The sequence below is a fragment of the Rhodococcus sp. RCBS9 genome, assembly GCF_029457415.1.
GTDB classification, from domain to species: Bacteria; Actinomycetota; Actinomycetes; order Mycobacteriales; family Mycobacteriaceae; genus Rhodococcus_F; species Rhodococcus_F qingshengii.
Genome location: NZ_CP120422.1, coordinates 863,167 through 1,088,477, shown reverse-complemented (window position 1 = coordinate 1,088,477; position 225,311 = coordinate 863,167). Strand labels below are relative to the sequence as shown.

The 225,311-nt window shown below is 62.8% G+C and carries 222 protein-coding genes and 1 tRNA gene (1 of these 223 running past the window's edge); 119 read left to right on the top strand and 104 right to left on the bottom strand.

Features of this window, described 5'->3' with window-relative positions:
- Together P0M12_RS05125 and P0M12_RS05120 are read left to right on the top strand one after the other, a co-directional pair.
- On the top strand, positions 1 to 806 hold the 3' portion of the coding sequence (locus tag P0M12_RS05125) for a citrate synthase (protein WP_003940509.1). 493 nt of this gene lie to the left of the window's left edge; only the last 806 of its 1,299 coding nucleotides appear in the window; its start codon lies off the left edge, out of view; the stop codon is at positions 804 to 806.
- Between the two features lie 70 nt (positions 807 to 876).
- A complete protein-coding gene (locus P0M12_RS05120; protein WP_003940440.1) occupies positions 877 to 1,239 on the top strand; it encodes an FKBP-type peptidyl-prolyl cis-trans isomerase in 363 nt (120 codons plus the stop codon).
- 92 nt (positions 1,240 to 1,331) lie between these two features.
- On the opposite strand, the gene P0M12_RS05115 is transcribed toward P0M12_RS05120, so the two are convergent.
- Positions 1,332 to 2,093 (bottom strand): ABC transporter permease, encoded by a 762-nt coding sequence (locus P0M12_RS05115; protein ID WP_007733480.1) that lies wholly within the window; start codon positions 2,091 to 2,093, stop codon positions 1,332 to 1,334.
- Positions 2,090 to 3,043 (bottom strand): ATP-binding cassette domain-containing protein, encoded by a 954-nt coding sequence (locus P0M12_RS05110; protein WP_218695916.1) that lies wholly within the window; start codon positions 3,041 to 3,043, stop codon positions 2,090 to 2,092. Before P0M12_RS05110 ends, P0M12_RS05115 begins: the two co-directional genes overlap by 4 nt.
- A 93-nt stretch (positions 3,044 to 3,136) precedes the next feature.
- On the opposite strand from P0M12_RS05110, the gene P0M12_RS05105 reads away from it, so the two are divergent.
- Positions 3,137 to 3,940, top strand: coding sequence for a TetR/AcrR family transcriptional regulator C-terminal domain-containing protein (locus tag P0M12_RS05105; RefSeq protein WP_007733476.1), 804 nt, complete (start codon positions 3,137 to 3,139; stop codon positions 3,938 to 3,940).
- Here P0M12_RS05105 and P0M12_RS05100 read toward each other — a convergent pair.
- Positions 3,875 to 4,858 (bottom strand): sugar-binding domain-containing protein, encoded by a 984-nt coding sequence (locus tag P0M12_RS05100; protein ID WP_003940094.1) that lies wholly within the window; start codon positions 4,856 to 4,858, stop codon positions 3,875 to 3,877. The genes P0M12_RS05105 and P0M12_RS05100 overlap by 66 nt on opposite strands.
- Before the next feature lie 239 nt (positions 4,859 to 5,097).
- Here P0M12_RS05100 and P0M12_RS05095 point away from each other — a divergent pair, with 239 nt between their 5' ends.
- From P0M12_RS05095 to P0M12_RS05085, 3 genes are all read left to right on the top strand, one after another.
- Positions 5,098 to 5,925: an MIP/aquaporin family protein gene (locus P0M12_RS05095; protein WP_003940085.1), complete on the top strand. Its 828-nt coding sequence runs from the start codon at positions 5,098 to 5,100 to the stop codon at positions 5,923 to 5,925.
- 64 nt (positions 5,926 to 5,989) lie between these two features.
- Complete coding sequence (gene glpK / locus P0M12_RS05090) at positions 5,990 to 7,498, top strand: glycerol kinase GlpK (RefSeq protein WP_003939742.1); 1,509 nt, start codon at positions 5,990 to 5,992, stop codon at positions 7,496 to 7,498.
- A 48-nt stretch (positions 7,499 to 7,546) separates the two neighbouring features.
- Positions 7,547 to 9,262 carry a glycerol-3-phosphate dehydrogenase/oxidase gene (locus P0M12_RS05085; RefSeq protein ID WP_047270936.1) on the top strand — a complete coding sequence of 572 codons (1,716 nt, stop codon included), beginning with the start codon at positions 7,547 to 7,549 and terminating at the stop codon, positions 9,260 to 9,262.
- A 64-nt stretch (positions 9,263 to 9,326) separates the two neighbouring features.
- Here the strand turns inward: P0M12_RS05085 and P0M12_RS05080 are convergent, their stop codons facing one another.
- Genes P0M12_RS05080 through P0M12_RS05065 form a run of 4 tightly spaced genes read right to left on the bottom strand, consistent with a single transcriptional unit; the run spans position 9,327 to position 12,503 of the window.
- A complete protein-coding gene (locus P0M12_RS05080) occupies positions 9,327 to 10,604 on the bottom strand; it encodes a HAMP domain-containing sensor histidine kinase (RefSeq protein ID WP_058226118.1) in 1,278 nt (425 codons plus the stop codon).
- Positions 10,601 to 11,278, bottom strand: coding sequence for a response regulator transcription factor (locus P0M12_RS05075; RefSeq protein WP_003939990.1), 678 nt, complete (start codon positions 11,276 to 11,278; stop codon positions 10,601 to 10,603). Before P0M12_RS05075 ends, P0M12_RS05080 begins: the two co-directional genes overlap by 4 nt.
- Before the next feature lie 12 nt (positions 11,279 to 11,290).
- Entirely contained in the window at positions 11,291 to 11,854 is a 564-nt protein-coding gene (locus P0M12_RS05070; protein WP_054781865.1) for a hypothetical protein, read from the bottom strand.
- Entirely contained in the window at positions 11,847 to 12,503 is a 657-nt protein-coding gene (locus P0M12_RS05065) for a hypothetical protein (RefSeq protein ID WP_003939689.1), read from the bottom strand. Before P0M12_RS05065 ends, P0M12_RS05070 begins: the two co-directional genes overlap by 8 nt.
- Positions 12,504 to 12,756: 253 nt before the next feature.
- Between P0M12_RS05065 and P0M12_RS05060 the strand changes: the two genes are divergently transcribed.
- The 7 genes from P0M12_RS05060 to P0M12_RS05030 all read left to right on the top strand — a co-directional run bounded on the left by P0M12_RS05060 (position 12,757) and on the right by P0M12_RS05030 (position 20,337).
- Positions 12,757 to 13,323, top strand: coding sequence for a hypothetical protein (locus P0M12_RS05060; protein WP_007733469.1), 567 nt, complete (start codon positions 12,757 to 12,759; stop codon positions 13,321 to 13,323).
- Positions 13,324 to 13,386: 63 nt separating this feature from the next.
- The gene (locus tag P0M12_RS05055; protein ID WP_277377494.1) at positions 13,387 to 13,848 is read left to right on the top strand and encodes an RNA polymerase subunit sigma; all 462 of its coding nucleotides are present in this window, start codon (positions 13,387 to 13,389) and stop codon (positions 13,846 to 13,848) included.
- Between the two features lie 236 nt (positions 13,849 to 14,084).
- Positions 14,085 to 15,008 (top strand): thiamine pyrophosphate-dependent dehydrogenase E1 component subunit alpha, encoded by a 924-nt coding sequence (locus P0M12_RS05050; RefSeq protein WP_051649553.1) that lies wholly within the window; start codon positions 14,085 to 14,087, stop codon positions 15,006 to 15,008.
- 10 nt (positions 15,009 to 15,018) lie between these two features.
- Positions 15,019 to 16,068: an alpha-ketoacid dehydrogenase subunit beta gene (locus P0M12_RS05045; protein ID WP_277377493.1), complete on the top strand. Its 1,050-nt coding sequence runs from the start codon at positions 15,019 to 15,021 to the stop codon at positions 16,066 to 16,068.
- A 2-nt stretch (positions 16,069 to 16,070) separates the two neighbouring features.
- Positions 16,071 to 17,588: a 2-oxo acid dehydrogenase subunit E2 gene (locus tag P0M12_RS05040; RefSeq protein WP_277377492.1), complete on the top strand. Its 1,518-nt coding sequence runs from the start codon at positions 16,071 to 16,073 to the stop codon at positions 17,586 to 17,588.
- 6 nt (positions 17,589 to 17,594) lie between these two features.
- Positions 17,595 to 18,992, top strand: coding sequence for a dihydrolipoyl dehydrogenase (lpdA, locus tag P0M12_RS05035; RefSeq protein ID WP_346772264.1), 1,398 nt, complete (start codon positions 17,595 to 17,597; stop codon positions 18,990 to 18,992).
- A 106-nt stretch (positions 18,993 to 19,098) separates the two neighbouring features.
- Positions 19,099 to 20,337, top strand: coding sequence for a helix-turn-helix domain-containing protein (locus P0M12_RS05030; protein ID WP_230358974.1), 1,239 nt, complete (start codon positions 19,099 to 19,101; stop codon positions 20,335 to 20,337).
- A 9-nt stretch (positions 20,338 to 20,346) separates the two neighbouring features.
- Here P0M12_RS05030 and P0M12_RS05025 read toward each other — a convergent pair whose 3' ends face one another.
- Complete coding sequence (locus tag P0M12_RS05025) at positions 20,347 to 21,558, bottom strand: low temperature requirement protein A (protein WP_277377490.1); 1,212 nt, start codon at positions 21,556 to 21,558, stop codon at positions 20,347 to 20,349.
- Positions 21,559 to 21,750: 192 nt separating this feature from the next.
- On the opposite strand from P0M12_RS05025, the gene P0M12_RS05020 reads away from it, so the two are divergent.
- Together P0M12_RS05020 and P0M12_RS05015 are read left to right on the top strand one after the other, a co-directional pair.
- Positions 21,751 to 21,975, top strand: a complete 225-nt coding sequence (locus P0M12_RS05020; protein ID WP_232508883.1) for a flavin reductase — start codon at positions 21,751 to 21,753, stop codon at positions 21,973 to 21,975.
- An 11-nt stretch (positions 21,976 to 21,986) separates the two neighbouring features.
- Positions 21,987 to 22,277, top strand: coding sequence for a hypothetical protein (locus tag P0M12_RS05015; protein WP_277377489.1), 291 nt, complete (start codon positions 21,987 to 21,989; stop codon positions 22,275 to 22,277).
- A gap of 9 nt (positions 22,278 to 22,286) precedes the next feature.
- Here P0M12_RS05015 and P0M12_RS05010 read toward each other — a convergent pair whose 3' ends face one another.
- Positions 22,287 to 24,704, bottom strand: coding sequence for a lysylphosphatidylglycerol synthase transmembrane domain-containing protein (locus tag P0M12_RS05010; RefSeq protein ID WP_007733454.1), 2,418 nt, complete (start codon positions 24,702 to 24,704; stop codon positions 22,287 to 22,289).
- 210 nt (positions 24,705 to 24,914) lie between these two features.
- Here P0M12_RS05010 and ppk2 point away from each other — a divergent pair, with 210 nt between their 5' ends.
- Complete coding sequence (gene ppk2 / locus P0M12_RS05005; protein WP_003940295.1) at positions 24,915 to 25,880, top strand: polyphosphate kinase 2; 966 nt, start codon at positions 24,915 to 24,917, stop codon at positions 25,878 to 25,880.
- 13 nt (positions 25,881 to 25,893) lie between these two features.
- On the opposite strand, the gene mgrA is transcribed toward ppk2, so the two are convergent.
- On the bottom strand, positions 25,894 to 26,925 hold the full coding sequence (gene mgrA / locus P0M12_RS05000; protein WP_007733451.1) for an L-glyceraldehyde 3-phosphate reductase: 1,032 nt from the start codon (positions 26,923 to 26,925) through the stop codon (positions 25,894 to 25,896).
- A 324-nt stretch (positions 26,926 to 27,249) separates the two neighbouring features.
- Here mgrA and P0M12_RS04995 point away from each other — a divergent pair, with 324 nt between their 5' ends.
- A complete protein-coding gene (locus tag P0M12_RS04995; protein WP_042451182.1) occupies positions 27,250 to 29,526 on the top strand; it encodes a bifunctional SulP family inorganic anion transporter/carbonic anhydrase in 2,277 nt (758 codons plus the stop codon).
- A gap of 5 nt (positions 29,527 to 29,531) precedes the next feature.
- Here P0M12_RS04995 and P0M12_RS04990 read toward each other — a convergent pair whose 3' ends face one another.
- Genes P0M12_RS04990 through P0M12_RS04980 form a run of 3 tightly spaced genes read right to left on the bottom strand, consistent with a single transcriptional unit; the run spans position 29,532 to position 32,192 of the window.
- Complete coding sequence (locus tag P0M12_RS04990) at positions 29,532 to 30,875, bottom strand: HAMP domain-containing sensor histidine kinase (protein WP_003939972.1); 1,344 nt, start codon at positions 30,873 to 30,875, stop codon at positions 29,532 to 29,534.
- A complete protein-coding gene (locus tag P0M12_RS04985; RefSeq protein WP_003939853.1) occupies positions 30,872 to 31,576 on the bottom strand; it encodes a response regulator in 705 nt (234 codons plus the stop codon). The genes P0M12_RS04990 and P0M12_RS04985 overlap by 4 nt, the downstream gene beginning before the upstream one ends.
- A gap of 40 nt (positions 31,577 to 31,616) precedes the next feature.
- Entirely contained in the window at positions 31,617 to 32,192 is a 576-nt protein-coding gene (locus tag P0M12_RS04980; RefSeq protein WP_029256004.1) for a TetR/AcrR family transcriptional regulator, read from the bottom strand.
- Between the two features lie 89 nt (positions 32,193 to 32,281).
- On the opposite strand from P0M12_RS04980, the gene P0M12_RS04975 reads away from it, so the two are divergent.
- The gene (locus P0M12_RS04975) at positions 32,282 to 33,277 is read left to right on the top strand and encodes an ABC transporter permease (RefSeq protein WP_277377488.1); all 996 of its coding nucleotides are present in this window, start codon (positions 32,282 to 32,284) and stop codon (positions 33,275 to 33,277) included.
- On the opposite strand, the gene P0M12_RS04970 is transcribed toward P0M12_RS04975, so the two are convergent.
- On the bottom strand, positions 33,274 to 33,651 hold the full coding sequence (locus P0M12_RS04970) for a DUF952 domain-containing protein (RefSeq protein ID WP_003939721.1): 378 nt from the start codon (positions 33,649 to 33,651) through the stop codon (positions 33,274 to 33,276). The two genes, P0M12_RS04975 and P0M12_RS04970, sit on opposite strands and share 4 nt — an antisense overlap.
- Positions 33,652 to 33,727: 76 nt before the next feature.
- On the opposite strand from P0M12_RS04970, the gene P0M12_RS04965 reads away from it, so the two are divergent.
- Positions 33,728 to 34,315, top strand: a complete 588-nt coding sequence (locus tag P0M12_RS04965) for a TetR/AcrR family transcriptional regulator (RefSeq protein ID WP_047270920.1) — start codon at positions 33,728 to 33,730, stop codon at positions 34,313 to 34,315.
- 10 nt (positions 34,316 to 34,325) lie between these two features.
- The gene (locus tag P0M12_RS04960) at positions 34,326 to 35,672 is read left to right on the top strand and encodes a deoxyribodipyrimidine photo-lyase (protein WP_277377487.1); all 1,347 of its coding nucleotides are present in this window, start codon (positions 34,326 to 34,328) and stop codon (positions 35,670 to 35,672) included.
- Positions 35,673 to 35,676: 4 nt separating this feature from the next.
- On the opposite strand, the gene P0M12_RS04955 is transcribed toward P0M12_RS04960, so the two are convergent.
- From P0M12_RS04955 to P0M12_RS04945, 3 genes are all read right to left on the bottom strand, one after another.
- Positions 35,677 to 36,045, bottom strand: coding sequence for a VOC family protein (locus tag P0M12_RS04955; RefSeq protein ID WP_042921654.1), 369 nt, complete (start codon positions 36,043 to 36,045; stop codon positions 35,677 to 35,679).
- Positions 36,046 to 36,201: 156 nt separating this feature from the next.
- Positions 36,202 to 36,648, bottom strand: coding sequence for a hypothetical protein (locus P0M12_RS04950; protein WP_021332236.1), 447 nt, complete (start codon positions 36,646 to 36,648; stop codon positions 36,202 to 36,204).
- Positions 36,649 to 36,782: 134 nt separating this feature from the next.
- Entirely contained in the window at positions 36,783 to 38,021 is a 1,239-nt protein-coding gene (locus P0M12_RS04945) for an MFS transporter (protein WP_003940229.1), read from the bottom strand.
- 113 nt (positions 38,022 to 38,134) lie between these two features.
- On the opposite strand from P0M12_RS04945, the gene P0M12_RS04940 reads away from it, so the two are divergent.
- Positions 38,135 to 38,725, top strand: coding sequence for a TetR/AcrR family transcriptional regulator (locus P0M12_RS04940; RefSeq protein WP_007733425.1), 591 nt, complete (start codon positions 38,135 to 38,137; stop codon positions 38,723 to 38,725).
- Here the strand turns inward: P0M12_RS04940 and P0M12_RS04935 are convergent.
- Positions 38,683 to 39,303, bottom strand: a complete 621-nt coding sequence (locus P0M12_RS04935; protein WP_051720802.1) for a GNAT family N-acetyltransferase — start codon at positions 39,301 to 39,303, stop codon at positions 38,683 to 38,685. The two genes, P0M12_RS04940 and P0M12_RS04935, sit on opposite strands and share 43 nt — an antisense overlap.
- Before the next feature lie 57 nt (positions 39,304 to 39,360).
- Positions 39,361 to 39,945, bottom strand: coding sequence for a TetR/AcrR family transcriptional regulator (locus P0M12_RS04930; protein ID WP_073512672.1), 585 nt, complete (start codon positions 39,943 to 39,945; stop codon positions 39,361 to 39,363).
- An 87-nt stretch (positions 39,946 to 40,032) separates the two neighbouring features.
- On the opposite strand from P0M12_RS04930, the gene P0M12_RS04925 reads away from it, so the two are divergent.
- Positions 40,033 to 40,419, top strand: a complete 387-nt coding sequence (locus P0M12_RS04925; RefSeq protein ID WP_030535390.1) for a DUF1304 domain-containing protein — start codon at positions 40,033 to 40,035, stop codon at positions 40,417 to 40,419.
- 7 nt (positions 40,420 to 40,426) lie between these two features.
- Here the strand turns inward: P0M12_RS04925 and P0M12_RS04920 are convergent, their stop codons facing one another.
- The 3 genes from P0M12_RS04920 to P0M12_RS04910 form a co-directional block, all read right to left on the bottom strand.
- Complete coding sequence (locus P0M12_RS04920) at positions 40,427 to 40,936, bottom strand: hypothetical protein (RefSeq protein ID WP_277377486.1); 510 nt, start codon at positions 40,934 to 40,936, stop codon at positions 40,427 to 40,429.
- 301 nt (positions 40,937 to 41,237) lie between these two features.
- Complete coding sequence (locus P0M12_RS04915) at positions 41,238 to 42,083, bottom strand: mycofactocin-coupled SDR family oxidoreductase (protein ID WP_020970454.1); 846 nt, start codon at positions 42,081 to 42,083, stop codon at positions 41,238 to 41,240.
- Between the two features lie 92 nt (positions 42,084 to 42,175).
- Positions 42,176 to 44,092: a propionyl-CoA synthetase gene (locus P0M12_RS04910; RefSeq protein ID WP_003940009.1), complete on the bottom strand. Its 1,917-nt coding sequence runs from the start codon at positions 44,090 to 44,092 to the stop codon at positions 42,176 to 42,178.
- Between the two features lie 178 nt (positions 44,093 to 44,270).
- Between P0M12_RS04910 and P0M12_RS04905 the strand changes: the two genes are divergently transcribed.
- On the top strand, positions 44,271 to 45,542 hold the full coding sequence (locus tag P0M12_RS04905) for an MFS transporter (RefSeq protein ID WP_151098117.1): 1,272 nt from the start codon (positions 44,271 to 44,273) through the stop codon (positions 45,540 to 45,542).
- Positions 45,543 to 45,562: 20 nt separating this feature from the next.
- On the opposite strand, the gene P0M12_RS04900 is transcribed toward P0M12_RS04905, so the two are convergent.
- The 6 genes from P0M12_RS04900 to P0M12_RS04875 form a co-directional block, all read right to left on the bottom strand.
- Positions 45,563 to 46,603: a hypothetical protein gene (locus P0M12_RS04900; protein WP_020908745.1), complete on the bottom strand. Its 1,041-nt coding sequence runs from the start codon at positions 46,601 to 46,603 to the stop codon at positions 45,563 to 45,565.
- Positions 46,600 to 48,087 (bottom strand): carboxyl transferase domain-containing protein, encoded by a 1,488-nt coding sequence (locus tag P0M12_RS04895; protein ID WP_003940141.1) that lies wholly within the window; start codon positions 48,085 to 48,087, stop codon positions 46,600 to 46,602. The genes P0M12_RS04900 and P0M12_RS04895 overlap by 4 nt, the downstream gene beginning before the upstream one ends.
- A 94-nt stretch (positions 48,088 to 48,181) precedes the next feature.
- Positions 48,182 to 49,375, bottom strand: coding sequence for an ABC transporter permease (locus P0M12_RS04890; protein WP_007733417.1), 1,194 nt, complete (start codon positions 49,373 to 49,375; stop codon positions 48,182 to 48,184).
- Positions 49,372 to 50,268 (bottom strand): ATP-binding cassette domain-containing protein, encoded by an 897-nt coding sequence (locus tag P0M12_RS04885; RefSeq protein WP_003939757.1) that lies wholly within the window; start codon positions 50,266 to 50,268, stop codon positions 49,372 to 49,374. Before P0M12_RS04885 ends, P0M12_RS04890 begins: the two co-directional genes overlap by 4 nt.
- A 43-nt stretch (positions 50,269 to 50,311) precedes the next feature.
- Positions 50,312 to 50,857: a hypothetical protein gene (locus P0M12_RS04880; protein ID WP_003939943.1), complete on the bottom strand. Its 546-nt coding sequence runs from the start codon at positions 50,855 to 50,857 to the stop codon at positions 50,312 to 50,314.
- Positions 50,850 to 51,173 (bottom strand): helix-turn-helix transcriptional regulator, encoded by a 324-nt coding sequence (locus P0M12_RS04875; protein WP_003940147.1) that lies wholly within the window; start codon positions 51,171 to 51,173, stop codon positions 50,850 to 50,852. The genes P0M12_RS04880 and P0M12_RS04875 overlap by 8 nt, the downstream gene beginning before the upstream one ends.
- Before the next feature lie 109 nt (positions 51,174 to 51,282).
- On the opposite strand from P0M12_RS04875, the gene P0M12_RS04870 reads away from it, so the two are divergent.
- The 3 genes from P0M12_RS04870 (at position 51,283) to P0M12_RS04860 (ending at position 52,763) form a co-directional block, all read left to right on the top strand.
- Positions 51,283 to 51,699 carry a hypothetical protein gene (locus tag P0M12_RS04870; RefSeq protein ID WP_003940252.1) on the top strand — a complete coding sequence of 139 codons (417 nt, stop codon included), beginning with the start codon at positions 51,283 to 51,285 and terminating at the stop codon, positions 51,697 to 51,699.
- Between the two features lie 74 nt (positions 51,700 to 51,773).
- Positions 51,774 to 52,187 carry a VOC family protein gene (locus P0M12_RS04865; protein WP_021332241.1) on the top strand — a complete coding sequence of 138 codons (414 nt, stop codon included), beginning with the start codon at positions 51,774 to 51,776 and terminating at the stop codon, positions 52,185 to 52,187.
- Positions 52,188 to 52,763 carry a TetR/AcrR family transcriptional regulator gene (locus P0M12_RS04860; protein ID WP_007733408.1) on the top strand — a complete coding sequence of 192 codons (576 nt, stop codon included), beginning with the start codon at positions 52,188 to 52,190 and terminating at the stop codon, positions 52,761 to 52,763.
- A 12-nt stretch (positions 52,764 to 52,775) separates the two neighbouring features.
- Here P0M12_RS04860 and P0M12_RS04855 read toward each other — a convergent pair whose 3' ends face one another.
- The 3 genes from P0M12_RS04855 to P0M12_RS04845 form a co-directional block, all read right to left on the bottom strand.
- Entirely contained in the window at positions 52,776 to 53,615 is an 840-nt protein-coding gene (locus P0M12_RS04855) for an aldo/keto reductase (protein ID WP_007733407.1), read from the bottom strand.
- Between the two features lie 145 nt (positions 53,616 to 53,760).
- Complete coding sequence (locus tag P0M12_RS04850) at positions 53,761 to 55,392, bottom strand: ABC-F family ATP-binding cassette domain-containing protein (protein ID WP_030535395.1); 1,632 nt, start codon at positions 55,390 to 55,392, stop codon at positions 53,761 to 53,763.
- A 66-nt stretch (positions 55,393 to 55,458) separates the two neighbouring features.
- On the bottom strand, positions 55,459 to 56,055 hold the full coding sequence (locus tag P0M12_RS04845; RefSeq protein WP_030535396.1) for a class I SAM-dependent methyltransferase: 597 nt from the start codon (positions 56,053 to 56,055) through the stop codon (positions 55,459 to 55,461).
- 130 nt (positions 56,056 to 56,185) lie between these two features.
- Here P0M12_RS04845 and P0M12_RS04840 point away from each other — a divergent pair, with 130 nt between their 5' ends.
- Positions 56,186 to 57,034: an aldo/keto reductase gene (locus P0M12_RS04840; protein WP_037128502.1), complete on the top strand. Its 849-nt coding sequence runs from the start codon at positions 56,186 to 56,188 to the stop codon at positions 57,032 to 57,034.
- A 64-nt stretch (positions 57,035 to 57,098) separates the two neighbouring features.
- Here P0M12_RS04840 and P0M12_RS04835 read toward each other — a convergent pair whose 3' ends face one another.
- Positions 57,099 to 58,250, bottom strand: coding sequence for an NADH:flavin oxidoreductase (locus tag P0M12_RS04835; protein WP_075834118.1), 1,152 nt, complete (start codon positions 58,248 to 58,250; stop codon positions 57,099 to 57,101).
- A gap of 202 nt (positions 58,251 to 58,452) precedes the next feature.
- On the opposite strand from P0M12_RS04835, the gene ctaD reads away from it, so the two are divergent.
- Genes ctaD through P0M12_RS04820 form a run of 3 tightly spaced genes read left to right on the top strand, consistent with a single transcriptional unit; the run spans position 58,453 to position 61,201 of the window.
- Positions 58,453 to 60,207 carry a cytochrome c oxidase subunit I gene (gene ctaD, locus P0M12_RS04830; RefSeq protein WP_046379038.1) on the top strand — a complete coding sequence of 585 codons (1,755 nt, stop codon included), beginning with the start codon at positions 58,453 to 58,455 and terminating at the stop codon, positions 60,205 to 60,207.
- 45 nt (positions 60,208 to 60,252) lie between these two features.
- Positions 60,253 to 60,726 carry a MarR family transcriptional regulator gene (locus tag P0M12_RS04825; RefSeq protein ID WP_003939892.1) on the top strand — a complete coding sequence of 158 codons (474 nt, stop codon included), beginning with the start codon at positions 60,253 to 60,255 and terminating at the stop codon, positions 60,724 to 60,726.
- A 34-nt stretch (positions 60,727 to 60,760) separates the two neighbouring features.
- Positions 60,761 to 61,201, top strand: coding sequence for a DUF5313 family protein (locus P0M12_RS04820; protein WP_223304421.1), 441 nt, complete (start codon positions 60,761 to 60,763; stop codon positions 61,199 to 61,201).
- 9 nt (positions 61,202 to 61,210) lie between these two features.
- Here the strand turns inward: P0M12_RS04820 and P0M12_RS04815 are convergent, their stop codons facing one another.
- Positions 61,211 to 62,233: an NAD(P)/FAD-dependent oxidoreductase gene (locus tag P0M12_RS04815; RefSeq protein ID WP_277377485.1), complete on the bottom strand. Its 1,023-nt coding sequence runs from the start codon at positions 62,231 to 62,233 to the stop codon at positions 61,211 to 61,213.
- Positions 62,234 to 62,272: 39 nt separating this feature from the next.
- On the opposite strand from P0M12_RS04815, the gene P0M12_RS04810 reads away from it, so the two are divergent.
- Together P0M12_RS04810 and P0M12_RS04805 are read left to right on the top strand one after the other, a co-directional pair.
- Positions 62,273 to 62,899, top strand: a complete 627-nt coding sequence (locus P0M12_RS04810; protein ID WP_007727793.1) for an XRE family transcriptional regulator — start codon at positions 62,273 to 62,275, stop codon at positions 62,897 to 62,899.
- Between the two features lie 56 nt (positions 62,900 to 62,955).
- Positions 62,956 to 63,414 (top strand): GNAT family N-acetyltransferase, encoded by a 459-nt coding sequence (locus P0M12_RS04805; RefSeq protein ID WP_042451126.1) that lies wholly within the window; start codon positions 62,956 to 62,958, stop codon positions 63,412 to 63,414.
- Between the two features lie 12 nt (positions 63,415 to 63,426).
- Here the strand turns inward: P0M12_RS04805 and P0M12_RS04800 are convergent, their stop codons facing one another.
- Genes P0M12_RS04800 through P0M12_RS04775 form a run of 6 tightly spaced genes read right to left on the bottom strand, consistent with a single transcriptional unit; the run spans position 63,427 to position 69,059 of the window.
- Positions 63,427 to 63,963 carry an AAA family ATPase gene (locus tag P0M12_RS04800; RefSeq protein WP_042451125.1) on the bottom strand — a complete coding sequence of 179 codons (537 nt, stop codon included), beginning with the start codon at positions 63,961 to 63,963 and terminating at the stop codon, positions 63,427 to 63,429.
- Positions 63,964 to 64,016: 53 nt separating this feature from the next.
- Positions 64,017 to 64,811, bottom strand: a complete 795-nt coding sequence (locus P0M12_RS04795; protein WP_136470760.1) for an MHYT domain-containing protein — start codon at positions 64,809 to 64,811, stop codon at positions 64,017 to 64,019.
- Between the two features lie 40 nt (positions 64,812 to 64,851).
- Positions 64,852 to 65,439 (bottom strand): ATP/GTP-binding protein, encoded by a 588-nt coding sequence (locus tag P0M12_RS04790; RefSeq protein ID WP_003940118.1) that lies wholly within the window; start codon positions 65,437 to 65,439, stop codon positions 64,852 to 64,854.
- Entirely contained in the window at positions 65,420 to 65,794 is a 375-nt protein-coding gene (locus P0M12_RS04785; RefSeq protein WP_007727785.1) for a DUF742 domain-containing protein, read from the bottom strand. Before P0M12_RS04785 ends, P0M12_RS04790 begins: the two co-directional genes overlap by 20 nt.
- 5 nt (positions 65,795 to 65,799) lie before the next feature.
- A complete protein-coding gene (locus tag P0M12_RS04780; RefSeq protein WP_003940329.1) occupies positions 65,800 to 66,216 on the bottom strand; it encodes a roadblock/LC7 domain-containing protein in 417 nt (138 codons plus the stop codon).
- Positions 66,213 to 69,059 (bottom strand): ATP-binding protein, encoded by a 2,847-nt coding sequence (locus tag P0M12_RS04775; RefSeq protein ID WP_257237603.1) that lies wholly within the window; start codon positions 69,057 to 69,059, stop codon positions 66,213 to 66,215. Before P0M12_RS04775 ends, P0M12_RS04780 begins: the two co-directional genes overlap by 4 nt.
- Positions 69,060 to 69,436: 377 nt before the next feature.
- Here P0M12_RS04775 and P0M12_RS04770 point away from each other — a divergent pair, with 377 nt between their 5' ends.
- Positions 69,437 to 69,946: a hypothetical protein gene (locus P0M12_RS04770; protein ID WP_058037916.1), complete on the top strand. Its 510-nt coding sequence runs from the start codon at positions 69,437 to 69,439 to the stop codon at positions 69,944 to 69,946.
- A gap of 4 nt (positions 69,947 to 69,950) precedes the next feature.
- On the opposite strand, the gene P0M12_RS04765 is transcribed toward P0M12_RS04770, so the two are convergent.
- Complete coding sequence (locus P0M12_RS04765) at positions 69,951 to 71,393, bottom strand: phospholipase D-like domain-containing protein (protein WP_218679779.1); 1,443 nt, start codon at positions 71,391 to 71,393, stop codon at positions 69,951 to 69,953.
- Entirely contained in the window at positions 71,390 to 72,493 is a 1,104-nt protein-coding gene (locus P0M12_RS04760) for an NAD(P)-binding domain-containing protein (RefSeq protein WP_234551854.1), read from the bottom strand. Before P0M12_RS04760 ends, P0M12_RS04765 begins: the two co-directional genes overlap by 4 nt.
- Before the next feature lie 112 nt (positions 72,494 to 72,605).
- Between P0M12_RS04760 and P0M12_RS04755 the strand changes: the two genes are divergently transcribed.
- Positions 72,606 to 73,337, top strand: coding sequence for an enoyl-CoA hydratase (locus tag P0M12_RS04755; protein ID WP_003940192.1), 732 nt, complete (start codon positions 72,606 to 72,608; stop codon positions 73,335 to 73,337).
- Between the two features lie 62 nt (positions 73,338 to 73,399).
- Positions 73,400 to 74,515 carry an MBL fold metallo-hydrolase gene (locus P0M12_RS04750; RefSeq protein ID WP_007727770.1) on the top strand — a complete coding sequence of 372 codons (1,116 nt, stop codon included), beginning with the start codon at positions 73,400 to 73,402 and terminating at the stop codon, positions 74,513 to 74,515.
- Positions 74,516 to 74,551: 36 nt separating this feature from the next.
- On the opposite strand, the gene P0M12_RS04745 is transcribed toward P0M12_RS04750, so the two are convergent.
- On the bottom strand, positions 74,552 to 75,139 hold the full coding sequence (locus P0M12_RS04745) for a hypothetical protein (RefSeq protein WP_054188848.1): 588 nt from the start codon (positions 75,137 to 75,139) through the stop codon (positions 74,552 to 74,554).
- Positions 75,140 to 75,276: 137 nt separating this feature from the next.
- Between P0M12_RS04745 and P0M12_RS04740 the strand changes: the two genes are divergently transcribed.
- Positions 75,277 to 77,781: a cation-translocating P-type ATPase gene (locus tag P0M12_RS04740; RefSeq protein WP_003940410.1), complete on the top strand. Its 2,505-nt coding sequence runs from the start codon at positions 75,277 to 75,279 to the stop codon at positions 77,779 to 77,781.
- A gap of 6 nt (positions 77,782 to 77,787) precedes the next feature.
- On the opposite strand, the gene P0M12_RS04735 is transcribed toward P0M12_RS04740, so the two are convergent.
- Positions 77,788 to 78,930, bottom strand: coding sequence for a GGDEF domain-containing protein (locus tag P0M12_RS04735; protein WP_064074000.1), 1,143 nt, complete (start codon positions 78,928 to 78,930; stop codon positions 77,788 to 77,790).
- Between the two features lie 180 nt (positions 78,931 to 79,110).
- Between P0M12_RS04735 and P0M12_RS04730 the strand changes: the two genes are divergently transcribed.
- From P0M12_RS04730 to P0M12_RS04675, 12 genes are all read left to right on the top strand, one after another.
- A complete protein-coding gene (locus P0M12_RS04730) occupies positions 79,111 to 79,302 on the top strand; it encodes an antitoxin (RefSeq protein WP_003940164.1) in 192 nt (63 codons plus the stop codon).
- A gap of 121 nt (positions 79,303 to 79,423) precedes the next feature.
- The gene (locus P0M12_RS04725) at positions 79,424 to 81,070 is read left to right on the top strand and encodes a Na+/H+ antiporter (protein ID WP_042451113.1); all 1,647 of its coding nucleotides are present in this window, start codon (positions 79,424 to 79,426) and stop codon (positions 81,068 to 81,070) included.
- A gap of 15 nt (positions 81,071 to 81,085) precedes the next feature.
- On the top strand, positions 81,086 to 82,303 hold the full coding sequence (locus P0M12_RS04720; protein ID WP_050654687.1) for a lipase family protein: 1,218 nt from the start codon (positions 81,086 to 81,088) through the stop codon (positions 82,301 to 82,303).
- A gap of 4 nt (positions 82,304 to 82,307) precedes the next feature.
- Positions 82,308 to 82,694 carry an MmcQ/YjbR family DNA-binding protein gene (locus P0M12_RS04715; protein WP_047272600.1) on the top strand — a complete coding sequence of 129 codons (387 nt, stop codon included), beginning with the start codon at positions 82,308 to 82,310 and terminating at the stop codon, positions 82,692 to 82,694.
- Positions 82,691 to 83,908 carry a histidine kinase gene (locus P0M12_RS04710; RefSeq protein ID WP_030534943.1) on the top strand — a complete coding sequence of 406 codons (1,218 nt, stop codon included), beginning with the start codon at positions 82,691 to 82,693 and terminating at the stop codon, positions 83,906 to 83,908. Before P0M12_RS04715 ends, P0M12_RS04710 begins: the two co-directional genes overlap by 4 nt.
- Before the next feature lie 12 nt (positions 83,909 to 83,920).
- On the top strand, positions 83,921 to 84,751 hold the full coding sequence (locus tag P0M12_RS04705; protein WP_202425847.1) for a LytTR family DNA-binding domain-containing protein: 831 nt from the start codon (positions 83,921 to 83,923) through the stop codon (positions 84,749 to 84,751).
- On the top strand, positions 84,748 to 85,119 hold the full coding sequence (locus P0M12_RS04700; RefSeq protein ID WP_003939880.1) for a membrane protein: 372 nt from the start codon (positions 84,748 to 84,750) through the stop codon (positions 85,117 to 85,119). Before P0M12_RS04705 ends, P0M12_RS04700 begins: the two co-directional genes overlap by 4 nt.
- Before the next feature lie 10 nt (positions 85,120 to 85,129).
- Positions 85,130 to 86,881: a cation acetate symporter gene (locus tag P0M12_RS04695; RefSeq protein WP_037128497.1), complete on the top strand. Its 1,752-nt coding sequence runs from the start codon at positions 85,130 to 85,132 to the stop codon at positions 86,879 to 86,881.
- 162 nt (positions 86,882 to 87,043) lie between these two features.
- The gene (locus P0M12_RS04690) at positions 87,044 to 87,406 is read left to right on the top strand and encodes a DUF485 domain-containing protein (protein ID WP_003939976.1); all 363 of its coding nucleotides are present in this window, start codon (positions 87,044 to 87,046) and stop codon (positions 87,404 to 87,406) included.
- Positions 87,403 to 89,040: a cation acetate symporter gene (locus P0M12_RS04685; protein WP_007727752.1), complete on the top strand. Its 1,638-nt coding sequence runs from the start codon at positions 87,403 to 87,405 to the stop codon at positions 89,038 to 89,040. Before P0M12_RS04690 ends, P0M12_RS04685 begins: the two co-directional genes overlap by 4 nt.
- A gap of 74 nt (positions 89,041 to 89,114) precedes the next feature.
- Positions 89,115 to 89,546, top strand: a complete 432-nt coding sequence (locus P0M12_RS04680) for an SRPBCC family protein (protein WP_003939735.1) — start codon at positions 89,115 to 89,117, stop codon at positions 89,544 to 89,546.
- 119 nt (positions 89,547 to 89,665) lie between these two features.
- Positions 89,666 to 91,321: a substrate-binding domain-containing protein gene (locus P0M12_RS04675; RefSeq protein WP_065351268.1), complete on the top strand. Its 1,656-nt coding sequence runs from the start codon at positions 89,666 to 89,668 to the stop codon at positions 91,319 to 91,321.
- A gap of 1 nt (position 91,322) precedes the next feature.
- Here the strand turns inward: P0M12_RS04675 and P0M12_RS04670 are convergent, their stop codons facing one another.
- Together P0M12_RS04670 and P0M12_RS04665 are read right to left on the bottom strand one after the other, a co-directional pair.
- Positions 91,323 to 92,228, bottom strand: a complete 906-nt coding sequence (locus P0M12_RS04670) for a transporter substrate-binding domain-containing protein (RefSeq protein WP_065455328.1) — start codon at positions 92,226 to 92,228, stop codon at positions 91,323 to 91,325.
- Between the two features lie 65 nt (positions 92,229 to 92,293).
- Positions 92,294 to 92,566, bottom strand: a complete 273-nt coding sequence (locus P0M12_RS04665) for a WhiB family transcriptional regulator (RefSeq protein ID WP_037128762.1) — start codon at positions 92,564 to 92,566, stop codon at positions 92,294 to 92,296.
- A gap of 115 nt (positions 92,567 to 92,681) precedes the next feature.
- Here P0M12_RS04665 and P0M12_RS04660 point away from each other — a divergent pair, with 115 nt between their 5' ends.
- A complete protein-coding gene (locus tag P0M12_RS04660) occupies positions 92,682 to 94,964 on the top strand; it encodes an ATP-dependent DNA ligase (RefSeq protein ID WP_065455329.1) in 2,283 nt (760 codons plus the stop codon).
- On the opposite strand, the gene P0M12_RS04655 is transcribed toward P0M12_RS04660, so the two are convergent.
- Positions 94,864 to 96,405, bottom strand: a complete 1,542-nt coding sequence (locus tag P0M12_RS04655) for an MFS transporter (protein WP_081305347.1) — start codon at positions 96,403 to 96,405, stop codon at positions 94,864 to 94,866. The two genes, P0M12_RS04660 and P0M12_RS04655, sit on opposite strands and share 101 nt — an antisense overlap.
- 77 nt (positions 96,406 to 96,482) lie before the next feature.
- On the opposite strand from P0M12_RS04655, the gene P0M12_RS04650 reads away from it, so the two are divergent.
- Positions 96,483 to 97,130, top strand: a complete 648-nt coding sequence (locus P0M12_RS04650; protein ID WP_003940096.1) for a TetR/AcrR family transcriptional regulator — start codon at positions 96,483 to 96,485, stop codon at positions 97,128 to 97,130.
- A gap of 4 nt (positions 97,131 to 97,134) precedes the next feature.
- On the opposite strand, the gene P0M12_RS04645 is transcribed toward P0M12_RS04650, so the two are convergent.
- Positions 97,135 to 97,857, bottom strand: a complete 723-nt coding sequence (locus P0M12_RS04645; protein ID WP_007727731.1) for a TioE family transcriptional regulator — start codon at positions 97,855 to 97,857, stop codon at positions 97,135 to 97,137.
- Between the two features lie 108 nt (positions 97,858 to 97,965).
- Between P0M12_RS04645 and P0M12_RS04640 the strand changes: the two genes are divergently transcribed.
- Positions 97,966 to 99,189 (top strand): erythromycin esterase family protein, encoded by a 1,224-nt coding sequence (locus P0M12_RS04640; RefSeq protein ID WP_007727728.1) that lies wholly within the window; start codon positions 97,966 to 97,968, stop codon positions 99,187 to 99,189.
- Between the two features lie 5 nt (positions 99,190 to 99,194).
- On the opposite strand, the gene P0M12_RS04635 is transcribed toward P0M12_RS04640, so the two are convergent.
- On the bottom strand, positions 99,195 to 100,304 hold the full coding sequence (locus tag P0M12_RS04635) for a serine hydrolase domain-containing protein (protein ID WP_007727723.1): 1,110 nt from the start codon (positions 100,302 to 100,304) through the stop codon (positions 99,195 to 99,197).
- A gap of 250 nt (positions 100,305 to 100,554) precedes the next feature.
- Here P0M12_RS04635 and P0M12_RS04630 point away from each other — a divergent pair, with 250 nt between their 5' ends.
- The 4 genes from P0M12_RS04630 to P0M12_RS04615 all read left to right on the top strand — a co-directional run bounded on the left by P0M12_RS04630 (position 100,555) and on the right by P0M12_RS04615 (position 104,443).
- Complete coding sequence (locus P0M12_RS04630) at positions 100,555 to 101,088, top strand: NlpC/P60 family protein (protein ID WP_020970417.1); 534 nt, start codon at positions 100,555 to 100,557, stop codon at positions 101,086 to 101,088.
- Between the two features lie 65 nt (positions 101,089 to 101,153).
- On the top strand, positions 101,154 to 101,840 hold the full coding sequence (locus P0M12_RS04625; protein WP_054827298.1) for a response regulator transcription factor: 687 nt from the start codon (positions 101,154 to 101,156) through the stop codon (positions 101,838 to 101,840).
- Positions 101,837 to 102,832: a HAMP domain-containing sensor histidine kinase gene (locus P0M12_RS04620; protein ID WP_277377484.1), complete on the top strand. Its 996-nt coding sequence runs from the start codon at positions 101,837 to 101,839 to the stop codon at positions 102,830 to 102,832. The genes P0M12_RS04625 and P0M12_RS04620 overlap by 4 nt, the downstream gene beginning before the upstream one ends.
- A gap of 108 nt (positions 102,833 to 102,940) precedes the next feature.
- Entirely contained in the window at positions 102,941 to 104,443 is a 1,503-nt protein-coding gene (locus tag P0M12_RS04615; RefSeq protein ID WP_325066343.1) for a DUF4173 domain-containing protein, read from the top strand.
- A gap of 73 nt (positions 104,444 to 104,516) precedes the next feature.
- On the opposite strand, the gene P0M12_RS04610 is transcribed toward P0M12_RS04615, so the two are convergent.
- Entirely contained in the window at positions 104,517 to 106,853 is a 2,337-nt protein-coding gene (locus tag P0M12_RS04610; protein ID WP_277377483.1) for an arylsulfatase, read from the bottom strand.
- A gap of 205 nt (positions 106,854 to 107,058) precedes the next feature.
- On the opposite strand from P0M12_RS04610, the gene P0M12_RS04605 reads away from it, so the two are divergent.
- Together P0M12_RS04605 and P0M12_RS04600 are read left to right on the top strand one after the other, a co-directional pair.
- Positions 107,059 to 107,727, top strand: a complete 669-nt coding sequence (locus P0M12_RS04605; RefSeq protein ID WP_193595050.1) for a TetR family transcriptional regulator — start codon at positions 107,059 to 107,061, stop codon at positions 107,725 to 107,727.
- Positions 107,728 to 107,762: 35 nt separating this feature from the next.
- Entirely contained in the window at positions 107,763 to 108,680 is a 918-nt protein-coding gene (locus P0M12_RS04600) for a TauD/TfdA family dioxygenase (protein ID WP_030534931.1), read from the top strand.
- Between the two features lies 1 nt (position 108,681).
- Here P0M12_RS04600 and P0M12_RS04595 read toward each other — a convergent pair whose 3' ends face one another.
- Positions 108,682 to 109,644: a formylglycine-generating enzyme family protein gene (locus P0M12_RS04595; RefSeq protein ID WP_042451091.1), complete on the bottom strand. Its 963-nt coding sequence runs from the start codon at positions 109,642 to 109,644 to the stop codon at positions 108,682 to 108,684.
- A gap of 49 nt (positions 109,645 to 109,693) precedes the next feature.
- Positions 109,694 to 109,769 (bottom strand) — tRNA-Arg (locus P0M12_RS04590).
- Positions 109,770 to 110,011: 242 nt separating this feature from the next.
- Between P0M12_RS04590 and P0M12_RS04585 the strand changes: the two genes are divergently transcribed.
- Positions 110,012 to 111,391 carry an LLM class flavin-dependent oxidoreductase gene (locus P0M12_RS04585; RefSeq protein WP_065455489.1) on the top strand — a complete coding sequence of 460 codons (1,380 nt, stop codon included), beginning with the start codon at positions 110,012 to 110,014 and terminating at the stop codon, positions 111,389 to 111,391.
- A gap of 9 nt (positions 111,392 to 111,400) precedes the next feature.
- Here the strand turns inward: P0M12_RS04585 and P0M12_RS04580 are convergent, their stop codons facing one another.
- The 5 genes from P0M12_RS04580 to P0M12_RS04560 form a co-directional block, all read right to left on the bottom strand.
- A complete protein-coding gene (locus tag P0M12_RS04580; protein WP_030534921.1) occupies positions 111,401 to 112,399 on the bottom strand; it encodes a helix-turn-helix domain-containing protein in 999 nt (332 codons plus the stop codon).
- 81 nt (positions 112,400 to 112,480) lie between these two features.
- A complete protein-coding gene (locus P0M12_RS04575; RefSeq protein ID WP_277377482.1) occupies positions 112,481 to 113,347 on the bottom strand; it encodes an acyl-CoA thioesterase domain-containing protein in 867 nt (288 codons plus the stop codon).
- A complete protein-coding gene (locus P0M12_RS04570) occupies positions 113,344 to 114,168 on the bottom strand; it encodes a DUF1295 domain-containing protein (protein ID WP_064443880.1) in 825 nt (274 codons plus the stop codon). The genes P0M12_RS04575 and P0M12_RS04570 overlap by 4 nt, the downstream gene beginning before the upstream one ends.
- Positions 114,165 to 115,088, bottom strand: a complete 924-nt coding sequence (locus tag P0M12_RS04565; protein ID WP_064443881.1) for an SDR family NAD(P)-dependent oxidoreductase — start codon at positions 115,086 to 115,088, stop codon at positions 114,165 to 114,167. The genes P0M12_RS04570 and P0M12_RS04565 overlap by 4 nt, the downstream gene beginning before the upstream one ends.
- Entirely contained in the window at positions 115,085 to 116,296 is a 1,212-nt protein-coding gene (locus P0M12_RS04560) for an acetyl-CoA C-acyltransferase (RefSeq protein ID WP_042921373.1), read from the bottom strand. The genes P0M12_RS04565 and P0M12_RS04560 overlap by 4 nt, the downstream gene beginning before the upstream one ends.
- A gap of 123 nt (positions 116,297 to 116,419) precedes the next feature.
- Between P0M12_RS04560 and P0M12_RS04555 the strand changes: the two genes are divergently transcribed.
- From P0M12_RS04555 to P0M12_RS04545, 3 genes are read left to right on the top strand one after another with little or no spacing between them, the layout of a single operon-like run.
- A complete protein-coding gene (locus P0M12_RS04555; RefSeq protein ID WP_064443882.1) occupies positions 116,420 to 117,652 on the top strand; it encodes an acetyl-CoA acetyltransferase in 1,233 nt (410 codons plus the stop codon).
- Between the two features lie 48 nt (positions 117,653 to 117,700).
- Positions 117,701 to 119,218 (top strand): carotenoid oxygenase family protein, encoded by a 1,518-nt coding sequence (locus P0M12_RS04550; RefSeq protein WP_030534915.1) that lies wholly within the window; start codon positions 117,701 to 117,703, stop codon positions 119,216 to 119,218.
- Positions 119,215 to 119,946, top strand: a complete 732-nt coding sequence (locus P0M12_RS04545; RefSeq protein ID WP_021345221.1) for a hypothetical protein — start codon at positions 119,215 to 119,217, stop codon at positions 119,944 to 119,946. The genes P0M12_RS04550 and P0M12_RS04545 overlap by 4 nt, the downstream gene beginning before the upstream one ends.
- Positions 119,947 to 120,020: 74 nt before the next feature.
- Here P0M12_RS04545 and P0M12_RS04540 read toward each other — a convergent pair whose 3' ends face one another.
- Genes P0M12_RS04540 through P0M12_RS04525 form a run of 4 tightly spaced genes read right to left on the bottom strand, consistent with a single transcriptional unit; the run spans position 120,021 to position 124,067 of the window.
- Complete coding sequence (locus tag P0M12_RS04540; protein WP_277377481.1) at positions 120,021 to 121,664, bottom strand: long-chain-fatty-acid--CoA ligase; 1,644 nt, start codon at positions 121,662 to 121,664, stop codon at positions 120,021 to 120,023.
- Positions 121,661 to 122,716: a hypothetical protein gene (locus P0M12_RS04535; protein WP_064074012.1), complete on the bottom strand. Its 1,056-nt coding sequence runs from the start codon at positions 122,714 to 122,716 to the stop codon at positions 121,661 to 121,663. Before P0M12_RS04535 ends, P0M12_RS04540 begins: the two co-directional genes overlap by 4 nt.
- The gene (locus tag P0M12_RS04530; RefSeq protein WP_021345218.1) at positions 122,713 to 123,483 is read right to left on the bottom strand and encodes an SDR family oxidoreductase; all 771 of its coding nucleotides are present in this window, start codon (positions 123,481 to 123,483) and stop codon (positions 122,713 to 122,715) included. The genes P0M12_RS04535 and P0M12_RS04530 overlap by 4 nt, the downstream gene beginning before the upstream one ends.
- Positions 123,480 to 124,067, bottom strand: a complete 588-nt coding sequence (locus tag P0M12_RS04525) for a nuclear transport factor 2 family protein (protein ID WP_042921371.1) — start codon at positions 124,065 to 124,067, stop codon at positions 123,480 to 123,482. The genes P0M12_RS04530 and P0M12_RS04525 overlap by 4 nt, the downstream gene beginning before the upstream one ends.
- A 114-nt stretch (positions 124,068 to 124,181) precedes the next feature.
- Here P0M12_RS04525 and P0M12_RS04520 point away from each other — a divergent pair, with 114 nt between their 5' ends.
- The 9 genes from P0M12_RS04520 to P0M12_RS04480 all read left to right on the top strand — a co-directional run bounded on the left by P0M12_RS04520 (position 124,182) and on the right by P0M12_RS04480 (position 133,006).
- Positions 124,182 to 124,985 carry an ABC transporter ATP-binding protein gene (locus P0M12_RS04520; RefSeq protein WP_277377480.1) on the top strand — a complete coding sequence of 268 codons (804 nt, stop codon included), beginning with the start codon at positions 124,182 to 124,184 and terminating at the stop codon, positions 124,983 to 124,985.
- Complete coding sequence (locus tag P0M12_RS04515; RefSeq protein WP_003939931.1) at positions 124,982 to 125,695, top strand: ABC transporter ATP-binding protein; 714 nt, start codon at positions 124,982 to 124,984, stop codon at positions 125,693 to 125,695. The genes P0M12_RS04520 and P0M12_RS04515 overlap by 4 nt, the downstream gene beginning before the upstream one ends.
- 3 nt (positions 125,696 to 125,698) lie before the next feature.
- Positions 125,699 to 126,595 (top strand): branched-chain amino acid ABC transporter permease, encoded by an 897-nt coding sequence (locus P0M12_RS04510; protein ID WP_003940241.1) that lies wholly within the window; start codon positions 125,699 to 125,701, stop codon positions 126,593 to 126,595.
- Complete coding sequence (locus tag P0M12_RS04505; protein ID WP_277377479.1) at positions 126,592 to 127,680, top strand: branched-chain amino acid ABC transporter permease; 1,089 nt, start codon at positions 126,592 to 126,594, stop codon at positions 127,678 to 127,680. Before P0M12_RS04510 ends, P0M12_RS04505 begins: the two co-directional genes overlap by 4 nt.
- 58 nt (positions 127,681 to 127,738) lie before the next feature.
- Complete coding sequence (locus tag P0M12_RS04500) at positions 127,739 to 129,022, top strand: ABC transporter substrate-binding protein (RefSeq protein WP_003939841.1); 1,284 nt, start codon at positions 127,739 to 127,741, stop codon at positions 129,020 to 129,022.
- Between the two features lie 13 nt (positions 129,023 to 129,035).
- Positions 129,036 to 130,757: a class I adenylate-forming enzyme family protein gene (locus tag P0M12_RS04495; RefSeq protein WP_277377478.1), complete on the top strand. Its 1,722-nt coding sequence runs from the start codon at positions 129,036 to 129,038 to the stop codon at positions 130,755 to 130,757.
- The gene (locus P0M12_RS04490; protein ID WP_277377477.1) at positions 130,754 to 131,155 is read left to right on the top strand and encodes a nuclear transport factor 2 family protein; all 402 of its coding nucleotides are present in this window, start codon (positions 130,754 to 130,756) and stop codon (positions 131,153 to 131,155) included. The genes P0M12_RS04495 and P0M12_RS04490 overlap by 4 nt, the downstream gene beginning before the upstream one ends.
- Positions 131,136 to 132,140 carry an LLM class F420-dependent oxidoreductase gene (locus P0M12_RS04485; protein ID WP_228232790.1) on the top strand — a complete coding sequence of 335 codons (1,005 nt, stop codon included), beginning with the start codon at positions 131,136 to 131,138 and terminating at the stop codon, positions 132,138 to 132,140. Before P0M12_RS04490 ends, P0M12_RS04485 begins: the two co-directional genes overlap by 20 nt.
- 65 nt (positions 132,141 to 132,205) lie before the next feature.
- Positions 132,206 to 133,006 (top strand): crotonase/enoyl-CoA hydratase family protein, encoded by an 801-nt coding sequence (locus P0M12_RS04480; RefSeq protein WP_042451070.1) that lies wholly within the window; start codon positions 132,206 to 132,208, stop codon positions 133,004 to 133,006.
- Between the two features lie 46 nt (positions 133,007 to 133,052).
- Here the strand turns inward: P0M12_RS04480 and P0M12_RS04475 are convergent, their stop codons facing one another.
- Together P0M12_RS04475 and P0M12_RS04470 are read right to left on the bottom strand one after the other, a co-directional pair.
- Positions 133,053 to 134,354, bottom strand: coding sequence for an MFS transporter (locus P0M12_RS04475; protein WP_007727683.1), 1,302 nt, complete (start codon positions 134,352 to 134,354; stop codon positions 133,053 to 133,055).
- Between the two features lie 267 nt (positions 134,355 to 134,621).
- Positions 134,622 to 135,809 (bottom strand): ROK family transcriptional regulator, encoded by a 1,188-nt coding sequence (locus P0M12_RS04470; protein WP_003946405.1) that lies wholly within the window; start codon positions 135,807 to 135,809, stop codon positions 134,622 to 134,624.
- A gap of 194 nt (positions 135,810 to 136,003) precedes the next feature.
- Between P0M12_RS04470 and P0M12_RS04465 the strand changes: the two genes are divergently transcribed.
- From P0M12_RS04465 to xylB, 3 genes are all read left to right on the top strand, one after another.
- Positions 136,004 to 136,234 (top strand): DUF3263 domain-containing protein, encoded by a 231-nt coding sequence (locus P0M12_RS04465; protein ID WP_030534904.1) that lies wholly within the window; start codon positions 136,004 to 136,006, stop codon positions 136,232 to 136,234.
- Between the two features lie 69 nt (positions 136,235 to 136,303).
- On the top strand, positions 136,304 to 136,621 hold the full coding sequence (locus P0M12_RS04460) for a WhiB family transcriptional regulator (RefSeq protein WP_003946343.1): 318 nt from the start codon (positions 136,304 to 136,306) through the stop codon (positions 136,619 to 136,621).
- A 24-nt stretch (positions 136,622 to 136,645) separates the two neighbouring features.
- A complete protein-coding gene (gene xylB / locus P0M12_RS04455) occupies positions 136,646 to 138,043 on the top strand; it encodes a xylulokinase (RefSeq protein WP_047272588.1) in 1,398 nt (465 codons plus the stop codon).
- A 7-nt stretch (positions 138,044 to 138,050) separates the two neighbouring features.
- On the opposite strand, the gene P0M12_RS04450 is transcribed toward xylB, so the two are convergent.
- Complete coding sequence (locus P0M12_RS04450; protein WP_047272587.1) at positions 138,051 to 138,767, bottom strand: HAD-IA family hydrolase; 717 nt, start codon at positions 138,765 to 138,767, stop codon at positions 138,051 to 138,053.
- A gap of 142 nt (positions 138,768 to 138,909) precedes the next feature.
- On the opposite strand from P0M12_RS04450, the gene cycA reads away from it, so the two are divergent.
- The 7 genes from cycA to P0M12_RS04415 all read left to right on the top strand — a co-directional run bounded on the left by cycA (position 138,910) and on the right by P0M12_RS04415 (position 147,116).
- Positions 138,910 to 140,373, top strand: coding sequence for a D-serine/D-alanine/glycine transporter (gene cycA, locus P0M12_RS04445; RefSeq protein ID WP_003946351.1), 1,464 nt, complete (start codon positions 138,910 to 138,912; stop codon positions 140,371 to 140,373).
- Positions 140,374 to 140,495: 122 nt separating this feature from the next.
- The gene (locus tag P0M12_RS04440; protein WP_003946431.1) at positions 140,496 to 141,266 is read left to right on the top strand and encodes a M23 family metallopeptidase; all 771 of its coding nucleotides are present in this window, start codon (positions 140,496 to 140,498) and stop codon (positions 141,264 to 141,266) included.
- A 125-nt stretch (positions 141,267 to 141,391) separates the two neighbouring features.
- A complete protein-coding gene (locus P0M12_RS04435) occupies positions 141,392 to 142,897 on the top strand; it encodes a glutamate-cysteine ligase family protein (RefSeq protein ID WP_065351259.1) in 1,506 nt (501 codons plus the stop codon).
- A gap of 141 nt (positions 142,898 to 143,038) precedes the next feature.
- Positions 143,039 to 143,932: a universal stress protein gene (locus P0M12_RS04430; RefSeq protein ID WP_007727672.1), complete on the top strand. Its 894-nt coding sequence runs from the start codon at positions 143,039 to 143,041 to the stop codon at positions 143,930 to 143,932.
- 176 nt (positions 143,933 to 144,108) lie between these two features.
- Positions 144,109 to 145,149 carry an LLM class F420-dependent oxidoreductase gene (locus P0M12_RS04425; protein WP_007727670.1) on the top strand — a complete coding sequence of 347 codons (1,041 nt, stop codon included), beginning with the start codon at positions 144,109 to 144,111 and terminating at the stop codon, positions 145,147 to 145,149.
- A 358-nt stretch (positions 145,150 to 145,507) separates the two neighbouring features.
- A complete protein-coding gene (locus P0M12_RS04420) occupies positions 145,508 to 146,401 on the top strand; it encodes a universal stress protein (RefSeq protein WP_003946389.1) in 894 nt (297 codons plus the stop codon).
- A 76-nt stretch (positions 146,402 to 146,477) separates the two neighbouring features.
- Positions 146,478 to 147,116 (top strand): response regulator transcription factor, encoded by a 639-nt coding sequence (locus P0M12_RS04415; RefSeq protein ID WP_003946380.1) that lies wholly within the window; start codon positions 146,478 to 146,480, stop codon positions 147,114 to 147,116.
- Between the two features lie 3 nt (positions 147,117 to 147,119).
- Here the strand turns inward: P0M12_RS04415 and P0M12_RS04410 are convergent, their stop codons facing one another.
- The 5 genes from P0M12_RS04410 to P0M12_RS04390 form a co-directional block, all read right to left on the bottom strand.
- Positions 147,120 to 148,811, bottom strand: coding sequence for a GAF domain-containing protein (locus P0M12_RS04410; protein ID WP_042921348.1), 1,692 nt, complete (start codon positions 148,809 to 148,811; stop codon positions 147,120 to 147,122).
- A 27-nt stretch (positions 148,812 to 148,838) separates the two neighbouring features.
- Positions 148,839 to 149,534: a hypothetical protein gene (locus tag P0M12_RS04405; RefSeq protein ID WP_277377476.1), complete on the bottom strand. Its 696-nt coding sequence runs from the start codon at positions 149,532 to 149,534 to the stop codon at positions 148,839 to 148,841.
- Between the two features lie 19 nt (positions 149,535 to 149,553).
- Entirely contained in the window at positions 149,554 to 149,886 is a 333-nt protein-coding gene (locus P0M12_RS04400) for a cupin domain-containing protein (protein ID WP_003946336.1), read from the bottom strand.
- An 84-nt stretch (positions 149,887 to 149,970) separates the two neighbouring features.
- On the bottom strand, positions 149,971 to 150,462 hold the full coding sequence (locus P0M12_RS04395) for a dihydrofolate reductase (protein WP_277377475.1): 492 nt from the start codon (positions 150,460 to 150,462) through the stop codon (positions 149,971 to 149,973).
- A 2-nt stretch (positions 150,463 to 150,464) separates the two neighbouring features.
- Positions 150,465 to 151,265, bottom strand: a complete 801-nt coding sequence (locus P0M12_RS04390) for a thymidylate synthase (protein ID WP_003946427.1) — start codon at positions 151,263 to 151,265, stop codon at positions 150,465 to 150,467.
- An 86-nt stretch (positions 151,266 to 151,351) separates the two neighbouring features.
- Here P0M12_RS04390 and cobF point away from each other — a divergent pair, with 86 nt between their 5' ends.
- From cobF to P0M12_RS04370, 4 genes are all read left to right on the top strand, one after another.
- Positions 151,352 to 152,092, top strand: a complete 741-nt coding sequence (cobF, locus tag P0M12_RS04385) for a precorrin-6A synthase (deacetylating) (protein ID WP_277377474.1) — start codon at positions 151,352 to 151,354, stop codon at positions 152,090 to 152,092.
- Between the two features lie 76 nt (positions 152,093 to 152,168).
- Complete coding sequence (locus tag P0M12_RS04380) at positions 152,169 to 153,335, top strand: GGDEF domain-containing protein (protein ID WP_260646196.1); 1,167 nt, start codon at positions 152,169 to 152,171, stop codon at positions 153,333 to 153,335.
- A gap of 43 nt (positions 153,336 to 153,378) precedes the next feature.
- Positions 153,379 to 154,554: a GGDEF domain-containing protein gene (locus tag P0M12_RS04375; protein WP_042449063.1), complete on the top strand. Its 1,176-nt coding sequence runs from the start codon at positions 153,379 to 153,381 to the stop codon at positions 154,552 to 154,554.
- Between the two features lie 40 nt (positions 154,555 to 154,594).
- Entirely contained in the window at positions 154,595 to 155,461 is an 867-nt protein-coding gene (locus P0M12_RS04370) for a DNA-formamidopyrimidine glycosylase family protein (RefSeq protein ID WP_007727653.1), read from the top strand.
- Here P0M12_RS04370 and P0M12_RS04365 read toward each other — a convergent pair.
- Complete coding sequence (locus P0M12_RS04365; RefSeq protein WP_277377473.1) at positions 155,454 to 156,329, bottom strand: LysR family transcriptional regulator; 876 nt, start codon at positions 156,327 to 156,329, stop codon at positions 155,454 to 155,456. The two genes, P0M12_RS04370 and P0M12_RS04365, sit on opposite strands and share 8 nt — an antisense overlap.
- A 72-nt stretch (positions 156,330 to 156,401) precedes the next feature.
- Here P0M12_RS04365 and P0M12_RS04360 point away from each other — a divergent pair, with 72 nt between their 5' ends.
- The gene (locus P0M12_RS04360; RefSeq protein ID WP_042921334.1) at positions 156,402 to 157,634 is read left to right on the top strand and encodes an MFS transporter; all 1,233 of its coding nucleotides are present in this window, start codon (positions 156,402 to 156,404) and stop codon (positions 157,632 to 157,634) included.
- A gap of 30 nt (positions 157,635 to 157,664) precedes the next feature.
- On the opposite strand, the gene P0M12_RS04355 is transcribed toward P0M12_RS04360, so the two are convergent.
- The 6 genes from P0M12_RS04355 to P0M12_RS04330 form a co-directional block, all read right to left on the bottom strand.
- Entirely contained in the window at positions 157,665 to 158,444 is a 780-nt protein-coding gene (locus P0M12_RS04355) for a DUF427 domain-containing protein (protein WP_050655572.1), read from the bottom strand.
- A gap of 57 nt (positions 158,445 to 158,501) precedes the next feature.
- Positions 158,502 to 158,978, bottom strand: coding sequence for a nitroreductase/quinone reductase family protein (locus P0M12_RS04350; protein ID WP_003946395.1), 477 nt, complete (start codon positions 158,976 to 158,978; stop codon positions 158,502 to 158,504).
- A gap of 199 nt (positions 158,979 to 159,177) precedes the next feature.
- On the bottom strand, positions 159,178 to 160,986 hold the full coding sequence (locus tag P0M12_RS04345) for a DEAD/DEAH box helicase family protein (protein ID WP_073512720.1): 1,809 nt from the start codon (positions 160,984 to 160,986) through the stop codon (positions 159,178 to 159,180).
- Positions 160,986 to 161,846 (bottom strand): SDR family oxidoreductase, encoded by an 861-nt coding sequence (locus tag P0M12_RS04340; protein ID WP_277377472.1) that lies wholly within the window; start codon positions 161,844 to 161,846, stop codon positions 160,986 to 160,988. Before P0M12_RS04340 ends, P0M12_RS04345 begins: the two co-directional genes overlap by 1 nt.
- A gap of 59 nt (positions 161,847 to 161,905) precedes the next feature.
- The gene (locus tag P0M12_RS04335) at positions 161,906 to 162,808 is read right to left on the bottom strand and encodes a dihydrodipicolinate synthase family protein (RefSeq protein ID WP_073512721.1); all 903 of its coding nucleotides are present in this window, start codon (positions 162,806 to 162,808) and stop codon (positions 161,906 to 161,908) included.
- Positions 162,809 to 162,841: 33 nt separating this feature from the next.
- Entirely contained in the window at positions 162,842 to 163,627 is a 786-nt protein-coding gene (locus P0M12_RS04330) for an aldolase (RefSeq protein WP_073512722.1), read from the bottom strand.
- A gap of 166 nt (positions 163,628 to 163,793) precedes the next feature.
- Between P0M12_RS04330 and P0M12_RS04325 the strand changes: the two genes are divergently transcribed.
- Positions 163,794 to 164,384, top strand: coding sequence for an XRE family transcriptional regulator (locus P0M12_RS04325; protein ID WP_003946400.1), 591 nt, complete (start codon positions 163,794 to 163,796; stop codon positions 164,382 to 164,384).
- Entirely contained in the window at positions 164,381 to 164,806 is a 426-nt protein-coding gene (locus P0M12_RS04320; RefSeq protein WP_003946354.1) for a hypothetical protein, read from the top strand. The genes P0M12_RS04325 and P0M12_RS04320 overlap by 4 nt, the downstream gene beginning before the upstream one ends.
- A 7-nt stretch (positions 164,807 to 164,813) precedes the next feature.
- On the opposite strand, the gene P0M12_RS04315 is transcribed toward P0M12_RS04320, so the two are convergent.
- Genes P0M12_RS04315 through P0M12_RS04305 form a run of 3 tightly spaced genes read right to left on the bottom strand, consistent with a single transcriptional unit; the run spans position 164,814 to position 169,251 of the window.
- Positions 164,814 to 166,286: a carboxylesterase/lipase family protein gene (locus P0M12_RS04315; RefSeq protein ID WP_275231559.1), complete on the bottom strand. Its 1,473-nt coding sequence runs from the start codon at positions 166,284 to 166,286 to the stop codon at positions 164,814 to 164,816.
- Complete coding sequence (locus P0M12_RS04310) at positions 166,283 to 167,812, bottom strand: carboxylesterase/lipase family protein (RefSeq protein ID WP_003946388.1); 1,530 nt, start codon at positions 167,810 to 167,812, stop codon at positions 166,283 to 166,285. Before P0M12_RS04310 ends, P0M12_RS04315 begins: the two co-directional genes overlap by 4 nt.
- A gap of 29 nt (positions 167,813 to 167,841) precedes the next feature.
- Entirely contained in the window at positions 167,842 to 169,251 is a 1,410-nt protein-coding gene (locus P0M12_RS04305) for an NAD(P)/FAD-dependent oxidoreductase (protein WP_073512746.1), read from the bottom strand.
- Between the two features lie 82 nt (positions 169,252 to 169,333).
- Between P0M12_RS04305 and P0M12_RS04300 the strand changes: the two genes are divergently transcribed.
- Complete coding sequence (locus P0M12_RS04300; RefSeq protein ID WP_007727631.1) at positions 169,334 to 170,086, top strand: SDR family oxidoreductase; 753 nt, start codon at positions 169,334 to 169,336, stop codon at positions 170,084 to 170,086.
- Complete coding sequence (locus tag P0M12_RS04295; RefSeq protein WP_003946361.1) at positions 170,086 to 171,408, top strand: NAD(P)/FAD-dependent oxidoreductase; 1,323 nt, start codon at positions 170,086 to 170,088, stop codon at positions 171,406 to 171,408. The genes P0M12_RS04300 and P0M12_RS04295 overlap by 1 nt, the downstream gene beginning before the upstream one ends.
- Before the next feature lie 3 nt (positions 171,409 to 171,411).
- Here the strand turns inward: P0M12_RS04295 and P0M12_RS04290 are convergent, their stop codons facing one another.
- Positions 171,412 to 171,915, bottom strand: a complete 504-nt coding sequence (locus P0M12_RS04290) for a hypothetical protein (RefSeq protein WP_003946334.1) — start codon at positions 171,913 to 171,915, stop codon at positions 171,412 to 171,414.
- Positions 171,916 to 172,040: 125 nt separating this feature from the next.
- Between P0M12_RS04290 and P0M12_RS04285 the strand changes: the two genes are divergently transcribed.
- Genes P0M12_RS04285 through P0M12_RS04275 form a run of 3 tightly spaced genes read left to right on the top strand, consistent with a single transcriptional unit; the run spans position 172,041 to position 174,142 of the window.
- Positions 172,041 to 172,511: a MarR family transcriptional regulator gene (locus P0M12_RS04285; protein WP_073512724.1), complete on the top strand. Its 471-nt coding sequence runs from the start codon at positions 172,041 to 172,043 to the stop codon at positions 172,509 to 172,511.
- 1 nt (position 172,512) lies between these two features.
- Positions 172,513 to 173,364, top strand: coding sequence for an ATP-binding cassette domain-containing protein (locus P0M12_RS04280; RefSeq protein WP_042921332.1), 852 nt, complete (start codon positions 172,513 to 172,515; stop codon positions 173,362 to 173,364).
- Positions 173,324 to 174,142, top strand: a complete 819-nt coding sequence (locus P0M12_RS04275) for an ABC transporter permease (protein WP_007727621.1) — start codon at positions 173,324 to 173,326, stop codon at positions 174,140 to 174,142. The genes P0M12_RS04280 and P0M12_RS04275 overlap by 41 nt, the downstream gene beginning before the upstream one ends.
- A 26-nt stretch (positions 174,143 to 174,168) precedes the next feature.
- Here the strand turns inward: P0M12_RS04275 and P0M12_RS04270 are convergent, their stop codons facing one another.
- On the bottom strand, positions 174,169 to 174,612 hold the full coding sequence (locus P0M12_RS04270) for a helix-turn-helix transcriptional regulator (RefSeq protein ID WP_003946341.1): 444 nt from the start codon (positions 174,610 to 174,612) through the stop codon (positions 174,169 to 174,171).
- 552 nt (positions 174,613 to 175,164) lie between these two features.
- Complete coding sequence (locus P0M12_RS04265) at positions 175,165 to 175,323, bottom strand: hypothetical protein (protein ID WP_155277906.1); 159 nt, start codon at positions 175,321 to 175,323, stop codon at positions 175,165 to 175,167.
- Positions 175,324 to 175,533: 210 nt separating this feature from the next.
- On the opposite strand from P0M12_RS04265, the gene P0M12_RS04260 reads away from it, so the two are divergent.
- Positions 175,534 to 176,346: an FAD:protein FMN transferase gene (locus tag P0M12_RS04260; RefSeq protein ID WP_007727618.1), complete on the top strand. Its 813-nt coding sequence runs from the start codon at positions 175,534 to 175,536 to the stop codon at positions 176,344 to 176,346.
- A 1-nt stretch (position 176,347) separates the two neighbouring features.
- On the opposite strand, the gene pgi is transcribed toward P0M12_RS04260, so the two are convergent.
- A complete protein-coding gene (gene pgi, locus P0M12_RS04255) occupies positions 176,348 to 178,003 on the bottom strand; it encodes a glucose-6-phosphate isomerase (RefSeq protein WP_007727615.1) in 1,656 nt (551 codons plus the stop codon).
- 92 nt (positions 178,004 to 178,095) lie between these two features.
- On the opposite strand from pgi, the gene P0M12_RS04250 reads away from it, so the two are divergent.
- Positions 178,096 to 179,550, top strand: coding sequence for an NAD-dependent succinate-semialdehyde dehydrogenase (locus P0M12_RS04250; RefSeq protein ID WP_277377471.1), 1,455 nt, complete (start codon positions 178,096 to 178,098; stop codon positions 179,548 to 179,550).
- 74 nt (positions 179,551 to 179,624) lie between these two features.
- Here P0M12_RS04250 and P0M12_RS04245 read toward each other — a convergent pair whose 3' ends face one another.
- Positions 179,625 to 179,951: a chorismate mutase gene (locus P0M12_RS04245; protein ID WP_003946362.1), complete on the bottom strand. Its 327-nt coding sequence runs from the start codon at positions 179,949 to 179,951 to the stop codon at positions 179,625 to 179,627.
- Positions 179,952 to 180,267: 316 nt separating this feature from the next.
- On the opposite strand from P0M12_RS04245, the gene pcrA reads away from it, so the two are divergent.
- Positions 180,268 to 182,760, top strand: coding sequence for a DNA helicase PcrA (pcrA, locus tag P0M12_RS04240; RefSeq protein ID WP_003946394.1), 2,493 nt, complete (start codon positions 180,268 to 180,270; stop codon positions 182,758 to 182,760).
- A 78-nt stretch (positions 182,761 to 182,838) separates the two neighbouring features.
- Here the strand turns inward: pcrA and P0M12_RS04235 are convergent, their stop codons facing one another.
- On the bottom strand, positions 182,839 to 183,861 hold the full coding sequence (locus tag P0M12_RS04235) for a M23 family metallopeptidase (protein ID WP_030534879.1): 1,023 nt from the start codon (positions 183,859 to 183,861) through the stop codon (positions 182,839 to 182,841).
- Positions 183,862 to 184,093: 232 nt separating this feature from the next.
- Between P0M12_RS04235 and P0M12_RS04230 the strand changes: the two genes are divergently transcribed.
- The 3 genes from P0M12_RS04230 (at position 184,094) to sucD (ending at position 188,202) form a co-directional block, all read left to right on the top strand.
- Positions 184,094 to 185,935: a hypothetical protein gene (locus P0M12_RS04230; protein ID WP_277377470.1), complete on the top strand. Its 1,842-nt coding sequence runs from the start codon at positions 184,094 to 184,096 to the stop codon at positions 185,933 to 185,935.
- Between the two features lie 179 nt (positions 185,936 to 186,114).
- A complete protein-coding gene (gene sucC, locus P0M12_RS04225; protein WP_277377469.1) occupies positions 186,115 to 187,284 on the top strand; it encodes an ADP-forming succinate--CoA ligase subunit beta in 1,170 nt (389 codons plus the stop codon).
- A 15-nt stretch (positions 187,285 to 187,299) separates the two neighbouring features.
- Positions 187,300 to 188,202 (top strand): succinate--CoA ligase subunit alpha, encoded by a 903-nt coding sequence (gene sucD, locus P0M12_RS04220; protein ID WP_003946432.1) that lies wholly within the window; start codon positions 187,300 to 187,302, stop codon positions 188,200 to 188,202.
- Positions 188,203 to 188,244: 42 nt separating this feature from the next.
- On the opposite strand, the gene P0M12_RS04215 is transcribed toward sucD, so the two are convergent.
- Positions 188,245 to 188,880 (bottom strand): YigZ family protein, encoded by a 636-nt coding sequence (locus tag P0M12_RS04215; RefSeq protein ID WP_003946418.1) that lies wholly within the window; start codon positions 188,878 to 188,880, stop codon positions 188,245 to 188,247.
- 86 nt (positions 188,881 to 188,966) lie between these two features.
- Here P0M12_RS04215 and P0M12_RS04210 point away from each other — a divergent pair, with 86 nt between their 5' ends.
- The 4 genes from P0M12_RS04210 to purH all read left to right on the top strand — a co-directional run bounded on the left by P0M12_RS04210 (position 188,967) and on the right by purH (position 193,939).
- Complete coding sequence (locus P0M12_RS04210) at positions 188,967 to 190,007, top strand: DUF5336 domain-containing protein (protein ID WP_030534877.1); 1,041 nt, start codon at positions 188,967 to 188,969, stop codon at positions 190,005 to 190,007.
- Positions 190,008 to 190,128: 121 nt separating this feature from the next.
- A complete protein-coding gene (locus tag P0M12_RS04205) occupies positions 190,129 to 191,661 on the top strand; it encodes a DUF6350 family protein (protein ID WP_277377468.1) in 1,533 nt (510 codons plus the stop codon).
- 90 nt (positions 191,662 to 191,751) lie between these two features.
- A complete protein-coding gene (gene purN, locus P0M12_RS04200) occupies positions 191,752 to 192,387 on the top strand; it encodes a phosphoribosylglycinamide formyltransferase (protein WP_050655578.1) in 636 nt (211 codons plus the stop codon).
- Positions 192,380 to 193,939 carry a bifunctional phosphoribosylaminoimidazolecarboxamide formyltransferase/IMP cyclohydrolase gene (purH, locus tag P0M12_RS04195; protein ID WP_003946407.1) on the top strand — a complete coding sequence of 520 codons (1,560 nt, stop codon included), beginning with the start codon at positions 192,380 to 192,382 and terminating at the stop codon, positions 193,937 to 193,939. The genes purN and purH overlap by 8 nt, the downstream gene beginning before the upstream one ends.
- A 76-nt stretch (positions 193,940 to 194,015) precedes the next feature.
- On the opposite strand, the gene P0M12_RS04190 is transcribed toward purH, so the two are convergent.
- The 3 genes from P0M12_RS04190 to P0M12_RS04180 all read right to left on the bottom strand — a co-directional run bounded on the left by P0M12_RS04190 (position 194,016) and on the right by P0M12_RS04180 (position 196,257).
- Complete coding sequence (locus tag P0M12_RS04190; protein WP_003946391.1) at positions 194,016 to 194,237, bottom strand: hypothetical protein; 222 nt, start codon at positions 194,235 to 194,237, stop codon at positions 194,016 to 194,018.
- A 451-nt stretch (positions 194,238 to 194,688) separates the two neighbouring features.
- On the bottom strand, positions 194,689 to 195,657 hold the full coding sequence (locus tag P0M12_RS04185) for an alpha/beta hydrolase (protein WP_277377467.1): 969 nt from the start codon (positions 195,655 to 195,657) through the stop codon (positions 194,689 to 194,691).
- Positions 195,658 to 195,684: 27 nt separating this feature from the next.
- A complete protein-coding gene (locus P0M12_RS04180) occupies positions 195,685 to 196,257 on the bottom strand; it encodes a DUF4126 domain-containing protein (protein ID WP_277377466.1) in 573 nt (190 codons plus the stop codon).
- Positions 196,258 to 196,342: 85 nt separating this feature from the next.
- Here P0M12_RS04180 and P0M12_RS04175 point away from each other — a divergent pair, with 85 nt between their 5' ends.
- Genes P0M12_RS04175 through P0M12_RS04165 form a run of 3 tightly spaced genes read left to right on the top strand, consistent with a single transcriptional unit; the run spans position 196,343 to position 200,137 of the window.
- Positions 196,343 to 196,759: a VOC family protein gene (locus P0M12_RS04175; RefSeq protein ID WP_007727590.1), complete on the top strand. Its 417-nt coding sequence runs from the start codon at positions 196,343 to 196,345 to the stop codon at positions 196,757 to 196,759.
- A 54-nt stretch (positions 196,760 to 196,813) separates the two neighbouring features.
- On the top strand, positions 196,814 to 198,190 hold the full coding sequence (locus P0M12_RS04170) for an ATP-binding protein (protein WP_102999408.1): 1,377 nt from the start codon (positions 196,814 to 196,816) through the stop codon (positions 198,188 to 198,190).
- A gap of 9 nt (positions 198,191 to 198,199) precedes the next feature.
- Positions 198,200 to 200,137: a VWA domain-containing protein gene (locus P0M12_RS04165; RefSeq protein ID WP_058226066.1), complete on the top strand. Its 1,938-nt coding sequence runs from the start codon at positions 198,200 to 198,202 to the stop codon at positions 200,135 to 200,137.
- Positions 200,138 to 200,148: 11 nt separating this feature from the next.
- On the opposite strand, the gene P0M12_RS04160 is transcribed toward P0M12_RS04165, so the two are convergent.
- Positions 200,149 to 201,174, bottom strand: a complete 1,026-nt coding sequence (locus tag P0M12_RS04160; protein ID WP_277377465.1) for an agmatine deiminase family protein — start codon at positions 201,172 to 201,174, stop codon at positions 200,149 to 200,151.
- Entirely contained in the window at positions 201,171 to 202,118 is a 948-nt protein-coding gene (locus P0M12_RS04155) for a nitrilase-related carbon-nitrogen hydrolase (RefSeq protein WP_073512729.1), read from the bottom strand. The genes P0M12_RS04160 and P0M12_RS04155 overlap by 4 nt, the downstream gene beginning before the upstream one ends.
- Positions 202,119 to 202,267: 149 nt before the next feature.
- On the opposite strand from P0M12_RS04155, the gene P0M12_RS04150 reads away from it, so the two are divergent.
- Positions 202,268 to 202,885, top strand: a complete 618-nt coding sequence (locus P0M12_RS04150; RefSeq protein ID WP_054781942.1) for a TetR/AcrR family transcriptional regulator C-terminal domain-containing protein — start codon at positions 202,268 to 202,270, stop codon at positions 202,883 to 202,885.
- Here P0M12_RS04150 and P0M12_RS04145 read toward each other — a convergent pair.
- The 3 genes from P0M12_RS04145 to P0M12_RS04135 form a co-directional block, all read right to left on the bottom strand.
- Positions 202,882 to 204,408 carry an APC family permease gene (locus P0M12_RS04145; RefSeq protein ID WP_003946397.1) on the bottom strand — a complete coding sequence of 509 codons (1,527 nt, stop codon included), beginning with the start codon at positions 204,406 to 204,408 and terminating at the stop codon, positions 202,882 to 202,884. The genes P0M12_RS04150 and P0M12_RS04145 overlap by 4 nt on opposite strands.
- Positions 204,405 to 205,304, bottom strand: coding sequence for a universal stress protein (locus P0M12_RS04140; protein ID WP_277377464.1), 900 nt, complete (start codon positions 205,302 to 205,304; stop codon positions 204,405 to 204,407). The genes P0M12_RS04145 and P0M12_RS04140 overlap by 4 nt, the downstream gene beginning before the upstream one ends.
- 90 nt (positions 205,305 to 205,394) lie before the next feature.
- Entirely contained in the window at positions 205,395 to 206,825 is a 1,431-nt protein-coding gene (locus P0M12_RS04135; protein WP_003946421.1) for a gamma-aminobutyraldehyde dehydrogenase, read from the bottom strand.
- A gap of 169 nt (positions 206,826 to 206,994) precedes the next feature.
- Here P0M12_RS04135 and P0M12_RS04130 point away from each other — a divergent pair, with 169 nt between their 5' ends.
- Positions 206,995 to 208,512 (top strand): PucR family transcriptional regulator, encoded by a 1,518-nt coding sequence (locus P0M12_RS04130; RefSeq protein ID WP_003946355.1) that lies wholly within the window; start codon positions 206,995 to 206,997, stop codon positions 208,510 to 208,512.
- A 36-nt stretch (positions 208,513 to 208,548) separates the two neighbouring features.
- On the opposite strand, the gene P0M12_RS04125 is transcribed toward P0M12_RS04130, so the two are convergent.
- The 7 genes from P0M12_RS04125 to rpmB all read right to left on the bottom strand — a co-directional run bounded on the left by P0M12_RS04125 (position 208,549) and on the right by rpmB (position 212,598).
- On the bottom strand, positions 208,549 to 209,910 hold the full coding sequence (locus P0M12_RS04125; protein ID WP_050656887.1) for an NAD(P)/FAD-dependent oxidoreductase: 1,362 nt from the start codon (positions 209,908 to 209,910) through the stop codon (positions 208,549 to 208,551).
- Positions 209,911 to 210,064: 154 nt separating this feature from the next.
- Complete coding sequence (locus P0M12_RS04120; protein WP_007727550.1) at positions 210,065 to 210,529, bottom strand: hypothetical protein; 465 nt, start codon at positions 210,527 to 210,529, stop codon at positions 210,065 to 210,067.
- Positions 210,530 to 210,548: 19 nt separating this feature from the next.
- On the bottom strand, positions 210,549 to 211,487 hold the full coding sequence (locus P0M12_RS04115; protein ID WP_277377463.1) for an AEC family transporter: 939 nt from the start codon (positions 211,485 to 211,487) through the stop codon (positions 210,549 to 210,551).
- 130 nt (positions 211,488 to 211,617) lie between these two features.
- On the bottom strand, positions 211,618 to 211,875 hold the full coding sequence (gene rpsR / locus P0M12_RS04110; RefSeq protein WP_003946414.1) for a 30S ribosomal protein S18: 258 nt from the start codon (positions 211,873 to 211,875) through the stop codon (positions 211,618 to 211,620).
- 9 nt (positions 211,876 to 211,884) lie between these two features.
- Positions 211,885 to 212,190: a 30S ribosomal protein S14 gene (gene rpsN, locus P0M12_RS04105; RefSeq protein WP_003946379.1), complete on the bottom strand. Its 306-nt coding sequence runs from the start codon at positions 212,188 to 212,190 to the stop codon at positions 211,885 to 211,887.
- A 2-nt stretch (positions 212,191 to 212,192) separates the two neighbouring features.
- Positions 212,193 to 212,357: a 50S ribosomal protein L33 gene (gene rpmG / locus P0M12_RS04100; protein WP_003946358.1), complete on the bottom strand. Its 165-nt coding sequence runs from the start codon at positions 212,355 to 212,357 to the stop codon at positions 212,193 to 212,195.
- Positions 212,358 to 212,361: 4 nt separating this feature from the next.
- Complete coding sequence (rpmB, locus tag P0M12_RS04095) at positions 212,362 to 212,598, bottom strand: 50S ribosomal protein L28 (RefSeq protein WP_003946346.1); 237 nt, start codon at positions 212,596 to 212,598, stop codon at positions 212,362 to 212,364.
- A gap of 104 nt (positions 212,599 to 212,702) precedes the next feature.
- Here rpmB and P0M12_RS04090 point away from each other — a divergent pair, with 104 nt between their 5' ends.
- The 9 genes from P0M12_RS04090 (at position 212,703) to P0M12_RS04050 (ending at position 219,744) form a co-directional block, all read left to right on the top strand.
- Positions 212,703 to 213,956 carry a GTP-binding protein gene (locus P0M12_RS04090; protein ID WP_003946410.1) on the top strand — a complete coding sequence of 418 codons (1,254 nt, stop codon included), beginning with the start codon at positions 212,703 to 212,705 and terminating at the stop codon, positions 213,954 to 213,956.
- On the top strand, positions 213,953 to 214,207 hold the full coding sequence (locus P0M12_RS04085; protein ID WP_003946367.1) for a type B 50S ribosomal protein L31: 255 nt from the start codon (positions 213,953 to 213,955) through the stop codon (positions 214,205 to 214,207). Before P0M12_RS04090 ends, P0M12_RS04085 begins: the two co-directional genes overlap by 4 nt.
- On the top strand, positions 214,207 to 214,380 hold the full coding sequence (gene rpmF / locus P0M12_RS04080; RefSeq protein ID WP_007727540.1) for a 50S ribosomal protein L32: 174 nt from the start codon (positions 214,207 to 214,209) through the stop codon (positions 214,378 to 214,380). The genes P0M12_RS04085 and rpmF overlap by 1 nt, the downstream gene beginning before the upstream one ends.
- Positions 214,381 to 214,398: 18 nt before the next feature.
- A complete protein-coding gene (locus P0M12_RS04075) occupies positions 214,399 to 215,010 on the top strand; it encodes a trimeric intracellular cation channel family protein (RefSeq protein ID WP_003946409.1) in 612 nt (203 codons plus the stop codon).
- Positions 215,011 to 215,080: 70 nt separating this feature from the next.
- Positions 215,081 to 215,767 (top strand): response regulator transcription factor, encoded by a 687-nt coding sequence (locus P0M12_RS04070; protein ID WP_218694717.1) that lies wholly within the window; start codon positions 215,081 to 215,083, stop codon positions 215,765 to 215,767.
- Positions 215,768 to 215,832: 65 nt separating this feature from the next.
- Complete coding sequence (locus tag P0M12_RS04065) at positions 215,833 to 217,212, top strand: HAMP domain-containing sensor histidine kinase (protein ID WP_020908630.1); 1,380 nt, start codon at positions 215,833 to 215,835, stop codon at positions 217,210 to 217,212.
- Positions 217,213 to 217,438: 226 nt separating this feature from the next.
- Positions 217,439 to 218,983, top strand: coding sequence for a trypsin-like peptidase domain-containing protein (locus tag P0M12_RS04060; protein ID WP_230691787.1), 1,545 nt, complete (start codon positions 217,439 to 217,441; stop codon positions 218,981 to 218,983).
- Between the two features lie 80 nt (positions 218,984 to 219,063).
- Entirely contained in the window at positions 219,064 to 219,561 is a 498-nt protein-coding gene (locus P0M12_RS04055; RefSeq protein ID WP_176720912.1) for a MogA/MoaB family molybdenum cofactor biosynthesis protein, read from the top strand.
- Between the two features lie 6 nt (positions 219,562 to 219,567).
- Positions 219,568 to 219,744, top strand: coding sequence for a hypothetical protein (locus tag P0M12_RS04050; RefSeq protein ID WP_003946347.1), 177 nt, complete (start codon positions 219,568 to 219,570; stop codon positions 219,742 to 219,744).
- Between the two features lie 59 nt (positions 219,745 to 219,803).
- On the opposite strand, the gene mscL is transcribed toward P0M12_RS04050, so the two are convergent.
- From mscL to P0M12_RS04030, 4 genes are all read right to left on the bottom strand, one after another.
- Positions 219,804 to 220,226: a large conductance mechanosensitive channel protein MscL gene (gene mscL, locus P0M12_RS04045; RefSeq protein WP_047272495.1), complete on the bottom strand. Its 423-nt coding sequence runs from the start codon at positions 220,224 to 220,226 to the stop codon at positions 219,804 to 219,806.
- A gap of 99 nt (positions 220,227 to 220,325) precedes the next feature.
- Complete coding sequence (locus P0M12_RS04040; protein WP_065455352.1) at positions 220,326 to 221,072, bottom strand: SAF domain-containing protein; 747 nt, start codon at positions 221,070 to 221,072, stop codon at positions 220,326 to 220,328.
- 77 nt (positions 221,073 to 221,149) lie between these two features.
- Positions 221,150 to 221,461 carry an FmdB family zinc ribbon protein gene (locus P0M12_RS04035; RefSeq protein WP_003946378.1) on the bottom strand — a complete coding sequence of 104 codons (312 nt, stop codon included), beginning with the start codon at positions 221,459 to 221,461 and terminating at the stop codon, positions 221,150 to 221,152.
- 111 nt (positions 221,462 to 221,572) lie between these two features.
- On the bottom strand, positions 221,573 to 222,151 hold the full coding sequence (locus P0M12_RS04030) for a 5-formyltetrahydrofolate cyclo-ligase (protein ID WP_030536326.1): 579 nt from the start codon (positions 222,149 to 222,151) through the stop codon (positions 221,573 to 221,575).
- Positions 222,152 to 222,210: 59 nt separating this feature from the next.
- On the opposite strand from P0M12_RS04030, the gene P0M12_RS04025 reads away from it, so the two are divergent.
- The 3 genes from P0M12_RS04025 (at position 222,211) to P0M12_RS04015 (ending at position 225,164) form a co-directional block, all read left to right on the top strand.
- Positions 222,211 to 223,122 (top strand): UTP--glucose-1-phosphate uridylyltransferase, encoded by a 912-nt coding sequence (locus P0M12_RS04025; RefSeq protein ID WP_003946415.1) that lies wholly within the window; start codon positions 222,211 to 222,213, stop codon positions 223,120 to 223,122.
- 125 nt (positions 223,123 to 223,247) lie between these two features.
- On the top strand, positions 223,248 to 224,507 hold the full coding sequence (gene glp, locus P0M12_RS04020) for a gephyrin-like molybdotransferase Glp (protein ID WP_003946353.1): 1,260 nt from the start codon (positions 223,248 to 223,250) through the stop codon (positions 224,505 to 224,507).
- 21 nt (positions 224,508 to 224,528) lie between these two features.
- On the top strand, positions 224,529 to 225,164 hold the full coding sequence (locus tag P0M12_RS04015; protein WP_007727523.1) for a GNAT family protein: 636 nt from the start codon (positions 224,529 to 224,531) through the stop codon (positions 225,162 to 225,164).
- The last annotated feature ends 147 nt before the right edge of the window (positions 225,165 to 225,311 follow it).

The following is a 225,311-nucleotide window of genomic DNA, read 5'->3' as shown; positions in this document are numbered from 1 at the left end:
CCATCCGTCTTCTCGCGAAGCTGCCGACCATCGCTGCGTACGCGTACAAGAAGTCCGTCGGACAGCCGTTCCTGTACCCGGACAACTCGTTGAACCTGGTCGAGAACTTCATGCGTATGACGTTCGGCTTCCCCGCCGAGCCGTACCAGGGTGATCCCGAGGTCGCCAAGGCACTCGACATGCTGCTGATCCTGCACGCCGACCACGAGCAGAACTGCTCCACGTCGACCGTGCGCATGGTCGGCTCGTCGGACGCCAACCTGTTCACCTCCGTCTCGGCCGGCATCAACGCACTGTGGGGTCCGCTGCACGGCGGCGCCAACCAGGCAGTGCTCGAGATGCTCGACGAGATCAAGGCCAGCGGCAGCACCGCAGCCGAGTTCGTCCGCAAGGTCAAGAACAAGGAAGACGGCGTGAAGCTCATGGGCTTCGGGCACCGCGTCTACCGCAACTACGATCCGCGCGCTGCGCTGGTCCGCGAAACCGCGCACACCATCCTCGCCAAGCTCGGCGGCGACGACGAACTGCTCAACATCGCAATGCAACTCGAAGAGGCCGCCCTCACGGACGACTACTTCATCGAGCGCAAGCTCTACCCGAACGTCGACTTCTACACCGGCCTCATCTACCGCGCGATGGGCTTCCCGCCGCGCATGTTCACGGTGCTGTTCGCCATGGGCCGTCTGCCCGGCTGGATTGCGCACTGGCGTGAAATGCACGAGGATCCGGCTACGAAGATCGGCCGCCCGCGCCAGATCTACACCGGCTACACCGAGCGTGACTACAGAGACATCACGTCCCGCTGACGCGTGACCTAGCGATATCACCACCCGCTAGTCTTCTGTACCCAACATTTCGCCTCAACGAGGAGGACCCATGAGTAGCAAGCCCGTAATCGAGTTCCAGGAAGGCCCCGCGCCGACCGATCTGGTCATCAAGGATCTGGTTGTCGGAGAAGGCGCCGAAGCCGTTCCCGGTGGCACCGTCGACGTTCACTACGTCGGTGTCGAGTTCGAGTCCGGCGAAGAGTTCGACTCTTCCTGGAGCCGTGGCGAGTCCATTCAGTTCCCGCTTCGTGGCCTGATCAAGGGCTGGCAGGACGGCATCCCGGGCATGAAGGTCGGCGGACGCCGTCAGCTCACCATTCCGCCGGAGCTGGCATACGGCCCCGCCGGTGCAGGGCACCAGCTTTCCGGCAAGACCTTGGTCTTCGTGATCGATCTGCTGGACGCCAAGTAATCCACTGTGCGCCTTTATTAACCCCCCGCGGTTAATAAAGGCGCACAGCACAAGCAGCCCCGCACCGTCAGGTGTGGGGCTTTCTTGTGTGGTCAGCTCGCGGTCTTTCGTCGGTAGAGCCAGTTGGACCACACGAATCCCACGGCGGCGATGCCCAGGCACCACGCGAGGGCGATGGCCGCGCTGTTCCCGATCGGCGTGCCCATCAGGAGTCCGCGCACAGTCTCGATGATCGGAGTCACCGGTTGGTGCCGGGCAAACCCCTGCAGCCAGGACGGCATGGTCTCAGCCGGTACGAAAGCAGTGCTGACGTAGGGCAGGAACATGATGGCGAAGGTGAATCCGCTTGCAGCCTCCGGGTTCTTGGCCAAGAGTCCCAAAGCTGTCGAGAGGTACGACATGGCAAAGACGAAGGCGACGATCACAGCGGCGACGCCGAGCCAGCGCAACGGATCGCTGGTCGGGCGAAATCCCATGATCAGCGCAACCACGACCACGATCGCCGTAGTCAGGACGTTGCGGACGACGCTGGCCAGTACATGACCGGTCAGGACCGACGGCGGAGATATCGCCAAGGTCCGGAAACGGTCGATGATCCCGTCCTTCATGTCGCTCGAGACGCTGACCGCGGTGGTCGAGGCGCCGAAACCGGCGCACAGAAGGATGATTCCGGGCACTACGTAGTCGATGTACTCGCTACCGGTGTTGATGGCGCCGCCGAAGACGTAGACGAACAGCAGCATGAGCATGACCGGAAGGGCTATCGCGGTGATCATCGAATCCGGACTGCGCAGAACGTGTTTGAGATTCCGGCGGAGCATCACCGCGGAATCGATTGCAATGGTGGAGGTCATCGAACGCTCGCAATCTCGGGTTGGCCTGATCCGGTGAGCGCGAAGAACACGTCGTCCAGATCCGGAGTGTGAACGGAGAACTTCTCGACGGTGATCGACGGATCGTCGATCGAGTCGAGGATCGCTTTGATCGACGGAACTGCCCCGTCGGAAGGGATGTGCAGGGTCAAGGTCTCGGCATTCGAATGCGCCTGCGGCAGTGACGCCGCGGCGAGTTCGAGTTGGGCCAGGTTCTCGAATTGCAGTGCGACGTGGCCGCCGGGAACAAGGCGTTTGAGTTCGTCCGGTGTTCCCTCGGCGACGATGCGGCCGCCGCTCAGCACGCCGACCGTATCGGCCAATTCGTCTGCCTCGTCGAGGTATTGGGTGGTGAGGAAGATGGTGACGCCTGACGCTGTGAGTCCTCGAACGATCGACCACATGTCGTGGCGGCTTCGCGGGTCCAGGCCGGTGGTGGGTTCGTCGAGAAAGACGACGTCCGGTCGGGCGACGAGGCTCATTGCGATGTCGAGTCGTCTGAGCATGCCGCCCGAGTAGTTGCCGGCGCGTTTGTCGCCGAAGTCCGTCAAAACGAACTGGTCGAGCAATTCCTCGGCACGGCGACGGGAGTTCTTCCGGCCCAGGTGATTCAGTTCGCCCAGTAGGGTGAGGTTCTCGAATCCGGTCAGCAAGGTGTCGACGGCTGCGTACTGCCCGGTCACGCTGATGCGCCGCCGAACGTTCTGTGGATCTCCGGGCAGTGAATGCCCCGCGACCATGACCTCGCCTCCGTCGAAGGGGATGAGGGTGGTGAGAATTCTTACGGCCGTGGTCTTTCCGGCGCCGTTTGCGCCGAGGAGGGCGTACACCGATCCGGCCGAGACCGCCAGGTCGAGTCCAGCCAGTACCTGTTGATCGCCGTAGTGCTTACGGAGTCCGCGGACCGAGATTGCGGGGATCGTTCCTGACATCGAGACCTCCAAGTAAGAACTGTGTATGTCATAAACTCGTGTTTATAGCGTACACAGTTCTAGGATGATGGCAAGAGTGAAGAGTGGGAGCTTATGGATCGCGGAGCGCTACCGAGAGCAGTTGAACTGGCCTGGGGACTGGACCAGCCGGGAACGCGGGGTCCGAAGAAGGGGCTCAGTCTCGAGCAAATTCTCGACACCGCGATCGAATTGGCCGACGCAGAAGGCGTCACCGCTCTGTCGATGGGCCGCGTGGCCAAAGCGCTCGGGTTCACGACCATGTCGCTCTACCGCTACGTGGCAAGCAAAGACGAACTGATCGAACTGATTTCGGATCGGGTGATCGGGCCGCCGCCGGTGATTCCCGACGGCGTGACCTGGCGCGTCAAGCTCGAGGCGTGGGCGAATCAGGAGTACGCCACGATGCTGAGTCGACCGTGGTGGCTCAAGCTGCCCATCACGGCTCCACCGACCGGGCCCAACAACATGGCGTGGCTCGACGCGGGTCTGAGCGCCCTCGACGGGGTCGCCCTGAGTGCCGCGTCGAAGTTCCAGGTGGTGACCAACGTGTCGTTGTTCGTCATCGGCCGCGCTCGATTCTCGGCTGACCTGGCGTCTCGTTCAGCGCAGTCGGCAGACGACGACGTCGCATACGGCGCTCTCATTGCTCGTGTCATCAATCGGGAGGGATTCCCCTACCTGAGTGCCGCAATCGAGGAAGGCGGCTTCGAGGACGGCAGCCCGGAGGGTGAGGCCGCCGGTGACGATGCCTTCGATTTCAGTTTCTCGCTTGGCTTACTTCTCGACGGAATCGAGAAGCTGGTGCAGCGGTCAGGACACCAGCGCGGTGGCGCTGACGTCGTCGATGATCAGATCGGTGATCAGCCCGCCCCGTAGTGCTCCCTCCAGGGCCGGCAGTTTTGCTGTTCCGGCGACGATGCACACGCGCCTGGCGACCTTCTCGAAAAGGTCCAGTCGCGGGCCGCTCGCGCGCTCGTTGAGTTCGATTTCGCGGTAGCTCCCGTCCGATCGGAAGAAGACGGTTGCGATGTCGCCGACCACTCCGTCGCGTCGAAGTGCTTCTGCTTCATCGGGTTCGAGGTATCCAGCGGTGTAGACGTGACTCGGTACGTTGCCGCCCGGTACGCCGATGCTGAAGACTGCCAGGTCCATTCGCTTCTGCATGTCCAAGACGCGTTTGATGCTTCGTTCGCGCCACAGTTGCTCCCGGGTTTCCGGGTAGTCGAAGAAGGCAGGCACCGGAAATCCTTGTGGCAGAGCACCGTAGGCGTCGGCGATGGTTCTGATGATGTCGCTGGCGTAAGAGATTCCGGTGGTGCGAGTATTCGCGGCGCCGTTGAGTTGCACGACGTACGAGTTGTACGTGCGTTTGGGGGCAAGGTGCTTGCTGACTTCACTGAGAGTGGTTCCCCAGGCGATCCCCATCACCATGTCGCTGTCGAAGAACGACGCCAGCAGGCGTCCGGCAAAGGTTGCGACCTTTTCGAGTCGCTCGAGATCTCCCACCAGTTCCGGCACGGTCACCACGTGGGCGCGCACTCCGTACCGTTCCGAGAACTCGCGTTCGATGCGAGGAGCCTGGCCGTGCGGGGTGCTGATCTTGATCTCGACGAGACCCGAGGTGCGCGCGTAGGTGATCAATCGGGAGACGGTGGATCGGGACACCCCCATGTCGCGGCCGATGGCAGCCATCGTCTGGTCCTGGAAGTAGTAGAGGCGTGCGGCCTGAACTGCGTCGGCGATGCGCGGGTCCGCCGGATCGGAGGTAGCGGAGTCCGAAGTGGGAGTTTCCATGGGTTCGTCCTGTCTGCACGTACGTGCAAGAGCATTGAACCGAATCTTATCCGAGTAGGCCCAGGCTGAGGCGCTCGATCACGCAAAGTCCCAGAAGTGTGTCTGTTACCCGCGTTACGGTGCGCAAATGGGGCATTTGCACATATGTGCACGAGCTATGCGTGAATGTGCAAACGGCCTTACGCTACGGGTGCAGCAATCCAAACTATGACATGCATCACAACGAAGTGAGGGTGGGGATGGAGAAAGCCAAGCGATTAGGGCTTCCAGGCGAGTTGGCAGCCGAGTTCGCCGGAACGATGATCTTGATCTTGTTCGGCGTCGGAGTTGTGGCGCAGGTTGTGTCCGGCGGGAGCGGTGGGGGTCTCGGCGGACACGACAGTATCGCGTGGGCCTGGGGACTCGGCGTCATGTTCGGCATCTATGTCGCAGGCCGGGTGACGGGTGCTCATCTGAACCCCGCAGTGACCTTCGCCTTTGCGATCTTCCGGGGATTCTCCTGGCGCAAGGTCCTGCCCTACACGCTGGCGCAGACCGCTGGAGCCTTTGTCGCGGCCCTGATCGTCCGGTGGAATTACAACGACATGCTCAATGCCATCGATCCCGGACACACAACGGCGACTCAGACGATCTTCTCGACGATGCCCGGAAACGGAACGCTCCCGGTCAGTCTGGGATCAGCGCTGATAGATCAGATCATCGGCACGGCGATCCTGTTGTTCCTCATCGTTGCGGTGACCGATACTCGGGGAACTCCGCCGCTCGCGAATCTTGCGCCCTTCGTCGTCGGTTTGATCGTGGTGGCAATCGGATTCGCATGGGCGACCAACGCGGGTTACGCCATCAATCCGGCCCGTGACTTCGGTCCGCGGCTGGCGTCGTATCTCACCGGTTACGGCAGCGCCTGGCGAGATCAGTACGGGAGCCTGTATTTCTGGGTGCCCATCGTGGGGCCGCTGATCGGCGCTCCGATCGGGGTGTTCCTCTACGACAAGCTGATTGGTCGATTCCTGCCTGACGAGTCGGTGGAGAAGGCAGCCGAGGAGCCGGCCACGATACCGGCCTGATGGCGAATCATCATCTCTGACAGTAAATCTTTCGCACTTTCTTCGACACCAAAGGGGTAGCACGATGGCGCAGTTCGTAGCCGCGATAGACCAGGGAACCACCTCCACGCGATGCATGATCTTCGATCACAGTGGGCACGTAGTCGCTGTCGAACAGCACGAGCACACACAGATCTTTCCGCAGGCAGGCTGGGTCGAACACGATCCGATCGAAATTTGGGACAACGTCCGCAACGTCACCGCGGGCGCCTTGGCCAACGCAGATCTGACCGCGGCCGACATCGCATCCGTCGGCATCACCAATCAACGTGAGACGGCAGTGGTCTGGGAACGAGCAACCGGAAAGCCCGTTTACAACGCCATCGTCTGGCAGGACACACGCACTGATCGAATCTGTACTGCACTCGCCGGCGAAGACGGCCCCAGGAAGTACACCGAAGTCACCGGATTGCCGTTGGCCACGTACTTTTCGGGCCCCAAGGTCAAGTGGATTCTCGACAACGTCGAGGGCGCGCGTGAGAAGGCCGAAGCAGGCGAGTTGTGCTTCGGCACGATGGACACCTGGGTGCTGTGGAACATGACCGGCGGCGTCGACGGCGGAGTGCACGCTACCGACCCCACCAACGCGTCGCGCACTCTGTTGATGGATCTCGACACTCTCGCTTGGGATTCGGCGATCTGCGCCGACATGGGCATCCCCGAATCGATGCTCCCCGAGATTCGCAGCTCGTCCGAAACTTTCGGATTCGTGCGCGAACGCGGAACGTTGTCCGGCGTGCCGATCGCCGGAATCCTCGGCGATCAGCAAGCAGCGACTTTCGGTCAGGCCTGCCTCTCGCCCGGAGAAGCGAAGAACACCTACGGAACCGGCAACTTCGTGCTCCTCAACACCGGCACCGAAAAGGTGATGAGCAAGAACGGCTTGTTGACGACGGTCTGTTACAAGATCGGTGAGCAGCCAACGGTTTACGCACTGGAAGGATCGATCGCCGTGACCGGTTCGCTGGTCCAGTGGCTTCGAGACAACCTCGGCATGATCGACAACGCGGCCGACATCGAGGTGAACGCGCGCTCTGTGGACGACAACGGTGGCGCGTACTTCGTGCCCGCGTTCTCGGGCCTGTTTGCACCGCATTGGCGCGCGGATGCACGCGGTGCAATCGTCGGTCTGACAAGGTTCGTGAACAAGGGGCACCTTGCCCGGGCGGTGCTCGAAGCGACTGCGTACCAGAGTCGTGAGGTGATCGAGGCGATGAACCTCGACTCGGGTGTCGACTTGAAGGTTCTCAAGGTCGACGGCGGAATGGTCGCGAACGAACTCCTCATGCAATTCCAGGCCGATCTGCTCGACGTCGAGGTGATCCGCCCTGTCGTTGCGGAGACCACGGCATTGGGCGCTGCGTACGCCGCTGGTCTCGCGGTCGGGTACTGGGAGAGCGAGGACGACATTCGCAGCAACTGGGCGAAGGACAAGAGCTGGACGCCGTCGATGGATTCGGCCGAGCGTGAGCGCCTGTATGCAGGCTGGCAGAAAGCCGTCACTCGGACACTCGACTGGGTCGACGCAGACTGATCGCGGCGCCCCCATTTCTACCTATTTTCAAGTGAAGGAACAGTTTTCATGAGCACAGCACAAGCATTGAGTCCGTCCTCGCGGGCGGAGTCGCTGAAGAAGTTGGAAGAAACCGAACTCGACGTCCTCGTTATCGGCGGTGGCGTGGTCGGAGCGGGTAGCGCGCTCGACGCCGCAACTCGCGGTCTGAAGGTGGGCTTGGTGGAGGCTCGCGACTTCGCGTCCGGAACCTCGAGCAGGTCGAGCAAGCTGTTCCACGGCGGACTGCGTTACCTCGAGCAGTTCAATTTTGCGCTCGTGTTCGAGGCACTGCGTGAGCGGTCGTTGGTTCTGAATTCGCTGTGCCCGCATCTCGCGAAGCCGGTGCCGTTCATCTACCCACTCGAGAAGTTGATCGACCGGCCGTACGTCGGTCTGGGCATCGGCGTCTACGACGTGATGGGCGCAGGCCGCGGGGTTCCCTCACACCACAAGCATGTGGGCAAGAAGAAGACTCTCGAATCGTTCCCGTCCGGAAAGCGCTCTGCTATCCGGGGTTCGGTCAAGTTCTACGAGGGTCAGGTAGATGACGCCCGCCACACGATGATGCTGGCGCGCACAGCAGCCGAATACGGCGCACTGTGCGTGAACAGCACCCGCGTAATCGGCTTTCTCCGTGAGGAGGACCGCGTAGTCGGGGTGAAGGCCGTGGATCTGGAAACGGGTCGCGCGTTCGAGATCCGTGCTCGTCAGGTCATCAACGCCGCCGGGGTCTGGACCGACGAGATCCAGGAAATGGTCGGTGGGCGAGGGCAATTCCAGGTTCGCGCTTCGAAAGGTGTGCACCTGGTCGTCCCGCGAAACCGCATCAACTCCTCTACCGGAATCATCACGCGGACCGAGAAGAGTCTGCTGTTCGTGATCCCGTGGGGAAGCCACTGGATCATCGGTACGACGGACACCGACTGGAACCTCGACCTCGCCCATCCGGCAGCGAGCCGAAGCGATATCGACTACATCCTCGGACATGTCAACAAGCTCCTTCAGGACGAGTTGACGCACGAGGACGTCGTCGGTGTGTACGCGGGGTTGCGTCCGTTGCTGTTCGGCGAATCAGATTCGACCAGCACTCTCTCGCGTGAGCATGCGGTGTCGAGTCCGGTCCGAGGTTTGACGGTGGTCGCCGGTGGCAAGTACACCACTTACCGCGTGATGGCCAAGGACGCTGTCGATTCCGCGGTGCACGGATTGGAACAGAAGGTGCCGAAGTCCTGCACTGAGCGTATCCAACTTGTGGGTGCCGACGGCTACTTTGCCGCGCACAACAATCGGCATCTCACCGCTGAGCGCACGGGACTGCACGTTTCGACTATCGAGCACCTACTGGGTCGGTACGGCACTCTGGCTGACGAGTTGTTCGAACTCGTCGAGGCGCGACCGGAACTGGGGCAGCCGTTGGACTCCGCCCCCGAGTACCTCAAGGCGGAGATTCACTACGCCGCGAGTCACGAGGGTGCACAGCATCTCGACGACATCCTCACCCGTCGTACCCGCATCTCCATCGAGGTTACCGATCGCGGCGATGCGGCAGCTGCCGAAGTGGCGGAACTGGTTGCGCCGGTGCTCGGTTGGACTCCCGAGCACATTGCCGAGGAGATCGAGCACTACCGGTTGCGCGTCGCAGCCGAGCGGGAATCTCAGGAGCAGCCCGATGACCTCACAGCTGATGCGGCGCGCCTCGGTGCACCGGACGTTCGCACCGGAGTCACTGTCGGACAGGTTTGAGTCCGGGACGCCGATGGTCGGCCGGGACGCTGTGTCCCGGCCGATCGACCGAACTGCCTCGGTGTCAATCGAACTCGTCTGCCGAACATTCAGGGAGGTCGATCGTCACCACCGCGCCCTCGTTCGGATGGTTCGCGAAGTCGATACGAGCGCCGATGACCGCCGCTTGTCCCACTACGATCGTCAAGCCGAGGCCCAGGCCTGAGTTCGGGCCGCGTTCGACGGAGTTGGTCTGAAATCTCTTCGGCCCCTGGCGAAGCCACTCTTCAGTGAACCCGACGCCCCGATCTCGGACCGTGATGCGGGAGTGGTCGACGTGGACATTGATCGGCGACTTTCCGTGATTGCGAGCATTCAAGATCAGGTTGGCGATGATCCGCTCCAGTCTGCGCGCGTCGGTGTACGACACGGGGGTGCCGTGAACACTCACTTCACACTCGACTCCTGTGGTGGAAATCGCGTGACGCACCACCGGTGCCAGTTCCACCGATTGGATGTCAGCCTGCTCGGAGGTGGTGTCGAGGCGTGCCACTTCGATGACGTCCTCGGCGAGCCTCCTGAGTTTATGGACGCCGTCGCGCACCAATTCGGTTGGCCTACCGGGTGGCAGGAGCTCTGCGGCGCCGACCAGTCCGGAGATGGGTGTCCTGAGATCGTGCGCGATGTTGGCTGTCACGCGCTTCTCGGCGTCCAATTGTCCCCGTAGAGCATCGGACATCGCGTCGACCGCATCCGCCAGCTCGGTGATCTCGTCGTCGAAAAGCGACCAGGTGACCGAGCGGACGCGGATGTCCGCTCCGGTAGACACTTTGCGAGCCGCACGGGCGGCCGAGCGCAATCGATACGACATCGCGAGTCCAAGCAGAACACCCAGGACGGCACCCGCTGCGATCACTGCGATGGTGGCGTTGCGAAGTGTCCGATCGACGCTGGCGATCGATTCCCGCTGCGCGGTGTACGGGACGCGAATCGCCACCACCTGAGTGTTGACGTCGGCAGCAGCCCAGACAAATGGCTGGTCCCCGCTGTCGACAAGGTAGGTGGCACGTTTGCCGCCCGCCACGGCCTGACGCAACTCTTCCGGAACGTCGAGACCATCTGTGGTGGCGCGGAACAGTGCACGCATGCTGCCCGTTTCGTCCTGCAGCACCAGTTGGAGATTGCGATCAGCTGCCGCCCGCGCTGCATCCTCTTGGTTGTGTGAAAAGGTTTGATGCATCACGGTACTGAGCGTGATCGAGGCGACGGCAATCACGAACGTGATGGCCGCCGCGATCTTCCACTGAAACGACAACCGCCTCCCGGTGGACGGGAGCTTGGCGGCGAGATCCCGCGATCTCACCGATGGTTGTCCATCGTGTAGCCGAACCCCCGGACGGTCCGGATCTGTTCGGAGCCGATCTTCGTGCGCAATCGCTGAACGTGAACGTCGACGATGCGCGTATCGCCGCCCCAGTCGTAATCCCAGACGTCCGAGAGCAGTTCGGAGCGAGACCAGACTTTGCGCGGCACACTCACCATGACCAGGAGCAGCTTCATTTCGGTGGGTGTGAGAGCCACTTCGGCGCCCGAACGCGTGACGGTCACCAACTCGCGATCGATCTCCAGATCGCCGAGAGTCACGATGTCTTTCTCCGTACCGGAATGGGATTCGACCCGCCGGAGCACACTTCGGATACGGGCCACCAGGACACCGCTGTCGAAGGGCTTGGTGACGTAGTCGTCGGCACCGGCTTCCAATCCGAGAACGATGTCGACCGGGTCGTCGCGCGCGGACAGCATGATGACCGGCACCGACAGTTCCTCACGAATGCGTCGGCACAGGCTGATTCCGTTCAGGTCGGGAAGCATCACGTCGAGGACGGCGATATCCGGCTTGGCGTCGACCGCCATATCCATTCCGGTCAACCCACCCGATGCGGTGATCACCCGAAACCCGTTGCGTTCGAGATTCAATTGCGTTGCTTCGCGGATGACAGCGTCGTCTTCGACCAGCAAAATCAACGGATCGGTCATCGGCCTTCGCTTTCATGGGAACGGAACACTCTCAAACCCTTCACCGGTCCACTTGTATGCAGTCGACGATTGACAGAACTCCGGAATGCCGGGGTCTTTGCACAGGTCGACCATGACCGACAATCCTCCGGTTGAGCCGACGACGTAGCGTCCTGGGTCTTGCACTCCGAAGACTTTGTGAGCGCCCGATTCGTCGATCTGGTAGACGAATCCGGCGACCATGAAGCTGACCGGTGGGGCCGGTCGTCCCCAGATGCCGACAGACTCGCAGGTGAAGACATTGACGACGGCATCTTGCCAAACGGCGCCTGTCACGGGGGAGTACCGGATTTCGTAGGGGAAGTTCGCATCACCGCACAGTCGGAGACTGTCCTTGACCGCATCGGACACTTCCGGGTCTGCTCTGAGGAGGGCAACAGGATCGATGCTCAAGCCCTGTGAGAGATCCGAGGGGTCGAGTGATGCTGCGATATTCGGAGTGGGTTCTGATTCAGGCTCGGTGGAACAGGAGGCGAGAGCAAACGCGACCGGCAGGCAAACACCGGCGAGCATTGCGCGGCGACGGCGATCAATCACGGATGAACTCCATTCCATCCCAGTGGAACTCGGTCCGAAGCGGTGGACGGGGGCAACATTCGAACTCCGGTGGCCGCGGATCCGTTTCCAGGACAGACAAACTCGCGGCGCGTTGACCGCTGACGATGAACTTTCCGCGCTCTTCGACGGAGAACAGGCGCTCACCCAGTTCGGGATCGTCTTCACTCGAACCGGCCTTGCCGCTGCGGTAGACGTAGCCGGCAAGGTTGACCGAAATCGACACTCCGGTCCCGGGTTGGTGGGCCGGTTGGCACGGATACACATTCATGACGACGAGTTCGGTCTCCGGCACGATACGCGGTGCGCCTGGATCGAGAAGGATGGACCCGACCGAGATCGGATACCAGTCAGGGCACGACCGAAGTTCTGTCTTCACTCCCTCGGACACCCCAGGATCGTCGAGGAGCGCCCGGCCCAACCTCGAGTTTTCGGCAACCCGTCTGGCCAGGTCTGCAGGTTGTGTGACGGGCAACCCGGTGGAAGCGACATCGCCTTCGATCACAACGCCCTGGGTGGACGCGCAGCCGGTGATCACGGACGCTCCGAGGGTTGCTGCCGCGAGCGCTGTACCGAACAGGCTGCGAGTACGGTCTGATCGACCGCCGCAGATGTCACTCCGATACAACACGTTCCCCTCCCCGGCCGCTGCGAACCCTCTCATCGGCATGTGCGTTTTCATACGATCACAGGTGATCTCGATATCGGAGTTTTGCCACCCACCGTTACGTAATCGTATGAATGTCAGGACCGTCGAGAGTTGGTACGCGACCGACGGAATTCTGTTACGAAACCGATGGAATCAGGCTCCTAGAGTGAGTCACGTCGGTGCTCACCGCTTGGGCGGAACGAGCTGATCCGCGTATCGAGGAGTGTGAGAGCAAATGCCTGAAGTATTGCTGACCAACAAGACTCGGCGTCTGCGAGTGTTGCTCGCCGTACTGACGATCGGGGTGGTGTGCGCGATGACAGGGTGTTCGAGTGATGACAACAGCGCTCCAGGAGACGAACCGACGACTACATCGGTGGTTGCGGCGTCTACGACCCCACCGCCGCTGACCGCAGCGACCACTTCGGAGACAGTCGAAGGCTCGAACTCGGTGGGCGGCGGTACGGACGCATCCACCCCCGGAGTCCCGGCGGGCGGAGCTGCGCCGGCCTGGACACCGGTCTCGACCAGCGCGGCTGCCCCTGCGGCCCCTGGTCCGGCTACCGAGTCGACCAAGTGCACCGATCAGATCAACTATGTGGGTGACCCTCGTTCGAATGCGGAGATCAACAGCATCGGAGAGCGGATGGGTTCGTGCCCGGCGCCCCTCCCGCCCGATGCCGTCGAGCCCCCCGAGAAGTGCACCGACCAGATCAACTACGGCGCTGACCCTCGTTCCAACGCCGAGATCAACATCATCGGGGAACAAACCGGGATCTGCCCCGAGCCGATACGCCCCTAGCGACTTCAAAACCTGAGCATTAGTCGGGAATTCGACCAAGAGCCGAACCAGGGGGAGATCGGAATGACAAGCAGGGCAGGTGGACGTTCGATCGACAGTGTTGCCGACGATGCGTCCCGAGGGGATCGGGACGCGATTGCAGAACTCCTTCAACGCATCGTGCCTCTGGTGACGCGGCGCTGCCGTGCCGAACTGCGACCGCTCGACGCTGATCGTATTGCCGTCGGTATCTGCCGATCCGTCCTGTCCGACATTCGGCGACGTAGACGTGCCGGAGAAGCGTTCCTCGCGCATCTTCACGACGCGATCAGTCGCGAAATCGATTCGCTACCCGCCTCCAGTCGACTCACTCTGCCCTTCGGTGATCTGTCGGCCGCAGAACGCAACGTCTTGGTAGCTCGCATCGTTGTCGGCTTCGACGCGCGCGAGACGGCGCTGTCACTGAGAACGACAACGAGCGCCGTCGAACTCGCCCAACACCGCGCGCTGGCCAAGATCAGACGCGACAGCCTGAGCGGCGCCTGAATCAACGCTCGAAAGTCAACAGCTGCAACCCTTCGCAACTCCCGGCAACCTCACGCAACTCTTTCCCTTCGCCCGTGACCTGCACGACACTGCATGGCGACGAGTGATCGAGAACGAGGAGTGTGACTGTGGTTCAACGGACGGCGCAGAAGCCGACAACCCCAGGATCGAAAAAGACCGGCGCCAAGCCTCATTCGGGGCTGGACCGGGATGCATTGCTGAAGGCGTACGAGAAGATGTCGCGCATCCGTGCGTTCGAGGATCGACTGCACGAAGAGAATGCAACCGGTGACATCCCCGGCTTCATTCACCTCTACTCGGGCCAGGAAGCCATCGCGGTGGGAGTGTGCGAGAACCTGAGCGACGCCGATTACATCGGATCCACTCACCGCGGTCACGGGCACTGCATCGCCAAGGGCTGCGATCTGAACGGCATGATGGCCGAGATCTTCGGCAAGGACGACGGCCTGTGTCGCGGTAAGGGCGGCTCGATGCACATCGCCGACCTGTCCGTGGGAATGCTCGGCGCCAACGCGATTGTCGGCGGAGCCCCGTCGTTGGCGATCGGCGCTGCACTGAGTGGCAAGACGCTTCGAAACGGTGTCATCGCAGCGTCGTTCACGGGAGACGGTGGATCCAACCAGGGAACCGTCTTCGAGGCGATGAACATGGCTGTGGTGCTGGATCTTCCGATCGTCTTCGTGATCGAGAACAACGGATTCGGTGAAGCAACAGGAACCGACTACGCGGTGGGCGCACCCGACATCGCCGCCCGCGCTGCATCCTTCGGAATGCCTGCCGTCAAGGTGGACGGCACCGACTTCTTCGCGGTCTACGACGCGATGGCGGAAGCATCGGAGCGCGCCAGGACCGGCGGTGGCCCCACCACGATCGAGGCGGCGGCATTCCGTTGGCACGGCCACTTCGAGGGTGACGCGCAGCTGTACCGCACGGCGGAACAGGTTGCGCAACTACGGGAAACCAAGGATCCGCTCAAGAATTTCCGTAGCAGCGTGGATGTGAAGAAGGTCAGCACCGCTGATCTGGACGCGGTGGACGAGCAGTCGCGAGTGCTGGTGGACGAGGCGGTAGCGAAGGCGCGTGCCGCGGCGTATCCACCCGTCGAGAATCTGCTGACCGATGTCTACGTGTCGTACTGAGGAGCCCGAGATGACAAGCGTGGAAGCCGAGAACGTGTCGAAGAAGACCTACCGCGAGGCCGTCAAAGAGGCCATCGCCCAAGAAATGCAACGCGACCCGAGCGTCGTTCTCATCGGTGAGGACGTACGGGGTGGGCATGCCGGTACCAATCCCGATCTGGAGACGAAGAAGATCGAGGCATTTGGCGGTGTCCTGGGTGTCACCAAGGGATTGTGGACGGAGTTCGGATCGGAGCGTGTAATCGATACCCCGATCACCGAATCCGCGATCATCGGAATGGCTGCCGGAGCCGCACTGACCGGACTGAGGCCGGTCGCCGAGCTGATGTTCATGGACTTCTTCGGAGTCTCCTACGACGCGCTCTACAACCAGGCTGCCAAGTTCCGCTACATGTTCGGTGGCAAGGCCAGAACCCCGCTGGTGGTGCGAGGCATGATCGGCGCAGGCTTCTCCGCCGCTGCGCAGCACTCTCAGTCTCCGTACAACGTATTTGCCGCGGTGCCTGGCCTGAAAGTGGTCGCGCCGTCCAACGCCTACGACGCCAAAGGCCTACTCATCCAGGCCATCCGGGACGACGATCCCGTTGTGTTCTGCGAGCACAAGGTGCTCTACGACCTCAAGGGCGAGGTGCCGGACGAGCCGTACACGATTCCGTTCGGCGTCGCCAACTACACCAGGCAGGGCGACGACGTCACGATCATCGCGTTGTCCGCAATGGTGAACCGCGCCAACGACGTAGCAGACAAGCTGGCCGCCGAGGGTATTTCGGTCGAGGTTGTCGATCCTCGTACCGTCTCACCATTGGACGAGGACGGCATCCTCGAATCCGTCGCATCGACTGGAAGGGTCGTGATCGTCGACGAATCCGCCGCCCGCTGCGGTTTCGGACACGACGTAGCCGCGCTGATCGCCACCAAGGGATTCAACTACCTGAAAGCGCCGATCGAACTGATCACGCCGCCGCACACGCCGGTTCCGTTCTCCCCGACCCTCGAAACTGCCTGGCTGCCTGACGCGGCGCGCATCGAAGAGTCGGTTCGCAAGCTGGTGAGAGCCTGATCATGGCTGACATCAAAGCTATCGACATCCCCAAATGGGGGCTCTCCATGGAGGAGGGGTTGGTCAACGCGTGGCTCATCGAGGAAGGTGACTCGTTCACCAAGGGCCAGTTGATCTGTGAGATCGAGACCAGCAAGATCACCAACGAGCTGGAGGCGCCGTTCGACGGTGTTCTCCGCAAGATCGTCGGCACACCGGGGCAGACTCTGCCCGTCGGCGCCGTGATCGGCGTGTCCGCCGATGCGTCCGCGACGGATGCGGAGATCGAGCAGTTCCTCGCCGCCCGCGGCGCAACCGCGCCGGCGGAAGAGCCGGCACCGTCACCAGCTGCTGCGCCGGCGGCTCCCGTGACACCTGCGGCTTCACCGGCTGCGAAGGTGGTTGTTGCACCGAAACCTGTACCAACCGGTTCCACCGTCGTACCGAGCGTTCTGCAAGGCACGACGCAGGACGATGTGTTTGCGAGTCCTCGCGCACTCCGACGTGCCGAATCGCTCGGAATCGATCTCGCCGCCGTAGTGGGTACCGGTCCCCTCGGGCGGATCAGTGTCCGCGACATCGACGACGCGATTCGTGACGCCGGTGGCACTGTTGCGCCGGTAGTGCCGGCCGCGAGATCCGGCCTCCCGCTGCGATCGACCGCCGACGACAGTGCCGTGCCTGCCACCCCGGTCGCACGCAGAACTGCCCGATCACTCGGCGTCAACCTGCATGACTGTCGTCCGACGGGTTCGCGGGGGCGCGTCTGCGTCGCCGACGTGCACGACGCCGCTCGTTCCGCGCAGCTCCTGCCCGAGGCGGCGGCTGAGACCGAATCTGTTGCGGCCGAACCCGAGTACGACACAATTCCTTTCACCCCCATGCGATCGGCAATCGCCGGTAGGTTGCAGGCGTCCAAGCAGCAGGCACCCCATTTCCGGCTCACCGCAGACCTCGAGCTCGATGCGCTCCTCGCTCTGCGCAAGGAGATCAATTCGACCGTCCCGGCGGTCAAGCTGTCGGTCAACGACTTCATCGTGAAGGCTTGCGCCGCTGCACTGATGAAGGTGCCGGACGTGAACGTCCAGTTCGATGCCGCGAACGAATCGGTTCTTCGATTCGCGTCGGCGGATGTCTCGGTGGCAGTTGCACTTCCGACCGGGCTGATCACGCCCATCGTGCGTAGCGCGAATACCAAGTCGTTGGCGGACATCTCGGGTGAGGTGCTCTCGTTGGCCACCAAGGCGAAGACCGGCAAACTTCGTCCCGAAGAATTCCAGGGCGGAACCTTCACGGTGTCCAACCTCGGCATGTTCGGGATCAAGGCATTCGACGCGATCATCAATCCGCCCCAGGGAGCGATCCTTGCCGTAGGTGCGGGGGAGAAGCGCGCGGTGGTGGTCGGTGACAGTGTTTCTGCCCGGACCGTGATGACCGTGACCCTCTCGTGCGATCACCGGGTTATCGACGGAGCCCTGGGTGCGACCTTCCTTCGGGAGCTCCAGCGCTTTGTCGCTTCTCCCGCGCTGATGTTGGTGTAAGGGGCTGTGGTGGAAAACAATACGTCGCATAAGTACGACGTTCTTGTCATCGGTGGCGGCCCCGGTGGTTACGTGGCGGCGATCCGGGCTGCCCAGTTGGGGTTGAACGTCGCGCTGGTAGAACGTGATCGCCTCGGAGGTATCTGCCTCAACTGGGGTTGTATCCCCACCAAGGCGATGCTGCACGGCGCGGACGTCGCGCATACCTTGAGTGAACTCGACACATACGGATTCAGTTCGGCGTCTGTCCAGTTCGACATCTCGAAGTTGGTGTCGTTCAGCCGAGGGGTTTCGGAGAGGTTGTCCGGCGGTGTTGCCTATCTGATGAAGAAGAACGGCGTCGACGTCATCTCAGGCGCCGCTAAGTTGGTGGACAAAGGCGTCGTATCCGTGGGAGGACAGACGTATCGAGCCGACCACGTGATCATTGCAACCGGTGCCCGGCCGCGTTCGATTCCCGGCGTTGCCCCCGACGGTGATCGGGTATGGACCTACTTCGACGCGCTCGTCCCGAAGGAACTGCCGAAGTCGCTGCTCGTGATCGGGTCCGGCGCGATCGGAGTCGAATTCGCCAGCCTGTACCGCGATCTCGGAACCGAGGTGACCATCGTCGAGATGGCACCACACATCATGCCGGTCGAGGACGAAGAGATCTCGGCCTTCGTTCGCAAGCAGTTCGAGAAGCGTGGCATCACGATTCACACCGGAGCCTCGGTGTCGGCGGTGACCGTCGGCGACGACGCCGTCCAGGTGAATGTGCAGACGAGCGACGGTGTCGAGTCGTTGACCGTGGACCGGGTGTTGGTGGCGGCCGGAATCACCGGCAACGTCGAGGATCTGGGGTTGGAGGCTCTGGGCGTCGAGATCGAGCGCGGTGCGATCGTCACCGACCAGTGGTGCCGTACCAGCGCTTTCGGGATCTATGCGATCGGTGACGTCGCGGGCGCTCCATGTCTGGCGCACAAGGCAAGCCACGAAGCTGTCCTGTGCGTCGAAAAGTTGGCAGGCGTGCCCGACGTTCATCCGCTCGATCGCGACTACGTTCCGGGATGCACGTATGCCCGCCCACAGGTGGCGAGCCTGGGTCTGACGGAGAAGCAGTGCGCCGGTACTGGTCGCGCGCTGGGGGTCGGACACTTCGACCTGCAGGCGAACGGCAAGGCACTGGCGATCGGCGAGGCCGAAGGCTTCGTCAAGACGATCTTCGACGCCGATACCGGGGAACTTCTCGGCGCGCACATGGTCGGTCCGGATGTGACCGAGCAGATTCAGGGTTTCGGGATCGCTCGATCCCTCGAAGCCACCGGCGAGGATCTCGCCGAGGTCGTGTTTGCTCATCCGACGCTCTCGGAGGCAATGCACGAGTCTGTGCTCTCGGCGCTGGGGAGACCCCTCAACGCGTGAGTACCGTTCGCGTGCGTGAACGCCGTCCTTTCGTTCACGCACGCGAACAACTCTGCAACCGGGTGCAACGCTCGCTTTCGAAGACCCCGTCACATAGGACTGGAGTGTGATCGGCGAAACGAATCGACTCGAACCGGCCCTGGCCAGTGGTGAAGACCCGGCGCAGTACGCACGTGTTCTCGAATCCGTGTACGAAGCAACGATGTCGGGACGCAAGCCGCCTGCGCGTCCGCGCTCCGTCATCGCGAATTCGTGGTCGCGTTTGCGTGCGCTCGGACTCGATCCGGACCGGTGCTCGATCACCGAGACGGGCCGCGAATCCGAGATCGAAGAAGGCAGACGCGCAGCCGGCATGGCGGAGATCTTCGACGAGGCGGTGCACGGTCTGGCACCACTCGTCGGCCCGGACGACGCGAATCTGATCGTGGTGGCGGACCGCTACGGACGCATCCTCTGGCGACACGGGTCCAGTCGAATGCTGGATCGGGCCGAACGGCTCGGGATGATCGAGGGTGCGTCGTGGACCGAGGAAGCTGTTGGTACCAATGGGATCGGTACTTCCTTGGCATCAGGTTCGGCAGTGCAGGTGTTCTCGGCCGAGCACTACTCGCGCTCGCAGCATCCGTGGACCTGCTCCGGGGCGACGGTTCGAGATCCGCGTAGTCGCCGGGCCATAGCCGTCGTGAACGTCGCCGGCGCAGCAGACACGGTCCACCCGTCGACTCTCGCTCTCGTGGACAGTGTGGCCAGGCTGGCGGAATCCGCACTGCGGGAGAAGCATCGAATCGGATTGGATCAGCTCCGGATGATCTCGGCATCGACGCTGGCTCGTGCGAGTCAGCCGACAGTGGTCGTGGACCGCAGTGGCTGGGTCGCGGCGGTGGACTCGATGGCGCCGATCTACAGAATCGCACTGCCGAAAGTGATGAGCAGCGGCGAGCATTGGCTCCCGTCGCTCGGACTATGTATGTGCGAGCCGCTTCCGGGTGGTTGGCTCGTCCGCCCTCAGATGGATCCGGCGTCCGGAACGGTTTGTGCAGAAGTCGAATTGGATGTGCAAGATCCGAATGCGATGGAATTGCGGTACTCCTCGGCAATGGGGAGCTGGAGTATCGACCTCAGCCCGCGCCATTCGCAGATCCTCGTGGCTCTGACACAGGCGCCCGAGGGCCTCACGGCCGCGCAGCTCGCCTCACAGTTGTTCGGCGATCCACGCAAGACGGTGACCGTCCGGGCCGAGATGTCGAGGTTGCGTAAGCGATTGGCCGGAATCCTGTTGGCTCAGCCCTATCGCTTCGACCCGGCGGTGAGGGTAAAAACCGTCCCTGCTGTGCGCCTTTATTAACCGCGGGGGTTAATAAAGGCGCACAGCAGAGCGGCGCGAACGCCGCACCTGCGCGTACTCGTAGCCGTTCTGCCAGGTCACGGTGGCCACCAGCACCCAGATGATCCACGTGGCGCTCATGTGCGTGCCGACAATGCCCATGACGATGGGGACGGCGGTGCACGGGAGCGCCCAGCCGAGCAGCCACCGTCGGTCCGATCGCGCGAACAGCCCTGCCACCAGGCTGATTCCGAAATAGACTGCGATGCTTCCGCACAACAACCACCGCAGGTTCGCGGGCGTGTGCTCCGCGCCGTGTTCGGTTGCCGCTCCGAGCCCTGCGACCAGAACCGCGATAGCGCCGGTGGTGAAACAGTGCAGCGCCATGTCGATGCGAGCGGGAAACTTCGCGGCCTGCAGGTGCGGAACACCGGCGTGGCCGTAGAGAAGCGAGAGAGCCCACATGCCCGAGAGCAGGACAAACGATCCGACTGCGAGGCTGACCACCGTCGAGTCCCAGGTGAGCTTCGAGGCCGCAGAAATCACGAGGATCACACCCTCGCCCAGCACGATGATGACGTACAGGCCCAAGCGCTCGGCAAGGTGAGCCCGATCGGAGTGCAGGGCTTCGAGTTCGGGCATCCGGTCGTCCTTGAACCCCCGAACCTTGATGATGCGGTCGAGCTTTTCCTGCGCGTCTTCCATGATCGCGCTGCCGGAGACGACGAACATGATCAGCAGGTCGATGGTCACACCGGCGGTCCAGAGCCAGAACCGAGTTTCGCCCTCGAACCAGAACGAGACGATCCACGGGATCACACCGAGAGACATCTGGGCGATCGGCCAGTCCACGACTATCTGGCCGTTGTGCCACACCCGACTCGCCAGCAGACGTACGGCCACGTAGGCGACAGCGAAGGCCAGCGCATGGTTGTCGTGGATGCCGGCCACGGCCGCCATCATGACGGCCAGTCCGAACATGGCGATCAGCATGCTCGGGATCCGGACACGGTCACCGGCAACGTTGCCGTACATCGTGAACGTCGCCCACGCGGTCCAGAACGCGAGATAGAGCAACGCGTAGAGCGCGACATCCGACCACGACGGCGAACCGTGGAGCAGGTGAGCCAACTGACCGATACCGGCAACCACGACGAGGTCGAAGAACAATTCGATCCACGACGCGTGTCGCTCGAGCACCGCCTTCTGCTTCGAGTCTGGTTCATTTCCGAGTTCCGACATACAGCTCAGTATCGGCTATCGGCATCAACAGTGCTGGTAGGCGGCGAAGTTGTCCGTTTTCTCGAAGTAGTGTTTATGCTGTCCGCGCTCACGCGCGCGCCGTCAGGGAGGGGCATGCGAAGGCGCAAGTCGACGCCGTCGACCACATGACAAAGAAGTACGCACAAGAGTTGGCAGACAAGGGCTGACATCGTGAATGTCCCACAGGGCAACCGGGCGTTGTGTTTTCGAGAAGCCATGGCGCACGTGTGCTCACCGAGACTGCCGGAAGCTCCCATCTGGATCGTGTGCACCGTGGACGGTGGTGATCACAAGATCGTGACAGGATCGGTGGACGAGGTCGAGCACCGCGAGTCGAATCCACTGACCTACCACCGGCGTGTATTCGGTACGCACGCACCGACGTCAGTGCTCTAGGAAGGAGAGCCATGTATGTACTGGTGGACGACGGCCGCGTCAGCATCCACGATGTGGACAACCTGAAGGCCTTTCACGTCGAGGTGAGTGCCGACATCTCCGAAGCCGAACTGGACGAACTCTTGCGCCTTCAGGATTACGGATACGTCAGCGGTGGTAGTGCATTCATCTCGGTAGCCCGCGTTCGCGAGAGCACCACGGACGTCGAAGGTGTTGCCGCGATGGTCGACTACGCCCAGAGCAAAGGCTGGGTGGACGAGGACGGCGAAGCACTGCAGGTTCACGTCGTTCGCCAGAAGTAGCGGAACGGCTCAGACCATGTCGTTCTTCTGCAGCCACCGCAGTGTCGGCCAACCGCAGAACACCGGGAGCCAGCAGGTCAGCACTCGGTAGAGCAGGACCGACGGGACCGCGATGCTTGCCGGCAGTCCGAATGCGGACAGACCACCGATGAGGGCGGCCTCGACGGCTCCGACGCCACCCGGTGTCGGAGCCGCCGAGGCGAGCGTCCCACCGATCATCGTCACGATGGTGACGGTGATGAACGTCGTTCCGCCGCCGAATGCTTCGACGCTCGCCCACAGAGCCAGGGCGGCACCGAGAGTTGTTGCGGCGCTGCCGCCCACGATGATGAGGAAGCGCGTGGGATTTCGCGCGAGTTGGCTCAGTTCACCCAACACCTCGGTGATCTGAGGACGCAGGTCGTCGCGCAGCCACCCACGGAGTTTCGGGATGAACATGAATGCACCGAGAACTCCGAGCGCGACGCCGCCCGCCAGGTACAGAACAGTGGATCCCGGGATGAAGTGCGAGAGGTTCGTATCACGTCCGGCGACGATCGAGAAGAAGATCAGCAAGCCGACGTGGGTGACCACCTGGACCGTCTGTTGCAGCGCGACTGCGGCCGTTGCGCGGACGGTACCGAGCCCGCCCTTCTGCAGGAACCGCACGCTCAGCGCGAGCCCGCCGACTCCGGCCGGAGTTGTCGTCGCCGCAAAGGTGTTGGCCACCTGCATGATCAAGAGGTTGCGGTAACTGACCATCGACGACGCACAGGCCCACAGGGCCGCTGCCGCGCCGACGTACGTCAGTGCGGAGACGCCGAGGCCGAGCAGTGCCCACCACCAGTTGGCCGTCTTCAGTTCGGTGATGAACGCGGGGACCTGGCTGATGAAGGGGTAGGCGACGTAGACCAGACCGATGAGCAGAACGAGCTGGATCAGCTGGTTGCGACTGAATCGGGTGACCTGTGCGGGAGCGACCTTTTCGATCCCGTTCTTGGCACCGACCTCGTCTCGGATCTCGGTCATCAGTTTCGCGGAATCCGTGACCGTCCGCCGAATTCGGTTGGGCAATGCAGCGGTGGTCAATCGGCCGGAGGCGGCGAGAATCGTGTCTGCGCCTTGCGCTCGAATCGCGGCGTCCACCGCTGCATCGACCCCGAACAATGATGCGGTGGCGAAGAGAAGTTGTGCGTTGTCGGACTGCATCTGAACTTCGGTGGCGCCGAATTCGGAGTACGCGTACCCGCCGAAGAGGATGGTTCCGCCTTCGACACGAATCTCGGAAGCGCGCAGGTCGCCGTGCGCCATCTGGTGCACGTGAGCGGTATGCAGTGTCTGCCACAGCGCGTCGATCAGTTTGGTGGATTCTTCCTCGCCCGCCTGGTTCTCGACGGCGACGGCAAGGGGGATGCCACGAGGACTCGGGCGCGCGTACATCTCCCACCCGCGATCGAGTACCGAGATTGCGACGGCCTTGGAACTGGCCAGACCGATGTCGGCGAACGCGATACCCATGAGCGCTCGGTGTTCGACGGCGCGACGAAGTGATCCGTAGGGCGGCGGAGTTTCACGGTTCCGGAACGAGATCCAACGGAACGTCTGTCGAATTGCTCCGCTGCTTCGCTGGTTCTGTCCGTACAACTCGACGACGAGTTCGTCGAAAGGTTCGTCGTCCGGTGCTTGGTCGATGGCTGCGGACATGACAAGAGGCCCGATTCCCGAGGGACTCACGACGCGGAACGCGGTGACGCGGTAACCGCGCCGCGCGAGTACGCGTACTGCCGAGTCCAACGGCACTTCGAGGGCAGGGGTGCCGACGGCGAGAACGATCACCGCGCCGATCAGGTAACCGACGGCGAGACCCAGCATCGATCGTGCGGGAACGATCGAGCTGACGATCAGATGGATGGGAGCGAAGAGCAGAAGCAGCGTCCACCAGGCTCGTCGCCACTTCTTCGGAAGCCACGGGCCCGAGACGGTGAGCACCGCCGCGAGCATCGCGATCCATCGCGGATCGTCGAGGAATTGCGACAGGAAGGTGGCGTCGAGTCGGTCCGGCACGTCGAGGTGCCATTTCGGTGCCGCCAGGCCTGTTCCGGTGAAGGACAGCGCGACACCGGCGCACAGGCCGGCGGCGGCGTATCCGGCCAGCAACTTCCACCGGCGCCCGACGATCAGGCCGATCAGGATGGCGAACGGTAGCGCCAGAATTGCGATGCCGTAGAGCAGGTACACAGTGTCTGACAGGCTCGGCGACAGAACACCGACGATGTTGGACACCGACGTTTCGAGGGCGTCCCACTGACTTCGAGTGATCAGAGATCCCGCGATCACGCCGCCGAGCAGCACAGCAGCGATCGCAACCCGCATGATGTCGCTCGTACGGCGGTGCAGTGGTGGCAGGAGGCTTCCCGTTACCGGGATCTCCCGTCCGTCTACTCGCATCTCGCCAGAACTCTCTTCTCTCGGGGTTACCGACCGTCTCAGTTACCTCGATCAAGGTACCGCGTGAGGGTTCGGCGACTGGGAAGCCGGACCTGTCGTTACCTCCTCGATGCCAAGCAACATTCTCTTCGGACCCGCGGGAGCGGGCTTCGGCGCGTAAAATTCACTTTCCGGACGTTCGTTCATTTCGACGACAGGGAGTGCGTATTCATGAGCCCCGACGCCAGCGGTGTGGACGGTCGGGTTCCTGACCTGCCGACCCCGTCGACCAGAATTTCCGTCACCGAGGATTACGCGGCCGAGATCGACGAGCTGTCGAGTCTCAAGCACAAGCTCGGCGTGCTGGAGCCTTCGGAGTTCGCGGATGCCTGGAAGCAGGGTTACCCCTACGAGAAGAAGATGTCGCGCCGCGAGTACGAGCGGAAGAAGCGGCGTCTGCAGATCGAGCTGCTCAAGCTGCAGTTGTGGGTCAAGGAAACCGGTCAGAAGGTGCTCATCATCTTCGAAGGTCGCGATGCTGCCGGTAAGGGCGGGTCGATCAAGAGATTCACCGAGCATCTCAATCCCCGTGGAGCCCGCGTGGTCGCGCTCGAGAAGCCCACCGACATCGAGCGGACGCAGTGGTATTTCCAACGCTATGTCGCACACCTACCCAGCGGCGGCGAGATTGTGATGATGGACCGGTCCTGGTACAACCGCGCCGGCGTCGAACGAGTGATGGGTTACTGCACGCCGACGCAGTATCTCGAGTTCATGAGAGAGACCCCGGACTTCGAGCGGATGCTCGTCAACTCCGGGATTCATCTGCACAAGCTGTGGTTCTCGGTCAGCCGCGAAGAGCAGTTGGCGCGGTTCGCGGCCCGCCGAACGGACCCGGTGCGTCAGTGGAAGCTCTCACCGACCGATCTGGCTTCGCTCGACAAGTGGGACGACTACACTCAGGCCAAGGAAGCCATGTTCTTCTACACCGATACCGGGGATGCGCCCTGGACGGTGATCAAGAGCAACGACAAGAAGCGCGCTCGCCTCGAGGCGATGCGTCACGTGCTCGCCAGCTTCGACTATCCCAACAAGGATCACCGGGCTGTCGGTACTCCGGATCCCTTGATCGTCGGGCCGGCGTCGGCGGTATTCGAAGAGGGCGAGCACGTGAACGTGGAGTTGCCTCAGCTCTAGCGCAGGTGATCGCTCAGATCGAACTGGCCTCTGCCCACAGATTGATGCCGCTGTCCTTGGCGTGCTGATCTATGGAGGCCAGTTCGGCTGCGCTGAATTCGAGATTGTCGAGCGCGCCGACGTTGGCTTCGAGTTGGGCGACACTGGACGCACCGATCAGTACCGAGGTGACCCGCGAATCGCGGAGTGCCCAGCTCAGTGCCAGCTGAGCCAGCGACTGGCCGCGGTCTGCCGCGATGTCGTTGAGCGCGCGGATGTGGGTGAGAGCGTCGTCGGTCAACCACGACGGATCCAGTGACTTACCTTGAGCTGCACGGGAATCCTCGGGGACGCCGTTCAGATAGCGATCGGTGAGCATGCCTTGAGCGAGTGGTGAGAACGCGATGACGCCGACGCCGAGATCGTCGACAGCCGACAGCAGGTCCTGCTCTATCCAGCGGTTCAGCATCGAATAGCTCGGCTGGTGGATCAAGAGCGGAACCCCCGCAGCGGCGAGCAATGCGGCGATTTCACGGGTGCGCTCCGGCGAGTACGAACTGATACCCGCGTACAGGGCCTTGCCCTGCTGGACAGCGCTGATCAGGGCGCCTGCGGTCTCGTCGATCGGAGTTTCGGCGTCAGGGCGATGGCTGTAGAAGATGTCGACATAGTCGACGCCGAGTCGTCCGAGCGACTGATCGAGGGACGACAGCAAATACTTGCGGGAACCACCGAATCCGTAGGGGCCGGGCCACATGTCCCAGCCGGCTTTGGACGAGATGACCAATTCCTCGCGGTACGAAGAGAAATCCTCACGCAGGATCCTGCCGAAGTTCGTCTCGGCGCTTCCGTACGGGGGTCCGTAGTTGTTCGCAAGATCGAAGTGGGTGATTCCGAGATCGAATGCCCGCCGCAGAACTGCGCGCTGGTTCTCGATCGGTACGTCGTCGCCGAAGTTGTGCCAGAGGCCCAGCGAGATGGCCGGGAGTTTGAGACCGCTCCGACCGGTTCGGCGGTACGGCATGGCTTCGTAGCGGTCCTGCGCGGCGACGTACTGATCGGACATGGTGCCTGCCTTCACATCGTTGTGTTTGCGGTTGAGCGTTCACTCCCGACCATTATCGCCGACGGCGCTCAGGTGTGCCGGCCGCTGGAGGTGTGTCAGTCAAAATGCTTGCGGTTTAAAGCAATTCGATCGATCTTTTGGACCGATGTTCAGGTTCGAGTCACAGTGCCGGGCGGCGGTGACGTCGACCACGTCTGGGCTCGCATCTAAGGGAACGGTAAGGAATCGCGGTTACCATGGTCACAGTCGATCGGCGATACCGATCGCCGATTCGCTTCGAACATGTTGCCCAGCAGCCGGATCCGGGGTCCGGCGAGGAGATCTATGTCGACGCAGTCCGTAGTGCACGCACAATCATCCGCAGACGAGAGCGTCGTGGGGGATTCGTCTCCGCCGGGTGGTGGAAGCCGGCGATATCTCGAGCAACTGATCAGATACGACGTGCCGGCGTCGCTGGTCGTATTCCTGGTGGCGCTTCCCCTGTCATTGGGAATTGCGATCGCCTCCGGGGCGCCGATCATGGCAGGCCTGATCGCCGCAATCGTCGGCGGAGTGGTGGCCGGAGCTGTGGGAGGTTCACCGCTGCAAGTCAGTGGTCCCGCAGCCGGCCTGACCGTGGTGGTCGCCGAACTGATCGGCAAGTTCGGGTGGAAAGTCACCTGCCTGATCACCGTCGGCGCCGGAATTCTGCAGATCGTGTTCGGGCTCAGCCGAATTGCCCGTGCGGCGCTGGCTATTGCTCCAGTGGTGGTGCATGCGATGCTCGCCGGTATCGGCATCACCATTGCGCTACAACAGGTTCACGTGTTGTTGGGTGGAAGCTCGGCCAGCTCGGCGCTGGACAATCTACGGCAGTTGCCCGCGCAGATCGGTGCCTTGCATGTCGAGGACCTGATGATCGGACTCGTCGTCATCGCCACCCTTCTCGGGTGGCGCTATCTCCCTGCCGGTGTCCGCAAGGTTCCGGCGGCGTTGGTGGGCATCGTATTGGCAACTCTCGCTTCGCTGGCGCTGCCGATCGACGTCGAGCGTATTGCTCTCGACGGATCTTTGCTGGACTCGATCGGACTCCCCGCTCTGCCCGACGGCCAGTGGCTCGGCGTCGCAACCGGCATCCTGACCATCGCCCTGATCGCCAGTGTGGAGAGTCTGCTCTCGGCCGTGGCCGTGGACAAGATGCACTCGGGCCCGCGGTCGAACTTCGATCGCGAGATGCTCGGCCAGGGCACCGCGAACATGGTGTCCGGGGCCATCGGCGGCCTTCCGGTCACCGGGGTGATCGTGCGCAGTGCGACCAATGTCGAGGCCGGGGCGAAGTCCCGCGCGTCGTCGATCATGCACGGCCTGTGGATTCTGCTGTTCTCGGCTGCGCTCGCCGGGTTGGTCCAGCAGATTCCGAAGTCTGCACTGGCCGGACTGTTGATTGTCATCGGTATTCAACTGGTCAAGCTGGCGCACATTCGGTTGGCGCGACGGACCGGTGATCTGTGGGTGTACGGCATCACGGTGGTCGGCGTCGTGTTCTTGAATCTGCTCGAGGGCGTCCTGATCGGGTTGGCGCTGGCCATCGCCCTCCTGGTGTGGCGTGTCATCCGCGCAACTGTCACCGCAGAAGAGTTGGGCGACAACGATTCCGGGAAGTGGCGCGTCCTGGTCGAAGGCTCGTGCACCTTCCTGGTGCTGCCCAAGCTGACGTCGGTGCTCGCCGGACTCCCACCGCGGTCGGACGTCACCGTCGAGCTGTCTGTCGACTTCCTCGACCATGCCGTCTTCGACGTCATCGAAGAGTGGGCGAGGCAGTACGAGTTGGCAGGTGGTTCGGTGGTCATCGACGAAGTCGGCTCGGTGAGTATGGAGAGCGCGACCACCGGTCCGCCGAAGCGCGGCGCCGCAGTCACCGACCTGCGCGGCTTGCTCGCGCCGTGGGGCAGTTGGCAACCACAGGCTTCGGGGAGGAATCTGAGCAGCCCGCCGGCCTTGCGGCCCATTCTCGACGGGGTGTCCAACTATCATCGCCATCGCGCCGAAGCGATACGGCCGCACATGGATCAGTTGCGCGACGGGCAGAACCCCGACTCTCTTTTCCTTACCTGCGCAGATTCGCGAGTGGTGCCGAACATCATCACGAGCAGTGGCCCCGGCGACCTGTTCACCGTGCGCAATGTCGGAAACCTGGTTCCTGCCGGCGGCCGCGATACGTCGGTGGAAGCGGCACTGGCCTTCGGGATCGACGAGTTGGGTGTCAGCTCGGTGGTCGTGTGCGGACATTCGGGCTGCGGCGCGATGCAAGCACTCCTGACGAACGGTTCGTCGGAATCGGGAGTCGTCGGGGAATGGCTGCGGCATGCGGAGACGAGCTTGCAGGCCTATACGAGTGGCCATCCGGTCGCGCGTGCTGCGGCCGAGGCAGGTTTCTCGGAGGTCGATCAGCTCGGAATGGTCAATGTCGCAGTCCAATTGCAGACTCTCGAACGCCATCCTCTCGTCGGTCAGGCCCGTGTGGATGGTCGCCTGCGTATCGCCGGACTGTTCTTCGACATCGGCTCGGCTCGGGTCATCGAAGTGACAGCGTCAGGGATCGGCCAGTTGATCGAGACCTGAAGGGGCTATTCGGGTCCGGGCTGATCCCTGAGTTCGACCAGCAGGCGAGCCCCGCCGAGTGGACTGTCGTGAAATGTCGTCCGTCCGCCGTGCAGGGCCGCCTGCTGCGCCACCAGCGCCAGGCCCAAACCGGAGCCTGTCTTGCCTGCCGTCGATCCGCGAGTGAAGCGCTCGAACACGCTCGAGCGTTCCTCGGCCGGTATTCCGCAACCGTTGTCGTCGATCGTGATCGTGACGGTGTCCGGTGAATCTGCCGGGCGAGCGAGGGTGATGCGCACCGCGCTCGCGCCGCCGTGGCGGACTGCATTGGTGATCGCGTTGTCGAGGATCAACCGGATTCCGCCGGGAAGGGCCCGGATGCAATAGGGGAGTGGGGAATCCACCGTGACGACGCCGACGTCGAGCCCAGGATGATGTCGGCGTGCGTCGTCGGCAGCGATGTCGCAGACCTCGGTCAAATCGGTGTCCTTGAAATCCTCGGCCGTCGAGAGTTCACCCTTCGCCAGGCGCTCGAGGTCTCTCAGAGTTGACTCGACGCGGCCCTGCGCGCGGGCCAGATCTGTGAGGATCTCGCGTCTTTGTTCGTGATCGAGGTCGTGAATGGACAACACTTCGATGTCGGTTCGCATTGCTGTCAACGGAGTTCGGAGTTCGTGAGCCGAGGCGGACGCAAAATCTCGGGCGGCGGCAAGGGCGGAGTTGGTTGCGGCTTGCGCTCGAGCGACGTCGCTGAGCATCGATTCTGCTGCTGCGGCAAGCTCGTCCGCTTCACGGATTCCGGAAACCTCGGTGGCGAGATCGGGATCGCGCCTGGCGATCCGGCGGGTCAACTCCACGAGGGGGCGCACCGCCGGGCCACCGAACAACCATCCCAACGCAGCTGCGGCCGCTACGGCCCCGACGCCGAAGAACGCAACCTGTCGCTGTTGGTCGACTGTGATGTCTCGCGCTTCGGCATAGGGAACCGCCAGCGAGACAAGGGCATTGATCCCGTCGGCCTCGGCGGTATATGCCCGGTACTTCGTACCGTCCACGTCGACGGTCGCCGAGCCGACCGGTAGTTCGGGCAGTCGCGTCGGGGTACTGGATTTGACGGTTCCGTCGGTGTCGGAGCGGATGGTCACGGAAAAGGCGCCGCCGTCTCCGAACGCGCCGAGAAAAGGTCCCGCTGTAGCCGCATTGGCCACGATGACCGTCGATGCCGTCTCCAATCGACGGTCCAACTGCGCCAAATTGTTTCGTGCGATAGCCAGTGCAACGACCACACCGAGTGCGATGACGATGAACGTCGCCCCCAGTGCCGCGGCCGCGGCAACGCGAGTTCGTAGTGAGAAGCGGCGACGCTTCACGGGTTCTCCCGAAGCACGAACCCGACGCCGCGAACGGTATGCAGCAGACGAGGTGAACCGCCGGATTCGAACTTTCGACGCAGATAGCCGATGAAGACGTCCACGACGTTCGTGTCGGCGACGAAGTCGTAGCCCCACACCAGTTCGAGGAGACGTTCGCGAGTGAGCACGATGCCGGAATTGTGTGCGAGCACTTCGAGTAGCTCGAATTCGCGTTTGGTGAGCGGTACTTCCTTGCCGTCGACACGAACCCGGCGACCGGAGAGATCGATGTCGAGGTTTCCGACCCGCAGGGTATTCGTACCCTCGGAGTGATCGCCGGCCGGAGTGTTGCTGCGACGGAGCATTGCGCGGATCCGGGCAACCAGTTCGGCAAGAACAAACGGTTTGACCATGTAGTCGTCTGCACCGGATTCGAGCCCGGCGATGCGATCGTCGACCGAGTTGCGCGCACTGAGCACGCAGATCGGGATTTCGTTGCCGGCGGCACGAAGCGCCGTCACCACACCGGTGCCGTCGAGCACCGGCATGTTGATGTCGAGGACTACCGCGTCCGGTCGCTTGTCGGAGATCACTCGGAGCGCGTCGGCGCCGTCCACCGCCGTCAGTACGGTGAATCCCGAGAGCCGCAATCCGCGTTCGAGTGAGGTCAGGACGTCTGCGTCGTCGTCGACTACGAGGATTTTCGGTATCTCGGTCACAGCCCCATTGTGCCTTGCCTGGTACGTCGGGTTTCGCCGATCAGACCGGCAAGTCGGTACCGTCCGGACGCAGACCGGCCATGAACACCGCGACCAACCGCGGGACCAGGTTCGGCATGGCCTCGTCGGACAACTCGATTTGCGGGCGCGTCAGTTTGGCCAGAGCCATGACGAATTCGAGCGGTTGCAGATCGGCGCGAACCAGTCCGGCGCTCTGAGCGGCGCCGATCGTCGCGGTCATCTTCGTTTTCGTCACCTCACGCACCGCCAGAACTTCGGGCGCCAGCTCGGTGAAACTGCGTTCCACCAGTGCAGGAATGAGCGCACCCAGGCGCAGTTCCACGAGGCGGTCCACCAGCGTGTGCCACGCGTTTGTGGGATCGGTGGACATTGCCGTGAGTGCGATGTCGGCAGCCTCGCGGACATCGGTCAGTGTTGCGACGGCGACGGCGGTCACGAGGTCCTCGCGCGTCGGAAAGTTCCGATACAGCGTGGCGATGCCCACTTTCGCGAGTTCTGCGACTGCGTCGAGGGGCGCGTCGTGCCCGCGCTCGGTGAACACCGCTCGTGCGGCGTCGACTATTGCGTTTCTGCGTTCACGTGCATCGGCTCGCACATCCACCTCCGGTATTGACAGTTCATCATAACCGGAGGAATATCTTCCACAAATAGTGGAGGAAAAACTTCCACTTAGGGAAGGTAGTTATGAACGCCGAAGTCGAAGCACGGGACCGCAAGAAGTTGGTGGCTGTGGTGTTGGGCTTGTCCGCCGTGATCGGGCTGATGCTGCTTGCCTTCGTGCTGCCCTCGGTCAACAGTGGCCCGCACGAACTGAAGTTGGGCATCACCGGTCCAGCTGCGGCAACCGAACAGATCAGCACCTCGCTCGAGGCGAGTAAGCAAGGCGCCTTCGATACTCGAGAATTCGCCGACGCCGACGCCCTGCGTGACGCGATTCGGAATCGCGACGTGGTCGGCGGAATCGCCGTTGATGCCAACGGTCCTCACGTGTTGATCGCGACCGCAGGCGGAACCCCGATCGCCCAAACCTTGACCGGTCTGGCCAGTGGGCTCGCGGAGAGTTCGGGGGTGAAGGTTCCCGTCGAAGACGTTGTGCCGTTGACGGCGGACGACCCGACTGGTGCTGGGCTCACGGCATTGGCCTTGCCTCTGGTGTTCGGCGGAATCATGCCCGCTGTTGTTCTCGTGCAACTGTTTCCGCGCAGCATCGTCAAGCGAATGTTGGGCGCTGCCGGCGTCGCGGTGGTCGCGGGTTTTGCACTGACTGCCATTCTGCAGTTCGGCACCAACAGTCTTGACGGAAACTACCTGCTCACCGCGCTCACACTCGCCGTTGGTATTTCGGCCATCTCGCTTCCCATTTTGGGGCTCGAATCCCTGCTCGGGATGAAGGGGTTCGCGTTGGGCGCCGTCACGATGATGTTCATCGGAAACCCACTCTCGGGGATGGCGACAACTGCCGCGTGGTTGCCCGCGGGTTGGGGCGCTTTGGGGCAGCTGCTCCCACCTGGCGCCGCAGGAGCATCCGTCCGTTCGATGGCGTTCTTCGACGGCCATGGCGCCACCACGCCACTTCTGGTGCTGGTGTGCTGGATTGCCGTCGGGATCGCGCTGTGCGTGGCTGCCGGCCGGAAGAAGGCGTCGGCGCCGGTTATCGAACCGGAGGCCGCGCTGGTCTAGCCGGCGCAGCTTGCGTACGGGGTCAGGTCGGGAATCGGCCAGACCCCGTCAACGCGTTCCACGGCCAGTTCGGCGACCACGGTGTCCTCGTCCATCGGTAGAGGTCGGAGGATTCGGGGCTTTTCCGCCTCCCATTCGACGTCGATGCCCGCGGAGGTCAGGGCGTCCTGATCGATGACGGCGACGACCAGCGGCAATGTGAGGTCGCCGAACACCAGATCGAGCACCGAAGCGAGTGCGTCCGGGGTCGTTGCGCGAATGAATCCTGCCTCGTCGTAACTGATTCCGCGCGTCGAGACCTCGTACTCACCGAAACGCTTGCATGCTTCCCAGTCGTCGGCGATAGCGACGTGGACGAGTCGTTGTCCGGTCATGCAGTGCTCCTGTAGTATTCGAATTAATGAAACGTCAACGTAGCATTAATTTACCGGCACGGTAACAGGGGACTTGATGGAGCAACCGCGCAGACGTGGGAGAACCAGTGACGCCGAGCGCGCCGAACGACGCAACGAGATTCTCGACGTCGCTGTCGACTCGTTTCGAGATGTCGGGTTCGCCCGAACTACCATCGAGGGCATTGCCACGGTGGCCGGCGTCGCCAAGCGCACCGTGTATAGCTACTTCGGCGACAAGTCTGCGGTCTTTGCAGCTGCGGTTGCGCGTCAGCACGCGTACGTCGACAATGCCGGCGAGGGCCAGTCCGACCTGCTCGCCGCTGCAGTGGACATCGTCATCGCCCTGCACAGCGACAACTCGATTGCGCTGCACCGCATGATGATCGGCGAGGCAGTGCAGTTCCCTGAATTGGCCGCAGCGTTCTACGAATCCGGCCCGGCCAAGTCGATTGCCTTTCTGGAGAAGATATTGATCGATCAGCACGGCCAGAAGGCTGCGCTGTGCGCGGATCAGTTGTACACCTTGCTGCTCGGGGAGGAGCACCGGCGGCGACTGCTCGGGCTCACCTCCGAACCGACAGCCGAAAGAGCGGCGCAACTGGCGGCCCGCGCGGTGGGATGCGTTCTGAGATCTGATCGGTAGGCTCGACTGGGTGAGTAACTCTGTGATCTGGTTTCGACGCGATCTGAGGGTCGGTGATCTTCCGACTCTGACTGCAGCGGCGGATGCCGGCGGACAGACGTTGGGTTTGTTCGTCCTCGACGAGAAGTTGCTCGGACCGGCAGGCTCACCCCGCCAGAATCAACTGTTCGCCAACTTGTCGGCACTCGACAACCAGCTCGACGGACGATTGATGGTTGTTCGAGGTGATCCGGCAGACGTGGTGCCCCGCGTGGCGGAATCCGTTGGCGCCGAAGAAGTTCACATCAGTGCCGACTACGGGCCCTACGGCCGACGGCGCGACGCGGCCGTGGCCGAGAAGGTGGAGTTGATCGCCACCGGGTCACCATATGCCGTGGCGCCCGGACGCGTCACCAAGGCGGACGGTGATCCGTACAAGGTGTTCACGCCGTACTTCCGTCAGTGGATGGAACATGGTTGGCGGGGCCCCGCGTCGACCGATGCGGGGACGGTCCGTTGGTTCGATCCGAGCGAGAAGGACGGTGGCCCGCGCCGGGTGAGTATCCCCGCGCCGTCCGGCACCGTCAGCGATGTCGTCGGTGAGGCCGGTGCGCTCGAACAGTGGAAAGAATACTGCGAGAACGATCTTGACCGGTACGACGACGAACGAAATCGACCCGACCTCGACACCACGAGTCGGATGTCGATCCCGCTCAAGTACGGCACGATTCATCCGAGAACCATGTTGGCAGATCTCTCCAAGCGACTCGGAGACGGCGCTCAGGCGTACCGTCGCCAGCTTGCTTGGCGAGACTTCTACGCAGACATCCTGTTTCAGCGCCCCGACAGCGCGCGGAAGAATTACGACGACAAGTTCGACCGTTTACGTCACGACGGGGGAGTCGACGCAGACGCCGCCTTCACGGCCTGGTGTGAAGGCAAGACCGGCTTCCCGATCGTGGATGCCGGCATGCGGCAACTCGCCGCCGAGAACTGGATGCACAATCGGGTCCGAATGATCGTCGCGTCATTCCTGGTGAAGGACCTGCACATTCCGTGGTGGCGCGGCGCACGGTACTTCATGTCGCATCTGGTGGACGGTGACTTGGCCTCCAATCAGCACGGGTGGCAGTGGACTGCCGGGTCGGGTACGGATGCTTCGCCCTTCTTCCGCGTCTTCAACCCGATCACGCAAGGGGAGAAGTTCGATCCCGACGGCACATACGTCCGTCGGTGGGTCCCCGAACTTCGCGATGTTCCCGGGAAGGCCGTCCACTCGTTGAAGGCGATGCGCCCAGTCGACTACCCGGACCCGATAGTCGATCACGCGCACGAGCGTGAGGAGGCCTTGCGCCGGTACGGCGAGATCAAAGGCTGAGTGCTCAGTGATCTGCGGGCGCTACGCGGACGCGGTTTCCGTCCAGATCTGAAATGACAAACGTCAGACCGAAGACATCTTCGTTGGGTTCTTCGACGACCGAGACTCCCTTGGCCACCCACTCGTCGTGGATCGCCCGAATTTCGTTGCTCCCGCCGTCGACCAAGATGCCGACTTCGAAATTGCGCGGTGTCGCGGGATCGAGGTCGCGGGACTTGCCGCTCCACAGTGCAAGGACCACACCGCCGCCGAGGTCGAAGGTCATGTACCGAGGGCTGAGGACCTCAGGCTTCGCGTCGAACAATTCGCCGTAGAACGCTGCTGCGGAGGCGGCATCGCTGACGTAGATCAGAAACTGGTTGGGTAGTCGCACTGTGGTTTTCCCTCTCCCGTTGATTTTCGGGCCACCGGCAGCGGGGCGTGTGCCTGGTCGTGCGGGGCTGCGTTCAACAATCCCCGCGCGCCGGACGAATGTCCAAGAACAAGTGCGTCTGAGAGGCAGATGGATTACTTATGACGACTGCCGCAGTCACACCGCACTGAGGTGGTACCCGACGCTCAGGTTCGGGTAGTAGCCGTCGATGTAGCTCGAGATGAAGTAGTGATCAGGGTCGGTGGTGCGAGTTCCGTCGGTGTCGAACTGCGGATAGTCGTTGGCCATGAAGACGGCTTGTCCGCCGCCGGGAGTGGAATAGACGACGTCGACCGTCAGGCCGCGCGGGTCCTGGTTGTACGCCGTGACGATTTCGGTCTCGTGGGGCGCGAGCGACTGGCGTGGGCTCTGCATCCACTGTCCGTAGGGGTTGTCGGCGCCTTCGAGATGAATTGTCTGTTCGGTGTCGTTGCTGATCGTCATCGTGATGCTGTTGCCGGTTGTGGGAAGGGTTCCGGCACTGGCGATTCCGCTCAATCCCAACGTGAGGGCGCCGGCGGCCAGAGCTGTGATTGCGGCAACTACGTAGCGTGGGTTCGTCATCGTCGGTGTCCTTTGTCCGGGTGAGCGTTCGGTTGGCTCTCTCGAAGACAACTATGTCGGAGCAGATCGATGTCGTATGTCCACTCCCCGGACCCTGTGCAGGCGGAACGGTGTGTCCACCGATCGGGGGACACCTACTCCGACACCGAGACGGCTTCGACCTTTCGCTCGCCGGTGACCAGCAGTCCGATCAGTGCGGCCGCCGCGAGCACCATGACGAGTGCTCCGTAACCACGCGTCGTATCCACCAATCCGACCTTGCCGACCAGGTAGCCGGCCAGCAAGGCGGGAAGACTGTTGGCCAGATATGCGATGACGTAGACGGTGGACAACAAACCCGCGCGTTCGTGGTTCTCGGCCAGCGGCATGACGGTGAGGATAGTTCCTTGGAATCCTGCTCCGAAGCCGATACCTGCAACAGCCGTACCGACCAGAATCAATACGGCAGAGGATGTTTCAGCACCGATGAGTGTGACGGCCACCCCGAGCACCAAGGCGGTGGTTCCGATCAGCATCACGGTCCGGCCGCCGAGTTTGCGGAAGGTGAGCACTGCTGCCGCTCCGAATCCTGTCAGTGTTGCGACCATGATGGCACCGATGAGGGAGCTGTGAACGTCAAGTGCGTTGCGCGCCAATGCAGGTCCGAGTGAGAGGTAGAAACCTCCCAGTGCCCAGACCGCGATCAGGCACGGTGCGGTCAGGGCAATCATCGTGCGCGCCTGACGAGGAACGGCCAGTGTGGGGCGCAGGGACTGCCAGGCTCCGGGGCGTCCGCCCGAAGTCTCGGGAGCGGCCCATACTCCGAAGATCTCGAGAATGACAAGCACGAGAAGGACCAGGTAGACAGTGCTGGTGGGACGGGGCAGGTGCTCGCTGATGAGGCTCGAACCCACTGCTCCGACTGCAAGCCCCATCGTCGGAGCGACGCTGTTGATGATCGATCCTCGGCCCGGAGTGCGTTCGAGGTCGATCAATGCCGAACCCAGAGCACTGATTGCAGCGCCGGTGGCAACACCCTGTACGACCCGGGCGATGAGCAGGATGGTCAAACCGTCGGCCGAGGCGAACAGTGCGAGCGAGACTGCCTCGAGCGCGAGTGCTCCGAGCAGGACCGGGCGCCTGCCGATGTGATCGGACAGGGATCCGGCGGTCAGGAGCGTGGCGAGCAATGCGAGAGCGTAGATGCCGAACACGAGCGTCGACGCGAGCGAGGAGAATCCCCACAACTGTTGATAGTGCTCGTACAACGGTGTCGGGGTCGCGGATGCGCCCAGGAACGTGGCGATGATGACGGCGATGAGTGTGAAAGCGACGCCTCGCCCAAGGCGTGGGCGTGAAGTGCTCTCGGTCTGTGGTGAAACGGTCGTTGTCATTGTCGTAGCGCTTCCCGTGCGGGTGGTGAAGACTTCAAACGCAAATACTTTGCGTTTGGGACGCTACGCCTGGCCGTAGCCTAATGCAACATCTTTGCGTTAGTATTGGATTTATGAGTCCGTCCGCAGGTCCGCGCCCCGGTGGCCGTAGTGCGCGCATCCAACAGGCCGTGCATGCGTCGGCGCGCAAGTTGTTGGAACAGCGTGATCGAGCCGAGATCACGGTGCCGATGATCGCGACCGATGCGGGAGTGACCCCGTCGACCATCTATCGGCGGTGGGGTGACATCAACGAAGTCTTTGCCGACGTCTCGATCGAGAGATTGCGCCCGGACGCCGACCCGCGTGAAACGGGCTCGCTCCGAGGGGATCTGACGATTTGGGCGCAGGAGTACCTCGAGGAGATGTCTGCGCCTGTCGGTCGTGCTTCGTTGCGTGACGTGTTGATGAGCGACGATCAGACGCATGCACCGGACGGTACGAAGAAGTTCAAGTGTGCCTTCTTCTGTCGGACGCAGATCGACGTGATCCTCGCGCGTTGGCCGGAAGCTGCCGGCGTGGATGGTGATTCGGTGGTCGACCATGTAGTGGCGCCGATCATCTACCGAATTCTGTTCGACCTCGAACCGGTCGTGCCGCAGCGAGTTGCGGAATTGGTGGATCAGACGCTTGCCCTCGCGGCGCGGGTCGTTGCCGAAGGCTGATCGCTACGTAGTCGGGCGTGGACGTGCATGTCGTGCCAGCCGTCGGCGTGCCTGGCGGAGCTTCGTCGAACACCTTCTTCGCTGAACCCTGCTTTGGTGGCGACTCGGCACGATCGTGGGTTGTGGATCGAGTGCTCGAGTTCCAGTCGATGAAACCCCGCTTCGCGGAATGCCCACTCGGACAGTGCGGTTACAGACTGGGTGCACAGTCCGCGGCCGCGCGCCGCTGGGGTCACCCAATACGCGAGCTCGGCAGTGCCGTCCCACAAATTCACCCCCTTTGCTGCGATTCGGCCGAGGAGTTCATTTGTCTCGGGAGCGGCGATCGCCCAATGGCATTCGGATTCGCTTGCCCACCCGTCTCTCCACTGGGTGAGCCAACCCAGTGCTTCGTCGATCGAGTCGGCGCGGCGGATGTGCCAACGCTGAATCGACGGATCGCGAAAGGCTTCCATGACGGCCGGTGCGTCGTCGCGGGTCCAGGGTCGGAGAATCGCGAAAGTCCCGACGTGGATCGAGGGTTGGTCCATTCCCCGGAGATATCCAGCGGCGATAGCGGGCGTGGTCAACTTGGGCACGTGAAGCATCATCGCCTACCCGCCTGATGGCGGGCAATGGCGTGAGCTCTCCGGTCATTATCCCTGCCACTCTGCGTTCAGTCGGCGCGCAGATTCGAGAGTTGCGATGGCCTCTTCGGTGTCAACTCGTGCGAGTACCAATGCACTTACCGTGCAGGAGAGAAGGATTCGAGTGCGATCTGAGAGCGTGGCGTCTGTCTCGGTTGGAAACGCGGCGTGTAATCCACTGTTGATCGCGTCGGCGAGTTCTCGGCGGTACGCGCGGATCACTGCGGCCGCCGCATCGTCGTGCGCGCCGAGTCCGGCAGCCGTATTGAGAAGTAGGCAACCGCGCCGAGACGAGTCGGCGGTCATGGTGCCGATCGCTTGCGCAAGCGAGGAAAGGTAGTCGTCGACTGCGTCTGCCCCGGGATTTGTCGTGAGGCTGCGCAGACGTGGCCGGATGACATGGTCGAGGTACATCTGCACGGCGGCGTCGAACAATCCGCGCTTGTTGGTGAACGAGTTGTAGAGACTTGACCGACTCAGCCCCGTCGCGGATTCGAGGTCGCCGAGTGAGGCACCTTCGTATCCGCGTGCCCAGAAAACGTCCAAAGCGGCAGCGACCACGGCTGTTGTGTCGAATTCTTGTGATCTGCCCATCAAAGCCTCGCTCTTTCTGTATCGTTCGGTCCAGTATATATTGGACCGAACGATACAGAATTCACTCGAAGCAACAGGAGCTCACCGATGAACGTCGCCGGCTACATCTTCGCGGGACTGGCCGCAGCAGTGCACGTATACATTTTTGTCCTCGAATCGATTCTCTGGACGGCCCCGAAGACCCGCGCCGCGTTCGGCGTGAAGTCCGAGGAAGAGGCGATCACCACGCAGCCGCTCGCCTTCAACCAGGGCTTTTACAACCTTTTCTTGGCGATCGTATCGGCGGTCGGCATCGTGATTGCGGCGACCGGCTCCGCGTCGGTCGGAATTGCCCTCGTCCTGGCAGGCACAGGATCGATGGTTGCCGCGGGATTGGTGCTGATTCTCTCGTCTCCCGACAAAGCCCGCGCAGCCGTCGTACAGATGCTTTTCCCAGCTATTGCCGTTGTTCTGCTGGTAATCCACCTGCTTTGAGTGGTCTCTATCCGCCGCCGAGCACCAGTGATTCGATCAACGCAAAAGCCCCGATGAGTGCTCCGCAATCGAAGGCTTCGGCCAGGGCGTAACCGATGACAAGTTCGTCGGTGCTCGGCGTGCTCGACCAGACTGCGTCGGTCTGTCTGGGATCGGATTCCTCGTTCTTGGAGAAGTGCCCGATCCGCAATCCGTCGCGGGTGAATGCACTGTTCGCGTCGTCGACTGGGGCGAAGTTCAAACTCACGCCGTCGACGAGTGCCGAGACAGAGTACGAGCGACGGGACAGAAACCCTTTGCCGACAGTGAGTTCGACTTCGTCGCCACCGACAGTGAAGAACAAGTCGGCGGTGGCGCGCGTTCCGATGGGTGTGCCTTCACGGCGCGGGGCATCGACTCGACGCGTCAACAGAGCGTGTGAGTTGCCGTTTCGGACGTCGACGACCCCCGTGTCGACATCGAACGAGATCTCGACTTTTCCGTGAATCTGGTCCATTACGGCGTATTTGACCGTCACTGTGCCTACCCCCTGTAAGTGTGAACTCGGGTCCATAATACGTGGTGGGAGCGTTGTCCAGTATGCCCGAATCCAAAAAAATAGTGCCGAATGACGCGCGTTTGCGGCCAAATGCTTCTACGCTGGGTCTTGGGTTTGTTGCGCATCCCACAACGGTTTTTCCCACACCAGACGAGGAGCGCCTATGAGGTTGTCGACTACTTGTTCTGTTGCTACGAAGGCTTGATCAAGCCGGAATTGCCTCTGCCGGATGGTGCTCGAGACCCATCCGGCAGAGGCAATTCTGCATCAGTTCGGGCCTTCAGCCGCCGGCGAATTTTTCCGAGGTGCCGAGATCGATCGGCAACGCGATGCCGGTGATCCCGCGCCCGGCCGGCCCCACCAGATAGAACACCGCATCCGCAATCACTTCGGGGTCGACCCACGGGTGGGGCAGCAGATTCAGCTTCGACATGATCGGAGCGGTATCGGCGAGGACAGGATTCTCCAAGTCTGGACGGAACGCACGAACCATCGGTTCGTTGTCGATCATCGTCGTACGCACATTGCCCGGGTGTACGGAGTTGACTCGGATGTCTGCCCAGCCGAGTTCGTTGGCCAGAGACTTCGCCAACCCCCGAACGGCGTGCTTGGACGCGGAGTAATGGGCAATCCCCGGCACGCCTCGAAGCCCGGCCATCGAGCTGATCAACACAATGGATCCACCTCGATTGCCGTTCATGATGTGCGGAATCGACACCTTGGTCGTCAACCAGACGCCGGTGACGTTGATGTCCATCAGCTCGCGGAACTCTTCGGCGCTCAGGTCCCAGGACAATTTCGCCGACGCCGCGATTCCCGCGTTGGCGATCACGATGTCCAGTCGGCCGAGTTTCTCGACTCCGGCGTCGACCGCTGATTTCAGGGCATCAAGGTCGCGAGTGTCCGCGACGGACGCGACGATGCGCCGGCCCTGAGCTTCGACCAGGGCGACGGTCTGGGCGAGGTCGGCTTCGGTGGCCATGTCGTACCCCGCCGTTGCGACCGGCGCGCAGAGATCCACCGCGATGATGTCCGCGCCCTCGGACGCGAGCTTGACGGCATGCGCGCGCCCTTGACCACGCGCCGCTCCGGTGATGAATGCGACCTGACCGTCCAAATTGCCCATCGAACTTCCCCTGCCCGTGTGAATCGCCGAAACTGGAACGTGTTCATACTGCTACGTCCGGAGGCAGACAGACAGGGGAATTCGCTGAATCCTTATCCGCGAAGGAGTTTGGACAACTCGTCCAATACGCTCGCGTCCTCGATGGTCGACGGGACCGTGTACTCCTCGTTGTCGGCGATCTGCCGCATGGTCTTGCGGAGGATCTTGCCGGAACGAGTCTTCGGTAGTGCGGCGACGACGGTGACGTCCCGGAACGTGGCGACGGCACCGATCTGGTCTCGCACCCGCGCGACCAGTTCCTGTCGGAGTGTTTCGGGATCGATGTCGACGCCGGACTTGAGCACGACATAACCGCTCGGCCGTTGCCCCTTGAGTTCGTCGTGAATGCCGATGACCGCGCATTCGGCGACAGCCGGGTGGCCGGCGACGACGGCCTCCATGCTTCCGGTCGAAAGGCGATGTCCGGCAACGTTGATCACGTCGTCACTTCGTCCGAGCACGAAGACGTAGTTGTCCTCGTCGATGTACCCGGAGTCGCCGGTGAGGTAATACCCTTCGAAAGTCGACAGGTAGGACTTCACGTACCGGTCCTCGTCACGCCACAGTCCGGCGAGTGTTCCGGGAGGAAGCGGCAGGCCGATCACGATGTTGCCCTCGGTGCCCGGACCCACGAGTTCGCCCTTGCCGTCGACGATTTCGACGCGGTATCCGGGGCAGGCGACGGTGGGTGAGCCCGCTTTGATCTCCATGGGTTCGAGGCCGCGCAGATTCGCGCAGATGGCCCAACCGGTTTCTGTCTGCCACCAGTGATCGACCACCGGGCGATCGAGAATCCGAGTAGCCCACTCGTAGGTGTCGGGATCCAAGCGCTCGCCGGCCGCGAAGAGTGTGTCGAGCGACGAGATGTCGTACTTGGCAAGCTCTTTTGCGTCCGGGTCGGCCTTGCGGACCGCGCGGATCGCTGTCGGAGCGGTGAAGAGTGCCGACACGTTGTATTCGGAAATGATGCGCCAGAACGCACCGGCGTCGGGGGTGCCGACGGGCTTGCCTTCGTACATGACCGTCGTAGCTCCGGCGAGCAACGGTCCGTAGACGATGTAGGAGTGGCCGACCACCCAGCCGACGTCGGAGGCGGTCCACCACACCTGTCCTGGGCTGATGTCGTACAGATTCTTCATGGTCCACGTCAGCGCAACGGCATGGCCACCGTTGTCCCGGACGACGCCCTTGGGCTTACCGGTCGTTCCCGAGGTGTAGAGGATGTAGAGCGGATCCGTCGCGGCGACCGACACCGGGTCGGCCGGGGTGGCGTCGGCGATCAGCTCGTCCCAGTCGAACCAGGCTGCGGCACTTGACTTGTAGTCGGAAGCTGCACCGGGAATCTGCTCGCGATTCTTCACGATCACGGTGTGCGCGGGAGTGGCGGACAGTTGCAGAGCCTTCTCGACCATCGGCAGGTACTCGATTGTTCGTCCGGGTTCGAGGCCGCCGGACGCCGTCACGAGCACCACTGGACCGGCGTCGTCGATTCGCGTTGCGAGCTCCTTGGCCGCAAAGCCGCCGAACACCACCGAATGCACCGCGCCGATTCGCGCACACGCGAGCATCGCGATCGCAGCCTCGGGGATCATCGGCATGTAGATGATCACGCGGTCGCCCGCCACCACACCCTGATCTTTCAAGACGCCGGCGAAGAGTGAGACCTGCTCGAGCAATTCGGCGTAGGTGTAAGTGGCTTTGGTGGGGACCATCGCGGAGTCGAAGATCAACGCGGTCTGATCGCCGCGGCCGTCGCGGACGTGCCGATCGAGGGCATTGAAGCTGGTGTTGAGCGAAGCATCCGGGAACCAGCGATAGATCGGCGCGGCAGAGTCGTCGAGAGCCTTGGTGGGGGCGACATCCCAGTCGACGGCCCGCGCAGCGTCGAGCCAGAACTTCTCCGGCTGATCCATGCTCTCGCGATATGCGTCGGCATACGTGGTGTGGGACGCCTGCTCGGAAGAGCTCATCGACGTGTGTCCTCTCGTGAACTTCGCTTACCGGTGACCTGAAACACCTTAGGTCACCGTCAGTGCGGTGCGCCTCAGTAGCGGTGCGGGTACCGTCCCTTTGCGCCGGGCGGGCCTGTCCCGTCGGCCAGTGGCGCGCAGGGGTGGGATAGGCCAGGGACTGAAAGGGGGGATCGATGTGACAGGTGCAGCGCAACGCGCAGGCTTCTGGGGAGTCCTCGCTCTGCGTGACTTCCGACTTCTGTGGACCGGCGACGCAGTCAGCGGTATCGGAAACGGTGTCACGACCGTCGTACTGCCGCTGATCGCGCTTCGCGAACTGGACGCGAGTAGCTTTCAGATCGGTGTGCTGGCATCAGCAGTGTGGTTGCCGTGGTTGATCGTCGGACTACCAGCCGGTGCCTGGATCGACCGGCTGCCTCGGCGCCCGATCATGATGATCGCGAACGCTGCGTGCGCGCTGTTCTTCGCGAGCCTCGCGATCGCCGGCTTCCTGGAGGCGATGACATACGGCCACCTGCTCCTGGTCGCGCTGCTCACCGGTACAGCCACCGTCTTCTTCCAGGCGGCCTATCACTCGTATCTCCCCACGGTGCTCGCCGAAGCGGATCTTGTCGAAGGGAACTCGAAGATTCAGGGCGCCGAGGCCGCAACTCGGGTGATCGGCCCAAGCGTCGGTGGGCTGGTGGTTGCAACTGTCGGGCTCGCGGCCGGTCTGGTTGTCGACGCGTTCACGTTCGCCTTCTGCTTCGTATGCATCTGGCTGATTCGTGTGCAGGAGACCGTCCATCGCGGACAGAATCAGCGAGAACCGTTGCGACGGCAGATTGCGCTCGGACTGCGATTCGTCGCCGGTGATCCGTATCTGCGGTCGATCGTCGTCTACGGCACTCTGCTCAATTTCGGTCTCACCGGGTACTCCACGATCCAGATCGTGTTCCTGGAAAAGACGGTTGGCGTGGGGGAGTTCGGACTCGGGCTTCTCCTGGCGATTGCCGGGGTGGGCGGAATTGTCGGATCGATGATCGCGCGCCCGCTCGGCCGCAGATTCGGCACTGCCCGAAGCGTCCTCATCTGTCAGTTGGTGACGGGACCGTTCATCCTGTTAGCACCTCTGACGACGTACGGTGCCGGCCTGTTCTGGTTCTGCATCGGCGGCATGGTGACGGTTGCGGGCGTCGTGTCGTGCAACGTGGTGCTCGGCAGTTTCCGTCAAAGTTACTGTCCGCCGGACCGCCTCGGACGAGTGGTGGCAACGAGTATGTTCCTGCTGCACAGCAGCATTCCGCTCGGTGCTCTGACGGCAGGCTATCTCGGCGACGCAGTGGGACCGCGCGGGACGATGTGGATCATGGCCTGCCTGATCGCGCCGTGCGGATTGGTCTTGCTCTTCAGCCCCCTCCGCGGAATCCGCGATCTACCGAGTCGGCCTGCGATCTCAGTGCGGTAGAGAATCGCTGCGGTAGGGGATTACTGCGGTAGAGCCGCGGCGGCCTCTTCGCTTCGAATCGCGATGCGAAGTGTCGCGAGCATGAACAGTGACACTGCGAAACCGAAAAGCGCGCCGAACTGGTCCTGCGTGAACAGATAGACCTGCGTCACCAGGAGACTCACGATGAGGGATGCACGCAGGAGTCTCAGGGCTCGCAGGTACGGACCGCGGAAGAGGAACCACACTCCCAGAACCACAAGAACTCCGGTTGCGACGGTGGAGATCTGGACCACCAGGTCGGAGACGTCGTCGGCCTCGACGACGTTCTCGGAAACCAACGCGTAGATCACCTGGACAATCGCCAGAAGAGCCTGCAGTACGAACAGGGTCAGTACCAGTCGGCGGACGACCCGGTGCCGGAGCAGTTCCTCGGCACGGTGGAAGAACGCGTTGCGGCCACGAGTGATCTTCGATTCGATACCGCCGGTCGGCGGAGTCTGTGAATGCAGGCCGGCTTTGATCGAATCGACGAGGTCGGTGAGGCTGCGGTCTTCGACGCCGTCGAGTACGCGGAGGGCGTGGTTGTACTGGATCTCGTCGAGCTGACCGAGAGCGAGGTCCGAGAGCGCTCGCGCCCCGATGGCGAGCCGATGACGATCATTCATTCCGCGCCGAATCACCACCTCGCGCGCGGCAAGATAGAAGAGAACGAAGACGACGTACATGATCGCGATGGCAGGCTGGTAGAAGTAATCGACGTCGGCGGTGACGAATTTTCCGACCTCGTCAATGAAGAGACCGAACCCGATTCCGCCGACGAGCGTGGCCAGGTCACGCGTGCGAGAGCCTTCGGTGATGGCGGTTGCCACGATGGCTACGGCCATCAGCAATCCGCCCCAGAGAACGTGTGCGATGTGGAGGGCGCCGCCCCCGATCTGGGGATAGCCCGTTGCCGCCAGATATGCGCGGGTGATCAGCACGGTGGCGATGCCCGCGAACAGGAACAATTCGAAACGAGCGAGTGCCGCGCGGTCGTAACTGTGCGGCAGCGTCAGCGCATTCCGGTCCTTCGTCGTCATTGCGGAACTCCCAGGTTTCGATAGCGCGCGATACGGGAGGACTGGCGATCGGTGTCCGACTCTTCGGCAAGCACGAAGAGTTCGTGCGCTATCGCAGCCCCTACCCTCTTGGAGAATTCCACGGGTTCGTCGGCCGCGTCAGGCGTTTCGGGAATGATCGCGTCGATCACGCCGTCTCGAAGCAGATCCAACGAACGAATGCCCTGCGCTGCCGCCATCTCCGGTGCGTGACTGATGTCGCGATGGACGATCGCGCTTGCGCCTTCCGGCGGCAGGGGAGCGAGCCACCCGTTCTGTGCCGCGAGTACCCGATCGGCGGGCAGCAGCGCGAGCGCCCCGCCGCCTGTTCCCTGGCCGAGCAACACCGACACTGTCGGGGTCTTCAGCGTCACGAGGTCGGCGATGCAACGGGCGATCTCAGGGGCCAGTCCACGTTCTTCAGCTTCTTTGGACAGCGACGCGCCCAAAGTGTCGATCACGAGGACAAGCGGGAGTTGTAGTTCTTCGGCAAGTTTCATGCCCCGTCGCGCTTCCCTGAGCGCGGCCGGTCCCATCGTGGTGAGCGCGGATTGGCCACTGCGGTCTTGGCCGAGCAGGATGCACGGAAAGCCTCGGAAGCGGGCGAGCGAGAGCAAGATCGTCTTGTCGGTTTCACCCTGCCCGGTGCCGCTGAGCGGTACCTGTTCAGTTGCGGCATGGCGGAGCAACTGCCGGATGCCGGGTCGATCGGCCCGGCGCGAGAGCATCACCGACTGCCAGGCGGGAACATCGGGAATCTCGGGTGAGGGAATCGGGTCCGTGGCCGCCGGGGCCGGGGGATCGGTGAGCACGCACAACGCTCGGTTGACCAGCAGACGGAGGCGGTCGACGGGGACGACGCCGTCGATCACGCCGTTGCGATACAAGTTTTCGGACGTCTGGATACCGTCGGGAAACTTTTCGCCGTACAGCGATTCGTAGACACGGGGTCCGAGGAAACCCACCAGAGCACCGGGTTCCGCGACGGTGATGTGGCCGAGGGATCCCCACGAGGCAAAGACTCCGCCGGTGGTGGGATTGCGCAGGTAAACCAGGTAGGGCAGGTGTGCCGCTTTGTGAACAGCCACTGCCGCAGCGATCTTCACCATCTGAACGAAGGCGACGGTGCCCTCCTGCATCCGCGTTCCGCCGGAGGTGGGCGAGGCGAGCAGCGGGAGTTGTTCTGCCGTAGCACGTTCGACGGCGGTCACGATCCGCTCGGCCGCGGCGACTCCGATGGAACCGGCGAGAAAGCTGAATTCACAGGCAATTACCGCGACCCGACGGCCCCGAACCGTACCCACACCGGTGACGACGGACTCGTCAACTCCGCTCTTCTCGCGGGCCTTCGCCAGGTCTTCCGCGTATTTCGCGCCAGGTCCGACGTCGACGGGCGGGGAGTCCCAAGAGACGAAGCTCTCGGGATCGAGTACCGCAGTGAGTAGTTCTTCGGCCGAGATTCGCACAACGTCCTCCAAGTAAGCAGCACCCCGTCCAGGATGAACCTACCTGGACGGGGTGCTGCCGGGATCGTGTGGCGTCAGTTGTGTGCCGGATAAATCAGCGTCCGAACGCCTCTTTCCACGAAACGACCTTGCCGATGCGAAGGATGGAGCGCTGGTAGATCTTTGCCGCGATCATCGACAGCGCAGCGGTCACCACCAGCATCAGCAGAATCGTTCCCACGATCTGGAACGGAGAAGCAACACCGGCGGAAATGCGCAGGGGCATGAGGATTGCCGAGAACGGCGGAATCCAACTCAACACGTTGCTCAGGGTTCCTTCTGGATTGCTCACCGAAACGAAAGCCACGCTGACCATTGCCATGACGAGCAGCGCGAGAGGCATCGCGGTGGCGTTGACGTCCTCCTGTCGCGAGACCATGGACCCGGCCGCGGCGTACAGCACGGCGAAGAAGAGGAAGCCGAGAATGAACCACCCGAGAGTGCCGAACAGAACGCCGATTGCGGTGCCCGTCACGGTCAGGACGCCCGTCGCCAGTCCGGTGGCGACGCCCGCGACGGCATAGGCAGCCATCTGCATCAGGCCGACAGCACCGATTCCGAGAACCTTGCCCCACAACAACTGCAGTGGACGGAGAGTGGAGAGCAGCAACTCGACGACACGGCTGGACTTCTCCTCGACGACGCCCATCGCCACGTACGTTCCGAACAACAGGATCTGCATGTACAGGAGCACCACAGCAGCGATCGACATCGCTATACGTTGGCCCTGTTCGGGATCCGGGGGATCGATGGCATCGATGGTGACCACTGCGGTGGACGTGGCTTCGGCGAGCTGAGCCGGGTCGATCCCCGCAGCGGAAAGCGCATTCGATTGTGCCTGCTGTGCAACGGAACTCTCGATGACGGCCCGCAGATTCGTGGCTACTTCCTTCTTGGTCACGACAGTGACGCCGCCGCCCGATCCAGCGATCACGGCCACGTCGAGGTCGCCGTCCTTGACTTGATCACGCGCGGTGCCGTCGTCGGAAACCTCCGTTACCGTCACCGGATTTCCGAGGGTGTCGCCGATGGACACCATCGTGGCACTGAGTGATTGGTTGCCGACCAAGCCGATCTTCGACTTGTCCTCGTCGCCGCCGGAGAAGAGCGAGAAGGCGATGATGCCGCCGATGATCGCGACCAGAATGATGACGTTGCTGATCACAAAACTCTTCTTCGAGATCTGCGTCATGAATTCGCGTCGGGCGACCAACCCGATGGCTCGACCTCCGCTCAACTGGTTGCTCATGCGGCTACTACCTCTCGGAACAGATCGGTCAGTGACGGACGTCGTAGCGTGAACTCGTGCACCGGCCCGGTTTTCAACGCTGCATGCAGGATCTGCTGATCGTCGGCGGTTCCGTCGACGCTCAGGAGCGTTCGACCGTCGAGGTGGCTCAGTGTGGTGACACCGATCAGATGGTGTGCCCAACCGACCGGCGCGTCAGGGGCGAAGACTTCGATTCGGCCGTCACCCTTGCCTCGTAGCTCGTCGACGGTTCCGATCTCTCGCATGCTGCCGCGGCTGATGATGCCCACGCGATCGCATAAGCGCTCCACCAGATCCAGCTGATGGCTGGAGAAGATTACGGGAACACCGGTGCGAGCCTTCTCGACCAACACGTCACTCATGACATCGACCGCTACGGGGTCAAGGCCCGAAAACGGTTCGTCCAGAACGAGTACCGATGGGTCGTGAACCAGCGCCGCTGCGAGCTGCACACGTTGCTGATTACCGAGGGACAGGGAATCGACGGTGTCCTTGACGCGTTCGGCGATGCCCAGACGTTCGGTCCACCGCTCAGTGGCCGCGTGCGCGTCGGCCTTCGAGAGTCCGTGTAGCTCGGCCAGATAGGAAAGTTGCGCTCCCACCTTCATCTTGGGGTAGAGGCCGCGTTCCTCCGGCATGTATCCGATAGTGCGACGCACGTCGAGGTCGACAGGTTTGCCGCCGAGGCGAACTTCTCCCGAATCTGCTCCGAGCACACCCAGCGCAATGCGCATCGTGGTCGTCTTGCCGGCGCCGTTGCTGCCGACGAATCCGAAGATCTCGCCTGGGCGCACTTCGAAACTCAGGTTGTCGAGTGCGACGACGTCGCCGTAGCGTTTCGAGATGCCGTCGATCGTGAGGGTGGCTGACATGGGTCCTTCCCATCGGTCGAGTGGTGCGCTTCGGTAATACGGGTCAGAGATCGAACTCTTCCGAATCAATCGGATCCGGGTCTGGATTGGTCCACGAGAGAATCATCGCGGGCGTGCACGCGCCGATCAGCATTGCAGTCAGTGCCAATAAACCTCCCGTGTAAGGCAGCCTCTCTACATTCCACTGCACCGACGAGGTGAAAATGAGGAAAATGGCGACAATGAAGACCAACGTTTGGGTCACGCTGAGCCCGACGGAGCGAGCGTCGTTGCGTTGCTGGATCTCCCATTCGTCCAACGCCTGCCGCGGAGCATCCCCTTGCCGGCCCGACACGATTTGAAGTGAGGACCACGTCGGCAGGAACAGCAGGGTGAGGACCGGCCATGCCACGGCGAAGAGCGGATTGAACAGGCATGCTGTGCTGACGGCAACCATCGTGGTGAACAGGACCGCCAGGGCGACGACGAGTACGCGCCGACGTCGACGGGTTCGCCAATTCGGGAGCCAATGTCGGAACGTCTCCTCGTTCTGCAGGAACCGCCGAGTGCGGTGGGCCTGGTAGCGGTCGATCAGATTTGATTCAGGCACTTGGCTTTTCACTCCCCTCGGTAGTGCGGTCAGATCGGTAGACCTCCGTCGACGGTGCATTCCGGTAGACCTCCGTCGACAGCGGCCCGAACTCTGTCCGGGAGAACACCGCCTCCACCGGGAGGTCGAACACCCAGCAGATTCGGAATGCAAGATCCAGGCTGGGGTAGTGGTCACCGCGTTCGAGTGCCCCCACCGTCTGCGGATTCACGTCGACGAGTTGCGCAAGCTGTGCCCGGCTCATCTTCCGCTCGGCGCGAAGCACTCCGATGCGATTGAAGATGGGGAGCGCGTCTCCCCGCCGGACTGGGCTCATGCATCAAAGTGTTGTGAAAACCCAACAGTTTGTCAACACGAACCGCGATTGTTCCGCTTCTGGGGCGTGCCGGCGGATAAGGTTCGGGCAACGGAAGGGGCTTGGCATAGTGGTCGAACAGTTGGTGCTCGAAGAGTCCGGCCTGGTCGTGCAGGTGCGCGAGGATGGTAGCTACTGCGTGGGACCGCAAGGGCGCGAAGCGGTCTGGCGCGATCCGATGGAGAAGGGTGCAGTCATCGGTATCGGGCAGCACACTCCGGGGGATGTGGAAGGCGAATCGTGGTGGGTCGTGTACGGCCAGTCGGACATCGGGGCGGACGTCACCGTTCGACTCGAGGACGGGTCGCACGTGCCGGTTTCGCGCCTCGGTGAGATCTTCGCCAGTGAATGGGTGAGTACCCCGCAGCAGGCGTTGCTGTACCGGTCCGATCGCCCGGTGGAGTCGCAGCCCACTAAACTGTCTGTGCTGTTCGCCAGGCCGAAGTTCATGCCCAAGGCGGCGTTTCCGGAGAATGATCGCTTGTAGTTGAAGCGAGCTGCCGTCGGGAGGCTGGCAGCCATTTTCTCGAAACATTACGGTACGTACTGTACTGTTTTGGAATGACAACTTGGCCGAACGACCTCGCAGTAGTGCAAGTGCGCGTAGCGCGACCCACCGACAGGCTCGACGACGTGATTGCGTTCTATCGCGACTGTCTGGGATTGCCAGAGCTCTACCGGTTCTCCGGTCATGCCGGGTACGACGGAATCATGCTGGGTCTGCCGGATTCGAACTATCACCTCGAATTCACGACCCACGAAGACGGAAGCCCGTGCCCGGCGCCGACGCAGGACAACCTGTTGGTGCTCTACTTCGCCGGCGAGTCGGCGATGTACGAGGTAGTTCAGAGGTTGGGGGAAGCAGGGCACGAACCCGTTGGCGCCGAGAATCCGTACTGGGAGGAGAATGCGGGGATGACTTTCGAAGATCCCGACGGCTGGCGTCTGGTGCTCATGCCGCGGCCGGTGCTGTAGATGGTGCGCGCCCGCGACGAGCGGATCGACGACGCCGTTCTGGCGGCAACCCTGGAGTTGTTGGGGGAGAACGGATATGCGGAGCTGTCGATCGGTTCGGTGGCGACGAGAGCGGGCGTGCATCGACCCGCCATCTACCGGAGATGGCCGTCGAAGCGGCATCTGGTGGTGGACGTCGTCGTGGCGCACATCGGCACTGATCCAACGCCGGACACCGGCGATCTCAGGGCAGACCTGGTCGCCGGCATCACGACATTGGTTGTGGGGCTGAGCGAAACGGTAGTCGGGCGGATCCTGCCCGCGTTGGTCGCGGATCTGGCGGCGGACCCGGAATTGGCGCGGGATTTCCAGTCGGCATTCTTTCAGCCACGACGCGATTCCACTGCGGCAGTGCTGGAATCGGCGCGCCTACGCGGCGACATACGGAGCGACTTCGACCTGGACTTCGTCCTGGACGCGCTGGCGTCGCCGATCTATTACCGAGCGTTGTTCCGTCACTTACCGCTGGACGCGCTCCTGGCCGAGCAGTCCGTCGATTCTGTGCTGCTGACGTTGACTCCCCACGAAAATTCTTGAAGCCGTTTCGATTCAGTTCAATTCGACTGGATCGGGTCCGACACGGCTGTCGGTGTTCAGCGCTGCGATGGCCGCTGACTCGTCGGTATCGAGTGCGAAGTCGAAGATTGCGGCGTTGTCGCGCATACGGGCAGGCGTGACCGACTTCGACAGAACGGTGTGGCCCTGTTCGAGATGCCAACGCAGAATGATCTGTGCAGGGCTCTTGCCGTGTGCTGCAGCAATTTTCCCGATGGCCGGGTCGTCGAGGATAGTTCCCTGTCCCAATGGGCTCCAGGCCTCGATTTCGATGCTGCGACTCTGGGCGTACTCCCGAGAAGTGTGCTGTTGCAGTCTGGGGTGCAATTCGATCTGGTTGACGGCCGGGGTGGTCGCGCTGTGCTGGGCCAGCAGTTCGAGGTGCTCGGGCAGGAAGTTGGACACGCCGATCGCACGGGTGCGGCCGGAGGCGAGAATTTGCTCGAATGCCGCCCAGGTCTCGACGAACAGGCCCTTTGCCGGCGCGGGCCAGTGAATCAGATAGAGGTCGACGTAGTCGAGTCCGAGCTTGTCGAGGCTGGTGTCGAAAGCGGCGAGTGTTCGGTCGTGGCCCTGATCGTCATTCCACAGCTTGGTGGTGACGAACAGCTCTGACCTAGGGATATCCGAACCTGCGATGGCGCGGCCGACTCCGGCTTCATTTCCGTAGATCGCGGCCGTGTCGATGTGGCGGTAGCCGATCTCGAGAGCTGCGGCAGTGACCTCTTCGGTCTGTGCGTCCGGTACCTGGAAAACGCCGTACCCGAGTTGCGGGATGGTGATCGGCTCGCCGGTGGTTCCGTGAGTCAGTGTGCGGTCGGGGATCGACAACATTGAAGAGTGCCTTTCGGGACTGGGATGTGGCAGCTCGACGGGGGATCATGTCATCCGCGGGCCACCTATGCCGCGCATGCAACTATTGCGTGCGCCTGATAAATAGTTGCACACGCGGGTTGTCTGCGCAAGCAGAGTCGATCGGCTACTCCTCGAAGAGCTGTCCGTTCTCCATTCGCCACCGGCGCGTGCTTCGGGTGGACTGCAGCATGCGTCGATCGTGAGTGACCAGAAGGAGGGTTCCCTCGAACGACTCCATTGCCTGCTCGAGCTGTTCGATCGCCGGAAGGTCGAGATGGTTCGTCGGCTCGTCCAGTACCAGTAGGTTCACGCCGCGAGCCTGGAGCAAAGCAAGTGCAGCCCTTGTTCTCTCGCCGGGGGACAGGGAAGCGGCAGATCTGAGTACGTGGTGTCCGCGCAGGCCGAACTTGGCGAGGAGAGTGCGGACATCGGCATCGGGCCAGTCCGGAACCTGCGCACCGAAGGCCTCCACGACTGGTTGATCACCTTCGAACAATCCACGCGCCTGATCGATCTCACCGATCGCGACACCGGAACCCAGCGACGCGATGCCCTCGTCCGGGACGAGTTTGCCGAGCAGGACGTTGAGGAGGGTGGTCTTGCCTGCCCCGTTCGCGCCCGTGACGAGAATTCGATCGCCCCAGTCGATCTGCGTCGTGACCGGACCGAACGTGAACTGACCGCGAGTTACCTTGGCGCCGTTCGTGGTTGCGACAACGGAACCGGACCGCGGCGCCGCCGCGATCTCCATGCGAAGTTCCCACTCCTTGCGCGGTTCCTCGACGACTTCGAGTCGCTCGATGCGGCGTTGAGTCTGGCGGGCCTTCGCGGCTTGCTTCTCCGTCGACTCGGTCCGCAATCCGCGTCCGATCTTGTCGTTGTCCTTGGCTTTACGACGCGCGTTGCGGACGCCGTGTTCCATCCAGTTGCGCTGCATCTGTGCGCGATCTTCGAGGTCGGAGCGGGTGCCTGCGTATTCCTCGAACGCCTCGCGTGCGTGCTGGCGGGCGATCTCGCGTTCGGCGAGGTACGACTCGTAGCCGCCGTCGTACACGGCGATGTCCTGTTGTGCCAGATCGAGTTCCACGATTCCGGTGACGGTGCGCGAGAGGAACTCGCGATCGTGGCTCACGACAACCAGTGCTGCGCGCGTCTCGGCGACAAATCGCTCCAACTGCTCGAGACCGCGTAGGTCGAGATCGTTGGTGGGCTCGTCCAACAAGAGAATGTCGTAGCGCGAAAGCAACAGTGACGCGAGGCCGGCGCGCGCGGCCTGACCGCCGGACAATGCCGTCATATGTGCATCGAGTGGAACTCCGAGACCGAGTTCTTCGACCACCTTCTCGGCGCGCTCGAGCAGGTCGGCGCCGCCGAGAGCGAGCCAGCGTTCCAGTGCCGGGGAGTACAGATCCTCTTCGGCTTCGGCCAGGGTTTCGGCTGCGGCGTTCATGACTTCCTCGGCGTGGGCGACGCCGGTGCGGCGGCCGAGGAACTCGAGGACGGTCTCACCCTCGATGCGATCGGGTTCCTGCGCGAGGTAACCGACCGCAGCATCCGGCGGGCTGAGGATGATCGAACCCTCGACGTCGGCGGTTCCGATTCCGGCCAGTGCGGTGAGAAGCGTCGACTTGCCGGCGCCGTTCGCGCCGACGAGGCCGATGACGTCGCCGGGGGCAACGGTGAGGTCGAGGTCGGAGAACAGGGTGCGTTCTCCCCGGGAAGCAGAGAGGCCGCTGATGCGCAGTGTTGCAGTCACCTGAGAAGTATCCCCGGTGCTGTGCGCCTTTATTAACCGCGGGCGGTTAATAAAGGCGCACAGCAGTCAGCCACGGACCAGGTGATACCAGCACGGATGTGCCGCACGGACCGGAAGTGGCGATTCACTCACGTCCGCGGCCATGCTCGAGGCCATCGACCAACCGTCGAATGCACGCATGACGTCCTCCTCCGAGACGCCGTGTGGCATCGGCCAACGGTGCCCCGGTCCGAATGCGAACATCACCATGGACGCTCCCGGTGCGGTGATCGCATTTACGGATCTCCCGTAGTCCCGCCGTTGATGATCGGTGAGCCCGTGAAAACAGCCGATGTCGAGCACCAGCATGTGCCCGCCGTCGACAGCAATGTGCAGGTCTGCCGCGTCCTCGTGGAGGAACCGGACGTCGACGTGTGCTTCACGCGCGTGTATGCGCGCTTTGTCCAGCGGTTCCTGTTCGGCGTCGACGCCGGTGACGTGCCACCCGCGTTGCGCCAGCTCGATGGAATGGCGTCCGGTGCCGCAACCGATATCGAGTGCACGGCCACCTTCCGGGACGGGAATCGCATCCAGAAGGCCGGACAGTTGAGCGTCGAACCCGTGCCCGGTGTGCTCCCACGGAGTGACACCGACCTTGTAGGCGAGACGATATGAAAGATTCATCGCTCTCTCTTTTCTCGAGGCGATTCCAATACTTGTCTTCCAAGGTAGACCGGCATTTCGGGCGGTACAAGGGCACTGCCCGGAGGTTCGGCGGGGAATGCCTCCCGGCCCTCGCGCGTTGGTTCCATATATGACCGAGACCAACGATGTGACCTCTGTACCGACCATTGTTCTGAACGACGGTAAGACGATCCCCGCACTCGGATTCGGTGTGTTCCAGGTTCCGGACGACGAGACGCAGGAAGCCGTCTCGACAGCCCTGAAGACCGGCTACCGCAGTATCGACACCGCCAAGATCTACGGCAACGAGGTGGGCGTCGGCCGCGCGATCGCCGAATCCGGCATCGCCCGCGAAGACCTCTACATCACGACAAAACTGTGGAACGACGACCAAGGCTACGACTCGACGCTTGCGGCATTCGACGCGAGCCTCGACAAGTTGGGTCTCGAGTACCTCGACCTGTACCTGATCCACTGGCCGGTTCCGTCCAAGGACCTGTACGTCGAGACGTTCAAGGCATTCCAGAAGCTCAAGGCCGACGGACGGGTTCGATCCATCGGCGTCTCCAATTTCACCATCGAGAACCTCGAGCGTGTCATCGGCGAAACCGGTGAGGTGCCGGTTCTCAATCAGATCGAGCTCCATCCCAAATTCAACCAGGCAGAATTGCGCGCCTTCCACACCGGCAAGGGAATCGCGACGGAAGCGTGGAGCCCGCTCGGACAGGGAACCGTTCTCGGCGACCCCGTGATCACCGCTATCGCCGACGCTCATGGCGTCACCGCGGCTCAGGTGATCATTCGCTGGCACCTGCAGATCGGAAACGTGGTGATTCCGAAGTCGGTGACCCCCGAACGTATCGCCGCCAACTTCGATGTCTTCGGATTCGAACTGACACCGGAACAGATCAACGCGATCGGTGCTCTCGACGACCCGGCCGGCCGCATCGGCCCCGACCCGGTCACGCTCGGCAGCTAGTACTTCCGGCAGACCCACAAACGGCACTCCCACAATTGCGGGAGTGCCGTTTTGTCGTGCGAGGTCAGTTCAGGTGTGTGCGATGTTCTGCGGTGAATGCGATGTGCTCGTCCGCGCGTCCGGTGCGGAGCTTCTCGACCCACTCGGGATCGGCGAGCAGCGCGCGCCCGATGGCAACCATGTCGAATTCACCCCTCTCGTACTGAGCTTCGAGACGCTCCAGTCCGGTGACAGCAGATGCAGCTTCGCCGGTGAATGCCGTCGTGAACACGGAATCGAGTCCGACCGAACCGACGGTGATGGTCGGCAACCCGGTCAGCTTCTTCGTCCAACCGGCGAGGCCGAGTGTGCCGTCTTCACCGTCGAGTTCAGCGAATGCCGGTTCCCAATGACGCCTCGTGGACGGATGCAGAACGTCGACGCCGGCGTCGACCAGGGGAGTGAGGATGCGGCCGAGTTCTGCCGGGCTCTGGGCGATACGAGCGTCGTAATGGCCGGACTTCCACTGCGAGAATCGGTAGACGATCGCGAACTCGGCCCCGACGGCCTCTCGGATTGCGGCGACGACCTCGGCCGGGAAACGGGTGCGGGCCTCGAGTGATCCGCCGTATCCGTCGGTTCGGACATTGGTTCCCGCCCAGAGAAATTCGTCGAGCAGGTAGCCATGTGCTCCGTGCAACTCGAGACCGTCGAAGCCGGTGTTCTTCGCGTTGAGTGCGGCGTCGACCCACGACTGCTTCAAGTCGTCGAGGTCAGAGGTGGTGAATTCTCGTCCCAGGCGGGTGCCGTCCAGTGCCAGGCCGGAGGGGCTGACGGTTTCGACCTCGGGGTTCAGGCGCGAGTTCTCGCCGCGTTCGACTCCGAGGTGCCACAGCTGAGGAATGATCGATCCGCCTTCGGCGTGGACGGCGTCGACAACCGACTTCCAGCCACCCAGGCTCGAATCGCCGTAGATGCGCGGTACGCGGGTGTGCGGGCCGGCTGCCGGGTCCGGGATGTACGTGCCTTCGGTGATGATCAAGCCGACACCACCTGCTGCGCGACGACGGTAGTACTCGGCTACGTCGGCGCCGGGGATTCCGTCCGGCGAGAAGGCGCGCGTCATCGGGGCCATGGCGAAACGGTTACGCAACGAGAGTGATTTGACCTCGAAAGGCTCGAAGAGGCCGCGCAACGCGGAGGCCTCGGGTGCTGTCGATGTGTCGGGAAGAGTCACGGGTTTGTTCAACGCGGCGGACCCTCGACCTATTCCGCCGCCTGACTTTATCTCACCGAAATCTGCAAAAGGTTGCGTACGTTCGGTTTTCGATAGATGCTCACGTCGGCCACACTTAGTTTGTGCATTAACTATTAACATGCGATATGGTCGTGCGGAAAGTTCTTGAGGCGGTATCGAGCACGAAAGAGGACGCGCGAGCATGACGACAACGGTGCCGGACGAGCGGACCGGAGAGTTGGAGCCGATTCCGGAGCGGCCGTACCCGAAGCGCCGTGATCCCAAGGGGTCGTGGATGTTCGACATGATCAAGACCACCGATCACAAGAAGATCGGGATCATGTACATGATCACGGCTTTCGTGTTCTTCCTGATCGGCGGCCTGATGGCCCTGTTCATGCGTGCGGAACTGGCTGTCCCCGGGATGCAGTTCCTCTCGAACGAGCAGTTCAACCAGTTGTTCACCATGCACGGCACGATCATGTTGCTGCTGTATGCGACGCCCGTCGTTTTCGGCTTCGCGAACTACATACTTCCGCTGCAGATCGGTGCCCCGGACGTGGCGTTCCCGCGTCTGAACGCATTCGGGTTCTGGCTCTTCACTTTTGGTGGTCTCATCGTTCTCGGCGGATTCCTCACGCCGGGCGGCGCTGCCGACTTCGGTTGGACCGCGTACACCCCGTTGTCGGGTGCGGTGCACAGTCCCGGCGTCGGCGCCGACCTGTGGGTCTTCGGTCTGACGGTCGGTGGCCTCGGCACCATTCTCGGTGCGGTCAACATGATCACCACCGTGATCTGCCTGCGCGCACCAGGTATGACGATGTTTCGGATGTCCATCTTCACGTGGAACATCTTCATCACCAGCATTCTGATCTTGATGGCGTTCCCGCTCTTGACCGCTGCGTTCATGGGTCTGTTCGTCGACCGTCATCTCGGTGGGCACATCTTCGACCCGGCGTCGGGTGGAGTTCTGTTGTGGCAGCACCTGTTCTGGTTCTTCGGTCACCCCGAGGTGTACATCATCGCGCTGCCGTTCTTCGGCATCGTCTCGGAGATCTTCCCGGTCTTCAGCCGTAAGCCGATCTTCGGGTACACCGGATTGGTCTATGCGACACTGGCGATTTCAGCTCTGTCGATCGCGGTGTGGGCTCACCACATGTACGCGACGGGTGCTGTTCTCCTGCCGTACTTCTCGTTCATGACGTTCCTGATCGCCGTGCCGACAGGTGTGAAGATCTTCAACTGGATCGGCACGATGTGGAAGGGGCAGTTGACCTTCGAGTCGCCGATGCTGTTCTCGGTCGGCTTCTTGATCACCTTCCTCTTCGGTGGTCTGTCGGGTGTCATTCTCGCGAGCCCGCCGATCGACTTCCATGTCACCGACACGTATTTTGTCGTCGCCCACTTCCATTACGTGGTCTTCGGTACGGTCGTGTTCGCCACGTACGCCGGTATCTACTTCTGGTTCCCGAAGATGACCGGTCGCATGATGGACGAGCGTCTCGGCAAGTGGCACTTCTGGACCACGTTCGTCGGTTTCCACGGCACGTTCCTCGTTCAGCACTGGCTCGGCGGCGAGGGGATGCCGCGTCGCTATGCCGACTACCTGCCCTCGGACGGGTTCACGGTGCTGAACTCGGTGTCCACGATCTTTGCCTTCGTGCTCGGTGCCTCGACGCTTCCGTTCATCTGGAACGTTTTCAAGAGCTACCGCTACGGCGAAGTTGTCACCGTCGACGATCCGTGGGGTTACGGAAACTCGCTGGAGTGGGCAACCACCTGCCCGCCGCCGCGTCACAACTTCACCGAGTTACCGCGCATCCGCAGTGAACGTCCGGCGTTCGAGCTGCACTACCCGCACATGGTGGAGCGAATGAGGGCGGAAGCGCACGTGGGTCTCACCGGGCAACCCACGTCGACGTTGGAGAAGAGTGACGATCGTCGCCAGATTGATTAGTGCAATAATAGTTGCTGCACTAATTAATCTGATAACATCGGATTCATGACGACGAAGGCTCCGCAGACGCAGATGGATGATCCGCTGGCTCTCGACCGGCAGGTGTGCTTTGCACTTGCGGTCGCGAACCGGGCGGTGCTGTCCGTCTACCGGCCACTGCTCGAGCCGATGGGCCTCACGCATCCCCAGTACCTGGTGATGCTGGCACTGTGGGGAAAGTCGCCGATGGCGGTCAAGGAAATCGGGCAGGCACTGCAACTCGATTCGCCGACGCTGTCGCCGCTCCTCAAGCGACTCGAGGCGTCCGGGCTGATCACGCGAACCCGTAGCCGCGCCGACGAACGGCAACTGGACGTGGACCTCACCGAAGCCGGTGTGGCACTGCGCGCGGAGGCGGAGAAGATCCCGCCGGCGGTTGTCGCGAAGCTCGGCGTCAGCCTCGCCGAACTCGAAGAACTTCACAACGTTCTGACGCGGGTCAACGAGGCCGCGCTCCGCGCCGGAGCCTTGGACCAATGAGAGAAATGTGATGACTGCATCCGAAAGAAACGTGATGACTGCGTCAGTACCGTCGATGCGTACCGAACAGGTGACTTCCGTGACTTCCAAAAAGCAACGTACGAGCCCGAATCCTCTTCAGTGGTTGGGTTATTCAGTGGGGCGCAAACTGCCCGATTCGATGCAGGACTGGGTACGAAACGACCTGATCGGTGACTGGGCCGTGCCGCGTCACCTGATCCGAAGCATGGTGCCGTTCATTCCAGTGTTCGCGGCCTTCATGCTCTTCCCCGGGCCGTGGGCCCTGCGGGCATCGATGGTGCTGCTCGGAGTGCTTCTGGCACTGTTCTATTCGGTCTCCTACATGGCTCAGAACAGGTCGCGTCGCCTCGAGCGTCACGGTTTGCCTTCCGACCTCGAGAACCCGAAGAAGATCTCGCGCCACGACGCCGAGAAGGCCGCCTACGAGAAGTTGCACGGCGGCCCCGCGACGTAGACACCTCGGTCACAAGCCGTGGAGGGCGCTGCCGCCGTTCAACTCGCAGACGCGTTGCTCCACTGTCGCCGAGAAGCCCCCTTCCGGCTCGGTCGAACGAAGAGCCGATTCGACATCTTGCTCGACCAGATATCCGTTGATCGCGATTGCCGCGGTCGAACCTGCCGCCGCAGCATTGATTACCTGGGCGCGAGGGTCGACGACGTTGCCGGCGCCCCAGATACCAGGAACACTGGTGGCGCCGGAACGATCGACAGCCACGAATCCCGTGGGGCTGGTTTTGCAGCCGAGTCGCGTCAGATGTGCGTCGTTCGGAACGAAACGCGGCGCAACGAACAGTGCTGAGCGCGCAACAAGTTGGCCGTTGTCGAGTTCGACGGCCCTCAGTTCGCCTCTCTCGCCGATCAATCCAGATACCGATCCGTCGGCAACCGTCACTCCTCGGGCAGCCAGTCGCGCGCGTTCGTCGGGGGTGAGCGAGATCTTGTCGGGGAAGAACGTCACATCCGACGACCACTGTCGGAGTAGAAACGCCTGGTGAAGTGACATCTCGCGAGCGTCGCCGCCGAGAACGCCGATCGGTTGGTCGCTGATCTCGTACGCATGGCAGTACGGGCAATGGAGCACGCTTTGCCCCCAAAGCTCCTGGATGCCTGGTATTTTCGGGAGTGAATCCCGTAGGCCGGTGGCAACCAGCACAGTACGAGTTTCGAGCGTCGTGCCTCCTGAAAGTTCGACGACAAAGCCGGGTTCGATACCGCACCAGGAGATGTCGACTACGTCATCTTGTGTCAATTCCACTCCGTACGTCTGCAATTCGCTGCGTCCGACGGCGAGCAACTCACGTGGCGCCATGCCGTCGCGCGAGAGGAAGCCGTGCATGTGTGCTGCCGGTGCGTTGCGCGGTTTGCCGGAATCGATGACGGCGACCGAGCGCCGAGCACGACCCAACACCAGGGCTGCGCTGAGTCCGGCGGCGCCACCGCCGACGATCACGGCGTCGAGGATCTCAGTTTCAGTGTGTGTTCGCATGAGCACAGATTGCTCGCGGAGGGGGTTCTTCAGCAACTAATGTTGCCATTTCTGGGAATCGTCGTCAGACTCGGCACCATGAATGTCAACGGTCCGCACATCGATGCCGCCATCTCGCAGATCGGCGCGCGCCTCAAACGCATTCGTACACAGAGGAACGTCACGCTCACAGCGCTGTCCGAGTCCACCGGTATTTCGAAGAGCACCCTGTCGAGGCTCGAAGCGGGGGAGCGTCGCCCGAGCTTGGAGTTGCTGCTTCCGATCGCGCTTGCCCACCAAGTGCCGTTGGACCAACTGGTGGCGGCACCGCAGGTCGCCGATCCACGCATCCAGAGTGCACCTCGAAGCGTCAGTGGGCGAACGGTATTGCCGCTGACTCGGCAACCGGGTGGGTTGCAGGCATTCAAGATGACCATCCCGGCAAGCCAGACGGAACCGGATCCCCAAGTGCACGACGGCTACGAATGGCTGTACGTGTTGTCGGGGAGGTTGCGGTTGGTGTTGGCCGATCACGACATCGTGATGGGTACGGGTGAAGCTGCTGAATTCGACACCCGAAACCCGCATTGGTTCGGCAGTGACGGGCGCGGCCCGGTCGAGGTACTGAGTCTGTTCGGCCCCCAAGGAGAACGCATCCACGTTCGGGCCAGGCCTTCGGCGAAGTGAAGGACAGTCATACTTTCATTCGGTACTGCCGGAAGCGAAGAGGACAGTGAGGATCTGTGCGAATCGAAATTGACGACCTGAGTCGGGATGCGGTCCGTGCTCTACTCACCGAACATCTCGCCGACATGCACGCGACCTCGCCCGCGGACAGCGTTCACGCGCTGGACGTCACGGGGCTGATGGATAGCTCTGTGACCATGTGGACGCTGTGGAGCGAAGGTGACGAGTTACTCGGTTGCGTCGCACTCAAGGAACGGTCGTCGGCGGGCGGCGAGATCAAGTCGATGCGAACGTCATCGGCAGCAAGGGGGCGTGGCGTGGGAACGCGACTTCTTCAACACGTCGTGGACGAGTCGAGACAACGAGGTTACCGGCAACTCGAATTGGAGACCGGTACGCAAGAGTTCTTCGATCCAGCTCGCCGGTTGTACGCGAAATTCGGGTTCGTGCCTTGTCCACCGTTCGGGAACTACCGCGAAGACCCGAACAGCGCATTCTTCGTTCTCACCTTGTGAGCAGCTCGCACGCTACAGCATCTTGGCTGTGATGCGTCGTACTGCACTGTCGGGGTCCATGATTGCGGTGTCGAGCACCAGCCGTTCCGTAGTCCACGGCTCGTAGTCTCGATCCAGAATTTCCTGCCACGCCGGTAGTACGAGATCCGGGATGTCGACGACTCGCCGTTCAGCGCGTCTGCGATGCTCGTCGGGATCCGAACAGATGACCTCGACACCGAGCAGGCGCGCCGAATTATGTTGTGCGGTAGCGGACCAGGCGTTTCGTGTCGCCTCGACGGGGTTGACGCATTCGACCACGACCGAAAGTCCCAGTCGCAATTGTTCGGCGGCGAGCGCGTACCCGGTGATGTATCCGGCGGTCCCGGACGCATCAGCTATACCGCTGCGGATCAGCGCCTGTTCGATGGTATCGATCCGCACGAAGGGGATTTGGTGACGCTGCGCAAGCGCCCGCGCGATCGTCGACTTGCCGGTGGCCGGCAAACCACCGATCACGACGAGCGTTGCGCGGGTCGATGGCTGGGGGTTGTGTCCGGCATCCACCATCCCCGAAATGTACGGGGCGTTCTCGATTTACGTGAACTCGCCCCGTACTCTGCTCAGTTCGAGATCGCGAACTCTCGTGCTTCGAACGCCAGATCGTCGGCGGCGGATTCCATTCGTGCCGTCGAGCGGTTGGGTGCTGTCAGCACTGCGACAATCGGAACTGCCAACGCCAGCAGGCCGAGAACGAAGACAGGGAAGAGGAACGAGAACACTTCGAGTCCCTGTGGCGCCGGGGCTGCCGCGTCGTGAACAACCTCGACAGCGGCCATTCCGGTGTAGTGCATACCGACGACGGCGATGCCCATGATGATTCCGGCGACAAAACGCAGAATCGTGGACTCGAGCACCATGGTGAACCACAGTGCAGCGGTTCCGGCGACGACTGCGATGAGAACCGACAGTGCAACGAAGAGCAGGTCGTAGTGGATCTCGCCCTGAAAGCGCAAGGCGCGCATACCCGTGTAATGCATGATGTTCACGGCGAGACCGGTTACCACGCCCCCGATCAGAAGCCGCGTCCAGCGAAATTCGGTCCCGATGATCAGCAGGCCGACAAACACGGCCCCTACTGAGATGATCGCGGAGATCACGGTCCATCCGAGGTTGTATCGAATGGGACTGCCGGGGACCGCGAAGCCGAGCATGGCGATGAAATGCATGAGCCAGATGGCGACGCCACCGATCGACAAGGCAGCCATGGCGAGCCATCGCATGCGTGTGGCGGTTGTCGTCGCCGACGCTGAATGCCTGGTGCACGCCAGGCCGACTACCGACCCGACCACGGACACGACGTAGGCGAGTCCGAGCAGCCAGATTCCCATCGAGAAATGGTGCATTTCATCCGACATGCCAGTTCCTTTCGGCGACGATTCGCATCTGGTGATTCATCTAGACGACTGCTTCAGCTGCAAGTCGTTCGAGGGAGTATTCGGTGACGGCGATCAGCGCGCGTTTGGCTGATTCGCGGTTTCGGGCGTCGATCTCGATCATGGGAACCCGGTTGGGTAGAGCCAACGCCTGGCGGAGATCGCTCGCCGAATGGATTGGCGCGCCGTCGAAACGGTTGACCGCCACGATGAACGGGAGGCCTCGCGCCTCGAAGAAGTCGACTGCGGCGAAGCTGTCTTCCAGGCGACGCGTGTCGACCAGAATGACCGCACCGATCGCACCGGTGATCAGGTCGTCCCACATGAACCAGAAGCGGCGCTGTCCCGGGGTTCCGAACAGATAGAGGACCAGGTCGTCGGCGAGAGTGATGCGCCCGAAGTCCATCGCGACCGTCGTGGTGCTCTTGTCGGGAGTGGATCCGAGATTGTCGATACCGTCGCTGGCGTCGGTGACCATGGCCTCCGTGCGAAGGGGGACGATTTCGGAGACGGTCCCCACAAGTGTTGTCTTGCCAACACCGAAACCCCCGGCGATCACGATTTTTGTCGATTTCACGCGAGACGATGAGTCAGAGTGCCCGAAGTCCACTGAGGGTCCTTTCGATCAGTTCGCGTCGCTCGACTCGAGATGCGTCGCTTCGCAGAGTGGCATGTATTTCCAGTGATCCGGCTACTACGAGGTCGGCGACCAGTACCCGCACGACTCCGATCGGAACACCCAGGTGGGCAGCGATCTCGGCAACCGAGATCCGCTGCTCGCAGAGTGCGACGATCGATGCACGAATATCCTGCGGTGCAAGATTGTTCGAGACCGCGTCTTCGATCGTCGCGATGATCGCTTCGAGTGGGAGGTCGATGGACGGCAGGGTCCGACCTTCGGTGAGCGCGTACGGCCGGACCAAGCTCGGTTCGGCGTCGTCGTACTCGGATTGATGGTGAGGCATCGAACTCAAATACCCTGCGATGTTCTCGGGGCAATGTCCATGGTGGTGCCGACGCGATCGACGAGAGTCGCCATTTCGTAACCGATCTGGCCGATGTCGCATCCGGCGACAGCGAGAGCGGCAAGGTAAGCGCCACTACCGACGCCCATGAGAAGCAGGTAGCCGTTCTCCATCTCGACGACGGACTGCATGACGGCTCCACCGTCGAAGAGGCGTGACGCCCCCGCGGACAGGCTGGCGAGTCCGGAAGTGACAGCGGCTAATTGATCGGCCCGATCGAGCGGAAGATGTGTGCTCGAGGCCGTCAACAACCCGTCGGCTGAGACGATGATCGCGTGACTCACACCCGGCACGTCTCGGGCAAAAGCCGATACCAGCCAGTCGAGTGCGCGGGGAGTCTCTTGGGCTCCGACAGTGTTCACTGTTCTCCTTCATCGTTGTGCAACATCGTGGACGATTCGAAAGACTGTCCGCCATCGGGCTGATGGTCGGCGGCGCGCCGACGCCCTCGTTGTACTCCGGATTGGTAACTGCTCCAACCACGTTGGACGTCCGCCGGATTGGATGCATGGCGCTGTGTCGTTCCGCCTCTCCCGACTGCGCCGGGAACCAGGCGGGCTCCGCGGTCTCGAATGGGAAGTCCGGAATCGGCGATCTTGGTGACCGGCATCTCGAACGAGGTCCGAGCGGCCAGCCAGCCTTGATCCGCGTCGGTGGTCCACGCACTGCCGGTGGAAGCAGCTGAAGTCTCCGCCGTCGGGTCCACGAGCCACTCGGACACCATCCGGGCGAAAATCGGCATCGTGGTCGGGGCAGCGAGTACGCCGTTCGAGTTGCCCTCTCCCGCGCCGTCAGCGCGCGCCGATGCGCGAGCAGAGAGCCCGTCACGGGTGCGCGAGGAGAAGAACGCCGCAGTATTTGTCGGCGTCGGGGCTGAGAGCCGGTGCCGTGGCGGCGGGGTTGTCGACGGGTGTGGACCCACCGGGATCTCGGGACCCTGTGCCGGCGAGGTGAATTCCGGCGAAGGAGTACGCACGGGAAGGGACGTCGATGCGCTTGTGCCTTCGGGATCGGGCAGAGGAGCGAAGGACGACACGGAGGTGGCGGGTGCAGCAGTGGTCGGAGTCGAGGTACTGACCGCCGGTACTCCACTTGTGCCCGGAGTGCGACGTGGCAACCCCGAAGGCGCTGTTGTCGTGGGAATGGATTGCGGTGTGATCGGGGCGAACGTCTCAGTCCGGTCGGTGCTGTTGCTGGGCGTTCGACGCGGGAGATCTGCGAAACTTCTGGTCGCAGGCTGCGGGGGTGCCAATTCGGTCGGGACGGGCTTTGACCAGGACGGTTCAGACGGTGCGGGCGGCGGAGTCCGATCGAGCGTGGGCACGGGTCCGGTTCGCGGCGTGCGGATCTCGGGTCCCCGAGAAGAATCGAGTATCGACGTCGGTAGGAGCACCGTTGCGGTGATGCCGCTGTGCGTCGACGACGTTGCCGTCGGGCGCAGGCGCACAGAGATGTTGTAGCGACGACTGATTCGGCTCACGACGAACAAACCCATGCGACGCGCTGTATCCGCGCTCATCTCGCCGCCGGCGGCGAGGCGCTCGTTGGCATCGAGGATATCGGCAGGCGACATGCCGATACCGAGATCTGCGATCTCGACGATCATGGAGCCGTCGATGGTGCGGGCAGCGTTGATGGAGACGGTGGTCTCCGGCGGGGAGTACCGCAGAGAATTGTCGAGCAGTTCAGCGATGAGGTGAACGACGTCCGGGGCAGCATGACCGGTGACGACTCCGGGCGGTATCTGCCCGAGTTCGACGCGTCGATATTCCTCGACGCCTGATACCGCCGCACGAAGGATATCGCCGAGAGCGACGGGGGCGGTTCTGGCGCGGCGTACATCGGTTCCGGCGAGAACCAACAAGTTGTCGCCGTTTCTACGCATTCTCGCGGCGATGTGGTCGAGCCGGAACAGATTCTCGAGGCGACGAGGGTCGTCTTCGTCCTGCTCCAACTGTTCGATCAAACCGAGTTGCTGGTCGACGAGGGACTTGTTACGCCTCGACAGCGTTTCGAACATGTCGTTGACCTGGCGCCGCAGGGTGGCCTGCTCGCCGGCCAGCGTGATGGCCTGACCGTGCATGTCGTCCACCGCGCGTGCAAGCTCGCCGATTTCCTCGTGGGTGCGGATCGGTACACGGGCGAAGTCGACGTCGTCGATACTGGCACCTGCGCGAATTCGTTCGATCGCGTCGGGGAGTCCGCGTCGTGCTGCTTGCAATGCGGCAAATCGCAGCCGACGGATCGGATCGATGAGCGATCGGCTGATGACGAGGGCGATGGCCAGTGCCAGCAGGACCGCGCCGAGCACGATTGCAGTGTCACGAAGTGCTGCGGTTCGTGCTGCATTGGATTCAGCGGTGACGGTATCGCCGAACTCGGTGACGGTGGTGTCGGTCAGGCTGTTGTACTGGTCGTTTCCGGATTTCAGATCGGTACCGACGCGGCTCCCCAGAGGAGAGGTCGACGGGGTTGATCCGAGTGCGTTGATCCGGTTCTGAGCGGAGTTGCTGAGGGTCCGGACGGTGTCGTTGCTCCCGTCGATGGCGAGAATGTTGTTCAGAGCGACCAGTTCGGCACCGGCGGCACTGACCATCGAGGTACGAGCCTGCTGGTCCGGATCACCTGAGCCGAAGAGGATTCGTTGTTCGGCCAGTGCTCGTCGCGCATCCCAGAGTGCTGAGAGTCGGCCACCCTCTTCGCGCAGCGCCGGACGCTGAGAATGCTCGACGACGCTGGTGAAGGTGCTCGAGAGTGCGCGAGAGACTTCGCCGACCCGCGAAACCAAGCGTGCGGGAGCCACCGCGCCGGCGGCGACCTCCTCCGTGATGGAACGGCTCTCTGCGAGCGCCGAAGTCACTTGGTCGTTGAGATCGTCGTCGGACTGGAACGCGCGCGCGGCGTCGACCAGTTGATCCATTGCGTCCGAAACCGCTTGTGTGGCGGGGCCGGTGTCAGTGCGTGCCGATGCGGCTTCGGCGAGCTCGTACAGCGCGGATTCGAGATTGATCGCGGCGGGCACAGCGAGGGCGCGCTCGGACGAGGAACTCAGCTGTGCGGCTTCTTCGAGTTCCGTCTGAACGCGAAGGGCTCCGAGGACGACGGCGACGATCATCGGCAATGCGAGAACGGCGATGACCTTCCATCCCAGGCGCCATTCGCCGATCGACCACCAAGAGGTTGTCGTGTGTGAATTGTGTTTCATGCGGAACATGGCCCCTTCACGTCAACCCCCGTGGGTCATTGCCCGAACCCCTTCGATCCGGTTTGACCAGAAGGGGTAGTTAGCTGAACGGTAACAGACTGTTCGCTGGCTCGCTACATCCCAGTTGGCTTCTTGGATCGCCGATGACTATATCCGGATTGTAAGGCCAGGTGAAAGGGTAAACGGACAAGTGCGGCGAATGGGATAGCCGGAAAGTCCAATTTGGTAGCTCGGCGAGCGGTGCTGCCCGGGAATTCGTGGAACTCACGGCAAGCATCTGGCTCGTGTCCCGACATCGAGGACACATCCGAACGAGGCGCACACGCATGTCAGAATGTGGAAACCGCACCGATGACCGAATTGAACTTGGAGCCATAGTGAGTGGAACTGCTCGCGACGCGTTGCGCGCGATCGCCGAACTGCTCGCCCCTGACAGCGCTGTTGTCATCGATCGTGTGACTCTCGCGATCGACCAACCGGAACGGTATGTCGAAGTACAGAACGAGTTGTACTCACAGACGCTCGAGAAGCCACACCCGGAAATGGCGTGGTTTGCTCTCGTCGACGCATTGCACGAACAAGAACGCCTGGTCTGGGTGGACTGGAACGAGGATGCTGCCGAGGTTCTGGGTCAGCTGCGAGTGCTCACGTCGGCGCCGGCGGGATCGTGGGAGTGGTCGGACAGTCTTGTCGTGGCCTTCGATCGAGCTGCCGGACTCGAATCGCTTCTCGCCCGTATCGGCGACAACATCACCGATACGGGCGTTTCACTTGCCTGGCTCGACAGCGACAGCGATACGTTTCTCCTCGCGCTCGTCCCGAGTGTTCACGGTGCAACGCTCGTCGAACTCGCGCTGGCAACCGGGCACTGCGTGCGCGTGTTCTAGAGTCTCAGCGTTTGCCGAGCAGGCGGCGCAATCCTTCGATTCGATCGCTCAGTCTGGGCGGCGTGCGCTCGGGATCCATCAGTGCATTTTCAGCGAGCACGTGGTCTTCGCCGTCGACTGTGTTCCGGTCGAATTCGCGCAGACTGCGAGCGTCGGAGGTCGAGAGAGCGCGAACCGTCGACAACAGTGACTGCTCGCCCAACGCGTCGTCGACTTCTTCCTCGGTGACGTCGAGGTGCTCGCTGAGTAGGTGGCGCCTCAATCCGATGATCGAGGCGCGCAACTCGACATCTGCGTCGTCGTCGGATTCGACGGCGATGTCGCACTCGGTGTCGAAGCCCATCGAACGGTTGTTGAGATTCGACGACCCGATTCGCAGGAGGCGATCGTCCATCACGAGAACCTTGGCGTGTACGTAAATAGGTGCGCCAGAAGAGGTCACGGGATAAAACGCACCGAAACGGTCGTGGATATCGGCCGACCACAGCAAATGCAGCAGGTCGTGGCGTGCCCCGTCCATCGCCTTTTGTTCGAGCCATCCATCGGCATTGCGGGGAATGACCAGAACGATTTCCGGCCCGTCGGCCTCACGTAGACGCGCGGCAATCGCCTCGGCCAGCGTGCGTGATGCGAGGTACTGGCTTTCGATGTACAGCGTGTGTTCGGCGCCGGCGATGGCCGCGAGATACAGCGCCTCGATCTCACGAACCTCCGCGCGCTCGCCGAGTTCCGGCAATGTTCTGGCGACGGCTACGTCGACCACCCGCAAGGTGGGAGCCAAATTGACGGGCCACGGAGTCGCAGTGCTCTTGACCGGTGTCAGATCCTCGCCGGTTGCGGATTTCCAGCGTGCCCGCGCCAATTCGCCGATGGCCGCAGCCGCATTGCCGTCGACCGCCGTGGTTGCGTCATGCCAAGGGCCGTAACGCCTTCCGCTCGGCGTGATTCGATAATCGTTTCGGTCGACGTGATCCGAGGTGTCCCAGCGGTCCACAGTCATGTCGATGCCGCCGCAGAACGCCAGAGCGTCGTCGATGACGATGATTTTCTGATGGTGCGCCGCACCAACCGGGTGGGCGCCGTCGATCTCGAACCGTAGGCGCTCGTCGGTCAGCCAGTTGGACACGAAGACGGGAGTCATGCCGCGGCCGATTGCGGTGAACGCGCCGATGTTCCATTTGAGTACGAGGATTTCGAGGTCGGGTTTCTCGCGGACGAGCCAGCGGAGGAACATTCCCAACCGGTTGGGGCCGTCGAGAGTCTGCTCGCCTGGTTCGAGTTTGATGCGCGTGTCGAAGTCCCAGCCGATCAACATGATTCGCTTTTCAGCTTGCAGCATTGCGGACTTCGCATGATGAAAGTAGTCAGCGGCGTCGACGATGCAGGCAAGATTGTCCGCCGGTTCGATGCGCCAGCAGGTTTCGCCCGGAACAAGGATTCTGTTCATTCGCCGATTCCCAGGTACGCGGTCAGTTCGCGCGCTGCCGCTTGGCCGGCGCGGTTGGCTCCGATCGTCGACGACGACGGTCCGTATCCCACCAGGTGCACGCGAGGGTCGGCTTCGACCTGCGTGGCGAGGCGCCCGGTCATCGGAATTCCGCCACCCGGTCCGCGCAGGTGCAACGGCGCCAGGTGATCGAGTGAGCTACGAAAACCGGTGCACCACAGGATGACATCGGCGTCGACGACGGTACCGTCGGCCCACTTCACGCCGTTCGGAAGAATTTCGGAGAACATCGGAAGTCGATTCATCACACCACGCTCTCGCGCTGCCCGGATGGCAGGCGTTACCGGGAGGCCGGTCACCGAGACAACGGATCCCGGTGGCAGGCCGCGTCGTACACGATCTTCGACCATGGCAACCGCAGCGCGGCCGATGTCCGGCGTGAACGGCTCGTCGCGGAACTCGGGTTCGCGCCGCGTCACCCAGGTAGTGGTCGTGACGCGTGAGATCTCGTCGAGCAGTTGGACGGCCGAGATCCCGCCGCCGACCACGACGACATGTTTGCCTTCGAACTCGGCAGCGGTTCGATAGTCCTTCGTGTGCAGTTGTCGGCCACGGAACGACTCGGCCCCGCGATAGTGGGGGATGAAGGGCCGCTCCCAGGTCCCCGTCGCGTTGATCAAGCCTCGCGCCGCGAATACTCCCCGGTCGGTCTCGATCCGCAGGCGCTCTTCCCTCGGACACACCACTCGCGTGTGTACCGGGCGGTGGACGGGAAGTTCGAATTGCTTTTCGTACAGTTCGAAGTAGTGGGGGACCGCCACCGATGCAGGCACCTGTTCGGCGTCTGTACCGGTGGTTTCCGCGAAGGACATTCCCGGGAGGTCATGGACGCCGTTGACGGTGCTCAGTGTCAGGCTCGGCCAACGGAACTGCCACGCCCCGCCCGGCCCCGACGCATGATCGAGCACCACGAACCCCGATTCGGGCTCGATTCCGAACTTGCGCAGGTAGTACGCGGCGGAGAGTCCGGCCTGTCCGGCGCCGATCACCACCACGTCAACCGGGTGTGGTTGCTGTGCGGCAAGGTCGTCTGTACTCATCGGTAATCTAACCTCCTGATGTACAGAACTTAGCTGCAGAGAAGTATGCGGACGGTATCGGCGCCTCGGAACATCCCTGTGTCGAGCCTTCCAGAAACGAAAGTGAGCGGACATGATCGGGTTCTCCCGTGACGGCAACGTCGTGACCATCGAGTTGCAGCGTCACGAGCGTCGTAATGCGCTCAGCGCGGAACTCTGCATCGCAATACGGGACGCGATGAACGCGGCGGTAGCCGAGCACGCGCACGTCGTAGTCATCACCGGTGAGGGATCGGCGTTCTGTGCAGGCGCGGACCTTTCCGGCGACGTCTACATGGAGGGCTTCACCGATCGTCTGTTCGAGATGCTTCGCTCTATCGACACGGCGCCCATCCCCGTCATTGCCGCTGTCAACGGTCCGGCCATCGGCGCGGGCACGCAACTGGCCATCGCGTCGGATCTTCGCGTCGTAGCGCCGAGCGCTCGCTTCGGAATCCCGGCCGCCACCCTCGGTGTCTCGGTGGACAAGTGGACGATGCGTCGGCTCGCGTCGCTGGTCGGCGGCGGTCCCGCGCGCACCATTTTGCTCGGCATCGAACAGATCGGCGCCGAAGAAGCCTTCACTCGCGGCCTCGCCAACAAAATTGGAACCCTCGACGACGCTCAGGAATGGGCACACCGCATTGCAAATCTCGCACCGCTGTCGTTGCGGCACATGAAGATGGTTCTCAACGACGACGGCACCATGGAGGAGCAGTCTCCCGAGCAGCTCGACGCGCTTCACGCCGCCTGGCTCAGCGAGGACGTCCAGGAAGCCCGCGCTGCCCGCATCGAGAACCGCCCTCCCGTATTCAAGGGTAAGTAAAGCTGGTTGCAGGGAAAACAGGCGCCGGGCACGCAGGGCAGATAGTGGCTACGCTCGTCTGAATGAAGAAGACGACGGTTCTCGGAGTTGCTGCTGTTGCCGCGGCGACGGGGTGGGTGGCGCGAGCCGCATGGGGCATCCCGACGCAGATCGGGGCCTCGCGAAACACGGTGCAACCGTATGCGGCGATGTCCCCGCGATACCGGGACCGCCAGTTCCACAACTCGGAGCCCAGCAGCACACTGGTTCCGGGCACCGATGTCGGAATGTTCAAGTCGATGGCCACGCGAGGGTCGACGGGTCGGCCGCGTCGGCCGATTCCGTTGGCCACTCCGCTGGCACCGGCGGCAGCCGGCGACGCGGCGGTGACGTGGTACGGCCATTCGAGCGTTCTCGTCGAGGTCGACGGCTACCGCGTTCTCGCCGATCCGGTGTGGAGTGAACGCGTATCACCCTCGGCCACAGTAGGTCCCGCGCGCATGCACCCCACTCCGGTGGCTTTGACCGAACTGCCTGCAGTGGATGCGATAGTCATCTCTCACGATCACTACGACCATCTCGACATGGCTACGGTCAAGACCCTGACTCGTACACAGACCGCTCCGTTCGTCGTGCCGATCGGTATCGGGGCTCACCTGCGGCACTGGAAGGTGCCCGAGAACCGGATCGTGGAATTGGACTGGGACGAGTCGACAAAAATCGACGACCTGGTCCTCACGTGCACGGAGGCTCGTCACTTCTCCGGTCGTGGCCTCGTCCGGAACACGACGCAGTGGGCGTCGTGGGTATTCGCCGGGCCGAAGCACCGGGTCTTCTTCGGTGGTGACAGCGGATACACATCGCGTTTCGAACAGCTGGGTGAAACCTATGGGCCTTTCGATCTGACGCTTCTCCCCGTCGGTGCGTACGACGTGCGCTGGCCGGACATCCACATGAATCCGGAAGAGGCAGTGCAGACGCACATCGACCTCAACAAGGGCGACGGGTCGCGCGGTGTCTTCGTCCCGATTCACTGGGCGACGTTCAACCTCGCGTTTCACTCGTGGTCGGAGCCGATCATTCGCCTCGACGAGTCGGCTGCAGATGCGGGCACAACAGTGTCGGTCCCGATGCCGGGCGGCAGGATCGACGCGTTGTCACCGACACCGCCGTCGAAGTGGTGGATACCGCTGGGCTGACTGCGGCCCGTGCTCGAAAGTCACCCGGGATCTTCCTCAATCCAGTCGGATTCCGAACCAACCCCCACGTTGGTACTGCAGTTGATGTGTCACTTGTTCACTGGTGAGGTCGGGATCGGGTTGTCGTTTCGGTTCCCATAGTTGTGTGACACTTTCGGATGCGGATGCGATGCCTTCTCCGTCGAGGGTGACAACCTTCTCGTCCATTCCCAGCTGAGGCCATGCAGTTGCGACATCGATCGGCCCGGCAGGCGGTATCGGAGCCAGCAAATACTCACCGCGCACTGAGCCCGAGCGGCTTTCAGCCGTGCGTAACTCCAGCAGCGAGCCTCGCGTTCTTTGCGCGGTTGTCACCGATGATCCGTCCGCGAAACCGAGGCCGAGGAGTAGCGGCGCGCTGAAATGTGTGAACGTGGGACGCCCGTCGTAAGTGCCGAGACTCAGCGAGAGTGCCGGATCCTCGTAGCGGGCATCAATCGCGAACATCATCCCGAACGAGTAAACCCGAATCGCCGACAACCAGACAACCACGTTGTCGGTCCGGTTGAGGTCGAGAGAAATCGGCAGGTCGACGGGCCGTTCGCACCGAAGCGCCTCGTCTAGACCGTTGTAGACGTATTTCATACCGTTCCTCGATGGCCTTCTCTGCTCGTTCCGACCAGCATCGCAGAACCGCGGCGCACGGGTGTGATCTTCGTGTAGCCGTCATTGCCACACGAGTCCGACCCTGATTAGTTGCTCCGGGTGCGTAATCTTTGACCATGGCTCACGAGCACACCAGTTCAGAAGAGACAGCAGTGGCGGTAGCGCCTGAGCGATTGCCAGACGACGTCGACGTCGCCCGCGGTCTGACCGCCGATCAGGTTGCAGCAAGGATCGCGTCGGGACAAACCAACGATGTACCGGACCGGGCGTCCCGCTCGGTCAAGGACATCATTCGCGGCAACGTCTTCACTCGCATCAACGCGATCCTGACCGTGTTGTTGGTGATCGTGCTCGCGACGGGTTCGATCATCGACGGCATGTTCGGACTGCTGATCATCGCGAACAGCGGTATCGGCATCATCCAGGAGATCCGCGCCAAGCGCACGCTCGACGCTCTGGCCATCGTGAGTCAGGCCAAGCCCATGGTCAGGCGTGACGGCGTCGCCGTGGCGATGGCGCCCAAAGATGTTGTGCTCGACGATATTATCGAACTCGGATCCGGTGACCAGATAGTCGTCGACGGTGAGGTGGTCAGTTCGGCTGCACTCGAGGTCGACGAATCGCTGCTCACCGGTGAGGCCGATCCGGTTCACAAGGCGAGTGGCCAGCAAGTGTTGTCGGGCAGTTTCGTTGCCGCGGGCAGCGGTGCATACCGCGCCACCAAGGTCGGCGGCGATGCATACGCGGCCAAGCTGGCCGAAGAGGCGAGCAAGTTCACCCTCGTGCATTCCGAACTGCGCAGCGGCATCGACAAGATCCTGAAGTTCATCACCTACCTGATGATTCCGGCGGGTGCGCTGATCATCTTCAATCAGCTCTTCACGATCGGCCTGCCGATCCGACCGGCACTCAACGGCATGGTGGCAGCTCTGGTTCCGATGGTTCCCGAAGGCCTTGTGCTCATGACGTCCATTGCATTTGCGGTCGGTGTGATCCGGTTGGGCAAGCGCCAGTGCCTCGTTCAGGAGTTGCCGGCGATCGAGGGTCTGGCTCGTGTCGACGTGGTGTGCGCGGACAAGACCGGAACGCTGACCGAGAACGGTATGCGGCTGTCCGAGGTCGACGTCGCACCGGGTGGATCGGGGGAGACTGCGGTCAAGTCCGCGTTGAGCGCGATGGCCGCGTCCGACCCTCGCCCCAACGCGAGTGTCCTGGCGATTCGCGAGTCTCTCTCCGACGACTCCGGGTGGGGCGAAGCGACAGCGGTGGCGCCGTTCTCCTCGGCGAAGAAGTGGAGCGGCCAGTCGTACGGCAGTCACGGCAACTGGGTACTCGGTGCCCCGGACGTGCTGCTCGATCCCGACTCGGAAATGGCCCGCAAGGCCGAGGAAGTGGGTTCGAGCGGACTTCGTGTCCTCATGCTCGGCAGCAGCGACCTCCCCGTCGACGACGCCGACGCCCCTGGCACCGTCACCCCCGAAGCTCTGGTCGTGCTCGAGCAGAAAGTGCGCCCGGACGCCCAGGAGACGTTGGAGTACTTCGCCAGCCAGAAGGTCGCGGTCAAGGTCATTTCCGGCGACAACGCGGTTTCCGTCGGCGCCGTTGCCGGATCCCTCGGACTCGAAGGCGGCGACCGTCCCATCGACGCGCGAGAGCTGCCGAGCGATCAGGAAAAGCTGGCGGACACTCTCGACGGAGCAACGACGTTCGGTCGAGTGCGACCGGATCAGAAGCGGGAAATGGTCGCGGCCTTGCAGTCTCGCGGACATACCGTCGCGATGACCGGTGACGGCGTCAACGACGTGCTCGCCCTCAAGGACGCCGACATCGGAGTCTCGATGGGTTCGGGCAGCCCGGCTACCCGAGCCGTGGCCCAGATCGTGCTGCTGGACAACAAGTTCGCGACGCTCCCGTACGTCGTCGCGGAAGGCCGCCGAGTGATCGGCAACATCGAGCGTGTGTCGAATCTGTTCCTGACCAAGACCGTCTACTCGGTGGTGCTTGCGTTCCTGATCGGCATCACCGGCGTCCTGTCCCAGGTCTTCGACTTCGAACCGCTGCCGTACCCGTTCCTGCCCCGCCACGTCACGATCGCAGCGTGGTTCACGATCGGTATCCCGGCCTTCATCTTGTCTCTGGCACCCAACAACGAGCGCGCGCGAACCGGTTTCGTCTCGCGCGTGATGCGTCTGGCGTTGCCGTCGGGCCTGATCATCGGCATCACCACGTTCATCTCCTACGTATTGGCTTACCAAGGCCCGGACCAGACGGAAACCCAGAAGATCCAGGCCGGAACCAGTGCGCTCATCACGTTGATCATGATCGCCGTGTGGGTTCTGGCCGTCGTGGCTCGGCCGTACGTCTGGTGGAAGCTCGTTCTGATCGGCGGGTCGGTGGCCGGATACCTCATCCTGTTCGCGCTGCCGTTCACCCGCGAGTTCTTCAAACTGGATCCGAGCAACGTCGCTGCGACGACGCTCGCGATCACCCTCGGCGCGATCGGCGTTGTACTCGTGGAACTCTCGTGGTGGATCAGCGCACGCCTGCACGGGGAGAAACGAAAGATGTTCGCGACACCCGACGACCTGCCCGGCGAGCATCACCATGCCCACAGTGAGTGAGTAGTTTCAGCGCCTGAACATCTGCACCCAGGCAATGCGATCGCCGCCGCGCTTCTTGGCTCGGTACATCGCATTGTCTGCGTGCTCGATCAGTTCGTTTACAGCTCGATCCGGTAAGTCCGTCTCGGGACTCAGATAGACGCTGACGCCGGTACTGGCGGACACAGGATAGGGATCGGAGTCGGACGAGACCGCCGAATGTATCTCGGTGGCGACCTGCTCGATATCTCCTCGATCGACTCCGCGCAGGACGACGAACTCGTCTCCACCGATTCGAGCCACCACCGCATCGGGTCCGGCGGCAGCGAGGAGGCGGTCGGCGACAGCGGTCAACGCGTCGTCGCCCGCGACGTGGCCGTGTGTGTCGTTGAGGTTTTTGAACGAGTCGACGTCGATGAGTAGTGCGATCAGAGCCTGCGTTCGATCACTGCGCAGCAGATGCTGTGCCTCGTCCTGGAGTCCGCGGCGATTGAGTGTCGCGGTGAGGTAGTCCCGGTGGGCGTTGCGTGCGTCGTCGGTCAGGCGCAGCCAGACGATCTGCAGAATCCATGCGGTGGAGAAAACCACACCGGCAACCATCAGATAGAGATTCACGACCACCCAGTCGTCGTTGACCGGCTCGGACATCGCCATGGCAGCGAGCGTCGTGCAGACAGCAAGAGCCCAACCGATGTGGCTGATGGCAACGCGAGGGCTGTGAACTATCGCCGCATAGAAGCCGATCATGATGAACAAGATGCAGCCGATGGTTCCGACGAAAGCGGTGCGCACGGCGAAGAAGAGAGTGACGGCGAGCCACAGGTCGGCCCAGACGACAAAGGCCACGGATTGTCGCCAAGTTGGCCACGATTCATTACGCGCCCAGCGGTAGCCCGCATAGGCGCCACTGATAGTTCCGAGGGCGAAGATCGACCGCGCCAGGGCGGTGTCGGAACCGAAGCGGCTCAACTGCATGGTCGCCGCGATCAGGGCGAAGAGAAAACACCACACCGCGACTAATTTGCGTCCGGGAACGGTCAGCCCGCGAGTGTCGAGGAATCGGGGGAGCCAGGTGTAATCGGTGCGATCCGACCACCACCGGGACAGCAGTTCACGCGTGGGGTAGGGGTCGCTCCCCGTCCCGCGCAGTCCTGCATTCAAACCGGGCACCTGTCGATGTCGATGGGTGGTCAATCAGCTATTGGCGGGTTAACGCTACCTCGAGTTGCGCACGGCTCGAACGCACGGACCTGCTTTCTGGCGCAGAGGCCGTCGACCTGTGAGAATCGAAGGGCGCGGAGGAACGATTCCGCCGAAGGATGTGCGTCAGCACCGGGAGAGGACACGGACATGGGTTTCTTGGACAACGTCAAGGGATTGGTCGAAAAGGGCCAGGAGCTCGCAGCGGAGAACTCCGACAAGGTTCACGACGCTATCGACAAGGTCGCCGACATCGCCGACGACAAGACCGGCAACAAGTACGGCGATCAGATCGACAAGGCAGCTGAGGCCGCCAAGAAGGCTGTTCCCGAAAAGCAGTAATACCGGATTCGGCATACCGTTTTTCGGTAGCACCGTTGCTCAGGGGCCCGTCACCGAAAAGGTTGCGGGCTTCTGTGCGTCCGCTGGGTGAACTCCCAGGGTCGGCGGGCAGAATGAACGCGTGAACTTCACCTGGATTCTGCTGGTCGTCATTGCCGCCATCGCAGTCACCGGGCTGTCCAATCGACGAAACCTGCAGGCTCCGCTGGTTTTGGTGACGGTAGGTTCGGTCGCATCCTTCATACCCGGTATGCCGCGGCCGGAACTCGATCCCCACGTCATTCTCGGTGTGGTCCTGCCGCCGCTTCTCTACTCGGCCGCTCTGAAATTCTCGGTGGCGACCTTCAAACGCAACTTGGCCCCGATCTTGCGCCTCGGCGTCGGAATGGTGTTGGTGACGGCGTTCGTGGTTGCCTTCTTCTCCGAATGGATGGTGCCCGAGTTCACGATCGGCGCCGCCCTGGTGCTCGGGGCCGTGATCGCGCCGACCGACGCCGTCAGCGCGGTGGCGGTCGGTCAGAAGCTCGGGCTCCCGAAACGGGTGATCGCCATCCTGACGGGCGAGGGGCTCGTCAACGACGCCACCGCGCTCACGCTCTTCACCGTCGCCGTCGCAGCAGTGACCGGAACGCGAATTGCCACCGATTCGCCCCTGTTGTTCTTCGCGTACGAAGTGATCGGCGGCGTTGTCGTCGGCTTGGTGCTCGCGTTTGTCGTCAAGTTCGTTCGTGCCCGCATGTACGACTCTCCACTGGAAACCGGCTTGGGGTTGGTGCTTCCGTTCGCTGCCTACCTGGCCGCCGAAGAACTACACGCGTCCGGTGTTCTGGCCGTTGTGGTCGCTGGTCTGGTGATCGGGCACTATTCGACGGACGCGTCGATCATGACGCGATTGCAGGAGCGCTCGGTGTGGTCGAGCCTGGACACTCTTCTCGAGATGTTCGTCTTCGCGTACATGGGGCTCCAGCTGAGCTTCGTGATCGACGATGTTGTCGCCGACGGACTTCCGGTGCTTCACGTGTTCGCGTACGGTCTCGCAGTCCTGGCCGTTGTCATCGTGATTCGGCCGGTGTGGCTGTTCCTGAGCTACTCGCGTGTGCGATTCGGTGTAACCCTGCGCCGTGATCGCGAGAATCAACTGACGTGGAAACAGAATCTGGTGGTCTCGTGGGCGGGAATGCGCGGCGTCGTCACTCTTGCTGCGGCCGGCGGTATCCCGTTTGCACTCTCGTCCGGCGAGCCGTTCCCCGGACGCGGCGTCATCCAGGCGATCGCGTTCATCGTCGCGGTCGGGACATTGCTCATCCAGGGATCTACCTTGCCGTTCATGATCCGTCGCCTCGACGTCGCGGATCCTTACGAGCAGTTGCGCACGCAGGAACAGATGGAGTTGGCCCGCAACATTTCTCGCAAGGCGGGAGAGAAGGCGTTGGCAGACGCGGCCGCGCACCCTCCGCCGGGGATCGACGGGAAGGAACTGCAGGCGATCGTCGAACGCGTACGACGCTCGATGCAGGCGAGGCTTCAACTCCAGGAGGTCGACGAGGACGCCGATCGCGAGGCCGCCTTGTGGAATGCGGGAGCTCTGTTCGACAAGTTCAGGCATCAGTCACTGCGCTCGCAACGAGTTGCGCTGATCGCCGCACGTGACGACGGAGATCTCGACGACGAGGTATTGCGTACCGTATTGGAAGGACTCGACATCGAAGAGGCCGCAGCAGAGGAACGTGTCAGGCGTCGCCGAGCAGGTAGCGGTGCAGGCAAATAGAGGGGAACACTGCGTATGACTGTTCGGAGTTCGCGGGTTCGCGCAGTCTGGGGAGTCGTGGTGGCGAGCGCACTTCTCGTGAGCGTCGGCTGCGGATCGGATGCCTCGCCGGATGTCTCCGTCACCGACACCTCGACCACGACAACCCCGTCGGTCGAGAGCAGTGCGCAACGTGGCGTCGTGTTCGACAGTGAACCCTTCACCAGCACAGCCGAAGTGGCGGCGTCCGGAGCAAGCGCGGTGAAAATCCTGTACGGCTCCACCTCCGGTATCGACGGCCGAGAGACTCAGGTGTCGGGAACGGTGTTCACGCCGCCTGGAACTCCGCCGGAGGGCGGTTGGCCGATCGTCTCCATCGGCCATGGCACGACTGGTATTTCGGACGACTGCGCGCCGTCGGCCTCGCCGACCCTGTTCGGCACGATCGGCCTGGTCGCGCCGTTCCTCGACTCGGGATACGTGGTCGCTGTCTCCGACTTCGAGGGCCTCGGCACTCCGGACCCGCATCCTTACCTGCAACCGGACACCGCGGCGTTCAACGTCATCGACGCGGTTCGAGCGGCGCGCAACGTCGTTCCGGACACCTCGACTCGTTGGGCAACTCTGGGGCTGTCCCAAGGCGGGCAGGCATCCTGGGCAGCAGCCGAGGAAGCCGACACCTACGGCGACGGACTCGAATTCGTCGGTGCAGCAAACCTGTCCCCGGCAGCGGACATTTCGCCGATCATCTCGAGTGATTCCGAGGTGAATCTGTCACTGCCTCAGCAACTGCTGCTGCCCTATGTACTCGAAGGGCTGTCCCTCACCCATCCGGACCTCGAACGAACCGACTACGTGCGCGGCGCATTCGAGCAGAACTACGACCTGCTCACCTCGTGCCTGACCGCTCGGGCGACGGAGAAGTTGGGTCTGGTCGGAAAGGTGACGCCCGCCGACACGCGGCCGGCCACCGCCGAGGATGCGGACCGAATTCACGCGTGGCTCAGCGACGTTGCTCTTCCCCGTCAACGCGCGAGCGGTCCGATGTACGTAGTCGTCGGTACCAACGACAACCTGATCCGTCCGGAATGGACCGAGGCGGCAGTCGAACGCGCCTGCGCCGACGGTGACGTCATCGAATTCCAGGCGCGACCGGGTGAAGGTCATGCGGACGGCGCCGCTGTGCCGGGAGCTGTCGCGTGGGTGAAGGATCGATTTGCAGGTGTTCCGGCACCGAACACCTGCGGGTCGTGAATCGATGACGGCCTCGGCACGAATCCGCGCTCTTGCACTGGCATTGCCGGAGGCGACCGAGCGGGTCAGCCATGGTGAAGCGTCGTGGTTCGTGCGCAAGGCGCCGCAGTTCGTCACCATGGCAGATCACCACCACGACGATCGCGTCGCGATCTGGGCCGCGGCCCCACCTGGGGCGCAGGCAGATTGGGTCAGTCGTGATCCGTCGAGGTTCTTCGTCCCTCCGTACGTGGGTGGCCGGGGATGGATCGGCGTGTACCTCGACGTTCCGAGTGCCGACGAGACCGAGGACGAGAAATTCTGGAACGACGTAGCCGACGTCGTCGAAGATGCGTACCGCACGGTGGCTCCGAAAACACTGATACGGAAACTGGACGAGGACTCGCGTTGAGTCCGGCCGTGGTCGCGCTTCTCAGCGTGCTGATTCTCGCAGTGGCCGGGGCGCTGACGGCTGTGTGGATGCGCACCAGACGTGAGGTGACCACCCCCACCGAACGTGCAGTCCATGCCGCTCTCCACACGGCTTCGCTTGCCGCGCGGCCACTTCGGCGTGGACTCGACGAGAATTCGGCCGCCGAGGCGGCGCCTCACCTACGCGAGCTGACCGGCGGCTCCGGTCTGGGCCTGGCAGACGCGTCGGGAAACCTGTTGGCGTGGGACGGCCGTCACGAAGCGTTGTCCGAACAATTCCATGACGCCGCCATTCGTGCGATCGAAGGCGAACGCCGGGTACTCGTCACGCACTCGGACCTGGTGCGCGGACCGAGCGATCACCATGTGCGAGCGCTGATCGCTCAGCCCCTGCTGATCGAGGACATCGGCGTGGTCGGCGTACTGGGAATCGTCACCAGCGAGGACCCGTGGCCGGGAATGCTCGGAGCGGTCACCGAGGTGGCACGATATGCCTGCAGTCAGATCGAACTCGCCGACCTCGACGCGTCCAGAGCCCTGTTGGATCGAGCCGAAGTGCGTGCCCTGCGCGCACAGATCAGTCCTCATTTCATCTACAACGCGCTCAACACGGTCGCATCGTTTGTTCGAACCGATCCGGCGCGGGCCAGAGAACTGATCCTCGAGTTCGCGGACTTCACGCGGTACTCGTTCCGATCTGCGGGTGAGTTCACCCTGCTTGCCGACGAGCTGCGCAACATCGATCGTTACCTGACCCTCGAACGCGCGCGATTCGGGGAGGCTCTGAACGTCCGCCTTCAGATAGCACCCGAAGTGCTCAACGTGGTTCTTCCTTTCCTTGCCCTCCAGCCGCTGGTCGAGAACGCGGTTCGTCACGGCATTTCGAGTAAGCCGGAGGGCGGGACCGTGAGCATCGTGGCTGCGGACGAGGGACCGGACTGCATCATCAGCGTCGAGGACGACGGTGTGGGGATGGACCCCGAACTACTGCGCTCCGGTTCGCTCGACGCCATCGAGTCGGGATCGGGGCGACCCAGCGCACGAGAAGCTGCTCACGTCGGTTTGGCCAACGTCGACGACAGACTTCGTGCCGCGTTCGGCAACGACTACGGACTCGTGGTGGAGACAGCGCCGGGTGCCGGTACGAAGGTCAGCATGCGTGTTCCCAAGTTCAAGCAGGGTATTCACGTCTGATTCTCGCCTTCGATGATCAGGCTGAAACCGTCGTGGGAACATGGACCTGTTGTGAACGAGACTGACACTGATGCCCAGCTGACCGTCCTTGCCGTCGACGACGAGAAACCAGCCCTCGACGAGCTGGCCTTCTTGCTGCGCGCCGAGGACTCGGTGGCGCACGTTCACACGGCATCGGATGCGACGACAGCGTTGCGGATACTGCGCGGTGGAAGCATCGACGCGGTGTTTCTCGACATCAACATGCCCGGACTCGACGGTCTCGAACTGGCAGGCATCCTCTCCAATTTCGCGACGCCACCGCCCGTGGTGTTCGTGACAGCGCACGACGATCGAGCGGTTGACGCATTCGATCTCGGCGCCGTCGACTACCTACTCAAACCGCTCCGGGAGGAGCGTCTCGCTCAGGCCGTTCAGCGGATCGTGGGGCTGGCCGGGCGCACCAAGAGTGAGAGCAAACCCGAAGCTGCGCCCACGGACGAGGTGATCCCGGTGGAACTGGGCGGTGTCACGACGCTCGTTCAGCGTTCCTCGGTGGAGTGGGTGGAAGCCGACGGGGACTACGCGCGTTTGCACACCGCTGGAAAGTCGCACCTGGTGCGCATCCCGATCTCGACGCTCGAATCACGCTGGGCCGACGCGGGCTTCTTGCGTGTGCACCGCTCCTACCTGGTATCTCTGGCGCTGGTCACCGGCATCCGAACAGTAGGCAGTGGATTGGTGGTCTGTTTGCGCCCGCACGGTGACAAACCTCCCGTCGAGCTTCCAGTCAGTCGCAGACACACCCGTGAACTCAAGGATCGACTGGTTCGTGCGCCCAAGCAGAGTTGGTTGTCGCGGTGACGTCGCAGTCCGATCCTCCGCAGCGTGAGCGCGTTGTGTTGGCGCAACGTAGTGGCGCACGGATCGTGCGAACACGGGTGGAGGTGCAGGAACAGACCGAAGTCGGTGACGCCATGATCCGCGGTCTCGTTCGCGCGCAGTTGGGACTGGCGATTCGCCTTGCCGTCGTGGCAGCCGGGCTCCTGTGTGCGGTGCCGCTGCTGACGCATCTCTTCCCGACGCTGTCGGAGGTCGCGGTCCTTGGCATCCGGTTGCCCTGGCTCGTGATGGGCGGCGCCGTGTATCCCTTGCTGTTGACGACCGGTTGGGTGTTCGTGCGTCGTGCGGAGCGAAACGAGCAGGACTTCAACGACATCGTGGACGACTGAGCGCGGCACTGTGGGAGGACAACCTATCCCGGTGTTGACGGTGCTCGGCATCGTGGCAGCAGCTGTCGCGACGGTGGCTATCGGAATCTACGGCGTTCGGCTCGCTCGTACCACCTCGGACTTTCTCGTCGCGTCCAGAACCGTCAGTGCGCGGTGGAATGCGACGGCCATCTCCGGCGAGTACCTCTCTGCTGCTTCGTTTCTCGGTGTTGCGGGGCTGGTCGCCAAGTACGGCGCCGACGCACTCTGGTATCCCATCGGCTTCACCGCCGGATACCTCGCCCTGCTGCTGTTCGTCGCAGCGCCGCTTCGGCGTTCCGGTGCGTATACCGTCCCCGATTTCGCCGAGTTCCGTCTCGGCTCACCGCGATTGCGCAAGCTCGCGATGCTCGTGGTCGCGATGGTGTGCATCCTGTATTTGATTCCACAGTTCCAAGGCGCGGGACTGACGCTCAATATCTTGCTCGGGGTTCCCAGTTGGATCGGCGGCGTAGCGGTCGGGGTCATCGTCATCGCCAACGTCGTCGGCGGCGGGATGCGCTCGATCACCTTCGTTCAGGCCTTCCAGTACTGGCTGAAACTGACTGCCGTCGCGATTCCCGCTGTGGCACTGACCTTCTACTTCTTCGGCGATCACCACGACGTCGGCGCGTCGATGCCGCCGACGGTCACCACTGCGACGACCGTCGACATCACCACCGACGTCGTCGTCCAGGTGTCCGAGCCGGTGACGGTCAGCGGCGGCACAGTCGACGGGCGAGCGGTCGAAGGCACGATGACCCTGGGGCCGGGGGAGCACACTCTCGGTGAAGGCATGTCCATGGTCCTCGACGCGGGAGCCGCTGTCCCTGTCGTCGCCGGAGCGCCCGCGCAGAACTCTGACTGGATCACCCCGGGTTGGGGTTTCGGTGGGCCGCACCCGATGTACCAGGTGTACTCGCTGATGCTCGCGACCTTCCTCGGAACGCTCGGCCTTCCTCATGTTCTCGTCCGGTTCTACACCAACCCCGACGGCCGGGCAGCCCGTCTGACGTCGCTCGCCGTTGTCGGTCTGGTCAGCGTGTTCTACCTGTTTCCGACACTCCTCGGTGTTTTCGCTCGCCTGTACGTTCCGCAACTTCTGATCACCGGCACCTCTGACGCGGCGGTGCTGCTGTTGCCGGGCTCGGTGTTCTCGGGGTGGGGCGGACAACTGCTGGCAGCCCTCGTCGCGTCCGGTGCCATTGCCGCCTTCTTGTCGACGTCATCCGGATTGCTCGTCAGCATCGCGGGCGTCGTCAGTACCGACGTTCTCCGTGGGCGAGTTCGAGACTTCCGTATTGCAGCGCTACTGGCCGGGGTCGTTCCTCTCGTGCTGTCGCTGGCGGTGGTGTCGGTCGACCTCTCGAGAACCGTCGGTTTGGTGTTCGCAGTCGCTGCGTCGACGCTCTGCCCACTGCTCGTATTGGGTATCTGGTGGCGCGGTCTGACTGCCGTCGGCGCGGGGGCGGGGATGGTTGTCGGTGGATGTGTTGCGGGCACTGCCGCTACTGTCGCCGTCCTGGGTGGTTTGTCGGAGGACGTCCTCGGTGGCTGGCCGGCAGCCATTTTCGCGTTCCCGGCCGCGGTGAGCGTGCCGCTGGCGTTCCTCACGATGATCGTCGTGAGCAAGGTGTCGTCGAAGCAGATACCGGCAGATATTGCGCGAATCTTCACGCGGATGCACGCCCCGGAACGTCTCGGAATGGGCTCCGATCGCGAAGACGATCTCCGCCGACCCTGACTTTCACCGCCCGAACCCTCTGCCGTTGGTCGCGCCTGCCTGACCGTTCGGCGCAGCGCGCGACTGCTCACCGTGTGACTGGCGCCACAGCGTCTTCATGTGACTCCGATCTCACTAACGTCTGTGCGTAGTTCACTTCACACGCGAGGCGAGGAGCCGGCAGTGTCCACAGCAGAAATCAGTGAGGGGTCGCCGCAAGAGCGACGCACCCCGGATGCCCAGGCATTCATAGACATGCAAGCGAGTCCCGAATTCCAGGAACTCCGAACGCGTCTGCGCAAGTTCGTTTTCCCCATCACTGCATTCTTCCTGCTCTGGTATGCGGTGTACGTCGTCCTGGCTACCTATGCCCACGACTTCATGGCCACCAAGGTCCTCGGCAACATCAATCTCGGCATCATCCTCGGCCTCGGGCAATTCGTCACGACCTTCGCCATCACCGCGTGGTACGTGAAGTTCGCCGGTCGTGAGCTCGATCCCCGCTCCGCCGCCATCCGTGAAGAACTGGAAGGTCCCGCACAGTGATCACCACACTCGCCGCGTCCGGAACGGACGTAGGAAACCCAGCCTTCAACATCGCGATCTTCCTCGCGTTCGTCGTCGTGACCATGACGCTGGTGATCCGCGCCAGCCGGACCACCAAGAAGGCGTCCGACTTCTACACCGGTGGTGGGCAGTTCACCGGCCCGCAGAACGGGTTCGCCATCGCCGGTGACTACCTCTCGGCGGCATCGTTCCTCGGTATCGCAGGTGCGATCGCCGTGTACGGCTACGACGGCTTCCTGTACTCCATCGGCTTCCTTGTCGCCTGGTTGGTTGCACTGCTCCTGGTCGCCGAATTGCTCAGGAACACGGGCAGATTCACGATGGCCGACGTCCTGAGCTTCAGGCTCAAGCAGCGTCCGGTGCGCATGGCGGCAGCCCTGTCCACTCTGGCCGTTTCCCTCTTCTATCTTCTTGCCCAGATGGCCGGCGCCGGTGGACTTGTCGCGCTGCTGCTCAACATCGACGGCAAGGTGGGACAGTCGATCGTCGTCGCGATCGTGGGTGTGCTGATGATCGTGTACGTCTTGGTCGGCGGCATGAAGGGCACCACCTACGTACAGATGGTCAAGGCAGTTCTGCTGGTTGCCGGAGCCGGAATCATGTTCGTACTCGTTCTGTGGGCAGTGCGCGGCAACTTCTCTCAGTTGCTCGCCAATGCGCAGGACATGGTCAACAGTTCCACCACCAAGGGTGTGCAGGGACGCGACATCCTCGGCCCCGGTGCCAAGTACGGTCTTTCCGGAATGACGAAGCTCGACTTCATCTCTCTCGGAATCGCTTTGGTGCTCGGCACCGCGGGCCTGCCGCACGTGCTGATGCGTTTCTACACGGTGCCCACTGCCAAGGAAGCTCGCCGCTCGGTGACCTGGGCGATCGCGCTGATCGGTGCCTTCTACCTGTTCACACTGGTTCTCGGCTACGGCGCGGCCAGCATGGTCGGACCGGACAAGATCTTGGCAGCGCCTGGTAAGGAGAACGCGGCCGCTCCGCTTCTCGCCTTCGAGCTCGGTGGCACCATCTTCCTCGGCATCATCTCCGCGGTGGCGTTCGCGACCATCCTCGCCGTCGTTGCCGGTCTCGCGATCACTGCTTCGGCGTCGTTCGCTCACGACATCTACGCCAGTGTGATCAAGCGCGGCAACGCAACCGAGGAGCAGCAGGTTCGAGTTTCTCGAATCACCGTCGTGGTCATCGGACTCGTCTCCATCGTTCTCGGCATCATGGCGATGGGGCAGAACATCGCCTTCCTGGTGGCTCTCGCCTTCGCAGTGGCGGCCTCGGCGAACCTGCCCACCCTGCTCTACTCGTTGTTCTGGAAGAAGTTCAACACCACCGGTGCGCTCTTCAGCATCTACGGCGGTTTGATCAGCTGCTTGACGCTGATCGTGTTCTCCCCGGCGGTGTCGGGCAAGCCGTCGTCGATGTTCCCGAACTCCGACTTCGCCTGGTTCCCGCTCTCGAACCCCGGCATCGTCTCGATCCCGCTGGCATTCGTCCTCGGCATCGTCGGTACGTACATCGGACGTAACAAGATCGAAGATCCGGCAAAGCAGGCGGAGATGGAAGTTCGCTCCCTCACCGGCGTCGGCGTCGAAAAGGCTGTCAGCCACTAAGAGGGGCAAAGCCCCCGTGCGTCTTTCTGGTACCTCTGGTTACGGAAAAGGCGCACGGGGCTTATTGTTCTGCCATGGCAAAGCTCACAGTGAAAATCGACGTTCCGCTTCCTCCTCAGGAAGTGTGGGACAAGGCGTCCGATCTCAGCGGATACGAAAACTGGCTCGTGGTTCACGACGGATGGCGCAGTGAACTTCCCGAACAACTGGGTGTCGGCACCGAGATCAGCTCGGTCGTGACTGTGAAGGGCCTGCGCAACCGCGTTCGGTGGACCATCAAGAAGTACGACGTCCCGAAGGCGATCTCGCTCAAGGGAGACGGCAAGGGCGGGGTCAAGCTCGGTCTCGAACTCGACGTGAAGGCAAAGGGCGACGGGTCGGAACTCGCGCTGACAGTCGAGTTGGGCGGCGCGCCGTTGTTCGGCCCGATCGGTTCGAGTGTGGCGCGGGCGCTCAAAGGCGATGTGGAGAAGTCGCTGGCCCAGTTTGTCCAGATCTACACCTAGTTGTGGAGATTTCCACATCGAGCTACTTCACCGCTAACATGAGTTAGGATTCTTTTCGGCGGGATAAACCGGGCATCGGTTGGTTATTGATGCGGGTCCCGCCGGAAAGGATTCGATCAATGTCGTCTCGTCATGGGTACGGCGCACCACCTGCGTCCATGCCTCGATCCGTGCAGGTTCTGATCGGACTCTTGGCAGTAGTCGCAGTCGGTGGAACCGCAGCATTCGCCGTGACGTTCAAAAGCGTCAGCGACAAGGGAGAACTCGGTGCGAGTGCTGTCACAGCTGCGACGGCAACCAGCTGTGAGAACCCGGAAACCGTGACCGTGGCCGCCGATCCGTCGATCGCCTCGGGACTCGAAGCTGTCGCCGCTGCCATCCCCGCTACGGAACTCGGGTGCAGCTCGCTCAGTGTGACGCCGCAAGATCCCGTGCTCACCGTCGCGGCGATCGCCGACGGTTCGGCACCCGCACTGTGGATCCCTGATTCGAGCGAATGGTTGGACAAGGTTTCGGCGAGCGGGCAGGAGATTCGCCGGATCAGCAACTCGGTCGCGTCCACCCCTGTTGTCACTGTCTCGGCGCCGGGTAGCGAGGCACCCGCCGCTTGGACGGATGTCCTCGGCGCTCCAGCACTGCACATCGGCGATCCCCTCACCAGTGCCGTCTCCAGCGCACCGATCGTGGCAGCCTTTGCCGAGGCCCAGTCGCGGGGCGGGGACCTCACGTCCATTTCGGCAGCCCTGGTCCCGGTGGCGCAAGCGCAGTACGGAAATCTGAAGGAAACCGGTTCGACCGGACGCATCCAAACCGTGGACGCGGACGGCGGGACCGCGGTGACGACCGAGCAGACCTTCGAGGCTTATCTCGCCGCACATGCGGACAGTCGACTCACCGCGTCGGTACCGTCGTCCGGTTCGGTCTTCATGGACTACCCGATGGCAAGTGTGGGTGCAGACTCGTCGGCGGCGGTCGACGCCGGCAAACTGCTGGCGGCAGCGCTGACATCGGACACCGGGCGCTCCGTACTTGCCGGCCTCGGGTTCCGCGGCGCGGATCAGGCCCCGCCGGTCGCCGGTGGAGTGGGAAAAGTTGGCTCGCTGGTGCCGTCCGATCCGACTGTGGTCACCAAAGCGCTTGCGCGGTACGAGATTCTGTCCAGGCCTTCCCGTGCACTGGCAGTTGTCGACGTCTCGGGGTCCATGGACTACATGCAGGACGGGGTCACTCGAATGGCCGCGACTGCACAGGCCGGTGACATTGCGATCCGAATGTTTCCCGCCAACGCACAATTGGGTCTCTGGGCATTCTCCGTAGACCTCGGCGAGGGCACGGACTACCGCGAACTCGAACCTGTCGCCCGTATGGATGCAACTGAAGGCGACACGGATCATCGGAGCAAACTGCTGTCTCGGATCGACAGCCTCTCTTCGATCGTCGGCGGCGGAACAGGTTTGTACGACAGCGTTCTCGCCGCGTATCGGTCCATGCAACAGACCTACGATCCGGCCTCGATCAATTCGGTGATTCTACTGACCGACGGTGCGAACGATGATCCGTCGAGTATCTCGCTGCAGGAACTTCTCGACACCCTGACTCGCGAGCAGGACCCGACGCGGCCGGTACCGATCATCACCATCGGTGTCACCGATGACGCCGATACCGATGTGCTCGAGCAGATTTCGGCTCTCACCGGCGGCAACAGCCACTTCGCTCCGACACCGGCAGACATCCCGAAGGTCTTCGTCGGCGCGATCAGTGGGCGCGCCGGCTGAACTACTCGAGGACTGGCGCGTCGGCGCTGTCCGTGATCCATTCGGTTGCGAGTCTCTCGAGGGTGCCGTCGGCGTAGAGGCCATCCACGGCGGCAGAGACGCACGCCGTCAGAGGACTGTTCTTCTCGAGCACGAACCCGAAGAATTCGGTGACCGCGTTGGGCCGCGGAAACTGACCCACGATGACCGACCCGGGCAGTTCGTTCTCGGTGATGTGGAATCCGGTCGGGATGTCGACGACCAATGCGTCGATCTCGCCCGCGGCCAGCGCAGCTTTCGCGTCGTCCGTGGTCGCGAACTCGCGTGGCGCAGTGGTCGGAACAATCGTGTCGGTGATCGCCGCGAGGCTGGTGGAACCGGTCTGAGCGCCCAAACGGTAGCCGGCCAGATCCGCAAGATTCTTTGCCTCAGCGGCTGTGCTCCCGCGCGAGGCGATCACCGACTGCGCCACTGCGTAATACGGCGAGCTGAAGTCGACGTTCTCGCGGCGATCCCCGGAAACCGTGAACTGATTGACGTCGAAGTCGAAATCCTTGGGGCCTGGTTTCAGTGCGTCGTTGAAGGCGACCGTGGTGAAGCGAACCTGATCGGCGTTGTACCCGAGCTTGTCGACGACGGCCCGGGCCACCGCTCCCTCGAAGCCCTTGCCGTTGGACGGAGTGTTGTCGACGAACCACGGCGCGTACGCCGGCGAATCGGTGGCGATGGTCAAGACACCGTCTTCGAGGGTGGTCCCGCTCTGGGGTCCGCACTTGTCCACGGCGGTGGTCGAGGGCAGTTTGGTGAATGCCTCGGGAACCGTGGTCGTGGTGTCCGCTGCCGCAGGTGCCTCCGGCTGCGACGAACACGAGCCCAACAAGATCGAGCAAGCGAAGATCGCGGTCACGGCAACAGCGCGTCGTGTCATAGGCACAAGGCCATCTTGCCTGTTTGTCCGGTACGGACGTGACGGGGGTCTCGTGTGAGCGGAGTTCACGCAGCTGAGCGTCGTAGTGCAAGGCGCTCCGACGGTGTCGTCCCACCCCATACTCCGTGTGGTTCAGCGGTGTCGAGTGCAAACGTCAGGCAGTCCCGAATGACCGGGCAGCGGAAGCACACCTGCTTTGCGGAATTTTCCCGTGCAGCCCGATTGCGTCCGCGTTCTTCACCCGGCGAATAGAACACCGCGGGGTCCACCGTCTTACAGGTGGCGAACATCCGCCAGTTGTTGTCCACCAACGGCTCCACGGAACTGCGAACTGTCATCGTGGTCTCCTCTCCCATCGAGAATCCAGTCTTGCCCGTGGACTGGCGCAGCGGCAGGTTTCCGATCCACCAGATTTCTACTGCCAGATGCAGCACTATCCAGCACAATGAGGAAATGGCAACGACGGATCGGGGTCAGATCACGCTCGACGGCACAACGGTGTCCGTGACCAATCTGGGCAAGATCCTCTACCCCGAGAGCGGCACCACGAAGGCCGAAGTCATCGACTACTACACCCGTATCGCCGCAGTCATGCTTCCGCATGTCGTCGGTAGACCGGGCACTCGTAAGCGTTGGCCCAATGGCGTGGACGGTCAGTCCTTCTTCGAGAAGAACCTTGCGTCGTCTGCCCCGCAGTGGCTCACGCGTGCGTCGCTGCAACATTCTGATCGTGTCGTCACTTACCCGGTCTTCGATTCCGTTGCATCCCTGGCGTGGCTGGGGCAGCAGGCCGCACTCGAATTGCACGTTCCCCAATGGCGATTCGACGGTTCCGAGCGTGGTCCGGCGACACGACTGGTATTCGATCTCGACCCGGGCGAAGGCGTCGGATTGACCGAGTGCGCCGAGGTGGCGAGGTCGATTCGAGATCTGGTCGCAACTCTGGGGTGGACTGCCTATCCGGTAACCAGTGGTAGCAAGGGAATTCACCTCTACGTTCCACTGGATCGAGCCTTGGACGGCAGCGGTGCGTCGACTGTCGCCAAGCAGATCGCCACCGGACTCGAGAAGCTTCACCCGGATCTCGTCACCGCGACGATGGCTCGAAATGTGCGGGCAGGCAAGATTTTCGTGGACTGGAGTCAGAACAACGCAGCCAAGACAACCATTGCGCCGTACTCGATGCGCGGTCGCGATCAACCCTATGTTGCCGCGCCGCGCAGTTGGGACGAACTCGACGATCCGAAACTACGACATCTGTTGTTCGACGAGGTTCTGGAGCGCGTCGAATCCGATGGTGATCTGCTGGGCGATCTGGATCCGCCGGTCTCGGCGGCTGTAGCCGACACGTTGACGCACTATCGCAACAAGCGGTCGGCCGACCGGACGCCGGAGCCGATCCCTGCTGCGGTGACCAAGGAGACAGCGGGCAATACCTTTGTGATTCAGGAACATCACGCCAGACGATTGCATTACGACGTTCGGCTGGAGCGCGATGGTGTGCTCGTGTCCTGGGCTGTTCCGAAGGGCGTGCCGACCAGTGCCGGAGAGAATCGGTTGGCCGTGCACACCGAGGATCACCCGCTCGAGTACGCCACGTTCTCGGGCACGATTCCGAAGGGGGAGTACGGCGGCGGTTCGATGACGATTTGGGATTCCGGGACGTACGAGACCGAGAAGTGGCGTGAAGACGAGGTGATCGTGCGCCTCAGTGGGAAACGGGTGCAGGGACGCTTCGCGCTGATCCGGACGAAGGGTGACCAGTGGTTGATGCATCTGATGAAGGATCAGAACGCGAGTTTCGGAACGGAGTTTCCCAAGAATCTCGAGCCGATGCTTGCCACCGCTGGAACGCTCGAAGGTCTCGACTCGCAGGAGTGGGCTTTCGAAGGAAAGTGGGACGGGATCCGAGTGATTCTCGAATATCATTCGGGCACAATGTCACTTCGCAGTCGCGCGGGTAACGACAAGACCGGGGACTTTCCCGCCCTTGCCGGGTTGGCCGAGGTGCTGGACGGTCATGACGTGGTTCTCGACGGTGAAGTGGTGGCGTACAACGACGCGGGGGTCACCGATTTCGGTCTTCTCCAGCGAGGTGGGGAGCCGGTGTTCCTGGCCTTCGATCTTCTGTACCTCGACGGAGTGTCTTTGCTGCGGAAGTCCTATTCGGACCGGCGCACCGTGTTGAATGCGTTGGCGGGCAAGGTCGGTGAGCTCGAGGTACCTCCACAGATCGAGGGCACGGCGGAGAACGCGTTGGAGGTGAGTACCGATGCCGGATGGGAAGGGATTGTCGCCAAACGTCGTGCATCGGTCTACCTTCCGGGGCGGCGTGGGTCGAGTTGGATCAAGGTGAAGAACTGGCGCACTCAAGAGGTGGTGATCGGAGGGTGGCGCACCGGGCAGGGCAATCGAGCACAGGGGATCGGGGCGCTGCTCATGGGAATTCCGGGTGAGGATGGATTGACCTACGTTGGGCGCGTCGGTACCGGCTTCAGTGATCGCGACTTGGAGTCTTTACTTGCGACACTGGAACCGCTGCGTCAGAAGGAAAGTCCGTTCGGGGAGGAACTTCCAGCAGATGACCGCAAGGGTGCGGTGTGGGTGAGGCCGGAACTCGTCGGTGAGGTGCGGTTCATGGATTGGACGAAGACCGAGCGTCTGCGTCATCCGAGTTGGCGAGGTCTGCGGGAGGACAAGAAACCGGGCGACGTGGTGCGGGAAACAGTGCAATGACGGCCAACGCACCGACGAACGCGACTGCGGCACAGATTTGGATTCCGGTACTCATCGCCGAGGTGTAAGCCTGGTTCGCTGCGTCGGTCAAGGCACTCGCGGGGGGAGCGCCGGCATGGATCTGCGCCGGATCGGCTGTGGAAGTGTCGACTCCGGGTTCGAAGCGGGACCGGAAAACGGTGGCTACGACCGTCCCGATGACGGCGACGCCCAGAACTCCACCCAACTCTCGCACGACGCTGTTGATCGAACTGGCCATCGAAGCCTGCTGGGGCGCAACCGAAGACATCGACGTGGTTGTGGCCGGAGCCATGACCAACCCCATCCCCGCGCCGACCAGTGCCATGATCGCAGCCAGGATTCCGAACGGTGCGTACCTATCTGCTGCGATCGACAGGACCAACAGTCCCGCGGACATGACTGCGAGACCGGTCGCGATCGAACTGCGCACGCCGAATCGGCCGACCATACGATCGCTGCTGGAGGCGACAGTCGCCATCACTATCGCAAACGGAACTGCACCGACGCCGGCGACCAATGGACCGTAACCACGAACTAATTGGAGGTATTGCGTGTACGTGAAGAGAACTCCGAAAAGGGCGAAGAATGTTACGGCCAAGATGGCATTGGAGGTGCTGAACACTCGACTGGTGAAGATGCGCACGTCGGTCATCGGCGCCGAGGCCCGCAGCTCCCACCAGACGAATCCGGCGAGAAGTGCTGTTGCGCTGACGATCTCCAGCACCGTGACGGGCGACGACCATCCGCGAAGGCTTGCCTGGGTGAGGGCATCCACGATCAAAGCCAGTCCGCCGGCGGATAACAGGAGCCCGGGGATGTCGAACGAACCCTTCGTGATTCCTCTTGCCGGGGGCACAAGAGAAACCGTCGCGGCGATCACACCGGCGACCAGTGGGACGTTTATCCAGAAGACGCTTCCCCAACTGAAATGTTCGAGTAGTACGCCACCGGCTACGGGGCCGATCGCGATTCCCAGTCCGGCGGTTGCAGACCAGATTCCTATCGCCCGGCCTCTCTCGTGCGGGGCGAACATCGAGACGACAAGTGACAGCGTCGCCGGCATGACCAGTGCGGCGGCTGCCCCCATCACTGTTCTCCAGCCGATCAGCTGCAACGACGTGTGAGAGAGGGCAGCGAAGGCTGACCCGAGAGCGAACAAGGTGAGGCCGGTCAGAAGTATCCGACGGTGACCGAATCTCGCGCCGAGTCCACCTGCCGTGATGAGCAAGGCGGCGAACGCCAATGTGTATGCGTTGGTGATCCATTGCAGGTCGACGGTGGTCGCCCGCAGTTCGCGGGCAAGGGTCGGGATAGCGGTGTTGAGGATGGTGTTGTCGATCGTGACTACGACGAGGGATGTGCAGAGGGCGCCCAGTGCTGCCCATCGTCGCCGGTCAGTGGGTTCGAGGGAATTCATCATGTCCTTACGAATGTAACCTTACGAATGTTTAGTGATGAGAACGTACCCCTTCGCCTTACATGTGTAAAGTTTGTCGGGTGAGTGATGTTTCCGAAGATGCCGATGAAACTGGGACGAGTGGTTCTCGGAGTACTCGCGCCCGAAATCCGAGAGGAAGCGGCGCACGGCTCCGCGGAGAGATCGTCGCCGCAGCGGCGACGCTCATCGCCCGCACCGGATCGGATCAGGCGGTGACGCTCCGATCGGTCGCTCGCGAAGTCGGGATATCCGCACCATCTATCTACGGACACTTTTCCGATCGCGATGCCATTGTCGAAGCGGTGGTCTCCGAATCGCTGGAGCAGTTGCATCTCGCCGTGGCCGACGCCGTTTCCGCACACCCCGACCCGGTCGAGGGTCTGTATGCCGGGTGCTCGGCATACGTCGAGTTCGGCATTTCCGAGCCCGCTCGGTATCGGGTCTTGTTCGGGTGGTCCAGGCCGAAAGGTCAGTCACCACAATCGGATACGCGAGGACTGGCCGCCTTCAACACGCTGGTGACCAACCTCGACGCGTGCGTCGCCGCTGGGAGGTCGGCCAGCACAGACACTTTTGTCGATGCGGTATCGATCTGGACTTCGCTGCACGGACAGGTGATGTTGCGGGCCGATCTCCCGGAATTCCCGTGGCCGTCGACCGACACCGTCGGTGAGATGGTGAGGAGCCTTGCGCGGCTTGTGAACTGACGCCTCAACCGTTTGCTGATCGGCAACCAGGCGAGGTCTGATCCAGCATCGTGAGATAGGCATCGAGCTGAGCTGCGCCGGCGAGAAGGTTGCGACTGCGTGTGGCCAGCCGGTCTTGCCAGGATTCGAGGAACGCTGACAATGCGTCTGCTCCGCCGGCCTCGCGCAGCGAATCGAGAAACTGAGCGACTTGCGACAGCCGATAGCCACCGCGCCGCAGCTGCCGTGCGATCTCGGCGTCGCGCACACACTCCGGACCGTATTCGCGATAACCCGTTGCTCGTTCGCGCTCGGGGCGCAGGATGCCGTGCTCTTCCCATGTGCGCAGTGTCGCCGGGTGAACGCCGAGACGGCGCGCCAGCTCACCCACCGTCAGCGCTGGACCGTGCACCAGTGCCGGTGCCATGGTGGACAGAGTCCCCAGCGCTGTGGCTACCTCGGTGCGAGTTTTTCGCTCGGCGAGCAGCGTCACGTGCGCACTGTCGATCAGGCGGTAGGCGGACTCGGTGTCGCCCTGGTTGGTCGCCCGCATGATTTCCGTGGCCCGCTGGTGCCCGTGACCGCCGCGCAATGCGAGGAAAGTGCGCAGGGCTTGCGCGTGCACTGGGGTGTATCGCCGGTAGCCGTAAGTGCTGCGCTCGCTCGGAGGGAGGATGCCGGCATCGTCGTAGTTGCGGATCGCCTGTGCGGACAACCCGTGTTCACGGGCAAGGTCTATGGGCCGCACTGATCACCTCCGATTGAGGCTTTTCACGGTATACCCCAGGTAATTGCCAGTGAAAGTTTCAACCGAATCTTCAACGATACTGTCGAAGGCAGTCCACCTTCGAAAGGGATGATCATGTCCACTGCCCCAGCGCTGAGTGAGTTCGGCCGCCAACTCGAAGACGCGGCAAGTCTTGGTCGTGCGGTCGACGAACTGCTCGCAGCGCGAACCGAGGTGCCGGCTCTGCTCGCTCTCGGCGAGCCGACTCATGGGATCAAGGCTTTTCCGTTGCTGCGCAACGAACTTCTCGGCCAACTGGTCGAACGAGGATATCGGTCGATCGTGCTCGAAACAGATGTCTTTGCGGCTTTGCTCGTGAACGACTACGTGAACGGGGGAGAGGCGGACATCGAGAAGGTGCTCGCCACAGGCTTCAGCCACGGATTCGGTGCGGTACCGGGAAACCGCGAACTCGTCGAATGGCTACGCGAGTACAACCACGGCCGCGCTCCGGCCGACCGAGTTCGCTTCTACGGCTTCGACGCTCCGGTGGAGTACTCCGGCGCACCGAGCCCACGTGGCGCGCTGTCTGCAGCAGGTGACTTCCTGCCCGCTGCGATGCGGCCGCACTCGTTCGACGACATCGACCTTCTGCTCGGGCAGGACCCCGACTGGACCAACCCGGCGGCGATGTTCGAACCGGCTGCGTCCGTCGGCAACTCCGATCAGGCTCGTGCCCTGCGCATCATTGCGGACGACCTCGCCAGCGTCCTGCGGCGCGCCGCACCTGTGCTGCGGCCCGCCGACCCGGGCGGATACGACCTGGCCCTCGCACACGCACGCACCGCTGTAGGTCTTCTGCGCTACCACGCCGCGATGGCGAGTTCCGCTCCTGATCGTATCGGCACTCTGCTCAGTCTCCGTGCCGAGATGATGGCCGAGAACCTGCTGGCCGTCGTCGCCCAGGAGCAGCGACGCGGGCCGATCCTGCTCTTCGCACACAATGCCCATCTCCTGCGAGTGCCGTCCGACATGCCCGTCAACGGCGACGTGGTCAGCTGGGGGAGCGCCGGCTCACTTGTCGGACTTGTCCTCGGAGAGCGCTACGTATTCGTGGCAACCGACGCCAACCCCGACAGTGATCCGGGCACTCTGCAGGGAGCGTTGGCCGATGCGACCAGTCGGCGTGCCCTGTTTCCGACCCCCGCACTTCGCGCAGCACTTGACCTGTCCGTCACCGCGGGAGAGGCGATCCTGCCAGGGCATCTGCCGCTGAAACCTTCGGAGTTGGACGGCGCCGACGCGGTCATTTTCGTCGCGGACACTGATGGAAAACGTCATCAATACTGGTAACAGCGTCAAGGGCAGAGTGCGTGCGAGAGTATCGCGACGGTGTCCGGCTGGTCCTTCGGCGTCGACGTCAGCGTCACAGTGAACGCGCGGTCCGGCGTCGCACCGGACAGTGTGTAGTACCCGTAGATCCCACCACTGTGGCCGGTATAGGTGACGCCGCAGGGAAGTTCGGTGGCGCCGACGCCCATCCCGTACCCGAGTCCCTCGGCTTCGGTGGCGGCGACCTGAGGGGTGGTCATCTCGGCAAGCTGCTCGGCCGGCACCACCCGCCCGTCGAGTAGTGCACGCCAGAAGGTGTTCAGGTCTGTGCCCGTCGAGACCATCGCTCCGGCAGCCCAGGGGATCGACGGTTCCGTGCGGGAAACGTCGGTCAGGCCACCGTCGAGATCCTGATAGCCCGTCAGGTGATCGCCCCTGATGTCGAGCTCACCGGCCGGCGGGAGGTACGTGTCTTCCAAGTCCAGCGGATCGAGTATCCGAGACCGGAGTTCATCGGCGTAGCTGCGGCCGCTCACGGATTCGACGAGCATTCCGAGAACGATGTAGTTGGTGTTGGTGTAGACGAACGACGTTCCGGGGACGAATTGCGCCGGTTTGCCGAGGGCGATGGCGACCGCGGCGGACGGCGTCAGCGTTCGGTTCTCGTTAGCTGCAATCCATTCGTCGGCGCCGGGTTCTCCGGCGAACTCGGGAAGGCCGCTGCGATGTTGCAGCAGTTGCCGCACGGTGATCGCGCTACCGTCGATGCCACTGCCGTCCATGTCACTGCTGTGCAGTAGGCCCGGGAGATACCGCTCGATCGGTGCGTCGAGGTCGACCTTGCCCTCGGCGACCAACTGCAGAACGAGTGAAGCTGTGAATGTCTTTGTCACACTTCCGATCCGGACGCGATCATTCTTGCCGATCGAATCGCCGTTGGTCCGGTTGGGCACGCCGCTGGTCATGACAGCCGTCGTGGTGCCGTCGTCGAGTGTTGCGATCGACCCGACGACACCCGACCTGGTGAGTCCGTCGAGATCCGATTGAATCTCCACTGCGCGCTGGAGCGTCGAGCAACCGACGAGTGCCGTGGTGGCTCCGATGATGACCGCGGCGACGAGCAGGTATGGGCGCATGAGTCGAATCTATGGACCTTGTCGTGCCGCGGGATCCAGGAAATCCCCCATCATTCCCTGATCTTCTGCCAGCCCGGGACGTAAGGCCCGTTTGTTCAAAACCGACAAATCGGATCAATCATTCCTGTCCGAACACCACGTCCACGCCGTTAACATCCGAACGAAGTGTTTGTTTTCACGTGTCTTACCAGTTCACGGCTATCGAGGTGCGCTGCCGCGCGCCGAAACGACTCCCACGAAGGACGGATGCATGAAGAAGTCGACACTCCGCACGGGAACGGTCGCGGCTTTGCTGACCGGAAGTGTCCTGTTGCTTTCCGCTGCCCCTGCCTCAGCCGACCCGGGAAGCCTCGGTAGCGGTGGCAGTAGCGGGAGTTCCGGAAGCTTGGGAAGCACGGGCAGCATCAGCAGCGGATCAGCCGCCCTTCCGATTCCGAGCCCGGCAGGGCTGATCGCGCTGGCAGCGGCGAGCACTCAGACCGGAAAGCCCTACCAGTGGGGCGGCGTCGGGCCGAACTCGTGGGACTGCTCCGGGCTGGTGCAATGGGCGTTTCGGCAGGCCGGCGTGAATCTGCCACGGACCAGCCAACAGCAGGCCAACGTCGGACAGCCGGTTCCCCGGTGGGCCCTCGCCCCCGGCGACGTCATCACCTTCTACCCCGGTGCGACGCACGTCGGCATCTACGCTGGGTTCGGAATGGTGTTCAACGCCTACGGAGTTGGTGTTCCGACCGGACTGACGCCCCTGGCGGATCTGCCGATCAACAACATCCGCAGGTTCTAGAACCTGCACAGAACCTTCACAAGTCCTCCCAGGTTCATCCACGAGGGCCGAATACAGTCAGTTCCATGAGTCAGCGAAGAGTGCTCGTGGTCGACGACGAGGTCAGCATCTGCGAGTCCATCGCGGCGAGGCTGCGTGCCGAGGGCTACGACGTCGAGCTGGCATTCGACGGTCCCAGCGCGGTGGCCCGCTGCGAGCAGATGGCCGCCGACCTGGTGGTACTCGACGTGATGATGCCGGGATTCGACGGACTCGAAGTCTGCCGCCGCATCCAGGCCGTGCGCCCGGTGCCTGTGCTGATGCTGACCGCTCGCGCCGATGAAACGGACATGCTGATCGGTCTCGGCGTCGGGGCCGACGATTATCTGAGCAAGCCGTTCAGCATGCGTGTGCTCGTCGCCCGGGTGCAGGCTCTGCTTCGGCGTGCGGATCGCGCGGAGCACGCTGCTCGCCCGGTGGCCGACCTCCTCGAGTTCGGTGACGTCGTGATCGACCTGACCGAACGTCGAGTGCGCCGTGATGCGCAAGAAGTTCACCTGACTCGCACCGAATTCGATCTCATCGCCTATCTGGCGGAGCGGCCGCGAGCCGCGATCCCGCGGGAGTCGCTGCTCGAGGAGATCTGGGGCTGGGGTGAGGGAGCGGGCAGTCGGACCGTCGACAGCCACGTCAAGGCGCTGCGACGCAAGCTCGGACCTTCCGTGATCCGGACCGTTCACGGGGTCGGGTACGCCTGGGACGTGCCGCGATGAGCGTCGTCGACCGTCTTTTTGCACGGTGGCCGCGGCCGCTGGACCCGATGCGGTCCTTCAAGGTGAAGGTCGGCCTCCTGGTTGTCGCAGCACTGGTGTTCGCCGCGGGTGGTTTCTGGCTGACGTCGCAACAACCGTTTCGTTTTGCTCTACTGACGGCGTTGGTTGTCGCTCTCGGCGTTACGCAGGTGCTCGCACACGGGATGACGTCACCGCTTCGCGAGATGACGGCCGCGGCGAAGGCGATGGCGCGCGGCGACTATTCGCGGCGAGTACGAGCGACTTCCAGAGACGAAGTAGGCGAACTCGCCCATGCGTTCAATCGGATGGCCGAGGACCTCGGGGCCGACGACCGGTACCGCCGCGAGTTGATCGGCAACGTCTCCCACGAATTACGGACGCCCATCACCGCTTTGCAAGCCACGCTCGAGAACGTCGTCGACGGTGTCGAAGAACCGGATCCGGCGATGATGAAATCGGCGCTGCGGCAGACGGAACGACTGGGCGCGCTGGTAGCCGACCTTCTCGATCTCTCGAAACTCGAGGGTGGCGCTATGCCGTTGAAACGCCGCCGTTTCGAGGTCGAGCCGTTCCTACGCGAGCTGTCGAGTGTGAGTGCGGGCGACATCGAGATAGACGTCAAGCCTCCGCAATTGTCCGTGGTCGCCGATCCGGATCGCCTCCATCAGGTGGTGACCAACCTGGTGGACAACGCGGTTCAGCACGGGAACGTCGACACCAAAGTTGTGATCCGAGTACGTACCGGCAGCGCGGGGGAGTTGGTGCTCGACGTCCACGACGACGGCCCCGGCATCGAACCACAGGCCCGTGAGCGAGTGTTCGACCGCTTCATCCGCGGCGGCTCGACCGACGGGGGCACCGGACTCGGCCTCGCGATCGCGAAGTGGGCGGTCGAATTACATGACGGCAGGATTGCCGTCGTCGATGCCCCGTCGGGTTGTTGCATTCGAGTAGTGCTGCCGCAGAACTGAATCAAAGTCCCTGACGAGATCGAGAGATCTCGCGATGGCGCATGTCTTCATCGGCATTCGTCTGTACTTCCGACCCTGAAAAATTGAACCAGACACATAGGAGATCACATGAGCGCTCCGATAGTAATTCCACCGAAACCGCCGATGCCGGCCGTAAAACCCAAGCGTTCCAGCCGGTTCTGGCGTCCCGATCGCACTTCGATGGCCACCCGCTCGATGCTCCTCGGCGCGGCCGCAGTAGGGGTGCTTGCGGCCCTGATCCTCGACCCAGGGTTCGCGAGTATCGCGTACGTGATCGTGGGTGCCGGTGTGGTGATCGTCTTCGGGATTCTGACGCCGCCGCGGATGACCGTGACGCAGTGGGTCGCCGCCATCGGGATGCTCGCACTGCTGGGTGTTGCCGCCGTTCGCGGTGCGGAGTGGTTGGTGTTCCTCTGCGTCGTAGCTGCGTGGGTTCTGTTCACGTGGACTCTGATCGGCGGGCGGACGTGGACCGGAATACTTCTGGGAACGGTCGCTCCCTGGCGGGCACCGCACCGGACGGTCAACTTCGTTCGTCGTCGAAAACTTGCTACCCGCTCTGCTCCGCGGGTGCCGGCGGCGCGAGTTGTCGTCGTAAGCGCAGTATCGATTCTTCTCCTGCTGATTTTCGGATCTTTGTTCGTGAGTGCGGATCCGGAGTTCGCGAAGATCTTCGACGGCTTCGCTCCTGCCATCTCGGTGTCGAACCCGGGAGCACGGATCTTTGCCGGCGTCGTGATGGCGTTCGGCACGCTGGTTGCGGTGTATCTGCGCCGCAGAACGCCGACGGTGGACGCGTTTGCACCTGCGCAGGCGACGCCGTTGCCGATGTGGGAGTGGGCGGTCCCGCTCGGAGTACTCAACGTGCTGTTCCTCGGTTTTGTTGCAGTACAGACGAAGACGCTGTTCGGGGGAGACGAGCACGTACAGGTGACCGATGGACTGACCTATGCGGACTATGCGCGTGAGGGTTTCTGGCAGCTCATGGCGGTTACCGTGCTGACGCTGCTCGTCATCGCCGTCGCAGTGCGGTACATCGACCGCCGCGACGCTGGATCGAGGCGTCTTGCCCGCGGACTGCTGGGTGCCCTGTGTGTTTTCAGCCTGGTGATCGTGGCGTCCGCTGTGCACCGGATGTGGTTGTACGAGAATCAGTACGGTTTCACGGTGCTCCGGGTCAGCGTCTTCGCGACAGAGCTGCTTCTTGGCTTCGTGTTCGTGTTGTTGCTCGTCGCAGGTATTCGGATGTCCGGGAAGTGGCTGCCCACAGCTGTTCTCGCCACTTCGGCCGTCGCGCTGCTGGCCTTCGCGGTGTTCAACCCCGGCGCGTACATCGCGCAAAAGAACGTGGAACGGTTCGAGGGCGGCAAGAGCATCGACGTTTCCTACTTACGCGGGCTCTCCGTCGACGCGGTACCTGCCTTGGATCGTCTACCGGAACCGCAGCGTTCATGTGCCTTGAGCAGATATCGATTCGGAGTGCCGGGCACCACTGCACCCTGGGAGTTCAACGCAGCGCGTGAGAAGGCCCGCGACATCCTGGAAGCTCGCCCGGTGGGGCCGTGCCTGCAGATGTACACGGTCGGATAGACGCAGGGCGATTGTGCAGCCGCACGGCAGATATCGCGCGCGGCTGCACAATCGGCGAGCGTCGCCTGGTCGATCAGTGCACGGCGAGTGAGATTTTCTCCCGTTCCTCTGCGGACACCACATCTCGGGTGGATCGTAAGTCGACGGTCACGCTGTGGAGTTTGCCGCCGTAGCGGAACGTGCCCTTGTCCGCGAACTCTTCCGCGACCGGGCTTCCCCGGTTGATGCCGACGTCGAGCTGTTCGTTCATGCTGAAGATCGCCCGAGTGGTCTTCTCGATCCGGCCTTCGGAGACCACCTCGTCGTCGACGCTCAGGGTTGCGGTTCCACCCTTGCCGATTCCGCCGCCGTCGTACTCGAAGTGGACGGACACCTCGCGTGCATTGGGTGCCAGCGGGTTGCGCCCACGCACGAAGGTCCGACCACCGCCGCTGAAGTTGTAGCAGTAGACGGGGACGGAATCGAGTATGTACAAAGCGAATCCGCCGAACCGGCCACCGAGGCTGACCAGCATGCCGTCGGCGACGCTACCCAGACTTGCGGTCAGCGTGTACGAGCGGTTGAAGAACGTCGGCGCGGCTTTCTCGACCAGACCGTTCATGTGTGGGTACAGCGTGAGGGTCTTGCGGCCCATCATCGGATGCGGGGGTCGTGATTCCGCGGTGGCGTGGCGACCGACCGTTCTGTCGTCCAGCGGCAGCACCTGATATTTGGCCGCCTCGACGAGGAACTTTTCCTTGAGCCGGGCGAGGATCTCGGGATGCTCGTCCGCGAGATCGCGGGCCTGCGACCAGTCGACCGAGGTGTCGTACAGCTCCCAACGGTCCTCGCTCATCGGTGTGAGCTCGAGGCCGTGAGTGGCCATCAGCCAGGGTGCGCGGTGGGCCGTGACTGCGGTCCAACCGTGATCGTAGATTCCGCGGTTGCCGAAGATCTCGAAATACTGTGTGGTGTGGCGCTCTTCGGCGTCGGGCTCGGCGAAGGTGTAGTTCATCGCCACGCCTTCCATCGGTTTCTGGGTGACCCCGTCGACGCTGGTCGGTGCCGGAATGCCGGCAGCTTCCAGGATTGTCGGCGTGATGTCGACGCAGTGATGCCACTGCTCCCTGATTCCTGGCTTGTCGATCCCCTTGGGCCAGTGGGCGATCAGACCGTTTCGGGTACCGCCGTAGTGGGACGCAACCTGCTTGGCCCACTGGTAAGGGGTGTCGAGAGCCAGAGCCCACGACGCCGGATAGTGCGGGTAGCTGGTTTCGGTCCCCAATTCGTCGTAGCGCGCCAGTACGTCGGATGTCGCACTCTTGTAACCGTTGAGGCCGGCGAGGTAGTTGAACGAGCCCTCCATCCCGCCTTCCGCGGAAGCGCCGTTGTCACCCATCATGTAGAGCACCAGAGTGTTGTCGAGTACATCCATGTCCTGCAACCGGTCGACGAGCCTGCCTACCTCGTCGTCGGTGTGCTCGAGAAACGCCGCGTACAACTCCATCAAACGGGCCGAGACCTTCTTCTGGTCGTCGTCGAGTTCGTCCCAGTGTGGGAGCCCTGGAGCCCACGGGGCCAATTCGGTATCAGGAGCGACGACGCCCAGTTCCTTCTGCTTTTGGAGGGTGATCTCGCGTTGGCGATCCCACCCGTGATCGAATTCGCCGACGTACTTGTTCAGGTATCGGTCCGGAACCTGGAGTGGAGCGTGGCACGCACCGAAGGGGAGATAGCAGAACCACGGCTTGTCGGGGTCCATCGTGTTGACGCCCTCGATCCATTCGATCGCGTGGTCGACGAGATCCTCTGACAGGTGGTAACCCTCCTGTGGTGTCTTGGGTAAGTCGACCATCGTGAAGTCCTCGTAGAGAACCGGGGTGAACTGGTCGGACTCGGCACCGAGGAAACCGTAGAACTTGTCGAAACCCTCACGGACCGGCCACCGATCGAACGGCCCGGCAGCGGTGGTCTCCCACGTCGGGGTCTGGTGCATCTTGCCGAAAGCACCTGTCGCATAGCCGTTTCCCTGTAGGACGCGTGCGACCGTGGCGGCAGAGGCGGGGCGGGTCCCGTTGTATCCCGGTGCCGCGTTGGCCATTTCGGAGATGACACCCATACCGACACTGTGGTGGTTGCGCCCGGTCAGTGTGGCGGCACGCGTCGGCGAGCACAGAGCCGTGGTGTGGAATCGGCTGTATTTCACGCCGGTTTCGGCCAAACGCTCGGCGGTGGGGGTGCGGCACGGGCCACCGAACGCGGAGGGTGCGCCGAATCCGACGTCGTCGATCATGATCAGCAGCACGTTCGGGGCCCCGGCCGGCGGGCGAAGCGGTTCCGGGCGGGTGTACGGGGGATTCTGATCGGGGTAGTACACGGCGGCCGCGACGTTCGGCGTCTCGGGAATGATCGGAATGGAATGGCGATTCACCAGCAGGCTCCTTGGCGTGTGCAAAACCGGGCGGATTAAGCAGTCGTCTTAATCTGGAGCGTATCGATCGGAATTCAGTTGGCGGCGTATGTCTCGTTGACTGGGACAACTACCCCCGTGAGTGGTTAAGGAGTCCCTGCACTCCCTAACCGCGCACAGGGGATGGGGCTTGCGGAATTAAGACAGTGACTTATATGGTCGGTGTATGCCCGCCTCGTTGGATGCCAAGAACGCCATGATCGCCGTCGCCGAGCGGATGTTCGCCGAGCAAGGTATTCACGAAGTGTCCATGCGGGACGTGGCGACTGCGGCCGGGCAGCGCAACAACTCTGCAGTTCAGTATCACTTCGGTGGGCGAGACGGTCTGGTGCTGGCCGTATTCCGGCATCGGATGGATCAGATCAACGCAGCGCGACTGACGTATCTCGACGACATCGACGCCAGTGGGCGGACCGACTTGGTCCGTGCTTTGGTCGAAGCCTTTCTGTACCCGCTGGCAGATTTTCTGGCGACGGTCGACGGTTCCAACTATGCGAGGTTCATTGCCCGAATCTCACCGTCGGTGGATACGCAGAGTGCTGAGTTCCGCGAGGTCAGCGAGGGGATCAACGAAGTTGTCGTCAGGTTGACGCGGGCGTTGCCGCATCTATCTCGCCGCGTCGCGGTCGAACGGATCGATCTGACGTTCAACATGAGCGTCTCCGCTCTGGCAATCTTCGAGCAGCGCCGCGAAGACGAAAACCCGGTTGTGCAGGCAGATTTCGATACGACAGTGGATCATCTGGTCGATCTCGCGGTAGGAGCACTGACCGCGCCCCGAAGCGCACACAAACGCACACGAGCAAAGCGGGTGCACGCGTCGACTGACGTGTGACCCCGCGACACGACACGACAGGACGGAGTCATTCGATGGCTACCCTTACATCCTCACGAACAGTCCAAATCGGCAATCACACAATCGAATTCGGACCACGCGGAATGAGGCGAAACCCGGAAGGCGTTGAATCGAGGCCGTACGAGCGGTTCACTCTGACACCCGTCACACCGTTCATCGGTGCCGAGATCAGCGACATCGACCTGCATGATCCGTCGGAGGAGCAGATCGAGGACGTGCGTCGGGCCCTCCTCGAATGGAAGGTCGTGTTCTTTCGGGACCAGCCGATTTCGAGCGTGAATCATCGTGACTTCGCGGCCCATTGGGGTGAACTCGAGGTTCATCCACTTCTCCCGCAGGGAGAGGTCCCGGCAGTCGTCAGATTCGAACGCGGAGAGGACAGTCCAGGAACGGAGAACATCTGGCACGTCGACGTCACCTGGACGAAGACGCCGCCGCTCGGTTCAGTACTTCGGGCGATCGACGTACCGCCTGCCGGTGGTGACACGCTCTGGGCTGATATGGGTAACGCCTTCGACTGCCTCCCCGACGAGATCAAGGACTTGATCGACGGCAAGGACGCCATCCACGATTTTGTGCCGTCCTTCGGACGCGGCATGAGCCCGGAGAAGTTGGAACAGATGAAGGAGCAGTACCCGCCGGTCCTGCACCCGATGGTGCGTAAGCATCCGGAGACCGGGCGTAAGACTCTGTTCGTCAACAGCCTTTTCACCACCCACATTCCGGACATGGATCCTGTCGAAGGCAACGATCTGCTCAACCTGCTGTTCGCGCAGGTCAAGGTCCCGGACTTTCAGTGCCGCTTCAAGTGGGCGCCGAATTCCATTGCCTTCTGGGACAACCGGGCTACCCAGCACTACGCAGCGAGTGATTACTTCCCTCATCGCCGCGTGATGGAGCGGGTGGCAATCCTCGGAGACGTGCCCTTCTGATTTACGTCTGCGGAATGCGGATGATGCACCGGAAGCCGACGTGGCAGGTCGAGGACTCCTCGGATTCGCCCTGCCGCGCGGCAGGGCGGTAGCGCAGGCAGTAGTTCGGTGCACACAGATGTGAGCCGCCCTTGATCACCCGTCGTGCGTAGGGTTCGCCCGCCAACGCCTCCGTGGCGAACTCCGCTCGGGGATTACGAGGAATGCAGCACGACGAGGCCGGCGCGACGTTCTTGGAACTGTGGGCGTGGTCGGACGTGTAGTGATCGGCCGTCCATTCCCACACGTTCCCGGCCATGTCGAACAGTCCGTAGCCGTTGGGCCGGAACTTTCCGACCGGAGCGGTGCGCTCGTAACCGTCCTCGAGCAGATTCTCCCAGGGGAACTGGCCCTGCCACACGTTGCCACCGGGCCGCCCGCCCGGAGAGTCGTGATCGCCCCACACGTACGCCTGGCGATCGAGTCCACCGCGGGCGGCAAACTCCCACTCGGCCTCGGTCGGGAGTTCCTTGCCGGCCCACGCGGCGTAGGCCTGGGCGTCGAAGTACGACACGTGGGTGACGGGGTGCCGTTCACGTCCCCCGATGTTGCTGTCGGCGCCCTCGGGATGGCGCCAATCGGCGCCGGGAGTGAACGACCACCACTGGGTGTAGTCGTCAAGTGAAACCGGGCCGGGTGGCGAATTGAAGACCAACGATCCCGGGACGAGGAGGGCTGGATCGGCGTCGGGATAGTCGGCGGCGTCCGGGGCGATTTCCGCAGTGGTGACGTGGCCGGTTGCCTTCACGAAGCGTCGGAACTCGGCGACCGTCACCGCCGTCGTGTCCATCCAGAATCCGTCGACTGTGACCTGGTGAACTGGGCGTTCTTCCGGATAGAAATCTTCGGAGCCCATCCAGTACGTCCCACCCGGGATCAAAGACATGTTCTTCGGGGGAGTAGCCGTGGAGTGAGGCATCGTCATGAAGTCAAGAATGGCACGTTGGTGGCGCCGATGTGGGGAGAGTCCCACCTGGTGCCCTCGGCAGGATTCGAACCTGCGACCCTTCCTTTAGGAGAGGAATGCTCTATCCCCTGAGCTACGAGGGCGGGGAGCGTACCGACAAGCGCTGAAAACCCTGTGCTGCCGGGGTTTTCGCTTCTCGATACTGCTGTTGCGTCCGCTCGACCTGTCGGCACGAAGCCTCGGGCGTCACAGCTGCGCTAGTCAGTGTAGCGGCCCGCCGACGAGGTCGCGAAGTCGACGGTATCGCCGGGTGCAAGCAGGAGCCGTACCGATCGCACTGATCGCAATGGTGTTCACCGCGGAGCAGGCACGGCATCGTGCGGGAATGACCCGCAGAATCCGCTTCAACGCCTTTGCCATGAACTGCGTCGCCCACCAATCGCCAGGTCTGTGGCGCCACCCGGAGGACCAGTCGTCCAGGTACACGGATCTGAGGTACTGGACGGAGTTGGCGAAGCTCCTCGAGCGTGGACGATTCGACGGGCTGTTCCTGGCTGACGTGTTGGGAACGTACGACGTGTACGGCGGCAATCACGACGCAGCGCTGCGGCAGGGCGCGCAGGTACCGGTCTCGGACCCGCTACTGCTGGCGTCGGCGATGGCTGCCGTGACCGAGCACTTGGGCTTCGGGATCACCGCAGGTACAGCTTTCGAGCATCCCTACCCGTTCGCTCGGCGCTTGAGCACCCTCGACCACCTGACGAACGGGCGAATCGGGTGGAACGTGGTCACCGGATACCTCCCCTCGGCCGCGCGGAACATGGGCGAGGACGACCAACTCCAGCACGACGATCGCTACGACCACGCGGACGAGTACCTCGAAGTTCTCTACAAGTTGTGGGAAACGTCGTGGGAAGACGACGCGGTGGTGCGTGACAGAACCACCGGGGTCTACACGGACCCCGCCAAGGTTCATCCGATCGAGCACGAAGGCAAGCACTTCACGGTTCCGGGCATCCACATCTCCGAACCTTCTCCGCAGCGGACGCCGGTCATCTTCCAGGCCGGCGCGTCGCCTCGTGGGGTGCGGTTCGCCGCCGAGAATGCCGAGGCGATCTTTGTGGGTGCACCGACAAAGGCGATTCTCAAAGACACCGTTGCTCGAATCCGAAACGAACTGACGAAGGTCGGGCGAGATCCGTACTCGGCCCGCATCTACACACTGTTGACGATCATCACCGACCGAACCCCTGAGTTGGCCCAGGCGAAGCTCGAGGACTACCGCAGCTACGCGAGTAGTGAAGGCGCGCTCGTTTTCACCTCGGGGTGGATGGGAATCGACCTCTCCGGATACCGAGCGGACGAGCCGATCGGGAACGTCGAGAGCAATGCCATTCAATCCGCGGTCGCATCGTTTCGTCAGGCCGACGAGAAAGGTGGCGAATGGACGGTGGGGGACATCGCGGAGTGGGCGGGCATCGGCGGGCTCGGCCCGATCGTTGTCGGTTCCGGCGCGGAGGTCGCCGACGAGTTGCAGGAGTGGGTGTCCGAGACCGACGTCGACGGTTTCAATCTCGCGTACGCGGTGACTCCCGGAACCTTCGAAGACATTGTGGAGCATGTGATTCCGGAGCTGACCAAACGAGGTGCCTACCAGGACGACTACGATGAGGGAACGCTGCGCAACAAACTGTTCGGGCGAGGGGACAGGCTGCCGCTCGAACACCGAGGCCGGAGCTTCGACCGGATCCGCACTGCCGGCTGAGCGGGGACCTCAGGACCAACCGGACCCGGGTACGTGAACCGAGGTGGTGAGGTCGACGGCCTCGATGTCCGAAGACCTCAACTCTTCACCACACACACTGCAACCCAAGCGCGCTTCGAACCGTTTACCGCAGGCCTTGTGATGGAGAACGATGTCCGGGCCGTCCGCGGATCTGAACCAACGCTGACCCCAGGAGATCATGCACATCACCACGGGGAAATACGCCGTGCCCTTGGCGGTGAGTCGATACTCCGACCACTGTGGGCGACCCGGAAGCGGACGCGTTTCCATTACACCGATCTCGGTGAGGTGCTTCAAGCGATCCGCGACTATTGCCGGTGGTGCACCGGTGATCTCGGCGAACTCCCCGTAGCGGCGAGCGCCTCGGAAAGCTGCACCGATGATCGCCGCTGACCAGCGATTGCCGACAAGTTCCATCGTGTGAGCCAGAATTTCCGGACGGCGTTCGGACTTGGTGGAGCGTCGCCGCGATGTTGCTTCCGGGACACTGCGTGAGAAGTCCCCACTCGGACCCATTTGGGAGTCCAGGGATCGTACGTCCACGTCCTCGCCGCACTCCTTGCAGCGCAGGATCGGGGTGAAGTCGTTTCCGCAGGTGCTGTGCCGCAGTGGTGGAAGCGGCTGGGTTTCATTGGGCGCCCACTGCTTCTCCCACGACCACATGGTGATGAGGACGGGCCAGATCGACTGCCCTTTGCGGGTGACCGAGTATTCGTGCCTGGGCGGGTTCTGCTGATACTCACGACGCTCGAGCATTCCGCCGGCCGTCAGGACCGCCAACCGTGAGGACAATACGGAGTTGGAGATTCCCCCGAGGGCGAGCCAGTCGTTGTATCGCCGCGACCCCAACAGGGCGAATCGCAGAATCCAGAGGTTCCACTCGTCCCCCAACAACCCGAGCGTGACGGCCAGTGCGTTCGGACCGCCGGCAGGCAACTCGGTGACGCCCGCCGACGCGGTGGGTGTCGAAGATCCGGCTGCATTCACTCGTACCACCCCGAAATCATAGGCCGCGAACCCTGCGGCACCGCGAGACCGTACCGAATGGTCTGCAGAAAGAGTCGGGAATCACTCGGTGCGGGCAATGAGTAACGCTTCCTGAGTGATCTGGCAGATCTGGAGTCCGGATCGATCGAAGGCCGCCGCATTCACGACTGCTCTGCCGGCGTGAGCTGTGGGGGTCGCGTGCTCGAAGAGCAGCCACTCGTCCGCTCGCACAGGGCGTTGAAACCACATCGTGTGATCGAGGGACACACCAGTCCAGTCCGTGTCGAGCGAGTGCTCCTGCCCGATGTCGTAGCCGTGCGGAGTCAGTGCGGTTGCCATCAGCATCAGATCACTGGCATAAGCGAGAGCAGCCACGTGAATCAGTGGATCGTCGCTCAGCCGCTGAGCCGAACGCATCCAGATGTTGCGCGGAGGCGCCGCCGAATGCGCGGTGGGGGAGTGCGAATCAAGGGGGGAAACACGAATCTCGATGGCGGAGAACTCCTCCCACACCTCACCCAACCCACCGTCTGCCTCGGCCAACTCTTGCAACGTCACGCACTCAGTGGGCGGGAGTGCGGTAGGTACTGCGCGACTGTGAGTGATGCCCTCGTCGATCGAGGAGGCAGAGACCGTGGAACGGCAGACGAGTCGTCCGTCCTGGTGGACGTCGACGCCTCTGGTGGACAGGCGTCTTCCGTCGCGAAGTCGATCTACCGAGAACTCGGTTGCATGCTCCGTCGATCCCGGGCGAAGGAAGTGGGTGTGGACGGAACTGATCGCTTTGCCGTCGGTAACCGTGTGCCCGGCTGCGAGAATCGACTGGGCTACCAGTTGGCCGCCGAACAATTGAGGTAGACGAACGCCGTCGTTCGACCCTTGCCACCGGTCCGGGCCGGTCGATTCCAGATCGAAGACGTCGGCGAGACCACTCGTGGGGGCGCTCACGACGCGTGGTTTCGTGCCGGACGGGGTGGACGAGGTAAGAATCCGCTGGTCCGGGCGACGTAGTCGTCGTAGGCCTGCCCCTTGCTCTTGCGCATGCCGCGTTCGAGAAGGGCCTTACCGCTGTAGCTCACCAGCAGTTTGATCATGACGATCGGAGAGACGATCGTGATCAGCGCCAATAAATCACCAAGCGCGAGGATGAACAGTCCGACCCAGACGCATGCATCACCGAAGTAGTTGGGATGGCGGGTCCAGGCCCAGAGCCCACGGTCCATCACCTTCCCGGCATTGGCCGGATCAGCTTTGAAGCGGGAAAGTTGGTAGTCTCCAACCGATTCGAAGACGAAGCCGACGGTCCAGACCGCGATGCCGATCGCGCCGAGGACTCCGAGGGCGCGAAACTCGTACATCGCGAACTGGACGGGCAGCGACACCACGAGAATGAGGACGCCCTGGAGGCCGTAAATTTTGCGAATCAGGAACGGAACCAGCGGTCCCTGTTGATGTTTGAGCAGGGCAGTATAGCGCTTGTCCTGCCCGTGCCCACGGTTTCGGAAGCCGATGTAGAGGCCGAGTCGCATTCCCCACACCACGGTCAGTGCCAGCACGACGAGGCGACGCAGATCGTTGCCGTCCGATCCGATGGACGTCAGGTACGAGACGGCGGCGACGACGGCAAAGCCGGGCCCCCAACAGATGTCGATGATCGAGTGATTGTTCATGCGGATGGCTACGGCCATCACGACTGCGATGAAGACGAGCACGGCGAGTGCGCTCACACCGAAGTTCAGTGCAAGGTCGTCCAGTGGGATGTCGGTCATGCGCGCGCTTTCTGATTGTGGTGGTCGAGCAGTTCGGAAGCGAAGTCCGCGAAGGCTTCCTGTGCGCTCGGATAGGTGTGAGGAGTGCCGAGCCGGCTGGTCACGAGCAGTGCGTCGAGCGCTTTGGCATCGAGTTCTGTGGTGGTGGGTAAGAATTCGGTCGAGCCCTCGACGGCGTCGGCCGAACGCACTCCGTTACCTGCGGTGACGATCACCTGCCCGTTGGTCGTGGACTCGGGATCGACGAGAGCAGTGACCACCGGGGCTACCAGGTCGGCCCCCATGATGTCGATGAATCGTGGATCCATTCCGGACTCGGTCATCTGCGTAGTGGCATAGGGCAGTACGACATTGGTGAACACATTGCGACTCGCGCCTTCGCCGGCCGCGGTGCGGCCCAGTGCGATGACGGCACCCTTACTGGCGGCGTAGGCGGACACGGTGGGTTCTCCGTGCAGTCCTGCGGTCGAGGCAATCATCACGATGCGCCCGAATCCGGCTTCGCGCATCACTCGGGAGGCTTCGGCGGCGACCAGTGCGGTTCCGACGACGTTTGTCGTGATGACGGTGCTGAGGTTCTCGGCGGTGGTGCGATGAAGCATCTGTGGACCGCTGACCGCGGCGCTGGTGATGCAGAAATCGAGTCGTCCGAACCGAGTGAGAGCGTCGTCCACCAACTTTCGGCCGACGTCGGGGTCGGTGACGTCGTCGTGGTTGGCGACGGCCTGTCCACCGGCTTCGAGGATTTCGTCGACAACCTGATCTGCGGGGCCTCGGCCGCTCGAATCGAGTGTGCGATTCCGATTGTTGACGATCACCGTGACCCCTCGGCTCGCGAGATGCAGTGCGACGGCACGGCCGAGGCCCTTACCCCCTCCCGTGACGACGGCAACGCGGCCGGAGAGTGAACTGACGGTCATGAGGCGATCCGTTCGACGAGCACCGCGACTCCGACACCGGCGGCGCCGCTGACCGCGGCCACACCGTAGCGACCGTCGCTCCGTACCAGTTCGTCGACACATGCGCCGACGAGAATTGCTCCGGTGGCGCCGAATGCATGGCCCATCGCCATCGTGCCTCCGTTGGGGTTCATGCGGTCCGGCCCGGCGTCCAGGTCGCGGCGGAACCGTAGGCATAGCGCGGAGAAGGCCTCTGCGAACTCGAACACGTCGATGTCCTGTGGACGAAGCCCGGCTCGCGCGATGACTGCCTCCACGGCGCTCTGACCCGCAGTGAGCATGAGGACCGGATTCACCGAAGTCGAGGCGGATCCGATGATCCGTGCGCGAGGGGTCAGGCCGGCTCTCGCCGCGGCTTTCTCGGATCCGAGGAGTAGGAGCGCTGCGCCGTCGGCCATGGCGGGAGAGGATCCGACGGTGTGCAGGTGTTCGATCTTTCCTACCTCGGGATAGGCAGCGAGCGCGAGTGCATCCTGACCGGCGGCGCCGAGCCCTTCGAAGGCGGCAGGCAGCGCTGCGAGTCCCTCTGCCGTCGTGTCGGCCCTGACCAGTTCGTCGTGCGCGATTCCGGCTTCACCATTTCTGCCGGGAACTGGCACAACGGACCGCTCGAATGCGCCGTTGCGCCAGGCCTCGGCAGCCTTGTGTTGGGTTTCGACGCCGTATGCATCCAACTCGTCGCGGGAGTACCCCTCGATCGTGGCATTCAAGTCGGCGGCAACACCCATATGGATGGAGCCGATCTGCGCGATGGTTGCCGGGTCGGTCCACAGCGGTCCGCGATCACTGAACATCGGAGTCCGGGAGACGCTTTCGACGCCACCGGCCACGACGAGGGACACGTCGTCGCCGCGAATGCGGGCCGCGCTCTGGCCGACTGCGTCGACGCCGGATGCGCAGAATCGGTTGAGGGTCGCGCCGGGGACGGAGTCGCCCCAACCGGCAAGGAGTGCGGCAGTTCTAGCGATGTTCGCGCCCTGCTCGTCCACTTGCGATGCGCAACCGAGAACGACGTCGTCGATCTGTTCTGCGGCGAGGTTCGTTCGACCCTGCAAAGCCTTGGCCAGGTGGACGACAAGATCGACTGGGCTGTGTTCGTGGAGGGCACCTCGCGTCGATGCTCGGCCGCGCGGTGTGCGCACGTAGTCGAGGACAAAAGCATCAGTCATTTTCAACCCTTCAATTAGTAGAGTTACTCTGCTAGTTGTAGTACGGTTGCGGTGAAATTACAACCGCCGTTGCGCGGGTATCTCGGTGACGTCACCGAGGCCGGATCGGCAAGGGGAGAGGTCATGACTGTTTCGAACATTTGGATTCTCGGCGGGTACCAATCCGACTTCGCACGGAACTTCACCCGTGAGGAACTCGATTTCGCGAACCTTGCCGAAGAGGTGGTGAACCACACCCTGGACGCGGCGAAGGTTCCTGCCACCGACATCGAGGTGATCCACGTCGGTAATGCCTTCGGTCAATTGTTTGCCGGCCAAGGTCAGCTGGGCGCGATGCCCGCCACCGTGCATCCAGACCTGTGGGGTGTGCCCTCGTCTCGGCACGAGGCGGCGTGCGCATCGGGCAGTATCGCTGTACTTGCAGCGATGGCAGACCTGCGCGCCGGCAACTACGACGTGGCTCTGGTGATGGGTATCGAACTGGAGAAGACGGTTCCGGGTGATGACGCGGCCGGCCATCTGGGCGCTGCAGCCTGGGTCGGACACGAAGGTCAGGAAGCAAAATTCATGTGGCCGTACATGTTCGACCGTGTGTCGAAGGAGTACGGGCGGCGTTACGGGATCGACGAATCTCACCTTCGCGCGATCTCGCAGATCAACTTCGCAAACGCGAAAAACAACCCCAACGCGCAGACACGCGGTTGGGCGGTGCCCGATCTACTCGGGAATGCAGGCGGCGGCGACGCCACCAATCCTGTTGTGGAAGGTGGTGTTCGACGATTCGATTGCAGTCAGGTGACCGACGGTGGCGCCGGGGTTGTGCTGGTGACGGACAAGTACCTCCGAGAGCATCCTGATGCCGCGGCGACTCCGCTGGCCCAGATCGCGGGCTGGGGTCACCGGACAGTTGGTTTAGGTCTCGAGCAGAAGCTGGCCCGCGACGCCGATAATCCCTACGTGATGCCACACGTTCGGGATGCGGTGATGGGTGCCTTCTCCCGGGCCGGAGTCGACCTGGCCGGGATAGACGGGATCGAAACACATGATTGTTTCACGGCGAGTGAGTATCTCGCGATCGACCACATCGGTCTGACCGCGCCCGGCGAGTCGTGGAAAGCCATCGAGAGTGGTGACATCGCCATGGGCGGCAAGCTACCGATCAACCCCAGCGGCGGTCTGATCGGCGGTGGTCATCCGGTGGGTGCCAGTGGTGTTCGAATGCTTCTCGACGCGGCCCATCAGGTGACGGGAACGGCCGGCGGTTTCCAAGTCGAGGGTGCGAGCCGCTTTGCGACGCTCAACTTCGGTGGAAGTACGGCCACCACCGTCAGTTTTGTCGTCGACGCAGTTTCCTGAAAGTGCAGCCCAACCCAGCCTTTCCCAATCAGTCGAAAAGAGAATTCCATGGACGTCGAAATCGTAGGCAAGTTGTTGTCCACCCTTCCCGCCGATGACGATCACCCGTATCGCACCGGCCCGTGGCAACCCCAGACCACCGAGTTCAAAGCGGACAACCTCGAAGTCGTATTCGGTGAGGTTCCGAAAGACCTCGACGGTGTCTACCTGCGTAACACCGAGAATCCGCTCCATCCCTCGATGAAGGCGTATCACCCCTTCGACGGTGACGGCATGATTCACATCGTGGGCTTTCGCGACGGAGAGTCGTTCTACCGCAACCGATTCGTACGTACCGACGGCTTGGCGGCCGAGCAGGATGCCGGCGCTGCGTTGTGGGCCGGGCTTGCCGAGTCTCCCAAACTCAGTCGCCCCGAGGGCGGCAAGGGTGCGCGCACCCGGATGAAGGACGCGTCCAGCACCGACGTCGTCGTTCACCGGGGGACTGCTCTCACCAGCTTCTACCAGTGCGGAGATCTGTACCGTCTCGATCCGATGTCGGCGGAGACACTCGGCAAGGAAAGCTGGAACGGCAAGTTCCCCTTCGAATGGGGTGTGTCCGCGCATCCGAAGGTGGACGACAAGACCGGAGAAATGCTGTTCTTCAACTACAGCAAGGAAGCGCCGTACATGCACTACGGCGTCGTGGACTCGGCCAACGAGTTGGTCCACTACGTCGACGTCCCACTTCCCGGTCCGCGCTTGCCGCACGACATGGCCTTCACGGAGAACTACGCGATCCTCAACGACTGCCCCTTGTTCTGGGATCCGGTTCTGCTGGAGAAGGGCGCGCACGTCGCGAATTTCCATCCCGATATCCCGCTGCGTCTCGGAGTCATCCCACGCCGCGGAAATACCTCTGACATCAAGTGGTTCGAAGCCGATCCGACCTATGTCCTGCACTTCGTGAACGCCTATGAAGAGGGCGACGAGATTGTTCTGGACGGTTTCTACCAGGGCGATCCGGAACCGTCGGACAACGGTATGGGCAATCAGTGGGAGCGCGCCTTCCGTTTCCTCGCTCTCGATCGTATGCAGACCCGGCTTCACCGCTGGCGTTTGAACCTGGTCACCGGAGCCACGCGTGAGGAGCAACTCAGTGACTCGATCACCGAATTCGGCATGATGAACGGGAATTTCGCGGGCGAGAAGTACCGATACGCCTATGCGGCTTCGGGTAAACCGTCGTGGTTCCTGTTCGACGGCTTGGTTAAACACGACCTGCTGACGGGCAACGAGGAACGATTCTCCTTCGGTGACGGTGTGTACGGCAGCGAGACTTCGATGGCGCCGCGCGTGGGTGGTACCGCCGAAGACGACGGCTATCTCATCACGTTGACCACTGACATGAACGAGGATGCGTCCTTCTGCTTGATCTTCGACGCTGCCCGCGTCGGAGACGGACCGTTGTGTAAACTTCGCCTTCCCGAACGAATTTCGAGTGGTACGCACTCGACGTGGGCTCCGGGCGCCGAGCTCCGACGCTGGCAGAGTGCCGACACCGCCGCCGAAGCGGTCGGACTGTGACGGGCACGCACGACGCGGGCACGTGGGAGATCCTGCGACAGGTGGTGATCGGTGCACGAGACGTGGACAAGACCGGTCACCAATTGCGCGAAGCATTGAATCTGGCACCAGGATTCGCGGATCCACTGCTCGAAGACATCGGTTTGGCCGACGAGACCTTGGCCGTCGGGCCGCAGGCATTTCTCGAGATCGTCGCGCCGCTCGACGAGAAGGTCTCGCTGGCGAGATGGATCCGCAAGGGCGGAGGGGAGGGCGGCTATGCACTCTCGATCCAGGTTTCGAACATCGAGCCCTATCTGGAACGTGCAGCTGCGGCGGATGTTCGGACGGTGGCAGATCTCGAGGCCTACGGTCACCGGATCGTCCAACTTCATCCCGGTGATCTCGGACTGCTCGTAGAACTCGACGAGATTCCCGACGCCGACGAGTGGTTCTGGGATGAGACGGAGAAGGAGGTTTCCCTCGATCCCTGGGTCGACGACATCCTCGGCGTCGACGTGTCCTCGCCCGATCCGGCCAGGACGGCGACGCTGTGGGCCGAAGTGTTCGGAAAGAAACCGGTCTCGGCGCAACCACTCTCGATCAGGCTGGGATCACGCGTCGTGTCGTTCGTTCCGGGGGAGCGGTCGATGCTCACTGCAATCGATCTGGCGGCGTCGAGCGGCGCGTCTGCCGTCGAGCCCGGGCTGAGTGTCGGCGGCGTGGAGTTCCGGATTCACCCACGCTGAGCGTGCTTCACATCGAACGACAGAATTCGGGGCCGATCGCTCGAAGCGACCGGCCCCGAATTCGTGTCATGGACTCAAGCGAAGTCCTGTCGCAAACGAGTCTTGAGCAGCTTCCCGCTAGCGTTGCGTGGCAGCTCCTCGATGAACCGAACTGCACTGGGGCACTTGAAGTGAGCCAGTCGCTCGCGTGACCACTCGATGATCTCCGCTTCGGTTGCATCCGAATCAGCAGCTCGAACGACTACGGCAAGGGGAGTCTCACCCCACCGATCGGAGTGAACGCCGACTACCGCCACCTCGCGGATGCCGGGGTGCCCGGAGAGAACACTCTCCACCTCGGCCGGATAGACGTTCTCACCGCCGGAGACGATCATGTCCTTGAGGCGGTCGTGGAGGTAGAGATAGCCGTCCTCGTCGAACGATCCGCCGTCTCCGGTGCGAAGCCAGTCACCGTCCAACATGGTGGCCGCAGTGGCTGCTTCGTTACGCCAGTAACGCTTCATGACGTGAGCGCCGCCGATGACGACCTCGCCGCGGGTACCGACCGGGACGTCTTCGAGCGTCACGGGATCGACGATGCGGATGGGCACTCCGAACATCGGCTGCCCGACGGACTTCAACCGATGCGCGGTCGACTCGTCGGTCGCCCGATGATCTTCCGGGGTCAGCATGGTGACGCCGCCGGTCGACTCGGTGAGTCCGTATGCCTGCAGGAAACTACACCCGAAGACCTCGGTCGCGTCTTGCAACAGGGGCAGTGGCATCGGCGCGGCTCCGTAGACCAGGAACTGCAGGGCACTCCAATCTGCCTCGCGCACAGCCGGAAGGGAGGTCAGGACGCTGATCACCGCGGGAACGGCGACCGCATGCGTGACTTTGTACTCCTGCATCAGCGCGACGAGTTCGAGAGGTCCGGCGATGGTCTCGAGCAGTAGAGCGCCACCGCCGAGCGTCGTGACCAGGGCGAGACCCAGTCCGGCCACATGGAAGAACGGAACCGGGCACATAGCCACGGAGTCGGTGTCGAGATCGAGCAGGTGATACATGGTGGCGAGGGCACGGCCGAGGTTGGCGCCGGTGAGTTCGATTCCCTTGGGGTGACCGGTGGTTCCCGACGAGTAGAAGATCAGCGCTGTGTCGTCGGGGCGGCGCGACGACCCCGGATCGTCGTCGCCGACACCGGAAAGCCAGTCGTTCCACGAGATCGAGTTTCCGGAACCGTCCACCGTGACGACGGTCCGGACGCTACCGACCGCCGCGGCGACGTCGGAGAGGCCCTCATCGCCTGCTCCGAGTACGACGACGGTCGGCTCGCTGTTGCTCAGGATGTAGCCGACCTCGCCCGGTGCCAGCCGATTGTTGACGGCCGTCAGAATCGAGCCCATCTTCGAAGATCCGTACAGGACGGAGAGGAAAGACGGTGCATTGGCCCCGATGTACGCCACCCGGTCGCCGGGTCGAACACCATCGCGCAGAAGTGCATTCGCGACACGATTTGTTTCGATGTCGAGTTCACGGAAACTGGTACGCCCGTCATCGGAGATGACGGCGGTGCTCTCCGGACTGGCAATCGCCCGGCTGCGCAGCAAGTCTTCCAGATTCTGCACGGGGCGACCGTCGGGCAGGAGCGCGTTCACGGAAGGTTCACGGACGGCAGGTTCACCGGTGGCAGGTTCACGGGTGGCAGTCGAACCTACGGCCGTCGGCTGAGTTGTCATGCTGAATGCTCCAATCTGAAGGGGGCAAAGACAGGGGGTTCGAAAATGCCGGCGGGAGCAGCGAGTACATGCTCGACGGCGCGTAGTGCCGGGCCTGCAGTGATGAACTGACCGGCTGTCGTGCGACTGTTCGGATCTTGTGGTTCGACCAGGTTGACGGTCATCACGATCTCGGGTTTGCCGAAGAGGTGGACTTCCCATTGGTCCCGTCCCGCGTATTCGTCGCGAGCAGGTTCCATGGTCCAGATGATGGCGAGGGTGAGGAACTGCTTTCCGTCGACCATTGCGTGCCAGCGCCATTCGGTGGTTCCGACGGTTCCCGCGGCGATGCGTCCGGCGGCGACGTCGAGATCCGTACGTGCCGGAACGACCCTGTGATCGGACACGACCTCGTCGTAGGTGACGCCCAGGCGCTCGCACATGAACGCGATGGTCTCGAGGTACAGCGACGCGTACAGCGAGGGCAACGGCCCGGTTCCGTCCAGTTCCTCCGGGGGCGAACCCATTCCCATGACGGTGAACGCGAAGTCGGGGTCAGGCATGCCGCGAGCGTCGAGCACCTCGTCGATCGTAATTCGGTCGAGTTCGATCGATGTTCCCGTCAGCGCCAACGCCAATCGCTCGCCGATGACACCTGGGCTCACGCCGACCCCGAAGAGCGTCGAATCGCCTTCCTTGCATGCTTGGGCGAACATGTGCTCGCGTTCGGTGCCGTGTGCGCGGGGGAAGTGCTGCCCGGCCGTCGTGATCACGTTGATCCCGGCGCGAAGCAGACGGCACAGATCGTCGTCGTGGCGTTCGTACGGAATCTGCAACCGCGGACTGTGGATGAGAACCTGTGGGCGCGAGCGGATGATCTCGTCCACGTCGCGTGTAGCGATCACCCCCGTCGGTGCTCGTCTGGCGATGTCACCGGCGTCTCGACCCGCCTTGGCGTCGCTGTACACGTAGAGGCCGACCAACTCGAGGTCGGGACGATCGATGATTCCGCGTAGCGCCGTCTTGCCGATGGCGCCGGTCGCCCACTGGGCAACACGAATCGGATCGCTCATGATCGGGTGGTCAGTTCGCCGGCGAAGAGGAGCTTGCCCAGTCCGCGTTCGTACCGAATCGGGTCGCGGGCCAGGCGCGCACGCGCGTCGATTGCCATGAAATCGGTGTCGCACGTCCACTCGCCGCGTTGCATGGCGGCGAGTCCGGTTGCCGCGATGTCGAGAGGGTTTTCCTTGTGGCCCTGAACATGTGACGCCATGCGGGTGTCGACGCTGCCGACGATCAACGACGTGACGGTGATGCCGTGCGGTTCGAGTTCGGCGCGAGCGATGCCGCCGAGCGACAGAGCAGCCGCCTTGGCCGGTGAATAGCCACCCATGAAGGCGGTCGGAGCGATTGCGGCCACCGACAGGACGTTGACTATCGATCCTCCGCCGCGGGCGGCGAGTACCGGCGCGAAGGCGCGGATCATCGTCAGAGGCCCGAAGTAGTTGACCTCCATCTCGGCTCGCGCAGCCGCTTGGTCGTAGGCCTCGATCAACCGATTCCCGGTGAACAGTCCGGCATTGTTGACGACCACTGTGGTGTCACCGCACTCCCTGGCCGCTGCATCGACGAGTCCTGGATCGGTCACGTCGAGTTCGACGATGTGCGCTCCGGTGGATCGCAGCTCGGCGGGCGCCTCGTCGGGATTTCTCACCCCTGCATAAATTTTGGCGGCACCCATCGACTTCGCCTGTTGGACGAAGGCCAAGCCGAGCCCTCGATTGGCGCCGGTGACGAGGACAGTCGCGCCCTCTATCGGCGTTCCGCGAAACCTTGTCACGAGTGCTCCTGTGTCTGCCGGGTGTAGATGAGGTCGTCGGGAAATTTCTTGCTCTTCTTCAAGGACGTTTCAGGCGCGAGCATCCCGAAGATCCAGCCTTCGGCTGTGGCCATGTCGTGGTTCCAGTCCCACCGCAGGGCGCGGTGGCGGATTCCCCACCTGCCGTCCTCGTAGCCGAAGCGGTCGATCAGGCGCGCCGAGGTGAGTGTGTCGGCTATGCCGTCCGAGTGCTTGATTCGTGCGAAGGCAAGCACGTAGGACTCGACGTGTGCTGTGTCCCCGTCGAGTTCGATCAGGACGTTGGTCATTGCGTGGGTGGTCAGTGACCGTGGGTGAGTGATGGCCCCGGCGATGTGGTCGATGTAGTCGTCGGCGGTGCCGGTGAAGACACCCCCGTGGTCTTCGGTTGCGCCGGGTAGATAACACCGCCTGGCGTCCTCGACGTCTCCGCGATCGGCAGCTCGGAGGAAACGAGCCAGAACCTCGTAGATTTCCTGCTTGGCGACGAGAGCGTCGACCGGGCTGTAGTCCCTGACGTCTGGGCCCCCGCCGCTGTCGACTGCGTGAATGTTGTTGGACCTCACGATGATGTCCCTTCTCGGCTCCGGATCGGGGGCCGCACGTTGACGGAGTGCCTCTGTTTACTGTAGTAATCTCTATCACACTGTTAATTGAAGTGTCACGAGGAGGTGAAACCAATGCTTGGAAACACACCACCCGCACAACCCGCGAATGACCCGGTCGTACTCACGCTCTCCGATGTATCGATCGAATTCGGCGGAGTCACGGCTCTCGACGTCGTCGGCTTCGACGTCCACGCCGGCCAGATCTGCGGACTCATCGGGCCGAACGGCGCTGGTAAGACCACGCTGTTCAACTGCATCACAAGGATTTACGAACCGAGTCGCGGTGTCATCACCTGGCAAGGAACCGACCTCTTGGGATTGCGGCCCTATGCATTGGCATCTGCAGGGATCGCTCGGACCTTCCAGAATCTCGCACTGTTCAGCGGCATGAGCGTCTTCGACAACACCATGGTCGGCGGATCGTCTCGGGGCCGCTTCGGACTGGCGAGCGGGGTTCTCGGCTGGCCTTCAGCGCGCGCCCGAGTCCGAGAACTGCGAGAGAAGGCCTGGTACCTGCTCGAACGCCTCGAACTCGTCGACGTCGCGAACGCGCCGGCAGCAGGCCTTCCGTTCGGAACACTCAAGCGCGTCGAACTGGCACGAGCATTGATGTCCGAGCCTTCGCTGCTTCTGCTCGACGAGCCCGCCGGCGGGCTCACACACAGCGAAGTCAAGGAGCTGGGAGAACTGATCGTCTCGCTCCGCGACGACTTCGGCTTCGGAGCGCTTCTGGTCGAACATCACATGGGATTGGTGCTGGGTATCTCCGATCACGTTGTCGCACTGAACTTCGGCCACAAGATCGCTGAAGGTACTCCGGCGGAGATCCAGCAGAACGACGCCGTGATCAATGCTTATCTGGGGCGAGCGGCATGAGCCTGCTGAGCGTCGATGATCTGCATGCCGGTTACGGGCGAGGCAATGTACTGCACGGGGTTTCGCTCGACGTGGAACCCGGCGGGGTCGCTGTCGTTCTCGGCGCGAACGGTGCCGGCAAGACCACCATGATGCGTGCGCTTGCCGGATTGATTCCGCACCAGGGAACGATCACCTTCAACGGTTCGCCGCTCGGATCCAAACCTGAACGCGCCGTGGCCGCCGGCGTCAGCCTTGTCCCACAGGGCCGTGGAACTCTCGGTCAACTGTCGGTACGTGACAACCTGCTCGTCGGCGCTGCGCTTCGCAACGACAAGGCGGAGATCGAGGCCGACATCGAGCGGTGGTGTGAGACATTTCCGGTGCTCGCGAGGAGGTCCACACAGTTGGCAGGTTCGCTGTCAGGCGGTGAACAGCAGATGCTCGCGGTCGCGCGGGCATTGATGAGCCGTCCCACCCTGCTTTTGTGCGACGAACCGAGCCTGGGTCTGGCGCCCATCGTCATCGCCGAATTGTTCGACACACTCGGTGCTATCAACCGGAGCGACGGAACTGCACTGCTGATCGTGGAACAGAATGCCGATCTCGCGATGAAACTCGCGTCGAAGGTCTTCCTGCTCGACGTAGGCACCATCGTCGCTGCCGGCACGCCCGAGGAATTTCGTTCCGACGACGTCGTGCGCAGCGCCTATCTCGGGTACCAGGAGTAAACGGTGACACTCTTTCTCGAACGACTCATCTCCGGATTGACCAACGGATCGATCTACGCAATTCTCGCGCTGGCACTCGTGGTGGTGTTCCGTGCCACCGGCACGATCAACTTCGCTCAGGGCGAGTTGGCCCTGTTCACAACCTTCGTGGCGTGGTGGCTCACAACGATGTCCTGGCCGATCTGGGCCGCGATCGGAGCGGCTCTCGCTCTCGGCTTCCTGCTCGGGGCGTTGATGGAGCGTCTGCTCATCCGGCCGGTTCAACGTAGAAGTGACATGGCAGTGCTGATAGTGGCACTGGGATTGTTCACCGGGCTCAACTCGTTGGCCGGAATGTTGTGGGGGAGCGAAACGAAGATCATGCCGAGCCCGTTTCCCAACGGTCCCACCGACTACATCTCGGTGGGCGGCGCGCGCGTGTACGGCGACGCACTGGGCGTACTGGTTGCGCTCGTTGTCCTACTTGTGTTGATGTCCTTGCTCTTTCGCAAGACGAGAGTCGGTCTGCACATGCGTGCCGTCGCGGACAATGCCGAATCTGCCACTCTCGCCGGAGTTCCGACCAGCCGGATACTCGCAATCGGCTGGGGTGTTGCGGCAGCGATCGGCGCACTGGCCGGTGTCCTGGTCACTCCGCTCTCGCCGCAACAACTCGGCCTCACGACCATGTTCCCGATCTTCATCGCAGCATCTGCGGCAGCGCTGTTCGGCGGTCTGGACAGTCTTGTCGGCGCAGTTGTGGGTGGGTTGACGATCGGTGTTCTGGAATCGATGCTCAGCGGCTACATTTCGGTCATCGGCGGTTCGCTGCAGCAGACATCCGCGCTACTGATCATCGTGGTGATCCTCTTCGTCAGACCCAATGGACTGTTCGGTACCAAGAAACTGGAGCGGGTATGACGACGCTTGCCGAGAGAAATGAACCCGCGGTCGCCGAAAAGGCAGTCAGGCGACCGCGCGTGGTGGTTGCCGGATCGACGTCGTACCGGATACTCCAACTGGTTCTGCTGGTGGCTGCCGTCTGTGCCCTGCTCCTCGTGTCGCAGAGCGCGCCGTTTCGCGTAGGGCAGTTCACGAGTGTCTTCATCATCGCGATTGCCATCGCCGGACTGAATATCGTCAGCGGGTACACCGGACTTCTGTCGATCGGCCATTCTGCCTTCTTCGGCCTCGGCGCGTACACGACCGGCGTTCTGATCGTCGATCGCGGATACTCGCCGTTGACCACAATCCCGATGGCAGTCGTATTGTGTTTCGTACTAGGACTTCTCGTCGGGCTTCCCTCCTTGCGGATCAAAGGGCTGTATCTGGCTCTCGTTACCCTCGCCGTCGCTGTGGCGTTTCCCGAAGTGATCCGCAAGACCGGGGATCTCACCGGTGGCGCGGCCGGCATGGTCGTTCGTGCGAATCTTCTGGTCCCGCCGAAATGGACGGGTTTGACCCGCGCGGACACCTATCACTGGATCTTCTGGGTTTCGGTAGTGACGCTGGCAGTGGTCATGCTCCTGATCCGCAATCTCGTCAAGAGTCGATTCGGTTTGGCAATGGTTGCGGTGCGCGACAACGAGATTGCGGCGAGTGCAAACGGCATCAACGTCGCGCGGGTCAAGATTCTCGCTTTCGGACTTTCCGGCGCGATCACCGGTCTGGCAGGTTCGCTGTTCACGATGTACATCGGCGCGCTCTCACCCGAGTCCTTTTCGTTGATGAAGTCGATCGAGTTCATCACCGGACTGGTGTTGGGCGGAATCGCAACGCAATTCGGCCCGATCGTCGGGGCGACGGCAGTGGTGTTCCTGCCGTACTACACCGGAAGCGTCACCGACGGCCCCGTGTCGGGAGTGGTGTTCGGCGCGGTACTGATCGCGATCGTGTTCTTGATGCCGGACGGAATCGTCGGCCGGATCAACAGCGTTCTCCGACGGTTTGTCCTCGTGGTTCCCGCAGATCATCCCAAGTATCGCGAAGGTGAACCCCGCACCTGAGCGCCGTCTCCCTCGCCCACTCTCGTTTCTCTCAACTCACAGCAAGGAACTGGACGATATGAAAAGGCAGACCACGATTCCCGCAGTCATCGCCGCTGCGGCACTACTCCTTTCGGCCTGCGGAGGTAACTCCGACGCAGAGAGCAACACGTCGACCTCGGCCGGAGCAGTATCGGTCGACGACTGCAGCGATCCCAGTGGTGCCGCGGCGCCGATCACCGACAAACTCACGGTGGGGTGGAGTGGGCCGACGTCCGGCCCGCTCGCCGACGCGGTCGGCAACGTGATCGAAGGAATGCGAGCACGGTTCGAGGTCGAGAACGCGGCCGGCGGCGTCGGCGGCGTCAAGCTCGACGTCGTGGTCAAGGACGATGCCTTCTCCCCGGAGCGCGCCAAAGCCAATGTCGGAGAGTTCATTCAGAAGGACAAGGTCGACGTTCTGGGCACGTTCGGAGCAGGCCAGTTGAACGCCATCGCGGACGACCAGACCACTGCCTGTGTTCCACTGCTCTTCGCGCAGGCAGGCATGCCCGAGTTCCGGGTGATCGAAGACTTTCCGTGGACCACGGAGTATCTACCGGATCCGGGCGTCGAGATGGAGGTAGTGGTCGAAAGCCTGAAGAAGAAGTATCCGAGCGGCGCCAAGGTTGCCTTGGCCACGAACCAGACCGAGTCCGGACAAGGGATCGCCAACGGCTTCAAGTCCGCGATCGAAGGAACGAACTTCGAGATCGCAGCCGAAGAGGCGCTGACCGACCCCAAGACGGCGGCATCGACCCTCAAAGCCAGTGGCGCCGAGGTATTGGTGGTGGCCGGTGTCACCACCGATTGCCTCGCGATCACCCAGGCGATCGGACGTGTCGGATGGAAGCCCGACACCGTGATTCAACCGTCGAACTGCGTCGACGGTGCGACGCTGTATGCGCCCGCCGGTGATGCTGCCGACGGGCAGCAGGTGATGGTGTGGCTCAAGGATCCCAACAACGCCCTCTACAAGGATGACGCGGCGGTACGTGACTACCTGGCCGGTGCGGCTGCTCACGGTGCCGATTCCCCGACCAACAGCTACACCGTGAATGGCTGGGCCATCGGTGACCTGTTGGTGGACAACTTCACTCGGGCCTCTGAGTCATCCGACGGACTCTCACGCGCCAGCATCATGAGTGCCGCACGAACGCAGGACTACCACCCGCCGATGTTCATCGACGGAATCAAATTCACGATGACCGCGGACCATGCATTGGGAATCCTGGCATTCCAGCCGTTCGAGTGGAACGCCGCTACCCAGGCGTTCGAGAAGCAAGGCGACGTGATCGACATTTCCGGCCGTTACGAGAACTGAAACGAGTACGCGAATGAACAAGGCACACAGGGGATTGCACCCTCGCGTCAAGGTGGACGAATACACCTCGAAGGGGTGGTGGTCCGACGAGACGATCGATCAGGTGTTCCGGGCGCAGGTGCGGGTACGCGGTGACGAACTTGCCGTGGTTGATCCGGCGAACCGGAGCGAGTTGTCCGGCGGAGATCCGCGACGCCTCAGTTGGAACCAACTGGAGAGCGAAGTCATCGCGCTCGCTGCCGGCTTCTCCGAGGTGGGTTTGGGCCGGGGAGATGTTCTGGGCGTGCAGATGCCCAATACCGTCGAATTGGTCGAGGTCTACCTTGCAGCGTGGTCTCTGGGGATCGTGGTCTCGCCATTGCCCATGCAGTACCGCGAACGTGAAGTGGAAGGAATGGCAAACCAGGCGGCGTTTGCAGCATTTGTCACCGTACCCAGTTTTGGTGACAGACTCCCTGCTACGGAGATCGCTGCAATCAGATCCCGGATTCCCTCTCTGAGATCGGTGTTCGCCTACGCTCCCGCATCCGAGCTTCCGGCCCAGTTGCCGGCCGGTGTCGTGGGGCTGAGTCCTCGGGCGGCCACCGAAACACAGCGCAGTGAATTGGATGTCCGAATCACCGAAGATCCCAACGACCCCAACGATGCGATGACGATCTGTTGGACCTCCGGGACCGAAAGCGAACCGAAGGGGGTCCCACGTTCGCACTACGAGTGGCTGGCCATCTGCTGGGCCACGATCGACGCTCCCGACATCGGCGTCGGCGACGTCTTGCTGAACCCGTTCCCGATGGTCAACATGGCCGGAATCAACGGAATGTTCCTGCCGTGGCTCCGCACGGGATGTGTACTGGTACAGCACCACCCGTTCGATCTTCGAGTTTTCCTCGGGCAGATCGAGGCCGAGCGCGTGACGTACACGGTAGCGCCGCCTGCGCTGTTGTGGATGCTGCTCGCCGACGAGTCGATGCTCGCGGCGGTCGACCTGTCGAGCTTGACTCGGATCGGTTCGGGTTCGGTGCCACTGCAACCTCCGATGGTCCGGGGATGGCAGGAGCGATACGGAATCGGAGTCATCAACTTCTTCGGATCCAACGAAGGCATCAGTCTGATCTCCTCGCCTGCGGACATGCCGGATCCGGACGACCGCGCACGGTACTTCCCCCGCTTCGGTGTCGAGAACTTTCGCTGGAGCACCAGAATCTCCGACTGGATGGACGTGCGCTTGGTCGACGTGGTCACCGGCGAGGACATCACCGAAGTCGGGCACCCGGGTGAGTTGCGAATCAGCGGACCGACGGTCTTTGCCGGCTATCTCGGCGATCGGCCGTCTCCGTTCGACGAGCGCGGATTCCTCTGCACCGGAGACATCTTCGAGATTGCCGGTGATCACGGGCAGTTTCTCCGCTACCTGGACCGGGGGAAGGACCTCGTGATCCGCGGCGGAATGAACATCGCCCCAGCCGAACTGGAGGGATTGATCGCCGAGCATCCGGCCGTTGCGGATGTGGCCGTCATCGGCGACCCCGACGAAGTACTCGGTGAGCGCGTCGCAGCAGTGGTGACACTTCGACCCGAGACGGAACTCGAACTCGATGCTCTGGTCGCGTTCCTGAAGGACAAGCGCATCGCGTCGTACAAACTTCCCGAGCGGCTGGAGATTCGGAAAGAACTGCCGCGCAATTCGACCGGAAAGATCCTCAAGCGTGAGCTTCGACAGAAGAGTGTGGCATGAGTGTGATGAACGACAGTGACAAGCTTGCGTTGGCGCGTGAGATGTTCCAGGCGTGGGACGTCATGGACTGGGCACGCGTCGTCGACCTGTTCGCCGAAGACGGTGTGCTCCACAGTGTGATGCAGGAACCTCTTGTCGGCAAGGAGGCTGTAGCGGGCCGAATTGCATTGCTGGCAAGCAAGTGTGAACGGATCACCCTGAAGATCGAGTCGCTCGGCGTGATCGACGGCAGGGTTTTTGTACAGCGAGTGGACGATTTCCATTTCGACGGGACCCACGGCGTCGTTCCTGTTGTCGGAATCCTCAGCATGGCAGACGGACGGATCACCGAGTGGCTCGAGTACTACGACCGTCCGACACTGTTGGAGGGAATGGGTCTTGTCTCCGACTTCGAGTAGAGGTTTGCCGACCATCGACATCTCCCTGGGGTTGTGGCAGGACCGTCCGCCGCGGGAGGTGACCACTACCGCGCGCCTCGCCGACAAACTGGGGTTCGGCCGAGTGTGGGTGGGGGAGATGGCGACGTACGACGCCTTTGCGCTGGCGACGTCGGTCGGCGTCGGCTTCGAGTACTCCGAACTGGTGGTCGGCCCACTCGCGGTGACGGTTCGTGATCCGGCGATGATCGCGATCGGGGCGGCGTCGGTGGCCGATCTCACCGGGCGCCACGTGTCGATCGCCTTGGGTACGTCCAGCACTGTCGTGGTCGAAAAATGGCATGGACGAAGCAGGTCCGGGGCAGCTCGGGCGCTCGCGGAGTCCGCCCGCGGTGTACGAGCGCTGATGGACGGTGAACGGGGCGAAGTCGCCGGAACGGTGATGCGGACCAGCGGATATCGGCTGCGACTTCAGCCGCCAGGTGGGAGGCTGATCGTTGCGGCATTCGGGGACAAGGCGCTTCGGGCCGCGGTGGAGTTGGGCGACGAACTGGTGCTCAATCTGGTCAGCCCGGAGCAAGCGGGGCGCCTGATCACACGGTGCAAGGAAATCGCTGCCGAGTTGGAAACCGGCATGCCTTTCGTGTCGGTGTGGGCACCGGCTGCCGTCGCCGAGAATGGACCGTCACAGGTGTCGATCGATCAACTTCGACGCGGGCTCGTACCGTATCTGGCTGCTCCGGGGTACTCGGACATGTTCGTCCGCGCGGGCTTCGCTGATGTGATCGAGGCAGCCAGGGCCGGGGCCGCGCCGCGCGAGCTCTTGAGCCAGGTCTCGGACGCGATGGTGGCAACGGTGGGAATCGTCGGGACTCCGGCCGATGCCCGCGAGCAACTCGAGGCGTACCGAGCGGCGGGAGTGGACTCCGTCGTGGCCGTGCCTTCATCCACTGATTCGGATCCTGCCGGCAAAGTGACCATGGAACTTCTTGCGGAGATGGCATGACGGACCCCCGACGAACTTACTCTCAGGTAAGTTCGTCGGGGGTATGTCTAACCGAAGGAGTAGCCGTGAGTGATCGCGTTCGTGTCGAGGTAGTGCAGTCGGTGGCGTACGTGACGCTCAGCCGACCGGAGAAACTCAACGGTCTCGATCTGGACATGCTCGACGCCCTGGTGGACGCCGCTCGAACTATCGAAGCTGATCGTTCGATCCGGGGCGTGATTCTTCAAGGCGCGGGTGACGCGTTCTCGGCCGGGTTGGACTTCGCCTCTGCGGGTAAGCAACCGAGGCGCATGGCGAAGGCCTTCGCGAAATTTCCCGGTCAGAAGACCAACCTCTTTCAACGCGCGTGCTGGGTGTGGCGCGAATTGCCCGTGCCGGTCATCGCGGTCGTTCACGGGCACTGCTTCGGTGGGGGACTGCAATTGGCGCTCGCCGCAGACTTTCGATTCACCACCCCCGATTGCACGTTCTCGGTGATGGAGGCGAAGTGGGGATTGATCCCCGACATGACCGGAACGGTCACGATGCGCGAACTCGCGGCAATGGACGTCGTGAAACGCCTCGCCATGACTGCTGAACTGTTCGACGGAAATCAGGCTCTCGAGTGGGGGTTCGTGAGCGGAGTCAGCGACAATCCGATCAAGCCGGCGCAGGAACTGCTGTCGCAGATCGCGGTTCGCTCGCCGGACGCCGTCGCAGCGACGAAGACGTTGCTGCACAAGACCTGGAACCGCTCGCCTCGCGGCGCGTTCTGGATCGAATCGCGGATCCAACTGGCGCTGATGCGAGGCAAGAACCACAAGATCGTGCGCACAGCGAATGCTGCGAAGAAGTTGCCGGAGTTCGCCTTTCGAAAGTTCGGCTGACAAACTCCGGCATCGCGACGCCGTTGGGCGTCCACATTCAGGTCGATTACACCATCAGGTCTCGTCCTGATCGATCCTTGATGAGCATCGTGGCGACGAACGAGACCGCGGCCAGCAGGGCGAGGTATATCGAGATGGCAAGGGTGCCACCGGTCTTGCCGAGGAGCCACTGTGCGACGGTGGGAGCAAAGGCGCCGCCGAAGATGGTGCCTACCGCGTAGGAGATCGACGCACCGCTGTAACGGATCGAAGCCGGGAACAGTTCGGCGAACAACGCGGGTTGAGGTCCGTACGACAGCCCGAGTCCGACCGAGAACAGGATCATCGCCACGTAGATCCAGCCGAGATTCCCGGTGTCGATGAGGAGGAAGAACGGCACCGCGAAGAGGACCATTGCGAGGTTGCCCACGTTCATCACCGTGGTGCGGCCGCGTCGATCCGACCAGTAGGCGCCGATCATGGTGAAAACGCCCCACGTGACGGCACTTGCGAGCGTGGCAATCAGTAGTTCGGTCTTACCCAGGCCATAGGTCTTGGTTGCGTACGCGACGATGAATCCGCCGATCACCATGTAGCCGTTGCCGTTTGTGCCGATGAAGGACAGCGCCGCGAGTACGACCTGCTTCGGGTGTTTCTTGAACAGAGTTCGGATAGGCGTGTTGCTCTCGGTGCGGCGTTCCTTGAGTTCGGCGAATACGGGTGACTCGCTGACCTTGCTTCGAATGTAGAAGCCGACGCCGATCAACACGACGCTGAGCAGGAACGGCACTCGCCATCCCCAGGTGGTGAACTGTTCGTCCGTGAGGGTGAACGTGCACAGTGCCAAAACGCCGGTGGCGAGCAACATTCCGAGCGGTACTCCCATCTGTACGAACGCTCCGAAGAATCCTCGACGCTTGGTGGGTGCGTGTTCGACGGCAAGAAGAGCGGCCCCGCCCCATTCGCCGCCCGTCGAGAATCCTTGGACGACGCGAAGCAGGATCAACAGGATCGGTGCCCAGATTCCGATCGATGCATACGTCGGCAGCACGCCGATGAGAACCGTCGCGGCACCCATCATCGCCAACGTCGCGACCAGGACACGTTTGCGGCCGAGCCTGTCGCCGAGATAGCCGGCCACGATGGCACCGAGAGGACGGAAGACAAAGCTGATGCCGACCGTGACGTAGGAGACGATCTGGCCTGCCGAGCCCATCGGCTTGAAGAACAGGTCGGCAAAGATCAGGGCTGCAGCTTGGGCGTAGATGAAGAAGTCGTACCACTCGACGGTGGTGCCGACCATCGACGCCATCGCGGCGCGGTCGTATTCCTTCGCGGCGGGCTTGGTGCCAGTTCTGGTTGTGGTCATCGAGCTACTTTCTGCCAGTCACGTGGTTCACCGACACGGTGAAACTGCGAAGTCGGAACAGTGGAGAAACGCTGTTCGATCTGCGACGTTGCCGGTGTGCTCGGTGCATGCTTTTGGCTGACTCGGAGCGTTCCTGCGCGATCTCATCGTCGATATCGACAACCGAATGATCGGTAGGTAATGAATTATGCAGAAGTGTGAGCGTCAACACAAGCGATGCCGGAAAAGTCTGATTGTTTGATGCGGAGCGTGCGAGAAGTCAGCGACTCACGTGTGGAGTGACGCCGCGATCCGCAGATCGATTTCCCTGGCGCTGAGCAGATGGTCGAGGACGAGAACCGCACAACCGAGGATGCCGGATTGTGCGCCGTGGCTGACCGAAGCGATCTGAAGCTTTCGGGTGGCAAGCGCCGTTGCGTTGCCGTAGACGGACTCCCGAAGCCCGGCGAGGAAGAGTTCGTCCGCCTCGGCCATGTCGCCGCCGATGATCAGGACCTCGGGATTGAGGAGATTGACCGCGCCGGAAATGACGTCGCCGATCAGTCGGCCGCTGCTTCTGATGAGCCGGCGGGCTTCGCTGTCGCCGTCCAGGGCGAGGCGGACGACATCACGCACGTGACCGACGCTTCGGCCCTGATCTCGGAGGGCGTGCACGAGAGCCCAACCGCTGGCGACAGTTTCGACGCAGCCGACGTCGCCGCAGCGACACTTCATGCCCCGCGCTGCAGCGGTTTTGGTATGCCCGATCTCGCCGGACGCTCCGAGTGAACCGCGTTGGAGGACTCCGCCCATGACGATTCCTGCGCCGAGGCCGGTTGACGCCTTGATCATCAGGAGGTTGGGCGCACTCTCGCGTCGCTCGCTCAATTCGGCCAGAGCCATCACGTTGGCATCGTTGTCCGCGAACAGCGGAGCCGTGGTCACCGATGCCAGATAGGGGGCAAGCGCGACTCCGTCCCACCCCGCCATCATCGGAGAGTCGAGGCTTGCTCCCGCGGCGACGTCGACCGTTCCGGGAATGCTCAGTCCGATTCCGATGACCTCGGTAGACGCGCGGTGGACCTGGGCCAGTAGTGACGAAAGATGCTCGGCAATTTCGGGCATCAGTTCGTCGGGGCCGACCCCGACCGACTTGTCGATGTCTTCTGCCGCGAGGATCGTGCCCGCCAGGTCGGTGACGGCAAGTTGTGCCCGCGATCGACCGATTGCCACGACGAGAACCACGCCGGACGAGTTCGCGAAGGTGAGAGTGGACGGCGGCCGGCCGCCCGTCGACGGGCCCTCGTCGTCATCGGCGATCAAACCAAGCGATTGAAGTGCTGCAACCCTGGCCGATACCGCCGTCCTGGACAGGCCGGTGAGCTTCCCGATCTCGCTGCGCGTGGTCGCGGAACCGCTGCGTATCAGCGTGAATACCTCTCCCGCGGTAGCCGGAGTCGTGGACGGTCGGGTCATTGTCCTATTCAAGCATTCCTCGTCGGTAACTTCAGCGTGCGAAAGTTCGCATACTTTGTCCACAAAAAGACGTAAGTAGGTCTTGTGAAAAAGCAGAAGTAGGCATAGTCTGTGTCTTGACTCACTGCCACGGGCGTCCGAGGAGACGAGTCGCAGTTTCTGTGAAGCAGGGCGCACAAACAGGGGAGAACCTGATGAGCCGCACGGATACACAAGAGATCGTCGAGTTCGCACGTAAGTGGCAGCAGTTCGACGGTGGACCTGACGAAGAGATCTTTGTAACCTTCGGCCTCGCCCCGGACGAGTATTTCCGCAGGCTGCAGGCAATTCTCGACGACGGCGTCGTAGCGCTGACTCCGCCGGTCACCGGCGAACTCGCAACGGTCTGTGCACATCGACTCGGCCAATCGGTCAGGCGTCGATAAGTCCGACCCGGCGTCAGCCCAGAGTCACCCGAATCCGTGTCACCCGAGTAAGGAATTGAGGTCGCCATCATGCACAAGCACCTTCCGATGCCGTACCCGACCGCCGAAGTGTGGGACTGGCAGCTGCAGGGAGCGTGCCGCGGGCACGATTCCGCGGTGTACTTCCATCCGGACGGCGAGCGTGGACACGCCCGCGAGAACCGTGAACGCAACGCCAAGAAGGTCTGCGCGACGTGCCCTGTACTCCAGCAGTGCCGCGAACACGCACTCTCCGTCCACGAGCCGTACGGCATCTGGGGTGGAATGACGGAGACCGAGCGCGCAGAATATGTGCGATCGCTGCGTAAGCGCAGCAACCGGATGCCCGCGGTCGCCAACGCGAGCTGACGGTCCTTCGGAAAGGACGCCAGTGTGACCCTCGTAGCCGGTATCGATTCGTCTACCCAGTCGTGCAAAGTCATTGTCCGTGATGCCGATTCGGGAGAGCTGGTACGAGAAGGGCGGGCGGCGCACCCCGTCGGTACCGAGATAGATCCGGCATGCTGGCTCGAGGCGATGGACAGTGCAATCGCCGCGGCGGGTGGGCTCGGCGACGTCGCAGCCGTATCGGTCGGAGCTCAACAGCACGGCATGGTGTGTCTGGACAGTGGCGGCGAGGTTGTCAGACCGGCGTTGCTGTGGAACGACACTCGGTCGGCGAAGGCTGCGACCGATCTGGTCGAAGAGTTCGGCGGACCCAAGGCGTGGGCCGACGCAGTTGGTGTAGTTCCGGTCGCCGCGGTCACGGCAAGCAAGCTTCGATGGCTGGCAGATCACGAACCCGGCAATGCCGATCGCACTGCCGCGGTGTGTCTTCCGCATGACTGGTTGTCCTGGAAGTTGGGTGGGTCCGGCTCGATCGAGGAGCTTGTTACCGACGCGGGCGACGCCAGTGGAACCGGCTATTATGCTGCCTCGACGCGCGAATATCGTAAAGATTTGCTGGCGTTGGCATTTCGCGGTCGAACCCCGCATGTTCCCCGAGTTGCATCGCCGAACGAAAAGATCGGAAGTACACGTTCCGGAGGTATTGTCGGGCCTGGCACCGGTGACAATGCCGCAGCCGCACTGGGTTTGGGAGCAGTTCCCGGTGACGTGATCATCTCGATCGGAACATCCGGCGTCGTCTCGGCTGTATCGGCCACCCCCACGCACGATCCCGGCGGGAACGTGGCAGGATTCGCGGACGCAACCGGCCTGCACTTGCCGCTGGTGTGCACTCTCAACGGCGCGCGCATTCTTGATGCGACGGCGTCCATTCTCGGTGTCGATCACGCCGAACTGTCGCGGTTGGCGTCGACGGCGCCCCTCGGAAACGACGGGCTGGTCATGATTCCGTACTTCGAGGGTGAACGGACGCCCAACCGCCCTGACGCCACGGGGGCCATGCACGGATTCCGGCTGCAGAACTCGACGCCTGCGCACTTTGCACGAGCCGCAATCGAAGGGCTCCTGTGCGGCTTGGCCGACGGCGTCGACGACCTGGTTCGTCAAGGCGTCGAGGTGAAGCGAGTTCTCCTCGTGGGAGGCGGAGCGAAGTCGCGCGCTCTCTGTGAGATCGCGCCGGCAATTCTCGGAGTGCCGGTCGTGATCCCTGCTCCGGGTGAGTACGTCGCCGAAGGGGCATGCAGGCAAGCAGCATGGGCACTGTCCGGGGACACGCAGCCGCCGGTGTGGCCGAAACCGGAAGAGCGACGATTCGACGCCGAACCAGCTCCCCACGTGCGCGAGCGCTACGCGTCGTTGCGCGAACTCACCGAAGGTGTCTGAGCGCTCCCTACAGAAGCCCGAACTTCCGCACTGCGTCGAGTAGCGCGTGCGGGCGTTCGGTCGTCGGCAGGGGATCGACGAGTGCGAACTGGCAACCGACGTCACGGGCAGCGCCGTCGGCGATGTCGCTGTCACCGACCATCAGAGTCTGCGCCGCATCCACATCGAGTTGTGCGAGGGCGTACTCGAAGATCGCCGGTTCAGGCTTGACTGCACCCACCTCGAACGAGAGAACGAACTCGTCGACCCAGACGTCCCAGCCGCGGTCGGCGAACGCCGGACGGATGTCGAAGGCGATGTTGCTCAAGACGGCAGTGCGTATGCCCTTCTCCGACAGTGACTTCAGGACCTCGCCGGTATCCGGGTACGGCGACCACTGATCCGGATCGACCAGCAGGGCGTAGAAAGCTTCGGCCCGAACCGGATCGGGCACCCCGGACTTACTCAACACGTCGAGGTAAGCCTGACGATGCAACTTCGGATCCCGGTCGCGGTTCTCCCACGCGTAGATCTCCGCTTCGTCCATCTCCACGGTTCTGCCCACCGGCGCGGTCATCCGACGCATCAGCTCGGCTTGAGCGTGCACGTCGAGCGGATCGCCTTGGTGATCGACGAGGTGCTCGGTCCAATCGTCGCTCTCCTCCAAACGGAAGAGGGTTCCGGAGAAATCGAACAGCGTCGCGGCGATATGTCCGTCTTGATGGGCCGTGCTGTCAGTGTTCACCTCGACAGGTTATCGGCGTCCGCTTTCCGATGCGTGATGTGAGCCAGTGCACGCGTACTTTGAGAGAGCACATTTTCCGAGGTTCCCCCGACGGGCACGATTTCGATGCCCCGGATGAACCGAACGACGAGGGGGATCCTCCGTGTCCGACCACGCGAATACACCAGACCTGACGAAGCCGTCCGGCGAAGACCCCCACCTCTCACGTCAGCTGTCCAACCGGCATATCCAGCTGATCGCCATCGGTGGTGCCATCGGCACCGGACTGTTCATGGGATCGGGCAAGACGATCTCGCTCGCCGGGCCTTCCGTGATCTTCGTGTACATGATCATCGGATTCATGCTCTTCTTCGTCATGCGGGCGATGGGGGAGCTGCTGCTCTCGAACATGGCGTACAAGTCGTTCTCCGACTTCGCCGCGGATCTGCTGGGCCCCTGGGCGGGATTCTTCACCGGCTGGACCTACTGGTTCTGCTGGATCGTCACCGGCATCGCGGACGTCATCGCGATTTCCGGGTACTTCAAGTACTGGTGGCCAGGGCTCGCGGCGTGGATTCCTGCTTTGCTGACGATCGCGGCGCTGTTGCTCCTCAATCTCCCGACCGTTCGCGCCTTCGGTGAAACCGAGTTCTGGTTCGCGCTGATCAAGATCATCGCCATCGTCAGCCTGATCGTCGTCGGCATCGTCATGGTCGTCTCCGGGTTCACGGCGCCGAACGGTGCCACCTCGGGTATCGACAACCTCTGGAACGACGGCGGGATGTTCCCGACCGGATTCATGGGCTTCGTCGCCGGCTTCCAGATCGCCGTGTTCGCCTTCGTGGGTATCGAGCTCGTCGGTACGACGGCAGCCGAGGCCAAGGACCCGGAGAAGAATCTGCCGAAGGCCATCAACTCCATCCCCATTCGTGTCCTGCTGTTCTACGTCGTTGCACTGACCGTGATCATCGCGGTGACTCCGTGGCGTGAAATCAGCGCAGACAAGAGTCCGTTCGTCGCCATGTTCACACTCGCCGGCCTCGGCATCGCTGCATCTGTCATCAACTTCGTCGTGCTGACCTCCGCGGCATCTTCGGCCAACTCGGGTATCTACTCCACCTCGCGCATGGTGTTCGGCCTTGCGCAGGAGGGCGACGCACCGAGGGCCCTCGGCAAGCTGAACTCACGCAAGGTCCCCGCGAACGCCCTGATGTTCTCGTGCATCTTCCTGCTGGCGTCGTTGATCCTGCTGTTCTCGGGCGATTCCGTGATCGAGGCCTTCACCGTCGTCACGACCATTTCGGCGCTGCTGTTCATGTTCGTATGGACGATCATCCTGGCGAGCTACATGGTGTACCGGAAGCGTCGTCCGCACCTGCACGAGGCGTCGAAGTTCAAGATGCCCGGCGGCATCGTGATGTGCTGGGTCGTGCTCGCGTTCTTCGTCTTCATTCTCTGGGCACTGACAACCAAGGACGACACCCTGCAGGCACTTCTCGTCACGCCGATCTGGTTCGTGGTTCTGGGCATCGCGTGGGCGATCATCCGGCGTCGACCCGCTCACCGGGCACGATACGACGCATTCAAGTCAGAACTGGACGCCAGCCGACAGAACGGCGACAAATAGTTTTGGTCAAGATCGGGTAACGGTGGCGGCCGCCTTGATCAAACTGTTACATTCTTCGGCAGACAGAGGAGCGGGCTTCATCAGAAGGACGCTGCACGCCGACGACTGACGGAGTACACACTGTGGGAAACCACCACCGCACGGGCAATGACGATGTTGTCTTCGAGATCGATCCCGAGGCAGCAAGCGGCCGCCACCGCACCCCGTCGGCTGGCCCTGGTGCCGGTGTCAAGGCAGGTGTCGTAGCTGCGGCTACCGGTGCACTCCTCGTCGGTGCAGGCCAGATGGGCGCAGGAACCGCTGCTGCGGCGCCGGCAACACAGACCATCGCCGGAATCGAAATCCCGCAGGGTCTGCTCCCCGAGGGCGTTGTCGTTCCGGCTGAATTGGCGGCACTTCCGGCTCTCGACATCCCCGAGCTTCCCGATTTTGCTGCCGACCTCAACACGCAGGCACAGCAGTTCCTCGCTGGGATCAACCCCGGCACCTCAGCTCGTACCGTGCAGCCGGTGTCCGGAACGCTGACCTCAACCTTCGGTTCGCGCTGGGGAGCACACCACGGCGGCCTCGACATCGCGGCTCCGATCGGTACGCCGATTCTGGCTGCAGCCGACGGCCAGGTCATCGACGCCGGCCCGGCGTCAGGTTTCGGCCTCTGGGTCCGCGTCCAGCACGACGACGGCACGGTCACCACGTACGGCCACGTCAACGACTACCAGGTCAACGTCGGCCAGCGCGTCAACGCCGGCCAGCAGATCGCCACCGTGGGTAACCGTGGCCAGTCCACCGGCCCGCACCTGCACTTCGAGGTTGCCGAGAACGGCGCAAAGGTCGATCCCGCAGCGTGGCTGCAGGCTCGCGGCGTAGCTGTCACCTGGGTCGACAACTCGTAGAAGAAACTTTCGGAGAACTGCGGTGGCGTCGGGAAATTCTTCCCGGTGCCACCGCAGTTCTCGTTTGTCGGTGACACCGGACGGATAGCCTTCAGTGACGTTGATCGTCGAAGGGGGAATGCGCAATGGGTGCAGAGGTCACGGCGCGAGAATTCACCAGAGCCGACCGTAGGCTCTTTCGTAAGAAGGTGCGCTCGTGCGTCGACGCCATGAAGCAGATGCTCGACGGTGGTGACTTCCGAGACGCCGTCGACAAGCCCGCTCCGCTGTTGGGCATGGAGATCGAGTTCAACCTCGTGACCGGCGACATGACGCCCGCGATGTCCAACCGTGAAGTGCTCGAATCCATCGACGACTCTGCGGTTTTCCAAACCGAGCTCGGACAGTTCAACGTCGAGATGAACGTCGAGCCCGGCCCACTCACCGGTGATGCAACTTTCGAATTGGAGAAGAAACTGCGGGCGTCCCTCGACGTCGCAGACGCGCGAATCCACGCGCACGACGCCGAGATGGTGATGATCGGGATGCTGCCGACACTGCAGCTCGAGCATCTCGATCGAGAGTGGATCACCGCCAACCCGCGCTACGAATTGCTCAACGAGCAAATTTTTGCCGCGCGAGGAGAGGACATCGAACTCGACGTCGAAGGTGTCGCGCTACCCGGCGGCGACGTGGAAACCCTTCGGGCCGACACCAATTCGGTGGTGCCGGAGGCGGCATGTACGTCCATGCAGTTGCACCTGCGCGTCGCGCCGGAAGAATTCGCAGCGCACTGGAATGCCGCGCAGTGTCTGGCCGGAGTACAGGTGGCGCTTGCGGCCAACTCTCCTTTCCTGGCAGGCAAGGCGCTTTGGCACGAATCACGCATTCCGATTTTCGAACAGGCAACGGACACCCGAACTTTCGAGCTCAAGAACCAAGGTGTGCGACCGCGAGTGTGGTTCGGTGAGCGGTGGATCCATTCGGTTCTCGACCTGTTCGAGGAGAATTCACGGTACTTCCCGGCGCTGCTCCCTGATGTCTCGGACACCGATCCGCTGGAAGTGCTCGCGGCGGGCGGGGTTCCGGAGTTGAGCGAGCTTCAGATGCACAACGGCACGGTCTATCGCTGGAATCGGCCCGTCTACGACTGCTCGGATGGCAAGCCGCACTTGCGTATCGAGAATCGGGTGCTGCCGGCCGGGCCGACCGTCGTCGACATCATGGCCAATGCGGCCTTCTACTACGGAACCGTTCGCGCATTGGTGAACGCGGAGCGGCCACTGTGGTCGCACATGTCGTTCCATGCGGCAGAAGAGAACCTGCACATCGGCGCCAAGTACGGACTCGACGCCACCCTGTACTGGCCGGAGATCGGTTGGGTCGGTGCCGACGAGTTGGTCCTGCGAAGGCTGCTGCCGTTGGCGGACGAGGGTTTGGCCGACTTCGGATTGTCCGCCGCGGCCCGCGATCGGTACCTCGGCGTGATCGAAGGGCGGTGCATGAATCGGCAGACCGGTGCCGCCTGGCAACGCGAGCAAGTGGCGCACGCGGAGGCCTCGGGCGCGGACCGCTCGACTGCGCTCACCGGAATGCTCCGCGGTTACGTGGAGAACATGCGGACGGGAGATCCTGTTCACACCTGGTCCTGATTGCTCTGCTAATTCTCCTATCCGTCAACAGTTTCGGGGACCTAAGTCCCCGAAATGAAGAGGGGGCGACCCCAAAAAAGCCGGACAAGTGGGATGGTTAGAGTGAAAGTGGCTCGGTTACTTCTTCAGGAAGGTGGGCACATGAGTTCACGCGAACATAACAGTGTTGTTGTCGGAGTCGAGGGTTCGGACACTGCGTCCACAGCGCTCCGCGAGGCCGCGAAAATCGCCGCCCAGCGCGAATTGCGACTCGACATCATCCACGCTCTCGACTTCGCGCCTTACGGTTTCGGCGGACCGTACGTCGACGCGGGTGGGGTGTACGAATGGGTCGAAGAGGCCGGAAAAGCGATCTTGGCAGAGGCGGAACAATTCGCCCGTGAGATCGATCCGAAACTCGAAGTTCACACCGAAATCGCCATCGGCAGCGCAACTCAGTGGCTGATCGAGAGTTCGGCACAGGCCAGGCGGGTCGTTGTCGGAGCGTCGGCGTCAGGCAAGGCGGCGACAGCAGTCCTCGGCAATACCGCGGTCGGTGTGGCCAGTCACGGCAAGTGTCCGGTCATCGTCGTTCGGGACCGCGATGGTGCGGTGCCCTCGGAAGGACCCGTAGTGGTCGGCGTCGACGGCAGCGCGTTGAGCGCCCAGGCCGTCGGTGCGGCTTTCGAGGAAGCGTCGTTCCGCGGAGTCGAGTTGGTGGCGTTGCACGTGTGGAGTGACCTCGGCAGTGCGGCATTCGAAGACCCGAGGGCCGCTGCGCTTGCCCCGCAGTCTCTCGAAGAGGAAGAGCACGCGGTACTCAGCGAGAGCTTGGCTGGATGGTCCGAGCAATACCCGGACGTGAAGGTCCGGCGCGAGGTATACCTCGACAACCCACGCGGACGGCTGTTGGACTGGTCGGCAAAAGCGCAGCTCGTCGTAGTCGGAAGCCGTGGTCGCGGTGGATTCCGCGGCATGTTGCTCGGCTCGACCAGCAACACCCTGATCGCTTCGGCCAAGTGCCCCGTCATGGTGGTTCGCCCCGAAGAATCCTGACCCTCGACAGGCTCTCCCACTGCCCCGTTCATTTCGGTCATCGAATATGAACGGGGTAGTCACATGAATGCGGACTCAGGTTCCGTAGTGTTCGATGTGAGTAAGTGTTCGATGGGAGTACCACTGCTCGTGTGCGCATCGCACACGGCAGCAATCGTCAGGATTGGGGTTACAACGTGCGTATCGGTATGGGTTTGAACTACAGCGGCGGGTTCGCCGAAACCGTCGAAGAGGTCGGTGACCTGGAGAAGGCGGGCCTCGACATCGCCTTCGTCCCGGAGGCGTATTCCTTCGACGCCGTCAGCCAGCTCGGTTACCTGGCGGCCAAGACGTCGACCATCGAACTCGCTTCGGGAATCTTTCAGATCTACACCCGTACGCCCTCGTTGACCGCCATGACGGCGGCGGGCCTGGACTTCGTCTCCAACGGTCGCTTCGTGATGGGACTGGGCGCTTCCGGACCGCAGGTGATCGAGGGGTTCCACGGCGTCAAGTACGACGCTCCGCTGGGACGCACACGTGAGGTCGTCGAGATCTGCCGTCAGGTTTGGCGCCGCGAGAAGGTCGAGTACCAGGGCAAGTACTACCAGGTTCCCCTCCCCGCCGAGAAGGGCACCGGACTCGGAAAGCCGCTCAAGCTGATCAATCATCCTGTGCGTGAGCGCATCCCGATCCTGATCGCTTCGCTCGGGCCCAAGAACGTCGAGCTGACGGCGGAGATCGCCGAAGGCTGGGAACCTATCTTCTTCCATCCGGAGAAGGCAGCAAGCGTGTGGGGTGAGCCGATCGCCAAGGGCAAGGCCAAGCGCGATCCGAGCCTCGGCGAGCTTCAGGTGTACGCGTCGCCGGCACTGGCCATCGGTGACGACGTCGACCACATGCTCGACTGGGTACGCCCGAGCCTTGCGCTCTACATCGGCGGCATGGGCGCCAAGGGCAAGAACTTCTACAACGATCTCGCGGTGCGCTACGGCTACGAAGAGGCCGCCGAGAAGATCCAGGATCTCTACCTCGCGGGCAAGAAGGACGAAGCCGCAGCAGCAGTGCCGGACGAACTGGTTCGCGCAGTGTCGTTGATCGGTCCCGAGAGCTACGTCAAGGAACGCGTCGCAGCCTTCGCCGAAGCCGGTGTCACGACGCTCAACGTCACGCCGTTGGCGGCCGACCGCAACGGCCGAGTGCAGCTGATCGAGAAGTTCCGCAAGATTTGTGACTGACCCTGCTGTGCGCCTTTATTAACCGCCGGCGGTTAACAAAGGCGCACAGCAGAGCAGGTGGTTCAGGATCTCCTGCGTACGAAACCCGATTTTGGGCGCTTGTTGACAGGACTTTTTTCACTTCTGACCGGTCGGGTTCTTCGCCTAACGTGGATCGAGTAGCCAGGGTTTGCGTGCGAATCCGGCACCGGTGGCCTCGTTGACGCCCGAAAGGGATGTTGGCGGGGCCGTTGCCGCAGTCCACCCGAACACCCAATGTCCGATTCGGGACTCGCGTCGGCTGATGAATCCTTTTTGCCGTCATTGGGCAATAGTGTGAGGGCGAAGAGATTCTGTGGTCGATTGTGGAGGGACGAACATGAGTGCAACCAAACCCGTCGTCGTAGCGGTAGACGGTTCGGAATCGGCGTCGTCGGCTGTCGTCTGGGCGGCGAGGACCGCGGTGGCGCTCGGTCGACCGCTCCACATCGCGACGGTGGTGCACATCCCAGCCTTCTACTACTCCGAGCCTTACCTCGCCGAGAGCTTCAAGGACGAACTGCGGCGCACTGCCACCGCTCGTCTGGACAGCGCACAGATTCTCGCGCGGCAAAGCATCGACGACGACCTCGAGATCGTCACCGAACTACTCGACGGCAGCGTCTCCGATCGCCTGATCGAATTGTCCAAGGGCGCGTACATCATTGCGCTCGGCCCTCGCGGGCACGGCGAATTCACCGGATTGGTCGTCGGTTCTGCGACGGTCTCGGTTGTCTCGCACGGCGAATCTCCGGTTGCAGTTGTCCGAGGACGGACGCTCGACGGTCGGCCGCCGACCGAGGGCCCCGTCGTCGTCGGTGTCGATGGATCCGAAAGCAGCATCGAGGCAGTCGAGCACGCTTTCGAGCAGGCCTCCGCGCGGGGCGCCACCTTGATCGCCGTCAACGTGTGGAGCGACGTGAGTGTGCAGCCCTCGTTGGGTGCCACCCCCGACGACCCCCTGTGGAGCAGCATCCAGACGGGTGAGGAAGTTGTCCTCGCCGAGCAATTGGCCGGATTCACCGAGCGTTACCCGGACGTCGTCGTCGAAAGAGTCGTCGCGCGTGACCGTCCGGTCCGAGTCCTGAGCGAATACGCGGAGACGGCGCAGTTGATAGTCGTCGGCAGTCGCGGGCGCGGCGGATTCGCAGGAATGCTCCTCGGATCGACCAGTCGGGCGCTCCTGCACACCGCGGATTGCCCGGTTCTCATCGTCCGGCACGTCAACAAGTGAAGAGAATGCATTCCATGAGTTCTGAGTCCACCGTCTCCGGTACCGTTCGACGTGAGATGTCTTTTGGAGGGGTTCGATGACAACGCGGATATTCCTGGTCGACGATCACGAGATCGTCAGACGCGGATTGTTCGACCTACTCGGTGGGGTCGAGGACTTCGTGGTGGTGGGCGAGGCGGCGTCCGTGGGGGAAGCGCTGGCCGCGGTACCGCAGAGCAACGCCGACGTCGCTGTTCTGGACGTACGCCTGCCTGACGGCAACGGCGTCGAACTGTGCCGAGAACTCCGCTCGATGCTTCCCGACCTCCGCTGCCTGATGCTCACGTCGTACGCCGACGACGAGGCGTTGCTCGACGCGATCATGGCGGGCGCCTCGGGATTCGTCCTCAAGCAGATTCTCGGAACCGATCTGGTCGCTGCAGTCCGCACAGTCGGGCGCGGCGGTTCACTGCTCGACAGTCGTGCAACCGAGGCGCTGATGCAGCGGATCCGCAGCGACCGTACAGCTGATCCGTTGGCCGAACTTTCCGATCAGGAGCGAGCAGTCTTCGACCTCATCGGAGAGGGGCTCACCAACCGGGAGATCGGCGCGCGATTGTTCCTCGCGGAGAAGACGGTCAAGAACTACGTGACGCGTCTGCTCTCGAAGCTGGGCATGCAGCGTCGTACTCAGGCTGCGGTGCTGGCGACCGAAATCCGTAGCGGCAGTCGCTAGGATCTAACGACCGGATTTCGGTCGATTCGAGTTGGTGCGACCGAGCGGTACTCGCCAGAGCAGGCGTGCACCGCTCGGATCGTGATTGACGATCGTGCACGTACCGCCGCAATGTTCGGCGCGGCGCTCCAGATTGTGCAGTCCACTCTTGTGGAAGTCGGAGGGGAGTCCGACGCCGTCGTCCTCGATCGTGATCGCAAATTCGACGTCCGCGGTGACAGCGATGGTGATGTGGCGTGCGTGTGCATGCCGAAGGACGTTGCTCAACCCCTCACGCAGCACGGCTTCGGCGTGCTGGTGGATCCCGGGATTCACCAGAGTGTCGATGGCGCCGGAGAATTGGACGCTCGGGGTCACAGCGGACTGTGCGGTGGCGTCGCCGATGACATCGAGGAGGCGTCGGCGCAGGCTCGACGAATCGGTGGCCGTCGGAGTCTGCAGATCGAAGATGGTTGTCCGAATCTCGCGGACTGTCTTGTCGAGCTGTTCGAGAGATCGTTTGACAATCGCGCGCGCCGACTCCGGGAGGGTCTCGTCCGGAAGCGTGCTCTGCAGGCTCATTCCGCTCGCGAACAGTCGCTGGATGACGTTGTCGTGCAGGTCTCGTGCGATGCGGTCGCGGTCGGCGAGAACGGACAACAGGCGTTGCGCCTTTTGTTTCTCGTCGAACTCGATTGCAACGGAGCCGAGTTCGGCCATCGACTCGATCCGGGTCAGTTCGTCGTGATCCCAGTGTGTGTTGGTGGAATTCGACGCCACGATGACCGCGCCGACTACACCCGAGGCGACGCACATCGGTGCCACGACCGCACTCCCAGCCGACGGCACCAGTTCGGTGAGTGCGCCTAAAGTGGTGAGTACCTGTAGCTTTCGAGTGCTCCGCACCACGTCGAACGGATAAGTGGTCGCCGGGATTCTGACTCCACGTGACGTGGTCCGGGCGCTGGCCGCGGCGTGAACCTGTGCGTAGCCGTTCTCGCAGATCACCACGATCACGTCGTCGACGCCGGTCAGGTCCCGAACGCGACTGGCAAGAAGTTGCAGGCCGTCCTCGAGCGAGTCACCGGCCAGCAACCGCGAGCGGATGGCAGATGTTGCGGTGAGCCATCTTTCACGAGTTCGTGACTGCTCGAACAGTCGGGCGTTTTCCACAGCGATACCGGCTGCGATGGCGAGGGCTTCGAGAATGACCTCGTCTTCCTGGGTGAACTCGGCCTGTCCCCGTTTCTCGGTCAGGTAGATGCTTCCGAACACCTTTCCCCGCATCATGATCGGCGCTCCGAGGAAGCTCTCCATCGGTGGATGATTTGCGGGGAATCCCACCGATTCGGGATGGTCGCCGAGATGGGCCACACGCAAAGTCTGCGGGTGATTCATCAGAACACCCAGCACGCCATGACCTTCGGGGAAATGTCCCATGGTCGCGCGTTGGGACCCGGAGATTCCCTCGTACACGAATTCCGAGAGCCCGCCCCCCGGCGCCGCGACCCCCAGGGCGCCGTAGCGGCAATCCAGAACCGTTGTCGCAGAGGTGATGATCCGTTGAAGCGTCAGGTCGAGGTCCAGGCCGGAGCCGACCACCAGGACCGCCTCGAGCAGGCGGTGGAGTGTCGGTATGTCGGCATTGGAATCGCCCAGGCGGTCGAGCAACTCGCCGAACGTACGTGCCGGACTGTGACCCGAAGCTTCGACCATGGTCGAAGCATATCGCCTCACCGAACGTCAGCTCTCCTGGCGGCGACCTTCCCACCACGACGACCAGTGATGCTTGATCTCGTCGAACTCGTCATCGCTCAGGTCGTAGGTGGTCAGCAGGATGGACATGCCTCCGTCGGGCCGCTGCGCCGTCACCGACTGGGTGGCGACAGACAGCAGGCCAGGGCCGAGATCCTCGACTGTCAACCCGAATTGGTGGTCAGTGACGTAGTCGACGACGCCTTCGAAATAGTCGCCGGGAGCGATTGTCACCGCGTACCGACTTCCCGCTTCCAATTCGATTTCGGTGAGCCCGAGGACGCTTGCCACGTTCTCCCCGGGGAGCAGAAGGCCGTCGAGATAAATGGTTTTACGCTCGGCCAGTCCGTGGTGCTCCACTGCGAATCTGAGCAACTGGAGGAATGTCGTCCAGCCCTCGGTGATGTCGTCGTACCAGTCGTCGTCGGCAGATTTGGCCGGCCGATCGATGCGGACGACCGTCTTGCCGTCCTGTTCGCGAAGTGAGAAACGGTCACCGTTTCCGAGTTTCAGCGTCAACGCTTCGGGGTCGACCTCAGCGGTGGAGTAGATCTGGGTGATTTCGTCGTCGAGTCCGTCGTACTCCCAGCCGAACCAACGTCGAATCAGCGACGGGTCGCGCAGCGCGGGCCAGAGTACGGACGGGGCTGCGACGACGGACACTTCGATCACGGTTTCGCTCACGCGGAAGACGCTACCGATTTCAGCCCTTCATGGCGACGGTCAGTAGAAATGCAACGTCTTCGAGCGCTTCGACGCTGTGCCGGTCGGCCGGGACGGTCAGGAAATCACCCGTGGATCCTTTCCACTGGTCACTCCCACACACAAGATTCAGCTTCCCGCTCAGGACCAACAACGTGGCTTCGCCCGGACTGTCGTGTTCGGCGAGGCTCTTGCCGGCGCTCAGGGCGATCACCGTCTGTCGCAGGCTGCGCTGGTGGCCACCGTAGACGGTTTGTGAACTGCGACCGCTGGTCGCCGAGCCCGCCAGTTTCAACTGTTGGCGAGCGAGAGCGGTCAGTGACTTCTTGTCCATCGAAGACCTCTCGGAAGCGGTGAATGTCCTTCTTGGAGTATGACCGACTCACTCGCGAGGTGCCTCGTTATCGGCGGAAGTCGGTCAGCGCGTGTACTCCAACCAGCGGAAGCGCAGGCCGTTCTTCTCCGAGGTCTGCCAGGGCTCGTCGGATTTCAGGTTCCATTCGGGGCCGATCTCGGGAGCAAAAGCATCACCGGCGATGTCGAGGTCGATCTCGGTCACCAGTAGATGCGTCGCGAATGGCAGTGCAGCCGAATAAATTTGCCCGCCGCCGACGACGAAGACGTCACCGTCCGGCAACGCCAGGGCGTCGTCCAGCCTGTGGACTACCTCGGCGCCTTCGGCGTGCCATTGCGGATCGCGTGTGACGACGATGTTCCGACGCCCGCTGAACGGACGGAACTTCGATGGAATGGAGTCCCAGGTGCGCCGCCCCATGATTACCGGATGGCCCATGGTGACGCGCTTGAAGTAAGCCATGTCCTCGGACACGCGCCACGGGATCGAGTTGTCGGCGCCGATGACGCCGCCGAGGGCCTGCGCCCAGATGAGGGTGACTGTGCGATCGGTCATCGTCAGACCGCTACCGGGGCTTTGATCGCGGGGTGGTGCTGGTAGTCGACGATCTCCACGTCCTCGAAGGTGTAGTCGAAGATGGAGTCGCGCTTGTTCAGCTTCAGGGTCGGCAACGGCAGCGGTTCGCGGCCGAGCTGCTCGGTCACCTGGTCGACGTGATTGTCGTAGATGTGGCAGTCGCCGCCGGTCCAGACGAACTCGCCGACGTCGAGTCCGGCCTGCTGGGCCATCATGTGGGTGAGCAGCGCGTAACTGGCGATGTTGAACGGAACGCCGAGGAACATGTCGGCGCTGCGCTGGTACAGCTGGCAGGAGAGCTTGCCGTCGGCGACGTAGAACTGGAAGAAAGCGTGGCACGGCGCCAGGGCCATCTGCGGAATGTCGGCGACGTTCCACGCCGAAACGATGATCCGCCGCGAATCGGGGTTGGAGCGCAGAGTCTCGACGGTCTGCGTGATCTGGTCGATGTGCTCGCCCGAAGGGGTGGGCCAGCTACGCCACTGGACGCCGTAGACGGGGCCGAGTTCACCGTTCTCGTCGGCCCACTCGTCCCAGATGGAGACGCCGTGCTCGTGCAGCCACGCCACGTTGGAGTCGCCGCGCAGGAACCACAGGAGTTCGTTGACTATCGACTTGAGGTGGACCTTCTTGGTGGTGACGAGCGGAAAGCCGTCGGCAAGATCGAAACGCATCTGGTGACCGAAGATGCTGCGGGTGCCGGTTCCGGTTCGATCGGATTTGGCGGTACCCGTCTCCATGACGAGCCGGAGTAGGTCTTCGTAAGCAGTGGAGACAGTCACGGGAATCAGTCTAGGGCCTGCCCTGCTGTGCGCCTTTATTAACCTCCGGCGGTTAATAAAGGCGCACGGCAATATAGCCTCGGCACATGCGCGAACTCTTGGTGATCGGTATCGGTGCTGGTGATCCCGACCAGGTGACGGTTCAGGCGATCAAGGCTATGAACAGGGCCGATACCTTCTTCATCATCGGAAAGGGTGACGAGAAGCAGGCCCTGGTCGACTTGCGCACCGGCCTTCTCGACGAGCACGTTCACCTCGACTACAAGGTGGTCGAGATCACGGACCCGCCGCGGGACCGAACCCCCACCGATTACGAGGGGGTTGTCGAGGACTGGCACGAGCGTCGGGCCGCGAAATTCGAAGCGGAATTCGCGGCCGAACCTGGCGTCGGCGCGATTCTCGTCTGGGGTGATCCCTCCCTCTACGACAGCACTCTGCGGATCGTCGAGCGCGTGCTCGCTCGCGGGAGAGTTTCGTTCGACTACTCCGTCATCCCGGGAATCACCAGCGTGCAGTCGCTGGCTGCACAACACCGAATCGTCCTCAACCGAATCGGCGAACCCATCCACATCACGACCGGCCGCAAACTGGCCGAGGGATTGCCCGACGGCGTGGACAATGCCGTCGTGATGCTCGACGCGCATTGCACCTTCACTCAGGTAAGCGAAAACGACGCCGAGATCTGGTGGGGCGCATACCTCGGGACCCCGGACGAGGAGTTGATTTCCGGCAAACTGCGTGACGTCGAAGATCGGATCGTCGCTCGCCGGGCGGAGTTGCGTGAGAAGCACGGTTGGATCATGGATACGTACCTCGTTCGGCGCTGACAACCGACCCTGGATTTGCCGCCTCGATCCTGCACTCTTGATCCCGAACGGCGGTCTGCGCACCTATGATCTGCGCATGACATCGTTCGGGCAGGACCGACTGCAGTCGATTCTGCCCGCGCCGCGTGGCCGTGAAAAATCAGCTGTGAAGTCGGCTTTCGACCTTCTGGTTCAGTGGTATCGGCGTCCTGATCAATTCGACAGTTTCAATCGATACCTCGCCACGAAGGGCCTGGAGCTAGCTGTCCGATTGCTGGTCATCGGCTCGCTGACGACGGTCATCATTGCGATGATTCTGCTGCGCTTCAGCGACGCGGGCGTGCACAACCACGTCACCAGCGTCGTCAACGCCGTTATCATCGCCGTCACGATTGCGGTGATCGTGCTCTTCTGCCTTCTGCCCGAAATCACGCGTCGGTGGTCGTACTTCTTTGTCGCCTACTGCGAGGTCGGCGTATTCGTCGGTGTGTTCTTGAACAACGACCCTTTCATCGGGTTGATCCAGTGTGTGCTCTTCGTACTGATCGGTGGTTACATCGCGTACTTTCACAACGCGAGACTCCAGGCGGTTCACATCGCGCTGTCCATCGTGGTTCTGGCAGTGGTCGGCCGAAAGGTTGCGGTCTACGCGGATCCTGCGTTGGCCACCGCACTGTGTCTGATCATCGCCACCGGGATCGTGGTCATCCCGTTCGCCTGCCAGTTCGTCCTCTCACTTCTCGGCTCCGACGCGGACAGTTCGGATGTGGATCCGTTGACAGGGCTTCTGAATCGGCGCGGGCTGCAGCGAGCTGTTGTCGAAATGGGGGCGACGGGGCATGCGTCGAGCAAGTCGTCGTATGTCGTCGCGATTGTCGATGTCGATTCGTTCAAGAGCGTCAACGACTCACAGGGGCACGAGGAAGGCGATCTCGTACTTCGCCAGATTGCTGATCGACTGCGGTGGTGCGGCGGCGAGAAGGCGCTCTTCGCCAGATTCGGTGGGGACGAGTTCGTGTTGGTAGACACGATAGACGTCGGCGCAGCGCCTGCGTTCGAAGACAATCTGCGAAGGCACTTGCGAATCGACGATCGTGATCCGGTAGTGACCACCAGCGTCGGAGTCGCGATCACCTCTGCCGAATGGTCGTCGATTATTTCCGACGAGGAGTTGACGGAACTGTTTCGAGTAGCCGATGCCTCGATGTACCGCGCGAAGGCCGCCGGCGGCGATCAGGTTGTGATGTGGGACGGCAAACAGTGAAAATTGTCTGATTGCGGGGAGTTGACTGGATTACCCTGACACTATGGAATCTGCCGAGAGTGTTGAGCGTTCGGACGCCGTGGCGTCTCGACGACCGCTCTCGGGTCCCGCGTTCCGGCTGATCTCTTCTCAACTTGTCGATTGGTATCGGCGTCCGGACCAATTCGACACCTTCAATCGCTATCTCGCGGACAAAGGGTTGACCGTCGCCTCGCGGTTTCTCGTCGTCTGCTCGTTGGTACTGGTCACCGTGATCATGTTCCTCACTCGCTTCAGTCCACAGGGACCGACCACTGCGCACGCGCGCTCCGCGAACGCAGTCATCATGGTCATAACCGTGATGATGGCCGTCGCCCTCTCGACGAGGCGCAATCTCTCCCGTTCCTGGTCTTACGCCTTTGTGCTCTACTCGGAAGTGGGAATAGCGGCCGCAATGCTGCTGTACTCCAATCCACTTGCAGCACTGGCACACGCCGTGATGTTCTCGGTGATCGGCGGATACATCGCGTTCTTCCACAATGCTCGAATACAGAGCCTTCACATGTTGTGGGTATTCGTCGTGGTCATCGGCATCGTGACACGTACGGCCGTGGTCGAAAACGATGTGGATGTTCCGGTTCTGGTCGCGTTGGTAGTACTGGTCGGCGCGGCAATCTACGTGATTCCCTTTGCCTGTCAGTTCATTTTCTCCATCCTCGGCACCGACGCGTTGAACTCGCAATTGGACCCACTGACGGGACTGCTCAACAGGAGGGGACTGGCCGACGAAGTACGACTGTTGCTGGAGCGGTCGTACACGCACTCGGCGCTCTTGGTAGTCGCCGCCGTCGACATCAATCGATTCAAGGCCATCAACGACGAGTACGGACATACCGTCGGTGACGCTGTGATCGAAAAAGTCGGATCGAGGCTGGTCGAATGCGCCGGCCCGGCGGCCTTGATCGCACGGATAGGCGGCGACGAGTTCGTCATCGTCGATTCGGTCGATCAACGCTCGTTCCATCGACTCGAACATGAGCTACTCCGTTCGACGATCACCTCGCCCGATCATCCCGAGGTGGCGATGAGCGTCGGAATCGCGAAGATTGCAGGGCCTTTCGAATCAGCGGATGATGCGCTGGTCGCCTACCCGACTCTGCTGCGGCGAGCGGATCGGGCGATGTACTCCGCGAAGGCACGCGGTGGGCATTCGGTGGTGCTGCAGACGGAAACGGACTGAGCGCGCTGTGAGTGTCCGTGGTCGGCGTTAGTCTGTTGCCATGCCTGAACTACCCGAGGTGGAAGCGCTGGCAGGGTTCCTTCGTCAGCACGCGGTCGGCGCAGTGGTGGGACGCGTCGACATCGCTGCATTGAGTGTGCTCAAGACCTTCGATCCGCCGATCACTGCTCTGCAGGGGCGTGACGTCACGGGCGCCGCCCGCTTCGGGAAGCATCTGGCTCTGGATTGCGACGGGTTGTGGTTGGTCACGCATCTCTCCCGTGCCGGCTGGATGCGCTGGCTGGACAATCCATCGGCGACGCCGCCGAAGCCGGGGAAGGGGCCGTTGGCGCTGCGCGTTCATTTCTTCACACCCGAAGGGTTGACGCCGGCATTCGATCTCACCGAAGCCGGCACCAAGAAACGCCTCGCCGTCTGGGTCGTGAACGATCCGCAGGAGGTTCCGGGCATCGCCCGGTTGGGGCCGGACGCGATGGCCGTGACCGAAGCCGAGTTCGCACAGATTCTGGGCGGAACGTCGGCGCGGATCAAGAACTCGATAGTCGAGCAGTCGTTGATCGCCGGTATCGGGAACGCCTACTCGGACGAGATCCTCCACACCGCGAAACTCTCGCCTTTCGCGACCTCGTCGCGGCTGACGCCGGATCAGATTTCGACGCTGTATGCCGTGATGCGATCTACGCTGGCCGACGCGATCGAGCGTTCGGAAGGTCAGGACGCGGCCCGGCTCAAAGGTGAGAAACGCTCGGGGATGCGAGTGCATGCTCGTACCGGACTTCCGTGCCCGGTGTGCGGTGACGTCGTACGCGAAGTGTCGTTCGCGGAGCGCTCTTTTCAATACTGCGCGACGTGCCAGACCGGCGGTAAACCGTTGGCGGACAGGCGAATGTCGAAACTGCTCAAGTAGCGAACTGCGCTGCGAGTAGTTCGACGAACTCGCGGGCGAGCGCCGACGAATGGGTGGGTTCGGTGATTGCGTGGACGATCCGATGCGGCGCATCGGTGATCGGAATACAGACCAATTCGGGGTGCAGGGCGCTCATGGACTGGGGGAGCAAACCTACGCCCAGGCCGTTGGCGGTCAGTGAACAGATCAGGTCTACCGAGTTGGCTTCAAGTGTTTTTCCCCGAGGGACCTGTGATTCGGCGAAGGCTTGGTCGGTTTGGACACGGGCCTCGCTGCCGGAGGCGAAGTCCACGAGAGTGTGATCGCGTAGGTCTTCGAGCCTGATCGACGAAGCGTGGGCGAAGGGATGGTCAGGAGCAACGAACGCTGCGGTGGGTTCACTCCACAGCGGTGCGGCGGCAAAGCTCTTGGGTAGGCGACCTGCGGCCAATCCGACAATGCCGACGTCGATTGCACCGGACCGGACTCCCTCGATAACTACTTCACTGCCGTACGGTCGCGCGGTGATGTTGATTGCAGGGTGGCGCCGTGTCAGATCTGCCAGCGCGCGTCCGACGTCGACGCGCCCCGCCGAGGTGATGGTGCCGACCGTCAACCGCACTTGCTCGTTGCTCCGTGCCGAGACATCACTGACGAGTCTCGACACGGCGCCGAGTACCTCGCGGGAGCGGGCGACAAAAACCTCGCCTGCAGCAGTCAGGCCGACGTTTCGGCTGTTCCGGTTGAACAATTCGACTCCCAGTTCCTTTTCGAGGTCTCTGATCTGGGCACTCAAGGCGGACTGGGAAACGTGCAACCGCGACGCTGCTCGGCTGAAGTGTCTGTCTTCCGCGACTGCCAGGGCGTAGCGGATGTGACGTAGTTCCATTGCACCAATCTATCGTTTCTGGAGATAGATCATGCATATCTATCTATTGGACGCGCGTCGGTGTAGGCGGTCATGCTTGACGACATGATTTCAAGCGACGCGCGTCCGAGGCTCGGACTACCGATAGTGCTGCTGATGGCTGCGGCGACGGGCCTGTGCGCGGGCGGTAACTATTTCAACCAGCCACTCCTCGATTCCATCGCAGATCACCTGAATGTGTCGGCCTCCGCAGCGGCCGCGACGGTGACCATCGCGCAGGTCGCGTATGCACTCGGATTGATACTTCTGGTTCCGGTGGGCGACATGGTGGACCGACGCAAGCTGACGGTAGGGCTCATGCTGCTGGCGGCGACCGGTCAAGCGGTCAGCGGATTTGCGCCCAACTTTGCCACGCTGGCAGTGGGAATCGCTGTCGCTGGAGTCTTTTCGGTCGCCGCCCAGGTGCTCATTCCGTTTGCCGCCTCACTGGCCGAACCTGAGAGGTCCGGTCAGGTGGTCGGCACGATCATGAGCGGACTGCTGATCGGAATCCTGCTGGCGCGCAGCGTTGCCGGCGTCCTCTCCGGACTGGGAGGTTGGTCGACGGTATACAAGGTTGCGGCGGTGCTGATGGTGGTGATGGCCGTGGCATTGTGGCGATCTCTGCCTTCCGATTCCGCAGATCGCCCGAAGGCAAGCTACCGCGCAACGCTCGCTTCGGTAGGGAAGTTGGCTGCGACCTTGCCGCGCCTGAGAACCCGATCGGCCATGGGCGGACTGGCTTTTGCTGCTGTCAGCACCGTCTTCACGACGATGGCCTTTCTTCTGTCCGGCGAATTCGGCTACAGCGACACTCAAATCGGCTTGGTCGGACTACTCGGTGTGGCGGGAGCTTTGATGGCGACGGTGGCGGGCAGACTGGCCGATCGGGGATTGGGTCAGCTGGCGACCGGCGGCGCCATCGCGATTCTCTTGGTGTCGTGGCTTCCCTTTGTCGCCGGTGCCACCCACGTGGTGTGGTTTCTCGTTGCCATCGTCCTTGCCGACCTCGCGCTGCAGGGAGTGCACGTCAGCAACCAGAACGTGATCTACGCCCTTGTCCCCGAAGCGCGTTCGCGTGTGAATTCCGTGTACATGACCACCTACTTCGTCGGTGCTGCCGTGGGCTCGGCGGTGGGGTCAGTGGTGTGGAAGTCGTACGGCTGGAACGGAGTATGCATCGCCGGGTTGGTCTTCTCCGTTGCAACGGCGATGGTGTGGGTGCATGATCGCCGACTGGAGACGGCTGAACTGCGAATCCCGGAATCCCCTGTTGCAGTGGGGTAGGCACCCACACCTTCTCGGCTCCAGCACCTTTCAGATTTCGGCACCGTCCACCAGGATCTTGCCGACGCGTTCGGGATAGAACGACACGTGGTCGTCGATCCCGGACGCTTCGGCGGTAGTGAACGGATAGAACCACGCCAGATCCTCGATCGGAGCGAGTTCGGTTGTGCCGGTGAACGACAGATACGACGCAGTGCCCTTGTAGGGGCAGGCCGTGGTGGTCGGGGACGGCGCAAAGTACTCGCTGTGAACGTCGATTCTCGGAATGTAGTACCGCGTGGGCAGTCCGGTTTCGAAGAGCAGTCTGGGTCGTCTCGTCTCGGCGACCAGTACGTCGCCGACAAAAACCCGGACGTGGCGGGACGAGGGGAGTGCGTCGATACGTACGTATGGATCGCGGGCGTGGACAAAGACCTGTTGATCCTCCTCGTACCAGGCGTCCATGCGATCCCAATAGAATGCGACGTACTCACTCAGATCCAGGGAACCGTCGAACTGTTCAGGGTAGGTCCAGACGGCGTCCTCGGCCCGGCGATCCCCGATCTCGATCGTCCAGTAGGTGGCGTCACCTTTCCATGGGCAATGGGTGGTCGTCGACGTCGGGACGAGGAATTCGGTACGAACGTCCGCGAGGGGGATGTAGTACATCGGCAGGCGGCCGCGTTCGAAAAGGTATACCGAACGAGTGGTGTCTGCGACGGCGTGACCAGCGAAGAAGGCTCGAATTCGGCGGGGGTTCGGCTCCAGTGCGATCCGCCCGTTGGAAGCTGTGATCTGTGTGTCTTCTGCGTGAGTCAGTGCTGTGGACATTCGCGAATGCTCCTGAGATCGGCAGGGTGGTCCTTCCCATCCTGCGCCCGGCAGCAGTTATTTGACAGGTTGGAGTCGAAATACGCGGATCTGGCGCCCGAATGCTCGATCGGCGTAGGTTTCGTACGGCGGCCACGTGGTGGTCGCGAGCTCCCACAGCTTCTTACGCGTGGCGCCCTCCGCCAGACTCGCACCGACCGGTATTTCGACGCCCTTCACTGTCACGATTGCGGTGGGGTTTGCCATCAAATTGAGTGTCCATGCTGGATGCGTATCCTGCCCCCAGTTCGAACCGACGACGACAAACGCATCGCCGTCGGGTGCGTACAGGAGTGGCGTGGTTCGAGAACGGCCGGTCTTACGGCCCGTCGTGGTGAGCAGTAGCTGAGTCACGGTGTTCTCTCCGACCAGCGAGAGCTTGCCTCCCGACACTCTCTGCACTGCTCGATCGAGCGGAACCAGATCCTTGCCGAGATCCGAGAACCATTGTGTATGGCCGACATTGCGCATCAATGACCGGTAGATATTGCGCATCGGACCCCTCGCATTCTCGGCACTGTTTCGAGGCTGGTGCACCTCGACTCGAAAGAGTCTGCCACGTCTGGTCACAGATACCTGAGTCCCAAGGTCCCGAAAGGAATGAAGCGGTCAGCCGAATTCGGTTTTGGTGGAGTAGAATTGGGGCATACCGCCGAAACCGTTCGTTTGTGCGCGTTGGACGGTCGTTGGAAGATCAACCCTCCGAGGTCAAGACATCAGGCTCGAGCCACTCGACGCCGAGCAGTTCGGACAGCGACCGCAGACCGGATCGATCACCACCTTTCAGACCTGTGACCGAATTGAGATTGCGCAACATGACCGTGGCGACGTCCTCTTCCTTGGTGCCCACGCCGAAGGGTATGACCCACGGGCACGTCTGGTAGTCGCGATGCGACCGACCGAACGTCTGTTCTGCCGCGATCCCTGAGTATCGCGGTTGATGAAAGATTCCCGTCCGTGGCAACGGGGACGCGTGAGTGCCGTCCGGGAGTGCTTCGTTGGCATGGAGCGAGATCGAGGTCGTGACATTGAAGACGATGACCGGTGCGTCCCCGCGTTGAAACCGCAGACGTTGACCCTCCTTGTCCGGCACCGCACCGAACAGTTTTGCCACCGAGATCCCGGCGTCTTCGATCATCTCGACCAGTGGATCACCTGCCGTGGAGACGAATTCGACGGCCACCAACACCTGCTTGCCTGCCTTGACCTGCGCCTGCGCCCACTGGGCCGTCGACTCGGCGCGGATCATGCCCGCTTTCTGTCGGTAGCGCAGAACCAGCGCACGGCCGCGCGCGATGTTGCGACTCTTGCGGGCCAATCCCATTTCGTAGGCGTACTCGGCCCACTCCGTCTCGTACTCGGCGCGCTGGGCATGGGTGAGGTCGATCGGCATACCGTCGAGCGGAACGGGTCCCCACGGAGTCGGTCGATGAATCATCAAGGGCGGTTTGCTGTTCGACATCCACCCACGCACGGTCTCGAGCGCGCGAGATTGCAGCGCAGGTGATTCCTTCGCCTCTGCGCTCCACGTCCACTTCCCGTAGGACTTGTCCAGCGGAAGGCCGGACTCGACCAGCCTGGCGCCCAGGTCGGACCAGTACTCCGAAGGTTCTGAATGCAGCTGCGCGAAAAGCGGTGCCAGGTAACGCTGGTCGGCCGGCGTGTGTCCCGGTGTTGCCGTCACGGACAGGACGAACGGCGCTTGCTCGTGAGCATTCGAAAAGCGCGCGACCTTCTCGAATGCCGCCGTGCGCTGTGTGTCGTTGCTGTACAGCTGGGCCTCGTCGGCAATCACCACACCGAACGTGTACTTGGGGCGGCCGTTTCGCGCGATCAGCTTCTTCAATTGGTCAGGCGACATGATCAACCAGCGGAATCCACCGTCGCCCACCGAGGCGATGGAATAGCGCCAATGCGGAATGGTGATCTGTGCGGGTCGATCGACGAGGACGAGGATGTTGGTTTCGCCGCGCTCCTCGGCAATCGTCTTGGCAGACATCACTGCGATCAGCGTCTTACCCAGGCCTGCATTGTCTGCCAACAGAAATCCGCGTTTGCCGGCGCGAGCGGCATCGACGACGGCTGCAGCCCCCGAAACCTGCTCGGGCCGAGGAATTTTGGGTGCAGCAACGGGACGTTCACCGGTGCTGTCATTGATGTCGTCCTCTACCCACTGCTGATAAGAGAAGGGGAGTGCCTTGAATGGAGCGAGTTCTACGGGCAACTCCGTACCGACCCACGCGTAGCTCTTCCATTTCTTGACGAACTGCGCACCAGGCGCCGGCGTCCGAAAGGGAACGTCGAGGAGCCAGACTCTCTCACCAGGGCCGGCAGTCGGCACATCCGGCATCGTCGCGCGTGAGCTCTTCTTTGCGACAGTCTTCTTCGGGGCGGTCTTTCTGGTCGTGTTCCTCTTGGGTGCAGCCTTCTTCGGTGCAGCCTTCTGCGGTGCAGCCTTCTTTGCGGCAGCCTTGCGTGCCGTGGTTGCTTTGCGTGGTGGCATCAGGCGGTTTCTGCTGTGAGGAATTCACGCAGCGTGAGCGCAGGCCGGCCGACAAGGTCCTCCACGGTGCCCGTGATCAGCGCCAATTCACCCTGCGCGATTGCGGTGTACGTCGACACCCATGCGTCGAGTTCCCAAGCGGGTGCGTTGTACGACGCCCGCGATTCGTAAGCTTCCTCGAGCGTTTCCTCGACGTACGTGGTTCGCTTGCCGGTGACTTCGGTGATGATGCTCGCGGCCTCGGAGAGCGTCAGTGCCTCCCGTCCGGTCAGGTTGTACGTCTGTCCGACATGAGAATCCAGATCCTGCAGAACCGACACAGCGACGGCAGCAATGTCGGAGCGCGCTACCGCGCCGACGAGACCGTCCCCTGCGGGTCCGCGGATCACACCGTCTTCACCGGCGAGAGCGGGTAGGAAATCGAGGTAGAAGCTGTCGCGCAGGAAGGTGAATGCGAGCCCGGAAGCGCGGACATGTTCTTCGGTGACCCAGTGATCGCGAGCGAGCGTGAACGTCGCGTCCGGAGCAGCGCCGAGGAAAGACGTGTACACGATGTGCCTGACCCCGGCCTCCGCTGCGGCGTCGATGAAGGTGCGGTGCTGATCCAGACGATCTGCGCTTTCGGCCGCCGAGACCATGAAGAGGGTGTCGATTCCGGCCAGAGCCGCGAGAGCGCGCTTCTGATCCCCGTACGTGGTCTCGGCCGAATCGGCACCGGGGAGCTGCGGTAATCGGTTGACCGACCGTGCGATCAGCCGCTGTGGGACACCGGCGTCGGCCAACGACCGGGCCACCAGTCCGCCGATATGACCGGTCGCGCCGGTGACGGCGATCCTCGCAGACCGTGAATCTACGGACATGGTGCCCCTCCTTCGGTCGGTGTGCATCCCATCTTGCCGGAACCCACTCCCACGTCAGGTCACGACGCGACGATTACACCGCGAGCCACCGACAGAGCGTCGGACAAAGCTGTCCTGGTGTTGTCGTCGAGGGACAGCAGGGGCCGGCGGGGAAGGCCGGCGTCGATGCCGAGAGATTCCAACCCGGCTTTGACCGTCGACGGCAGTCCGCGACTGACGAGGACCTTCAGTAGCGGCTCGATCTGTTCGAACACAGCGGCGGCACCCGACCGATCACCGGATTCGAGTAGACGCCAGAAGTGCACCACCTGTTCGGGGGCCAGACACGGGGCTGCCGTGCACCATCCGCTTGCACCGGCAGAGAAAGATTGCAGTGCAAGAGGATTGCTGCCGTTGAAGAAGGGGATCGTGCCACCGCTCAGTTCGTTGATGCGGTTCATCCGGGTGATGTCGCCGGTGGATTCCTTGATCATCGTGACGCCGTCGACGGTGGAGACGAGATCGACGAGAAATTCCGGCGACATGTCGATCCCGGTGGTGGCCGGATTGTTGTAGATCATCGTGGGAATGTCGACGGAATCGGCCACCGCGGTGACGTGTTCACGAATCTCCTGCTCACCCAGATGCCAGTACGACGTGGGGAGGATCATCATTGCGTCGGCTCCGGCGTCTGCCGCGATCGATGCTCGGCGGAGTGCTCCCGCCGTCGTCAGATCCGACACTCCGACGACGGTGGGGACTCGGCGGTCGACGTAGTCGACAGTCTCCCGAGCGACCGTCTCCCACTCTGCATCGTCGAGATAGGCGCTCTCGCCGGTACTGCCGAGTGGGGCTATCGCGTCGACACCACTGCTGATCATGCTGTCGAGGAGCGTGTGTAGCGGCTTGGGGTCGAATGCTCCGGTGTCCCGGTCGAACGGGGTGACGGGATAGGCGACGATTCCCTTGATGGTGCTGCTCATGAGGCTCTCAGTTCTGTTGGTGGGAAACAAAAGTCAGTTGGTCAGTGTGTCGGGATGATTGCGGAGAGCGCGACGGGCGTAGTAAGCGAAGTTCGCCTCGCTGCGCCGAGGAGTCAGTGTCCAATCGTGTGCCTCCTTCGCCAGGCGAGGCGGTAGCGGCTTGATGTCTCCGGCAGCCATCGCCAGCAACTGCAGTCTGGCCGCTCGCTCGATCAGATGCCCGAGAGAGCATGCCTCTTCGACCGTGTTGCCGACGACGAGTTGGCCGTGGTGGGCGAGCAGAATTGCCCGCTTGTCGCCGAGTGCAGCCGAAATGATCTCGCCCTCCTCGTTTCCCACGGGAACCCCGGGCCAGTCGGCGAGAAATGCGCAGTCGTCGTAGAGCGGCGCGATGTCCATTTGGGAGACGACGAGGGGAATCTCGAGCATCGACAGCGCCGTCGCATGTAGTGGGTGTGTGTGGACGATGCAGTTGACGTCGGGTCGTGCGCGGTAGATCCAACTGTGGAACCTGTTGGCGGGGTTCGGCATGCCCTCCCCGTCGAGGACTTCGAGATCCTCGTTGACGAGCAGGAGGTTGTCCTCGGTGATCTCGTCGAACCCGAGGCCGAGTCGCTGTGTGACAAACGTTCCTGGCTGCCCACCGCGGGCGGAGATCTGTCCGGCAAGGCCGGAATCGTGGCCGGCGTCCGACAGTGCCCGGCAGGTCAGTGCGATCTTCTGTCGAAGAGTCCAACTACCTGTCGTTACTTCGGTGAGCATCTTCGTCTCGGCGGTCGCCATGAGTTCCTGCTTGCTCGTATGCATCGTGTCGGTCATGGGGTGTGCCTTTCTCGGGACCCGGAAATCAATGACATTCCGTCACCTATAAGACACAAAGTGTCATATAGGACGGAAATGCGCAACCCTCGATTCATGCATCGCTGATCGCCGCAGGTCAATGTATTGGTAGGGTGATGACACAAAGTCGCGTGAGGGGAACCGAATGGCAGCGTTTTTGCGAACACATCGGCGTCGCGCCGGTCTGACGCTCGAGGGCCTGGCCGAGCAGACCGGTCTGACGAAGAGCTATCTCTCCAAGGTCGAGCGGGGTATCAGTACCCCGTCGATCGCGGTGGCACTCAAGATTGCGCGTGTGCTCGACGCCGATGTGGGGCAACTGTTCTCGGACAGTATGGAGGGAAATGCCATGACGATCGTGCGCGCGAAGGACCGCGTGATCGACCCGGCCAACTCCGTGCAGTCTTCCGTCTACGATCCGATCGCGCCCTCACTGGTCGGAAAGGCCATGCAGCCGTTCGTGGTTCATCCGGCCTCGGTGATGGGTCCCAAGTTCATGGACCACACGGGAGAGGAGTTCGTGTTCGTGCATTCCGGATCCGTAGAATTCGAAATCCCCGGGCAGACGATGCACCTCGACGCCGGCGACAGCTTGTACTTCGACGCGAATACGCCGCACCGGATGCGGTCGGTGTCGGCGGATCGTGCGGTGGTGCTGGTTGTCGTCTACGACAAGCCTTCGGCTGGATCACCCAGCGGTGACTCGCTGGAAACGCACTGCGGGGTGGGCAGATGACGCTGGGGATCGACACGACACTGACGCTTCTCGCGGCCGGTCTGATCTTCCTTCTCTCCCTGTGCCTGGGAATCTGGAAATACCGACAGATGGCCACTTCGGACAATCACCTCGCCCATCCGTATGTCGACATCGCACACCGCGCTGCCCTGATGTACTCGTTTGCGACGCTGCTGATCGCGGTGTTCGTCGAACTCAGTGCGTGGCCGACGTGGATCAACCTGACCAGTGCCGCAGTGGTCGTGTTCTTCTTTCTCGCAGCGATATTCAGCTACATCGCTCACGGTGCGATGAAGGACACCGACAATCAGTTCGAGTCCGCCGGTCCGCCCCTGCACCTCGGGATGTTTCTGCTGATCCTCGGTGAGGTGGGCGGATTTGCCGTCCTACTCGCAGGTTTCGTGAAAGGTCAGTTCTTCTGATCGGGCTTCAGCGCCTGTGCTCGTAGCCGATCCAAGCCCGTCGACGCTCACCCATCGGGTCGTTCTCCACTCGGGACGTCTCGTCGAAGATCATTGTTTGCCGCTCCGGTACGGAGTAGGCGGGCCAATCCCGGTCCGGGACTCCGTGGCGGGCGAAATGGATCCAGTGGCGCTGCATGGTGGAGGTCACCGCAGTCAGTCCGCGGCGCCCACCGACCGCGGTCAAGGCCGCGGTGAGTGCATCCGAACGCCCGAAGACCGCAAGCAATTCGGTGGCGTGGGTAGCGCCCATGCCGACGAGTCTGAGCAGGCGAGGCGCAAAATCGTAGCGGTAACTGTAGGTAGGAGCTACCTGGCAATGACCCTGTGCGCAGAGTATCGCGGGCTCCCAGAACGTGATGTCGCCGCCGAGATCTGCGGCAGCAAACCGGTGCGGATACGTGGGATACGCCGCGAGCGCACGTGCTTTCACTTCAGGGGTGGTGTGGGAGAACATCTTCTCGATCCGAACCGGGTCGGTAGGCAAGATGTCGAGAACGCGCGGGAAGATTCTTCCCTCGTGGAGATTCGAACCGACGAGCAGCGGAACGGGGTGGGCGCGTCCGGCGGCGAACACGTCGAGCGGGTGTTCGGGAAGGACGTCGTCACCCACCACGGGAGCAAATGCCCGCGTTCCGGGTTCTTCGTCCGCGCCGCGGCGCGCAAGTTCTTCGCCGGCAGCGACCAGGTCCTTCACCGAAGCGGAGCGCAGCCACGATCCCGGATCGGTATCCGGAGCCTGTGCGATCTCGAGGAACTCGCGTGCCCAACGGTGCGCTCGCTCTTTTCCGTATGCCGAAGCAGCCGGCGGACTTTGAGCGATGGCCCGGGCGAACAGCCCTCGTGCCGCCGGCGTTGCCATCAGAGTGGTGACCGCGTTGGCGCCGGACGATTCACCGAAGACGGTGACGGCGTTCGGGTCGCCGCCGAAAGCGGCGATGTTGCGTTGGACCCACGTCATCGCGGCGATCTGATCGCGCAATCCGAGGTTCGTCTCGAATGATCTTTCCGCAGTGGAATATTCACTGAAATCGAGGTAGCCCAACGCGCCGAGACGATATTGGATCGAGACGTAGACGATGTCGCCACGTTCGACCAGGCTCGTTCCGCGGTACATGGGCGTCGACGGATTCCCGCCGTTGTACGCGCCGCCGTGAATGAAAACCATGACCGGTCGCAACGAATCCGACGGTACCTGCGGAGCCACGACATTGACGAAGAGTGAGTTCTCGTCGAAGTTGCTCTTGCGCTGCGGAGACGGAGAGCCGAATGCTTCCGCCGGGCGGACACCATGCCAAGCCTCGACCGGCTGCGGTGCGCGAAATCTCCAAGGACCGGTCGGGGCCGTTGCGTAGGGGATTGCTCGCCAGGTGCGCAGTCCTCGATCGAGGCGCCCGCGTACGACCCCGGAATCGAGAGTGATCTCGAGGGGGCTCGTCACGGTAGGGAGATGTCGGTGCCGTGGCTACGGTAACCGCTGTATCCCGCCCAGGCCAAGCGTTGTTCACGTCTGGGATCGTTCTCGACGCGGACGATCTCGTCGAAGATCATGGTCCGACGCTCCTGCCCCTCGTAGCGCGGCCACGATCCGCGCGGCGAGCCGTGCTCGGCGAAGTGAAGCCAGTGTCCCTGAACAGATTCGGTGACTGCGCGCAGTCCGCGTCGACCGCCGGGAAGGGTGAGGCCGCGCCCGACAAGGGTGTCACCGATGCCGAAGACTGCAAACATCTCGAATCCGTGTGTGGCGTCGAGGCCGAGCCAGCGCATCATCGTCGGCGCGAAGTCGAATCGGTAGGCGTATGTCGGCGCTGATTGTGCGTGCGCTTGCATCAACTCCACGGACGGGTGCCAGAACGTGACGTCTCCGCCGACGTCGATCGCGGACTGCTCGTCCGGGTAGCCGGGATAGGTTGCGAGGATGCGCTTCCCGGCCTCGGGATCGGTGAGGGCAAACATGGTGTCGATGCGCGACGGGTTGGTCGGAAGTGCGTCGAGCACCTTCGGGAACAGCGTCCCCTCCCGTCTGTTGGTGCCGATGATCATCGGCACCTGGTGTGCCGATCCTTCTTTGAATGCGTCCAAGGGGGAGCGCGGCAGGAAGTCGCCGTCGACGACCGGTCCGAAGGGATGTAGTCCAGGTGTGTTCGCGAGTACCTCGGCGCCCAGTCTGCTTCCGGCTCTGCCCAATTCGACGGCTGTCGCCGAGGTCAGGGCCTTCGCGGGTGGTAGGCCGGAATTGAGGATCTCGACGAAACGCGCGCCCCAGGCATGCGATCGCTGCGTGCTCGAGACCAGATCCGGAGCCGAACTCTCGGCGATAGCGCCGGCAAAGAGTCCCTTGGCGGCCGGAGTCGCCATCAGGGTGGTGACGGCGGTGGCTCCGGCGGATTCACCGAAAATCGTGACTTTTTCAGGATCCCCACCGAAGGCGGCGATGTTGCGTTGCACCCACTGCAGGGCCGCGACCTGATCGCGCAGTCCGAGGTTGGAGTCGAATACGCGCTCGGATGTGGAGAACGGGGTGAAATCGAGGTAGCCCAGAGCGCCGAGTCGGTAGTTGATCGAGACGTAGACGACGTCGCCGCGTTCGACGAGGGACACGCCCGAGTACAAGCCGGTGGCCGAGGTCCCGATGGTGTTTGCCCCACCGTGGATGAAAACCATGACGGGACGCGGAGTATTGCCGGTGTTCGCGGGGGCGAGCACGTTGAGCGTCAGGCAGTCCTCGCTGCTCGGCTGGTACTTCCCGGGCGCGAGCAACAGCCCCTTCTTGTGTTGGACAGACGCGTCGCCGAACCTGGTCGCGTCGCGTTCTCCGGTCCACGGCGTGACCGGCTGGGGTCGCGTCAGACGCAGTGTTCCGACCGGCGGCCGGGCGTAGGGAATTCCGCGCCAGGCACGAAGTTTTCCCACCCGGCGGCCGCGCAGGGTGCCGTCGGCCGTGGTCACAAGTATGTCGGACGCCATGTCGCGACTATACGTACTTCGGGAGCGCGTCAGCGGCGAGCCTCCAGCAATCGAAGCCAGACTTCACTGACCGTCGGATACGAGGGCACCGCATGCCAGAGAGTTTCCAGTGGTACGGCGCCGACGACCGCGATTGTCGCCGCATGCACCAGCTCGGATACTTCGGGCCCGGCGAAGGTAGCGCCGAGGATCACGTCGGTGGCCTTGTCGATCACCAACTTCGCGCGCCCCGAGTAGTCGTCGCGCAGCAGCGAAGATCCCGCGACGGCGAGTTCGATCTCCACGACTTCGACGTCGTAGCCGTCGTCGCGAGCTTTCTTCTCGGTGCGTCCCACCCAGGCGATTTCGGGTGAGGTGAACACCACCTGGGGGACCTGTCCGTTGTCCGCCGACGCCGTGTACCGAGGTCCCCTGAGTCCGCGGCTCTCGGCCCGCGCGGCGATGACGTCTCCGCAGACTCTCGCCTGATACTTGCCCATGTGGGTGAGGGGAGAACGACCGTTGATGTCGCCGACGGCGTAGAGCCACTCACCTTGGGCACAGAGGTGATCGTCAGTGGTGACGTACTTGCCGTCCTCGAGGCCGATGACGGACAAGCCGAGATCGGCAGATGTCGGCCCGCGGCCCGCCGCGACGATGACCTCGTCGACTTCGATCACGCCGGACGATGTCTCGATGCTGACGGGTCCACCGTGGATGTGACCTTCGCCGGTGTCCTTGGCATCGGGGCGTGAGACCGAGTTGACGGCAGTGCTCAGTCGAACGTCCACACCGCGGGCACCGAGTGCTTCGGCCACCATCGTTCCGGCAAACGGTTCTGCTGATTTCAACAGAGCATCGCCCCTCACGAGCAACGTCACGTGAGCGCCGAACGACGACAACCACGTTGCGCACTCCGTTGCGACCACTCCGCCGCCGATGACCGCCACTCGCGACGGAACCTCGTGCAGGTTGGTGGCGTCGCGCGAGGTCCACGGGAGTGCCTCGCGCAATCCCGGTGTCTTCGGGACGGTGGCGGTCGTTCCCGTGGCGAGTACGACGGCCTGGCGGGCACGGAGCTTACGGGTCCCGTCGACGGTCACTGCTCGCTCGCCGTCGATGACCCCGTGGCCTTTGATCACGGTGATGCCCGCGGAGGTTGCCCAGTCGACCTGGGACGAGTCGTCGTGGTTGTGGGTGAACGAGTCGCGCCGTTTCAGAACGGCATCGACGTCCAGCGGTCCGGCCGGGACCCCGGGCAAGGCGTCGGCCGCCTCGAGGACCTGCCCCGGGCGCAGTAGTGCCTTGCTGGGCATACAGGCCCAATACGAGCATTCACCGCCGACCAGTTCGTGTTCCACGATTGCGGCGGTGCGATTACTTCCGGCGATGGCGTATGCGGCGGCGTTCTCGCCGGCGGGTCCACCGCCGATCACGATGACATCGAATTCGTCGGTCATTGCTCCACGGTATGTCGGATCGGTCCGAGTTCGCTCGGTTACCGCCGGGTACGAGAACTCGATGATGGTTACAGTTGCACCCATGACGCGGCAGAAGATTTTGATCACCGGTGCCAGTTCGGGTCTGGGTGAGGAGATGGCCAGGAGATTCGCCGCGGCCGGTCGCGACCTCGCGTTGTGTGCCCGGCGGACGGATCGTCTCGACACGCTGCGTGGGGAGTTGGTGGCGCAGTACCCGTCGATCAGCGTCGCAGTGCGCGAACTCGATGTGACCGAACACGATTCCGTCGTCCGGGTTTTCGGTGAGCTGCGCGACGAGTTGGGTGGCCTGGACCGGGTGATCGTCAACGCCGGGCTCGGCAAGGGCGCCAAGATCGGAACCGGAAAAGCGCACGCGAATCTTGCAACAGCGCAGACGAATTTTGTCGGCGCGCTGTCGCAGTGTGAAGCTGCGCTCGAGATCTTCCGCGCGCAGGACTCCGGACACCTGGTTCTCGTGTCCTCGATAAGCGCGGATCGGGGGCTACCCGGGCCAAAAGCGGCCTATTCGGCAAGCAAGGCGGGAGTAGCGGCTCTGGGTGAGGCGCTCAGTATCGAGTTGGCGCGCACACCTATTCGGGTCACCACCCTGCTGCCGGGCTTCATCAAGACCGACATGTCCGCCGGCGCCGGCGACGACGCTGCGCTCATGGCCAGTCTGGACGAAGGCGTCAGTGCCATGGTCGACGCCATCGAGAAGGAAACCACCCGAGCGGCGCTACCCGGCCTCAAGTGGCAAGGGATAGATGCGGCCCTACGATTCCTGCCCAACTCCGTGACAGCGAGGTTTGTCTGATGAGCATCCACATCTCGAACGGTAAGCCCCGCGTAGTGATCGTCGGTGGCGGCTTCGGTGGACTGTACGCAGCGAGACGGCTCAAGAAGGCCGACGTCGAGGTGGTTCTGATCGACCGAGGGACCAGCCACGTCTTCCAGCCCCTGCTCTACCAGTGCGCCACGGGTCTGCTCTCCGAAGGGCAGATCGCAAGTCCGCTGCGACATCTGCTCGAGGACAACAAGAACACGAACGTCGTTCTGGGCGAGGCCAAGTCGGTGGACGCCGACGCCGGGATACTGACTGCCAGTCGCTTCGACGGGTCGACCTTCGAATTGCCGTACGACTACCTGATCGTGGCGGCTGGAATGCGCCAGTCCTACCACGGCCAGGACGAGTTCATCAAATGGGCGCCCGGCATGAAAACCCTCGACGACGCTTTGGCGATCAGGCGCAGTCTCATTGCTGCGTTCGAGATGGCCGAATCGCTCCCGACTGCGGAAGAACGTCGACCGTGGCTGACATTCGCCGTGGCGGGCGGCGGACCCACCGGCGTCGAATTAGCCGGACAGATCCGCGAATTGGCGATGCACGCGCTCACAAACGAGTTCCGGTCCATCGACCCGGACGAGGCAAGGGTACTGCTCTTCCACGGCGACGATCGGGTGCTCCCTTCGTTCAGTCGCAAGCTCTCGGCCGCCGCCAAACGTACTCTCGACGGGATCGGCGTCGAGACTCACCTCGGCGTGCACGTCACAGACGTGTGCGAGACCAGCATCGAGACGACGGACAAGAAGACAAAAGAGAAGCGGCAGTACGAGACCCGCACGATTCTGTGGACCGCGGGCGTCGAAGCGGTGCCGTTCGCCGAGGCACTGGCCACGGCGCTGGGTGTGAAGCAGGTCGGCGGTGGCCGCATCGAGGTGGAAGCCGATCTGACCGTTCCCGGCCACCCGAACGTCTACGTGGTGGGCGACCTCATGTCGCGGGACAAACTTGCCGGGGTGGCCGAGGTCGCGATGCAGGGTGGTCGGCACGCCGGTGCCCGGATCGCGGCAACCGTGGAAAACGGAGTGCCCAGCCGAAAACCGTTCAAGTACCGCGATCTTGGAACCGCGGCCTACATTTCGCGACGCCACGCGTTGCTTCAGGCAGGGCCGGTCCAGTTGTCCGGGTTCATCGGATGGGTGTCCTGGGGAATCATCCACATCGCGTTTCTCGCGGGGTTCCGCAATCGCGCCAGCACGGTGCTGAACTGGGGCGCAACCTTGGCGTCGAAAACGCGTCGGGAACGGGCAATCACGTACGGCGACCCCGAAACCGCGCGGCAGCCGTACAACTGAGGGTTACTCGGTCTTGAACACGGGGTTTCCGGCGGCGTCGATCATCCACCACAGGCTGCCGACGCTCTGTCCGAGCATGTCGCCGGGAACCTTGTCGTCGAGGTACCGATAAACAGGCTTGCCGTTGACGGTGATCTGGAAAGATCCTTCAGGCCCGTCGACAGTGTCGATGACGGCGTCGATTCCTTCGACGATGGGTGAATCGGTCACCGAGGTGACCGCCGGCCAGTAACGCAGGCACGCTTCGTCGCACGACCCGGCTTGTGAGTTCTCCTCGTCCGGGTTGTAGACGTAGACGGTCATGCCTTCGCCGTCGACGGCGATCGTCCCGAGTGGGGAGTCGGCGGTCTTCAGCAGGGGTGCATCAGCGGCGGCGGGTGGCGACAGCGACGTCGCAATGGCAGTGACGTTGTCTGCGCTGTCCCCGGAATCGAGGGCGTCGGGCGAGCAACCGGTGAGGATCAGGGCGGTACTCGCAACCGTCGCGAACAACCACTGTCTGCGCATGACGTCTCCGTTCTGGGCGGGAGTGCTCGGGACAAGCAATCGGGGATACCCGTTGCGGACGAGCTGAAAACGCCGGGCGTCCGGATTCCTCGACAATAGCTCTGTTACAGAGCTATTGTGAGGTTGTGGATGGAAGCGGAGCAGATCTTGCGGATGACGTCCTGGAGACGCTCGGACAATTGCGCCGGGGCACGAGGAAGGCGTCGGGGCGGCCGTTTGCGGAACGACCGCTCGCCGGCGCCCAGATCGAACTCGTCAGGCTGCTACGACGCAACCCGGGTCTGTCGGTGGCCGAGGCCGCCGGGCGATTGGGTGTCGCGGCAAACACGGTGTCCACCTTGGTGCGGCAGCTCGTCGACGAGGGAGTGATCGAACGCGTTGCCGACGAGGCCGACCGCCGCGTCGCGCGATTGGTGCTCGCGGACGAGGCGCGCGCCCGCGTCGAGGTGTGGCGTGATCGCCGGAGTGTGATTGTCGGTCAGGCATTGTCGACTCTGACCGCAGAGGACAGGGCAAGTATCGAGGCTGCTCTACCGGCCCTGTCTCGATTGGCGAGCGCTCTGGCAGCAGCCGGATCGGAAGGCGGGGGGCAGTGAGATGCTGACACAGTGGTGGAAGAGCCGAGCGGCAGGTTCACCCGACCCCGGCGCACACGCGGTCGAGATCGACTCGGTTACATACAAGTTCGGCGACCACCGCGCGGTGGACAACCTGAGTCTGGTCATCAATGCGGGGGAGTGTTTCGGCCTGCTCGGTCCCAACGGCGCAGGAAAGACTACGACGATCAGGTTGCTCAACACGCTACTTCCTCTGCAAGACGGTGACATTCGGATTCTCGGTCGCTCAGTTCGTACCGAGGCGATGACCATTCGGCGCTACCTCGGGTACGTGCCACAACAGCTCTCGATCGAAAGCGCATTGACCGCACGCGAGAACGTGACCTGGTTCGCGCGACTGTACGACGTTCCGCGGTCCGAACGACGCGAGCGCGTCGACCAGGCGCTCGAGATGGTGGACCTACTCGATTCAGGTGATCGTCTGGCGTCGGGTTTCTCCGGCGGTATGGTGCGACGTCTCGAACTTGCGCAGGCGCTGGTGAACCGACCGTCGTTGCTGGTGCTCGACGAACCGACGGTGGGGCTGGATCCCATTGCCCGCGAATCCGTCTGGCAGCGAGTGGCGGAGATGCAGAAGCAGTACGGCATGACTGTGCTGCTCACGACGCACTACATGGAAGAAGCGGAGGAGTTGTGTGATCGTGTTGCGTTGATGCATCACGGTGAACTTCGTGCGGTGGGCGAGCCGAGCGCGTTGGCCGCCGAACTGGGGCCGGAGGTCACTCTCGAAGACGTGTTCCGTCACTACACCGGCGACGATCTCACCGGCGACAAGTCAGGAGGTCTCCACGATGTCCGCAGTGCCCGTCGCACAGCGCGCCGCTTGGGCTGATCCCACTACCAACAGTCTTGCTCGATTGCTCTCGAGAATTTACACATTCTGCCTCGTGGAAGTTCAGAAGTTGCGGCACGACCGATCTGAATTGGTCACGCGCGCAATCCAGCCGATCCTCTGGTTGGTGATCTTCGGTCAGACGTTCAGTCATATCCGAGCGATCCCGACTGGCGACGTACCGTATCTCGACTTTCTCGCGCCGGGCATCATTGCGCAGTCCGCGCTTTTTGTTGCGATCTTCTACGGAATCCAGATCATCTGGGAGCGTGACGCGGGAGTCCTCACCAAACTCATGGTGACGCCGACGCCACGAGCCGCGCTGGTCACCGGAAAGGCATTTGCGGCCGGTATCCGTGCGGTCGCCCAGGCCGTGGTCGTAGTCGTTGTAGCGGCGCTGCTGGGCGTGAGCATGACGTGGAACCCGATCAAGCTGCTCGGCGTCGTGGCTGTCGTTGTCCTCGGCTCGGCGTTCTTCGCCTGTCTGTCGGTTGCGATCGCGGGGATCGTGCTCAAACGAGATCGATTGATGGGCATCGGCCAGGCGATCACCATGCCGTTGTTCTTCGCGTCCAACGCTCTGTACCCGGTCGAACTCATGCCGACGTGGGTTCAGTGGCTCAGTCGCATCAATCCGCTGAGTTACGAGGTGTCAGCGCTGCGCGGTCTGCTGATCGGAATGCCGACCGACTACCTCGTCGACTTCGGCGTGCTGATCGGGGCCGCGCTGCTCGGAATCATCACAGCTTCGGCACTATTGGGCCGCTTGACTCGCTGATCTGACTCGCTGATCTTCGCTGCGGACTAGTCGCGAGTGAACGGTGGGGTGTAGGTGCTGCAATCCGGAGGGACGGCCGGGAGTCCTTCGGACGAGCGAAGTTTCTCCGCAATCGATGAGAGCAAGTCCTGCGATTCAGGGGAGAGATCGACCGCTTTTATGGCCAGAGAACGTAATTCGCTGTCGTGGAACTCCTCGACAACCGAACGGTCTTCTTCCGGAATCAGTTCGGGATCTTGGCGAGGTGTCGGGCCGAAGAAGTACTCTGCTGCCACGCCGAAGTAATCGGCCAATGCCAAAACGACTTGCTCCGATGGATTCGTGCGCACACCGCTCCGGAGTTGCGAGAGGTACGGTGTCGAAATCTTGCATCCACGTTGCGAAAGGGCTTCCACAACTTGTGCGTTGGTGAGTCTCGGTGCTGTGGCCGGGTACAAGGCGTTCAAACGGTCCTTGAATGAATCGGTCACAATTCCTCCCTCGAGCGTGACCCAGCGTCACAGCTACTTCGCAGTTTTCACATAGTAGACGACACGGTTATTCTGGACTCTGGTCGAAAGTCCTTTCACCTGCGGATATTTGGCGCAGAAAAATTCCAAAGACTTTGTAAAGTATGTGATTTTCGCCGCGTACTGACCGTTCGTTTTGCCAAGGTGTACGGCGGTAGCGTATAAGCCGAACGGTGGTGGTTACGCCATTGTGCTGCAGGTTCTTTCAGCCGGTCCTATCCATTTTGTGTCGATGCATTCCTGCTCGGTCTGTAACGTGCGAAGCGCTGCCGCCGGGCACCGGGCGTCGTCGTGCCGGCGGTTGGCGCGCCGCGTGTTCGGGACTTCTTCTCGGTGCTCTGCTCGACGCTCGCGCGCAGTGGTGGGCCCGTATTTTGCTGCACTCGAGAGTGAGCGCTCAGGTGTGTCCACCTGCGAAAGTGACGCGCATTGAAAGCGGCCGATTGGTATGTCATCGACGTTGGAACACAGTGCTTCTCGTCGGTCCCCATTTTTCATGCGGTGACATAAGGTTCATGCGGTGACATCAGCGCCGCCCGGGCGTGTTGCTGCGGCGGACCGGGCTCGAAGCGCAGCCGGCCGGCCGGACATGTCGAGCGTCGACTCTGCGTCTTTCGGATCGGAATTGCCCGCTGCGCCAGTAGTAGTCGACGTCGTCGCAGTCAGGTGCATGTCAGAACCATGTGGAGGATTACACGTCTTGCACACGGAGGGCGACAGTCCAGGCGGCAATTCTGTCGCACAGATCTACCATCCAGTCCCCGCCGTGCGCTGCTCAACCTGCGGCATGTGTGCCTCGGCCTCGGAAGCGCTTTATGGCACGGGGGTTGCTGACCGGCGCATACTGGTTACAACACAGTGTGTTCGAAGGGCAGGACTGACATGGTCAGTGTCGAGAAGTGGGCGATGTGGGATTCCGCCGTGGAGGTGGACGTCACCGAGGGCGCTGCGCTGCCTACTGCGCACGCGTTGATCGCAGCTGCCATCGACGAAACCGAAGCGGTCTGCGACCTTCGCCGGGGAGACGCCGAGATTCACGCCGTCAACCTCGCTCAGGGAACTCCGGTCAAAGTGACACGACGTATGTCGGCTCTGCTGCGGTCGGCGCTGTGGGCTGCCCGTATGACCGGCGGTGCAGTCAATCCGCTTGCCGACAACTACTCCGAGGACGAATCCATCCCTCCGGTGCACCCGACTCCGACGTTCGAGGACGTACAGCTCGACGGAGACGTGGTGTACGCGCCCTGGGGTGCGTCGTTCGACATCACCGGAGTTGCCAAGGCCGACACCGTCGATCGCGCCGCGCAGATCGTCGCCGCCGAATTACAATGCGGCGTTGCTGTGCGGATCGGCGACGTGATCGCCACGGCCGGCCATGCACCGGCTGGTGGCTGGCAGATTCCGGTGCCGGACAGCGAAGAAGTCGAACTGATCAACGGAACCGCGATGGCGACGGCGCGGGCGCTGGAGCTGCCCTCCTGGGAGCCGAACCAGGAGCGGCCCTCCACGGAATGGGCACAGGTCTCGGTGATTGCTGACGACGCGGTGTGGGCGTACGCCGCGAGCGAAGCTGCGTTGATCCGGGGGATAAGCGCCATCAAATGGGTTGAACAGCAAGAGCTTCGCGCTCGGCTCGTCGACCGATCCGGACGCGTGTACACAACGGAAAGTTGGTTCGGCCCGGCGGCCGCGTGAGTCAGGCCCGTCCGCGCTCTCTGCGGTACCACTGCACCAGAGCATCTGTGGATGTGTCGCCGAGGTCGCCGGGTGCTGCTTCGGAAGAGAGCGCAGGCCCCAGTTCCATGGCTTGTGTCTTGCCGAGTTCGACGCCCCACTGATCGAACGGATTGACACCCCACACAGCACCTTCGACAAATACCTGGTGCTCGTAAAGTGCGATCAGCTGACCTACGACCGAGGGGGTCAGCTCCTTCGCCAAGATAGTGCTCGAAGGCCGGTTGCCTGGCATCACCTTGTGTGGCACCAGCTCCGGAGCAGTGCCCTCTGACGCGATTTCTTCGGCAGTCTTGCCGAACGCGAGAACCTTTGTCTGAGCGAAGAAGTTACTCATGAGCAGATCGTGCATTGATCCCGTGCCGTCCGCAGTAGGCAGATCGTCGGTGGATTCCGCGAACCCGATGAAATCGGCAGGCACCAGCCAGGTGCCCTGATGCAGGAGTTGGTAGAAGGCGTGTTGGCCGTTGGTTCCGGGCTCGCCCCAGAAGATCTCACCGGTGGACGTGGTCACCGGTGAGCCGTCGGCGCGAACCGATTTGCCGTTGGATTCCATGGTCAGCTGCTGCAGGTAGGCGGGAAAGCGCAGCAAGTCGTTGGAGTAGGGCAGCACTGCGCGGGACTGTGCGCCGAAGAAGTTGGAATACCAGAGCCCGATGAGGCCGAGGAGGACCGGCGCGTTCTGCTCGAGCGGTTGGTTTCGGAAGTGCGTGTCGATCTGGTGGAAACCGTCGAGGAACTCCGCAAAGCGAACGGGTCCGACGGCACACATGACCGACAAGCCGATCGCCGAGTCGACGGAGTAGCGCCCGCCGACCCAATCCCAGAACCCGAACATGTTCGCGGTGTCGATGCCGAACTCCGCCACGCGGTCACCGTGGGTGGAGACTGCGACGAAATGCTTGGCTACGGCCGAGACGTCTTCGCTGCCCAGACCGGCGAACAGCCAACGCTTTGCCGCTGTCGCGTTGGTGAGGGTCTCGAGGGTGGAGAACGTCTTGGATGCGACGATGAAGAGCGTCGTCTCCGGATCGAGGTCGTCGAGCTGTCCGACCAGATCGACAGGGTCGATGTTGGAGACGAACCGGACGCTGATTCCGGCGTCGGCGTAATGCCGTAGTGCGCGGTAGACCATCACCGGCCCGAGGTCGGAACCGCCGATGCCGATGTTGACGATGGTGCGGATGCGCTTGCCGGTAGCTCCGGTCCACTCGCCGCTGCGCACACGATCGGCAAAAGCGCCCATCGCGTCCAGAACTTCGTGAACGTCGGCGACGACGTCTTGACCGTCGACGGTCAGCGCAGAATCCTTGGGCAGACGCAGTGCTGTGTGCAGTACGGCGCGGTCTTCGGAAGTGTTGATGTGATCGCCCGCGAACATCGCGTCGCGTCGTGCCTCGACGCCGGCCTCGCGGGCCAGGTCGACGAGCAGCGCGAGAGTCTCGCGGCTGACGCGATGCTTGCTGTAGTCGATGTGAAGATCACCGGCGTCGATCGTCAGCTCTCGCCCGCGGGCTGGATCGTCCTGGAAGAGTTCTCGCAGGTGAACGCCTTCGATGTCGGCGTAATGAGCGCGCAGTTTCTGCCAGGCTGAGGTTCCGGTGATGTCAGTGCTCACGATCATCGACTTTAGTGGCACAAGCTGGAAACTTCCGCGTGAGTCTCGCTCGCGGGCAGACGGACGCGGCTCCGACGAGCATCATGGAACCCATGGACACATTCGAATTCATTCGATCAGTTCCCACCCAGTTGTTCGTCGGCGGTCGGTTCGTGCCCGCGGAGAACAACGCGACCTTCCCGGTGGCGGATCCGGCGACCGGGAAATCGTTGACCGATGTCGCCGATGCGAGCCCCGCGGACGCGCTGCGCGCTCTCGACGAAGCCGTCGCCGTCTCGTCGAAGTGGGCGAGCACACCTGCGCGCGAGCGTGGTGAAATCCTGCGAGCCGTCTTCGAGAAGATCACCGAGCGAGCCGAGGACGTGGCGCTGCTGATGACCCTCGAAATGGGCAAGGCACTCGCCGAAAGTCGCGCCGAGGTGAAGTACGGGGCGGAGTTCTTCCGGTGGTTCAGCGAGGAGGCCGTTCGCATCGGCGGGCGCTACACGCCGGCGCCGGCGGGCAACGGCCGGATCCTTGTCACCAAGGCGCCGGTCGGACCGTGTCTGGCCATCACTCCCTGGAATTTCCCGTTGGCGATGGGTACCCGCAAGATCGGCCCGGCGTTGGCCGCCGGCTGCACGATCATCGTCAAGCCCGCCTCGGAGACCCCGTTGACGATGTTGTTGCTTGCTCAGCTCATGGCCGAAGCCGGGTTGCCCGACGGAGTCCTCTCGGTGTTGCCGACATCGAAATCCGGTGAAGTGACCGGCCCTCTCATCGACGACCCTCGACTGCGCAAGCTCACCTTCACCGGGTCCACCGGCGTCGGCAAGATGCTGGTGGAGAAGTCCGCGAAGCGATTGCTCCGCACGTCGATGGAATTGGGTGGCAACGCACCCTTCGTGGTGTTCGACGACGCGGACGTCGACAAGGCAGTCGAGGGCGCGGTACTGGCGAAGCTTCGCAACGGAGGCGAAGCATGCACCGCCGCCAACCGGTTCCACGTCGCCAACGCCGTGCGTGAAGAGTTCACGACCAAGCTGACCGAGAAGATGGCGACTTTCACGATGGGACCCGGTACCGACCCGGAGACGAAGCTCGGCCCGCTGATCAACCAGAACCAACTCGACACGGTCGCGGAGTTCGTTGCAGATGCGGTGGATGCCGGGGCGAAGGTGCGACTGGGCGGCGAAGCGCCGGGTGGTGAAGGGTACTTCTATCCAGCCACGGTGTTGGCAGACGTTCCGGCCAGCGCGCGGATTCTGAAAGAAGAGGTGTTCGGACCCGTCGCCGCGATCACCGGCTTCGACACCGAAGCCGAGGGAATCGCAGCCGCCAACGACACCGAGTTCGGACTGGCCGCGTACATCTTCACGAGGGATCTCGACCGTGCGCTTCGGGTTTCCGACGCACTGGAATCAGGAATGATCGGCGTCAACCGCGGAGTGATCTCGGACGCGGCAGCGCCGTTCGGTGGCGTGAAGGAATCCGGATTCGGCCGCGAGGGCGGGACCGAGGGGATCGAGGAATACCTGAACACGAAGTACATCGCGCTCGAGAGCTGATACACACGCGAACGGCCACATCGGGACTGCCAGAGGCATCCGATGTGGCCGTTCGCAAGTGATCTGGGTGTGCGCTAGTGGCCCAGGCGTCCGCGGCCCAGGCGTAGGAGCAGCATCGCGAGAGTGTGGCCTTCCTGGCCCAGCTCGTTGAATCGTTCGAGGACCTTCATCTCGCGGCTGTGCACCAGACGCGGACCACCCGATGCCATCCGGGTACGGCCGATGATCTGGGAGACCTCGGAGCGGCGTTTGATGGCCGCGAGGATCTCGGCGTCGAGACGGTCGATTTCTTTCCGTAGTTCGTCGATCTCCGCCTCACTCTGGGGGATCTCGACGTCTGTCGGAGCAGTTTTTACAGTATCGACAGTATTTCCATGGGGGGCTGCAGCCTGGGTGCTCATTGCTATTCGTCTCCTCTTCCTACTGCGTGGATCGTGGTCTCGGCTCGGGTCGTTACCGATCCAGGCACACTGACGAAAATGCCCCGGATCCGATTCGGACCAGGGGCGGGTGAGCTGTTCAGATCACGTGCACCGAGGTCCGGGGCACGTAAAGTAACGCCACAGCGGGCCGACGGGGTCGGCCGTGTTGTCGCGAACGGAAATGCTGAACATAGCGTCCAGTTTGCCATGCTCGACACAGGTAATCCAAGTGCCTCTACCAGCAGGTGGACGCACTGACGACCGTGTCGGTGGACGCCGGTAGCGTGGACAGGCGATGAACACGTACCCAGCACTCGGTGAGCACGACGGACATTCCCAGCACGACGGGGGCGGCGCGCGGGGACACGACGCGGGTTCGGACGCCCTCCTCGAGGGTCTCAACCCGCAACAGCGCGAGGCCGTGGTCCATGCCGGTTCGCCGTTGCTGATAGTCGCGGGCGCCGGCTCGGGCAAGACTGCAGTGCTGACGCGTCGTATCGCCTATCTGCTGGCCGAACGGGGTGTCACCCCCGGTCAGATCCTGGCCATCACGTTCACCAACAAGGCTGCGGCCGAGATGCGCGAGCGTGTGGCAGCTCTTGTCGGACCGCGTGCCAACGCCATGTGGGTCTCGACGTTCCACTCCAGTTGCGTGCGGATTCTGCGAGCACAGGCGGCGCTCCTACCCGGTTTGAACTCGAATTTCTCGATCTACGATTCCGACGATTCGCGTCGACTGCTGACGATGATCTCGAAGGACCTCGAGCTCGACACCAAACGATTCTCCGCGCGGCTTCTCGCTACGCATATCTCCAATCTGAAGAACGAACTCGTCGGACCGGAAGAGGCGGTTGTCGCAGCCGATCAGGATCCGGCCGAACTTCCGCGACTGATCGCCAAGGTCTACGGCCACTACCAACAGCGGCTGCGTGCGGCGAACGCACTCGACTTCGACGATCTCATCGGTGAGACCGTCGCGCTTCTTCAGGCGTTTCCACAGATCGCCGAGTACTACCGCCGCCGCTTCCGTCACGTGCTCGTCGACGAGTACCAGGACACCAACCACGCGCAATACATGCTTGTGCGTGAACTGGTCGGCGGTGCCGGCGAGTCCGACCACGCCGTTGCCCCGGCCGAACTGTGCGTCGTCGGTGACGCCGATCAGTCGATCTACGCATTCCGCGGAGCCACTATCCGCAACATCGAAGAGTTCGAACGCGACTACCCGGATGCTCGGACCATCCTTCTCGAACAGAACTACCGTTCGACGCAGAACATTCTGTCTGCGGCCAACTCCGTGATTTCCAAGAACACCGGCCGACGAGAAAAGCGTCTGTGGACCGATTCGGGTGAAGGCGAACTGATCGTCGGCTACGTTGCAGACAACGAGCACGACGAAGCATCGTTTGTCGCCTCGGAGATCGATCGGCTGGTGGACCAGGGCGAGACCAAGTTCGCCGACATCGCGGTGTTCTACCGGACCAACAACTCCTCGCGCGCGCTCGAGGAGATCTTCATTCGACTCGGAGTGCCGTACAAGGTGGTCGGCGGCGTTCGCTTCTACGAGCGCAAGGAAGTTCGGGACATCGTCGCGTATCTGCGCGTCCTCGCCAACGAGGACGACACCGTGAGCCTGCGACGCATTCTCAACACGCCCCGACGCGGTATCGGTGATCGAGCCGAAGCCTGCGTCGCCGTGCACTCCGAGCATCGCAACATCAGCTTCGCCGCCGCTCTCCGTGACGGCGCGGAAGGCAAAGTGGCGCTGCTCAATACGCGGTCACAGAAGGCCATCGCGTCGTTCCTCGAGATGATGGACGGGCTGCGGGCCCTGCTACCGACAGCGGCCGCCGACGAGGACGAACCGTTCGAGCTCGGTGACATCGGTGAGGTTGCCGAGGCGGTGCTCGAGCGCACCGGCTACCGCGCCGAGCTTGCGGCGAGCAGCGATCCGCAGGATGGCGCGCGACTCGACAACTTGAACGAACTCGTCAGCGTGGCAAGGGAATTCAGTTCCGACGCGCGAAACGCGGCCGGGCTGATCGATCCGGACGACGAGGAAACCGCAGCAATGCGTGAAGGTGAACCCGATCCGGGTTCGCTTGCCGCCTTCCTCGAACGGGTATCGCTTGTCGCCGACGCCGATCAACTGCCGGACTCCGACGACGGCGTCGTGACCATGATGACGCTTCACACCGCCAAGGGCCTCGAGTTCCCGGTCGTCTTCGTCACCGGTTGGGAGGACGGGCAGTTCCCGCACATGCGCGCCCTCGGCGATCCGGCGGAGCTGTCCGAAGAGCGTCGACTTGCTTACGTCGGCATCACCCGTGCCAGGCAGCGCCTGTACCTGACGCGCGCGATCATGCGTTCGGCGTGGGGGCAACCGATCCAGAACCCGGCGTCGCGGTTCATCCAGGAGATCCCGGAGGACCTGATCAACTGGCGTCGTGAGGATCCGGGCACCGGTGGCGGATTCGGAAGCGGCAGGCCGGGTTACGGCAGCGGAAGCCGCTACGGCAGCCAGGGCGGCCAGGGATACGGCGGCGGGCAGAACTACGGGGGAGGGTCCGGCAAGGCCGCGTCGACTCCCAGTTTCGGTGCCGCGCGTGGCCGCAACAACGTTCTGGTCCTCGCCACGGGTGACCGCGTCAGTCACGACAAGTACGGTCTGGGCACCGTGTTGGAAACCAAGGGCACTGGCCCCACCGCGACGGTCACCATCGACTTCGGTAGCGCGGGCAAGGTGCGGTTGATGCTCATCGGCGGTGTGCCGATGGTCAAGCTGTAGAAGACAGGCAAAAACTTCCGGCCCGTACCTGGAAAGGTGCGGGCCGGAAGTTTTTCATGAGAAGCGTTGGGCTTGCGATCAGTCCTGCTCGACGCCGAGGCTGATGCCGCGTGAGGCGAGCCAGGGGAGGGGATCGATCTTGTTCTCGCCGGCGAGATGAACCTCGAAGTGAAGGTGCGGGCCGGTGGAGAAGCCGCGGTTGCCGACAGTGGCGATCTGGTCGCCGGCCATGACCTGCTGACCGACCGTGACGGTGGACGTGTCGATGTGGCCGTAGACGGTGATCGTTCCGTCTGCGTGCTGTAGGCGTACCCACATGCCGAACCCGGAAGCCGGACCTGAATCGATGACCTTGCCGTCGGCGACGGCGACGATGGGCGTCCCGATCGGGGCGGCGATGTCGACGCCGGCGTGCAGGGTGCCCCAGCGGGTGCCGAAGTTGGACGTGAACGTGCCCACTGCCGGCAGCACGAACAGCGGGCGACGGGCAGCGGCTTCGCGTGCTGCGCGCTCGTCACTGAAACGCTGGCCCTTGGCAAGCAGGTTGCTGAACTGGGAGAGGTCGGTCGGCGCTGCGACGTTGAGGACCTGCGGAGCGTCGGCCTCGGTGGTGGCTGCCGTGGAGGTGGCCGGAGCGAACTGAGCGGCCTGCGGTTCTGCGGTGGTACCGATCGCGGAGGACTCGTTGGCGAGTGCAACTTCCGAGTGGTCGGCGGCAGAAGAGGAACCGTCGTTGACAACTGCCTGGCCCGCGGCGACAACCGCGCCGGCTGCAACTGCCAGAACGGCGGCGCGGCCCTTGAGAGCGGAGGGAGGGGTGGGGAGTCGGTGAGCACCGCTGCGGCGAACCGGAGATTCGACATCGACTGTCGGTGCGGAGGAGGCGTAAGTGGGGGTGCTGATCACGTCGGACTCGACGAACTCGTGAGAGTCGGAATCTGACGACGTGGAGGATGAATTTCGAGTGAACATATCGGTAGAGATCTCAGAACTTTTGGTCTCGGTGTAACGCCTGGCCGAGTGCGTTGGATAAGTGGTCGTGACCTCGTCTGGAGCTGAGTTCGAGAACCTACTAGCGGTGAACTGGCTGCGGTGATGCATATGCCGGTTCTCTCCTCGAGTTCGTGATCAGCCCGTGACTTAGACCGACTGACGGTAACGAAATGATTGCGATGGGCGCAAGCCGTAGCGGAAACCTGTCCGATTATGTGACGTGCCTCACAGCTTGACCTGGGAATATGTCGATCCGGGCAAAACGGACGAATCATCTCGTTTCGTGATCGCGCGTGTCACAACCGGATCACCGGTCCATTCAGGCACTACCGTCGATCGAGTGTCCACAACACCTGGAACTACGTCGCAGGCGCGTATCGACGACCCCGGAGTGAAGTCCGGGGCGCCACTCGCGGCGGTAATCGGACTGCTCGGTGCCGTCGGAGTGGCAGCCAGTCCCGTCGTCGGAGTCGGGAGTGGCCGCGGGGTCGACACGACGGGGGCTCTTGCTTCCGCCGCTCTCTTCGCTGCCGTCTGCACGATCGTCGTGCCGCTGGTTGCGGTGCTCACCTCGGGGCGCAGGCCCGCCTTCGCAGGTGGACTCCTGTCAGGTATCGGCGCGGTGTCCCTCGGCGCGGCGATCCTCGACGTTCAGTTGTTCGTCGACGCAATCGATGCAAACCGCTTGGACCTTTTCCGTCCGATTTCGGCGGGTTCGATCGATGCGGGTCCGGGCGCTTATCTCGCGCTCGCGGGCCACGGACTTCTTGTGGTGTCCGGTGTCCTCGGCTTCATGGTCGTCCATCGTGAATCAGAGCGGGACGGATACGGCAGCGCTCGCGCCGCGGAATTCGACGGGCGATCGGTTGGCGGGCGGATCGGTGGGTGGCCGACAGCGCTGCTGATTCTGGCCGCGGTGGTGTTCGTGCTCTCCCTGTTCGGTCCTTCCTTCAGTTCGCAGGATCCGATCTTTCTGGTCAAACCGCTCGTCGACTCGGCGGCGGCTACCGCCGTCGGTACGGGATTGGTCGGCGTCGCGGTACTCGTTGCGGTCGCGGCGGCATTGACGTCCATCTCGCTACCGGTGGGCTGCGGCGCCCTGATCGGTGTCGGTCTCGGCGCACTCGCAGTCAGTGGAACCAGGGTGATGGCTGGGTTCGCGGCCGGCGATCGGATCGGCGTCGGTTCGGGATCGGTGGTCGGGGCACTGGCCGCCGTGGTCATCGCCGTGATCGGCGTTTCAGCTCCCTACCTCGCTTCCAGGCGTGAAAAAGATGCGATTCCCGCTGAAAGTGTGGTTCGCGCACCCGCGAAGACGAGAAAGGGTGCGCTGAAAGCGGCGATGGTGGCTCAGTCCCGGGCGGCGCAAGCGCGGGTGAACAGACTTCACCGCGTTGCCGGTACCGCCGCAATCATCACTGCGGCTGTTGCGGGCGTCGGCTCGGCTTTGCCTGTCCTGTCGTTGCCGGATGGAATCCCGGAGCCGTCGATGCTGTCGTCTCGAGTTGTCCTGCTCGCGGCTGCTGTACTGCTGGTCGCCGGTCTGGGCTTGTTCGCCCCGGGCCGCGCCGCGGTGGTGCGGCCGGCCGTCGGCGTGTTGTGGACCTCGGTCGTGATGGGAGTCGCCGCTGTCATGCAGTCGGCTGTCATCGCCACGGACGTACCGGGCGTCGGGTTGGGGGCCGGTGCCTTCGTGCTCTGCGGCGCGGCTTTCCTCGCTGCGGCGACGGGACTGCTCGTCTGGCTGGCGGGAAGCGCCGAGCGTGAGGATGTCGACACGTCGGTAGGTGGCGGTTCGCGAGGGCTGGTGCTTATCGTCGGTGGGATCGGCGCCGTCGCTGTCCTGATCGGAACCGCGCTTCCCCTCTATCAGGGAGACGCCTATACGGCGGCCTCAGTTCTGGAGTGGCCGTGGGGAATTGACGTCTGGGGTCAACTGCTCGTCGGCGTCACCGTCGTGATCGCCGCTGTGATCGCAGCGTCCGCGCGGCCGTCGCGGGGCGCGGCATTGCTGATCGGATCTGCCGTGGCAGCTCTGGTGTACGTCGGTGAGTGGCCACTCACGTCATCGCGCATATCGGACGCAACCGTGGGGGTGGGTGCGATCACAGCGGCCACGGGCATAGTGTTGCTTCTCGTTGCAGCGTTCTCGAGCGCAAGAATCAGTGAGACTGATGCTTGACAAATTCGGTGTGGCCACCTTGCCGAATCGGTGAGGCGTGCCTCATCGAGCAATTGCGCGTGACTTGGGCCACATAGCATCAATGCGGGCGCAAACCGAACGCGGCAACTGGTTAAAGTCCAGAACAGACCCGCTCCTACCCCTCGAGCGGGTGACAACGCAGACGAGACGGTGAGCAGATGGATCTCTTCGAATACCAGGCGAAGGAACTCTTCGCCAAGCACGGAGTGCCGACTTCGGCTGGACGTGTTACAGACACAGTCGCCGGCGCACGCGAGATTGCCGAAGAAATCGGTAAGCCCGTGATGGTGAAGGCACAGGTCAAGGTAGGCGGCCGCGGCAAGGCCGGTGGCGTCAAGTACTCGCCCGACGTGGATGCCGCAGTGGCAAACGCCGAGGCAATCCTGGGCCTGGACATCAAGGGCCATGTCGTCAAGAAGCTGCTGGTCGCAGAGGCAAGTGACATTGCCGAGGAGTACTACATCTCCTTCCTGCTCGACCGCACCAACCGCACCTACCTGGCCATGTGCTCGGTAGAGGGTGGCGTCGAGATCGAGGTCACCGCCGAGCAGAACCCCGACGCTCTCGCCAAGATCCCCGTCGACGCAGTCAAGGGCGTCGACCTCGCGTTCGCGCGCAGCATCGCCGAGGCAGGAAAGCTGCCCGCAGAGGTGCTCGACGCAGCGGCCGTGACGATCCAGAAGCTGTGGGAGGTCTTCATCGGCGAAGACGCACTCCTCGTCGAGGTCAACCCCCTCGTTCGTACTCCTGACGATCAGATCCTCGCCCTCGACGGCAAGGTCACCCTCGACGAGAACGCAGCGTTCCGTCAGCCCGGCCACGAGGCATTCGAGGATCGCGACGCTACCGATCCCCTCGAGCTCAAGGCCAAGGAAAACGACCTCAACTACGTCAAGCTCGACGGTGAGGTCGGAATCATCGGAAACGGCGCAGGCCTGGTCATGTCCACGCTGGACGTCGTCGCATACGCCGGCGAGAACCACGGTGGCGTCAAGCCCGCCAACTTCCTCGACATCGGCGGCGGAGCTTCCGCTGCAGTCATGGCTGCCGGCCTGGATGTCATCCTCAACGATGCACAGGTCAAGAGCGTGTTCGTCAACGTCTTCGGCGGCATCACCGCGTGTGACGCAGTTGCCAACGGCATCGTCGGCGCACTGAAGACCCTGGGTGACGAGGCCAACAAGCCGCTCGTCGTTCGCCTGGACGGAAACAACGTCGAAGAGGGTCGTCGCATCCTCGCCGAGGCCAACCACCCGCTGGTCACGGTCGTCGCAACCATGGACGAGGCCGCCGACAAGGCCGCCGAACTCGCTCACGCAGCGAAGTAAGGGACTCACAGAACAATGGCAATCTTCCTCACCAAGGATTCAAAGGTCATCGTCCAGGGCATCACCGGCGGCGAGGGCACCAAGCACACCGCTCTGATGCTCAAGGCCGGCACCCAGGTCGTCGGCGGCGTCAACGCTCGCAAGGCCGGCACCACGGTCTCGCACGTTGCAGCTGACGGTTCCCCTGTCGAGCTCCCCGTCTTCGCGACGGTCGAAGAGGCAATCAAGGAGACCGGCGCAGACGTCTCCATCGCATTCGTTCCCCCGGCCTTCTCGAAGGACGCCATCGTCGAGGCCATCGACGCGGAGATCCCGCTCCTCGTGGTCATCACCGAGGGCATCCCGGTTCAGGACTCCGCTTACGCTTGGGCGTACAACGAGTCCAAGGGCAAGAAGACGCGCATCATCGGACCGAACTGCCCCGGCATCATCACCCCGGGTGAGGCCCTCGTCGGCATCACGCCCGCCAACATTGCAGGCACCGGCCCCATCGGCCTGGTCTCCAAGTCGGGCACCCTGACCTACCAGATGATGTACGAACTCCGTGACTTCGGCTTCTCCACCGCCATCGGCATCGGCGGCGACCCGGTCATCGGAACCACCCACATCGACGCCATCGAGGCGTTCGAGAAGGATCCCGAGACCAAGGTCATCGTGATGATCGGTGAAATCGGTGGCGACGCGGAAGAGCGTGCAGCCGATTACATCAAGGCCAACGTCACCAAGCCGGTCGTCGGCTACGTGGCAGGCTTCACCGCTCCCGAAGGCAAGACCATGGGCCACGCCGGCGCCATCGTCTCCGGTTCCTCGGGAACGGCTCAGGCCAAGCAGGAAGCTCTCGAAGCTGCAGGCGTGAAGGTCGGCAAGACGCCGTCCGCCACCGCTGCTCTCGCTCGCGAGATTCTTCAGTCCCTGTAAGGGGCTTCGCCCCCGTGCGTGGTTAGGGAGTCTCCGGACTCCTTAACCACGCACAGTGGTATCGACCCACATCGACCCGGCAGGTTCCAACTGCCCCGCACCGGATGTGATGGATGCGACGATCGAATCGAGATCGTCGGCGTCACCGGCGGCGAGCGTCATCACCGCCTTCGATCCATACGTAGTTCCGAGCACCGAGACGCCCCGCGCTCTCAGCTCCGCTTCCACCCGACCGGCCTCTGAGTGCCGGATCGCCAAAGTGCGCAGGACCTTTCTCTCCCTGGCCACAAGCTCGGCCGAATCGAGAGCCACCGAGACCGCTCCCGAATACGCGCGGACCAATCCACCGGCGCCGAGCTTGATTCCGCCGAAATAGCGCGTGACGACAACAATCACATCGACCAGATCTCGAGACTTGAGAACCTGAAGCATCGGCACCCCGGCAGTGCCGCCCGGTTCACCGTCGTCGTGTGCACGTTCGACGCGTGAGTTCGCCTCGTATCCGATCACGAAAGCCGAACAATGATGGCGCGCATCGGGATACAGCGATTTCTGCTCCGCGACGAACTCCGTGGCGGCTTCGGCGTCGTCTACCCGGTGAAGCGCGGCGATGAATCGTGAGTGCTTCACCTCGGTTTCGACGACGTGGTCGGCGCCGGGCGCGAGGGTGAAGGGCATCTGCCCATTGTCTCCTGTCGGTGTTAGCGTGCGAAGTCGAGACACATACGCTGGTAACCATCGAAGACCGTCTACGAGGAGAAGTCATGACGTTCACGCCGCAAGGGCCCAGCTTCGGGCCACCGAATCAGCCGGCAGCGGGCGGTGGAACCAAGAATCTCGGATTCATCCTGCTCATCGCCGTCGCGGCACTCGGCCTGATCAATTTCCTGCTCGGTTTTGCGCCCTTCACGTCGATCAGTGGAAGCAGCAGCGGCATCGGTAGCGGCCTGGATACCAGTTCGAGTTTCTTCGAATCGAGCATCTACGGCCTCGGATTCGTTTTCGCCGGCGGTGTGGTCGCAGGCGTCTCGCTGCTCCCGAAGCAGTCGTATGCAGGCATTGCCGCAGCGCTCACCCTCACGGGTTTCTTCGCTTTGGTGTTCGCCGCGTTCTCCGTCGGTACCAGCGACTACGTCGACATCAGCCTCGGTTGGGGCCTGATCATCGTGCTGATCCTCTCGTTCGTGCAGACCGTCGTCGCAGTCGCCGCGTTGTTGTTCGAGATCGGAATCCTGAAGGCGCCCGCGCCCCGACCGGTAGCTCAGCAGTACGGTCAGCAGCAGCCTTACGGCCAGGCGCCGGGGCAGGCGCCAGGTCAGCCACAGGGATACGGACAGGCTCAGTACGGCCAGCCTCAGCAGGCTCAGCAGCCGGGCCAGTACCAGCAGAATCCGCAGTACGGGCAGGCGCAGCAGCAGGGATACGGGGGAGCGCACGCCGCCCCCACAGACCCGACCGCTTCGCAGCCTTACGGCCAGACTGCGCCTCCCTACGGTCAGAACCCTGTGCAGAATCCCGGACAGACCGACTCGTCGGCCGCGACGACGTCGTCTTACTATCCGCTGACCTCTCAGCCCGGTGGCCAGCCGAACCCGAGTTACTCGTCGGATCAGTTCACCGCTCCACGCGGTTACGGCCAGCCGTACAACCAGCAGCAGACTGGCTCGACCGAGCAGCCGACGGGCTTCGAGCCGCCTACCTTCGAAGCGCCGACGCCGTCTGCGGAACCTGACCAGGGCAGCAGCGATTCCGCGGCCGAGACCAAGGTCTTCGGCTCGCAGAACCCCGACGAGCGTCAGCAGTAGTACTTCTTCGTTTCACGAACATGAATGTGGCCTCCGACCCGCTGCGGGTGGAGGCCACATTCCGTGAGCCCGACGGCGCGCCTGAGTGCGCGGCGCACTGTCGAGTGAAACCCTCGAGGGGATGAGTTCTTTGATTGATGGCACCCGGTCCCGTCCCACGTCCTCACGACCCGGACGTGGTCGTACTGGCAGCGGCCGCGTCGGCGGCGGTCGCCCGGGACCGAACCCGGACCTGGCGCGCAAGCTGCTGACCGTCGCCTTCCGACCGTCGGGCCTGACGATGCTGCTGATCGCGGCTGTCGTCGTGGTCACTTTGGTATCGGCGAGCAGCGATCTGACCGGAACCTTCGGCGCCATTGCCACTACATGGTTGGTCATCCACCAGGTGCCGGCGACTATCAGCGGCGTCCAACTCGGTGTACTGCCACTGCTTCCAACGGCGGTCATGATGTGGGTGGTCGCACGCCGATGCGCGTCGACTGCGGTGCACACCGACTCCCGTGACGACACCCTCCGCCTGGTGGGGGCGGCGGTAGCCGGACCGTTGACTATCACGGCAATCGCTCTCGCCGTTGTCGCCGACGCCTCCGCGGCAATTCCGCTGTCGAGCCCCAACACGTTGGCCGCTTTCGGCTGGGTCGCCGGGATTCACCTGATCGCCGCGTCCGTCGGTGTTACTGCTGCGCACTGGGATCGCGTCGTCGCCGAGATTCCGCCGTGGGCATCTGCCGCTGTTCGTCCGGCCGCGGCTGCGTCGGCAGCGCTGCTGGCTGCGGGCGCCGTGGCCGTTGTGGTGTCGCTACTCGTGTCGTGGTCGACGGTCGGTGACCTACTCGCACGAGGCAACGGGTTTGTCGGCGTGCTGGGATTGACGGTGTTGTCGCTGCTCTACCTGCCGAACCTCGTGGTCGGTGCAGCCGCGGTGATGACGGGATCGACGGCCGATTTCGGAAACGTCTCCATCAGCGTGTTCGGCAACATCGGTGGAGATCTGCCACCCTTGCCCCTTCTCGGAGCGGTTCCGGAAGGCGTCGCCGGCGGAATCTGGCCGGTGCTGTTGGTCGTTCCGGCTGCGGTGGGTGTGATGCTCGGCCGTGATTGCGCTCGACGCATCGCCGGGCAGGACAGTGTGCTCGCAGTGCTGACGGCAGCTGCCGGTGCCGGCGTCGTCATGGCTCTGCTTGCCCTTGCTGCGGGGGGAGACCTCGGGCAGTTCGGCACCGTCGAGGTCCTGTGGTGGGGCTTCGGTCTTCTGACTTTTGCGTGGCTGGGATTGTTCGGAACCGTCTCGGCGCTGTTCGCGATGTGGTTCTCACACCGCGGACACATGAAGGACGAGGTTGCGCCGCCGACGGCTGAACCGGCTCGAGCATCCGAGCCCGAACTTGCGATCACGGCCGCGGCCACAACGGATGGCGAGGACGACGAAAACGCCGACGAAGTGCTCGCCCAGGAATCTGCGGTGGTAGTGACCAAGGTCGTCGAAGCCGAAATTGTCGAAGAATCAGGCGAACCCGTGCAGGTAGTGACAGAGGAAACCGTCGAGATCGAAGTAGTCGACGCGGAGGTTGTCGCGGCACCCGAGGCGGACCCCACAGCCGGGGCCGAGCCGGAGACCGACCTGCCCTCGAAGCCGCAGGAGTCCAGCGACTAGGCTGTCATGCGGCCGATACTCCGGCCGCATCATCTTCCAGTTCTCAGGAGTAGTGCGCTGACTGCCTCGGCCGACAATCCGCAGCCGACAATGCCCGACAGGGTCCAATTTCGCGACTCGGTCGCGCGGGTAGTCGTACTCGCTTCCGGCGCTGGAACCCTGCTGACTTCGCTGATCGACGCTTCGCATGCCGAGGGATACCCCGCCGAGATCGTTGCCGTCGGTGTAGATCGTGACTGCCTCGCCGCCGAGCACGCTGCGGATTCGAAGATCCCGTCCTTCAAGGTCTCGATCAAGACCTACGAAAATCGTGCCGCCTGGGACGAGGCGCTGACAGCAGCAGTGGCCGAGTACGAACCCGATCTCGTGGTCAGCGCAGGCTTCATGAAAATCCTCGGCCCCAGCTTTCTCGAGCGTTTCGGCGGCCGAATCATCAACACTCATCCCGCGTTGCTGCCTGCCTTTCCCGGCGCGCACGCGGTTCCCGACGCTCTGGCGTACGGCGTGAAGGTCACCGGTTCCACGGTGCATCTCGTCGACGGCGGAGTTGATACCGGGCCGATCTTGGCGCAGGAAGCTGTGCCGGTGCATGACGACGACACCGAGTCTTCGTTGCATGAACGCATCAAAATTGTGGAGCGACGGTTGTTGGCGGACGTCATCGCCGCTGTTGCTACGCGCGGAGTGGTTTCCGATGGACGAAAGGCCGTGATCCCCAGTGAGTGAACGCAAGGCTGTGCGCCGTGCACTTGTCAGCGTCTACGACAAGAGTGGTCTGATCGAGCTGGCCACGGGCCTGCACGAGGCCGGTGTCGAGTTGGTCTCGACCGGTTCGACCGCGTCGAAGATCGCCGACGCCGGAATCCCCGTGACCCCGGTCGAGGCTCTGACCGGATTCCCGGAATGCCTCGAAGGCCGTGTGAAGACGCTGCATCCGCGCGTCCACGCCGGCGTTCTCGCCGATACCCGCAAGCCGGATCACCTCGCTCAGCTCGAGGAACTCGGCATCGCGACCTTCGAATTGGTGGTCGTGAACCTGTACCCCTTCACCGAGACGGTTGCCTCGGGCGCTAGCCCGGACGAGTGCGTCGAGCAGATCGACATCGGCGGCCCGTCGATGGTGCGTGCTGCAGCCAAGAACCATCCGTCGGTTGCCGTCGTGGTCGATCCGGCTCGGTACGCCGACGTCCTGACTGCCGTTGCCGGTGGCGGATTCACCTTGCGTGAGCGCACTGTGCTTGCAGCGCAGGCTTTCCAGCACACTGCGTCGTACGACGTCGCGGTTGCGAGCTGGATGACGAGCACGATCGCCGCTGACGAGGACGGTTCGCTGTTCCCGGCCTGGGTCGGTGCGACCTGGAACCGCAGCGCTGTTCTTCGCTACGGCGAGAACCCGCACCAGGACGCCGCGCTGTACGAAAACCCGGCTGCGCCTGCAGGTTTGGCTCAGGCGGAGCAGTTGCACGGCAAGGAGATGTCGTACAACAACTACACGGACTCCGACGCAGCGTGGCGCGCAGCGTACGACTTCACTGATCCGGCCGTCGCAATCATCAAGCACGCCAACCCGTGTGGCATCGCCATCGGCACCGACATCGCCGACGCCCACCGCAAGGCGCATGCTTGCGATCCGGTCAGTGCTTTCGGTGGTGTCATCGCAGCCAACCGTGAGGTCACCGTCGAACTGGCAGAGCAGATCGCCGATATCTTCACCGAGGTTGTCATCGCGCCCTCGTACGAAGACGGGGCCGTCGAGGTTCTGCAGCGTAAGAAGAACATTCGTGTTCTGAAGGCTGCCGCTCCGACCGCTACCGGAATCGAACTGCGTCCGATCTCCGGCGGTACCTTGCTCCAGCAGCGCGACGTTCTGGACGCTGACGGCGACAACCCGGCCAACTGGACTCTCGCCAACGGTGAGGCTGCCGATGCCGAGACTCTCGCAGACCTCGAATTTGCTTGGCGCGCCAGCCGTTCGGTGAAGTCAAACGCGATCCTGCTGGCCTCCGGCGGCGCGTCCGTCGGCGTCGGTATGGGCCAGGTCAACCGCGTCGATGCAGCGCATCTTGCTGTTCAGCGAGCCGGTGACCGCGTCGTAGGTTCGGTTGCAGCTTCGGACGCGTTCTTCCCGTTCCCTGACGGTCTGCAGGTGCTGCTCAACGCCGGCGTCAAGGCTGTTGTGCAGCCGGGTGGTTCGGTTCGCGACAACGAAGTGATTGCCGCAGCCAAGGAAGCCGGTGTCACTCTCTATCTGACCGGTGCGCGCCACTTCGCGCACTGACTCCTACGTCGGTAGCGGGCCTCGACTCCTCAACGGGAGTTCGGGGCCCGTTCTGCATTCAGGCCGCCCGGGTCTTTCAGGCGGCGCTGCTGTGGGTGCCCTGGAGTTCGCGCGGTGAGCCGGTGATGACGACGCGTGAGGCTCCGCGACTGCGGATCTCGCTGATCAATGCGCCGAGGGTAGCTTCGTGGGCCGCATCGGAGTGTGAAAGATCCAGGGTGACGGCGTATCCGGTGAGGTCACCGGGCAGATCGACATACGGCGGCGCGATGGACAGTTGGTTGACTCGAAGTTTCATGTGGTGCTCCTGCGTGTGAAAGGTAAAAGAAAAGGCACCCGAGGCGTTTGCCCTGGGTGCCCGAGAACGAATCCGGTGAAACTGGGGATCATTCTCGGGGTACACCGCGCTTGTTGCCCATGTGCTTGGCCGACATTGCGGCCGAAAAAATGTGCTTGTCTGCGGTGCAGCTGCGCCACGAAGGTACGGATACGACGTGCGGGTGTAGCGACATGATGTCCGTTCCTTTCTGTGTGGCGTTGCTGGTTAATGGATGACCGTACAGCACGGATCGAGGGTTCGCACCAATAAAAAGCGCCGCGAACGTAAACTCCGGGTGACTTCTGTCCCCAGGTTCGCCGGATTGAAAGAGTCTTCATTGCAGGTCAGGCGTAGAAAGCAGAATTCCCTCCGCGATGGTTCGCGGAGGGAACTTTCTACCTGAAAAAGAGGACGTTCGGTCTGTACGTGATCAGGAGAACGAACGGACCCACGCTGTGAAGGGCTCCGAGAACTCTGCCGAGTACGGAAGCGGCGCGACGTAGTCGGCACCGGTGGACTGTTCGTCGCCGATGTCCTTGAGTACGAAGTTGGCGTTGCGCATCCGCACGGAAGTCAGAGCGGTATGCGAGAGCGCGACGTCGAGTGCCGCGACATCGGCGGGAGTGACTTGGATGTCCTTTTCCGAGCAACTGGTGAGAACGGGCATGCCCGCCGGCAGCCCCGTCACGAGTGCAACCGGGTCCAATGCGTCTTCCTCGGCGAGTGCTTTGGCGTTGGCGTGGACGAGTCCTGCATTCTGCAGCGGTTCGGGTAGATCGTCCGGAACTGTGCCCTCGGATCGAAGGGACTCGACGGCGTCGGCGAGCGCGACGCGCAGTTCGTCAGCCAGTTCGACTGGCAACTGACCGGCACCGACGACGGCGTCGAGCTGGCGGTGAATCTGCGTCGTGAGTAGATCGAGAAGTCTGACGCTCAGTGGCTCGAGCAGTGCGAGGGCACTGACTCTGGCGCCCTCCTTCGCGGTGGCGAGAGCCAGTGCGACTACGGCGCCGTCGCTGTGTCCGACCACGAACAAGCGCTCGGGATCGACACCGGGTTGCCCGGCGAGGTAGTCCAGTCCGTCGGAGGCGGCGTCGACAAAAGTGTTGAAGCCGAGATCGGCGATGTCCTCGATCTCGTAGTCGCCGAGGGCGGTTTCGCCGCTGCCGAGCTTGTCGTAACGCAGGCTTGAAATGCCTTGATTTTCAAGAAGATCCGCGATGAACCGCAGAGTTCCGATGTCGCCTTCGAGGAGGGCGCTGTCGCCGTTGCGATCGGTGGGGCCGCTGCCGGCCAGAATCAGCGCGGCCGGGGCAGGGGCGTCGGGTGAGGCGGCCAGGCGAAGACTCCCGTACAGGGTGACGTCGCCGGATTGGAACGAGATCTCGGTGTCGGACATGACGACTTGTCTACCAGGTCGGTGCGGTCAGGCGGTGCGCAGACTCCGGACACGACGCCAGCCACGCCAGCTGAACCACAAGAGCGCGGCGAGCAGGGGAATGATCAGGAGCGGCAAGATCATCGCGATCAAGGAAGTGAAGAAAGTCAGCACATCCTCGATGACGGAAACGACGGGATTTGCCAGCCCACCGGTAGTGGCCGTACTGACCGCGCGAGTGCCGGTCTGCGCGGCGCTGAACGTCAACGCCGTCGGCGCTCCGACGATGATGCCCGCCAACGCGGCCATCGCAGGGTCGAGATGGCTGAAGGCCGCCCAGGCCGCGAGCACTCCGGCGATCGGCCCCGTGACGTTCCCGATCACCGAGAGTGCGTTGTCCACGAACGGAATGAGGTCGGCACCCAGTTCGACCACCGCGGCGATTGCCAATGCCACCAGCGCGCCGGTCGATCCGATCCACCGCATCGACTCACCGACGGTGATCCCGAACAGTTCGAAGTGGACGGCAGCGCTGAGCATCAGCAGGGGCAGGAAGGTTCGCATTCCGGACGCTGCGGCGAGTCCGAGGCCGAGCATGGCCGGCAACACCCAGGTATCCATGGGTGGAGTTTAGGTCTACTGTGCGCCTTTATTAACCGCCGGCGGTTAATAAAGGCGCACAGCAAAGTCTCGGAAAGGACCTTTCATGGCGACAAACCCGCAGCCGATGTTCTTCCTCAACCTGCCCGTCAAGGACCTCGGCAAGGCCACCACCTTCTACGAGGGCCTCGGATACTCCAAGAACACGCAGTTCTCCGACGAGAATGCGTCGTCGATGGTCATCAGTGACACCATCGTCGTGATGCTGTTGGCCGAGCCCTTCTTCAAGACCTTCACCACCAAGGGCATCGCCGACACCTCGACGTCGACGGAAGCGCTGCTCGGTCTCTCGGCCGAGACCCGTGAGGCCGTCGACGCCCTCGTCGACAAGGCGCTCGCGACCGGCGGTTCCGAAGGTAACGCGACGCAGGATCACGGCTTCATGTACAGCCGCAGCTTCCAGGATCCCGACGGCCACATCTGGGAAATCATCTGGATGAATCCCGAGAACATCGAGGGCTGAGCGACCGAACTTCCTCGGCGAGAGGCGAAACCCCGAAAACACTCGTAGCGTGGAGTGGTGACTGTCGCAAAAACCCTCGGAGAGCTACGCGCCTCCGGACACGTACAGCGAAGTGTCAAGGAAGAACTACGAGAGAATCTTCTCGCCGCGTTGCGGGACGGCCGTGACCCCTGGCCCGGGATAGTCGGGTTCGAGGACACGGTCGCCCCGCAACTCGAGCGGGCGCTGATCGCCGGCCACGACGTGGTTCTGCTCGGCGAACGAGGTCAGGGAAAGACGAGGCTGCTTCGCACTCTCGGGCTCCTGCTCGACGAGTGGACGCCCGTCATCGAAGGCTCGGAACTGGGGGAGCACCCGTACGAGCCGATCACCCCGGCTTCGATACGTCGAGCCAAGGAACTGGGCGACGACCTCCCGATCGCCTGGCGCCACCGCAGCGAGCGGTACTCCGAGAAGTTGGCGACGCCGGATACCTCGGTCGCCGACCTGATCGGCGACGTCGATCCGGTCAAGGTTGCCGAAGGCCGGAGCCTCGGCGATCCGGAGACCATTCACTTCGGCCTCGTGCCTCGCGCGCATCGCGGAATCGTGGCCATCAACGAGCTCCCCGACCTCGCCGAACGCATCCAGGTCTCTTTGCTCAACGTGATGGAAGAGCGGGACATCCAGGTCCGCGGGTACACGCTTCGGCTTCCGTTGGACGTTCTTCTGGTCGCGAGCGCCAACCCCGAGGACTACACCAACCGCGGGCGCATCATCACACCACTCAAGGACCGCTTCGGCGCCGAGATCCGTACTCACTACCCCGTCGAGTTGGCGGGCGAGATCGCGGTGATCGAGCAGGAGGCGCACCTGGCCGCGGAGGTGCCCGACTACCTTCTCGAAATTCTTGCCAGATTCACTCGCCTGCTCCGCGAATCCACCTCGGTGGATCAGCGATCGGGTGTGTCGGCACGCTTTGCCGTCGCCGGCGCGGAAACCGTCAGTGCCGCCGCGGTACGACGGGCAGCGGTGCTCGGCGAAGCCGATCCTGTTGCACGGCCCGTCGATCTCGAGTCCGTGGTCGAGGTTCTTCGCGGCAAGGTCGAGTTCGAATCCGGTGAAGAGGGACGGGAACTGGAGGTGCTCGAGCACCTGCTGCGTCGCGCGACCGCCGATACGGTTCGGGTACGTCTCGGCGGGATCGACCTGGGGATGCTGGTTGCTGCGGTGGAGATGGGCAACACGATCGTCACCGGTGAATCTGTCACGGCCAAGGCATTTCTCGACGAGCTTCCGGACCTCGAGGTCCTGGACGAAGTAGCCGAACGTCTCGGTGCGCAATCCGACGGCGAGCGTGCCGCCGGTGCCGAACTTGCCCTCGAAGGGCTTTACCTCGCGCGCCGGATCTCCAAAGATCAAGGCCCGGGCGGCCGCTCGGTATATTCGTAAGGGGCAGTGATGATCCACAATCCGCGGTACGGGCCTTACGACGGCGGTCCCGATCCGCTCGCGCCTCCCGTGGATCTGCGCGAGGCCCTGGCAGCAATCGGCGACGACGTGTTGTCGGGCACGTCGCCGCGCCATGCCCTCCGAGAGCTCCTGCGCCGAGGCAACCGGGACATGCGCGGGCTCGACGACCTTGCTGCCCAGGCGAACCGGCGCCGACGTGAGTTGCTACGCCGCAACAATCTCGACGGAACGCTCGACGAGGTTCGTAAGCTTCTCGACAAGGCGGTGCTCGAAGAGCGCAAAGAACTGGCACGTGCTCTCGACGACGACGCACGATTCAACGAAATGCGGATCGAGGAGTTACCGCCGTCGACAGCTCAGGCCGTGCAAGATCTGGCCGACTACAACTGGCGCAGCGAACAGGCTCGCGCGGATTACGAGAAGATTCGTGATCTGCTCGGACGTGAGGTTCTCGATCAACGCTTCTCGGGAATGAAGCAGGCACTCGAGGGCGCCACCGACGAGGATCGTGAGCAGATACGCCAGATGCTGGCTGATCTGAATCAACTGCTCGACGCGCACTCTCGCGGCGTCGACACTGCGGAGCAGTTCGCGGAGTTCATGGACAAGCACGGGCAGTATTTCCCGGACAACCCGCGCAACGTCGAGGAACTTCTGGATTCGTTGGCGCAGCGCGCGGCGGCCGCACAACGATTGCGTAACTCGCTCTCGCAGGAGCAGCGTGACGAGTTGGATGCGTTGGCGCAGCAGGCGTTCGGCGATCCGAGCCTGATGAGTGAGCTGAGTCAACTCGACCAGTTCCTTCAGGCGGCTCGGCCGGGTGAGGACTGGGAAGGTTCGCAACAGTTCCGCGGCGACAACGGAATGGGGTTGGGTGAGGGGACCGGTGCCCTGCAGGACATCGCCGAGCTGGAATCCTTGGCGGATCAACTGTCGCAGCAATACGCGGGCGCGGCGCTCGACGACATCGACCCCGAGCTACTCGCGCGGCAACTCGGCGACGAAGCCGCCGCTGATGCTCGCACCCTGGCCGATCTCGAAAAGGCTTTGCAGGAACAGGGTTTCTTCGATCGTGCACCGGATGGTCAATGGCGCTTGTCGCCCAAAGCCATGCGACAGCTCGGACAGACTGCTCTGCGCGATGTCGCCGGGCAACTGTCGTCACGAACCGGTCAACGCGATACGCGTCGGGCCGGTGCGATGGGTGAACCGACCGGAGCGTCCCGCGAATGGGAATTCGGGGACACGGAACCGTGGGACGTCACGAGAACCATCACCAACGCCGTCCTGCGTGACCCGGGCCGAATGCCGGTGCGGCTGAGCGTCGTCGATGTCGAGGTGGCCGAAACCGAACAGCGCAGTCAGGCTGCGGTTGCTCTCCTGGTGGACACGTCGTTCTCGATGGTGATGGAAGATCGCTGGGTGCCGATGAAGCGCACCGCTCTGGCACTCAATCATCTGGTGAGTACGCGATTTCGCAGCGACGAACTCCAGTTGATCGCCTTCGGACGCCACGCGCACGTGCTGAGCCCGTCGGAGCTCGCTGGTTTGGACGGCGCGTGGGACCAGGGAACCAACCTGCACCACGCACTGTTGTTGGCGGCCAGGCATCTTCGACGCCACTCCAACGCACAGCCGGTGGTACTGATCGTCACCGACGGTGAGCCGACGGCTCATCTCGAAGCGGACGGAGAAGCCAGGTTCGACTACCCGCCGAGTGCGCGAACCCTCGGTTTGACGGTTCGAGCACTCGACGCCGTGGCCAGGCTGGGCGCCAAGGTCACATTCTTCCGCCTCGGTGAGGATCCAGGTCTGGCCAGGGTGGTCGACCGGATGGCGCACCGGGTGGGTGGACGCGTCATCGCACCGGACCTGGACGGCCTCGGCGCCGCGGTCGTGAGTGACTACATGCGAGGTCGCCGTTAATTCTGCCGCCGTCAGTCTTGTTCAGCGGGCTGGTGCTGGGTGATGCAGTGGATGCCGCCGCCACGTTCGAACAGCGGTCTGGCGTCGACGGTGACGACGGTGCGCCCGGGGTAGGCGGCCGCAAGGATCCGGGCCGCTTCGGCGTCGGCCGGATCGTCGAAGCTGCAGGCGATCACTCCGCGATTGACCACGAGATGGTTGATGTAGCTGTAGTCGACGAATCCCGCGTCGTCGCGCAGGATTTCGGGAGCGGGTACCCGAATGACCTTCCACGGCCGGCCGCCGACGTCCGTCGAGCTTTCGAACAACTCGATGATCGTCTTGCTGACGGCGTAGTCAGGGTGCACCGGATTGCGTTGGTCATGGACGAGTACCACTCCGGGGGAAGAGATGGCAGCGACGATGTCGACGTGTCCGCGCGTTCCGTAGGTCTCCTGATCGCGGGTCAACCCGCGGGGAAGCCAGATCACGTGCTTGGCGCCGATGGTGCGGGCGAGTTCGGCCTCGATGTCGGCCTTCGTCAGGTCGGGGTTTCGCCCCGGATCGAGTTGGACGGTTTCGGTGACCAAGACGGTGCCGAGACCGTCGACCGCAATACCGCCGCCCTCGTTGACGATTGGTGAGTCGATCAACTGGGCACCGGATTGTTCGACGACAAACGCGCCGATCTTCGAGTCCTTGTCCCACTGCGCCCAATCCTGTGCACCCCAGCCGTTGAACACCCAGTCGACTCCGCCGAGACGGCCTTCGTCGGACAGGACGAACGTCGGCCCGATGTCGCGCATCCACGCGTCGTTGAGAGGTGCCTCGACGATGTCGACCTTCTCGGACAGGTACTTTCGTGCTTCTTCGACTTCGGCGGGATCGACGACGACGGTGACCGGCTCGAATTCGGCGACGGCGTGGGCGACGGCCGCCCACGTCGAGCGCGCTTCGTGATGTTCTTCCGCGGTGTCCCCGAGAGAGTATCCGGCGCTCGGGTACGCCATCCAGGTACGTTCGTGCGGTTCACTTTCCGCGGGCATGCGCCAGGTCATCGGTTGGCTCCTGCAGTGTTCACCGGTGCGGTCAGGGCCGAGTAGGTGTCGGGTCGGCGAGTGGCCAGGAACGGGAACAGCGCAAGCCAGTCTTCACGGTGCTGCAGGTCGAGATCTGCGACCAGGACGGCTGATTCGTCGCGCGGAGCCTGAACGAGGATGCGTCCGTACGGGTCCGAGATGAACGACGAACCGTAGAAGGTGATGAGACCTTCACTGCCGTGGCGATTGGGGACAACCATGAAAGTGCCGTTGGCGATACCGTTTCCGACGATCACTTGCTGCCACAGCGGTTGGGTGTCGAAGTTCGGGTGATCGGGTTCCGAGCCGATCGCCGTCGGGTACACCAGGACCTGGGCACCGGCGAGGGAGTATGCACGTGCGACCTCGGGGAACCACTCGTCCCAGCATGTCGGGAGTCCGAACTTGGCGCCGAGTGCCTCGTGAACGGGGTATGCGTCCTCGGACGGACCGCCGCGAAAGTACGTGTCCTCGTAGTACCCGGCCGTCACCGGAATGTGGAGCTTGCGGGTACGACCGAGAAGTTCACCCCCGGGCGAGACCAGGATCGCGGTGTTGAAGCCCAGGCCGTCCTCGGCGTCGCTGCGCTCGTACAACGACGCGTGAACGAGAACCTGGTTCTCCGCGGCGGCCTTGGTGGCGAAGGCGAAAGTGGGTCCGGTGAGCAGGTCTTCCGCCGCGCGTCCGGGATTGTCGCCGGCCGGGGTGGAGGCGGGGTAGCGGCTGAGCGTCAGCTCCGGAAGAAAGACCACGGAAGCGCCCAGCTTCGCTGCGGACGCAATGGCTTCGCTCAATTCAGCGTGGAGGTCGTCTTGGTCCTCGTGCCAGCGATGCTGGACGAGACCTACACGCAGAGGAGTGGACGTGGACGGCGAAGTCGCGGCCGGTGACTCGGGTGGGGTGAGGGCGGTGATCGTCAGCATGGGGTTTCCTCGGTGCTCGGGTATTCGACGTTCAACGTAAAACGAATGTGATTCGTTAAGTATGGTGGGTGAGCGTTGATTGATCAAGGACTTTCGAGGAATTGTTTTTTGCAGCGCCCCGAACGGTGTGGATCACTACAGGAGGACATATGCCGCGGCCATCGCAACGACTGCTCTCACCGGCGATCATCACCGAGGCAGCGATCGAGTCGGTGGACGAATCCGGCGACTTCACCATGCCGGGACTCGCCGCAAGACTGAAGGTTCGACCGTCCTCGCTCTACAATCACGTTTCCGGACGAGCCGAGATCGTCGAACTGATGAGGGCTCAGCTGATGGCAGGAATCGACGTCGAGTCGGCCTCGGGGACCTGGAGTGAGACCGTCGCGGCGCTGGCAGCCGAGTACCGGCGAAGCTACGCCGCGCATCCTCGTCTGATTCCGCTCTTCACGGCCCAGACGGTGCAGGCCGGTGTGGCGTTCACTCTGTACAACGCATTGGCGCAGGCATTTGCCGATGGTGGCTTCGACCCGACCGAAACACTGCACGCGATCACGACCGTCGACAGTTTTGTTCTCGGTTCGGCCTTGGACCTGGCGGCGCCGGACGTCCAGTGGGCGTCGGGACCCGAAGCCAACGACGCGATGAAGGCGGCGTTGGCAACATCCGGGAAAAATCCCGAACGTGCCGACGCCGCCTTCGAATTCGGCTTGCGCGTGTTGATGGCGGGCCTGATCGCGCAGGCCCCCGAATCTATTGTCTCCTAGGACACGCTGAGGTCGTTCTCGTCGCGCAGAGCCTCCGTGTCGCGGTTGAGGGTCTTGCCCTCGAAGAACTCGGGATTGCGCACTCGCATGACCATCATCAGGACCGCGCCGAGGATGAGGATTCCGAAGCCGAGGAAGAAGACCAGGCCGATTCCGCCGATGGATGCTCCGCTGGCATTGTCCGGATTCATACTCTCCTGGACCGAAATGACGAACACCGCAAGCAGCATGAGGCCACCGATGAGTGGGAACGCGAGCCGAAAGACGAAGTTTCGTACGCTCTCGAAAAGCGTCTTGCGGAAGTACCACACGCACGCGAATGCGGTGATGCCGTAGTACCAGCAGATCATGATGCCGAGTGCGGCGATCGTGTCGAGCAGAGCACTTTCGGACAGGAACGTGACGACGCTGTAGAACACTGCGGTTACCGCGCCTGCCACGACGGTCGCGTACGACGGCACCAGGAACCGAGGCGAGACCTCGGCGAGCTTCTTGGGGAAAGCTCCGTATGCACCCATGGCGAGCATGGTTCGTGCCGCGGGCAGGAACGTGGTCTGCAGGCTGGCGACTGAAGAGACGAAGACCGCGAGGAACAGAAGCATTCCGCCCCAGTTGCCCAGGACCGGGTCGGCCAGAGCGCCGAAGACGTTCTCGGAGTTGTCGGGATTGCCGAGGCCGAGGCCTTCCTCGCCGACGCCGGCGTACATCATCGCGGCAACGGCGACCAGCAGGTAGGTAAGGAGAATGGTTGCGACACAGAGCAAACCGGCGCGGCCGGGGGTCTTCTTGGGGTTCTTCGACTCCTCGCCCAGCGTGAGACAGGTATCCCAGCCCCAGAACGCGAAGATCGATCCGGTGAGTCCGATGACAAACGCACCGATGGCGAGTCCGCTGAACGGGTTGAACCAACTCAGGTCGAAGGACAATCCGGCCGGGGCGTCGCCGGCGCCGACGTGAACCAGTGCAACGACGGCGAAGACGACCAGCAGCACCATCTGGAAGCCGACGAGCGCGAACTGTACGCGCTCGCTGGTAGTGATTCCCCGACTGGCAATCCAGGTGGCCAACGCGATGAACACCAGTGTGGTGCCGACGTTGACGAATTTATTGCCCGGCAGATCGGCGATGGAGGGATTGTCGGCCACCCGCGCGATGAACAGATAGAAGAAGTCGACGGCAATCGCAGCGAGGTTCGAGAGCACGATGATGGTGGCGATCACCATGCCCCAGCCGCACATCCAGCCGACGTACGGTCCGAATGCCTTGGTGGACCACGTGAATGACGCTCCGCAGTCAGGAGTGTCGGAGTTCAGTTCGCGGTACGCGTACGCGGTGAGGAACATCGGGATGAAGCCGGCGATGAAGATGGCGGGCATCTTGAGACCGACCGCAGCGACGATCAATCCGATGCTGGCCGTCAGGGTGTAACCCGGTGCCACGGAGGAGATTCCGAGCACCGCGCCGGAGATCATGCCGATCTTGCCGGTGGCGAGGCCTTTGGAACTCAGTTCGGTGCTGGTCATGACAGTGCCTCCGGCTGGGTGAATTCGTGCTTGGGCACTACGACCATGGGTACGGGCAGTACGCGCAGCATCTTGGCGGCGGTCGAGCCCAGGAAAAGTTTGCGGGGCTGGGCGAGGCGACTTGAGCCGACCATCACGAGATCGCCGTCCTGCCAGTCCAGTTGACGCACTGCCGATTCCACGGTGGACCCGTCGGCGATGATGACCTCGATGGGGAACTCCGCGGGGAGCGCGGCTCTTGCGACGTCGAGTGTGTCCTGAGCGTGATTTCGTGCACGCTCCCTGGCCGACTCGGCGGTGTCGCGATGATCGCGCAGATCGTTCTGGGGGTCGAGCGCTACCAGTGAGACCAGTCGCAGCGGAACCTGCATCAGTTCGCTGGCGCGCACGGCGGTGTTCAAGACGATGTCGGCGCCGACACGGGTGCCGAGTGCACAGGTGACCTCTCGTATCGCAGTGGCCGCCGAGTGCCGCGTTCCGCGAGGCGCCAGTGCTACCGGGACGTGGGCGGAGTGAAGCAGTTCGGTCGAGACCGAACCTATCGCGTGACGGCCGAGCAGACCGTCGCCGGAAGCTCCCACCACGATCGCGAGCGCATTCAGTCGGTCCACTTCGTCGAGCAGGCCCTGAGCGAACGACTCGTGGAAGCTCAGGTGTACTTCCACCTGGATGTCCTCGGGCACCGACGCTTTCGCCTCGGCGAGCCATTCGTGGGCACGCGCGGCGAGGATGTCGTCGTAGCCGGCTTCCGAGGGAACCTTGGCCGGCAGTGTCCGATCCGGTGGGAGGACCATGCAGATGTCGAGTTGCGCGCCGAGACTGCGCGCGAGCTGGGCCCCGAGGACCAGCCCGTCTTTACCGCTGGGTGTGGCGAGGTATCCGACGATAAGGCGCATGGTGGCTCTTTTCCGGATCGGAGGAATCTGCTGTGCGCCTTTATTAACCGCGGGGGGTTGATAAAGGCGCACAGCAGGAGGGGCGGCGACTCAGTCGTGCGAACTCATGACGTGCTTGAGACGGGTGTAGTCCTCGACTCCGTAGGCCGAGAGATCCTTGCCGTAACCGGAATACTTGAAGCCGCCGTGCGGCATTTCGGCGACGAGCGGGATGTGGCAGTTGATCCACACCGCACCGAAGTCGAGAGCAGCGGAGACGCGTTGCGTGACACCGTGATCCTTGGTCCAGATGCTCGAGGCCAGGCCGAACCGAACGTCGTTGGCAAGCGTGATCGCCTCCTTCTCGTCGGAGAAGCTCTGGACTGTGAGGATAGGACCGAAAGTCTCTTCCTGCACGATGTCGTCCGATTGCGCGACGCCGGTGATGACGGTCGGCTCGAAGAAGAATCCGGTTTCGCCCGAACGCTTTCCGCCGGTAACGATCTTGGCCGACGCCGGCAGGTTCGCGATCTTGTCGCTCACGGCGTTGAAGTGATTGATGTTGTTGAGCGGGCCGTAGAAGGCATCAGGATCGGAAGGCGCTCCGGGGCGCAGCTTCTCGGCGTTCCGGACGAGGGCTTCGACGAGCTGATCGTGGATGGACTCGTGAACGATCACGCGAGTGGCCGCGGTGCAATCCTGGCCGCCGTTGAAGAACGCTGCCTCGGCGATGCCGGTGGCGGTCTTCTCGATGTCGACGTCGCCGAAGACGATCGCCGGCGCTTTGCCGCCCAGTTCGAGGTGCGCGCGCTTGAGCTGCTGTGCTGCGGACACGGCGACAGCGATGCCTGCCCGCACCGAACCGGTGATCGAGACGAGACCGAGGGCCGGGTTCTCCACCAACGTCGCGCCGGTTCCGCCGTTGCCGAGCACGACGTTGAACACACCGTCCGGCAGGATGCCCTTCGAGAGCTTCGCCAGGACCAGCGTGCTGCCCGGTGTGGTGTCGCTGGGCTTGAGGACGATCGTGTTGCCGGCCGCGAGGGCGGGCCCGATCTTCCACAGCGCCATCATGAACGGGTAGTTCCAGGGAGTGACCTGGCCGACGACGCCGATCGGTTCACGACGGACGTAGGAGGTGAAACCCTCCATGTACTCTCCGGCCGCCTTGCCCTCGAGAAGTCGTGCGGCTCCGGCGAAGAACCGCATCTGATCGGCTCCGACCTTGACCTCTTCGTCGGCGATCATCTGGTGGGCCTGGCCGGTGTTGGCGCTTTCGGCTGCGACGATTTCGTCGCTGTGCGCTTCGATGGCGTCGGCGAGCTTGAGGAGTGCAGCCTGCCGCACGCTCGGCGTCGTCTTGCCCCAGGTCTCGAATGCTCTCTGTGCGGCTTCGACGGCGGCGTCGACGTCTTCCTTCGTGGAGACCGGCGTACGCCCGACCACACTCTCGTCCACGGGGTTGATCAGGTCGAGTGTTTCCGTCGCGGCTGAGGCGACGAATTCACCGTTGATGTAGTTCTCGAGTACGACGATCGACATCGGTACCGGTTCCTCTCGAGGTCGAACGAGTTCCGGCCGAGGTGATCAGCACGGAACTCGCACTTTGTGGGGCGTGTGTGAGCAAGTGTGCGCTGACTCACAAGTAAAGGCAGCTGCCAAAAAGGTGAAATCTTTGATCGCCGACGCGCCGAGTTGTACAGTCCAGCCCATGACGATCGCTGTGCGGTGGATGTTGGCGCAGCCGGACCTCGCGCTGGAACTCAAAGGCGGCGCCCAGGGCGTCGGTCGCGAAATCACATTTGCGCACGCCACGGAGTTGCTCGACCCTTTCCGGTGGTTGACCGGCGGCGAATTCATCCTCACCACCGGCATCCGATTGCCGTCCACTCAGCAAAAGCGCGGCCGCTATCTCCGAATGCTCGACGCGGCAGGTGTGGCGGCGGTGGGATTCGGAACCGGGCTCTCGTACCCCGAGGTCCCGGCCGATCTGGTGGCCGTCGCCGACGAGATCGGACTCCCGCTGATCGAGGTGCCGCTGCCGACGCCTTTTGCTGCCGTCGTCAAGCGTGTGATGAGCCGGTTGGCAGAGCAGGAATATGAAGCTGTCCTCCGGGCGTCGCGGGCGCAACCGCGGATGACGCGTGCCGTCATTTCCGGCGGAACGGCTGCGACCGTGCGTGAACTGGCGATCGCAACCTCGGCGACGGTGCTTCTTCTCGACGTCGCCGGAAGAGTTCTCGAGAGCTCACCTCAACTGCCGACGGACGACGTGATCGACGAACTGCGAGCAACTCTCGGGGGCGGTGCCTCTAGTAGCGTGACGCTCGCAAGGTCTGGAGCGTCGATCGCGGTGCAGCAGATCAGCGTCGGGCGAACGCCGTACGGATACCTGGCGGTGATCAGTGCTTCGGCGCTCAGCTACGTCGATCAGATACTGCTCGGTCACGCGAACTCGTTGTTGGCGTTGGACTTCGAGAAACCCGCGCGTCTGCGTGCTACTCAGGATCAGTTGAATTCGCACGCCCTCGGGCTGCTGCTCACCGAGGATCGCGACCCGGCGCCGGCGTGGCAACAGATCAGGCAGGCCGCCGACGGTGAGGGAATGATCCGAGGATTGACAGTTCTTGCCGACACGTCCGACGTAGCGGGACGCGTCGGAGCCGAGATTGCCGAGTTCATGAACAAGGCGGGGCGGCAGTTGTTCTCGCGGATCAACGACACTCGCGTCACGGTGCTGCTGCGTGGAACCGACGACGTCGAGTTCGCCCGAGAGTTGCTCGGCGGGGTATCGAGGTCGGATCTTCGCGCGCTTCGTGTCGGCTTGAGCGCGCGACGGGTGGTCGCTGCGCTGGCGGTCGCCGTCGAACAGTCCCAGCTGTGTGCGTCGGCGGCGGAAATCGGTGGCGAGCCTTTGGAATTCGCAGCTCTGACCGGAAGTGTGCTGCTGTCTTTCGATTCGACGCGTGAAGTGCTCAACACGCTGGCGGAAACGATGATCACACCGATCGAGGACTACGACCGTGACAACGGCACCGAACTGCTGGCGTCGCTGCGGGCATTTCTCGAGGCCAACGGACACTGGGAAGCGGCCGCCATCACGATGGGCGTTCACCGGCACACACTGCGGAGCCGAATGGCGAAGGTGGAGAGCCTGATCGACTGTCGGCTGGAAGTGGCCAGGGTTCGGGCCGAACTACTGCTCTCGATCATTGCCCGGCAATCGTGACTGCCGGGCAATGATCGAGACTTGGCAAAGCGGCCGTCAGGCCTTGCTGCGAGCGATGATGTCGGCTGCGGTTCGCTGACCCATCCGAACGGCACCGTCGACGTGCTGGTACCCCTCGGCCGCAATGTCGGAGCACGAGAAGTGAATCGGGCCGACGGGCGTGCGGGAATCCGCGCCGTAGCGGTGCAGGCCTCCGAGGTCGAAGCTCGCTGCGTACGCACCGCGGGTCCATTCCTCCGAGCCCCAGTCGGATTCGTAGTACACAACCGGCTCTTCGGCCTTCGGGCCGAGATAGCGGGCAAGTGAGGCCAGAATCGTGGCCTTACGCTCCTCGACGGAAAGCTCGAACATCGCGTCGGCCTTCTCGTCGGAGACGAAAGCGACCAGGGTGCCGCGATCGTCCTCGTGGTTGGTGTTGTCGTACACCTCCTGCACTACCTCGGACGCGCCGAAGCCGGTGCCGGAGAGGCCGTCTTCGCGCCAGAAAGGCGTCTCGTACACCGCGTGAACCTTGATGACGAGGCCGAGGGACTGGTGCTGGTGCATCTGGTGCTGACGACGCGGCAGCGGGGGATCGTACGAGATCCGGGAGTAGAGGTTGGGCGGTACGGCCAGGATCACTCGGCTTGCCTCGACGCGAACATCGCCGTCCGCCAACACCGTTGCACCGGATTCGTTCCACTGCACCGTACGCACGGGTGCGTTGAGGAAGACGTCGTCGCCGAGGGCCTCTGCCATGCGGATCGATACCTGCTGCATTCCGCCGATCACTCGCTTGTCGAGAATGAAGTCCTCGTCGACAAGGTGGGAGAACGAACCTGCGGAAGCGGCCATGAGTACGGCCTGCAGGGCAGAGAACGAGTGGGCGGGCTTGGTGAGCATGCCACCGGCGATGAAGAGGCCGATGTTGTCACGTGCCTCGGCGTCGTCGGACTGATTGATCAGCCACTGCTTGAAGGAGACTGTGTCGAGATCGCGGGCGAGGGGATGTGCCCACGGTTCCTCGGCGCCGATCTGTGCTGCGAGATCGTCCATCTCGTCGATGAGACGGTCCATCTCCTTCTTCGTGGTGTCGTTCGTGGGGAAGGAATCACCCGTGTACTGCGTCCGCTCACCTGCCGACGAGATGTAGACGGACTCGCCCTCGCGGTAGCGCTCGAAAGTTTTCAGGCCGAGTTCGTCGAGCAAGGAGATCAGCGCGGTCTGGTCGGGGGAGACCCACTGGCCGCCGATTTCCAGAACTGCTCCGTCGATGGTGTCGGTCCACGTGCGGCCGCCGACGCGGTCGCGCGCTTCGATTACAGCGACGGTCAAACCGGCCTTGCGCAGCGCGGTTGCAGCTGCCAGGCCAGAGGGGCCGGCGCCGACGATTGCAACGTCTCTCTGGAGAGTAGGCACTTGCGAGCTCCTTCATGTTGAGCACCGCTCGAGTCGAAAGCTGCCGACGAGCGAGTGAACGGGTGTCGGTTTTCAGTCTGTCCCGAGGAGACGCACACCACACCTGACGAAACGGCGTGTTCGATCGTCGAACTTGTGCCGTTTAGGCGCGCAGCTAGCCGTTGATGACGTGACGATCGCCGAGCGGTCGGCTCAGCGGAACGTCCAGGCTGCCGAACACGGCAACCAAGATGCACATCTTGTCCGCGGCCTCCGGCAATGCTCCGGTTCGGAGCGTGACGATCACCGTCGTATCGGTCTCTTCGACGGTTGCGTACGCGCCGTAGCACTCCGGAGTGCCGGTCACGAAGTGGACGGCCACCGTGTGATCGTCGACCTCGGACCACGATTCGAACATGGTGGCCGTCGCACCCACGATGTCGGTGCGGCTGTCGAACTCCGTGCCCATCTCGCTGTCGTCGACCTCGTCGGGAACGGGGGTTCCGAGCGACCAGTCGGCGGGACTTGCTTCGTTGGCCGCCATCGGATTCGGTGCGGCAACCGGCCCCGTGGTCTGGGCCCCGACGGAGCATCCGGCCACAGCAAGGCAGGCCAGAACGGCGAGGGTTAGTACACGCATGAATCCACCGTAACCCTGCTCAAGCGAGTAGCGCTGTGACCAGCGCAATTGCCGGAATTGACGCCAAAGTGGTGACAAAGGCACTGTCTCGGGCGAGGACCATTCCGCGCCGATAGCGGCTTGCATAGATGAAGACGTTCTGCGCCGTCGGCAACGTCGAGACGACCACGATGGCGAACAACTGATGACCGTCGATGCCGAGGAGGAAATGCGCCATCAGATAGGCCAGCACAGGTTGGACCACGATCTTGAGCGTCGACGCCAGCGCGACGTCGCGGCGTGGACTCGAGCCCTTCTCCAGCACCCGCACGCCGTAGAGCGAGAGCCCGAATGCCAACAGCGCACCGGGTACCGACGTCGCGCCGATCAATTCGAAAGGCTGCATCAGCGGCCGGGGCGGTACCCAACCGATCAATGCGACGATCAACCCCGCAGCGCCCGCGAGCACGATCGGATTCTTGAACGGGGCGGTGACGGTGTCGATCAACGAGAGCTTCTCGGCATCCGCGCCGCGAAGGGCCGTCAGATCGAGGATCGTCAAGGCGATCGGGGAGTACACGACGATCTGAAAGAGCAGGAGCGGCGCGACGAACGTGGCATCGCCGAGCACGAACACCGCGATCGGGATTCCGAGGTTGGCTGAATTCACGTACGAAGCCGACAGCGCGCCGATGGTCAGTTCGGGTAGCGGCCGGTTGAGCCAGATCTTTGCGACGACGACGTACAGAGCGCCGACGGCAAAGGCAGTAGCCGACGCAACGGCGAGCGTCGGCGAGAAGATCACCGAAAGATCGGACGACGCGAGGGTGGTGAACAGCAGGGCAGGCGTCGCGACGTAGAAGACGAGTCGACCGAGAACGAACTGTCCTTGGCTACCGAGGGTGCCGAGACGGCCGAGGAGATACCCGACCGCGATGACAACAAAAATTACGGTGAAACCCGCAACAACTCCCGACACGCTGCGGGCACCTCTCGACTGGAATGAACGACTTCGGGAAAATCTTAGTCAGGGCAACAAAAAGGCCGCGCAGTCGAGTGACTGCGCGACCTCTTCGGTACTTCTACGTGTGACTACCGAGCACGTATGACTACCGGGCGGCGGTGAAGGGGAGCAACGCCATTTCGCGTGCGTTCTTCACTGCAACGGCGACCTGACGCTGCTGCTGCGGGGTCAGGCCCGTGACGCGACGGCTGCGGATCTTGCCGCGGTCCGAGATGAACGTGCGAAGCAAGTTGATGTCCTTGTAATCGACATGCGTGATCTTCGCTGCGAACAACGGGTTCTTCTTGGGCTTACGACCCTCTACGGGGCGTGGCTTCTTCGACGGTGAACGCTTGACTGCCATCCGACTTCCTTACCAGCTCGACTTGTGTACGCCAGGCAGTTCCCCACGGTGCGCCATTTCTCGCACGCGAATCCGGGAGAGCCCGAACTTCCGCAGGTGGCCGCGCGGACGTCCATCCGCAGCGTCTCGATTGCGCAATCGTACCGGACTGGCGTCGCGTGGTAGACGTTGCAGGGTCGCTTGGGCCTTCGCGCGCTCCTCTGCCGAGCTTTTCGGGGAGCGGATCGTCTCCTTGAGAGCGGACCGCTGCTCCGCGTACCGCTCGACGACGACCCGTCGCTGGTTGTTCTTCGCGATCTTCGACTTCTTGGCCATGCCTACTTCTCTTCTCGGAAATCGACGTGCTTTCGCAGCACCGGGTCGTACTTCTTCAGTACGAGTCGATCGGGGTCGTTACGACGGTTCTTGCGGGTCACGTACGTGTACCCGGTGCCCGCGGTGGACTTGAGTTTCACGATCGGGCGGATCTCGTTGCGTGCCATCTGCTCAGACCTTCTCGCCGCGCGCGCGGATCCGGGCGACGACGGATTCGATGCCGTCGCGGTCGATCGTCTTGATGCCCTTGGTCGAGAGCGTGAGTGTGATGCGACGCCCCTCGCTGGGCAGGAGGTAGGTCTTGCGCTGGATGTTCGGGTTCCAGCGACGGTTCGAACGTTTGTGAGAGTGCGAGACGGATTTTCCGAACCCCGGCACACGTCCGGTCACTTGGCAGTGAGCCGACATGGGTGTTCCTTTCAACTTGCAGATGACAATCATTTTCGACAATGCGGTGAGATCAATGTACCGTTCAACCTCGGTAATGACAATCATTCCCAGAAAGGCCCGCTGTGAACACGATCTTGGACGGCAGGACTCCGCTGGTCCTGGTCGCCGGCATGAGCGAATCCACCCCACACACCGCACGAGCGTTGCTGCGAACGGGAACTGTTCTGGTCCACCACGACCTGAGCCACGTCCGTGAAGGGGTGGTCCGGCGGACGGTCACCTCGATGACCGGGAGTGCCGGGTCTGCCGGCACTGTGTCCGAGCGCGAGACGATCCTCGAGCTCGCGCACGGCTGCGTCTCCTGCACCCTGCGCGAAGACTTGCTGCCGCTCCTGCGCCGGCTTCACTCGCACAGTTCGGTGCAGCGGATCGTGTTGCTGTTGGACCGGCAACTCGAGCCCGAGGCGCTGTGCTGGGCGATCGAGCACGTCGTCGTGACCGGCGTCGTCGGCCAACTGGACGGACCGGCGCAGCGGGACGTCCGCGTCGATGCCGTCGTGACGTGCATCGACGCGGCGACCTGGCTGGCAGACGCCACCGGCGACGAAGCCCTCGACGACGACCGCACCCTGGCTCAGGTCGTCGTCGGGCAGGTCGACTTCGCCGACGCGCTCGTCCTACGCGGGTCCGATGCGCTCGACGGCTGGCAGCGGTCCCGCTTGAACGCGGTTCTCGCGCGCATCGCTCCACGGGTACCCGTCTTCGATGAGGGAGACGACATCGAGGCACTGCTCCTCGAGGTGCCTGCGGATGCGCGACGCGGTGAACTGGCCGACGCTCACTCACCGCTGTTGCGTCGCCAGCCGCCGCTCGACGACGACGGCGGAGTGATGCTCGTCGAGTTCACCGCGAACCGGCCGTTCCACCCCGGTCGTCTGCACGAGGCGATCGACGTCCTGCTCGAAGGCGTCGTGTACTCCCGCGGACGAGTCTGGGTGGCAACGCAACCGGGTGAAGCGCTCTGGCTCGAATCGGCGGGCGGTGGCCTGCGAGTTGCCAGCGCGGACACCTGGCTTGCCGCGATGACGCCGGAGGAACGAGACCGCGTTCCAGCTGAACGCCGTGCACTCGCGGCCCTGAAATGGGACGAGCGTTTCGGTGATCGCGACACCTCGATGGTCGTTCTGACGTGCGGTGCGAACCCGCTCGAGATCGACCGAACACTGCAGCACGCCTTGGTCACCGACGACGAATTGGCGGACGAAGCGTCGTGGGCAACGTGGGAAGACCCGTTCGGCGAGTTTCACGAAGACCCGTGTGACGAATCCGAATCACCTTATGCCGAAACCGAATCAACGCGAGAGGGAAACGAATGAAGAAGCAGATGCACCCCGACTACCACCCGGTGGTCTTCCAGGACGCCAGCACCGGCAAGAGCTTCCTGACCCGATCGACCGTGACGAGTGAGCGCACCGTCGAATGGGAAGATGGTGGCACGTACCCGCTGCTGGTCGTCGACGTCACGAGCGACTCGCACCCGTTCTGGACCGGAGCGCAACGCGTGATGGACACTGCAGGACGCGTCGAGAAGTTCGAGCGTCGCTACGGGAAGCGCAAGGCACTCTGATGGCCGTTCCCAAGCGGAAGATGTCCCGTTCCAACACGCGCAGCCGTCGTGCCCAGTGGAAGGCGACGGCGCCCGATCTGGTCGAGGTCACGGCCTTCGGCCAGACCCACCGGGTGCCTCGGCGACTGGTCAAAGCAGTTCGGCTCGGGGTGATCGACCCGAGCCGCATCTGACCGTGCGATCCTTGGCCGGTGCTGCTGAGGATCCTCGAACTGGTGGGCATCGTGGCGTTCGCGGCCTCGGGTGCCCTGGTGGGCGTCACCAAGCGACTCGACATCTTCGGGGTGTGCTCGGTCGGTGTGTTCACCGGCATCGGCGGCGGTATCGTCCGCGACGTTCTCCTCGGCGTCCATCCGCCCAGCTCTCTGAGCAGTTGGCCGTACTTCGGAACCGCCGCCGCCACCTCACTCGCCGTGTTCTACCTCCACGAGCCGCTCAATCGACTGCGTCGTGAAATCCTGGCGCTCGACGCACTGGGGATGGGCTTGTTCGCGAGCACCGGCGCCGTCATCGCGCTGGACAACAACGCCAGTTCGCTGGCGGCGACGTTGATCGGTGCGACCGCGGCGATCGGCGGCGGCGTGATCCGCGACGTTCTCGTCAACGAGGTGCCACTGCTCCTGCACAAGGACCTGTACGCGGTTCCCGCACTGCTCGGCGCTGCGTTGGTGGTCACAGTCTCGCAAGCCGGACTGTCCACCAACGCCGCGCTGGTGTGCGGCACGGCGTTCGCCGCGGTGTTCAGACTGCTTGCGTTATGGCGTCATTGGAGCCTGCCCGGGCCCAGGCGAACCCGGGACTGACCGCGACACGCCGGAGGCCGGAATCGGACCCTCTCAGCCGCATCTCAGCACTTCAGTCCAAACTGTCGGTATGCGTATTTTGGTGGTCGACGACGACCGGGCGGTTCGCGAGTCGCTTCGGCGGTCGCTCAGCTTCAACGGCTACACGGTCGAGCTCGCGGTCGACGGGCTCGACGCACTCGAGAAGATCCTCGCCAACCGGCCCGACGCCGTCGTGCTCGACGTCATGATGCCGCGACTCGACGGACTCGAAGTGTGCCGTCGTCTTCGCAGTGCCGGCGACGACCTGCCCATCCTCGTGCTCACCGCCCGCGATTCGGTCAGCGAGCGAGTGGCCGGCCTCGATGCCGGAGCGGACGACTACCTGCCCAAGCCCTTCGCTTTGGAAGAGTTGCTTGCCAGGTTGCGTGCACTACTTCGCCGCACCGCGCCCGATCAGGACGCCGATTCCGAAATGATGGCGTTCGAGGACCTCACCCTCGACCCGGTCACCCGTGAGGTCAAGCGCGGAGAGCGATCGATCAGCCTGACGCGCACCGAGTTCTCCCTCCTCGAAATGCTCATGGCCAACCCACGCCGCGTGCTGACCCGTGGACGCATTCTCGAAGAAGTGTGGGGATACGACTTCCCGACGTCCGGCAATGCCCTCGAGGTGTATGTCGGCTACCTGCGTCGCAAGACGGAAGCCGACGGCGAACCGAGGTTGATCCACACCGTCCGCGGAGTCGGCTACGTCCTGCGGGAGACGCCTCCGTGATCACCGCTCCGTTCGGCAAGAACGCCGAACCGAAGAAATCCTCCACCACCCAAGCGTCCGTCGAAATGCGCCCGCCGATGCCACTGACCCGTTCGGTGTCATTGCGTTGGCGTGTGACGCTGCTCGCCGCGTCGGTGGTGGCCATTGCCGTCGCAGTCATGGCGATCGCTGCCTACGCGGTGGTTTCGCGTGCGCTCTACGCGGACGTCGATCACCAGTTGCGTACCAGGGCAGCGGTGCTGATCGACAGCAATGTCGTGCGATTCGATCCTCGCTACATCTCCGGTGCGACGCTGTACACCACCGACATCAGTGTGGCCCTGATCTTCTCGGACCTGAGCACGTACCAGCCGCCCGGTTCCGACGTGCCGATCGGTGAAGCCGAAGACGCCGTAGCGCGTGGCGAATCGGATTCCTCGCTGCGAACCGTCGACGGTCAGCGAGTGCTGGCTCAACGAACCCATGACGGAAGCACTTTGGTGATCGGTCAGCGGCTCGCGCCGACCGTTGCGGTACTGGACCGTCTGGCCTGGGTGCTCTTCGTGGTCGGCGGGTGTGGCGTCATACTTGCGGCAGTGGCGGGTACTACCGTGGGCCGCACCGGTTTACGACCCATTGCCAGGCTGACTGCTGCCACCGAACGAGTCGCTCGGACCGACGATCTGACGCAGATCCCCGTTACCGGCAGCGACGAATTGGCGCGCCTGACAGAGAGTTTCAACACGATGCTGAGGGCGCTCGCTGAGTCCCGCGAGCGTCAGTCGCGCCTCGTCGCGGACGCCGGACACGAGTTGCGGACGCCGTTGACTTCGTTGCGCACCAACATGGAATTGCTGATCGCGTCCAGTCGCCCCGGTGCGCCGCAGATTCCCGACGAGGACATGGCAGAACTTCGTGCCGACGTCGTCGCGCAGATCGAGGAACTGTCGACTCTGGTCGGCGACCTCGTCGACCTGGCCCGTGAAGACGCACCCGAAACCGTGTACGAGCGCGTCGACGTCAGCGACGTCGTCGAGCGTGCGCTCGAACGAGCGCGGCGCAGGCGCAACGAAATCGAGTTCGAGGCGGTCACCACTCCGTGGTACGTCTACGGAGATCAAGCGGGCCTGTCGCGTGCCGTGCTGAACGTCCTCGACAACGCTGCGAAGTGGAGTCCGAAGGGCGAACAGGTACGCGTCGAAATGCGTCCGGTGGGTCAAGGATTGTTGGAATTGACCGTAAGTGATGCGGGACCTGGCATTCCGGAGGAGGATCGGGAGTTGGTGTTCGATCGTTTCTACCGGTCGACTGCGGCACGTTCGATGCCGGGATCGGGTCTGGGACTTGCGATTGTGCGTCAGGTCGTCGTCAAGCACGGCGGCACCATCGCGATCGACGAATCCGATCGTGGGGGAGCGCTTGTTCGTATCGTGCTTCCCGGTGAACCGGGGCCGAGTGCCGAGTAGCGTGTTCTGTAGACCCGTTGGTCCCTCGCTTCGGTGACTGACGTCACGGCTTAATGCGTTCGGCCCGAAAGTCTTTCGGGCCGAACCGACAACACCGGTTTTTCACGTCGAAACCTGGGTAAAGTGACAGGCACGTCTCAGCGCCTTCTCAGCAGCGCAAGGCAGCATTGTCGGCAGAACAGTTGTGACTGCCCGTCCGGTGGTCACCGTAGACGAAAGCGAGCCGATGACCGAGGACCGTAACGTCGGGCCGACCCGGCCCGAGCAGCCCAACAGCGAGCCCACCACCCAGGCGCAGCCGACAGCACCTCAGGCACAGCCGACAGCACCTCAGGCACAGCCGACAGCACCTCAGGCACAGCCTCCCGTGCCGCCGCAGCAGCCTCAGGGGCAGGCGCCTCAGCAGCCGTACCAGCCGACCGAGTCGTTCGCCCGACCCGCCGAAGCCCGACCCACTGAAGGCAGGCCCACCGAAGCCTTCGGGCAGGCACAGCAGCAGCCCACGCAGGCTTTCGGCCACCCGCACGGTGCCCATGAGGCCGCGTACCAGCAGAGCGCCCCGTACGGCGCACCCAACCCTGGTGGCCCCGGCGGTCCGAACGGCCCGGGCGGCGGCCACAACCAGATCCCCGCACCGCTGCAGGGGCCGAACTCCGGTTCGACCACCACAAAGCCGAAGTCGGGACGCATGGCGCTGGTTGCCGGCGCTCTCGCCCTGGTCCTGGTCAGTGGTGGTGTCGGTGGCGTGGTCGGCGCCGTCGTCGCGGACCGCAACGGTGGAACCGCGACGGTCACCAACTCTCTGAACGCTCCGAAGCCCACTGCGACCAACACGTCCAACGCTCCCGCCGGCTCGGTTCAGGCCGTTGCCTCGAAGGTCGTGCCGAGCGTCGTGCAGATCGAGGTAGCCACCGCGCAGGGACAGGGCGGTGAGGGCTCCGGTGTCATCCTGTCCTCCGACGGTCTGATCCTGACCAACAACCACGTTGCCGGCGCACAGGGAGCGCAACTTCGCGTTGCGTTCTCCGACGGAACCAAGGCCTCGGCCACTCTGGTCGGTGCCGATCCCGTCTCCGACATCGCCGTCATCAAGGTCGACGGTCGCAACGACCTCACCCCCATCGATCTCGGCAACTCCGGCGACGTCCAGGTCGGACAGCAGGTGGTTGCCGTCGGGTCCCCACTCGGCCTGGCCGGCACGGTCACCGAAGGCATCATCTCCGCACTCGATCGCCCGGTGTCCACGAGCGGCGAGTCCGGCAACCAGAACACCGTCATCGACGCTCTGCAGACCGACGCAGCGATCAACCCCGGCAACTCCGGTGGCGCCCTCGTCAACATGGACGGCCAGCTGATCGGCATCAACACGGCGATCGCCTCGCTCGGAGCGTCGTCGGGTACCCAAGGCGGTTCGATCGGCCTCGGTTTCGCCATCCCGATCGATCAGGCACGCCGCGTCGCCGACGAACTGATCAAGACCGGCAAGGCGACTCAGGCCATGATCGGCGTGACCGTGCCGTCGCAGGACAACGCCGACGGCGCAACCGTCATGGATGTCACTGCTGACGGGCCGGCCGCCAAGGCCGGTATCCCGAAGGGTGCAGTCATCACCAAGGTCGACGATCGTGTTGTCGCAGATGGTGATTCGCTGATCGCGGCAGTGCGTTCACATGCTCCCGGCGACAAGGTCTCGATCACGTACAGCGACGGCGGGCAGACCAAGACCGTCGACGTCACGTTGGGAACCGCGGCAGCGCAGGGCGGCCGATGATGTTCGGCGATCAGCAGACGATCGACCCGATCTTCGGCCAGATCGCAACGGCGTCGGGATCGGACACTACGGTAGGAGTCATGGAACTCGAAGCCACATCGGCCGGCCGCGCTCTGGTCGTCATCGTCGACGATCGCACAGCCCACGGCGACAACACCGACTCCATCGGTCCACTGGTCACGGAACTGCTGAACGAAGCGGGTTTTCTCGTCGATGCGACGGTCGCCGTCGCCGCCGACGAAGTGGAGATCCGCAACGCTCTCAACACCGCAGTCATCGGTGGCGTCGACCTCGTCATCTCGGTCGGCGGTACCGGGGTATCCCCGCGTGACGTCACTCCTGACGTGACCGCTGAGGTTCTCGATCGCGAGATCCCGGGAATTGCCGAAGCACTTCGTGCTTCCGGTCTTTCGGCCGGATCGCTCGAAGCAGGCTTGTCCCGCGGCCTCGTCGGGGTTTCGGGAAGCACCGTGGTAGCCAATCTGGCGTCGACCAGGCCGGCAATTCGCGACGGCATGGCAACCCTGACGGCTTTGGCGAGTCACGTGATCGCCGAGCTGTCCAGCCTCGAGGGCTGAGACAGCTTGTCGGAGCAACCAGATACCCCGAAGAAGCCGTCAGTCGACAAGAAGCGCCTGGCGCGCATCTTCGGGGACGTCTTTCCCGAGACGACGTCGGACGAGCGGGGTCCCGAAGGATCCTCGCGGTCCTCGGACGACGACTGGCTGCGCAGTCAGCGGCCCCCGCACCACGGCGGTTGAGAAGTAAATCAGGCCCCCGGACAATTGTCCGAGGGCCTGATTTGATCTGTGGGCACTGCCTATTCGAGAGACTTGGCGTGCGCTCCCGTGTCGGCGCCACCGGCATTGGCCGAGAGGATGTCGCGGATCTGGATGAGCAGATCGGTTTCGCTGGCTTCCTTGTCCTCGGGCTCGGAGACGAACTTCTTCTTCGCCGCATTCGCAGGGACGATCAGCACGAAGTAGACGACCGCTGCGATGATGATGAAGTTGATGATCGCGGTGACGACCGCACCGAAGTTCAGGAACGTCTCAGCGGAGTCACCCGTCAGCTGAATGCCCCACCCGTATTCGTTGGCTCCGCCAATCGAAGCGACAAGTGGGTTGATGATATTGCTGGTGAAGGCAGTCACGATGGCGGTGAAGGCCGCGCCGATGACCACTGCGACGGCCAGGTCGAGCACGTTTCCGCGAAGCAGGAAGTCCTTGAATCCCTTGAGCATGTCGGTGTCCCCTCGAGTCTCCGATGGCAAGTGCCAGATGGTCCGTTGATACCGAACCGACTGGAAAAATCCTAGAGGAGCTTCGGACGCTTTGTGCGGTCAGCGGAATGTCACGGTGATCGCATTGGACAGAGATGCCGCGGCTACGACGTTGGCTGCTGGTGTCGGCAGGGCCAGCAAAATCACCTGTTCCTGCTGGTTACGTGTACTTTCCGACGTGGTGACCAACGCGACTACCGCTCCTGCCGCAAGAATTTGTGGGGCCTTGTCTGCAACTGATTCGTTGGGTGTGTCGGGGTGGGGTGTGTCTGGGCGGGATGTGTCAGGGCCGACGGTCAGGACGTCGACGACGTCCCCGCTGCGCAACATGTCCGCGACGGCCGCATCGGCCAATCGGACGGGGACGATGCGGGCGTCGTCGGTTCCTACCGACAACCCGGCCAGCCGTGGGCTGAGAACGCGCACGTCGGTGACGGTTTCTCCGGAGCGAATCGGGCCGGCAACGGTTCTCCCGACTACCAGGTCGGTGTCGGAGACAACTCCTTCGGGAAGTTGTTTCGAGTCGATCTCGCGGACCTCGACGTCCGAATCCGCAATCACCTGCCCCGGAGTGAGATCGCGGCTCGAGACAACTACGGCGACGGTGTCAGTCGCGGGATCGCCTCGAAAGAAGAGAACAACGCCGAGTGTGGCCAGGACGACCGCTGCGATCTTGCGGACGGTCGCTGAGCGAAACCGTGTGCCGCGTGTCAGTTCGACGACGCGATCGAAGGTGTTCGGCGTGAGATCGAGCTGGGCGCGCAATGGATGGGAGCGCCTCGGCGAACGAGAACGTACTGACGGCATTCATGCACGTTAGGGCCGGAAGCGGTGCTTCCGGCCCTGACAATGTGAACCTGTGGACAACCCGGAGGTTGTGGAAATCAGCTTGCGGCAGCCTTTGCGGGCGCCGGCGTGCTGGTCGACGAACTCGATGTCGAAGAGGAGTCCGACTTGGACTCGGACTTCGCAGCGGGTGCCGAATCGCTCTTGGCCGGCTCGCTCGCAGTCCCGGAGCCGCCGCGGCTGTCGGTGCGGTAGAAGCCGCTGCCCTTGAACACGATGCCAACAGAGTTGAACAGCTTGCGGAGCTTGCCTGAGCAAGCTGGGCAGACCGTCAGCGAATCTTCGCTGAAGGACTGGACGATGTCGAAACGGTTGTCACATTCCGTACATGCGTATGAGTAGGTGGGCACCGGGCTTCCTCCGCACTGTGATGTTCGAGCAGCCGCGTATTTACACCGCAGCCTTTAGCACTCTACAAGTGACAGTGCCAACAGCGCTAATCAGGGATCTATTCCCGCAGATCAATCGCCTTTGAGTTGCGTGAGGCCGCCGCGCGGCGTCAATGCCCAGCCCATGGGAATGTCGTGGTCGTCGGCAGGCAAGGCCTCGACGAGTTCGGAGTCTCTGACAATTGCCACGAGCCGAGTCTGTGGTCCGACCGACCCGAGCGTCCGGTCGTAGAAGCCTGCGCCACGGCCGAGGCGTGTTCCGCGAAGATCCACCGCGAGAGCAGGGACAAGCATGCATTCCACGTCGGACAGGGCTTCCGGTGGCAAGACGGGTCCGACAGGCTCCCGAATGCCGTACTTCGCGGGGCGCAAACCGTCCGCGCCGCTGTACTCGACCCAGGACAACGGTCCCGGCTCCCCGGTGATCGGAAGTAGTACACGCTGAGCGATCTCGGCAACGGCGTCGAGCAAATCGGTGGATCCTGGTTCGGTGCGGGTGGGGACGTACGCACAGACGACCGAGCCGTCGACAATCACTGAACGTATGTGCGTGATCAACGCCGCAGTTTCCGTGTTTCGAGTGTGCTCGGAGACTGCATCACGTGCTGCGAGTGTGATTTGTCGCCATTGTGCTTTTGTCTGAGGTGTCACCCCGCAACGATATTCGTCGTGCTGACCGAGCGGTAACAAGCGGCGGCTAAGGTGTTGGCATGACAGACGTTGTCGCTAGCAGCACGAGGGCCTTCCGTACGGCCGTGGTTCCCGCAGCCGGACTTGGTACGCGTTTCCTGCCTGCCACCAAGACGGTTCCGAAAGAATTGCTGCCGGTCGTGGACACACCGGGTATCGAACTGGTGGCAGGTGAAGCTGCGGACTCGGGAGCCGAGCGGCTCGTCATCGTGACGTCCCCGGGCAAAGACGGCGTGGTTGCCCACTTCGTCGAGGATCTCGTGCTCGAAAGCAAGCTGGAAGCAAGCGGAAAACTCGCTGCCCTGGCGAAGGTGCGCAAAGCGCCGGGTTTGCTCGAAGTCGACTCCGTGATTCAGGAGCAGCCCCTCGGCCTCGGGCATGCAGTCGGTTGCGTCGAGTCGGTTCTCGACGACGACGAAGATGCCATCGCGGTCCTTCTGCCCGATGATCTCGTACTACCGCGTGGCGTCCTGGAGATCATGGCGCGAGTTCGGGCCAAGCGCGGCGGATCCGTTCTCTGTGCAATCGACGTCCCGAAAGACGCAGTCAGCGCTTACGGCGTCTTCGACGTCGAGATCGTTCCCGACGCGGTCAATCCCGACGTCCTCAAGGTCGTCGGCATGGTCGAGAAGCCGGCTGTGGAAGACGCGCCGTCGACCTTTGCCGCTGCAGGTCGCTATCTGCTCGATCGTGCGATCTTCGACGCACTTCGTCGCATCGAGCCGGGAGCCGGCGGTGAGTTGCAACTCACCGACGCCATCGCTCTCCTGATTTCCGAGGGCCATCCGGTTCACGTGGTGGTGCACCGCGGAACGCGTCATGACCTGGGCAACCCCGGCGGGTACCTCCGCGCTTCGGTGGACCTGGCGCTCGACAGTGACGATTACGGCCCGTCCTTGCGTAAGTGGCTCGCGGATCGGCTCGACCGCTGAGCGTGTCGCCACGGTGGTTGATCGCCCGATAACGCAGTATCAATGTGCTTGTCCCTTTTCGGCGGCAAGGCATCATGAGCTGACGGATATCACCGAATTTCCAGACACAGGAGGACGCGGACCAGATGCGGTCGGTTGAGGAGCAGCAGACCAGGGTTACCGCTGCTGCAGTGGCACCCCGTCCGGTTCGGGTCGCCATCTCGGAGGCGCAGGGACTGCTGTGTGCCGAGGAAGTGGTGACCGAACGCCCATTGCCGGGATTCGATCAAGCTGCCATCGACGGTTACGCGGTTCGCAGTGTCGATGTCGCCGGCGCCGGAGCCGACCTCCGAGGCGAGGACGGCGAGCCTACCGACCTCAGCTTGCCGGTGGTCGGTGAGGTGACGGCGGGCTCACGCCAACCGATCCGCTTGCAACCTCGCCAGGCCGTCCGAGTCGACACCGGCGCGCCTTTGCCCACGCTGGCCGACGCAGTTCTTCCCCTCGAGAACACCGACGGTGGTCGCGCTCGCGTTCGGATCTTCGAGCCGGTGCGTTCGGGCGATTACGTTCGCCGTGCAGGCGACGACGTCCAGCCGGGCGACGTGGCCGTTCGGGCAGGCACCATCATCGGAGCCGCACAGGTCGGGTTGCTCGCCGCGGTCGGCCGCGACAAAGTACTCGTCCATCCCCGTCCGCGCCTCTCCGTCATCAGCGTCGGTGGAGAACTCGTCGACGTGGATCGCACGCCGGGGCCTGGTCAGGTTTACGACGTCAATTCGTATGCCCTCGCCGCCGCAGCGCGCGATGCCGGCGCCGACGTCAACCGTGTGGGAATCGCAGGCAACGACTCTCGTCGTCTTCGCGAAGTAGTCGAGGGACAGCTGATTCGCTCGGAAATCGTTGTCATCGCCGGTGCCGTGGGCGGCGGAGCGTCCGACGAGGTTCGTGAGGCGCTTGCCGACCTGGGGACACTCGAGGTGGAGCGCGTTGCCATGCATCCGGGATCGGTGCAAGGCTTCGGAAAGCTGGGAAGGGACGAGGTTCCGACCTTTCTCCTACCGTCCAACCCGGTCAGCGCACTGGTGGTATTCGAAGTCATGGTTCGCCCGCTGATCAGAATCGCGCTCGGACGCCGCCAGCCGATGCGGCGAGTAGTGAAGGCGCGGACAGTGGGAACGATCACGTCGATTGCCGATCGCAAGGGTTTTCTGCGTGGTCAGCTGATGCGTGACGAAGCGACAGGGGAGTACCTGGTGCAGGCCCTCGGGGGCGCGCCCGGTGCGTCCTCACATCTCCTCGCGACCTTGGCGGAAGCCAATTGCTTGGTTCTGGTCGATCGAGACGTCACCGAAGTGCACATCGGTGAAGAAGTCGACGTAGCTTTTCTCGCCCAACGTGGGTAACGCCGACCCGAGTGGGGTGTGATGTCAGTCCATCCAGGATGGCCGGAAGATCTCGGCCCGCTGCGAGTGCCCGCGGGAGTGGTGACCGTCCGCCCCGTGAAGCTCCGTGACGCTGCTGTGTGGAGTCGTCTCCGCATTCGCGATCGCGAGCACCTCGAGCCGTGGGAGCCCACCGGAGAATCGCCCTGGGATGCTCGCCACCACATCACCGTCTGGCCGTCCCTGTGCGGGAACCTTCGCTCCGAAGCGCGCAAGGGCAGGATCCTTCCCCTGGTGATCGAACTCGACGGGAAGTACTGCGGGCAGGTCACCATCGGAAATGTGGTGCGCGGCGCTCTGCGGTCCGCCTGGGTGGGCTATTGGGTCGCCTCGCACGTGACCGGTGGGGGCGTAGCCACAGCTGCCGTTGCACTCACACTCGATCACGCATTCTCGAAGGTCGGTCTGCATCGAGTGGAGGCCACTGTTCGGCCGGAGAACGCGTCGAGTCGCGCAGTCCTACGAAACGTTGGGTTCCGGGAGGAAGGTCTTCTCAAGCGCTACCTCGATGTCGACGGCCAATGGCGTGATCATCTTCTGGTCGGAATGACCATCGAGGAAGTACCCACCACCGTCGTCGACAGATTGGTGCGGTCCGGACGCGCTTCGTGGGTGTGACGAAGACGGCGCCAGAAGCGTGAGAAACGCGAGCTAAACAGCAGTTACCGCTGAGTAGTCCTACTTTCGGGCGGGAAAATGTGGTTTTTGATTCAACCAGAACTCGAGACTTTTGGGACTGAACCGGAAGTTCAGTTCGGTACGCGT

What these genes read in the sequence shown, in the direction of transcription:
- P0M12_RS05120 (WP_003940440.1), top strand. Translation starts at nt 877, where the DNA reads ATGAGTAGCAAGCCCGTAATCGAGTTCCAGGAAGGCCCCGCGCCGACC.
- P0M12_RS05115 (WP_007733480.1), bottom strand. Translation starts at nt 2,093, where the DNA reads ATGACCTCCACCATTGCAATCGATTCCGCGGTGATGCTCCGCCGGAAT.
- P0M12_RS05110 (WP_218695916.1), bottom strand. Translation starts at nt 3,043, where the DNA reads ATGTCAGGAACGATCCCCGCAATCTCGGTCCGCGGACTCCGTAAGCAC.
- P0M12_RS05105 (WP_007733476.1), top strand. Translation starts at nt 3,137, where the DNA reads ATGGATCGCGGAGCGCTACCGAGAGCAGTTGAACTGGCCTGGGGACTG.
- P0M12_RS05100 (WP_003940094.1), bottom strand. Translation starts at nt 4,858, where the DNA reads ATGGAAACTCCCACTTCGGACTCCGCTACCTCCGATCCGGCGGACCCG.
- P0M12_RS05095 (WP_003940085.1), top strand. Translation starts at nt 5,098, where the DNA reads ATGGAGAAAGCCAAGCGATTAGGGCTTCCAGGCGAGTTGGCAGCCGAG.
- glpK (WP_003939742.1), top strand. Translation starts at nt 5,990, where the DNA reads ATGGCGCAGTTCGTAGCCGCGATAGACCAGGGAACCACCTCCACGCGA.
- P0M12_RS05085 (WP_047270936.1), top strand. Translation starts at nt 7,547, where the DNA reads ATGAGCACAGCACAAGCATTGAGTCCGTCCTCGCGGGCGGAGTCGCTG.
- P0M12_RS05075 (WP_003939990.1), bottom strand. Translation starts at nt 11,278, where the DNA reads ATGACCGATCCGTTGATTTTGCTGGTCGAAGACGACGCTGTCATCCGC.
- P0M12_RS05060 (WP_007733469.1), top strand. Translation starts at nt 12,757, where the DNA reads ATGCCTGAAGTATTGCTGACCAACAAGACTCGGCGTCTGCGAGTGTTG.
- P0M12_RS05055 (WP_277377494.1), top strand. Translation starts at nt 13,387, where the DNA reads ATGACAAGCAGGGCAGGTGGACGTTCGATCGACAGTGTTGCCGACGAT.
- P0M12_RS05050 (WP_051649553.1), top strand. Translation starts at nt 14,085, where the DNA reads ATGTCGCGCATCCGTGCGTTCGAGGATCGACTGCACGAAGAGAATGCA.
- P0M12_RS05045 (WP_277377493.1), top strand. Translation starts at nt 15,019, where the DNA reads ATGACAAGCGTGGAAGCCGAGAACGTGTCGAAGAAGACCTACCGCGAG.
- P0M12_RS05040 (WP_277377492.1), top strand. Translation starts at nt 16,071, where the DNA reads ATGGCTGACATCAAAGCTATCGACATCCCCAAATGGGGGCTCTCCATG.
- P0M12_RS05025 (WP_277377490.1), bottom strand. Translation starts at nt 21,558, where the DNA reads ATGTCGGAACTCGGAAATGAACCAGACTCGAAGCAGAAGGCGGTGCTC.
- P0M12_RS05015 (WP_277377489.1), top strand. Translation starts at nt 21,987, where the DNA reads ATGTATGTACTGGTGGACGACGGCCGCGTCAGCATCCACGATGTGGAC.
- P0M12_RS05010 (WP_007733454.1), bottom strand. Translation starts at nt 24,704, where the DNA reads ATGCGAGTAGACGGACGGGAGATCCCGGTAACGGGAAGCCTCCTGCCA.
- ppk2 (WP_003940295.1), top strand. Translation starts at nt 24,915, where the DNA reads ATGAGCCCCGACGCCAGCGGTGTGGACGGTCGGGTTCCTGACCTGCCG.
- mgrA (WP_007733451.1), bottom strand. Translation starts at nt 26,925, where the DNA reads ATGTCCGATCAGTACGTCGCCGCGCAGGACCGCTACGAAGCCATGCCG.
- P0M12_RS04995 (WP_042451182.1), top strand. Translation starts at nt 27,250, where the DNA reads ATGTCGACGCAGTCCGTAGTGCACGCACAATCATCCGCAGACGAGAGC.
- P0M12_RS04975 (WP_277377488.1), top strand. Translation starts at nt 32,282, where the DNA reads ATGAACGCCGAAGTCGAAGCACGGGACCGCAAGAAGTTGGTGGCTGTG.
- P0M12_RS04970 (WP_003939721.1), bottom strand. Translation starts at nt 33,651, where the DNA reads ATGACCGGACAACGACTCGTCCACGTCGCTATCGCCGACGACTGGGAA.
- P0M12_RS04965 (WP_047270920.1), top strand. Translation starts at nt 33,728, where the DNA reads ATGGAGCAACCGCGCAGACGTGGGAGAACCAGTGACGCCGAGCGCGCC.
- P0M12_RS04950 (WP_021332236.1), bottom strand. Translation starts at nt 36,648, where the DNA reads ATGACGAACCCACGCTACGTAGTTGCCGCAATCACAGCTCTGGCCGCC.
- P0M12_RS04945 (WP_003940229.1), bottom strand. Translation starts at nt 38,021, where the DNA reads ATGACAACGACCGTTTCACCACAGACCGAGAGCACTTCACGCCCACGC.
- P0M12_RS04940 (WP_007733425.1), top strand. Translation starts at nt 38,135, where the DNA reads ATGAGTCCGTCCGCAGGTCCGCGCCCCGGTGGCCGTAGTGCGCGCATC.
- P0M12_RS04930 (WP_073512672.1), bottom strand. Translation starts at nt 39,945, where the DNA reads ATGGGCAGATCACAAGAATTCGACACAACAGCCGTGGTCGCTGCCGCT.
- P0M12_RS04925 (WP_030535390.1), top strand. Translation starts at nt 40,033, where the DNA reads ATGAACGTCGCCGGCTACATCTTCGCGGGACTGGCCGCAGCAGTGCAC.
- P0M12_RS04915 (WP_020970454.1), bottom strand. Translation starts at nt 42,083, where the DNA reads ATGGGCAATTTGGACGGTCAGGTCGCATTCATCACCGGAGCGGCGCGT.
- P0M12_RS04910 (WP_003940009.1), bottom strand. Translation starts at nt 44,092, where the DNA reads ATGAGCTCTTCCGAGCAGGCGTCCCACACCACGTATGCCGACGCATAT.
- P0M12_RS04900 (WP_020908745.1), bottom strand. Translation starts at nt 46,603, where the DNA reads ATGACGACGAAGGACCGGAATGCGCTGACGCTGCCGCACAGTTACGAC.
- P0M12_RS04890 (WP_007733417.1), bottom strand. Translation starts at nt 49,375, where the DNA reads ATGAGCAACCAGTTGAGCGGAGGTCGAGCCATCGGGTTGGTCGCCCGA.
- P0M12_RS04885 (WP_003939757.1), bottom strand. Translation starts at nt 50,268, where the DNA reads ATGTCAGCCACCCTCACGATCGACGGCATCTCGAAACGCTACGGCGAC.
- P0M12_RS04875 (WP_003940147.1), bottom strand. Translation starts at nt 51,173, where the DNA reads ATGAGCCCAGTCCGGCGGGGAGACGCGCTCCCCATCTTCAATCGCATC.
- P0M12_RS04865 (WP_021332241.1), top strand. Translation starts at nt 51,774, where the DNA reads ATGACAACTTGGCCGAACGACCTCGCAGTAGTGCAAGTGCGCGTAGCG.
- P0M12_RS04860 (WP_007733408.1), top strand. Translation starts at nt 52,188, where the DNA reads ATGGTGCGCGCCCGCGACGAGCGGATCGACGACGCCGTTCTGGCGGCA.
- P0M12_RS04855 (WP_007733407.1), bottom strand. Translation starts at nt 53,615, where the DNA reads ATGTTGTCGATCCCCGACCGCACACTGACTCACGGAACCACCGGCGAG.
- P0M12_RS04845 (WP_030535396.1), bottom strand. Translation starts at nt 56,055, where the DNA reads ATGAATCTTTCATATCGTCTCGCCTACAAGGTCGGTGTCACTCCGTGG.
- P0M12_RS04840 (WP_037128502.1), top strand. Translation starts at nt 56,186, where the DNA reads ATGACCGAGACCAACGATGTGACCTCTGTACCGACCATTGTTCTGAAC.
- ctaD (WP_046379038.1), top strand. Translation starts at nt 58,453, where the DNA reads ATGACGACAACGGTGCCGGACGAGCGGACCGGAGAGTTGGAGCCGATT.
- P0M12_RS04825 (WP_003939892.1), top strand. Translation starts at nt 60,253, where the DNA reads ATGACGACGAAGGCTCCGCAGACGCAGATGGATGATCCGCTGGCTCTC.
- P0M12_RS04820 (WP_223304421.1), top strand. Translation starts at nt 60,761, where the DNA reads ATGACTGCGTCAGTACCGTCGATGCGTACCGAACAGGTGACTTCCGTG.
- P0M12_RS04815 (WP_277377485.1), bottom strand. Translation starts at nt 62,233, where the DNA reads ATGCGAACACACACTGAAACTGAGATCCTCGACGCCGTGATCGTCGGC.
- P0M12_RS04810 (WP_007727793.1), top strand. Translation starts at nt 62,273, where the DNA reads ATGTTGCCATTTCTGGGAATCGTCGTCAGACTCGGCACCATGAATGTC.
- P0M12_RS04800 (WP_042451125.1), bottom strand. Translation starts at nt 63,963, where the DNA reads ATGGTGGATGCCGGACACAACCCCCAGCCATCGACCCGCGCAACGCTC.
- P0M12_RS04795 (WP_136470760.1), bottom strand. Translation starts at nt 64,811, where the DNA reads ATGTCGGATGAAATGCACCATTTCTCGATGGGAATCTGGCTGCTCGGA.
- P0M12_RS04785 (WP_007727785.1), bottom strand. Translation starts at nt 65,794, where the DNA reads ATGCCTCACCATCAATCCGAGTACGACGACGCCGAACCGAGCTTGGTC.
- P0M12_RS04775 (WP_257237603.1), bottom strand. Translation starts at nt 69,059, where the DNA reads ATGAAACACAATTCACACACGACAACCTCTTGGTGGTCGATCGGCGAA.
- P0M12_RS04765 (WP_218679779.1), bottom strand. Translation starts at nt 71,393, where the DNA reads ATGAACAGAATCCTTGTTCCGGGCGAAACCTGCTGGCGCATCGAACCG.
- P0M12_RS04760 (WP_234551854.1), bottom strand. Translation starts at nt 72,493, where the DNA reads ATGAGTACAGACGACCTTGCCGCACAGCAACCACACCCGGTTGACGTG.
- P0M12_RS04755 (WP_003940192.1), top strand. Translation starts at nt 72,606, where the DNA reads ATGATCGGGTTCTCCCGTGACGGCAACGTCGTGACCATCGAGTTGCAG.
- P0M12_RS04750 (WP_007727770.1), top strand. Translation starts at nt 73,400, where the DNA reads ATGAAGAAGACGACGGTTCTCGGAGTTGCTGCTGTTGCCGCGGCGACG.
- P0M12_RS04745 (WP_054188848.1), bottom strand. Translation starts at nt 75,139, where the DNA reads ATGAAATACGTCTACAACGGTCTAGACGAGGCGCTTCGGTGCGAACGG.
- P0M12_RS04740 (WP_003940410.1), top strand. Translation starts at nt 75,277, where the DNA reads ATGGCTCACGAGCACACCAGTTCAGAAGAGACAGCAGTGGCGGTAGCG.
- P0M12_RS04730 (WP_003940164.1), top strand. Translation starts at nt 79,111, where the DNA reads ATGGGTTTCTTGGACAACGTCAAGGGATTGGTCGAAAAGGGCCAGGAG.
- P0M12_RS04720 (WP_050654687.1), top strand. Translation starts at nt 81,086, where the DNA reads ATGACTGTTCGGAGTTCGCGGGTTCGCGCAGTCTGGGGAGTCGTGGTG.
- P0M12_RS04715 (WP_047272600.1), top strand. Translation starts at nt 82,308, where the DNA reads ATGACGGCCTCGGCACGAATCCGCGCTCTTGCACTGGCATTGCCGGAG.
- P0M12_RS04705 (WP_202425847.1), top strand. Translation starts at nt 83,921, where the DNA reads ATGATCAGGCTGAAACCGTCGTGGGAACATGGACCTGTTGTGAACGAG.
- P0M12_RS04680 (WP_003939735.1), top strand. Translation starts at nt 89,115, where the DNA reads ATGGCAAAGCTCACAGTGAAAATCGACGTTCCGCTTCCTCCTCAGGAA.
- P0M12_RS04675 (WP_065351268.1), top strand. Translation starts at nt 89,666, where the DNA reads ATGTCGTCTCGTCATGGGTACGGCGCACCACCTGCGTCCATGCCTCGA.
- P0M12_RS04670 (WP_065455328.1), bottom strand. Translation starts at nt 92,228, where the DNA reads ATGACACGACGCGCTGTTGCCGTGACCGCGATCTTCGCTTGCTCGATC.
- P0M12_RS04665 (WP_037128762.1), bottom strand. Translation starts at nt 92,566, where the DNA reads ATGACAGTTCGCAGTTCCGTGGAGCCGTTGGTGGACAACAACTGGCGG.
- P0M12_RS04660 (WP_065455329.1), top strand. Translation starts at nt 92,682, where the DNA reads ATGGCAACGACGGATCGGGGTCAGATCACGCTCGACGGCACAACGGTG.
- P0M12_RS04655 (WP_081305347.1), bottom strand. Translation starts at nt 96,405, where the DNA reads ATGATGAATTCCCTCGAACCCACTGACCGGCGACGATGGGCAGCACTG.
- P0M12_RS04640 (WP_007727728.1), top strand. Translation starts at nt 97,966, where the DNA reads ATGATCATGTCCACTGCCCCAGCGCTGAGTGAGTTCGGCCGCCAACTC.
- P0M12_RS04635 (WP_007727723.1), bottom strand. Translation starts at nt 100,304, where the DNA reads ATGCGCCCATACCTGCTCGTCGCCGCGGTCATCATCGGAGCCACCACG.
- P0M12_RS04630 (WP_020970417.1), top strand. Translation starts at nt 100,555, where the DNA reads ATGAAGAAGTCGACACTCCGCACGGGAACGGTCGCGGCTTTGCTGACC.
- P0M12_RS04625 (WP_054827298.1), top strand. Translation starts at nt 101,154, where the DNA reads ATGAGTCAGCGAAGAGTGCTCGTGGTCGACGACGAGGTCAGCATCTGC.
- P0M12_RS04620 (WP_277377484.1), top strand. Translation starts at nt 101,837, where the DNA reads ATGAGCGTCGTCGACCGTCTTTTTGCACGGTGGCCGCGGCCGCTGGAC.
- P0M12_RS04615 (WP_325066343.1), top strand. Translation starts at nt 102,941, where the DNA reads ATGAGCGCTCCGATAGTAATTCCACCGAAACCGCCGATGCCGGCCGTA.
- P0M12_RS04605 (WP_193595050.1), top strand. Translation starts at nt 107,059, where the DNA reads ATGCCCGCCTCGTTGGATGCCAAGAACGCCATGATCGCCGTCGCCGAG.
- P0M12_RS04600 (WP_030534931.1), top strand. Translation starts at nt 107,763, where the DNA reads ATGGCTACCCTTACATCCTCACGAACAGTCCAAATCGGCAATCACACA.
- P0M12_RS04595 (WP_042451091.1), bottom strand. Translation starts at nt 109,644, where the DNA reads ATGACGATGCCTCACTCCACGGCTACTCCCCCGAAGAACATGTCTTTG.
- P0M12_RS04585 (WP_065455489.1), top strand. Translation starts at nt 110,012, where the DNA reads ATGACCCGCAGAATCCGCTTCAACGCCTTTGCCATGAACTGCGTCGCC.
- P0M12_RS04570 (WP_064443880.1), bottom strand. Translation starts at nt 114,168, where the DNA reads ATGACCGACATCCCACTGGACGACCTTGCACTGAACTTCGGTGTGAGC.
- P0M12_RS04565 (WP_064443881.1), bottom strand. Translation starts at nt 115,088, where the DNA reads ATGACCGTCAGTTCACTCTCCGGCCGCGTTGCCGTCGTCACGGGAGGG.
- P0M12_RS04560 (WP_042921373.1), bottom strand. Translation starts at nt 116,296, where the DNA reads ATGACTGATGCTTTTGTCCTCGACTACGTGCGCACACCGCGCGGCCGA.
- P0M12_RS04555 (WP_064443882.1), top strand. Translation starts at nt 116,420, where the DNA reads ATGACTGTTTCGAACATTTGGATTCTCGGCGGGTACCAATCCGACTTC.
- P0M12_RS04550 (WP_030534915.1), top strand. Translation starts at nt 117,701, where the DNA reads ATGGACGTCGAAATCGTAGGCAAGTTGTTGTCCACCCTTCCCGCCGAT.
- P0M12_RS04540 (WP_277377481.1), bottom strand. Translation starts at nt 121,664, where the DNA reads ATGACAACTCAGCCGACGGCCGTAGGTTCGACTGCCACCCGTGAACCT.
- P0M12_RS04535 (WP_064074012.1), bottom strand. Translation starts at nt 122,716, where the DNA reads ATGAGCGATCCGATTCGTGTTGCCCAGTGGGCGACCGGCGCCATCGGC.
- P0M12_RS04520 (WP_277377480.1), top strand. Translation starts at nt 124,182, where the DNA reads ATGCTTGGAAACACACCACCCGCACAACCCGCGAATGACCCGGTCGTA.
- P0M12_RS04515 (WP_003939931.1), top strand. Translation starts at nt 124,982, where the DNA reads ATGAGCCTGCTGAGCGTCGATGATCTGCATGCCGGTTACGGGCGAGGC.
- P0M12_RS04505 (WP_277377479.1), top strand. Translation starts at nt 126,592, where the DNA reads ATGACGACGCTTGCCGAGAGAAATGAACCCGCGGTCGCCGAAAAGGCA.
- P0M12_RS04500 (WP_003939841.1), top strand. Translation starts at nt 127,739, where the DNA reads ATGAAAAGGCAGACCACGATTCCCGCAGTCATCGCCGCTGCGGCACTA.
- P0M12_RS04495 (WP_277377478.1), top strand. Translation starts at nt 129,036, where the DNA reads ATGAACAAGGCACACAGGGGATTGCACCCTCGCGTCAAGGTGGACGAA.
- P0M12_RS04490 (WP_277377477.1), top strand. Translation starts at nt 130,754, where the DNA reads ATGAGTGTGATGAACGACAGTGACAAGCTTGCGTTGGCGCGTGAGATG.
- P0M12_RS04475 (WP_007727683.1), bottom strand. Translation starts at nt 134,354, where the DNA reads ATGACCACAACCAGAACTGGCACCAAGCCCGCCGCGAAGGAATACGAC.
- P0M12_RS04470 (WP_003946405.1), bottom strand. Translation starts at nt 135,809, where the DNA reads ATGACCCGACCGTCCACGACTCCGGCTACCGCGGGAGAGGTATTCACG.
- P0M12_RS04465 (WP_030534904.1), top strand. Translation starts at nt 136,004, where the DNA reads ATGAGCCGCACGGATACACAAGAGATCGTCGAGTTCGCACGTAAGTGG.
- P0M12_RS04460 (WP_003946343.1), top strand. Translation starts at nt 136,304, where the DNA reads ATGCACAAGCACCTTCCGATGCCGTACCCGACCGCCGAAGTGTGGGAC.
- P0M12_RS04435 (WP_065351259.1), top strand. Translation starts at nt 141,392, where the DNA reads ATGGGTGCAGAGGTCACGGCGCGAGAATTCACCAGAGCCGACCGTAGG.
- P0M12_RS04430 (WP_007727672.1), top strand. Translation starts at nt 143,039, where the DNA reads ATGAGTTCACGCGAACATAACAGTGTTGTTGTCGGAGTCGAGGGTTCG.
- P0M12_RS04420 (WP_003946389.1), top strand. Translation starts at nt 145,508, where the DNA reads ATGAGTGCAACCAAACCCGTCGTCGTAGCGGTAGACGGTTCGGAATCG.
- P0M12_RS04415 (WP_003946380.1), top strand. Translation starts at nt 146,478, where the DNA reads ATGACAACGCGGATATTCCTGGTCGACGATCACGAGATCGTCAGACGC.
- P0M12_RS04410 (WP_042921348.1), bottom strand. Translation starts at nt 148,811, where the DNA reads ATGGTCGAAGCTTCGGGTCACAGTCCGGCACGTACGTTCGGCGAGTTG.
- P0M12_RS04400 (WP_003946336.1), bottom strand. Translation starts at nt 149,886, where the DNA reads ATGGACAAGAAGTCACTGACCGCTCTCGCTCGCCAACAGTTGAAACTG.
- P0M12_RS04395 (WP_277377475.1), bottom strand. Translation starts at nt 150,462, where the DNA reads ATGACCGATCGCACAGTCACCCTCATCTGGGCGCAGGCCCTCGGCGGC.
- cobF (WP_277377474.1), top strand. Translation starts at nt 151,352, where the DNA reads ATGCGCGAACTCTTGGTGATCGGTATCGGTGCTGGTGATCCCGACCAG.
- P0M12_RS04380 (WP_260646196.1), top strand. Translation starts at nt 152,169, where the DNA reads ATGACATCGTTCGGGCAGGACCGACTGCAGTCGATTCTGCCCGCGCCG.
- P0M12_RS04375 (WP_042449063.1), top strand. Translation starts at nt 153,379, where the DNA reads ATGGAATCTGCCGAGAGTGTTGAGCGTTCGGACGCCGTGGCGTCTCGA.
- P0M12_RS04370 (WP_007727653.1), top strand. Translation starts at nt 154,595, where the DNA reads ATGCCTGAACTACCCGAGGTGGAAGCGCTGGCAGGGTTCCTTCGTCAG.
- P0M12_RS04365 (WP_277377473.1), bottom strand. Translation starts at nt 156,329, where the DNA reads ATGGAACTACGTCACATCCGCTACGCCCTGGCAGTCGCGGAAGACAGA.
- P0M12_RS04360 (WP_042921334.1), top strand. Translation starts at nt 156,402, where the DNA reads ATGCTTGACGACATGATTTCAAGCGACGCGCGTCCGAGGCTCGGACTA.
- P0M12_RS04355 (WP_050655572.1), bottom strand. Translation starts at nt 158,444, where the DNA reads ATGTCCACAGCACTGACTCACGCAGAAGACACACAGATCACAGCTTCC.
- P0M12_RS04350 (WP_003946395.1), bottom strand. Translation starts at nt 158,978, where the DNA reads ATGCGCAATATCTACCGGTCATTGATGCGCAATGTCGGCCATACACAA.
- P0M12_RS04345 (WP_073512720.1), bottom strand. Translation starts at nt 160,986, where the DNA reads ATGCCACCACGCAAAGCAACCACGGCACGCAAGGCTGCCGCAAAGAAG.
- P0M12_RS04340 (WP_277377472.1), bottom strand. Translation starts at nt 161,846, where the DNA reads ATGTCCGTAGATTCACGGTCTGCGAGGATCGCCGTCACCGGCGCGACC.
- P0M12_RS04335 (WP_073512721.1), bottom strand. Translation starts at nt 162,808, where the DNA reads ATGAGCAGCACCATCAAGGGAATCGTCGCCTATCCCGTCACCCCGTTC.
- P0M12_RS04330 (WP_073512722.1), bottom strand. Translation starts at nt 163,627, where the DNA reads ATGACCGACACGATGCATACGAGCAAGCAGGAACTCATGGCGACCGCC.
- P0M12_RS04325 (WP_003946400.1), top strand. Translation starts at nt 163,794, where the DNA reads ATGGCAGCGTTTTTGCGAACACATCGGCGTCGCGCCGGTCTGACGCTC.
- P0M12_RS04320 (WP_003946354.1), top strand. Translation starts at nt 164,381, where the DNA reads ATGACGCTGGGGATCGACACGACACTGACGCTTCTCGCGGCCGGTCTG.
- P0M12_RS04310 (WP_003946388.1), bottom strand. Translation starts at nt 167,812, where the DNA reads ATGGCGTCCGACATACTTGTGACCACGGCCGACGGCACCCTGCGCGGC.
- P0M12_RS04305 (WP_073512746.1), bottom strand. Translation starts at nt 169,251, where the DNA reads ATGACCGACGAATTCGATGTCATCGTGATCGGCGGTGGACCCGCCGGC.
- P0M12_RS04300 (WP_007727631.1), top strand. Translation starts at nt 169,334, where the DNA reads ATGACGCGGCAGAAGATTTTGATCACCGGTGCCAGTTCGGGTCTGGGT.
- P0M12_RS04295 (WP_003946361.1), top strand. Translation starts at nt 170,086, where the DNA reads ATGAGCATCCACATCTCGAACGGTAAGCCCCGCGTAGTGATCGTCGGT.
- P0M12_RS04290 (WP_003946334.1), bottom strand. Translation starts at nt 171,915, where the DNA reads ATGCGCAGACAGTGGTTGTTCGCGACGGTTGCGAGTACCGCCCTGATC.
- P0M12_RS04280 (WP_042921332.1), top strand. Translation starts at nt 172,513, where the DNA reads ATGCTGACACAGTGGTGGAAGAGCCGAGCGGCAGGTTCACCCGACCCC.
- P0M12_RS04275 (WP_007727621.1), top strand. Translation starts at nt 173,324, where the DNA reads ATGTCCGCAGTGCCCGTCGCACAGCGCGCCGCTTGGGCTGATCCCACT.
- P0M12_RS04265 (WP_155277906.1), bottom strand. Translation starts at nt 175,323, where the DNA reads ATGCACCTGACTGCGACGACGTCGACTACTACTGGCGCAGCGGGCAAT.
- P0M12_RS04260 (WP_007727618.1), top strand. Translation starts at nt 175,534, where the DNA reads ATGGTCAGTGTCGAGAAGTGGGCGATGTGGGATTCCGCCGTGGAGGTG.
- P0M12_RS04250 (WP_277377471.1), top strand. Translation starts at nt 178,096, where the DNA reads ATGGACACATTCGAATTCATTCGATCAGTTCCCACCCAGTTGTTCGTC.
- P0M12_RS04245 (WP_003946362.1), bottom strand. Translation starts at nt 179,951, where the DNA reads ATGAGCACCCAGGCTGCAGCCCCCCATGGAAATACTGTCGATACTGTA.
- pcrA (WP_003946394.1), top strand. Translation starts at nt 180,268, where the DNA reads ATGAACACGTACCCAGCACTCGGTGAGCACGACGGACATTCCCAGCAC.
- P0M12_RS04235 (WP_030534879.1), bottom strand. Translation starts at nt 183,861, where the DNA reads ATGCATCACCGCAGCCAGTTCACCGCTAGTAGGTTCTCGAACTCAGCT.
- sucC (WP_277377469.1), top strand. Translation starts at nt 186,115, where the DNA reads ATGGATCTCTTCGAATACCAGGCGAAGGAACTCTTCGCCAAGCACGGA.
- sucD (WP_003946432.1), top strand. Translation starts at nt 187,300, where the DNA reads ATGGCAATCTTCCTCACCAAGGATTCAAAGGTCATCGTCCAGGGCATC.
- P0M12_RS04215 (WP_003946418.1), bottom strand. Translation starts at nt 188,880, where the DNA reads ATGCCCTTCACCCTCGCGCCCGGCGCCGACCACGTCGTCGAAACCGAG.
- P0M12_RS04210 (WP_030534877.1), top strand. Translation starts at nt 188,967, where the DNA reads ATGACGTTCACGCCGCAAGGGCCCAGCTTCGGGCCACCGAATCAGCCG.
- P0M12_RS04205 (WP_277377468.1), top strand. Translation starts at nt 190,129, where the DNA reads ATGAGTTCTTTGATTGATGGCACCCGGTCCCGTCCCACGTCCTCACGA.
- purN (WP_050655578.1), top strand. Translation starts at nt 191,752, where the DNA reads ATGCCCGACAGGGTCCAATTTCGCGACTCGGTCGCGCGGGTAGTCGTA.
- P0M12_RS04190 (WP_003946391.1), bottom strand. Translation starts at nt 194,237, where the DNA reads ATGAAACTTCGAGTCAACCAACTGTCCATCGCGCCGCCGTATGTCGAT.
- P0M12_RS04185 (WP_277377467.1), bottom strand. Translation starts at nt 195,657, where the DNA reads ATGTCCGACACCGAGATCTCGTTCCAATCCGGCGACGTCACCCTGTAC.
- P0M12_RS04180 (WP_277377466.1), bottom strand. Translation starts at nt 196,257, where the DNA reads ATGGATACCTGGGTGTTGCCGGCCATGCTCGGCCTCGGACTCGCCGCA.
- P0M12_RS04175 (WP_007727590.1), top strand. Translation starts at nt 196,343, where the DNA reads ATGGCGACAAACCCGCAGCCGATGTTCTTCCTCAACCTGCCCGTCAAG.
- P0M12_RS04165 (WP_058226066.1), top strand. Translation starts at nt 198,200, where the DNA reads ATGATCCACAATCCGCGGTACGGGCCTTACGACGGCGGTCCCGATCCG.
- P0M12_RS04160 (WP_277377465.1), bottom strand. Translation starts at nt 201,174, where the DNA reads ATGACCTGGCGCATGCCCGCGGAAAGTGAACCGCACGAACGTACCTGG.
- P0M12_RS04155 (WP_073512729.1), bottom strand. Translation starts at nt 202,118, where the DNA reads ATGCTGACGATCACCGCCCTCACCCCACCCGAGTCACCGGCCGCGACT.
- P0M12_RS04150 (WP_054781942.1), top strand. Translation starts at nt 202,268, where the DNA reads ATGCCGCGGCCATCGCAACGACTGCTCTCACCGGCGATCATCACCGAG.
- P0M12_RS04145 (WP_003946397.1), bottom strand. Translation starts at nt 204,408, where the DNA reads ATGACCAGCACCGAACTGAGTTCCAAAGGCCTCGCCACCGGCAAGATC.
- P0M12_RS04140 (WP_277377464.1), bottom strand. Translation starts at nt 205,304, where the DNA reads ATGCGCCTTATCGTCGGATACCTCGCCACACCCAGCGGTAAAGACGGG.
- P0M12_RS04135 (WP_003946421.1), bottom strand. Translation starts at nt 206,825, where the DNA reads ATGTCGATCGTCGTACTCGAGAACTACATCAACGGTGAATTCGTCGCC.
- P0M12_RS04130 (WP_003946355.1), top strand. Translation starts at nt 206,995, where the DNA reads ATGACGATCGCTGTGCGGTGGATGTTGGCGCAGCCGGACCTCGCGCTG.
- P0M12_RS04120 (WP_007727550.1), bottom strand. Translation starts at nt 210,529, where the DNA reads ATGCGTGTACTAACCCTCGCCGTTCTGGCCTGCCTTGCTGTGGCCGGA.
- rpsR (WP_003946414.1), bottom strand. Translation starts at nt 211,875, where the DNA reads ATGGCAGTCAAGCGTTCACCGTCGAAGAAGCCACGCCCCGTAGAGGGT.
- rpsN (WP_003946379.1), bottom strand. Translation starts at nt 212,190, where the DNA reads ATGGCCAAGAAGTCGAAGATCGCGAAGAACAACCAGCGACGGGTCGTC.
- rpmG (WP_003946358.1), bottom strand. Translation starts at nt 212,357, where the DNA reads ATGGCACGCAACGAGATCCGCCCGATCGTGAAACTCAAGTCCACCGCG.
- rpmB (WP_003946346.1), bottom strand. Translation starts at nt 212,598, where the DNA reads ATGTCGGCTCACTGCCAAGTGACCGGACGTGTGCCGGGGTTCGGAAAA.
- P0M12_RS04085 (WP_003946367.1), top strand. Translation starts at nt 213,953, where the DNA reads ATGAAGAAGCAGATGCACCCCGACTACCACCCGGTGGTCTTCCAGGAC.
- rpmF (WP_007727540.1), top strand. Translation starts at nt 214,207, where the DNA reads ATGGCCGTTCCCAAGCGGAAGATGTCCCGTTCCAACACGCGCAGCCGT.
- P0M12_RS04070 (WP_218694717.1), top strand. Translation starts at nt 215,081, where the DNA reads ATGCGTATTTTGGTGGTCGACGACGACCGGGCGGTTCGCGAGTCGCTT.
- P0M12_RS04065 (WP_020908630.1), top strand. Translation starts at nt 215,833, where the DNA reads ATGCGCCCGCCGATGCCACTGACCCGTTCGGTGTCATTGCGTTGGCGT.
- P0M12_RS04060 (WP_230691787.1), top strand. Translation starts at nt 217,439, where the DNA reads ATGACCGAGGACCGTAACGTCGGGCCGACCCGGCCCGAGCAGCCCAAC.
- P0M12_RS04055 (WP_176720912.1), top strand. Translation starts at nt 219,064, where the DNA reads ATGGAACTCGAAGCCACATCGGCCGGCCGCGCTCTGGTCGTCATCGTC.
- mscL (WP_047272495.1), bottom strand. Translation starts at nt 220,226, where the DNA reads ATGCTCAAGGGATTCAAGGACTTCCTGCTTCGCGGAAACGTGCTCGAC.
- P0M12_RS04040 (WP_065455352.1), bottom strand. Translation starts at nt 221,072, where the DNA reads ATGCCGTCAGTACGTTCTCGTTCGCCGAGGCGCTCCCATCCATTGCGC.
- P0M12_RS04025 (WP_003946415.1), top strand. Translation starts at nt 222,211, where the DNA reads ATGACAGACGTTGTCGCTAGCAGCACGAGGGCCTTCCGTACGGCCGTG.
- glp (WP_003946353.1), top strand. Translation starts at nt 223,248, where the DNA reads ATGCGGTCGGTTGAGGAGCAGCAGACCAGGGTTACCGCTGCTGCAGTG.
- P0M12_RS04015 (WP_007727523.1), top strand. Translation starts at nt 224,529, where the DNA reads ATGTCAGTCCATCCAGGATGGCCGGAAGATCTCGGCCCGCTGCGAGTG.